General features: G+C 65.6%; 188 protein-coding genes and 6 tRNA genes. 105 read left to right on the top strand and 89 right to left on the bottom strand.

Going from position 1 to position 191,721, the window contains the following annotated elements; translation table 11 throughout:
- The 3 genes from ASE70_RS13590 to ASE70_RS19330 all read right to left on the bottom strand — a co-directional run.
- A partial coding sequence (locus ASE70_RS13590; RefSeq protein ID WP_056505811.1) for a hypothetical protein occupies positions 1–242 on the bottom strand: 242 nt, incomplete at its 3' end.
- A gap of 443 nt (positions 243–685) precedes the next feature.
- The gene (locus ASE70_RS19955; protein WP_156356245.1) at positions 686–1,186 is read right to left on the bottom strand and encodes a hypothetical protein; all 501 of its coding nucleotides are present in this window, start codon (positions 1,184–1,186) and stop codon (positions 686–688) included.
- Positions 1,187–1,338: 152 nt separating this feature from the next.
- Positions 1,339–2,211, bottom strand: coding sequence for a cobaltochelatase CobT-related protein (locus ASE70_RS19330; RefSeq protein ID WP_082451030.1), 873 nt, complete (start codon positions 2,209–2,211; stop codon positions 1,339–1,341).
- A 306-nt stretch (positions 2,212–2,517) separates the two neighbouring features.
- On the opposite strand from ASE70_RS19330, the gene ASE70_RS13585 reads away from it, so the two are divergent.
- Both ASE70_RS13585 and ASE70_RS13580 read left to right on the top strand, forming a co-directional pair.
- A complete protein-coding gene (locus ASE70_RS13585) occupies positions 2,518–2,916 on the top strand; it encodes a VOC family protein (RefSeq protein WP_056396661.1) in 399 nt (132 codons plus the stop codon).
- A 226-nt stretch (positions 2,917–3,142) separates the two neighbouring features.
- Positions 3,143–3,403 carry a hypothetical protein gene (locus tag ASE70_RS13580; protein ID WP_056505809.1) on the top strand — a complete coding sequence of 87 codons (261 nt, stop codon included), beginning with the start codon at positions 3,143–3,145 and terminating at the stop codon, positions 3,401–3,403.
- 1,195 nt (positions 3,404–4,598) lie between these two features.
- Here the strand turns inward: ASE70_RS13580 and ASE70_RS13575 are convergent.
- Complete coding sequence (locus ASE70_RS13575) at positions 4,599–4,952, bottom strand: helix-turn-helix domain-containing protein (protein ID WP_156356243.1); 354 nt, start codon at positions 4,950–4,952, stop codon at positions 4,599–4,601.
- 49 nt (positions 4,953–5,001) lie between these two features.
- Here ASE70_RS13575 and ASE70_RS21110 point away from each other — a divergent pair, with 49 nt between their 5' ends.
- From ASE70_RS21110 to ASE70_RS13530, 10 genes are all read left to right on the top strand, one after another.
- Positions 5,002–5,277 carry a DNA-binding protein gene (locus ASE70_RS21110; RefSeq protein ID WP_082451029.1) on the top strand — a complete coding sequence of 92 codons (276 nt, stop codon included), beginning with the start codon at positions 5,002–5,004 and terminating at the stop codon, positions 5,275–5,277.
- Between the two features lie 193 nt (positions 5,278–5,470).
- Positions 5,471–5,917 (top strand): hypothetical protein, encoded by a 447-nt coding sequence (locus tag ASE70_RS13570; protein ID WP_156356241.1) that lies wholly within the window; start codon positions 5,471–5,473, stop codon positions 5,915–5,917.
- Between the two features lie 96 nt (positions 5,918–6,013).
- Positions 6,014–6,382 (top strand): XRE family transcriptional regulator, encoded by a 369-nt coding sequence (locus ASE70_RS13565; protein ID WP_235519921.1) that lies wholly within the window; start codon positions 6,014–6,016, stop codon positions 6,380–6,382.
- Positions 6,382–6,561: a hypothetical protein gene (locus tag ASE70_RS13560; RefSeq protein WP_056505784.1), complete on the top strand. Its 180-nt coding sequence runs from the start codon at positions 6,382–6,384 to the stop codon at positions 6,559–6,561. Before ASE70_RS13565 ends, ASE70_RS13560 begins: the two co-directional genes overlap by 1 nt.
- On the top strand, positions 6,561–6,776 hold the full coding sequence (locus ASE70_RS13555) for a hypothetical protein (RefSeq protein ID WP_056505781.1): 216 nt from the start codon (positions 6,561–6,563) through the stop codon (positions 6,774–6,776). The genes ASE70_RS13560 and ASE70_RS13555 overlap by 1 nt, the downstream gene beginning before the upstream one ends.
- Positions 6,776–7,135, top strand: coding sequence for a hypothetical protein (locus ASE70_RS13550; protein WP_056505778.1), 360 nt, complete (start codon positions 6,776–6,778; stop codon positions 7,133–7,135). Before ASE70_RS13555 ends, ASE70_RS13550 begins: the two co-directional genes overlap by 1 nt.
- Entirely contained in the window at positions 7,132–7,392 is a 261-nt protein-coding gene (locus ASE70_RS13545; RefSeq protein WP_056505776.1) for a hypothetical protein, read from the top strand. The genes ASE70_RS13550 and ASE70_RS13545 overlap by 4 nt, the downstream gene beginning before the upstream one ends.
- Before the next feature lie 29 nt (positions 7,393–7,421).
- Positions 7,422–7,661, top strand: a complete 240-nt coding sequence (locus ASE70_RS13540; RefSeq protein ID WP_235519919.1) for a hypothetical protein — start codon at positions 7,422–7,424, stop codon at positions 7,659–7,661.
- Between the two features lie 87 nt (positions 7,662–7,748).
- Positions 7,749–9,368 (top strand): recombinase family protein, encoded by a 1,620-nt coding sequence (locus tag ASE70_RS13535; protein WP_082451028.1) that lies wholly within the window; start codon positions 7,749–7,751, stop codon positions 9,366–9,368.
- A gap of 105 nt (positions 9,369–9,473) precedes the next feature.
- Positions 9,474–10,223 carry a helix-turn-helix domain-containing protein gene (locus ASE70_RS13530; RefSeq protein WP_156356239.1) on the top strand — a complete coding sequence of 250 codons (750 nt, stop codon included), beginning with the start codon at positions 9,474–9,476 and terminating at the stop codon, positions 10,221–10,223.
- 434 nt (positions 10,224–10,657) lie between these two features.
- Here ASE70_RS13530 and ASE70_RS19320 read toward each other — a convergent pair whose 3' ends face one another.
- From ASE70_RS19320 to ASE70_RS13510, 4 genes are all read right to left on the bottom strand, one after another.
- Positions 10,658–12,538: a DUF4214 domain-containing protein gene (locus ASE70_RS19320; RefSeq protein ID WP_082451027.1), complete on the bottom strand. Its 1,881-nt coding sequence runs from the start codon at positions 12,536–12,538 to the stop codon at positions 10,658–10,660.
- A gap of 394 nt (positions 12,539–12,932) precedes the next feature.
- Complete coding sequence (locus ASE70_RS13520; RefSeq protein WP_056505764.1) at positions 12,933–13,772, bottom strand: DNA adenine methylase; 840 nt, start codon at positions 13,770–13,772, stop codon at positions 12,933–12,935.
- A gap of 296 nt (positions 13,773–14,068) precedes the next feature.
- Positions 14,069–15,115 carry a phage portal protein gene (locus ASE70_RS13515; RefSeq protein ID WP_082451026.1) on the bottom strand — a complete coding sequence of 349 codons (1,047 nt, stop codon included), beginning with the start codon at positions 15,113–15,115 and terminating at the stop codon, positions 14,069–14,071.
- Positions 15,112–16,935, bottom strand: coding sequence for a terminase large subunit domain-containing protein (locus ASE70_RS13510; protein ID WP_056505760.1), 1,824 nt, complete (start codon positions 16,933–16,935; stop codon positions 15,112–15,114). Before ASE70_RS13510 ends, ASE70_RS13515 begins: the two co-directional genes overlap by 4 nt.
- Positions 16,936–17,090: 155 nt before the next feature.
- On the opposite strand from ASE70_RS13510, the gene ASE70_RS13505 reads away from it, so the two are divergent.
- The 15 genes from ASE70_RS13505 (at position 17,091) to ASE70_RS13435 (ending at position 26,198) form a co-directional block, all read left to right on the top strand.
- Positions 17,091–17,966 (top strand): GPO family capsid scaffolding protein, encoded by an 876-nt coding sequence (locus ASE70_RS13505; RefSeq protein ID WP_056505757.1) that lies wholly within the window; start codon positions 17,091–17,093, stop codon positions 17,964–17,966.
- Positions 17,967–18,009: 43 nt separating this feature from the next.
- On the top strand, positions 18,010–19,092 hold the full coding sequence (locus tag ASE70_RS13500) for a phage major capsid protein, P2 family (RefSeq protein WP_056505755.1): 1,083 nt from the start codon (positions 18,010–18,012) through the stop codon (positions 19,090–19,092).
- 47 nt (positions 19,093–19,139) lie between these two features.
- The gene (gpM, locus tag ASE70_RS13495; protein WP_056505747.1) at positions 19,140–19,901 is read left to right on the top strand and encodes a phage terminase small subunit; all 762 of its coding nucleotides are present in this window, start codon (positions 19,140–19,142) and stop codon (positions 19,899–19,901) included.
- A gap of 111 nt (positions 19,902–20,012) precedes the next feature.
- The gene (locus ASE70_RS13490) at positions 20,013–20,231 is read left to right on the top strand and encodes a hypothetical protein (protein WP_056505741.1); all 219 of its coding nucleotides are present in this window, start codon (positions 20,013–20,015) and stop codon (positions 20,229–20,231) included.
- The gene (locus ASE70_RS13485; protein ID WP_056505738.1) at positions 20,228–20,728 is read left to right on the top strand and encodes a head completion/stabilization protein; all 501 of its coding nucleotides are present in this window, start codon (positions 20,228–20,230) and stop codon (positions 20,726–20,728) included. Before ASE70_RS13490 ends, ASE70_RS13485 begins: the two co-directional genes overlap by 4 nt.
- Positions 20,728–20,943, top strand: a complete 216-nt coding sequence (locus tag ASE70_RS13480; RefSeq protein ID WP_056505735.1) for a tail protein X — start codon at positions 20,728–20,730, stop codon at positions 20,941–20,943. Before ASE70_RS13485 ends, ASE70_RS13480 begins: the two co-directional genes overlap by 1 nt.
- Position 20,944: 1 nt before the next feature.
- The gene (locus ASE70_RS13475; protein ID WP_056505732.1) at positions 20,945–21,280 is read left to right on the top strand and encodes a hypothetical protein; all 336 of its coding nucleotides are present in this window, start codon (positions 20,945–20,947) and stop codon (positions 21,278–21,280) included.
- Positions 21,277–21,780, top strand: coding sequence for a glycoside hydrolase family protein (locus tag ASE70_RS13470; RefSeq protein WP_200925641.1), 504 nt, complete (start codon positions 21,277–21,279; stop codon positions 21,778–21,780). The genes ASE70_RS13475 and ASE70_RS13470 overlap by 4 nt, the downstream gene beginning before the upstream one ends.
- Complete coding sequence (locus ASE70_RS13465; RefSeq protein WP_056505729.1) at positions 21,777–22,283, top strand: hypothetical protein; 507 nt, start codon at positions 21,777–21,779, stop codon at positions 22,281–22,283. The genes ASE70_RS13470 and ASE70_RS13465 overlap by 4 nt, the downstream gene beginning before the upstream one ends.
- The gene (locus tag ASE70_RS13460; protein WP_056505726.1) at positions 22,234–22,497 is read left to right on the top strand and encodes a hypothetical protein; all 264 of its coding nucleotides are present in this window, start codon (positions 22,234–22,236) and stop codon (positions 22,495–22,497) included. Before ASE70_RS13465 ends, ASE70_RS13460 begins: the two co-directional genes overlap by 50 nt.
- Before the next feature lies 1 nt (position 22,498).
- Positions 22,499–22,816 (top strand): hypothetical protein, encoded by a 318-nt coding sequence (locus tag ASE70_RS13455; RefSeq protein WP_056505723.1) that lies wholly within the window; start codon positions 22,499–22,501, stop codon positions 22,814–22,816.
- Positions 22,813–24,723 (top strand): sialate O-acetylesterase, encoded by a 1,911-nt coding sequence (locus ASE70_RS13450; RefSeq protein ID WP_056505718.1) that lies wholly within the window; start codon positions 22,813–22,815, stop codon positions 24,721–24,723. Before ASE70_RS13455 ends, ASE70_RS13450 begins: the two co-directional genes overlap by 4 nt.
- Positions 24,720–25,064 carry a response regulator transcription factor gene (locus tag ASE70_RS13445; RefSeq protein ID WP_056505714.1) on the top strand — a complete coding sequence of 115 codons (345 nt, stop codon included), beginning with the start codon at positions 24,720–24,722 and terminating at the stop codon, positions 25,062–25,064. Before ASE70_RS13450 ends, ASE70_RS13445 begins: the two co-directional genes overlap by 4 nt.
- Positions 25,051–25,524, top strand: coding sequence for a phage tail protein (locus tag ASE70_RS13440; protein WP_056505712.1), 474 nt, complete (start codon positions 25,051–25,053; stop codon positions 25,522–25,524). Before ASE70_RS13445 ends, ASE70_RS13440 begins: the two co-directional genes overlap by 14 nt.
- The gene (locus ASE70_RS13435; protein WP_056505710.1) at positions 25,521–26,198 is read left to right on the top strand and encodes a phage virion morphogenesis protein; all 678 of its coding nucleotides are present in this window, start codon (positions 25,521–25,523) and stop codon (positions 26,196–26,198) included. Before ASE70_RS13440 ends, ASE70_RS13435 begins: the two co-directional genes overlap by 4 nt.
- A gap of 154 nt (positions 26,199–26,352) precedes the next feature.
- On the opposite strand, the gene ASE70_RS19950 is transcribed toward ASE70_RS13435, so the two are convergent.
- Positions 26,353–27,759: a cadherin repeat domain-containing protein gene (locus ASE70_RS19950; protein WP_156356237.1), complete on the bottom strand. Its 1,407-nt coding sequence runs from the start codon at positions 27,757–27,759 to the stop codon at positions 26,353–26,355.
- Between the two features lie 285 nt (positions 27,760–28,044).
- On the opposite strand from ASE70_RS19950, the gene ASE70_RS13430 reads away from it, so the two are divergent.
- The 13 genes from ASE70_RS13430 to ASE70_RS13375 all read left to right on the top strand — a co-directional run bounded on the left by ASE70_RS13430 (position 28,045) and on the right by ASE70_RS13375 (position 40,025).
- Complete coding sequence (locus ASE70_RS13430) at positions 28,045–28,938, top strand: baseplate assembly protein (protein ID WP_056505706.1); 894 nt, start codon at positions 28,045–28,047, stop codon at positions 28,936–28,938.
- Complete coding sequence (locus ASE70_RS13425; protein WP_056505704.1) at positions 28,922–29,566, top strand: phage tail protein I; 645 nt, start codon at positions 28,922–28,924, stop codon at positions 29,564–29,566. Before ASE70_RS13430 ends, ASE70_RS13425 begins: the two co-directional genes overlap by 17 nt.
- On the top strand, positions 29,563–30,594 hold the full coding sequence (locus ASE70_RS13420; RefSeq protein ID WP_056505701.1) for a gp53-like domain-containing protein: 1,032 nt from the start codon (positions 29,563–29,565) through the stop codon (positions 30,592–30,594). Before ASE70_RS13425 ends, ASE70_RS13420 begins: the two co-directional genes overlap by 4 nt.
- 12 nt (positions 30,595–30,606) lie before the next feature.
- Positions 30,607–32,952 carry an SGNH/GDSL hydrolase family protein gene (locus tag ASE70_RS13415; protein WP_056505697.1) on the top strand — a complete coding sequence of 782 codons (2,346 nt, stop codon included), beginning with the start codon at positions 30,607–30,609 and terminating at the stop codon, positions 32,950–32,952.
- A gap of 76 nt (positions 32,953–33,028) precedes the next feature.
- Entirely contained in the window at positions 33,029–33,568 is a 540-nt protein-coding gene (locus ASE70_RS13410) for a phage baseplate assembly protein V (RefSeq protein ID WP_056505694.1), read from the top strand.
- Positions 33,565–33,909 carry a GPW/gp25 family protein gene (locus ASE70_RS13405; protein ID WP_056505691.1) on the top strand — a complete coding sequence of 115 codons (345 nt, stop codon included), beginning with the start codon at positions 33,565–33,567 and terminating at the stop codon, positions 33,907–33,909. Before ASE70_RS13410 ends, ASE70_RS13405 begins: the two co-directional genes overlap by 4 nt.
- Positions 33,910–33,919: 10 nt before the next feature.
- Positions 33,920–35,104, top strand: a complete 1,185-nt coding sequence (locus ASE70_RS13400; protein ID WP_056505688.1) for a phage tail sheath C-terminal domain-containing protein — start codon at positions 33,920–33,922, stop codon at positions 35,102–35,104.
- A gap of 38 nt (positions 35,105–35,142) precedes the next feature.
- Positions 35,143–35,652 (top strand): phage major tail tube protein, encoded by a 510-nt coding sequence (locus ASE70_RS13395; protein WP_056505685.1) that lies wholly within the window; start codon positions 35,143–35,145, stop codon positions 35,650–35,652.
- 55 nt (positions 35,653–35,707) lie between these two features.
- Entirely contained in the window at positions 35,708–36,016 is a 309-nt protein-coding gene (locus tag ASE70_RS13390) for a phage tail assembly protein (protein ID WP_056505682.1), read from the top strand.
- Between the two features lie 8 nt (positions 36,017–36,024).
- Positions 36,025–36,150 (top strand): hypothetical protein, encoded by a 126-nt coding sequence (locus ASE70_RS20915; protein WP_268795553.1) that lies wholly within the window; start codon positions 36,025–36,027, stop codon positions 36,148–36,150.
- A gap of 1 nt (position 36,151) precedes the next feature.
- The gene (locus ASE70_RS13385) at positions 36,152–38,632 is read left to right on the top strand and encodes a phage tail tape measure protein (RefSeq protein WP_082451025.1); all 2,481 of its coding nucleotides are present in this window, start codon (positions 36,152–36,154) and stop codon (positions 38,630–38,632) included.
- Positions 38,632–39,009, top strand: a complete 378-nt coding sequence (locus ASE70_RS13380; protein ID WP_056505678.1) for a phage tail protein — start codon at positions 38,632–38,634, stop codon at positions 39,007–39,009. Before ASE70_RS13385 ends, ASE70_RS13380 begins: the two co-directional genes overlap by 1 nt.
- Positions 39,006–40,025, top strand: coding sequence for a contractile injection system protein, VgrG/Pvc8 family (locus ASE70_RS13375; protein WP_056505675.1), 1,020 nt, complete (start codon positions 39,006–39,008; stop codon positions 40,023–40,025). The genes ASE70_RS13380 and ASE70_RS13375 overlap by 4 nt, the downstream gene beginning before the upstream one ends.
- Positions 40,026–40,150: 125 nt before the next feature.
- Here the strand turns inward: ASE70_RS13375 and ASE70_RS13370 are convergent, their stop codons facing one another.
- Positions 40,151–42,202 carry a DUF4214 domain-containing protein gene (locus ASE70_RS13370; RefSeq protein WP_056505671.1) on the bottom strand — a complete coding sequence of 684 codons (2,052 nt, stop codon included), beginning with the start codon at positions 42,200–42,202 and terminating at the stop codon, positions 40,151–40,153.
- Positions 42,203–42,456: 254 nt separating this feature from the next.
- On the opposite strand from ASE70_RS13370, the gene ASE70_RS13365 reads away from it, so the two are divergent.
- Positions 42,457–43,089 (top strand): SOS response-associated peptidase family protein, encoded by a 633-nt coding sequence (locus ASE70_RS13365; RefSeq protein ID WP_056505668.1) that lies wholly within the window; start codon positions 42,457–42,459, stop codon positions 43,087–43,089.
- 10 nt (positions 43,090–43,099) lie between these two features.
- Here ASE70_RS13365 and ASE70_RS13360 read toward each other — a convergent pair whose 3' ends face one another.
- The 4 genes from ASE70_RS13360 to ASE70_RS19935 all read right to left on the bottom strand — a co-directional run bounded on the left by ASE70_RS13360 (position 43,100) and on the right by ASE70_RS19935 (position 46,179).
- Positions 43,100–43,516: a hypothetical protein gene (locus ASE70_RS13360; RefSeq protein ID WP_156356233.1), complete on the bottom strand. Its 417-nt coding sequence runs from the start codon at positions 43,514–43,516 to the stop codon at positions 43,100–43,102.
- On the bottom strand, positions 43,482–44,348 hold the full coding sequence (locus ASE70_RS13355) for a hypothetical protein (protein WP_156356231.1): 867 nt from the start codon (positions 44,346–44,348) through the stop codon (positions 43,482–43,484). The genes ASE70_RS13360 and ASE70_RS13355 overlap by 35 nt, the downstream gene beginning before the upstream one ends.
- A gap of 30 nt (positions 44,349–44,378) precedes the next feature.
- On the bottom strand, positions 44,379–45,248 hold the full coding sequence (locus tag ASE70_RS19940; RefSeq protein WP_156356230.1) for a hypothetical protein: 870 nt from the start codon (positions 45,246–45,248) through the stop codon (positions 44,379–44,381).
- A gap of 337 nt (positions 45,249–45,585) precedes the next feature.
- The gene (locus ASE70_RS19935; protein WP_156356228.1) at positions 45,586–46,179 is read right to left on the bottom strand and encodes a helix-turn-helix domain-containing protein; all 594 of its coding nucleotides are present in this window, start codon (positions 46,177–46,179) and stop codon (positions 45,586–45,588) included.
- Between the two features lie 54 nt (positions 46,180–46,233).
- Between ASE70_RS19935 and ASE70_RS13350 the strand changes: the two genes are divergently transcribed.
- From ASE70_RS13350 to ASE70_RS13320, 9 genes are all read left to right on the top strand, one after another.
- The gene (locus ASE70_RS13350; protein ID WP_082451024.1) at positions 46,234–46,518 is read left to right on the top strand and encodes a hypothetical protein; all 285 of its coding nucleotides are present in this window, start codon (positions 46,234–46,236) and stop codon (positions 46,516–46,518) included.
- Between the two features lie 216 nt (positions 46,519–46,734).
- The gene (locus tag ASE70_RS13345; protein ID WP_056505653.1) at positions 46,735–47,244 is read left to right on the top strand and encodes a hypothetical protein; all 510 of its coding nucleotides are present in this window, start codon (positions 46,735–46,737) and stop codon (positions 47,242–47,244) included.
- Positions 47,241–47,561 carry an ogr/Delta-like zinc finger family protein gene (locus ASE70_RS13340; protein WP_056505650.1) on the top strand — a complete coding sequence of 107 codons (321 nt, stop codon included), beginning with the start codon at positions 47,241–47,243 and terminating at the stop codon, positions 47,559–47,561. The genes ASE70_RS13345 and ASE70_RS13340 overlap by 4 nt, the downstream gene beginning before the upstream one ends.
- A gap of 105 nt (positions 47,562–47,666) precedes the next feature.
- Positions 47,667–48,125 (top strand): hypothetical protein, encoded by a 459-nt coding sequence (locus tag ASE70_RS13335; RefSeq protein WP_056505647.1) that lies wholly within the window; start codon positions 47,667–47,669, stop codon positions 48,123–48,125.
- Entirely contained in the window at positions 48,122–48,253 is a 132-nt protein-coding gene (locus ASE70_RS20910) for a hypothetical protein (RefSeq protein WP_268794916.1), read from the top strand. Before ASE70_RS13335 ends, ASE70_RS20910 begins: the two co-directional genes overlap by 4 nt.
- A gap of 295 nt (positions 48,254–48,548) precedes the next feature.
- Positions 48,549–48,992 (top strand): hypothetical protein, encoded by a 444-nt coding sequence (locus tag ASE70_RS13330; RefSeq protein ID WP_056505644.1) that lies wholly within the window; start codon positions 48,549–48,551, stop codon positions 48,990–48,992.
- Positions 48,985–49,314 carry a hypothetical protein gene (locus ASE70_RS13325; RefSeq protein WP_156356227.1) on the top strand — a complete coding sequence of 110 codons (330 nt, stop codon included), beginning with the start codon at positions 48,985–48,987 and terminating at the stop codon, positions 49,312–49,314. Before ASE70_RS13330 ends, ASE70_RS13325 begins: the two co-directional genes overlap by 8 nt.
- The gene (locus ASE70_RS19310; RefSeq protein WP_082451022.1) at positions 49,311–49,514 is read left to right on the top strand and encodes a hypothetical protein; all 204 of its coding nucleotides are present in this window, start codon (positions 49,311–49,313) and stop codon (positions 49,512–49,514) included. The genes ASE70_RS13325 and ASE70_RS19310 overlap by 4 nt, the downstream gene beginning before the upstream one ends.
- Entirely contained in the window at positions 49,504–50,577 is a 1,074-nt protein-coding gene (locus ASE70_RS13320; RefSeq protein ID WP_056505638.1) for a site-specific integrase, read from the top strand. The genes ASE70_RS19310 and ASE70_RS13320 overlap by 11 nt, the downstream gene beginning before the upstream one ends.
- Before the next feature lie 101 nt (positions 50,578–50,678).
- Here ASE70_RS13320 and ASE70_RS13315 read toward each other — a convergent pair.
- The 6 genes from ASE70_RS13315 to ASE70_RS13290 all read right to left on the bottom strand — a co-directional run bounded on the left by ASE70_RS13315 (position 50,679) and on the right by ASE70_RS13290 (position 60,040).
- Positions 50,679–50,755 (bottom strand) — tRNA-Met (locus ASE70_RS13315).
- A gap of 50 nt (positions 50,756–50,805) precedes the next feature.
- Positions 50,806–51,324, bottom strand: a complete 519-nt coding sequence (locus ASE70_RS13310; RefSeq protein WP_056505635.1) for a 2'-5' RNA ligase family protein — start codon at positions 51,322–51,324, stop codon at positions 50,806–50,808.
- Positions 51,321–53,246 (bottom strand): potassium transporter Kup, encoded by a 1,926-nt coding sequence (locus tag ASE70_RS13305; RefSeq protein ID WP_235519914.1) that lies wholly within the window; start codon positions 53,244–53,246, stop codon positions 51,321–51,323. Before ASE70_RS13305 ends, ASE70_RS13310 begins: the two co-directional genes overlap by 4 nt.
- 163 nt (positions 53,247–53,409) lie before the next feature.
- Positions 53,410–56,091, bottom strand: coding sequence for an exo-rhamnogalacturonan lyase family protein (locus tag ASE70_RS13300; protein ID WP_056505630.1), 2,682 nt, complete (start codon positions 56,089–56,091; stop codon positions 53,410–53,412).
- Between the two features lie 17 nt (positions 56,092–56,108).
- Positions 56,109–56,732: a DUF6250 domain-containing protein gene (locus ASE70_RS13295; RefSeq protein ID WP_235512182.1), complete on the bottom strand. Its 624-nt coding sequence runs from the start codon at positions 56,730–56,732 to the stop codon at positions 56,109–56,111.
- 92 nt (positions 56,733–56,824) lie between these two features.
- Complete coding sequence (locus tag ASE70_RS13290; protein ID WP_082451021.1) at positions 56,825–60,040, bottom strand: TonB-dependent receptor; 3,216 nt, start codon at positions 60,038–60,040, stop codon at positions 56,825–56,827.
- Positions 60,041–60,211: 171 nt separating this feature from the next.
- On the opposite strand from ASE70_RS13290, the gene ASE70_RS13285 reads away from it, so the two are divergent.
- The 6 genes from ASE70_RS13285 (at position 60,212) to bglB (ending at position 69,413) form a co-directional block, all read left to right on the top strand.
- Positions 60,212–62,098 carry a rhamnogalacturonan lyase gene (locus tag ASE70_RS13285; RefSeq protein ID WP_162235981.1) on the top strand — a complete coding sequence of 629 codons (1,887 nt, stop codon included), beginning with the start codon at positions 60,212–60,214 and terminating at the stop codon, positions 62,096–62,098.
- Between the two features lie 14 nt (positions 62,099–62,112).
- Entirely contained in the window at positions 62,113–63,294 is a 1,182-nt protein-coding gene (locus tag ASE70_RS13280) for a rhamnogalacturonan acetylesterase (protein ID WP_056505858.1), read from the top strand.
- Positions 63,294–64,781 (top strand): rhamnogalacturonidase, encoded by a 1,488-nt coding sequence (locus ASE70_RS13275; RefSeq protein ID WP_443024889.1) that lies wholly within the window; start codon positions 63,294–63,296, stop codon positions 64,779–64,781. The genes ASE70_RS13280 and ASE70_RS13275 overlap by 1 nt, the downstream gene beginning before the upstream one ends.
- Positions 64,782–64,847: 66 nt before the next feature.
- A complete protein-coding gene (locus ASE70_RS13270) occupies positions 64,848–65,162 on the top strand; it encodes an L-rhamnose mutarotase (protein WP_056505621.1) in 315 nt (104 codons plus the stop codon).
- Between the two features lie 5 nt (positions 65,163–65,167).
- Complete coding sequence (locus tag ASE70_RS13265; RefSeq protein WP_082451039.1) at positions 65,168–68,167, top strand: glycoside hydrolase family 35 protein; 3,000 nt, start codon at positions 65,168–65,170, stop codon at positions 68,165–68,167.
- A 133-nt stretch (positions 68,168–68,300) separates the two neighbouring features.
- Positions 68,301–69,413 (top strand): beta-galactosidase BglB, encoded by a 1,113-nt coding sequence (gene bglB, locus ASE70_RS13260; protein ID WP_056396732.1) that lies wholly within the window; start codon positions 68,301–68,303, stop codon positions 69,411–69,413.
- A gap of 251 nt (positions 69,414–69,664) precedes the next feature.
- Here bglB and alaS read toward each other — a convergent pair whose 3' ends face one another.
- Positions 69,665–72,310 (bottom strand): alanine--tRNA ligase, encoded by a 2,646-nt coding sequence (gene alaS / locus ASE70_RS13255; RefSeq protein WP_056505618.1) that lies wholly within the window; start codon positions 72,308–72,310, stop codon positions 69,665–69,667.
- Positions 72,311–72,418: 108 nt separating this feature from the next.
- Here alaS and ASE70_RS13250 point away from each other — a divergent pair, with 108 nt between their 5' ends.
- Genes ASE70_RS13250 through ASE70_RS13235 form a run of 4 tightly spaced genes read left to right on the top strand, consistent with a single transcriptional unit; the run spans position 72,419 to position 76,070 of the window.
- Positions 72,419–73,753: a dicarboxylate/amino acid:cation symporter gene (locus ASE70_RS13250; protein WP_056505616.1), complete on the top strand. Its 1,335-nt coding sequence runs from the start codon at positions 72,419–72,421 to the stop codon at positions 73,751–73,753.
- Positions 73,753–74,577, top strand: a complete 825-nt coding sequence (locus ASE70_RS13245) for a tryptophan 2,3-dioxygenase (protein WP_056505613.1) — start codon at positions 73,753–73,755, stop codon at positions 74,575–74,577. Before ASE70_RS13250 ends, ASE70_RS13245 begins: the two co-directional genes overlap by 1 nt.
- A 23-nt stretch (positions 74,578–74,600) precedes the next feature.
- The gene (kynU, locus tag ASE70_RS13240; protein WP_056505852.1) at positions 74,601–75,800 is read left to right on the top strand and encodes a kynureninase; all 1,200 of its coding nucleotides are present in this window, start codon (positions 74,601–74,603) and stop codon (positions 75,798–75,800) included.
- 48 nt (positions 75,801–75,848) lie between these two features.
- Positions 75,849–76,070 (top strand): DUF3072 domain-containing protein, encoded by a 222-nt coding sequence (locus ASE70_RS13235; protein ID WP_056505610.1) that lies wholly within the window; start codon positions 75,849–75,851, stop codon positions 76,068–76,070.
- Positions 76,071–76,422: 352 nt separating this feature from the next.
- Here the strand turns inward: ASE70_RS13235 and ASE70_RS13230 are convergent, their stop codons facing one another.
- The 6 genes from ASE70_RS13230 to ccmC form a co-directional block, all read right to left on the bottom strand.
- On the bottom strand, positions 76,423–77,058 hold the full coding sequence (locus ASE70_RS13230; RefSeq protein WP_056505607.1) for a tetratricopeptide repeat protein: 636 nt from the start codon (positions 77,056–77,058) through the stop codon (positions 76,423–76,425).
- Entirely contained in the window at positions 77,055–77,459 is a 405-nt protein-coding gene (locus ASE70_RS13225) for a cytochrome c-type biogenesis protein (protein ID WP_056505605.1), read from the bottom strand. Before ASE70_RS13225 ends, ASE70_RS13230 begins: the two co-directional genes overlap by 4 nt.
- Positions 77,456–77,983 carry a DsbE family thiol:disulfide interchange protein gene (locus ASE70_RS13220; protein WP_056505602.1) on the bottom strand — a complete coding sequence of 176 codons (528 nt, stop codon included), beginning with the start codon at positions 77,981–77,983 and terminating at the stop codon, positions 77,456–77,458. Before ASE70_RS13220 ends, ASE70_RS13225 begins: the two co-directional genes overlap by 4 nt.
- Positions 77,980–79,896 carry a heme lyase CcmF/NrfE family subunit gene (locus ASE70_RS13215; protein WP_056505600.1) on the bottom strand — a complete coding sequence of 639 codons (1,917 nt, stop codon included), beginning with the start codon at positions 79,894–79,896 and terminating at the stop codon, positions 77,980–77,982. Before ASE70_RS13215 ends, ASE70_RS13220 begins: the two co-directional genes overlap by 4 nt.
- A complete protein-coding gene (gene ccmE / locus ASE70_RS13210; RefSeq protein ID WP_056396756.1) occupies positions 79,893–80,321 on the bottom strand; it encodes a cytochrome c maturation protein CcmE in 429 nt (142 codons plus the stop codon). Before ccmE ends, ASE70_RS13215 begins: the two co-directional genes overlap by 4 nt.
- A gap of 100 nt (positions 80,322–80,421) precedes the next feature.
- Positions 80,422–81,147: a heme ABC transporter permease CcmC gene (ccmC, locus tag ASE70_RS13205; protein ID WP_082438818.1), complete on the bottom strand. Its 726-nt coding sequence runs from the start codon at positions 81,145–81,147 to the stop codon at positions 80,422–80,424.
- A gap of 162 nt (positions 81,148–81,309) precedes the next feature.
- Between ccmC and ASE70_RS13200 the strand changes: the two genes are divergently transcribed.
- Positions 81,310–82,077, top strand: coding sequence for a Crp/Fnr family transcriptional regulator (locus ASE70_RS13200; protein WP_056396760.1), 768 nt, complete (start codon positions 81,310–81,312; stop codon positions 82,075–82,077).
- Between the two features lie 87 nt (positions 82,078–82,164).
- Here the strand turns inward: ASE70_RS13200 and ASE70_RS13195 are convergent, their stop codons facing one another.
- A complete protein-coding gene (locus ASE70_RS13195; protein WP_056396763.1) occupies positions 82,165–83,172 on the bottom strand; it encodes a ferritin-like domain-containing protein in 1,008 nt (335 codons plus the stop codon).
- 17 nt (positions 83,173–83,189) lie between these two features.
- Complete coding sequence (locus ASE70_RS13190) at positions 83,190–84,149, bottom strand: ferritin-like domain-containing protein (protein WP_056396766.1); 960 nt, start codon at positions 84,147–84,149, stop codon at positions 83,190–83,192.
- Between the two features lie 141 nt (positions 84,150–84,290).
- Between ASE70_RS13190 and ASE70_RS13185 the strand changes: the two genes are divergently transcribed.
- Positions 84,291–85,031: a Crp/Fnr family transcriptional regulator gene (locus ASE70_RS13185; RefSeq protein WP_056396769.1), complete on the top strand. Its 741-nt coding sequence runs from the start codon at positions 84,291–84,293 to the stop codon at positions 85,029–85,031.
- Positions 85,032–85,034: 3 nt separating this feature from the next.
- Here the strand turns inward: ASE70_RS13185 and ASE70_RS13180 are convergent, their stop codons facing one another.
- On the bottom strand, positions 85,035–86,345 hold the full coding sequence (locus ASE70_RS13180) for a sigma-54-dependent transcriptional regulator (protein ID WP_056505597.1): 1,311 nt from the start codon (positions 86,343–86,345) through the stop codon (positions 85,035–85,037).
- Positions 86,342–88,060, bottom strand: coding sequence for a sensor histidine kinase (locus tag ASE70_RS13175; RefSeq protein WP_056505594.1), 1,719 nt, complete (start codon positions 88,058–88,060; stop codon positions 86,342–86,344). The genes ASE70_RS13180 and ASE70_RS13175 overlap by 4 nt, the downstream gene beginning before the upstream one ends.
- 239 nt (positions 88,061–88,299) lie before the next feature.
- Here ASE70_RS13175 and ASE70_RS13170 point away from each other — a divergent pair, with 239 nt between their 5' ends.
- From ASE70_RS13170 to ASE70_RS13155, 4 genes are all read left to right on the top strand, one after another.
- On the top strand, positions 88,300–89,640 hold the full coding sequence (locus ASE70_RS13170) for a dicarboxylate/amino acid:cation symporter (RefSeq protein ID WP_056505849.1): 1,341 nt from the start codon (positions 88,300–88,302) through the stop codon (positions 89,638–89,640).
- Between the two features lie 83 nt (positions 89,641–89,723).
- Positions 89,724–91,307: an alginate export family protein gene (locus ASE70_RS13165; RefSeq protein WP_235519906.1), complete on the top strand. Its 1,584-nt coding sequence runs from the start codon at positions 89,724–89,726 to the stop codon at positions 91,305–91,307.
- Between the two features lie 73 nt (positions 91,308–91,380).
- Positions 91,381–92,994 carry an NAD-dependent malic enzyme gene (locus ASE70_RS13160; RefSeq protein WP_056505592.1) on the top strand — a complete coding sequence of 538 codons (1,614 nt, stop codon included), beginning with the start codon at positions 91,381–91,383 and terminating at the stop codon, positions 92,992–92,994.
- Between the two features lie 105 nt (positions 92,995–93,099).
- Positions 93,100–93,492: a hypothetical protein gene (locus ASE70_RS13155; protein ID WP_056505589.1), complete on the top strand. Its 393-nt coding sequence runs from the start codon at positions 93,100–93,102 to the stop codon at positions 93,490–93,492.
- 33 nt (positions 93,493–93,525) lie between these two features.
- Here ASE70_RS13155 and ASE70_RS13150 read toward each other — a convergent pair whose 3' ends face one another.
- Both ASE70_RS13150 and ASE70_RS13145 read right to left on the bottom strand, forming a co-directional pair.
- Entirely contained in the window at positions 93,526–93,726 is a 201-nt protein-coding gene (locus tag ASE70_RS13150) for a hypothetical protein (RefSeq protein WP_082438822.1), read from the bottom strand.
- Positions 93,727–93,764: 38 nt separating this feature from the next.
- Positions 93,765–95,975: a TonB-dependent receptor gene (locus ASE70_RS13145; protein ID WP_443024885.1), complete on the bottom strand. Its 2,211-nt coding sequence runs from the start codon at positions 95,973–95,975 to the stop codon at positions 93,765–93,767.
- A gap of 73 nt (positions 95,976–96,048) precedes the next feature.
- Here ASE70_RS13145 and ASE70_RS13140 point away from each other — a divergent pair, with 73 nt between their 5' ends.
- Complete coding sequence (locus tag ASE70_RS13140) at positions 96,049–98,505, top strand: PepSY domain-containing protein (protein ID WP_235519903.1); 2,457 nt, start codon at positions 96,049–96,051, stop codon at positions 98,503–98,505.
- Positions 98,506–98,512: 7 nt separating this feature from the next.
- Here ASE70_RS13140 and hspQ read toward each other — a convergent pair whose 3' ends face one another.
- Positions 98,513–98,887: a heat shock protein HspQ gene (gene hspQ, locus ASE70_RS13135; protein WP_056505585.1), complete on the bottom strand. Its 375-nt coding sequence runs from the start codon at positions 98,885–98,887 to the stop codon at positions 98,513–98,515.
- A gap of 132 nt (positions 98,888–99,019) precedes the next feature.
- Here hspQ and ASE70_RS13130 point away from each other — a divergent pair.
- Positions 99,020–99,109: transfer RNA gene (locus ASE70_RS13130), tRNA-Ser, on the top strand.
- A gap of 260 nt (positions 99,110–99,369) precedes the next feature.
- Positions 99,370–102,672, top strand: coding sequence for a glycosyltransferase (locus ASE70_RS13125; RefSeq protein ID WP_056505582.1), 3,303 nt, complete (start codon positions 99,370–99,372; stop codon positions 102,670–102,672).
- 35 nt (positions 102,673–102,707) lie between these two features.
- On the opposite strand, the gene ASE70_RS13120 is transcribed toward ASE70_RS13125, so the two are convergent.
- Genes ASE70_RS13120 through ASE70_RS13110 form a run of 3 tightly spaced genes read right to left on the bottom strand, consistent with a single transcriptional unit; the run spans position 102,708 to position 105,062 of the window.
- Positions 102,708–104,012, bottom strand: a complete 1,305-nt coding sequence (locus ASE70_RS13120) for a sensor histidine kinase (RefSeq protein ID WP_235519901.1) — start codon at positions 104,010–104,012, stop codon at positions 102,708–102,710.
- Between the two features lie 38 nt (positions 104,013–104,050).
- Positions 104,051–104,734, bottom strand: a complete 684-nt coding sequence (locus tag ASE70_RS13115) for a winged helix-turn-helix domain-containing protein (protein ID WP_056396794.1) — start codon at positions 104,732–104,734, stop codon at positions 104,051–104,053.
- Positions 104,706–105,062: a hypothetical protein gene (locus ASE70_RS13110; protein ID WP_056505576.1), complete on the bottom strand. Its 357-nt coding sequence runs from the start codon at positions 105,060–105,062 to the stop codon at positions 104,706–104,708. Before ASE70_RS13110 ends, ASE70_RS13115 begins: the two co-directional genes overlap by 29 nt.
- Before the next feature lie 115 nt (positions 105,063–105,177).
- On the opposite strand from ASE70_RS13110, the gene ASE70_RS13105 reads away from it, so the two are divergent.
- Complete coding sequence (locus ASE70_RS13105; RefSeq protein WP_235519899.1) at positions 105,178–106,260, top strand: LacI family DNA-binding transcriptional regulator; 1,083 nt, start codon at positions 105,178–105,180, stop codon at positions 106,258–106,260.
- Here ASE70_RS13105 and ASE70_RS13100 read toward each other — a convergent pair.
- Positions 106,257–109,361: a hybrid sensor histidine kinase/response regulator gene (locus ASE70_RS13100; RefSeq protein ID WP_082451036.1), complete on the bottom strand. Its 3,105-nt coding sequence runs from the start codon at positions 109,359–109,361 to the stop codon at positions 106,257–106,259. The genes ASE70_RS13105 and ASE70_RS13100 overlap by 4 nt on opposite strands.
- Before the next feature lie 49 nt (positions 109,362–109,410).
- Positions 109,411–112,782 carry a glycosyltransferase gene (locus tag ASE70_RS13095; RefSeq protein WP_156356225.1) on the bottom strand — a complete coding sequence of 1,124 codons (3,372 nt, stop codon included), beginning with the start codon at positions 112,780–112,782 and terminating at the stop codon, positions 109,411–109,413.
- A 359-nt stretch (positions 112,783–113,141) separates the two neighbouring features.
- Here ASE70_RS13095 and ASE70_RS13090 point away from each other — a divergent pair, with 359 nt between their 5' ends.
- Positions 113,142–115,433 carry a beta-glucosidase gene (locus ASE70_RS13090; protein ID WP_056505572.1) on the top strand — a complete coding sequence of 764 codons (2,292 nt, stop codon included), beginning with the start codon at positions 113,142–113,144 and terminating at the stop codon, positions 115,431–115,433.
- 346 nt (positions 115,434–115,779) lie between these two features.
- Here ASE70_RS13090 and rpmE read toward each other — a convergent pair whose 3' ends face one another.
- The 12 genes from rpmE to rpsB all read right to left on the bottom strand — a co-directional run bounded on the left by rpmE (position 115,780) and on the right by rpsB (position 127,110).
- Complete coding sequence (gene rpmE / locus ASE70_RS13085) at positions 115,780–116,010, bottom strand: 50S ribosomal protein L31 (RefSeq protein ID WP_055994557.1); 231 nt, start codon at positions 116,008–116,010, stop codon at positions 115,780–115,782.
- 96 nt (positions 116,011–116,106) lie between these two features.
- Positions 116,107–116,529, bottom strand: a complete 423-nt coding sequence (fabZ, locus tag ASE70_RS13080; RefSeq protein WP_056399745.1) for a 3-hydroxyacyl-ACP dehydratase FabZ — start codon at positions 116,527–116,529, stop codon at positions 116,107–116,109.
- Positions 116,530–116,579: 50 nt separating this feature from the next.
- A complete protein-coding gene (locus tag ASE70_RS13075) occupies positions 116,580–117,191 on the bottom strand; it encodes an OmpH family outer membrane protein (protein WP_056505570.1) in 612 nt (203 codons plus the stop codon).
- Positions 117,191–119,956, bottom strand: coding sequence for an outer membrane protein assembly factor BamA (gene bamA / locus ASE70_RS13070; protein ID WP_056505828.1), 2,766 nt, complete (start codon positions 119,954–119,956; stop codon positions 117,191–117,193). The genes ASE70_RS13075 and bamA overlap by 1 nt, the downstream gene beginning before the upstream one ends.
- Before the next feature lie 61 nt (positions 119,957–120,017).
- On the bottom strand, positions 120,018–121,151 hold the full coding sequence (locus tag ASE70_RS13065) for a M50 family metallopeptidase (protein ID WP_056505825.1): 1,134 nt from the start codon (positions 121,149–121,151) through the stop codon (positions 120,018–120,020).
- On the bottom strand, positions 121,148–122,305 hold the full coding sequence (locus ASE70_RS13060) for a 1-deoxy-D-xylulose-5-phosphate reductoisomerase (RefSeq protein WP_056505567.1): 1,158 nt from the start codon (positions 122,303–122,305) through the stop codon (positions 121,148–121,150). The genes ASE70_RS13065 and ASE70_RS13060 overlap by 4 nt, the downstream gene beginning before the upstream one ends.
- Positions 122,302–123,105 (bottom strand): phosphatidate cytidylyltransferase, encoded by an 804-nt coding sequence (locus ASE70_RS13055; RefSeq protein ID WP_056505564.1) that lies wholly within the window; start codon positions 123,103–123,105, stop codon positions 122,302–122,304. The genes ASE70_RS13060 and ASE70_RS13055 overlap by 4 nt, the downstream gene beginning before the upstream one ends.
- Positions 123,102–123,809: an isoprenyl transferase gene (locus ASE70_RS13050; RefSeq protein ID WP_055997004.1), complete on the bottom strand. Its 708-nt coding sequence runs from the start codon at positions 123,807–123,809 to the stop codon at positions 123,102–123,104. Before ASE70_RS13050 ends, ASE70_RS13055 begins: the two co-directional genes overlap by 4 nt.
- A gap of 53 nt (positions 123,810–123,862) precedes the next feature.
- Complete coding sequence (frr, locus tag ASE70_RS13045; protein WP_056505562.1) at positions 123,863–124,420, bottom strand: ribosome recycling factor; 558 nt, start codon at positions 124,418–124,420, stop codon at positions 123,863–123,865.
- Between the two features lie 18 nt (positions 124,421–124,438).
- On the bottom strand, positions 124,439–125,161 hold the full coding sequence (pyrH, locus tag ASE70_RS13040) for a UMP kinase (protein ID WP_055994572.1): 723 nt from the start codon (positions 125,159–125,161) through the stop codon (positions 124,439–124,441).
- A gap of 146 nt (positions 125,162–125,307) precedes the next feature.
- Positions 125,308–126,237, bottom strand: coding sequence for a translation elongation factor Ts (gene tsf / locus ASE70_RS13035; RefSeq protein WP_056399708.1), 930 nt, complete (start codon positions 126,235–126,237; stop codon positions 125,308–125,310).
- Positions 126,238–126,327: 90 nt separating this feature from the next.
- Entirely contained in the window at positions 126,328–127,110 is a 783-nt protein-coding gene (gene rpsB / locus ASE70_RS13030; protein WP_055994578.1) for a 30S ribosomal protein S2, read from the bottom strand.
- Positions 127,111–127,314: 204 nt separating this feature from the next.
- Between rpsB and ASE70_RS19930 the strand changes: the two genes are divergently transcribed.
- Positions 127,315–127,593 (top strand): hypothetical protein, encoded by a 279-nt coding sequence (locus ASE70_RS19930; protein ID WP_156356223.1) that lies wholly within the window; start codon positions 127,315–127,317, stop codon positions 127,591–127,593.
- Here the strand turns inward: ASE70_RS19930 and ASE70_RS13025 are convergent.
- Together ASE70_RS13025 and ASE70_RS13020 are read right to left on the bottom strand one after the other, a co-directional pair.
- Positions 127,556–128,323: a CDP-alcohol phosphatidyltransferase family protein gene (locus tag ASE70_RS13025; RefSeq protein WP_056505559.1), complete on the bottom strand. Its 768-nt coding sequence runs from the start codon at positions 128,321–128,323 to the stop codon at positions 127,556–127,558. The two genes, ASE70_RS19930 and ASE70_RS13025, sit on opposite strands and share 38 nt — an antisense overlap.
- Positions 128,324–128,325: 2 nt before the next feature.
- On the bottom strand, positions 128,326–129,057 hold the full coding sequence (locus tag ASE70_RS13020; RefSeq protein ID WP_056505556.1) for a phosphatidylserine decarboxylase: 732 nt from the start codon (positions 129,055–129,057) through the stop codon (positions 128,326–128,328).
- Between the two features lie 121 nt (positions 129,058–129,178).
- Here ASE70_RS13020 and ASE70_RS13015 point away from each other — a divergent pair, with 121 nt between their 5' ends.
- Complete coding sequence (locus tag ASE70_RS13015) at positions 129,179–130,399, top strand: NADP-dependent isocitrate dehydrogenase (RefSeq protein WP_056505554.1); 1,221 nt, start codon at positions 129,179–129,181, stop codon at positions 130,397–130,399.
- A 106-nt stretch (positions 130,400–130,505) separates the two neighbouring features.
- On the top strand, positions 130,506–132,281 hold the full coding sequence (locus ASE70_RS13010; protein ID WP_056505551.1) for a cation:proton antiporter domain-containing protein: 1,776 nt from the start codon (positions 130,506–130,508) through the stop codon (positions 132,279–132,281).
- A gap of 63 nt (positions 132,282–132,344) precedes the next feature.
- Here ASE70_RS13010 and ASE70_RS13005 read toward each other — a convergent pair whose 3' ends face one another.
- Positions 132,345–133,394: a Glu/Leu/Phe/Val family dehydrogenase gene (locus ASE70_RS13005; RefSeq protein WP_056505548.1), complete on the bottom strand. Its 1,050-nt coding sequence runs from the start codon at positions 133,392–133,394 to the stop codon at positions 132,345–132,347.
- A gap of 26 nt (positions 133,395–133,420) precedes the next feature.
- Positions 133,421–133,497 (bottom strand) — tRNA-His (locus tag ASE70_RS13000).
- 162 nt (positions 133,498–133,659) lie between these two features.
- Between ASE70_RS13000 and ASE70_RS12995 the strand changes: the two genes are divergently transcribed.
- Positions 133,660–134,256 carry a prolyl hydroxylase family protein gene (locus ASE70_RS12995; protein ID WP_162235979.1) on the top strand — a complete coding sequence of 199 codons (597 nt, stop codon included), beginning with the start codon at positions 133,660–133,662 and terminating at the stop codon, positions 134,254–134,256.
- 55 nt (positions 134,257–134,311) lie between these two features.
- On the opposite strand, the gene ASE70_RS12990 is transcribed toward ASE70_RS12995, so the two are convergent.
- The 5 genes from ASE70_RS12990 to lon form a co-directional block, all read right to left on the bottom strand.
- Complete coding sequence (locus ASE70_RS12990; protein ID WP_056505542.1) at positions 134,312–137,128, bottom strand: TonB-dependent receptor domain-containing protein; 2,817 nt, start codon at positions 137,126–137,128, stop codon at positions 134,312–134,314.
- Positions 137,129–137,231: 103 nt separating this feature from the next.
- The gene (locus ASE70_RS12985; RefSeq protein ID WP_235519896.1) at positions 137,232–138,830 is read right to left on the bottom strand and encodes a hypothetical protein; all 1,599 of its coding nucleotides are present in this window, start codon (positions 138,828–138,830) and stop codon (positions 137,232–137,234) included.
- A 298-nt stretch (positions 138,831–139,128) separates the two neighbouring features.
- Positions 139,129–139,203, bottom strand: a tRNA-Val gene (locus ASE70_RS12980).
- Between the two features lie 51 nt (positions 139,204–139,254).
- Positions 139,255–139,527: an HU family DNA-binding protein gene (locus tag ASE70_RS12975; protein WP_055756411.1), complete on the bottom strand. Its 273-nt coding sequence runs from the start codon at positions 139,525–139,527 to the stop codon at positions 139,255–139,257.
- A gap of 188 nt (positions 139,528–139,715) precedes the next feature.
- Positions 139,716–142,199: an endopeptidase La gene (gene lon / locus ASE70_RS12970; protein ID WP_056505537.1), complete on the bottom strand. Its 2,484-nt coding sequence runs from the start codon at positions 142,197–142,199 to the stop codon at positions 139,716–139,718.
- 181 nt (positions 142,200–142,380) lie between these two features.
- Between lon and ASE70_RS12965 the strand changes: the two genes are divergently transcribed.
- Both ASE70_RS12965 and ASE70_RS12960 read left to right on the top strand, forming a co-directional pair.
- Complete coding sequence (locus ASE70_RS12965; protein ID WP_082451032.1) at positions 142,381–143,994, top strand: M1 family metallopeptidase; 1,614 nt, start codon at positions 142,381–142,383, stop codon at positions 143,992–143,994.
- On the top strand, positions 143,991–144,227 hold the full coding sequence (locus ASE70_RS12960) for a hypothetical protein (RefSeq protein WP_056399675.1): 237 nt from the start codon (positions 143,991–143,993) through the stop codon (positions 144,225–144,227). The genes ASE70_RS12965 and ASE70_RS12960 overlap by 4 nt, the downstream gene beginning before the upstream one ends.
- Positions 144,228–144,265: 38 nt before the next feature.
- Here ASE70_RS12960 and ASE70_RS12955 read toward each other — a convergent pair whose 3' ends face one another.
- From ASE70_RS12955 to ASE70_RS12930, 6 genes are all read right to left on the bottom strand, one after another.
- Positions 144,266–144,967 carry an HAD family hydrolase gene (locus tag ASE70_RS12955; RefSeq protein ID WP_056399672.1) on the bottom strand — a complete coding sequence of 234 codons (702 nt, stop codon included), beginning with the start codon at positions 144,965–144,967 and terminating at the stop codon, positions 144,266–144,268.
- A 97-nt stretch (positions 144,968–145,064) separates the two neighbouring features.
- Entirely contained in the window at positions 145,065–146,330 is a 1,266-nt protein-coding gene (clpX, locus tag ASE70_RS12950) for an ATP-dependent Clp protease ATP-binding subunit ClpX (protein ID WP_055994619.1), read from the bottom strand.
- Between the two features lie 129 nt (positions 146,331–146,459).
- Entirely contained in the window at positions 146,460–147,089 is a 630-nt protein-coding gene (locus ASE70_RS12945; protein ID WP_056399668.1) for an ATP-dependent Clp protease proteolytic subunit, read from the bottom strand.
- 93 nt (positions 147,090–147,182) lie between these two features.
- Positions 147,183–148,109 carry a glycosyltransferase family 2 protein gene (locus tag ASE70_RS12940; protein ID WP_056505531.1) on the bottom strand — a complete coding sequence of 309 codons (927 nt, stop codon included), beginning with the start codon at positions 148,107–148,109 and terminating at the stop codon, positions 147,183–147,185.
- 118 nt (positions 148,110–148,227) lie between these two features.
- On the bottom strand, positions 148,228–149,838 hold the full coding sequence (gene tig / locus ASE70_RS12935; RefSeq protein ID WP_056505529.1) for a trigger factor: 1,611 nt from the start codon (positions 149,836–149,838) through the stop codon (positions 148,228–148,230).
- A 66-nt stretch (positions 149,839–149,904) separates the two neighbouring features.
- Positions 149,905–149,989 (bottom strand) — tRNA-Leu (locus tag ASE70_RS12930).
- A 137-nt stretch (positions 149,990–150,126) separates the two neighbouring features.
- Here ASE70_RS12930 and ASE70_RS19305 point away from each other — a divergent pair.
- Together ASE70_RS19305 and ASE70_RS12925 are read left to right on the top strand one after the other, a co-directional pair.
- The gene (locus ASE70_RS19305; RefSeq protein WP_082451031.1) at positions 150,127–150,357 is read left to right on the top strand and encodes a hypothetical protein; all 231 of its coding nucleotides are present in this window, start codon (positions 150,127–150,129) and stop codon (positions 150,355–150,357) included.
- Position 150,358: 1 nt separating this feature from the next.
- Positions 150,359–150,577: a hypothetical protein gene (locus tag ASE70_RS12925; protein WP_056505526.1), complete on the top strand. Its 219-nt coding sequence runs from the start codon at positions 150,359–150,361 to the stop codon at positions 150,575–150,577.
- Position 150,578: 1 nt separating this feature from the next.
- On the opposite strand, the gene ASE70_RS12920 is transcribed toward ASE70_RS12925, so the two are convergent.
- Genes ASE70_RS12920 through gatC form a run of 5 tightly spaced genes read right to left on the bottom strand, consistent with a single transcriptional unit; the run spans position 150,579 to position 154,629 of the window.
- Positions 150,579–151,208 carry a peptidylprolyl isomerase gene (locus ASE70_RS12920; RefSeq protein WP_082451017.1) on the bottom strand — a complete coding sequence of 210 codons (630 nt, stop codon included), beginning with the start codon at positions 151,206–151,208 and terminating at the stop codon, positions 150,579–150,581.
- The gene (gatB, locus tag ASE70_RS12915; RefSeq protein ID WP_056505523.1) at positions 151,205–152,689 is read right to left on the bottom strand and encodes an Asp-tRNA(Asn)/Glu-tRNA(Gln) amidotransferase subunit GatB; all 1,485 of its coding nucleotides are present in this window, start codon (positions 152,687–152,689) and stop codon (positions 151,205–151,207) included. The genes ASE70_RS12920 and gatB overlap by 4 nt, the downstream gene beginning before the upstream one ends.
- Positions 152,682–152,864 (bottom strand): hypothetical protein, encoded by a 183-nt coding sequence (locus tag ASE70_RS12910; RefSeq protein WP_156356221.1) that lies wholly within the window; start codon positions 152,862–152,864, stop codon positions 152,682–152,684. Before ASE70_RS12910 ends, gatB begins: the two co-directional genes overlap by 8 nt.
- Positions 152,861–154,342, bottom strand: coding sequence for an Asp-tRNA(Asn)/Glu-tRNA(Gln) amidotransferase subunit GatA (gatA, locus tag ASE70_RS12905; protein WP_056505514.1), 1,482 nt, complete (start codon positions 154,340–154,342; stop codon positions 152,861–152,863). The genes ASE70_RS12910 and gatA overlap by 4 nt, the downstream gene beginning before the upstream one ends.
- Entirely contained in the window at positions 154,342–154,629 is a 288-nt protein-coding gene (gene gatC / locus ASE70_RS12900; protein ID WP_056399654.1) for an Asp-tRNA(Asn)/Glu-tRNA(Gln) amidotransferase subunit GatC, read from the bottom strand. Before gatC ends, gatA begins: the two co-directional genes overlap by 1 nt.
- 105 nt (positions 154,630–154,734) lie before the next feature.
- Here gatC and ASE70_RS12895 point away from each other — a divergent pair, with 105 nt between their 5' ends.
- The 4 genes from ASE70_RS12895 to ASE70_RS12880 are packed head-to-tail and all read left to right on the top strand — an operon-like array spanning position 154,735 to position 158,540.
- Positions 154,735–155,844 carry a DUF3089 domain-containing protein gene (locus ASE70_RS12895; RefSeq protein ID WP_056505510.1) on the top strand — a complete coding sequence of 370 codons (1,110 nt, stop codon included), beginning with the start codon at positions 154,735–154,737 and terminating at the stop codon, positions 155,842–155,844.
- Entirely contained in the window at positions 155,841–156,311 is a 471-nt protein-coding gene (ruvX, locus tag ASE70_RS12890) for a Holliday junction resolvase RuvX (RefSeq protein WP_056399731.1), read from the top strand. Before ASE70_RS12895 ends, ruvX begins: the two co-directional genes overlap by 4 nt.
- A gap of 40 nt (positions 156,312–156,351) precedes the next feature.
- Positions 156,352–157,341 carry an aspartate carbamoyltransferase catalytic subunit gene (locus ASE70_RS12885; protein WP_056399644.1) on the top strand — a complete coding sequence of 330 codons (990 nt, stop codon included), beginning with the start codon at positions 156,352–156,354 and terminating at the stop codon, positions 157,339–157,341.
- A complete protein-coding gene (locus tag ASE70_RS12880) occupies positions 157,338–158,540 on the top strand; it encodes a dihydroorotase (protein WP_056505508.1) in 1,203 nt (400 codons plus the stop codon). Before ASE70_RS12885 ends, ASE70_RS12880 begins: the two co-directional genes overlap by 4 nt.
- 43 nt (positions 158,541–158,583) lie before the next feature.
- Here ASE70_RS12880 and ASE70_RS12875 read toward each other — a convergent pair whose 3' ends face one another.
- From ASE70_RS12875 to ASE70_RS12865, 3 genes are read right to left on the bottom strand one after another with little or no spacing between them, the layout of a single operon-like run.
- Positions 158,584–159,819: an SPOR domain-containing protein gene (locus tag ASE70_RS12875; RefSeq protein WP_056505505.1), complete on the bottom strand. Its 1,236-nt coding sequence runs from the start codon at positions 159,817–159,819 to the stop codon at positions 158,584–158,586.
- Positions 159,816–160,211 carry a hypothetical protein gene (locus tag ASE70_RS12870; protein ID WP_056399633.1) on the bottom strand — a complete coding sequence of 132 codons (396 nt, stop codon included), beginning with the start codon at positions 160,209–160,211 and terminating at the stop codon, positions 159,816–159,818. The genes ASE70_RS12875 and ASE70_RS12870 overlap by 4 nt, the downstream gene beginning before the upstream one ends.
- A gap of 2 nt (positions 160,212–160,213) precedes the next feature.
- Entirely contained in the window at positions 160,214–160,918 is a 705-nt protein-coding gene (locus ASE70_RS12865; protein WP_056399630.1) for an AAA family ATPase, read from the bottom strand.
- Between the two features lie 153 nt (positions 160,919–161,071).
- Between ASE70_RS12865 and ASE70_RS12860 the strand changes: the two genes are divergently transcribed.
- A complete protein-coding gene (locus ASE70_RS12860) occupies positions 161,072–161,962 on the top strand; it encodes an SPOR domain-containing protein (RefSeq protein ID WP_056399628.1) in 891 nt (296 codons plus the stop codon).
- 117 nt (positions 161,963–162,079) lie between these two features.
- Here the strand turns inward: ASE70_RS12860 and serB are convergent, their stop codons facing one another.
- Positions 162,080–162,961 (bottom strand): phosphoserine phosphatase SerB, encoded by an 882-nt coding sequence (serB, locus tag ASE70_RS12855; RefSeq protein ID WP_056399626.1) that lies wholly within the window; start codon positions 162,959–162,961, stop codon positions 162,080–162,082.
- Here serB and miaA point away from each other — a divergent pair.
- The 5 genes from miaA (at position 162,960) to ASE70_RS12830 (ending at position 168,644) form a co-directional block, all read left to right on the top strand.
- Entirely contained in the window at positions 162,960–163,889 is a 930-nt protein-coding gene (miaA, locus tag ASE70_RS12850; RefSeq protein ID WP_235519893.1) for a tRNA (adenosine(37)-N6)-dimethylallyltransferase MiaA, read from the top strand. The genes serB and miaA overlap by 2 nt on opposite strands.
- A 90-nt stretch (positions 163,890–163,979) precedes the next feature.
- Entirely contained in the window at positions 163,980–165,725 is a 1,746-nt protein-coding gene (locus tag ASE70_RS12845) for an acetolactate synthase 3 large subunit (RefSeq protein ID WP_056505497.1), read from the top strand.
- A gap of 153 nt (positions 165,726–165,878) precedes the next feature.
- The gene (gene ilvN, locus ASE70_RS12840) at positions 165,879–166,394 is read left to right on the top strand and encodes an acetolactate synthase small subunit (RefSeq protein WP_056505494.1); all 516 of its coding nucleotides are present in this window, start codon (positions 165,879–165,881) and stop codon (positions 166,392–166,394) included.
- Positions 166,395–166,519: 125 nt separating this feature from the next.
- A complete protein-coding gene (ilvC, locus tag ASE70_RS12835) occupies positions 166,520–167,539 on the top strand; it encodes a ketol-acid reductoisomerase (protein WP_056505492.1) in 1,020 nt (339 codons plus the stop codon).
- Positions 167,540–168,038: 499 nt separating this feature from the next.
- Entirely contained in the window at positions 168,039–168,644 is a 606-nt protein-coding gene (locus tag ASE70_RS12830; protein ID WP_056505486.1) for a YceI family protein, read from the top strand.
- Between the two features lie 18 nt (positions 168,645–168,662).
- Here ASE70_RS12830 and ASE70_RS12825 read toward each other — a convergent pair whose 3' ends face one another.
- Positions 168,663–169,046 carry a BLUF domain-containing protein gene (locus ASE70_RS12825; RefSeq protein WP_056400898.1) on the bottom strand — a complete coding sequence of 128 codons (384 nt, stop codon included), beginning with the start codon at positions 169,044–169,046 and terminating at the stop codon, positions 168,663–168,665.
- Between the two features lie 255 nt (positions 169,047–169,301).
- On the opposite strand from ASE70_RS12825, the gene leuA reads away from it, so the two are divergent.
- Positions 169,302–170,978 (top strand): 2-isopropylmalate synthase, encoded by a 1,677-nt coding sequence (gene leuA / locus ASE70_RS12820; protein ID WP_056400901.1) that lies wholly within the window; start codon positions 169,302–169,304, stop codon positions 170,976–170,978.
- A 280-nt stretch (positions 170,979–171,258) separates the two neighbouring features.
- On the opposite strand, the gene ASE70_RS12815 is transcribed toward leuA, so the two are convergent.
- Together ASE70_RS12815 and ASE70_RS12810 are read right to left on the bottom strand one after the other, a co-directional pair.
- On the bottom strand, positions 171,259–171,531 hold the full coding sequence (locus ASE70_RS12815) for an SWIB/MDM2 domain-containing protein (RefSeq protein WP_055761337.1): 273 nt from the start codon (positions 171,529–171,531) through the stop codon (positions 171,259–171,261).
- Positions 171,532–171,690: 159 nt separating this feature from the next.
- The gene (locus tag ASE70_RS12810) at positions 171,691–174,342 is read right to left on the bottom strand and encodes a TonB-dependent receptor (protein ID WP_056400902.1); all 2,652 of its coding nucleotides are present in this window, start codon (positions 174,340–174,342) and stop codon (positions 171,691–171,693) included.
- Between the two features lie 204 nt (positions 174,343–174,546).
- On the opposite strand from ASE70_RS12810, the gene folE reads away from it, so the two are divergent.
- The 4 genes from folE (at position 174,547) to ASE70_RS12790 (ending at position 176,449) form a co-directional block, all read left to right on the top strand.
- Positions 174,547–175,170 (top strand): GTP cyclohydrolase I FolE, encoded by a 624-nt coding sequence (gene folE, locus ASE70_RS12805; protein ID WP_056505817.1) that lies wholly within the window; start codon positions 174,547–174,549, stop codon positions 175,168–175,170.
- A 34-nt stretch (positions 175,171–175,204) separates the two neighbouring features.
- Positions 175,205–175,750, top strand: a complete 546-nt coding sequence (locus ASE70_RS12800) for a hypothetical protein (protein ID WP_056505483.1) — start codon at positions 175,205–175,207, stop codon at positions 175,748–175,750.
- A 47-nt stretch (positions 175,751–175,797) separates the two neighbouring features.
- A tRNA-Arg gene (locus ASE70_RS12795) sits at positions 175,798–175,874 on the top strand.
- A gap of 86 nt (positions 175,875–175,960) precedes the next feature.
- The gene (locus ASE70_RS12790; RefSeq protein ID WP_056505480.1) at positions 175,961–176,449 is read left to right on the top strand and encodes a hypothetical protein; all 489 of its coding nucleotides are present in this window, start codon (positions 175,961–175,963) and stop codon (positions 176,447–176,449) included.
- Here the strand turns inward: ASE70_RS12790 and ASE70_RS12785 are convergent.
- From ASE70_RS12785 to ASE70_RS12770, 4 genes are read right to left on the bottom strand one after another with little or no spacing between them, the layout of a single operon-like run.
- Positions 176,411–176,839 carry a DUF1178 family protein gene (locus ASE70_RS12785; protein ID WP_056505477.1) on the bottom strand — a complete coding sequence of 143 codons (429 nt, stop codon included), beginning with the start codon at positions 176,837–176,839 and terminating at the stop codon, positions 176,411–176,413. The genes ASE70_RS12790 and ASE70_RS12785 overlap by 39 nt on opposite strands.
- Entirely contained in the window at positions 176,836–177,660 is an 825-nt protein-coding gene (locus ASE70_RS12780; protein WP_056505473.1) for a carbon-nitrogen hydrolase family protein, read from the bottom strand. Before ASE70_RS12780 ends, ASE70_RS12785 begins: the two co-directional genes overlap by 4 nt.
- Positions 177,657–177,914: a glutaredoxin 3 gene (gene grxC / locus ASE70_RS12775; protein WP_055994693.1), complete on the bottom strand. Its 258-nt coding sequence runs from the start codon at positions 177,912–177,914 to the stop codon at positions 177,657–177,659. Before grxC ends, ASE70_RS12780 begins: the two co-directional genes overlap by 4 nt.
- A 31-nt stretch (positions 177,915–177,945) precedes the next feature.
- Positions 177,946–178,677, bottom strand: a complete 732-nt coding sequence (locus ASE70_RS12770) for a ComF family protein (RefSeq protein ID WP_056401396.1) — start codon at positions 178,675–178,677, stop codon at positions 177,946–177,948.
- 43 nt (positions 178,678–178,720) lie between these two features.
- Between ASE70_RS12770 and ASE70_RS12765 the strand changes: the two genes are divergently transcribed.
- Positions 178,721–179,551: a class I SAM-dependent methyltransferase gene (locus ASE70_RS12765; protein WP_056505470.1), complete on the top strand. Its 831-nt coding sequence runs from the start codon at positions 178,721–178,723 to the stop codon at positions 179,549–179,551.
- A 425-nt stretch (positions 179,552–179,976) separates the two neighbouring features.
- Here the strand turns inward: ASE70_RS12765 and ASE70_RS12760 are convergent, their stop codons facing one another.
- Positions 179,977–180,363 (bottom strand): (deoxy)nucleoside triphosphate pyrophosphohydrolase, encoded by a 387-nt coding sequence (locus ASE70_RS12760; protein ID WP_056505467.1) that lies wholly within the window; start codon positions 180,361–180,363, stop codon positions 179,977–179,979.
- A gap of 83 nt (positions 180,364–180,446) precedes the next feature.
- Here ASE70_RS12760 and ASE70_RS12755 point away from each other — a divergent pair, with 83 nt between their 5' ends.
- Entirely contained in the window at positions 180,447–180,638 is a 192-nt protein-coding gene (locus ASE70_RS12755) for a Flp family type IVb pilin (RefSeq protein WP_056505463.1), read from the top strand.
- A gap of 130 nt (positions 180,639–180,768) precedes the next feature.
- Positions 180,769–180,948, top strand: coding sequence for a Flp family type IVb pilin (locus tag ASE70_RS12750; RefSeq protein WP_055997017.1), 180 nt, complete (start codon positions 180,769–180,771; stop codon positions 180,946–180,948).
- Positions 180,949–181,012: 64 nt separating this feature from the next.
- On the opposite strand, the gene ASE70_RS12745 is transcribed toward ASE70_RS12750, so the two are convergent.
- Genes ASE70_RS12745 through ASE70_RS20445 form a run of 4 tightly spaced genes read right to left on the bottom strand, consistent with a single transcriptional unit; the run spans position 181,013 to position 184,791 of the window.
- Positions 181,013–181,960, bottom strand: coding sequence for an acetyl-CoA carboxylase carboxyltransferase subunit alpha (locus ASE70_RS12745; RefSeq protein ID WP_056505460.1), 948 nt, complete (start codon positions 181,958–181,960; stop codon positions 181,013–181,015).
- A gap of 11 nt (positions 181,961–181,971) precedes the next feature.
- Positions 181,972–182,871: a tyrosine-type recombinase/integrase gene (locus ASE70_RS12740; protein WP_156356249.1), complete on the bottom strand. Its 900-nt coding sequence runs from the start codon at positions 182,869–182,871 to the stop codon at positions 181,972–181,974.
- Positions 182,872–182,876: 5 nt separating this feature from the next.
- Complete coding sequence (locus ASE70_RS12735) at positions 182,877–184,673, bottom strand: hypothetical protein (RefSeq protein WP_056505457.1); 1,797 nt, start codon at positions 184,671–184,673, stop codon at positions 182,877–182,879.
- Positions 184,654–184,791: a hypothetical protein gene (locus tag ASE70_RS20445; RefSeq protein WP_200909539.1), complete on the bottom strand. Its 138-nt coding sequence runs from the start codon at positions 184,789–184,791 to the stop codon at positions 184,654–184,656. The genes ASE70_RS12735 and ASE70_RS20445 overlap by 20 nt, the downstream gene beginning before the upstream one ends.
- Positions 184,792–184,881: 90 nt before the next feature.
- Between ASE70_RS20445 and ASE70_RS12730 the strand changes: the two genes are divergently transcribed.
- From ASE70_RS12730 to ASE70_RS12720, 4 genes are all read left to right on the top strand, one after another.
- The gene (locus ASE70_RS12730; protein WP_056505454.1) at positions 184,882–185,433 is read left to right on the top strand and encodes a shikimate kinase; all 552 of its coding nucleotides are present in this window, start codon (positions 184,882–184,884) and stop codon (positions 185,431–185,433) included.
- On the top strand, positions 185,430–186,530 hold the full coding sequence (gene aroB, locus ASE70_RS12725; RefSeq protein WP_056505451.1) for a 3-dehydroquinate synthase: 1,101 nt from the start codon (positions 185,430–185,432) through the stop codon (positions 186,528–186,530). Before ASE70_RS12730 ends, aroB begins: the two co-directional genes overlap by 4 nt.
- The gene (locus ASE70_RS19300; protein WP_082451014.1) at positions 186,530–186,679 is read left to right on the top strand and encodes a DUF2256 domain-containing protein; all 150 of its coding nucleotides are present in this window, start codon (positions 186,530–186,532) and stop codon (positions 186,677–186,679) included. Before aroB ends, ASE70_RS19300 begins: the two co-directional genes overlap by 1 nt.
- A gap of 65 nt (positions 186,680–186,744) precedes the next feature.
- Positions 186,745–187,902: a GGDEF domain-containing protein gene (locus ASE70_RS12720; RefSeq protein WP_056505448.1), complete on the top strand. Its 1,158-nt coding sequence runs from the start codon at positions 186,745–186,747 to the stop codon at positions 187,900–187,902.
- 4 nt (positions 187,903–187,906) lie between these two features.
- Here the strand turns inward: ASE70_RS12720 and ASE70_RS12715 are convergent, their stop codons facing one another.
- On the bottom strand, positions 187,907–188,311 hold the full coding sequence (locus tag ASE70_RS12715; RefSeq protein WP_082451013.1) for a hypothetical protein: 405 nt from the start codon (positions 188,309–188,311) through the stop codon (positions 187,907–187,909).
- 109 nt (positions 188,312–188,420) lie between these two features.
- Here ASE70_RS12715 and ASE70_RS12710 point away from each other — a divergent pair, with 109 nt between their 5' ends.
- From ASE70_RS12710 to moaC, 4 genes are read left to right on the top strand one after another with little or no spacing between them, the layout of a single operon-like run.
- Positions 188,421–189,005, top strand: coding sequence for an anthranilate synthase component II (locus ASE70_RS12710; protein WP_056505442.1), 585 nt, complete (start codon positions 188,421–188,423; stop codon positions 189,003–189,005).
- On the top strand, positions 189,002–189,994 hold the full coding sequence (gene trpD / locus ASE70_RS12705; protein ID WP_056505439.1) for an anthranilate phosphoribosyltransferase: 993 nt from the start codon (positions 189,002–189,004) through the stop codon (positions 189,992–189,994). Before ASE70_RS12710 ends, trpD begins: the two co-directional genes overlap by 4 nt.
- Positions 189,991–190,767: an indole-3-glycerol phosphate synthase TrpC gene (trpC, locus tag ASE70_RS12700; protein WP_056505436.1), complete on the top strand. Its 777-nt coding sequence runs from the start codon at positions 189,991–189,993 to the stop codon at positions 190,765–190,767. Before trpD ends, trpC begins: the two co-directional genes overlap by 4 nt.
- Complete coding sequence (moaC, locus tag ASE70_RS12695; protein WP_056505433.1) at positions 190,764–191,231, top strand: cyclic pyranopterin monophosphate synthase MoaC; 468 nt, start codon at positions 190,764–190,766, stop codon at positions 191,229–191,231. The genes trpC and moaC overlap by 4 nt, the downstream gene beginning before the upstream one ends.
- A 274-nt stretch (positions 191,232–191,505) precedes the next feature.
- On the opposite strand, the gene ASE70_RS20205 is transcribed toward moaC, so the two are convergent.
- Positions 191,506–191,721: IS1 transposase (locus ASE70_RS20205; protein ID WP_056505430.1), on the bottom strand; the 216-nt coding region annotated here is incomplete at its 5' end.

Genomic DNA, 191,721 nt, shown 5'->3' with positions numbered 1-191,721 from the left:
CGATCATCTCCCGGTTCGTTATTGAAAAGATAGCGGATGCCGTCGATGCTGCCGTTCGGCCAAACGACCAACTCGCGCTCGTTGATGAACTCAACCTCTATCGCGTCACCCGTAGCAGGACCGTCCCAGATGAGGGTCAGCCTGTCGCCCGGCTCTAGTTCGAAGCACTCGGGCCAAGGTTCGACGGAAACGTAAATTGGGCCGTCCTTGCGGTTGACGAACGTCTGCTGCGTTTGCGACATCGTTCAGGTTTAGATCGCCATTGTGTTTCCGCCAACCGTCCAATGGCCGGACATCCGCGCGCCGGACGTACGCTCCGCCAGATGAGGGTCAGCCTGTCGCCCGGCTCTAGTTCGAAGCACTCGGCCAAGGTTCGACGGAAACGTAAATTGGGCCGTCCTTGCGGTTGACGAACGTCTGCTGCGTTTGCGACATCGTTCAGGTTTAGATCGCCATTGTGTTTCCGCCAACCGTCCAATGGCCGGACATCCGCGCGCCGGACGTACGCTCCGCCGGGCCTCGGTAAGCTTGGCGAAAAAGAGCGGCTTCGGTCACGGTCATTGCGGCAGGTACCCGCGCAATACCCACAATCATCAACCATTCCATGGCCGGTTTGAAGCCCAGCCCCCGCACCTCTTGGAGCCTTTTGCCCCCGGACAAGTACCCTGTTGGATACGAGTGGTATCTAGAAAATTAGATGCCTCGGAGGTGCATTGCCCACGGCGAAAGGCGCAACGCGCTTAAGCGAAAGAAAAATTTTCTCTACACAATCCGAAGCCACGGTCTTTCTATTGCAAGCGTAGGTGACCGTTTTTAGCTTTTCGTTATCCCACATGTAATCCACAGTAACTTGGAATGATTCGGCATAACGCGCTGAGCTAGGGGGTCGAATATCAATTAGCAGCTGTAGAAAGCTACCCGTACCGTCAACGTAGTAGTATGCAGTTTTGGTTAAGTTCACTCGGCGCCAAAGTTGCTGATTCAGAGCTGTGAGTTCAGCCTCGTATTGCGCGGCGCGTTCCTTCCAGTTTGGAAACTCAACGCCTATCACCGGCACCGCCGGTTTTTGCTGCGCGACTATCGCGGCGGGTGGAGCATCCTGCATCAGACAGATTTCCGCGCTCGCTACCCGGATGTCAACGGTAACGTGCAACGATAACGCCATGTCGCTTTGCGGCGGACGCACCGTCCGCCGTTGCGTTATGAAGTCAACGGGTTTCAGATGGTTCGGTGGGCATCGCAGCACCCAGTACCCTCACGATATCCGCGTCCTCTCGCGCCAAATTGCGGATGCTCGCCAATCGCTTGGCAATTTTCGCAATGCACATAGCGGTCGGGTCAGTTCGTGACCATTTGCTCGATCAATTCAATTAGCGCCGGCCCAAGTTCGCTCGGGGCCTCGACGTAGCTCGACGTTGGGTAAAACAGATGAGTCTGGTAGCCGATACCCATAGCGGCTATCCGGATGTTGCCATCGGTGACCATATCTTCTACAACTTCACAGAGGTGTTCGGCAAGATAATCGGGCGGATTTACCGTCAGCGTTGCATCGTCAACAGGGGCACCGTCGGACAAAACGATCAAAATTTTACGCTTATTCGGTAAAGTCAGCAAGCGTTTGGCTGCCCATTGTATTGCTTCACCATCTATGTTTTCCTTCGGCAAGTCTGGCCGTAACATTTGACGGTATTCCCATTTACCGGTGCTTGCCCTGCGATCCCCGGCGTCCTGATAAACAACGTGCAAAAGGTCGTTTAGGCGTCCCGGGTTGTTCGGGCGAAACCGCCAATTCCACCTGTTCCGCGACCGTCCGCCGCGCCATTGAGAAGTGGTGAACCCCAGCACCTCGCACGTCATTCCGAGCGTTAGTAGAAACTCTTGCATGACGTCCGCCGTCGCGGCCGCAAATAGCATTTTTTGTCCGCGCATTGACCCAGATTGATCAAACAATAATGAAACGACTGTGTCGTGTCGCTCGTCATCGGTCAAAGCTGATCTAATCCGCAATGAGGCTTCTGCTGCAAACAAGTGAAGGCTCGTTCTCCAAGGCAGCAGGTCCGTTTGTAATGCTTCCCAAGCGGCGTCGAGTGCGATCTGGTGGCTTTGTCGTAACGACCCTAGCACCGTGTCGATCTGGTTTGCTCGAACTTCACGGTCGAACTTGGTTGTATAGGCACGATAGCCTGTTGCGCTCTCAGAAGACGATACCATTCACGTACAATGATAGTCCGCGAACGGTCGGTCAACGACCGCTTCGAATTCCGTTAGCCGGTGCCGTTTTGTCCGCTTCCTACCGGCTCCCAGACATTCCAACGGCGGACACTCCGTCCGCCGCCGCCTCCCTGATCTGCCGGTCCTGTAATTGCCGATACCCGCAATCTGCCCGGTCATACCCTCGCAACCGCTGCCGCCCGGTAGCGGACAGTACGAGGGCTTGGGGGTGACCGCGGGTTATGTACCGGTTAGGCGAGACCGGTAATGGCGATCGGAAGTCGATCAGCCTTTGGGAGAGTATTCGTGCTGTTTCACACCATGGTCGGATCGAACGACATTGAACGGTCCAAGCGCTTCTACGACACGGTGCTCGGCACCTTGGGTGCAGGAGAAGGGACGCGGAACATCGCCGACAGCGGCCATACACGGTTGATCTACAACAACGGCAACGGGACCAACTTCATCGTCAGCCAGCCCATCAACGACGAACCGGCAAGCGTCGCCAACGGCAGCACCGTCGCCTTCTCCTGCGACTCACCCGAGCAGGTAAAGGAACTTCACGATACCGCCGTTGCAGCCGGCGGAACCTCGATCGAAGCTCCGCCCGGACCGCGCGAAACTGCCTCGTTGGGCACCATCGAACTGGCCTATTTTCGTGACCCTGACGGCAACAAGCTGTGCGGAATTCATTTTCCCGCCTGATCCGTCCGGCACGGGTCCGCTTCTGACCCTTAGCGGACCCGAATCGGGCGATCCCGCGAATGCGACTCTTCGACAATTTCAAACATGCTAGCGGCGGACACACCGTCCGCCGTATGCGTGGAAATCGGCCGCGTAATCCGGAACCGATACCCGCTCGCGTAGCGCCAGTACCCGGTCGCCCATCTTCGCATTGCAAAGTCACGACAATGGCAGCAGACCGGCTGGAATGCTGCCGCGGATCTTCTTCGATACGAACGCCGGAACCTACGACGACGGTTATATCCTGTGGTTTGACCTCTCGAAGACCGAATTGGCCGCCTTGGATCCACCAGCCTCAGATGGAATGGCGGTCACTATCTACATGCCTGACGAGATCGAAATGATCGCGACGCTCCGCTGGGACGTCGTGCTGGAAAACTGGACCGCGCGATCGGTTGAAGCGAACAATCGACTGGTTGGAGGCTCGATTCCGACGAAATCAGAATAGCGGTTCGACGTCACCCAGCGGCGGACACCCCGTCCGTCGCCGTTACCTGAAACAGCCTTCTGCGTGGTAGACCATACCCACGATCTGACCGACGATACCCGCACGCCGCTGTTGCGCCTAGGCAGTGCTACGGCACGACGGATAGTTGATTGGTGAAGTGCGTGCCGTCCAATAGCCCTTGGTGGCCTTTGTGATTCTTAGGGCGGACGTCGCGTCGTAGCTTGGTCGGACACGATCAGTTTGCCGCTGGAGTGCTCGATCGCGAAAGCACACATCCACCACGGCATCTGAAGTCGTTAGTATCTGGAAACTCATCATCCAACCGCCATCGAGGCTGGTCATCGTTGCCCCCTGATTGCTTCGGCGCGTCTTTGAGAAACCATAGTCCGCGAGCGTCCGCTTGCCAGCGGCTCGTCGTGGCCCAGTAGAGTTCCGAAAAGACGTTAGGTCTAATCTGCGTATCATTTGATCCATCTCGTCACTCATCGAAATAACCGGCGCCGGGATTGCGTCAGCAACAGCTATTCCCAAGGACGTCGCGCACCACCGGCGCGCTAGATTGAAGGCAGACGACACACCGCCTTGCCGACGTCGGATTCGACATACCGGCCGACCGGCGGCACCATGGTAGTAGACAATGATTTCATTACCGTCGGCGCTGTATCTGGCTCGGTATGCCAATGCTGATCCCGGCCGTGATCGTACAGTCGGTTGGTCTGTGTTCCAAGGCGTCAGGCCCCCAGCCTCGATCAGCGCATCGGCGAGCGCTTCGGGCTGCCGTATCTCTGCATCCATCACGAGCTCTGTCGTCACTCCCTCTTGGTCGAGCGCCTTGCTCTGATAAGAGGTTATAACTTTGGGGTCTCCGGTCAGCACCAATAGCATCACTAGGCTGAGCATGGTGTATCTCCTTCACCAAGCACCATACCCGGCAGGTTTGCAGATTTCGTGCAGAAGCCGACTGCAATCAGCCTTCTGTTCGAGCCCTAGCTCACCGCTTGGCGGGTCGTCAGCCAGCAAGACCGACTAAGGAGCTAGAACGGCTGATTTTTTTTCCATTCTGGAACAGTTTTCGGCGGACACACGCTCCGCCGCCGTACCGCAAAGCGCGCGGTCAAGAGCGACCTGATGGTGTGATGCTTCGAATGATACCCCCACCATACCCACAATCTTGGGCAGTCAGGATCGCGTCAAATTAGTCCGTGTCGGATGAATCCGGGACGATTGTTGCCAGGAAGGCCAGCAGGCTACGCCTTTGATCGCCCGTCAACCTTCTCACGCTGCTGACGATAGCACTCGTTTCCTGATCCAACGAATCGGAGGTGTGCCGGCCGGTGAGTAGATAGCCAACGTCGATTTCATTCGCCCCAAGCAGCATCAAATAATTCACGCCCGGCGCAGTTTCGCCCTTCTCATAACGGCTTTGCGAACCCAACCCGACCCCACCCAACGCTGCGAAATCGGTCTGATTGCAACGACTTGCCTTTCGCGCCTCCTTGAGACGCAAAGCGAAATTCGCCAAATCTGGAAATTCCGCTTGATCTTTCACACAATCCTGCGCATTTTTGGACCAGTTTCTACAAACTGATACATGACACATGCCGAACGAAGTCGCCAATATTGACGGTGGCCTGCCTGCGCGCGCTATTACGGCCCGAGAGCAGTTCATTGCGTCCGGGACCAACGTTTCCGAGTGGGCGCGCGAGCGCGGCTTTTCGCTGACGCTCGTCCATCAGGTTCTCAGCGGTCGGCGACGGTGCATCCGCGGTGACTCGCATCGCATTGCCGTTGCCTTGGGTATCAAGCCCGACGCGACTGCTCCGGGTGTCGAGCCGCTTCATACTAGTGGGCGCGCTAACGGACATGGTTCGTGACGCGCCTTCCACAAGCGTCTCCCCCGTTCGGCCGTGTAAGTGACGGCCGGGAACTTTGCCCGGTCGCAATGTATCGTACCGGTCAGGGGCACGCGCTGCGCGGTCATACCTCCCTAGGCGCGGGCGGGGCCGGTCGTATGCTGCGATCGGCCCCGTTTTTCGCTTCACGCGCATGACAACGGCGTGCGAACCCTTGTCGATTGAGCAGACCCTGCGAGACGTAGTCGAAGCGATATCGATTGCGCGTGCGGCCGAAGTCACCGGTCGCACCCCGCATTATCTGCGGGCACTGTCGCACGCGCATAAGCGAGAACAGCTTACCTGCCGGGATGCTGTTCTGCTCGACACCGAACACGACCGCATGTTTGGCACACGTCCGCTCATTGACATGCTTCGCATGCAGGTCGACGCCCGTCAGTCGAGCGTCGCCAATGCGAAGGCCGCTCTCGCTGGTGCGACGATAGAGGCCGTCCGCGAAAGCGGCGAAGCCGCCGCCGCCCTGATCGCCGCCCTTGCTCCGGATGCGACTGATGCCACCCGGGACGCCGCGATGCGCGAGGTCATCCAGGCTCTAAACGCGAAGCGCCGGATCATTCCGATTCTGCGTGCCCTGATGAAGCGACAGCCACAACCACCGTAAAGCCGATCGACTAGATCTTCCCGACCACCGACCTGCCCCGCCCCGGTTCGCGACCACACGGTTCGCGAAGCGGATTTCTGCTGCCCGGAGATTTTCGTGACCCTGACCCCCGGAGCGTACCTGAAGCGTCGAAGGACTGCCGCCGGTTTCGGCGTGGAGGACGTTGCCGGCGTGCTGTCGACCGACCCGCAGATCGCGTGGCACGAGCGTGCAGCGTGGATCATGCGCATCGAGGCAGATATCGCCCCGGCGAGCTGGACGACGATTGTCGCCCTGCGCCAGCATTTCCCCTTCGACTTGACGGTGCTGGAGCGGCTTTTGCTGATCCATCTCGGCGCTGATCTCCCCGCGCCGCGCCTGTGCCGTATCTGCGCGTCGAGCGACACCGGACCGATCGGGATCGCCGTGCCGGCATGGGGCTGGGACAAGCCGGACCTTTGCATTTCTTGCGCGAGTGCGTCCTGATGCGCCCGCTCACCCCCCTGAACCGCAATTTCCTGCGCGTATCCGCGCTGCTGACCGGCCTTGCCGCCGGCTTTGGCATGCTTGGCCGCAACCCGGCGGCGATCGTCGCCGCCGCCCTCGCCTGCCTGCTGGCGCTGACCGCCGTTCGCAACCTCAACCGTCGGAATGGAGACCGCTGATGCCCCGCGTTCGCCCGCTTTCCCTACGCCACGACCCGGCTCCACGCCGCGTTACGATCCATCTGATCGACTGCAACTGCCCGGCGTGCGACCGCGACTATCACCGCAAGGCCGCGATCGAGACCGTGGCGATGTTCGCTATCGGCTTCGTCACCGCATGGTTGACCGATTGGGCGCTCGGCGGCCCCGGTCTCCAGATCATGATCGGGCTATAATGACCGCGCCGTCCGATCAAATCCTTCGCGACCCCTATTATTGCCCGCCGACCGCGCGCGAATTCGGTGTGCATCCGTACGAAATCCGGCGGGTCGCCGCGCGACATTCGTCCGATATCGAACTGGCACTGAGCATCCTGTTTCACGCCGCCGAGCGCTGCGGCCCCAACGGCGAGATTTCGAAGGATGCCACCCTCCGGGATGCCGTCCTGAAAGCAACGGCGATGCGCTTGATCGAGTGCGCTTGGAGCGGGGAAGGCTGGAACGCGATGACCGCTGACGATGCGATCATCGAGATCCGCATGGCTTTGCAGGCGCGCTTCCCTGGCACCGGGCAGGCCGACGGAGTGGGCGCATGAAGCTCACCATCAACCAGCGGCGCGTCTTCAACGTGCTGGAGCGGTTCGCCGCCGAGGGGGCGAGCTGCCCGACCAACGCTGCGCTCGCTGAACGCATCGGCAGCGACACGTCAGATGCCGCAAAAGCGTTCGGCGATCTTCGCCGATTGGGTGTGATCGAGGTCGTCACGGTCCGTTCGAAACGACAGGTGACGATCGTAGCGACTGGCTCACAGACTGCGCCGGACGAGGCGAGGCACGGGATGGTAGACGCATGACACGCCCTACTGCCCGACACCGCGACATCATGGCAGCCTGCTTCGTATGCCATGGCCATGCCGCGTTCTGGACCAGCGCCAACGCCCAAGCGCTGGCCGCCCAGCATCACGATCGCACCGGGCATCAGACGTGGTGCAATATCGCCATGTCGGTGACCTATGGCAGCAACGCCCGCGACGATTGCCAGATCGACATCGAGGACGCGATCGCGTCTACAAGGTTAGGGGGCAGGCCGGAACCGGTGCTGTGTGCAGCCGATGATGCTTGACGCCCGGATCGCCGATCTCGTCCGTGCCATTGCCGCCGACATGGCGGCCGAAGATGTTGCGCGCGCCAATACACCTCGGAGTCGTCCATGCCCCGCTGCGTCATCTATGCCCGCTTCTCGTCCGAACTGCAGTCCATCCATTCCTGCGAAGACCAGGTCGCCCTCTGCAAGACACGAGCGGAGCGTGAAGGATGGCAAGTTGTCGATGTCTACACCGACGTCGCGATCAGCGGCGCGTCCAACCGGCGCCCCGGCATGACGACAATGCTCAGCGACGCTGCCAAAGGCGCTTTCGATATTGTCTGCGCCGAAGCCCTCGATCGCATAGCCCGCGATCAGGAAGATATCGCCGCGATCTACAAGCGCCTGACCTTCGCCGGCGTCGCCATCCACACGCTCAGCGACGGAAAGGTCGACGAGCTGCACATCGGCCTGATGGGCACCATGTCGGCGCTCTACCTCAAGGATCTCGCGGAGAAGATCCGACGCGGTCAGCGCGGCTCCGTTGCTCGGTCCCGCATCCCCGGCGGGCTGACCTATGGCTATTCGATCGTGCGGGCATTCGGCGACGATGGGGAGCCGGTCCGCGGACTGCGCGAAATCGTCCCCGAGCAGGCCGCGGTCGTCCGCCGTGTGTATGACGAATTCCTAGCCGGCCGCAGCCCACGACAGATTGCGATCAGCCTAAACGCTGACGGTGTCCCCTCACCACGCGGCAGCGTGTGGACGGCGTCGAGCATTCTGGGTTCGCGCAGCAGGTCGGTCGGTATCCTTCACAATGCGATCTACGCGGGCCGCTTCGTCTACAATCGCGTCCAGATGAAACGTGATCCGGAAACCCGTCGAAGGGTTTCGCGACCGGACCCCGCAGATGAGCGGATTTCGGCGCATATTCCGGAGCTGGCAATCGTCAGCGCCGAAAGGTGGCAGGCGGCACAGGACGCTATCGCCAACCGTGCGGCCCAGCCCCTACCCCAGCGCAACCGCCCCCGGCACCTGCTGTCGGGATTGGTCCGGTGCGGCAAATGCGGCGGCGGGTTCGCTGCCATCAACGCACGAAGGCTCGGCTGCTCTCGAACGCGCGAGGCCGGCACCTGCGACCAGCAGGGTACGCTTGCGCGCGCGGAGGTCGAGCGCCGTGTCCTGGCATGTCTGGTCGATCAGCTGCTGAGCCCGGAAGCGATTTCGTTGCTGGTGAAGACCTATCACGACGAGGTCGCCGCTGCGACCAGCGACCGGCGGCGGCGCACGGCTGCAATCGACAAGCGCATCGCCGAAGTCGACGTGGCACTCGGCCGGCTGGTGGGAGCGATCGAGACAGGCGCGGCCGACTTCCGAATGATCCGCGAAGCGCTGGTCGCGCGGCAGGCGGATAGAGAACGCCTTGTCCGCGAGCGCGCCGAGTTGGGTGCCATTGAAGTGATCGCGCTGAACCCGGCAATCGCCGAGGCCTACCGCCGCCGCGTGCGGGAGCTGGTGTACGCTGACGGCTCGGGCGCGCCCGAGCTTGTCGCCCGCCAGCTGCGCGAGCTGGTTGAGCAGGTGACGGTTAGGCAAACCAATTCCGGATGGTCGATCGACGTACTCACATCGCTCAGCGGTGCTGTCGATCTGGTCGAAGGTCGATCTCCCCCGGAAGGGAGCTTGGGAAGGTCTGTGGCGGTGGTAGCGAAGGAGGGATTTGAACCCCCGACCCCAGGATTATGATTCCGAACGATATCGTTGGGAAAGCCCCTGAATTTTCTCAACCGAGAAATTTCGGGCAATGCAAAAACAATATGTTAGCGGCATTTCGGAAACCGGAGCCGCAGCATGACGGCACGGCAATTTACAGCGGTTGCGACTTCGATCGTGAGTCGCACATTGGGTTGCCGGAAAGAGGGCAGCGGTACCGATCCCGTCCGCCGAAACAGCTATCATGAGGCGTCAGCAAAGGCGCAGCCGTGGCGTCATCATCGTCATGGCAATGGCAACCGTCGGCACTGGGCCGCAATTAAAGGCGCTATTCTGGGCGCATTCGATCGCCTGTACCGCTCTCACAGCATTGATTTGCGCCAGGCTCGAGCCGACCGCCGCGCTGGCACGCGCGAGGACGTGACGCTGGCCTACGAGCGCTTACACGGAGATGACCGCGCAATCCTATGGTACCTGCTCGATCGCTACAATCACCTGACCGGCCAACTCTTCCCCAGCTACGCTACGATCGCGGCCGAGACTGGCAAGAGCCTCGGCTTCGTGAAAGCCTCTCTGGCCCGTCTGAAGCGGTTCGGCTTTGTCAATTGGGTCCGCCGCACGAAGACGAAGGAGGGCGCAGAGGGCAACGCCGGTCCTCAGCTGGAGCAGACCTCCAACGCCTATTATTTCGACTGGGCGGAGCAGCTGGTCACGGATGCAAAGTCGACGTTCCAGAACCTGCTGACCATCGCGATGAAGAAGCTTCGCGGCGACGCAAAGCCGGTCCGCCCTACCGGTCCCTCCGACCCAGAGCTGGCGGCGGCTCTGTCGCGGATGAGCGCTTCGATCGACCACCGAGACGCTCGTGTGTCTAGTGCGAGTTCATAGTTTGCCCACTACCCGCTGGTAGAATGAAGATTGAAGAGGAATCGCTACGCGATACGTTGATTTGATTGTCCCCTCCCCTTCAAACGGCAAGCCTGTTCGCATCCGACACGCCCTCGGCGAACGTCGGCCGGAGCGGCTTGCGCCGCCCCGATGGCTTAGCGACGGGGACGAGCACGACGCGTGCCATTCGCATTTCAGACGTAGCGTGCGCGGGCACGCTGGCTGCGTCGATCTGCGTCAGAGGCGCGCGGCTAAATCGCGGCGTTCAGTCGCTGTTTTGTCCTAGGGGACCGGCGACGCGGTGCATGCGTCGAACGCGCCACGAAAAGCGCGCGGGCGAGGCGGGGGGAATAGCGCGCGAATTGGGGGCGCGATGCGTTTGGTCATTTGCCGTAGCTGCAACGCACGCAGCGCGTCCCGTTGCAGCTATCAGTTTAGGCCAGGTCGATGCCATATACGATATGGTTGGCCATCAGATCGTAGTGCTCACGGCTCAAGGCTACGTCGAACAAGACACCTGCGGCGGTAACACCTCTCTCTAGCTGGTTAGCATAGAAAACCCGTCCACCTGAATCGGCCGGGCGGTCCAGCGTGTTCCGGTAAATCAGATCGACGATTTCTCCAGCAGTTTTGCCGTCAACCAGCCTTTGGAATTCAGGGGATGCAGCAAATTCTTCCGCAATCTGAAACAGTGTCATTCCACCTGATTTGACTCGTTCGGCGTAGTAGGTGAGGCCAGTCGCATCCGGCAGCCGACCCGCGAAGCCGTCATACAGTAGCGAAATCGACTGATAGGTATCATCCGCATTGAAGTATCCGACCGACACTTCCGCTTGTGTCGAGGCACGATGTTCCGCCGACTCTGAGAGATCGACTACGAATACTCCGCGGCTTACGCCGTTATCCAAAAGGTTCGTATAATACGCTGCACCGGCAGCATCTGGCGCGCGATCCAAGGCATGTCGGTACACGTAGTCCACAAATTGTGCATTGGAGAGGCCTCCGGTCGCCGACTTGAATTCGCCCGACTGTGCGAGATCGTTCGCAACCGACTGCAAAGAAACGCCGCGGTCCTCCATGGCATCCACATAAAATTCTAGGCCGACTGCGTCGGGCGTACGGCCAAGGACCGTATCATACGCTCGGAGAACCTGAGCGAATTTGGCGTTCACGTCGAATTGCATCACACCATCTTGGAACGTAATCAGTTCCACATTCGTGATAGTATCAATGCCCTCATCTTTCGACCCAATTAATGTAAGGCGCGCCCCGCTCGTAGAAGGTAAATATAATTTGAAAAAATTAGTGTAGGTTACACCATCCTGTCCAAGACCGCCGTCGATTGTGTCATTCCCGGCACCGCCGATTAAGATATCGTCGCCAGCGTCGCCGTTCAGTGTGTCGGCACCGTTACCACCGTACAATTTATCATTACCGTCACCGCCCCAGAGTTGATCGGCGTCATCTAAACCTTGAAGGATGTCGTTGCCGTTACCACCAAAGAGGAAATCTGCGGTCTTAAAACCGACTAGCGTGTCATTGCCACCCTCGCCGTACATTCTCACGCCATCATATAGAAGCGAGAGATTGCTGACTGTAAGCATATTGTCGCTATCGCTTCCAACGATTGCGTAGTTGGGATGCGAAGGACTAAAATTGACAGTTACGTTTTCAACGCCAGTTACATTAAAACTGACATTCTTGGATTTAACGGTTCCAGAACTTAAATCTACTTTGAACGTACCATCGACAAGTAGAGTATCTACTCCATTACCACCATCGATACTTCCAGTTCTAACATTATTTCCGTCATTCTGCCCAATAGATATTCTATCATTGCCAGCGCCTGCCAAGATAATCGCACTTGCGTTCACCTGTATCTGATTTGAAGCTGAACCGGCGTAAATCTCGGCGGAAGTGGGAAAGGTACTTTCATCCACGTAGATCGTAACATTCTTGTCGGAAAAATATATGCGCTCTAGGTTGCGAAGCTCAAACATTTGGGCGCCGACGCGGATGCCAAAGCCTAGTCTGCCAGAATCGAGCGGGTAATGAAGCATAGCACTGTCAAATAGGCCGCGGAGATCAATGGTATCAAAGCCCGCGCCACCGTCAATTAAGCCCAATGCAGTCGAGGTAGGATTCGTCGGCCAGCCTTCGGTAAACGTGAAGGTGTCGTTGCCGTCACCACCAAAGAGCTGGTCCAGTCCAGGACCGCCGTTGATCAGATCGTCACCCGCCAAGCCCTGGATGATGTCATCATCCTTAGATCCCGTCAGGGTATCGTTGCCCGCTGTGCCTTCGATAATAGCCATTAATTCCTCACGTGTACGCCAGCATCCGCTTCATCGCCGTACCGCGCCCTACCACCGGGATAATGTCGAAATCCATAAGGGACAGTTGCCCGGTCGCCCCTATATGGACCATCGCCTGGATGACTTGATCCGAGGCCGATCGCCGTCGCACTCGGCCCAGCATCTCTTACCGCTCCTCACGGTTGAGCTTGGTATAAACCTTGCCAATGCCCCGCTGTTGCGGGTCGTGCACACGATCGGCATCGCCGGTCCCGGGTTATCAGGAGAATCGGTCCCGCCGCGCCTGCTGGGCGGGTGGGTCAACTTGGTCGCGCTGGATCAAGAGCGATCCTGCGAAATCCAACTCGATACCAAGCTGGCGGTCATCTGCAGTCCGATGACCGCCTTCTATATCTCAATTGCCGTTGGCCGCCGGAGCTGGCAGTTCTACCGCACGGGTGTTGAAATTGGCCACGACCAACTCTCTAACCTTCTTCGCTGCCCCTGCGCCGACGGTATAGGTCACCGGCAATACGGTTTGGTCGAACGCCGCGAACACCGAGCGCGCGCCGGCCGTATCGTTGATGGACAGCACGAACCTCCCCTCGATACCGGCGAGCTGGTCCGCCAGCGCCGCGAAGTCGTCGCGGCCGAACACGCCCTCGCCATAGTCCGTCTCGCACCCCCAATAGGGCGGATCGAGATAGAACAGCATGCCGGTGCGATCATACCGCCGGATGAAGTCGGCATAGCCCAGCTGCTCGATCACGACGCCGGCAAGCCGCTCATGGATATCGGCAAGCATCGGTTCCAGCTTCGTGACGTTGAACCGCGCGCCCAGCGTCCGGTCGACACCGAAGCTGCGCCCCTCGACCCTGCCGCCGAACGCCAGGCGCTGGAGGTACAGGAATCGCACTGCCCGTTCGAGATCGGTCAGCGTCTCGGGCGGCTGCGCGCGCAGGCGTTCGAATTCCACGCGGCTCGCGATGCGGAATCGCAGCATGTCGAGAAAATAGGCGTAGTGGCGCTGCAGGACACGGAAGAACGTCGCGACGTCTCCCGACACGTCGTTGATGAATTCAGCCTTCGGCCGCGACCGCCGGCGCAGGAAGATCCCGCCCATGCCGACGAACGGCTCGGCATAGCCGTCATGCTCGACGCGATCGAGGAGCGGGACAAGCCGCGACGCGAGATTGCGCTTGCCGCCGATATAACCGGCCGCAGGTGCGACCGGACGAACGTTTGTTGGATACATGGGTGTGCAGATCGCCTTTTGAGATCCCGCCCGGCGCTGCCGGGTGCGGGGCGGCCGGATGGCCTGTGGTCGTGGCGAGCTGGATCTCGTCGGTGGGCCGGACTGCCATCCGGCTACCCCCGCCGGCCGAACGGCCGGTCGGGAATTCCTACGTTCGTTGCAATTTAGGACTTACGTACGGCCGCGACCGTTGCAACCGAAATGGATCATGTCAGGATAGTCCGGCGAGATATTATCGCCGTGGCCGGCGCTCTCTGCGCCCCCCTTGCCAGCATCGCCGGCCACGCTCTTTTTGCTCACGCTACCTGATCCTCCTCTACAAACTGAACCGCCGGCACGCCCAGTCGATCGTTGATATCAAGGAACACCGCCTTCAGCGGCCGGATTTCATTCCGCTCGAACGCGGCGTTGGCATCCGCCGGATTGCCGAACGCGGACCCCTGCGCCGGCACAATGCCGAGCAACTGCGGCGGCACCCGGTGCGCGGCCATCACATCGGCGGCCGACGCGGACTTGATGCCGAGGAATTCGTCCTTGGCCGCCGCCTCGGCGATCGGGATGATGCGGATCGACTGTTCCTTGCCGTTGGGCGCATGGACGAACATCGACCGGAAGTTGCCCGGCCCTTTCGCCAGCTTCATTGCTTCCTTCAGCTTGTCGGTATCGGCGACATCGATGTCGCCGGTGGCGTACATGATGTACCCGGCATGCGCGCCGTTCAGGTAATAGCGACGGCGGAATAAGGTGGCGGCTTCGTTCAGCAGCGCCGCCTGCAACGCGGACATATATTCGGGGACGCCATAGATCTCCTGATTGACGTCCGGCTGCATCAACTGGATCACACTGCCGCGCTCGAACTCCTGTTCCTCGCGCATGCCAGGCACGAAGAACCACCGCCCCGCCTCGACGCCGCGCCGCGTGTATTTCGCCGGCGAATAGTCGAGCCGCATGGTCGATCCGGCGATGCTGCGCACCTTCACCGTGAAACAGTCGCCGAACACCAGATAGTCCTGCACCAGCTTGGCGAACGTGTCGCGCGACAGCCATTGGCTCGGCCGAAATGACCCGACCACCTGGTTGCGCTTGAAGATGATCGCGGATGAATGATGCGGCGACACCCGAAACGCCCGGGCGAGACCCTGTCGCGACACCGGCGGTTCGTACCAGCGCGCATTGTGCGGGCATTCGAGCATGTCGAGCAGCAGCGACCGGTCGAGCACCGGCTCGGGATCGCCGAAGCTGAACGCCTCGACCGCGGTGCCCCGGTCGTTCGCTGGCACGATTGCGCCGGCCGCCGCCGCACGCGCCACGCGCGCGCTCATCCGCTCAGTGCGCCTGCTCATTCGATGATCTCCATGGAACCCTTGGGCCGCTCCTTCCCGTCGAGCGGCTCGTTGATGAGGATGTGCATCGCCGCCCACGCGATATCGGCATGGCCGTCCTGCCCGCCCCGCCCCGCCTTGAAGGTCACGTTGCGCCCGCTGGTCGTGATCGTCTTCTTGATCGAGATGAAGCTGCTGACGATGTCCATGTAGAGGCTGTCGAACGCCAGACGGCCCCGGCGCACGATATTCTGCGCCTTCATGACCATCGCCGCTTTCACCTCGAGCGAATATTCGATCTTGGTGACGCCCTTGATTCCGCTCTCGGGTTTGGACAGCAGCTGATAGACGCCGGCACCGACGCCGGTCGCATCGATGCCGAGATAGGTCACCGTGTAGCGCGACAGCACCGCCTTGATGAATTCGGCCTGCTGCTCGAAGTCGAGCCCGCGCAGCTGGTGGCGTTCGAGGATGCGGAACTTGCCGCCGGGCGTGGTAGGCGGGGACATGATGACCAGCGCGGCATTGTCGCCGTCTTCCGAATTCTGCGGATCATAGCCGGCCCAGACCGCACGGCTGCCATAGGGCCGCGCGCTCTCCGAATTGAAATCGGTCCAATCGACCAGGCTGTCGCAGCCCAGCTTGACCAGGTCGTTGAACCGGAAGGCCGACAGGCTGTCGTCAACGAACACGCACCCGAAGAGGTTGGCGAATTCGTCCTCAGCATATTCGTCCTGCAGCTCGTCGAGGTCGACCAGGTCGAACCCCCGCTCGATCGCATCATGGACGGTGACGATCTGCCGCCATACCGCGTCCTCACACAGCCGCCCGTCCTTCAGCGCGGCATGGCTGACATCAATCTCGATCCGGTCCGCCTTGGCTTTCCGCCGGTTGCGACGCTCCCCGGTCCAGTACGGATAGGCGAGGTGCGCGACGGTCGACGGCGTGGAGAAATAGGTCTTCCGCCAGTGCTTGTGCGTCGCCATGCCGCTGGCGACCTTGTTCAGCTCCTCGAACCCGTGGACCCAGAAGAACTCGTCGAAATAGAAATTGCCCGACCGCCCCTGCGCGGTGCGGAAATTGGTGCCGAGGAAGTGCAGCTCGGCCGCCGCCTCGCCCTGCGGGCGCAGCGCGCTGGTGATCAGCATCGGATCGCCCTTCAGGTCGACTCCGACCAGCTTGGCAAACCCGACGATGTAATTGCGGAACTGGTGCGCCTGCGCCTTAGACGCCGACAGGAAGATTTGATTCCGCCCGCTCTCGATCGCGTCGATCAGCGCCTCGAACGCGAAATAATAGGTCGCCCCGATCTGGCGCGACTTCAGGATCATCCGCGTGCGGCGTGACAGGTTCGCCCACCACGTTTCCTGATAGCCGAACAACTGGTCGAGGAAGATCGCCTTCAGCTCGGTCGCCTGCTCGGCGGTGAAGTGATTGGGGGGCGTCTTTTCCTTGCGCGGCGCGGTGTTGCGGTTGCGGACCTTCTCGTTCAGGTCGCCGTCGTGGCCGCCCGGCTCCTCGTAGCGGCGCACCTTGGCCAGCGCCGCGACCTGCCGGCCGAGCAGGTCGATTTCCTTGAAATCGCCGGGCGTCTTCCGATCCTTGGCGATCAGCATCATCCACCGCGCTTCGAGACAATCCTCGAGGCGACGGATGCTGGGCACGTCGTCCCACTTGCCGCGATCCTTCCACGACTGGACGGTGGTCCGCGCCACCTCCAGCTCCTCGGCGATCTGGCTGACCTCCCACCCGCGCCAATACAGGCTGCGCGCGGCGCGCCGCCGGTCCTCGACCGGCAGCGTCAGCGGATTGCGCAGGAAAGGGGCGGCGGCAGGCTCCATGCTGCGCGACCCTAGCCACGCCGCCCGCCCGTCCCGGAGCCACCCGCAATCGTAGAGTGCGTCTCTACGATTGCCCGGCCTTGAGAAGCGCCCGCCCATGCGCCCCTGTGGTGGTCATTGCCCTGCCCGGCATCTGACCCCGAGGACCGCACCCCATGGCCAAGACCCGCTTCTTCCGCATCGCCGTCGAGGGCGGCACCACCGATGGCCGCGTGATCGAGCGCGCATGGATCGAACAGATGGCCGCCGGCTATAACCGCGCGACCTACACCGCCTCGATCAACTGCGAGCATCTGCGCGGCTATTCGCCCGAGCCGCCGTTCAATTCCTACGGCGTGGTCGACGCGCTGAAGACCGAAGAGATCGAGATCGACGTCGCCGGCAAGAAGGAAAAGCGCCTCGCGCTGCTCGCGTCGCTGGAGCCGAACGACCAGCTTCTGGCCGTAAACCGCGCCCGGCAGAAGCTGTTCACGTCGTGCGAGATCACGCCCAATATGGGTGGATCGGGCAAGGCCGGCTTGGTCGGGCTGGCGGTCACCGACAATCCGGCATCGCTGGGCACCGAGATGCTCGAATTCGCCGCCGGCAAGGGCGATGCGAACCCCTTCGCCCCGCGCAAGCAGGACAAGGCGAACCTCTTCACCGCCGCGCTCGAAGCCGACATTGCGCTCGATGACGCCAACGACCCGACCGGCATGTTCGCGTCGATGAAGGCGATGTTCGACGGTTTCGCCTCGAAATTTGCCAAGGGCGACGACAAGCCGGCCGAGACCACCCCGCCGGCACCGCCCGCCGGGGGCACGGGTGGCAAGGAACCGGCGAACGACAATTTCGCAGCGTTCGCGACCCAGCTCGGCGACACCATGACGCAGGCGCTTGCCGCCGCGATCACGCCGCTGAACGCCACGGTCACGTCGATCCAGACCGAACTGTCAGCGCTGAAGACGAAGGTCGAGACCACGCAAGCGCCGGACACCTTCTCGCGCAAGCCCGCGACCGGCGGCAGCGGCGCGGTCCTGACCGACTGCTGATCGCTCCACGCCCCGCCCCCGAACCGCCACACAGGACACCTCCATGCGCAACGACACCCGCCTGCTCTTCAACGGCATGCTGACGCAGGTCGCCAGCCTCAATGGCGTCACCGACGCCACCGTTTCCTTCTCGGTCGCGCCCGTCGTCGAACAGAAGCTGGAGGAGGTCATCCAGCATTCGAGCGACTTCCTGCAGCGGATCAACTTCATCACCGTCGATGCGCAGGAAGGTGCCAAGGTCGGGGTGGGCGTCACCCGTCCGATCGCGAGCCGCACCCAGACCGACAGCCGTACCGGCAAGCGCCGCAAGCCGATCGACCCGACCGATACTGGGGATCGCGGCAAGTATCGCTGCGAGATCACGCATAGCGACGTCGCGATCAAGTATGCCAAGCTCGACCAGTGGCGGCACCGCCCCGAATTCCAGACGCTGGTGCGCGACACCATCGTCAAGCAGCAGGGTCGCGACATCATTATGATCGGGTGGAACGGCGTGAACGCCGCCGCCGATACCGACATCGTCGCCTTCCCGCTGCTGCAGGACGTCAATTACGGGTGGTTGTTCAAGATCCGCAACTTCGCCCCGACCAAGGTCATGGCGGGCGGCGGTCTGGCACCCGCGACGATCAACGCGCAGGGCGTCGTGACGGCGGCCGGCAAGGTCTATGTCGCCGCTGGTACGCCGAAGGTCGACGTCGATTACGTCAACCTCGACGCGCTGGTCTATGACGCGACCCAGTTGATCGCCGAATGGAATCGCGACGACACCGATCTGGTCGTGATCTGCGGGCGCAATCTGGTGCATGCCCATTTCGGCAACTTCATCAACACGGCGGGCAACACCCCGACCGAGGTCGAGGCGCGCAACCGCATCCTGACCCTGCCCAAGCAGATCGGCGGCAAGACGGCGGTGATGGTGCCGTTCTTTCCGGCGAACGCCCTGCTCATCACCCGGCTCGACAACCTGTCGCGCTATGCGCAGGCCGGCACTCGCCGCCGCCAGATCGTCGACGAAGCCGAATATGAGCAGATCGCCGACTATCAGTCGCTGAACGAAGCCTATGTCGTCGAGGATTACGACATGGTCGCGCTCGTCGAGAACATCGTGCTGGGCAAGAAGCCGTAACCGGCTCCGCACCGCCCGCCTGACCTTCGTCGCATCGGAAACCCGCAATGAGCCTCGCTCTCCAGATCCAGGCCCGTGTCCTGGCCGCACAAGCGGCGGTGCTTGCCGATGCCGGCGAACCCGCCACCGCCGGTTCGCTGGCGGTGGCATTCCCTGCCCTCGACCGCGAGGCGGCAACCGCCGCCGCCCAGGTCGCCGCGCGGCTCACCCACGACCTGCGCCGGTTGAAGGAAATCCGCTCGATCGAGCGCAAGATCGCCGCCAAGCGTGAGATGCTGCCCGAGTATGCCGACTGGGTGGACGGCCTGATGACCGGCGCGCGCGAAGCCGGTGCCGGCGTGTCGGGCGACGTGCTGCCGACCATCATGGTCTGGCGGATCGACGTCGGTGATTTCGCCGGCGCGATGCCGCTGATCGAGCATGTCCTGTCGCACGCCGTGCCGATGCCCGGCCGCTATGCCCGCGATGCCGCGACGCTGGTGGTCGAGGAGATCGCGGAGGCCGCGATCAAGGCGCAGGCCGCCGACCAGCCCTTCGATCTCGCCATCCTCGAACAGGTTGAGGCGCTGACCGCCGGCCACGACATGCACGATGAGGTCCGCGCCAAGCTGATGAAGGCGATCGGGTTCGAGCTGGTACGCGCGGCCGACGCAGCGCCGGCCGACGCCGTGCCGCTGCTCACCCGATCGCTTGCCCAAATGCGGGGTGCCCAGTCGCTGCATGATCGCGTCGGGGTGAAGACCGCCATTCGCGGCGTCGAGAAAAGCCTCGCCGCCGCACAGACCGACACCGCCGGCTCGACCGGCTGACACCAGCTCGCCCCCCGGCGTCTCGGGGGCAGGTCGCAAGACACGGGAGGGCCTTCGGGCTGCGGGCCGTGATCCTCCGGCCTCCACCCCCGAATTCTTCAGGACCGACCCATGGCCGACCTTCTCCTGCAAATGCTGCTGTGTCTGGCGATGTGCGCCGGCGCACTGATGACCTTTGCCGGTGCGGTCGGCCTCGTCGAAAACCCCGGCTTCGGTGCGCCCTTCGGCGATCCGACCCTGCGGCCATTCTGCCTCGCGCTCGGCGCACTGGGACTGCTGGTCTTCATCGTCGCGTCCTGCGCGTACGCCGCGACGATCGGCGCGGCATGAGTGGCTTCGGGACCCTCGGCGGCGAATGCCTCGGTTCGGTCGTGCCCGATCCTGCGCCCGTGGTCGAAGGCACGATCGCGGACGACTGGTATCCGGCGATCGACCTCGACCGCCTGCGCCTCGACCAGCGCATCGGCACGATCCACGTCGTCACCCCCGAACGGCTGCGCGCGGCGGTGCGCGAGGCGCTGCTGTCGATCGACAATCAGATCGGCGCGCAGGCGGCGGCATGGGAAGTCGCCGGCCATGCCAGCCTCGCCGATGTGCCAGCGAAGAAGATCGACGGGACAAGCCGCCTCGTCATCGCCTTCCACCGCGCGATCGGCGCGCTCGCCAAGGTCGAGCTGGTCGAGCGCCACCGTGATCTCGACACCACGCCGGCCGGCGACCGTGACGCCGCCGCGCTCGAGCCGACGATCGGTGAACTGCGCCGCGATGCCGTCCACGCCATCCGCGACATCCTCGGCCGGTCGCGCACCGACGTGGAGATGCTGTGATGGTCGACACCGTCCGCGCCCGGCAGGGCGATACCCTCGACCTGATCCTGCACCGCGACCGGGGATTGGGACCGGAGGCGCTGCCGATCGTGCTGGCCGCCAATCCCGGCCTTGCCGGGCTGGGCGCGGTTCTGCCGGCCGGCATCGCGATCACCATTCCCGACGCCGCCGCGACCGCGCCGGCCACCCGCCCCCTCCTCCAACTGTGGGACTGACATGGGCAAGCTGCTCACCATCCTCGACACCTTGCTCGCCTTTCTGGCGGGTCTCGTCCCCGGCGCAATGGGCGCGGCGGTCAGCCTCGCCTATGAAAAGGGGCTGACATGGAGCGACCGGTTCATCCAGTTCACGGTCGGCACCGTCGTGTCCTATTTCGCGCGCGGCGCGATCGTTGCGCTGTTCGACCTGCACACCTTCGTGATCGACGGCATCGTCTTCACCGCCGGCATGATCGCCTTCCGCGCCACGCCGCGCTTTGCCAGCGCCGCGATCGACGTCGTCGTCGGCCTGCCCGCGATCATTCGCGACCGCTTCGTCGGAGGCGGCCGGTGACCTATTCGATGCAAAAGCTGGTCTCCGAATTGACCCGCGATGAAGGGCTGCGGCTGAAGACCTACCGCTGCACCGCCGCCAAGCTGACGATCGGCATCGGCCGCAATCTCGACGACGTCGGCATCACCGCCAGCGAGGCGCGCCTGTTCGGCTGCGAAACGTCTGCGCAGGCACTTGCCCACGTCAAACGCCACGGCCTCACGATGCTGCAGGCGGAAAGCCTGTTCGCCAACGACATCGTCGGGTGCGAGCGCGATCTCGATCGCCGCTTGGGCTGGTGGCGCGGCCTCGACGACGTCCGCCAGCGCGTGCTGCTGAACATGTGCTTCAACCTCGGCATCAACCGCCTGCTCGGGTTCCGCAACACCCTGCGGATGATCGAGCACCGCGAATATGAGGACGCCGCCGCCGGCATGCTGCAATCGCTCTGGGCGCGGCAGGTCGGTGCCCGCGCGCAGCGGCTATCGGCGATGATGCGCACCGGACGGGACGCGCGATGATCGCCGCCGCCCTCGCCCGTATCGCCGGCGCGCGCCAATGGCTGACCCTGATCGCGCTCGGCATCGCCGCCGCGTGGCTGTACGCGCAATGGTCGGACGTGACCGGCGAGCGCGACCGGCTCTCGGCCTTCGTCCAGACCGCCTGCGCCGCCGCCGGGGCCGACTATACCGCCGGGGTCGCGACGGTCGACGGCAGGCGCATTCGTTATCCCGCCGGTCAGCGCTGCCACGCCGCGATCGTCGCCGCCGCGCAATTCCGCGCCGATACCGACCGCGCCACCGCCGAGACTTTGGCAGCGGCGATGCGCGACCGCGACACCCGCGCCCGCTCCGATGCCGCCCATGCCCGCGCCGCCGCCGAAGCGGCGCGCGCTGCAACCCTACGAATGGAAGCCGCCGATGCCAAAGCTGCCACCACGGACCGCGTCGATCACGATTGGTTCGCTGCTCTCAATGACCTTGCCGGGCTGCGCGCTGACCCCGCCCCCGGCACCGGTCGATAGGCCGGTCGCGGTGCCGATCCGCGACACGCCGCCGGCCGAGCTGCTGCGCTGTCCGCCGAAGCCCGCCGGCTATCCGGCCGATGCCGAGGCAACGATGCCCGCCGGTGTCCGCGCCGCGACGATCCGCATCGCCACTTCGCTGCGCGACGGCACCGACCAACTCATCCGTCTGATCCGGTGGCACGACGCCACTGCCTGCACCGAGGACCGCTGACATGGGCAAGAATGCCACCAACGTCGAACTGGCGGAAGTTCGCGAAGGGACACTGACCGCTGCCGGGCAGTCCGCTGGTTTCTTCCTGCGCGGCCGCTTCGCTTTTTCGGTGACCGGCGACTTCGTCGGTACCGGCCACCTGGAACAGTCGTTCGATAACGGCGTATCGTGGATCCCTGTCAGCCTTGCCGATGGCAGCCCCCGCGAATTCACCGGGCCCGACCGCGTCCTGGTCGACGAACCCGAGGCCGGCGTCCTCTACCGCTTCCGCGTCACTGCACGCACCAGCGGCACTTTCCGCTGGAGATTCGCGCAGTGAGCCTCCGCAGCCTGATCGTGGGCGGCGGTGGCGGTTCGATAACGGCCGCTGCCATCGCCCGTGCCCTGCTCGCGCGCGGTAAAACCGATGCCGAGGTCCGCGCCGCGATCGGTAATGCCGCCAGCCTGCTAGCGGGCCTTGGCGCGGTCCTTACGCCTGTGCCGGCTTCGCTACCGACCGCGCACATCATGCTGTCGGTAGGCCAGAGCAATGGCCCCGGCCGCGAACGCTACAATCCTGCGATCGACACCGAACAGCCGAACGTAATCCAGTTTTGCGACATTCGCACGCGCACGTCGACTTATCAGACGCTTCGCGCCAGCGTTTTCCCGCTGTATTTCCCCGAGAACAAGATCAGCGAAGGTTATGTCAGCCCGATCAATTACGCGGCCAAGGCTGTCGCAGCGACACTGCCGGCCGGCGATGTCGTTTGTATTGTGCCGGCAAACGTTGGAGCAACCTCGCTGCTCAGCACGTCCGCAAACGGGTGGTCGGACGCGCCCCACTGGAGCGTCGGCCGCGTTCTGCAGCTAAACGCGATCTCGCAGACCAAGGCGGCGATCAACGCCTTGGTCGCAGCCGGGTACCGGGTTGTCATTCATTCGATCATCGACGCCCAGGGTGAGGCGGATAACCGCGACGTCAGCGCCGCGGACTATCGTGCGGCGAAAATCGCGCAGATGAACGACTTGCGATCACAGATTCCTGGTGCGGAAAATGCCATGATCGCGTTCCCTGGGTTTGTACCGGAACGGTTGAAGACGCTCGCGACCCTTCAGGATATCGAAGACGCTCGCAAATCCGCCATCGCGGCACTGACCAACGCCGTGTTCGTCCGAGGCCCCAGCGGCTATCTGCTGAACGACGGCATGGACGTCCATTACAATGGAGCCGGTTCGCGCGTGCTTGGCCGCAATATCGGTATGGCGCTGACCGGCATTGCCCTGCCGCCGATGGTCACCTTCGTTTCGGACGTGACGGTAGCGGAGGGAACCGGTGCAACCGGCGCGACGACAGTCGTGAAGGTGCCGGTTTATCGGTCGGACTATGGTGACGCGGTATCCGTTCCCGTCGACATCGTGCTCGGATCGTTCACGGCGGATGATTTCCCGAACGGTGCCGTCCCTACCAACCTCGTCGCGGCATTCGCAGCCGGCAGCGATAGCACGACGGTTAGCGTCCCGATCGCGGCGGACACCGTCGCCGAGGGTGCGGAGTCGTTCGCCTTGGCCCTAAGAGCAGCGGCAGGGTATCTCGTCGGTGCGAAGAGCAACGCCAACGTCATTGTCTCGAACGACGACGGCGGTGGTGCACCGGTCTGGCTCAGTACGTTGTTCGACGTCCCGAACGGCACCGCGCTTACCGCCCATACGACGCCGAGTGGTCACACCTTCAGTGGTGGAACGCATACCATCAACGACCGCGAGGCCTATTCGACCGGTAGCAGCACGTCGTTGCCGCTCAGTGACTGGATACCTCCCAGCAACGCCTATGGCGTCCGGGTGCCCTTTAGTTTCAAGACGACCGCAGGGGGCCAATTCGTCGTCTGGCGCGTCAAGGACGCCTCGAACTACTACTTCGCCGGCAAGGAAGCGGGCGGGTCCAAATGGGGCTCGTTCAAAATGGTCAACGGATCACCCGTGCGGATTGCAACGGACGTGCAGCCACCCGACGGACTCGTTGCGGGCGCGCTGCCGACGCTCGAAGTACGGCACGCGGCGGACGGTACGCTGTCCATCACCGTCGACGGCTACTCGATCCTTAGACGGACGGTCGACGCTCAGATCACGAACGATCCGGTCATCGACAACACCTTCACCACAGGTGGCGTCGGCTTACGCCAGTCGGGTGCGATGGGTGCCACTACCGGCACCCACGTGAGGGGTATCGAGACCTTCGCACTATGAACGGCTGCGCAATCTGCCCTTGCTGCGAACGCGAATTACCCGATCGCGCGACGATCGGCGGCCTGCTGATCGAACTGAACCCCCCGTCCGTCTACTGGCGGGGGGTTCGCCACCACCGACAGCCTGCAGAGATCAAGACGCTGTACCTGCTCGCCAAGCGGCGCAAGGTCTCGCACCTCGCGCTCGAAATGATGACGCTGGGCGAAAACACCACCAGTGCCGCCGCTAAGGTCCGCATCTCGCTCCTGCGCGCATGGCTGCGCAAGATCGGCGCGAACATCACCATCCAGTCCGAACGCGGGTGGGGCTACGTCATGGAGGAAGCGCATGCGGAAGCCTGAATCGCTGCGCCAGCTGCTGTTCGCCACCGCTCTCAAGGGACAGGCCGAGAAGCTGTCGACCTTCATCGATCGCGGCGGCGTCGAATGCCGCCGGGGCGCAGCCCTCACCTTCAAATACCGGTATACGCTGTCGCTGACGGTCGAAGGTTATGCGGGCTCGATCGACGCGCTGATGATCCCGATCCTTGCATGGGTTGCCGAACAGCAGCCCGACCTGCTCGACCGCGCTCCGCACCAGCCCTTCAGTTTCGAAAGCGAGCTGCTCGATGCCGATACAGCTGACGTGTCGATCGAGCTGGAGCTGTCGGAAATCGTCCTGGTCAAGCGCACGGGCAAGTCCGCGTTCGAAGCGACCCATGTCGCCGAGCCGGTCATCGCCGATGCCTTTCCCGGCGTTTGCGGCGTATCGCTGGTGCAAGGGTTGCTCGATGACGGCATGATGCTGACGCCAGCGGCATGACCGAGGGCGACGATCTGCTGCGGATCGAGGCACTGGCAACGGCGCTGCTGCGTAACCTCGACGCGCCGGCGCGCCGGTCGATGCTGCGCCGGGTCGCCAAGAAGGTCCGCGCCAGCCAGCGCGCCCGGATCGAGGCGCAGCGCAATCCCGATGGCAGCGGCTTCGCCCCCCGCCGCAAGCGACCCGAACCGGTGCGCGGCAACAGGGCGGTACATTTCCTGTACCCAAAAGACGATCCGGCACCGCGCGAAGTCTACATGAAAAGCTGGACGCTCGACGGCCCGTTGATGACCGGCTTCGATATCAAGGCAGGCGGCATCCGGTCGTTCCACCGCGAACAGATCGGCCGCTGGCTCCCGCTCGATGAGGGGCAGGAGAATGCCGGCGCGGGCGAGCTGCGCCGGAAGGGCCATATTCGGCGCAAGGCGATGTTTCGTAAGCTGCTGTCGCCCAGCCACCTGCGCGAAGGTGCAACGGACAGCGAGGCATGGATCGGCTTCGTCGGACAGGCTGCGCGTGTCGGCCGCATCCACCAGGAAGGGCTGGTCGACAAGCCGGCCGCCAAGGCAAAGCCGGTGCGCTATGCCCGCCGCCGCTTGCTGGGCATGACCGACGCCGATCGCACGATGGTGAGCGAGGCGTTCCTCGCTGCGCTGGTTGACGGCCGTAAATAACTCAAACCCTTGATCCCAAACCTTTCGAAAGGGTTAAGACTCAGTACGCAGTTGGTTTGGGAATAACTTCCGCTATCACGCCAAAATGTGTTTATGTCTTGCCGCAAAGTCGGAGCTCTTCGCAGGCATAAGAATGCGCAGCCCATGATCGTAGTCATAGACCGGCTTGCCAGCGAACCTCGAAGAGCGTGCCTGCGGAGTTGATGACATAAAGTCTATCACGGTAAGCCTGGATCAGCGATATGCCGCCAATGTTAGGCAAAGCGGTGCGCAGCTCAGCAGTTCTGTCAACTAGTGCGGCGTTTGTAAGCGGCTTTGATGAATACAGTGCAGTCGTTGGCAGCGTAAATAAATTGCCATTACGAAATGCAAGTACGACTGATGAACCGATGACAGCCGAACCGACAAGTGCTTCACCTGTCACGAAATTTCGCGGAAACGCAATTAGTGGGTCTACTAGGTCACTTGGTCCACCATTCTTTACCACCTTTACCCCATCCTTGAAGGGCCACCCCAGATTAGCAGGGCCGGATAACACGGATACTGAGTTGATCTCGTCGTACTCCGCCCCCCGATCAGCGATAGCTAGCCGTGGCATTTGTGTCGGATATGCAACATACGAAACTGCGATAGCTTCGCGTATGCCCGAAACTTGCGCTGGTATCTTGGTCCCGTCGACCGAAAATATCGTTAAATTTCCAATTACAGAATTCGAATCTTGGGCGAGGCCTTCAGTACCGGGCTGAGTTGCGGACGCACCCGTCACGGACAGACTTCCTGCGTCGGTTCTGTCTGCAAAATAGGACAACACGCGCGCGTCGGTGACCTTGTCGAGGATCGACGCGGTTCCTGCAGCCTTAAGTCCCGTGAAAGAAGCATATGAATACGATGTCGCTACAAGTCTTCCGGACTTGTCCAAGTAGTAGGTGCGTAAGCTATCTTGGAACCGAGACAAGGCGGGATTGGATGACGCCCTTAACAATCCGTTTGATTGCATGTCAGGCAGTGGAACCGCGATAGCGTTTTTCACTCCATCGCGCGCAAAGTAAAAATCTCCGTTCCGCTGAGCAACAATCGTATTCTGTCCAACTAGAATCGTGATAGGGTCAATAAAGCCGGAAGCGAGAGGAGTTGCGACCACGCGGTCCACGGGACGCTCGACAGCTACACTCACATTTTGCGAAACACTTGAAGTACGGTCTGAGGCAGAGACTGTTAACTGGTAAATGTTATCGTAGTCCGTATCCATCGGTTCCCGAAATAGTGACGTTTTAAGTGTAAGGTCGCCGGCTTCCGATAAGGTAAAGCGTTCTGCATCTTCCCCTCCGCTGATGCGGAACGTCACCGGATCATTTTCGGGGTCTGCCGCGACCAGGCGCACACCGGTGATCTGTCCGTCCTTTACGGTGAAGGAAGTGGGTGAGGTGATAGAGGGCGGGAAGTTGGCAGATGGCGAGTCGCTGCCGCCGCCTGCCTCGTCGCCTCCGCAAGCAGAAAGAAGGGCCAGTAACCCTAACGATCGGCCAAGGGTCATCGCGACGGGCTTGCATCGCTGGATCATACGCTGTCCCCTTCAACGCCGAGACTTCCCTTGTGAACGTTGTTCAAGCTCATCACAAGGTATCAAGCAGAGTGACAAAGTTGAGGCCGGAAGTAGCATTTGGGTGAGAACGACCTGAACCGACAGCGCCTCTTAGCCCCTCTCCCCAGCCTTCTAAGGATCAACATGTAAGCGATACCGGACCCGCCGGTTTCAGGTGGCCTACCTCTCACGCAATCGTAGAGTGCGTCTCTACGATTGCCGCACCCTAGCCCCCCTGCCGACCCGACGACGACATGGATCGCGATGGACCTCGCCACCGCCTCCACCCCCGTCGACCTCTCGCGCCTGCCCGCCCCGGTGCTGGTCGAACAGCTGACGTTCGACGAAATCGCGACCGCCTTGGTCGACGCGGTGCGTGCCCGATATCCAGCGTTCGACGCGACCATCGACAGCGAACCGGTGGTCATGTTGCTGCAGGTCGCGGCGTATCGTGAGCTGCTGCTGCGCGCGGAATTTGATGACCAGTCGCGCCAGCTGCTGCTGGCATTCGCTACTGGCGCGCATCTCGACCACTTGGGGGCGCTGGTCGGCCTGCCGCGCCTGGTCGTCACGCTTGCCGATGCAGCCACGGGGCGCGTCGCGGTGATGGAGAGCGACGAAGCCTTCCGTCAGCGCATCGTCCTCGCACCCGAGTCCTTCTCGGTCGCCGGTCCAGATCTGGCCTATGTCGCTTTTGCCCGCCGCGCCGACGGCGACGTTGCCGACGCCAGTGTCACCAGCCCTGCCCCCGGTGAAGTCGTGGTGACCGTTCTCTCCGCGACTGGTGACGGCATCGCATCGCCGGCACTGCTCGCAAAGGTGCGCGGGGTCGTCGATGATCGCGCGATCCGCCCACTGACCGACGCCGTCACCGTCCGCGCCGCGCAAATCCTGCCATTCGCGATCGACGCGCGCGTCTGGACGTTCAGCGGTCCCGACGCCAGCCTCGTCCTCGGCACCGGCCGTGTGGCCCTCACCGCCTACATCGCCGAGAGCCGCCGCCTTGGCCGCGCGATCCGCCGCAGCGGCATCGAGGGCGCGCTGCAGGTCGCCGGTGTCGAGCGGGTCGAGCTGCCGGGCTGGGTCGATATCGTGCCCGACGCGACACAGGCGGCGCACTGTGCCGCGATGGGGGTCATCCATGCCGGATACGCCTAGTCTCCTGCCGCCGAACGCAACCGCGTTCGAACGGTCGATCGAGGCGGCGCTGACCCGGGTCACCTCGATCGACACGCCGGTTGCCTCACTGATGGACCCGGCCACCATTCCGGCCACCGCGCTGCCGTTTCTTGCATGGCATTTGTCGGTCGACCGCTGGGACGCCGACTGGAGCGATACGACGAAACGCACGGCCGTCGCCGATGCCATCGCAGCACAGCGCCGCAAGGGTACCCCGGCGTCGGTCGACGCGGTGCTCGCCAGCTTCGATGACCTGCTGCGTCTGGTCGAATGGCACCAGACGATCCCACGCGGTCGGCCGCACACCTTCGAGGTTCGCCTGCCGCTCGGCCCCCGGGGCGGCCGACGCGCCACTGCCGCGTTTGCCGAGGCGATCATTCGCGACGTGGCACGGGTGAAGCCTGCACGCAGCCACATGACGCTGGTCCAGCAACTGCACTCGACCGGCGCGATCGGGATACAGGCGGTTGCCCGTGCCGCCGGGCAACGTCGCGTCGATCTGACCTACGCCCTCGACGCGAGCCAGCCATGGGACCGCCTGCTTCAGACCGAGGACGGCGAGCCGCTCCAATCCGCCGATGCGACCTTCCTGGATACCGCGCCATGACCCTTGCCTTCCCGCTGACCGTCACCCGCGTGGGCCACACGCGCTTCCTGTCCGCACAGCTTGGAGAAAACATCGATCTCTCGGTCAGTCATGTCGGTCTGACCGACGCGGCCTTCGTGCCTGCGCCGACGCTTACCGCACTGCCCGGCGAATTCCGCCGGGTGTCGACGATCGCCGGCAGCGCCTCGGGCGACTCGACGGTACACATGGTCGTGCGCGACGACGCGGCGCTCGCGTACCGGGTGCGCGGCTTCGGCCTGTACCTGACGGACGGCACGCTGTTCGCGACCTATGGGCAGGCTAACCCGATTTTCGAGAAATCGGCACTGACCGCGATGCACCTCGCGATCGACATTGCCTTCCCGACCGGCAACGTCGAGCTGCTGACCTTCGGCGACACCAATTTTCTGCTGCCGACCGCTGGCGAGGACCTCGCCGGTATCGCCGAACTGGCGACCGAGGCCGAAGCGAATGCCGCGACGGACCATCGCCGGATCATCACGCCGCTGCGCCTCGGTCAGCGTCTGGCGGCGATGCGCGAGGCACTGCTCGCCACGATCGCAACGAAAGTGCCGCTGACGCGACGGATCGAAACCAATGGCCTCGCCCTTGGCGGACGGGGACTGGAGACGGACCTGACGATCAGCGTGCCGGCCGCTACCGCCGCCCAGCTGCTGTTCGCGACGGCCGACAACGTGGCAGTGACCCCCGCCAGCTTCGGCGGCCTGGCACACAATTTCGGCGACCAGGTCAGCTGGACCTTTCCCGGCGGCCTGATCCTGAAGCTCGGCGGACATCGTGGGCGGGCGACGTCGGAGGTCGTGGTCCCGGTCACCTTCGATACGGCATTCCCGACCCAGTGTTTCCGCGCGCTCGTGTCGCCCTACATCGCCACGCCCTCGACCGGCGACGATTACTTCTGCCAACGGCAGGGCGATGCCCGCGCCGATGGCTTCTCCGTCCAGTATCAGAGCGACGATGCCAATGGCGGCATCGATGGCTTCGACTGGATCGCACTGGGTCGATAAGGGAGCATCCGCGTGGCCAAGATTTCCGAACTGCCGGCGGTACAGGTGCCGACCGGTGATGAACTGGTCGTCGTCGTCGATGGTGGACGCACCGCGCGGGTCGCGGTCGGGCCGCTGGCCCGCGCCGCCGTCGCCAGCGCCATCGATGGCGCGGTCGGTGGCTTCGCCGCGATGTCCGCGACTGCCACACTTGCCCGGCGGGATCTGCACACCTGCCAGCGCGTCGATGATCTCTTCCACGTGCCAGCCTATGCCGCCGTTCAGTTCTACGCGGCCGGTGCCGATTTCGCCGGCGTGCTGACCGGGGTCGAGCTGTACCTGTCCTTTGCCGCCCCGGCGCGGGCGATCGTCATCGACCTGTACGCGCGCCCTGCCAGCGCGCCGAACGTCGGTGGCCCGGCGGCCGGCGACCGGCTGCTGCTGACCGACCGACGCGATCTGGCCGCTCTCGACGCCATTGCTACCGGCGGCACCACTTGGCGCTACGTCGTCGACTTCTTTCGGCCGTTGGTGATCGACCCGGCGATCGATTACGTCCTGCGCGTCTCTTGCGTCGACGCGCTCGGCGCACCCGCCGCAATGGGCTTTGCGCGCGCCTATGGACCTAACCCCGGCGATGCGGGTTATCCCCGTCGCAACGGATTCTACACCCAGCAGATCGCGCCGAACGGGTGGCGCGCATTCGGCGACGGTGCCGCGCCCGCCATCCGCTGGCAGAGCGTCACCCGCGCTTCCGCCGCCGCAACGACCGCGCGGATCGCCTCGATCGCCCCGCGCGGCCATGCGATCACGGTGGGTGCTCCCCTCGCGCCGCCGATCGGCGGTGACGCGCTGGCTGCCGGTACGTGGCTGCATCCGCTACCGACGCTACAGGGTGGCCTGCTGTCGGCAATCTCCTGCCATTCCGCCCTGACCGGACCGGTCGAGATCGTCTTTGCCGAGGAGGTCGACGGCAAATTCGCCATCCGCCTTTCGCTGCCGGTGCTGGTTCAGGCCGGCGGCAACCGCCTGCTCGCCGGCGGGCAGTTCGATCCGGTGGCGCTGCAGCCGGGCTGGCATATCGGCGTCCGCCAGATCGGACCTGTCGTGCGCTACGGCACCTCGCTCGGGCACAGCTACCGCATCGGCGCGGACGGGGGCTGGACCGTTTTCCGCGACGTGACGATCGCGGTGACCGCCGAAATCGATGCGGCAGCACCAACTCCGACGACCAACGCGCGCCGCTGTCGAATCTGGCGCGAAGTCATCGGTGACCGCGCCCCGCTGGGTTGGGACGTCGATCCCGCGATCCGGTACGCGAACGGCCTGCGCCTCACCAATCCCGCCCCGGCCAACAGTTGGAACATCCGCGTCCACACCGGCCGCTATGTACGAACCAACCGCCGCCTGACCCGCGCGGTGATCGAATGGACCAACGCCGGCAGCGTCGTCGGGCTCGACACCATCGCCCGGCCCAACGATCTGATCGACGCCCCCTCCGCGAATTCGATGGTCCTTATCGACGGCGCGAACGGGCGGCTGAAGATCATGGGCACCGCCACGGGTGCTGGTGACCCCGGCACCCGCGCCTCGGTCGCGCTTGGCTTCCCGATGGTGGTCGGTCACCGCTACCTGCTCGAATACGGACTGCAGGATTTCGTCCATCGTGCCCGCCTGACCGACCTGTCGACATCGGGACAGAGTCCGTGGGTGACGGCCGGCGACACCGATTTCGCTGGCGTCGATACCGCCGAAGGTCGGCAGGTCTCGGCGCTCGCCATTGCCTTCCACACCGGCAACGCGACGTTTGTCGAAATCGAGGTGCTGCACGACGCGCCCCGTCCCGATGTCGCGGTGCTGGGGGACAGTATCAGCCAGCCCGTGCTGGTCACCGCCGCGCAGGGGTGGACCGGCCTGCTCCGCTCGGCCGGGGTGGAGGTGCTGGTCGCGGCGCAGGCTGGCGGCATTACCCAGAGCGCGCAGCGGTGCGCGGGCTGGGAAGTGCGCGCGACCGCGCCGCGGTACGTCATCGCCGCGACCGGTGCCAACGACGCGCTGCTCAACATCTCGACCGCGACTTATCGTGCCCAGCTGCTCGACATCATCGCGAACGCGCGCCGCATCGGCGCGGAGATCGTGCTGCCTCTACTTCATCCCAGCAAGTCCTACACGCCTGGCCCATATCGTGCCGTCGTGCAGGAACTGGCCACGGCGACCGACGTCCATCTCTGGCGCTGGGATATCGCCCTTACCCTCGGCGGAGATGGCGTTACTCCCGACCCCGCCAAATTGGCTGACGACGAATTGCACCCGACCGCCGCCGGCCACCGCGCCCTGTTCGAACGGTTAATGGTCGACCTGCCGCCGATCTTCGACTGAAGCTCCGCAATCGTAGAGTGCGTCTCTACGATTGCGGCCCCCGTGACGTACCATTGCCTGCGCGCATGGTCGCGCTGTGCACCAGCCTGTCGACCTCCCCCGCCTCATCGGCGACCTGATCCGCGAAGGCGTCGTCATCGCCCGCACCGGCGCGACGTGCCGCGTCGCGATGGGCGCTATCGAGACGCCCGACATTCCGTGGCTGACGGGACGCGCCGGCAGCGCCCGCATCTGGTCGCCGCCATCGATCGGTGAGCAGGTACTGGTGCTGTGCGGTGAAGGCGACCTTGCCCGCGCGATCGTGCTGCCCGGCCTTTTCTCCGACGCAAACCCCGCGCCGGCGGATAATGATTCGACGCGCATCGTTTTCGACGACGGTACCGTCCTTCAGTATGATCCGACCGAGCGGCATCTGAATGCCACCCTCCCCGGCGGGTCGATTACCCTTCAAGCCGATGACGTCGTCGTGCTCGGCAATCTGACCGTCATGGGCAGCGTCGAGGTGTCGAAGACCCTGACCGCCGGCGACGACGTCGTGGGCGGCGGCAAGAGCCTGAAGGGGCACAAGCACAAGCTGGTCCAGCCCGGTCAGGGCATTTCGGGTGAGCCGCAATGATCGGCATGGACCGTCTGACCGGCGCGGCCTGTGACGGCGTCGACCATCTGCGCCAGTCGGTGCAGGTCATTCTGACGACACCGGTCGGCACCCGCGTCGGTCGCCGCGACTTCGGGTCGCTGATCCCCGAGCTGATCGACCAGCCCCTGAACGCCGCCACCCGCCTCGCGGTGATCGCCGCCGGCGCGCTGGCGCTGCTGCGGCAGGAACCACGCATCCGCGCGACCCGCATCGTGCTGGAGGGCGACGGCGCGGGCCGCGCCGTGCTGCGCGTGATCGGCACCCGCCTCGACGGACCGCGCCCGGCCCCCGTCGACCTCGTCACCTCGCTCCGCCGCTGAAAGGACTTCCATGGCAGACGTCTACCACCACGGGATTACCGTCACCGAAAGCAAGACGGCATCCCGCCTGATCGCCACCATCGCCACCGCCTGCATCGGCCTGGTCGTCACCGCGCCGGCGGCCGATGCCGCCGCCTTCCCGCTCGACAAGCCGGTGTTGATCGATGAGACCCCCGGTCACATCGACATGACCAACGCGTTGGCAAAGATCGGCGCAACCGGCACCGGGGCCAAGGTGCTGGCCGCCATCGCCGCTACCGTCCGCACGCCGGTCGTCGTTGTCCGCGTCGCGCCCGGTGCCGACGCTGCCGCGACCAGCACCGCCGTCGTCGGCACCAGCAATGCCGGCGTCCGCACCGGCCTGCAGGCGCTGCTGGCGGCAGAGGCCCAGACGGGCATTCGACCGCGCATCCTCGCCGCCCCTGGGCTGGAAACGCAGGCGGTGACCGAGGCGCTGGCCGTCGTCGCTGGCCGCGTGCGTGCGATGGCCTATGCCCGCGCGATCGGCGCGGACCTGACCACGCTCGCCGCCTACCGCGCGGGTTTCACCCAACGCGAGCTGATGCTGCTTTATCCCGATCTGAAGGTCACCGACGCCGCCGGCGCGATCGTGCCGAGCTTCGCCGCTGCCCATGCGGTCGCCATGCGCGCGCTGATCGACCAGACGCAGGGCTGGCACAAGACACTGTCCAACGTGCCCATCCCGGCCGTTGTGAGCACGACCTTCGACGTGCCGTTCGATTTGCAGGATCCGGCGGCCGACGCCAATCGCCTGAATGCCGACGAGATCACCACCGTTGTCCGGCTGAACGGCGACCTGCGCTTCTGGGGATCGCGCACCTGTTCGACCGACGCCGACTTCTATTTCGAAAGCGCCACCCGCACCGCGCACATCGTCGCCGACACCATCGCCAATGGACTGATCTGGGCGATCGACAAGCCGCTGACCCCCTCGCTGGCGCAGGACATCGTCGCGCTGTGCAATGCTAAATTCCGCGCGATGAAACAGGCCGGTGAGCTACTCGGTGCCGAAGCGTGGTTCGACCCCACCCGCAACCCTGTCGCCGACCTGAAGGCGGGCAAGCTGTCGATCCGGTACAAATACACGCCGGTCCCGCCGCTCGAACACCTGCATCTGTCGCAGGAAGTCACTGACGAATTCCTTGCCGACTTCGCCACGCTGGCTGCCGCCTGATCGCCCCCGCGCCCTGACCCTTTCCCCGGAGCATTCCCATGGCATTCCCTGAAAAACTGAAGCAGGCGGACCTTTTCGTCGATGGCCGCTGGGTCGACGAAATGACGTCGGTCACCCTTCCCAAGATCGGCCGCAAATTCGAGGAATTTCGCGGCGGCGGCATGAATCGACCGGTGAAGGTCGACATGGGCGCGGAAGCGTTGGAGGCCGAATGGGTCGTCGGTGGCTTCGTCGCCGGGCTGATCGGCGGCTTCGGTGCCACTGCGATCGAGGGGCAGCAGCTTCGCTTCGTCGCGACGACGCAGGATGACCGCACCGGCGCGGTGCATAGCTGGGTCGCGGTGATCGGCGGTCGCCACGAAGAGATCGACATGGGCGAATTCAAGTCCGGGGAGGATACCGAGATGAAGGGCAAGACCGCCGTCGCCTTCTACTCGCTTCACCGCGACGGGGTGGAGCTGGTCTACATCGACGTCCTCGGCATGGTCGAGCGCTACGGCGGCACCGACATCATGGATGCGCACCGAGCCGCCCTCGGCCGCTTCTGATCGCGCGCCCCGGCTGCGCGCCGGGGCGGCACGTCCTCCCATGAAAGCCTGACCCATGACCAAACTGGCCACCTTTGCCCTGCAGTCCGCGATCGTCGTCGCCGGGACCACCGCCCACCCTGCCGGTACCGAAATCACCGTTCGCCAGCCCAAGGCGGGCGAACTGCGCGGCCTGTCGACCAATCCGCTGATCCAGGGTGATTACACCGCGCTCGAAACGCTTGCGCCGCGCATCACCTCGCCGGCGATCACCAAGCAGCAATTTGCCGAAATGGACCCGGCCGATCTCACCCAGTTCCATCTGGAGGTGCTCGATTTTTTACTGCCCTCGGCCGCGAAACAGGCGGTCTCCCCGACCGAGTAGAACCGATCATGGCGGACATCTGGTGGGTGCTGCGCGGCCAGCCCGACCTGCAGGCGATGTCCGTCATGCCGCTGACCGAATTGATGGACTGGCACCGCCTCGCCATCGAGCGCGCGCCCAAGAAGGAAAAGTGACGTGGCTGACCGCGATCTGCGCCTGCGCATCCTCATGGACGCCGCCGACCGGGTCAGCCGCCCCTTGCGCGACATTTCCGGCGGATCGCGCCGCGCGGCAGACGCGCTGCGCGGTACACGCGAGGAGTTGCAGAAGATCGGCGACGCGCAGGGTCAGATCGACGCCTTCCGCACCCTGCGCTCCAGCATGCGCGGATCCACGGCGGCGATGGAGGCGGCACAGGCGCGGGTGACCGCGCTCGGCCGCGAGATTGCCCAGACCGCCAACCCGACCCGCGCCATGACCCGTGAATTCGAGAAGGCGAAACGCGAGGGCGCGCAGCTCGAAGCGCAGCACCGCACCGAGACCCAGCAGCTGCAGGATCTCCGCACCCGTCTGCGCGAGGCGGGCATCGACACCCGCAACCTCGGCCGTCACGATGCCGACCTGCGGGACCGGTCGCGCGACCTCACTCGCACGCTCGAGGAACAGGGCCGCGAGCTGGAACGGCTGACCAACCGGCAGCAGCGCTTCGGCGCTGCGCGTGATCGCTTCAATCGCACCATGGGCACTGCCGGCAATGTCGCCGGCGCGGGTATGGGGATGCTCGCCACCGCCGGCGCGATGGCGGTGCCGATCGTCGCCGGGGTGAAGGCGGCGCAGGAATTTGAATCGAAGATGACCGATATCGGTCAGAAGGCGAACCTGTCGCGCGCTGCCGCCTCGCAGATGGGCGTCGAGCTGCTGAAGGCCGGCCGTGCCGCCAATCAGCTGCCCGATGCCATGCAGGCCGGCGTCGACACCCTCGCCGGCTTCGGTCTCGATCCGCGCCAGGCGGCCGTGATGATGCGCCCGATCGGCCGCGCCGCCACTGCCTACAAGGCCGAGATCGCGGATCTCGCCGCCGCCAGCTACGCCCTCCACGACAATCTGAAGGTGCCGCTGGCCGATACCCAGAAGATGATCGACGCAATGGCGGCGGCGGGCAAGGCAGGCGCGTTCGAGATCGCCGATATGGCGCAGCATGTCCCCGGCCTCGCTGCCGCCTATCAGGGGCTGGGGCAGAAGGGTGTCGCCGCCGGCACCGATCTGGCCGCCGCCCTGCAGATTGCGCGCAAAGGTGCCGGCGACAGCGCCACCGCCGCCGGCAATCTCGGTAACGTGCTACAAAAGATCACCTCGCCCACGACCGTGAAGGCGTTCGAGAAGATGGGCGTCGACCTGCCCGCCGCGCTGAAGAGGATGTACGCGGAGGGCAAGACGCCGATCGAGGCCATCGCCGAGCTGACCAACAAGACGCTGAAGGGTGACCTTTCGCGTATGGGCTACCTGTTCGAGGACGCACAGGTGCAGGCCGGCCTACGGCCTCTCATTCAGAACATAAACGAATATCGCCGCATCCGTGAGGAAGCGGGCAAGGCGGGCGGCACTACCGACCGCGACTTCGCCGAGCGCATGCGCGACAGCGCCGAAGCCAGCAAGCAGCTGAAGGTCAACGCTAGTACGCTGGCGATCCAGCTCGGCACCGTCCTGTTGCCGACGGTCAACGATCTGCTGGGCAAGGCGGCGGCGATGTCAGGACGTCTGGGCGACTGGGCACAGCGTCACCCGACGCTGACCAAGGCCGTTGCCCTGCTGGCGGTAGGATTGACCGCCCTGCTCGGGGCAGGCGCGCTGCTGACCCTTGGATATGCCGCCTTGATGGGACCGATGGCCCTGTTCGGCGCGCTGTCCACCGCTACCGGCATCGCCATGATGCCGCTGATCGGGATCGTGCTGGGCGTCGTCGCAGCGGTCGCGCTGCTCGCCTATGGTGCGTACCAGATCTACAACAACTGGGACGTCATCGCCGGATGGTTCGGCGGGCTATGGGGTCGGATCAAGGCGTTCTTCAACAGTGGGATCGCCAACATCGCCGCGACCATTCTCAACTGGACGCCGCTCGGCCTGTTCTATCAGGCGTTCGCCGGCGTCATGTCGTGGTTCGGTATCACAATGCCCGCGAAATTCTCCGACTTCGGCCGCATGCTCATTACCGGGCTGATCCGGGGCATCACCGGCATGCTCGGCGCGCTGAAATCGACGATCGTCAATGCCGCCGGCAATGCCGCCGCCTGGTTCAAACAGAAGCTCGGCATCCGCTCGCCGTCCCGTGTCTTCGCGGGGTTCGGCGGGTTCATGATGCAGGGCCTCGAACGCGGTATCGATCGCGGCTCCGGCGGCCCGCTCGACCGCATCACCCGACTGTCGCGCGAGCTGGGCGGCGCGATGGCACTCGGCGCAGCCACGCCAGCGCTGGCGGCCGGGGCGGGACCGCCCGGCCAGGCCACCGCCAGCGCTGGCGGGGCTCCTCTAGCGCGCACGTACAATATCACGATCAAGGCGGGCGGCGATGCGCAGGACATCGCCGACGCCGTCCGCCGCGCGATCGAAGATATCGAACGCGAGGACCGCGCCGCCGCCTATTCGTCCTTTGCCGATCGCCCCGACTGGAACATGTGATGCTGATGTCGCTGGGGATGTTCCCCTTCTCGCTATCGACCCTCGCGCACGAGGATCTGTCCCGCCGCACTGCATGGCGGCACGCGACCGCGCAACGCGTCGGTGCGCGCGACGCCACCCAGTATGTCGGCCCCGGTGAGGAATCGATCAGCTTCGGCGGCACCGCCCATGCCGATCTGACCGATGGCCGCGCCCAGCTCGACCGCTTGCGCAAGATGGCGAACACCGGACAGGCGTGGCCGCTGGTCGATGGTACCGGCACCGTGTTCGGTGCCTTCATCATCCAGACGCTCGATGAAAAGCACAAGGCGCTGTTCCCCGACGGCACCGCCCGCGCCATCGACTTCTCGATCGAGTTGCTTCGGGTGGACGGATGAGCAACGTCCCCGACTATCGGGTCGAGATGAACGGCCGCGACATCACGCCCACGCTGCGCGAACCGCGCGCCACCAACCGCAACCGCCCCCGTCTGATCTCGCTGGGTCTGACGGACAAGCGTGGCGGCGATGCGGATCAGCTCGACCTGGTCGTCGATGACAGTGACGGCGCATTCGACCTGCCCCCTACCGGCGCGATGATCCGGGTATCGTTGGGATGGGCATCGGGGCCTGACGTCACCCCCGGCCTGGTCAACATGGGCAGCTACATCGTTGATGACGTCGGCCATAGCGGCCCACCTGACCAGATCACCATCCGCGCCCGCGCCGCCGACTTTACCGGCGCGATGCGCGTCCGTCGGGAGCGCAGCTGGCACGGCACGACCCTCGGAACGGTAGTCGCCGATGTCGCCAAGGCACATGGCCTCCAGCCCCGCTGCGCCGTCGGTCTCGAATCGATCGCGGTCACGGCCGAGGCGCAAAGCCGGGAGAGCGACTTGGCCTTCCTGCGCCGTCTAGGTCGCGCGCACGATGCCGTCGCGACGATCAAGGACGGCCGCCTGATCCTGAAACCGATCGCGGACGGCGCGACCGTGTCCGGCGCGGCGCTTCCGGCGGTAATTATCCGTCGCCGCGACGGAGATCGGCATGACTATCAGGAGCAGACGCAGGAAGCGGCTATCGGCGTGTCGGCCGACTGGCACGATCGGGGCGCTGCAAGGAAGCGGACCATCACGATCGGTAAGGTCGACGGTGCGCGCAAGCTGTCTCGCACCTATGCCACCGCAGCGGACGCCCGTCGTGCTGCCACTGCCGAGGCCGGTCGCGCCGCCCGCAAACCCCATGCCCTGTCAATCGCCTTGGCCCTTGGTCGTGCCGAATTGAAACCGGAGACACCGGTCGTTGTCGAGGGATTCAAACCAGCGATTAACGCTCAGCGCTGGATACTGGCGGAGGTCACACATAGTCTCGGCGATCGGGGGTTTGCGACCGGTTTGAAACTGGAGAGCGCGTGAGTTCAATCGCCGCGCTAACTCCACCGTCAAAATCGCGCGCTGTTCGGGGCATCGCCGACGGACGATCGACGCGCTGGGTATCGATCCTCGCAGGTCCGACTCTTACCGGGCAACAGCCGATCGTTTCAGGCCCACCCAAATGTCTCGATGCCTTGCGTGATATGCGCCGAGAACAGGATATAGTGTTCAGCTGACAGCGCTATATCCTGAAGCACACCGGCGGCCGTCGCGCCGCGATCCAATTGGCTTTGATAGAAGGCTCGGCCAACAGTATCCGGGGCGCGATCGAGCGTATTCTGGTAAATTAAATCTACGATTTGACCGTTGTCCTTGCCAGCTATCCCGTTCTTGAACTCCACGGAGGTCGCAAAGTCGTTCGTCACTTGTGCCAACGTCATGCTGCCGGATTTTACGCGCTCGGCATAGTAGGCGAGACCACTGGCGTCGGGCAGCCGATTGGCAAATCCATCGTACAGCAGGGCGATCGACTGGAATGTATCGTCGGTGTTGAAAAAACCGTTGGCAACCTGCGCAGCCGTCAGACCGCGATGCTCGGTCGATTCTGACAGGTCGACGACGAAGGCCCCGCGGGTCATGCCGTTATCCAGAGCCTGCGTGTAATACGCTTTACCTCCCGTGTCCGCAGCACGGTGCAGGGCATTGTTGTAGATAAAGTCGACAAAGGCACTGTTGGTCAGACCACCCGTAGCCGCCTGAAACTCTCGCGAGCTGGAAAGGTCGTTCGCCACGTCAGTCAGCGATGTGCCAAAGTCTTCCATCCGATCGACGTAATAATCGAGTCCGACCGGGTCAGGAACACGCCCAAGCACCGTATCGTACGCGCGCAGGACTCGGGCGAATGCTGCGTCAGGATCGAAGGTCAGCGTGCCGTCCGCAAACTGAAACATCTCGACTTCGGAGACGGAGTCCCGGCCCTCGGGGCCGGTCACTATCGCCCGTCCTCCGCTGCCCAGCACCACCGAAAACTGTTTGTAGAACCCTTCGAATTTGGCCGTGTCGATACCCGCCCCGCCCACGATCAGGTCGTTGCCGCTTCCTCCGACCAGCAGATCGTTCCCCTCTCGCCCATAAAGTATGTCGTCCCCGGCTCGACCTTCGAGCCGGTCGTCCCCGCCGTTTCCGTCCATCGAATCGGCGGAAGCCCCGCCGATGAGATGATCGGAAAACGAAAGGCCTTCGATGCGGACTTGTTCGACATTGGCGATAGCGCTGCCGGCCGTAAGCGCCGCTACCAGGGAGAAATAGCCTTTACCCGCCTCGCCAACCCTGAAGTTCAGAATGTCGAACCCCGTCCCTCCATCAACCTTGAAGCCGCTGTCGCCGGAAATGACCATGTAATCATTCCCGTCGCCCGCGCGAATATCGGCGAAGCCGCCGGCGCCCATCGTCACGATCGCGTCGTTACCCGCACCGGCATCGATGACGTTGCGTCCATTGCCGGCGATGATCGTGATGGAGTCAGCTCCAGCACCGCCGCTGATGTTGTTGTTACCACCGACACCGCGCATCACCGTTGCGGTGCTAAAGCCTTGCTGGGTCAGCGTCGAGGTCGTTGCATCCCAGCTCCACGAAGCGACCTGGCTGCCATCGCGCGCGGCGTCACCATACAAATTGGAGATCGCAGCCTTGTCCAGAACACCTAGAACGTCGCCCGAGTAGCCGCCGCTGGTGTAGCTCATGACCGTCTGGCTCCAGTTGTCGAGCGACGGATCAAGCGTGAACTCCCCTGAGAACGGGTGCTTCAGCCCGATAAAATGGCCAATTTCATGCAACAGGATCTGCGTGGTCGCCGACGCGCTCGTGCTGATGTAGACGGCATCGTCATACACATAGGCTGCAGCATTCCGGCCTGACGGATCTGGACCGCCGAGGGTCAGGTCGAACTTGCCGAGTTTCAGGTCACCCAGCCCGGCGGGCACTTCCAGGAAGGTAATACCGCTCGCGGCATCCCACTGTCCGAATGCCGCCTTGGCGCGGGAGACTTCCTCGGCGCTCAACGCCTGGAAGCTGTCCAGGAAAGCGCGAGATTGTTCCTTGATGACGCCCGTAGCGGAGGCGATCGAGGCTTTCGTTTCGATGGAGTACGTTACGAACGCGGGTTGTTGCTTCGTCGGGGTTGCCAGGGCTCCGGCATAGGCAAGGCTGAAATCGTTCAAGATTGCTCGCTCGTCGCGTACTATCACCGTTGACTACCCCTTGTTCTGCGGCACCAGCAGTGTCGCAACTCTGCTTTTCGTTGGCAGCTAGGCATTGCTAATTCGTTACCTGGATCGGACGCATATCACCAACCGGGTAAGCGACCTCGCACAAGGATTGATGATCCGGTCCGGCATCTGGTGAACCGGAGACGGCGTGCAGCACCGGCACATCGCAAGTGGCTGTCGCGCTTTCCCGCCCCTATCTCTTGCCCATGTGCAATCGAGCCCGCTTCGACGGCGAACCCACCACCCTGTTCGGATCGGCAAAGAAGCTGTTCACCGAACGCCCGCGCGACAACCGGTTCGATCCGAAGGAGCTGCGGCCGAAGGGGCGCGCCTATGTCATCCGCGAACAGGATGGCGAGCGCGCGTGGGACGTCATGGCGTGGGACGTGCTGGGCGGACAGGCGGCGTGGCCGATGACCAATGTCCGCAACCTTGCCCTGCCCCAGTGGCGCAAGCTGGCGTCGAACCCCGCCAATCGGTGCCTCGTGCCGCTGACCGAGTTTTGCGAATGGACGCCGGACAAGCACGACCTGGGCGACGGCAAGCCACCGCTAAAAGGGGAGATGTGGTTCAGCGTGACCGATCAACCGGTCTTTGCCGTCGCAGGCTTCTGGCAGGCGACGGCGCAGGGCAACGGCTTCACCATGGTCACCTGCGATCCCAACGAACTGGTCGCGCCGATCCATCCGAAGGCGATGATTACGATCCTGCGGCCGGAGGATCGCGACACTTGGCTGCAAGGAAGCTACGATGAAGCCGTCGCGCTCCAAAGGCCCTATCATGCATCGACCATGACCGTGCGCGGCCCGGTTTTTCCGACGCGCCGGTCCGGCCAATAGCGCGACATCTTTATCGGTTTATTGAGAACGCCGCGCGGGTCAGGTCATAAAGGACCGCGATTGCCCAAACTAGAAGAAACACACCAGAACCATTGGCGAACGCCGTTTGTCGCTCCGTCACCGCAAGCACCGGTTTCAGCACCACCAGAACTAGGGCGCAAATCAGCAGGCCAATCAGCAGGTATGCGCTGTAGCGTACCGCTTGCCGCTCTCGGTCAAGATTGATCGATAGCCGAGTTGCCAGCTTTCCCAGTTCAATATGAACACCACCGGCGGAAACCAACGTAATGGAAACGATCACGCCCAACGTCGCGAGAAGCTCCTGATTCACGAACCCCTTCAAGAAGCTGTTTCCCGTATCGGACAGCACCGAGGGCATCGCGACACAGACGCTAGTCAGGAGGGTCGCGATCGCTATCAGTGCCACTTGTACTAGCATCGCCGCGCCCCAACACCTCGTTAGCGTAATCACGCACGACAGACAGCAGGGCCTTGCCTTGGCCCAGCAGGGGCGCAATCCTACTCGTTCTCACTTTGTCCGTCGAGCTATATCGCTCGCCGTCCATTGCCTTCGCCGTGACGGTCGCCTGCCCCTTCGATCCATAAACAACACCAGCCTCAACCTCAGGTGCATCTGCGCGAACACCGTCCGGGCTTTCGAGCGTGAGCGTCACATGCTTGGCACCGGTGTCCTCTCCTACCTGTTTCAGCTTCTCATCCAGCTTGCCCGATAGGTCGAACATGTTGGGCACGACGAACTGAAACGTCACCGATCGAAGGATATTACCATGCCGTTCGGCAAATGCCTGAAAGCTACCCTCATCCCAGATTGCGCTGACGGATATGATGTAGGGCGCATCGTCGCGGTCGTTGATCTGCCCGATTAAGGACCCCAGAACGGCAAGGGGCTGACCGATCCTAGTTCCGCGTTCGAATGCTAACTTTTGACCGTCTGAATGGTGGCGAGGATCGATCGTGACAACGGCACCCTGCCATACGTCGGTTGAGGTTGGGTAACCTCCGTTTTCCGGCGCTTCATAATGTTGGAACGGATACTCTCGCTCGATCACGCCGACGATCGGTTCGTCCCCGTCCCCCACCGAGAATGGCACCCAATGAAAAGCACTGCCTCGATGTTCGAACGCAAACGGCGAACCAAACGCTTTCCGCAACCACTCTACTTTGCTGAATTTACCATCGAATAGACGCGGCTGCGTGCGCTCGGCTAATGACAAATGGTGAAGTTCGAAAGTAGCCATAAACTATAATTCCCTAGTACATCCGACTTATTACTCCTTCATCGCGTTTCTAAATCGCTTTAATTCATCACCAGTAATTAGCTTGCCCATATCTACAAAACATTTATCTTTAAACCTAATAATCTGACCCTCATATCCCAGTAAATTCAGCGCATCTGCTGCAGCCTTTTCTTGAGTTACTTCAATTGGGATAAGTCTAGTGGTTAATGCATCGTCGACTTGAGCCGCACTTGGCCAATGATTTTTAAAATTTCGAGCCAACTGGTCCGGCCCCGATGATTTCTCAAGACGCGCCATCCGTTGCGAGATATCGTTAAGCTGTTTTAGAACTGCCTCGTTAAGGCTCACAGATTCGACCTGTGGCGTAACGACCTCAATTACAACATCGCCCAAGAACGGCTTGTAGTTCGGATCCTTACTCGCCTCGTACTTTTCGTTAAGCGCCGCTGTCAGCTTATCAAAAAACGCTTCCATTTCTAATATATTTAAATCTGACGGATATTCCTCGTAGTGGAAATCCTTTAAATCGAATGGAACGTCGCCACCCTTGTTCACAACGACTACCGTTGGCTTCTTCGAAGCCAGCCTCAAACCCAATTCAAACATAACATTCGGATTTAAGTCACTAATATCTACGACAAAGATTGGAAATTTGAAAATATTTCCAATGATGCGCTCTGATACGCGGTCATTCACTGTATCGCGCCAAGCATTTACGGGAATGAAGCCGGCCTCGCGAATGCACCGATGCAGCAATGTTTGCACGGCGGTCCAGTGTTCAGCTGAATGGTTAGCTGTCCGGGAGATTGGCATTATCACGCCACAAGTTGGCGGCGAACCGTCATCGGCAGCCGAACTGGCGGATGAATGGTCTTCCGGCTTACTCGTACGTCCTGCCATCGCTCCCCCCGATATAAACATGGCAGTTGTACGAAGGTCGGACCTGCTCCGACACCACGAACATCAGTGCCCTTCCGCGCGCGCTCGCCTCAGCCATTTAGCAAAATGCGGCATAACTCATTTTGCAGAAAGGTGTCGCATTCTGAACCCGGTGTCGAGGAAAACCAAGCCACTCGGTCCGTATCGGACCTGATCGTTGGCGGGGCGTTTGAAACAGTCTTTCCTACAAGCTTGCCCTCCGCATAAGAGAACGTATACGGAACATACGAGGCGGTAGTGAACAAGCCAGTTTTTCGATCGGCACCGGGGTGCGAGATGGGGTGCCTGCGGTGCGAGGTTATGTGCGCGGTTTTGGCTCGGACGCGGGAGGAGGCTTGGTGGGCTTTGGAAGTGGCTTGTCGGGAGCGGGGCGTTCGGCCGTCGTCGTCGGCTGATGACCGGGTCCGACTGCGTCGAGTGAGGCTGGAAGTTGCTGAGCGAACGTTCTTGCGGTTTCTTCGAGAGCGTCGCCCAGATCGAGTGGAAGCAGCATCGCCTGAAACATCCGTGCCAACGCGTCTTCACTAGGCAACGCCGTGACTTGAACGGATGGTCGTTTTGCGCCCTCCAAATTTGCGAGCACCCGAAGCGCCAGCTTCGTCGAAACCGATTGCGCACGATACCCGTCGAGCAATTCCATTTCGTCGGGCGCGAGCGCATCGCCGCCCGAACGTTGGCCGGAAATGATATAGTTGGTGTCAGCGCCGGCTGCTCCGATCGAGAACATATAATCTAACCGGGGCAGCTGCTTGGCTAATTCGTAACGACTTTGGGTCGCTAGTTCGACGCCGCCGACGGCGGCGAAATCAGTTTGTGTGTAGCCGAGCCGTTTCCGCTCCGACCTCAATCGATCAGCGATTTTATCAAAATTTTGTAACGGCGGTTGACTCATTCATCTTATCGCTTCAATTAGTCGGCTATCTTCTGCAAACATGAGGCATGACACATGCCAACCGATTCTGTCTCCCCCGTCATCGACGTTGCACGGGTCGCTGCCGCTCGCGCCAGGCTGTTCGCCACCGGCATGAGCATCAGCGATTGGGCGCGGCGGCACGGCTTCGCGCCGAAGCTGGTCTATTCGATCCTCGAAGGCCGCCGCCGCTGCGCGCGGGGCCAATCGCACCGGATCGCGATCCTGCTCGACCTGAAGGACGGCGAGCTGGACGACATCGCCCAGCGCGGCGGCGGCTCGCCGGTGCGGCGTGCCGCGGCGGACGATGCGCGTGTCTGATCGGTTCCCCCCTTCCCTTTCCCCTGCGTCGTGTGCCGATCTCCCCGGCGACGTAGCCACTGGCGCGGCGATCGTCGCATCGAATCGCCGCGCCGTTTTCCATTGCGGTCGGGCATGGGCAGCGGTCGCCCTGCCGCTGGCGCTCGCTGCCTGTGGCGCGGCTTCGTACGGCGCGGCGGTCTGTGACCGGCGCGCACCGCCATGGGCCACCGCCGAATGCCGGACGGTCGCGCGATGACGCTGCTCCGCACCCCCGACAGTTCGGCCGCAGCGGTCAAGAAGATCGGCGACTATCTCGGTTGGCGCGCGGCGAAGGTCGCTGCGGGTGCGCGAACCGTCTCCGCGGTGCGCGGCTGGTCGGACGAACGCACGACCAGCTGCCCGAACTGGGCGCAGGCGCTTGGTCTGGACGCCGCCTATCTGGCGGCCGGGGGCGATCATGCGCCGTTGCTGGACGCCTATGCCGCATCCCTCGACTTCGCGATCGGCGAACACAATGCCTGCCGCCGCGCCCTCGCCAGCAAACTGGCCGAGACCGCGCGCGAATATGGTGACGCGATCGCCGCCACATCGATGCTGACCCAGCCCGGGCACAGCGACAACGATACGCTCCGCGCGCTGATCGAGATCGATCAGGCGCAAGGGGTGCTTGCGGCGCTGAAGCGCTGCGTCCGCAGTTTTCGAATGCCCGGCGCGGGGCCGGGTCACCACGGGGGTGGCAAGTGAAGAAACAACGTCCGCCGCTCGTCCCGTGTCCGCATTGCGGCACGCGGGCGATCATCCGTTCGTCTGAACAGATCAGCGCGCTGGTCCGCGAGGCCGATTATCGCTGCGACAATATCGACTGCGGCCACACCTTCGTCGTGGAGCTGGCGATCGTCCGCACGATCGTACCCAGCGCGATGCCGCGCGCCGGGGTACACCTGCCCTATGGCAACCGCAATCTGGGGCCGAAGCGCGCCAAGCCGGCGAACGACGACACCCGTCTGCCCGCGAATGACGACGGGCCGCTGACCCCGGCGGCCAGCGACGTGAGCGACTGATCCTGCGCGGCGGCGACGCCGCGCCCCCGCCTTCCCCGACTGAACGACCCGGCTGCACCCCTGCTGCCGGGACCGCTCCAGCTTTGCCTGAAAAGGAGAATCACCATGCTGCATCGTCACGACTTCGCGACCGCCACCCGCCGGGCACCGCTGCCCCGTCGCGCCGATCCACGCCCGCTATCGCCATCGCGATATCTGATCTTGCGGCGGAAGGCGGCGGGGCTGTCGGTCCACGATCTGGCGCAGCGGATGGCGACGCTGTACCTCGCTACCCAGCCTCGCAATCCGGACGAACATTTGTCGCATGTCGTCGGGACGATGCTGCTGGTGGTGCAGGCGCTGGAGCTTCGCGGTGCCACCGCCCGCCGGCCGGCAACGATCGATGCCATCGCGGCGGTGATGCCGTTCGATGCGGCGGTCTATTGGCAGCTCGCGCATACCGGTCCGGATCGGCACCCGCGAATCTGTCGCGGCTGCGGCGCTTCGACCCATGACGATGCACCGGTCGCATGGGCGACGAAGACAAGCTGCACCCGCTGCGATCCTGCCGGAGACGGCATGTGAAGCCGGCCCCTACCCATCGCGGTCGCATCCTCCGGGTGGTCGGCATGGTGTTGGCGGTCGTCTTGGCGATGCTGCTGGCCCCGGTCCTGATCGCCAAGCTGATCGCAGACGCACGGGGGACGCGGTGAGGTGCCCCGCAAACGGCGACCCGGCAGCGTTGCGACCGGCGACCGCGCGGTCTTCCTCGGCCTCGGGCCGCGGGGAAAGCATTGCGACGTCCTCTGCGTCTACGGCATCCACGCCAACATTCGGCTCGAATGTGGTCGCGGCATGCTCTGCCTTGCCAGTGATCTTCATCCCATTCCTCGTCGACCTCCTCCGATGTGGTGATCGCATGCTACGAAAGTCGGCAATCGTAGAGTGCGTCTCTACGATCCCTTGGCCTTGTCCCGTCGCCCGGCTCGACAGCACCCGTGGTGGCCGATGACCGCGACGCGCACGATCCGCCTGACCTGCGACCGCTGCGGCGTGGAGGTCACGCATGACGATGCCGATGGGCATCGTCCGCGCGACTGGGAACGGTTCGCCCTGTCGAACGCCGCGCGTAACCAGCGCATCGACGGCGACCTGTGTCCGCCCTGCGCCGTGCAGGTTGCGGACGCGCTACGCCATCCGGACGCAGCCCCGCCGCCGGCACCACCGCCGGCACGACTGAGCCTGACGATGGAGGATCGCCGGATCGCCGTGGATCTCGCTGAAGTCGCGATCAGCGCCGCGATCGAGGACGCCGTGCAGATGTTCCGCACGTCACCCACTCGGTTGCTCGATCCCGATGCCTTTCTCGATGTCCTGAAGGATCAGCGTCCCCATGCCGTCACGCTGGTCACCAACATCCTCGCCAAGGTGAAGGAGCTGCCGAATGGCTGATCTCGCAACGGGGCGGATTGTTCGTAAAAATACGAACACCCGCACATTCGGGGAGGAGGCAGCGCGCCTTGTGATGTTCGATCGCGCCGCCAGCCACCTGAAGCAGAAGCGCCTGGCCGACGCGCTGGGTATCGGCCTGCGCGCACTCCAATACAAGATCGCCGTCGCGCGCGGGGTCAGCGACCACGACCTGCTACTCGCGGCCGCCGCGCTCGATCAGCTGTGCCGGGAGATCGCAGCATTGGGAACGCGTCTTCGCGATGCCGCTGCCGTGCAAGCCGTCGACGCTCAAGCGACGCCCACCGATGGAGGCGCGGCATGACCAGAGCTTCCGAAGCGCCCCGGAAAGTACCCTTTCGCCAAATCGATGTGACGCGCGCTGTGCGTGCCGTCGTCGCGTGCGGTCAAGAGGTGCTGCGAACCGAGATCAGACCCGATGGCAGCATCGTCGTGATCCACCGCACCGCGAGCGCCGATCCCGTCAGCCCTTTCGACAAATGGAAAGCGCAGCATGCGGGTTAAGATGAAGGGCCTCAAGAAGGTCCGCAAACGCCTCGCGAGCGGGCAAGTCGAAATCTATTACTACGCATGGGCCGGTGGTCCGCGGGTCGAGGGAAAATTCGGCACCCCCGCCTTCCTCGCCAGCTACAACGCGGCCGTCGCTACGAAGGTCGCGGCTCGAACCGATACGCTCGAATCCCTGGTCGACGCCTTCCTCGACTCATCGGATTTTCGGGCGTTGGCCGCCGCGACGCAGGCGGACTACCGCCGCCACCTGAAGATCGTGACCGGCGAGTTCGGCGACTTCCCGATCGTCGCGCTGACCGACACCCGGACGCGCGGCGAGTTCATGGCTTGGCGTGATCGTCGCGCGCTGAAATCCAAACGGCAGGCCGATTACAGCTTTGCCGTGCTGGCCCGCCTGCTGTCATGGTCCGTCGATCGTGGCCTTGCGCCGTACAATCCCTGCAAGCGCGGCGGCACGACGTACCGCGCCAAGCGTACCACCGCCGTCTGGAGCGAAGTTGACGAAGCCGCCTTCTACGCAAAGGCCCCGCCCCACATGCACCTGGCGCTACGCCTGGCACTGTGGACCGGTCAGCGACAGGGCGACCTGCTAAAACTGACATGGGCGCAGTACGACGGCGCGCATATCCGCCTCACACAGGGCAAATCGATCCGGCGCGGAGACACCAGCGCGGCAACCCGGATCATCATCCCTATCGGCAAGCCGCTCCGCGACGCGCTGGACGCCGCCAAGGCCGCACGCGACGCATTGCCGGAGGACGAACGCCCCAACGCTGACACGATCCTCCTGACGGCACGTGGCACGTCATGGACGCGGGATGGCTTCAAGACGTCGTGGGGAAAGGCATGCGCGAAGGCAGGCATCCGCGACGTCACCTTCCACGACCTGCGCGGCACCGTGGTGACCCGCCTGGCACTGGCAGGTGCGACCCCACCGGAGATCGCGACGGTCACCGGCCACTCGCTTCGCGACGTCCACGAAATCCTCGATCGCCACTACCTGAACCGCGACCTGCGCCTGGCGCAATCAGCGATCGGAAAGCTCGAAAAGGGCTGATTTAGGAAACCGCGCTGGAAACCACAGCAAGGGTTTCCGCGACTGCCAATCGTTCAATCAGAAAATTTGGGGGATTTCCGACGTTTTCGGATCATGAACGGTGGTAGCGAAGGAGGGATTTGAACCCCCGACCCCAGGATTATGATTCCCGTGCTCTAACCAACTGAGCTACTTCGCCCCGCCACTTCCCGTCGGGAGGCGGCCCTATACGAACGGGAATTGCCGTGGTCAAGCGAACATGTGGCGGGAAAGTGCTTCCCAAGGGCCACCGCGATACCACCAGCTTGCCAAACCCGCGATTTTGACCGGTCGCGACAAAAATTCGGCCGACAATGCCGCCAACAGGGCTTTGGCCTCGGCGGGCTGGACCTTGTTCTGGATCGTAACGTGCGGCCGCCATCCGCCCCGGTCCTGCGGTATCAGCATCGAGCCGAAGGCATCGGCGAGATCGGCACGGATCGCTTCGAGGTCCGGCGATTCGATGCGATAGGCGACGCCGCGACCCAGATTCATCAACCCTCCGACCCGCGCGACCGGTGCCGCCTGCCCGCGCGTCGCCGCACTCAGGCGGCGTTTGAGTTCGGCACCCAGTTCCGGGGCCAGATGATGGAACATCGTACAGTGTGCCGCCAGCACATTGCGCTCCGGTGGGAAATACGCCCGGCGCTGCCGCTCGAACCATGCTTGATCCTCGTGGCGGAATACGGCGGTGACGATGATGGGAGCGGGAAGTAACGCGTCGGTCAAATTTCGACCTGGCTGCCCAGTTCGACCACGCGGTTGGTCGGCAGACGGAAAAACTCCATCGCGCTTTCCGAATTCTGCAGCATCCAGGCGAACAGCTTCTCCCGCCAGATCATCATTCCGGGCCGCGACGATGGCAACAGCGTCTGCCGGGCGAGGAAGAAGCTGGTGTCCATCATCCGGAAATCGCCGCCACAGCAACCCACCACCTTCAGGGCACCCGGTACGTCGGGATCCTGCATGAACCCGAATTTCAGGATCATGCGGTGGAAGCCCTGCCCCAGATCCTCGTTCTTGGTCCGCACTTCCGGATCGACATAGGGCGTATCGGCGATCTTGACCGTCAGCAGGATGACCCGGTCGTGCAACACCTTGTTGTGCTTTAGATTGTGCAACAGCGCGTGCGGGACCCCTTCGGGCGTCGACGTCATGAACACGGCCGTGCCCGGCACCCGCGTCGCCGAACTGGCCGCCGACTGGATGAAGACCTTGATCGGCATTGCGGACTCCCGCATCCGCTCGATCATCAGCTTGCGCCCCTTGGCCCAGGTCGTGAGCAGGACGAAGACGACGATCCCGACCAGCAACGGGAACCAGCCGCCATCGGGAACCTTGGTCAGGTTCGACGCGAAATAGGCACCGTCGATACAGAGGAAGATCGCCATGAACGCTGCCACGGCGGCGACCGGCCAGTTCCAGACGCGCTTGACCAATACCGCGATCATGCAGGTGCTGATGAACATCGTCCCGGTCACGGCGATGCCATAGGCAGCGGCAAGGTTCGACGATTCTTGGAACCCGAAGATCAGCAGCAGGACCATGATGAGCAACGCCCAGTTCACGGCGGGAATGTAGATCTGCCCGGCCGCATCCGCGCTGGTATGCTCGATACGCAGGCGCGGCATCAGGCCGAGCTGCACCGCCTGCTGCACCACCGAGAACGCGCCGGTGATGACCGCCTGGCTGGCGATGATCGTGGCGAGCGTCGCAAGGATGACCAGCGGCAGACGGAAATCCTCCGACGCCATGAAGAAGAACGGGTTGGATGCGGCAGCGGGGTTTTCGAGCAGCAGCGCCCCCTGCCCCAGATAATTGACCATCAGTGCCGGAAACACGCAGTACAGCCACGCGATGGAAATCGGACGGCGCCCGAAATGACCCATATCGGCGTACAGCGCCTCCGCGCCGGTCACCGACAGCACGACCGACCCCAGCGCTAGAAACGCCATCACGCCGTCCTGCGCAAAGAAGCGCACCGCCCAGATCGGGTTCAGCGCCTGAATGATCTCCGGCCGGTCGAGGATGTTGATGACGCCGAGACCGATCAACGTCACGAAATAGGCAATCATGATCGGCCCGAAGAGACGCCCGACTCCGGCCGTCCCGACCGCCTGCAACCAGAACAGGGCGATCATGATGACCACCGCGATCGGAATCACGAACGGGTCGAACCCGGCGTTGACGGTCGCCAGACCCTCCACCGCCGATAGCACCGACACCGCCGGGGTAATCATGCAGTCCCCGAAGAACAGCGCCGTCGCCAGCACGCCGAGGATGACGAGGCTGGACGTCCAGCGCCCACCGCCCGTCTTGCGCTGGATCAGTGCAAGCAACGCAAGGCTGCCACCCTCTCCGTTATTGTCGGCGCGCATGATGATGAAGACGTATTTCAACGTCACGATCAGCATCAGCGACCAGAATACCAGGCTGACGACACCAAAGATATTGACCTGATCGACCGGCAGCCGGTGGTGACCGACGAAAGTCTCCTTCATCGCATATAGCGGCGAGGTGCCGATATCGCCGTACACGATGCCGAGCGCGCCGAGCGACAACCTGGCGAGCGACTGCGACGGGCCGTGATGGCCCGATCCCTCGGCGGGAAGGTCGGTGGCTCCGCTGGAAGCCTCTCGGGAAAATATCACGGGCGCGGGGACCGCGCCGAAGTGGCAACGAAGTTGGTCATGTAGACCGCGTCCCAATGGTTTGAGCGCGGGCCGGTAGCACGCGCACCACAGCCGCGCAACGTTCGGTGATGGACGCAGTCACCTGCATGGCGGATGAACGACGTTCCGCTCCATTTTCGCGCTACGGAGCGATACTGCCGACGTCGATCGCCGCCGGGATCAACGCCAGATTTTCTATCGCGGCGAGCCCCCATTGCGATGCGGCATTGGTGCTGACCCCCGGCCATTCGACAACGCCACCGGACAGTTTGCGCCGGGGATCACCGGGCCGTGTGCCAAGACCAGCCTTGCCCGCAAAAAATTCGCTCGCCGCCCGGGTAGCAAGGCCCGCATCGTTTCCGGCCCACGCGGCAAAGGCGGTCAGTCGCGAATGCGCTTCGGCAAGATTTTCCGATCCCTTACGCGGCCCGAACCGTGCTTCGAATTCCGTACGGGGAGCATTGTAATATCGGCAATAGTCGAGCCACGCCTGGCGGTAGCGCGCCACATCGATCAGTTGCAGCAACTCCGCATTGATCTCGACCGCGCCAAAGACCGCATTGAGGTGCGATATCGATACCCGGTCGCCGGGCCCGATGAACCGTCCACTGGCCAGATCGTAAGGCGCGCTGCCGGCGATCCAGCCATTTTTCAGGCGCCCGATGCTGTCCATACCGGCGATCAGCCGGTCGCGCCAACGTCGGTCGCCGGTGCGTTCCCATTCGGTCAGCCACGCAGCGGCCAGCGAACACCAGACCGTCCCGAACGACATCTCGACCAGCCCCGCCGACAAGGTCGGACGTTCGCCGCCGGGAACCTTCCGTCCGATCTCTACGGTGTTCAGCGTCCGATCCGACTCCAGCAGGTCACGCATCAGATCGCCGACCCGTTCGTCGGCCGTCAGATAATAGTAGATCCGGCGGTAGGCGGCGTTGCTGACGCGGGGTTGTTTGGAGCTGTCACTAAAGTGCTGGACGCCGTGGCGGGTGCCCATCCCGCGGAAACGACCCAGATGATACACGTCGACCTCGCCGGTATGGCGCGTCATCGCCTCCGCCAGACGATACGCCGGTCCGCCGCCGGTGCGCAGCGCCTGCATCCATAGCCACAGGTCCGGGGACAATTCACTGTTCGCCCATGCGAAGCCGCCGATATCGTAGCGCCATTGATGCCGGTCGGCGTCATAGCTGTGCATCACGTCGCCGTGGTTCCAGAAACCGTACCAATGCCGCCGATCGACCTCGCCCGCATAGAAATCGACGAGATTGGCCAGCTGGTCCTCGATAACCGCGCGATTGGGGGACGAACGATCGGGGAGGCTCCAATGGCCGAAAACCCCCGCCGCGTGCAGCCCGGCCGGATCGGCGACCAGTTGCGGCGGATCGGCGACGACCGATGCGAGCATCTTCAATCGATCGGTCGGCGGGGTCGCCGCGAACGCCCACAGCATCAATTCGCTGGTCCGCGCGATTCCCGTGGCGCTGTCCCAGCCCGGCTCGTAATCTTCGTAGGTTACCGCCAGACCTTCGTTCTGGGCGTCGAAACGGTCCATCCCCATCGCCCCGCGATAGGGGCGCAGGTCCATCGCCCCGGCGCGCGGCGACCAGAGCCACATCGTCAGCTCGGCGCGGTCAGCCGCAGCGTTCGTTACCGCGATCTCGGCCGGATGCCGTTGCCAGAACCAGCGCGCACCGATCGCGGCACCACCCTGCGGCGAACCGACATAAGCGAATCCGGGTGCCCGGCCGCCCTCCCCCGCATCGATCCAGGCTTGATCGGGGCCGGTGCGCTTGCGCAGCGTAAAGCCCTGTCCCGAGAATTGCGTCAGCGACACGTCGCTCCATGCCGGAATCCGTTCGAGCAGATCGCCAACCGGTTTCGCCATCGCCGTCGCGGGCGGCGTCGCTCGCCCGGCTATCTGCGCCAGACGGGTGGCCTCGCCCGGATCGCGCCGCAGCCCGGTCAGCGGGCGCACCGCTTCGACAAACATCGCCCCGTCGTCGAGCGCGATCCGGACATGCCGGTCGTGCAAGGGGGCTGCCATCGGTACCGCGGTGGTCAAGCCGATCCCCGACACGAACAATGCCGCCGGATCGACGTCATGGACGAAGCTGTGCACGATCCGCAGCCCTTGCGACCCGGCATAGGCGTAGAGGCGAACGACGAATGGCAGGACGCGCTGACCGGGTCCGACGTGATACCCCTCGATCTTCACCACCGCGCGGACCGGCCCGCGTTGCTCGACGCGGACGTGGTCGACATGGCCTTTCAGCGACAGGCGCGGCCCTTCGGGTGATCCCTGCCGCAGTTCGGCGACCAGTCCCGCGTCGCACAGCACGGTCCGGTCGCCGCAGGTCGCGCGGCGGACCAGCGCGTCGCCGCTCCGGGCGATCTCCCAGCGATGGTCGCCGGTCGCGAGGACGATGGTGTCGACCTGCTCCTCGACCCGCACCGGCGCGGCGGGTTGCGTCGCGCGGCCGGGGGCGACGACGACTGCCGCGCCCGGCATGATGTCGGCGGGCAAGGCATGGGCGGTCCATTTGACGCTGCCGTCGGGCCAGCTTGCCGTGATCCAGCTTTGCGCAGGCAACGCACGTCCGGCATCGTCGCGGACCGTCCAGCCCTGCCGCGGCGAAACCCGACCGCGCGGCCATGCCATGCCGAAAGTCTGGCCGGCGTGCGCGGCCGGTGCCGCTCTTTCGACCCAAGCCGCCCTTGCTTCGACCGGTCGACGCCGATCGCCAACGGTGGCGATGGCCGGCAGGCTGCGCAGCCCGGTCGCAAGCATGGTCGCGCCCAACAGGCCGCGGCGGGTGATCGGCATGGTCGTCTCTCCGAGGATCAGGGCCGGGAAATCTTCAATCGGCGGATGCGCAAATGGCTCTGCGTCGTCCGGATCGCGAACCAGCCGCTGCGATAGGGATAGGGGTCGGTCATCGTGAAGAGCGAGCGGCCGTCGCGTTCCACCGCGATGCGGTTTCCGTCCGCGATCAGCGCGATCCGGGTCCAGCGATTGGGCTGCAACAAGGCGGGCGGATCGGCACGATCATGTTCGGGCAGCAACGGCCGATCGCCGGCGCGTCCGGTATAGCGCCGCATCCGCGTGGTCGTATTCCGGTTGCCACCGATACCGACATAATATGTGGTCAGCATATCATAGGCCTCGAACCGGCCATCGCGGGGTCGCGCGAGAACCGACCGGTCGATCGCCGCCGGATCGGTCGCCATCCAAAAGGCGTTGAGATCGCTCACCTGATCGTTCGGACCGCCCGCCGACACCGCCGTGGCATCGAACGTGATCCGCACCGGCGCTGCCAGTCGTCGGCCGTACCACAGCGTCAGCCCCCTCGCGGTATCGATGTCGATGCTGTCGGACGTGAATTCGACCCGGGCGGCGGGGTCCTGTGCCTCGACCGTCCAGTCGCTTGCCGCCGGCGCATGGATACAGCCGCCTAGCGCGAACAAAAGGATGCCCGGCCACCATCGCGGCAGCCGGGCACAGGGGGGGGAATATCGGAACCGGTCGCGCCGCAGCACGGGGTGACCGGTCCGTCGCATTACAGCTTGAACTGCGCGCCGACGAAGATGCGGCGGCCGAAGTCGCTATATTCGATCGCGCGGGCATCATCGATGTACGAGCGGGCGAGTTCGTTGGTCAGGTTCAGCGCCTCGAAGAAGATGCTGTACTGCGGCGTGATACGGAACTGGACCTTGGCATCGACATAGGTTTCGCCGCGCCGGAACACCGGGTTGTTGCTGACCGACGCATCGGCGGCCAACAGCAGGTAATCGCTGCGCTTGTTGTAGCTGACGCGCGCGTTCAGCCAGTCCTTGTCGTAGAAGACGCTGCCATTGTACGTGTACTTCGACAGACCGGGGAACGCGTCGAGCGGCTCGCCGGTCGCCACATTGGTCAGCGAACTGTTGAGCGCGCGGCTGTAGGTGAAGTTGCCGTTGATGCCGAAGCCGTCGAACGGTGCCGGCAGGAAGGTGAACGCGGTCGAGGCGCTGACCTCGAACCCGTCCAGCTTCGCACCGAAGCCGTTGGTCGGCTGACGGACGGTGTACAGCACGCCGTCGCCGAACAGGTTGACACCGGCGATGACCGACGCCGGCAGGACGAAGCTCTTGATGTCCTTGTAATAGTACCCGATGCTGACGACGGTGTCGGCATTGGGATACCATGCGGCGTTCAGGTCGTACTGATCGGCGCGGTAGGGCTTGAGGTTCGGATTGCCCGCCGAGCAGGTGTCTTCGCCGGCGATGGTGTCGGCGACGTCGATCACGCAGTTGACCGCCGGCGACAGGTCGCTCGGCCGCGGCCGTGCGAGGTTCTTGGCATAGGTCGCGCGGACGAACAGGTTGGGCTGCACTTCCAGCGACAGGTTCACCGCCGGCAGCCAGTCGTGATAGTCGTTCGACAGGGTGACTTCCTGCACCGCCGTCGTGACGGTTTCGATCACCGCCGGGATGCCGGGAACCCCGGTGCCCGGCCGCACCCGATTTTCACGCCGCGTGTTGCTGCTGGTCGAATCGTCGCGGGTATAGGTGTAGCGCATGCCGGCGTTGCCGGTCAGGTTCATGCCGAACACCTCGGTCCCGAAGTTCGCGCGCAGATACCCGGCCACGATCTTCTCGTTGATGATGTAGCCCGGAATCTGGGGCAAACCGTCCGCTTCGCGCACGCGGTTCTGGTTGAACCCGGACAGGTCGTAATTGCGCGACAGGTTGGCGAAATCGAACAACGGCTGCGCCAGTCGGGTCGGTGCGCCGTCGACCGCCTTGATCCCGCCGAACAGCGGGGCGCCGCCGGTGACGCCGCCGTTGACCGCCAGGAACTCCTGATACTGCGCCGGGGTGAAGTAGGTGACGCCAGCCACCGGACCGGTCGCCGGGGGCGATCCGATCACCGTCGTGAGCGACACGTTGTTGTTGTACTGGAACACCGCCGGCCGCGCGACGATGCCGGCCGCCGGAACCGCGACCACGGCCGGTGACAGCAGGCGGGCACCGCCGGCGTTGTAGGCCACAAGATCCTGGCTGCGATACTGGCCGCCGAACTTGATGCTCTTGAGGAAACCCCAGTCGAGGTCATAGTCGACGTCGAGCTTCAGCTGATCTTCCGACGAGTCGTTCTGGCTGGGGCGATACTGGACGTTCGGCCCCGACTGGACCAGCAACTGGCCGTTGGCACCGCGCCGCGTGGCGTCGGCATAGGACGCGATATTGGCCGGATCGAACCCGGTTGGGAACGACAGGATCGGCAGGCCTTCCGAATTGCGACGGTCGACCGAAATGCCGGAAACGCCGGTGGTGATCGACACGAGATTGGTTTCGTTCACCCGGTTGCCCTCGGCACGCGAGGCGAGGACCACCATCTTCATCCGGTCGAGGTCCCATTTGAACCCGGTCTGGTAATAGCGCGTATTCTCGTCGTAGCTGAAGTCGCGGCGTTGCACGCCGACGATGTTGCTGGCCCCGCCCGAATTGGCGACGACGCCGTTGCCCGGCGGCGTGCCGGCGTTCAGCGCGGTCGTCCAGCTCGTCAGCACATGCCCTTCGGTCGTCACGAACGACTGGGTGGGACGTGCGCGCGAAGCGCCGCCGGCGGCGTTGTTGGCAAGCGCCGCGTCGAGATTGTAGCGGGTGAGGTCGGGCGTGCTGCCCTGCAGACCGTTGGTGCCGAGACCGCCGCCCATGTTCACGGCGTAGTTGGTGTCGCGCAGGTTCTGATTACGATAGTTGAGCGTGACCTGACCCCAGGCCGAGAAATTGTCGGCCAGCTGCACCTGCGCCTGGAAATCGAGCGTGGTGCGCGCGTCGGTGCGTTCGTTGTTGCGATAACGGACCGAACCCGGCGACCAGTCGAAGAACTGGCTTTCGCAGGCGAGGCGATTGGCGGTTGCCAGTGCCGCCGTCGCACCGGTCGTACCCGAGCAGCTCTCATAGCTGCCGAAATTGGTATAGGCCGGATCGGCGACGGTCTTTTCGGCCGACCGGTCGAAATCGAGATAGCGTTGCCAGTTGGTGTTGGCGACCGAATCACCGCGCGTGTCGACGACGCTGTGCGTCACGTTGAACAGCACGCCCAGCCGCCCGTCGAGCAGGTCCGAGCGACCCGCCGTCAGGTTGAAACGCGGACGCCATTTCTGGGTGAGGTTAAGGCGCTGCGCCTCGCCCTTCACGCTGAACAGCGGCTTGGTGAGTTCGAGCGGGCGGCGCGTCTCGACGCGCACGGTGCCGCCGATGCCGCCTTCGGTCAGGTCGACGGTATAACCCTTGTACACGTCGATCGACTTGACCAGCTCGACCGCCAGTTCGCGGAAATCGCCGCTGCGACCGCCGCCGGGCGATTGCTGGCTGACGCCGTTAATCTCGATCCGGTTGAGGTCGGGCTCGACGCCGCGGATCGAGATCTGCGAGCCTTCGCCGAAGTCGCGCTGCAACTGGACACCGGTTACCCGGGCGAGCGCCTCGCCGACGTTCTTGTCGGGGAAGCTGGCGATATCCTCCGCGACGATCGAATCGACGACCGTGTCGGCGTTCTTCTTGCGGGCATTGGCCGACTGGAGCGACGCGCGCGTGCCGGTGACGAGAATTTCCGCTTCCTGGTCAAGCGGATCGGTCGGCGAGGTGCGGACCTCATCGGTCGTGTTGCCCGTTTGCGCAGCGACCTGCGCGAGTGCCGGCGCGCTGCCCGATGCGATGATCAGCGCGAGCGCGGAAGCGGCGCTGCGAAGCCGCATCCCACGGATATTGGCGAACGACGTCATGCAAACCCCTCCTGTTGTCTGGCACGGCGCGTGGGTGTTCCCGGTCGCCGATCAAATACGCTTTGCTCGGACATGACGTACCCATGAACGGACGGGTTGCAAAGCAGAATCTTCGCAATATGATATTTGTGTCCATATGGTGAAACAATATGGGTGATGGGAGAATGGGTGATGCGTGGTTCGATCTTGGTCATGCTGGCGGTGACGGTGGCGTCGGGTGCCATCGCCGCGTCGCCGGGGACGGCCGCAACACCCTCGCGTCAGTACGAACGACTCGACAGAGGACTGGTCGCGGTCCCGGCGATCGGCGGCGGGAACCATGTGTCGTGGCGGCTGCTGGCGACCGATCGCCCGGGCGCAGCGTTCCGGCTGCTGCGCGACGGCAAGGTGATCGCGGCTCGGGTAACCGGCGCATCGAGCATCCATGACCGGACCGGGACGCCCGCCGCCCGCTATCGCCTCGAAACGATCGGCAGGCGTGAGCAACCGGCGAACGCCGCGGTTTGGGACAAGGGCTATTGGTCGATCCCGCTCGACGTGCCCGGCGAACGGGTGACGCCGGCGGGGGAGCACTATGGCTATACCGCGAACGACGCCAGCGTCGGCGACGTCGATGGTGATGGACGCTATGAGATCATTCTGAAATGGGACCCGACCATTTCGAAGGATAACGCCTTTGGCGGCTATAGCGGCGAGACGCTGATCGATGCCTATACGCTGGAGGGCAAGCGGATGTGGCGGATCGACCTCGGCCGCAACATCCGGTCGGGCGCGCATTATACGCAGTTCATGGTGTACGACTTCGACGGTGACGGTCGGGCGGAGATCATGGTCAAGACCGCCGATGGCACGGTCGACGGCACCGGCCGCATCCTTGGCGACGCGCGGGCGGACTGGCGGGCGAAGGATGGCGAGCTGCCGCAGGCCGACCGGACCGGTGCCACGACCCTGCCCGACGGGCGGAAGGTCGCACGAGTGCAGGGGCGCATCCTGTCGGGGCCCGAATATCTGACCGTGTTCGAGGGGACGACGGGACGCGCGCTGGCGACGCAGCCCTATGCCCCGCCCCGTGACAGCGACACGCCCGCCGGGCTGCAGGCATTGTGGGGCGATGGCTATGGTAACCGCTCCGACCGGTTTCTGGCGGGTGTGGCCTATCTGGATGGCACGCGACCGAGCGGCATTTTCGGGCGTGGCTATTATGCGCGATCGACGGTCGCCGCATGGGACTGGCGCGACGGCAAGCTGACGCAGCGCTGGCTGTTCGACAGCGCCGCGCCGGGCAATGCGAAGTTCGGCGGACAGGGGAACCACAATCTGTCGGTCGCCGATGTCGACGGCGATGGCCGCGACGAGATCGTCTATGGGTCGATGGCGATCGACGACGACGGCAAGGGGCTGTGGAGCGCCGGGTTGGGGCATGGCGACACGATGCACCTCGGCGATCTCGATCCGACCCGGCCGGGGCTGGAGAAGTTCGGCGTGCATGAGGAAGTGCCGCGGAATGGTGGGTTCGGGTCGGCAATGCTCGACGCGCGGACCGGCAAGATTTTATGGACGACACCGGCGACGAAGGACACCGGGCGCGGGCTGTCGGCTGATATCGACCCGCGCTATCCGGGCGAGGAGAACTGGAATTCCAGTACGCCGCACCTGTACACCGCCAAGGGACAGATCATCCCCGGTGCGAAGCCGAAGGTCGCCAATTTCGCGATCTGGTGGGATGGCGATGCGTTGCGCGAATTGCTCGATCGCAATCGGATCACGAAATGGGATTGGCAGGCGGGAACCGAGGTGCCGTTGCTGATCGCCGAAGGGGCGACGTCGAACAACGGCACGAAATCGACGCCTGCGCTGTCGGCGGATATTCTTGGCGACTGGCGTGAGGAAGTGATCCTGCGCAGCGAAGATAATCGCGAGCTGCGCATCTATGCCACCCCCTTCCCCACGACGATTCGGCGGGCGACGTTGATGCACGACCCAGTCTATCGGCTGGGCATCGCGTGGCAGAACACCGCCTATAACCAGCCGCCGCACCCCTTGGTCGCGCCCAAGTGATCGCGGCGTTCGCGATGTTGCTTGCCGGACAGGCGGTGCCCGTGACCTATCGGTTAGACGACGCCACGCCACGCAGCGGGGAGATTCGGGTAGGGCGTGATCGGCCCTATCGCGACGGCTATGGCTATGAACCGGGTGGCGGACGGCGGTTCTCGGTGGCGGTGCCGGAAGGGAATTGGCGGGTTACGCTGACCATCGGCAACAAACGGGCGGCGACGACGACGGTCAAGGCGGAAGCGCGACGGTTGATGCTGGACCGGGTGGCGACGCGCGCCGGGCAGCGGCTGGAACGCAGTTTCGTCGTCCATACACGAACGGCCGCACTGACACCGCCGCCGGCCAATGCGCCGGGCGGCACCATGGTCCGCCTGAAGCCGCGTGAGGTCGGCAGCCCGACGTGGGACGATCGGTTGACGCTGGAACTGCTGGGCGACGCCGCGGTCGATACCGTGCGGATCGAGCCGGCCGAGGTGCCGACGCTGTACCTTGTCGGGGATTCGACCGTCACCGACCAGCCGTCCGAACCGGCGGCGAGTTGGGGGCAGATGCTGCCCGCCTTTCTCGACGGGCAGGTCGCGGTGGCCAATCATGCCGAATCCGGTGAGACGCTGAAATCGTTCCTGACGGAATTGCGGCTCGACAAGGTGCTGTCGACGATCGGCAAGGGCGACTGGCTGTTCATCCAGTTCGGCCATAACGATCAGAAGGCGCAGTGGCCGCAGACCTATGTCGAGGCGGGGACGACCTATCGTGCCTATCTGAAGGCCTATATCGCCGAGGCACGGCGGCGCGGCGCCACGCCGGTGCTGGTGACCAGTCCCGAACGGCGGAATTTCGATGCCACGGGACGGATCACGCCGTCGCTCGGCGACTATCCGGCGGCGGTCCGGGCGGTCGGTGCCGAAGAGGGGGTGGCGGTGATCGATCTGAACGCGGCCAGCATCGCCATCTACGAAGCGCTGGGGCCGGCGGTCAGTCCGCAGGCGTTCAACGATGGTGGGGCGGACCGGACGCACCATGACAATTACGGGGCGTGGCTGCTGGCGCGCGCGGTCGCGGAGGGCGTTCGGACGCTGCCGGGGATGGCGGCGCATGTGACGGCCGCGCGGTTCGATCCGGCGCGGCCGCCACTGCCGGCGGCGGTGGCGATCGTCCCGAGTGGCGCGCGCAGCGACGTGCGGCCGGACGGCAATTGATCGACCGGCGCGCCATGTTGCTGGGGATGCTCGCCCTGCCCTTTCCCGCCCACGCCGCGCGGCGGTTCGACGTGCGGGCGTTCGGGGCGAGGGGCGATGGGCGCACGCTCGACACGGCGGCGGTGCAGCGCGCGATCGATGCGGCGGCGGGTGGCGGGACGGTCGTCGTTCCGGCAGGGCGATACCGGTGTTTCACGCTGCGACTGGCTAGCGAGGTGACGCTGGTTCTGGAACGGGGCGCAGTCATCGTCGCCGCCGATCCGGCGCGGGACGGTGGGCGCTATGCGCTGCCCGAGGATCGCGGCGAGCAGCTATATCAGGATTTCGGGCACAGCCATTGGCACAACAGCCTGATCGTCGGCGACGGCGTGTCGCGGGTCTCGATCCTCGGGCCGGGGACGATCGATGGCGAGGGGCTGACCCGTGACGGACCGGGGGCACGCTGGCGCAAGCAGGCGGGCGAGCGACCGCTGTCGATGCGGCAGATGACGGCCGAGGAGATCGCGCGGCTGGAACCCGATGCGGCGCGGATGGCAGGATTGGGGAACAAGGCGATCGCGCTGGTCGAGGCGCAGGACGTGCGGATCGAGGGGCTGACGATCGCGCGTGGGGGGCATTTCGCGATCCTTGCCACCGGATGCCGAGGCATGGTGCTGCGCGACCTGACCATCGATACCAATCGCGACGGGATCGATCTGGACGGGGTCCGCGACGTGCTGGTCGAGCGGTGCCGGGTGAATACGCCCAATGACGATGCCATCGTATTGAAGAGCAGTTTTGCGCTCGGCCGGGCGATCCCGTGCAGCGACGTGACGATGCGCGACTGTATCGTGTCGGGCTATGATCCGGGGACGCTGATCGATGGCACGCGGGGGCGGACGCAGCAGCTTGCCCCCGACCGCGACCGGGTGACCGGGCGGATCAAGCTGGGCACCGAGAGCAATGGCGGTTTCCGACGAATCCGGATCGAGCGGTGCCGGTTCGAGCGGTCGCGGGGGCTGGCGCTGGAGACGGTCGATGGCGGGGTGATTGAGGACGTGGTGGTCCGCGACCTGACCATGGCGGAGGTGACCACCGCCCCGCTGTTCCTGCGGATCGGCGACCGGCGGCGGGGGCCGGCGGGGACCGGGGTCGGCGCGATCCGGGGCGTGACGGTCGAGGGGCTGCGGGCGACGGGGATCGACCACCGGTTCGCGGCGACGCTGGCGGGGTTGCCGGGGCACCCCATCGAGGACGTAACCCTGCGGAATATCAGCCTTTCCTATCTGGGCGGGGGGCGGCCGGTGGCAGCGCCACCGGAGTTGGCCGATGCCTATCCCGAGCCGAGCATGTTCGGGCCGACGCCGGCATGGGGGTTGTGGTGCCGGCATGTGCGGGGGCTGACGGTCGAAGGGCTCGACCTGACCACGGCGGGCGATGGCCGGGCGGCGATCGGGTTGGAGGATGTCGCGGGGGCGAAGTTGACGAAGGTGACACGTAGCGATTGACCCGGATCATGCGCTATTCTATATTTTGAATATAACGTTCACATAGTGAACATAGAGGAGGGGCCGATGGCGCGCCACGCGTTTCGGATGCAGTTGAAGCCGGGGATGGCCGCCGAGTATCGCGCGCGCCACGACGCGATCTGGCCCGAATTGTCGGCGCTGCTGCGCGAGGCAGGGATTTCCGACTACTGGATCTTCCTCGATGAGGAGACCGGCGCGCTGTTCGCGACGCTGGAACTGGCCGAGGAGAACCGGCGCGATAGCCTTCCCGCGCACCCGGTCATGCAGCGGTGGTGGGAGTCGATGGCGCCGCTGATGGAAACGCAGGCCGACAACCGCCCGCTCGAATGGTCGCTCACCCCCATGTTCCACATGGCATGACCGGCATGTTCCGTCGCCTGCTCCTGTGTGGCGTTGCCGCGTCGATGTTGACGCCGGCGATGGCGCAGACCGCGAAGCCGACCGCCAATCTGGCCGCGCCGGTGAAAAAATTCGGGCGCGTGTCGTATGATGCGCGGTCGCTGATGATCGATGGCAAGCGGCTCACCATCTGGTCGGCCGAGGTCCATGCGTTCCGCCTGCCCTCCCCCGATCTGTGGCGCGACGTGTTGCAGAAGATGAAGGCGAGCGGGTTCAACACCGTCGCCTTCTATTTCGACTGGGGGTTCCACAGCCCGAAGCGGGGTGTGTACGACTTCAGCGGCATCCGCGACATCGACCGGTTGCTGACCATGGCGGCCGAGGAAGGACTGTACGTCATCACCCGTGCCGGGCCGTATGTGAATGCGGAGCTGACGCGCGGTGGCTTTCCTGGATGGCTGGTCAACCAGCGCGCACGGGCGCGGACCGACGATCCCGATTACCTCGCCGCCGTCGACGAGTGGCTGTCGCAGATCAACCCGATCATTGCCCGCCACCAGATCAATGGCGGCCCGAAGGGAGAAAAGGGCGGCAGCGTGATCCTGCACCAGATCGAGAACGAACTGGCGCTGACCACCCCGGCACAGGGGCGGTATATGGATCACCTATATGCCAAGGCGCGGGCGGACGGGATCACCGTGCCGCTGTTCCACAACGATCAGGGGCGCAACGGATATTGGGTGCCGCGCGGGTCGAACGTGGCGAAGACGGTCGAAGGTTCGCCCGACCTGTACGCGTTCGACGGCTATCCCGGCGGCACCTGCACCGTCGGTGGCAAGGTGACGCGCGGGTCGGCCGCGCCCGACTGGGGCTTTTACGGTCCGGGCGGATCAAGGGGCGGCGCTTCGGCCAGTCCGAATACGCCGGGCTTCGCGGCGGAATTCGGCGGCGGCTGGTTCGATTACTGGGGATCGAACGGCGGGTATGAATGTAACGCCCGCCAGCGTGGCAAGCGGTTCCAGCGGGTGTTCTATGGCACCAACCTAGCCAACGGCATCGCCATCCAGAGCTTCTATATGGGGTTTGGCGGCACCAGCTGGGGCTGGCTGCCGGCGCCGGTGGTCTTCACCAGCTATGATTATGGTGCGGCGTTCAGCGAGGCGCGCGAGGTGCGCGAAAAGGCCGAGGAGCTGAAATCGCTGGCCGGCATGATCGCGGCGGTGCCTGATCTGGCGGGGATGGTGCCGGCGGGGCCGGTGACGATCTCTTCGCCGGACATTCAGGTCTATCACAACAAGTCGCCCGAGACCGACGCCCGGTTCCTGCTGGTGACGCATAACCCGTCGAACAAGGCTACCGACGACCGCTTCACCATCACCGCCGACCTGCCCGACGGGCGCTATACGCTGCCGGAGATGCGGCTGAACGGGTTCGATGCGAAGTGGCTGGTCGCGGGTGTCGATCTGGGCGGGCAGCGGCTGGTCTATGCGACGTCGGAGTTGCAGTCGCATCTGCGGATCGATGGCGGCGACGTGCTGCTGCTGTACGGGCGGGCGCAGGAGGCGGGTAAGACCGTGCTGCGCTATGCCAGTGCGCCGACCGTTCGCGTAATTGCGGGTGAGGTGCGGTCGTCATTCGATACGGCGAAGGGCGATTTGCGGCTCGACTATACCCATGGGGCGTTGGCGCGGGTGCAGGTGTCGGGCGGCGGCCGCCCGCCGATGACGCTGCTGATCGGCGATGAGGCCGAGGTCGCGACATTCTGGAAGTCGGGCGACGTGCTGGTGCGCGGGCCGGCACTGGTGCGGTCGGCGAAGTTGCGTGGATCGGTCTTGGCACTGGCGGGCGATACGAAGCAAGCGACACCGCTGGAGCTTTGGGCACCCAAGGTCGCGCGATCGGTGACGTGGAATGGCGTGCGGGTCGCGACCGGTGTCGGGAGTGCAGGGAGCGTCGTTGCCCGCAGCGCCCTGCCCGGTCCGGCGGCGGTGACGCTGCCGGTGCTGGGCGATTGGCGGATGGCACCCGGCACGCCCGAGGCGGAACCGGGCTTCGACGACAGCCAGTGGCAGGCGATCGACAATCGCGCCTATGCCAGCATCACCGCACGCCCCGACGGGCAGCCGAACATGCTGATGGACGCCTATGGCTTTCACGAGGGCGATGTCTGGTATCGCGGGCGCTTCACCGGCACGCCCGATGCCGAACGGTTGCGGCTGTATTACGGGGCCGGCGGATCGGGGATGGTGCAGGTCTTCCTCGACGGGAAGCTGATCGGGCAGGACGAACTGCCCGGCGGGCTGCCGCGACCGATCACGACGGGGACGGCGACGATCGCCCTTCCGGATGCGGCGCGGACGCCGGGCGAGCATATCCTGTCGGTGATGCTGCGCAACAACGGCCATAACTGGGATCTCGACGCCGACGATTTCCACAAGGAAGCGCGCGGGTTGGTATCGGCATCGGTCGAGAAGCAGGCGGGCGACTCCTTCGCCATTCCCGTCGCGTGGAAGATTCAGGGGCGGCAGGGCGGCGAGGATATCGTCGATCCCGTCCGCGGTGTCGCCAATAATGGCGGGCAATTTGGCGAGCGGATGGGCTGGCATCTGCCGGGATTCGACGATGCGCGCTGGGCGAAGGTGTCGCTGCCGGCGACCTCGGCACCGGCGGGGACCAGCTGGTATCGGACCCGTTTCGACCTGAACGTGCCCAAGGGGCAGGATGCGACGATCGGGGTGTCGTTCGGCGATGCCTCGGTTCCGCGATCGCCGGTCGATTACCGGGTGCTGGTGTTCGTCAATGGCTGGCACATGGGGCAGTTCATCGCCCATGTCGGGCCGCAGCGGACCTTCGTCGTGCCCGAGGGCGTGCTGAACCATCGCGGGCGCAATGTTCTGTCGCTGGCGGTGACCAGCGATGGCGCGCCGGGCAACGCGCTGGAAGCCGTGAAGCTGGTGACGATGCGCAACGTTCGCGGCGGGGTGCCGGTGCGGATGGTCGATGCACCGGCGGTGTTGGGGGAGTGATCCCTCACCCCTTTCCGTACCCCCGCGAAGGCGGGGGTCCAGAGCCGCAGGCGGCACGCTTGTGGCCCTAGGCTCCCGCCTGCGCGGGAGCACACCAAGTTTTGAACGAAACAACCTTTCTTCCGGAGCTATCATGGCCGCGCTGACCCACGACATTCCCCGCCGACAGGTGACCGACGCCATCGCGCTGCTGATGGACAATCTGGTCAATATCAAGGACGAGACGGGCGAGTTCCTGCTCCACCTCGACGACGGACGAATCATCGATACCAAGGGCTGGGCCGGGTGGGAATGGACGCATGGCGTCGGCCTGTTCGGCATGTGGCGCTATTATGAGCAGACCGGCGACAAGGCGGCACTGGCGATCATCAAGCAATGGTTCGAGGATCGCTTTGCGGAAGGGACTCCGACCAAGAACATCAACACCGTCGCGCCGTTCATTACCCTCGCCTATCTGTACGAGCATGAGCCGGATCCGCGCTATATCCCGTATCTGGATACATGGGCGGAATGGCTGATGGCCCCGGACGGCCTGCCCAAGACCGAGGAGGGCGGGTTCCAGCATATCGTCTATAATGACGAGAATCCGGGCGAGATGTGGGACGACACGCTGATGATGAGCGTGTTGCCGCTGGCCAAGATCGGGCTGTTGCTGGGCCGGCCGCACTATGTCGAGGAGGCGAAGCGCCAGTTCCTCGTCCATATCAAGTATCTGTTCGACAAGAAGACCGGGCTGTGGTTCCACGGTTGGGATTTCAACGGGCGGCACAATTTTGCCGAGGCGCTGTGGGCGCGGGGAAATTGCTGGGTCACGATCGCGATTCCGGAGATTATCGAGATTCTGGACCTGCCCGTTGGCGATGCGTTCCGGATGTTCCTGATCGATACGCTGGCGGCGCAGGTGAAGACGCTGGCCGAGACGCAGGACGAAAGCGGGTTGTGGCATACGCTGATCGTCGATCCGACCAGCTATCTGGAAGCGTCGGCGGCGGCGGGGTTTGCGTATGGCATCCTGAAGGCGGTGCGGAAGGGGTATCTGCCGCGTGCGTATGAGGCGGTCGGAATCAAGGCGGTGCGCGGGGTGCTGGCCAATATCGATGCGACCGGCGAGTTGAAGCAGGTGAGCTTCGGGACGGCGATGGGGGATACGCAGCAATTCTATAAGGATATCGCGCTGACCTCGATGCCGTACGGGCAGAGTCTGGCGGTGTGTGCGCTGGCCGAGTTTTTGCGGACGTATATTTGAGGGGTCCGACAGGCTCTTGGTAGAGAACGTACCCCCGCGTAGGCGGGGGTCCAGGGTCGCGGGCGGTGCGCTGCTTGGCTCTGGATCCCCGCCTTCGCGGGGATACGGTTGGGGGGGCGCGCCCTCCCCTCATAAACGACGTACCCCGGCGGAGGCCGGGGCCCAGTTGGTAAGGCCTTCGCGAGATGCGGACAGCTTCACCCGACTGGGCCCCGGCCTTCGCCGGGGTACGGTATTGTTTGTGGCTGGCGTCAGCCGGCCAGCAGCACCTTGATCGCGTCGATCGCCTCGGCACCCTTCGACCCGTCGGGGCCACCGCCCTGCGCCATGTCGGGACGGCCGCCGCCGCCCTGCCCGCCGAGTGCCGCGACTGCTGCCTTGACCAGATCGACCGCGCTTACCCGGCCGACCAGATCGCTCGACACGCCGACCGCGACCGAGGCGCGGCCGTCGTTGACCGCGACCAGCGCGACCACGCCCGACGGCACGCGGGTGCGGGCCTCGTCGATCGTGCCGCGTAGCGCCTTGGCTTCGAGGCCGTCGATGACCTGTCCGAGGAAGGCGATGTCGCCGACCTGTTCGGGACCGGCGGGGGCGGCACCGGCACCGCCGCCCATCGCGAGCGCCTTCTTCGCTTCGGCGAGTTCGCGTTCGAGGCGGCGGCGATCCTCGACCAGTTGCGCGACACGCGCCGGCACTTCGTCGGGGGTCGCCTTCAGCGCGGCGGCGGCTTCGCGCAGCTTCGCGTCGCGGTTGCCGAGCCACTGGCGCGCAGCCTCTCCGGTCAGCGCCTCGACCCGGCGGACGCCCGACGACACCGCACCTTCGGACACGATCTTGAACAGGCCGATTTCACCCAACGCATTGACGTGCGTCCCGCCGCACAGCTCGATCGAATAGGTGCCGTCCGCATCCTGCCCCATCGACACGACGCGGACCTCGTCGCCATATTTCTCGCCGAACAGCGCCATCGCGCCCATCGCGATCGCGTCGTCAGGGGTCATCAGCCGGGTGGTGACGCCGCCATTGCCGCGGACCTGCGCGTTGACGTCGGCCTCGACCAGCGCCAGCGCATCGGCGGCGATCGGCGAGGGTTGCGAGAAGTCGAAGCGCAGGCGTTCGGGCGCGACCATCGATCCCTTTTGCGCGACATGGGTGCCCAGCTGTTCGCGCAGCGCCTCGTGCAGCAGATGCGTCGCCGAGTGGTTGGCGCGGATCTGCGCGCGGCGGGCATGGTCGATGGTGAGGGCGACGCTGTCGCCGACCTTGAGCGTCCCCGCCTCGATCGTCGCGACATGGGCGTGGAGCTTGCCGAGCTGCTTGGCGGTGTCGGTGACGGTCGCCTTGAACCCGGCATCGGTCGCCATGGTGCCGGCATCGCCGACTTGGCCGCCGCTCTCGGCATAAAAGGGGGTCTGATTGGTCAGCACCAGCACCTCGTCGCCGGCCTGCGCCGATTCGACGCGCGCGCCGTCGCGCACGATGGCGACGACTTGCCCCTCGCCCGCCTCGACCGAATAGCCGATGAATTCGGTCGGGCCGGCGGTTTCGAAGACATCGAACCAGATTTCGTCGGATGCCTTGGCCCCCGAACCTTTCCACGCGGCGCGGGCGGCCCGCTTCTGTTCGGCCATCGCCGCGTCGAACCCGGCGCGGTCGACGGCGTAGCCCTGCGCGCGCAGCGCGTCCTCGGTCAGGTCATAGGGGAAACCGAACGTGTCGTAGAGCTTGAAGGCGGTCTCACCGGCCAGCGTCGCGCCATCGGCCATGCCGGCGGTCGCTTCGTCGAGGAGCTTCAGCCCCTTGTCGAGGGTACGGCGGAACTGGGTTTCCTCTTGGCTGAGCGTGGCTTCGATCAGCGGCTGCGCGCGGACCAGCTCGGGATAGGCCGCGCCCATTTCGGACACGAGCGAGCCGACCAGCCGGTGCATCAACGGGTCCTTCGCCCCCAGCAGATGCGCGTGGCGCATCGCCCGGCGCATGATGCGGCGCAGGACATAGCCGCGGCCGTCAGCGGCAGGCAGCACGCCGTCGGCGATCAGGAACCCCGACGCGCGCAGATGGTCGGCGATGACGCGATGGCTGGCCTGCATTTCCCCTTCCGCGCGGGTGCCGGTCAGTTCGCACGATGCGGCGATCAGCGCCTTGAAGGTGTCGGTATCGTAATTGTCCGACACGCCCTGCATCACCGCCGCGATGCGTTCGAGGCCCATGCCGGTGTCGATCGACTTCTTGGGCAGGTCGCCGACGATCTCGTTCGCGTCCTGCTCGAACTGCATGAACACGAGGTTCCAGATCTCGACGAAGCGGTCGCCGTCCTCGTCCGGCGAACCGGGAGGGCCGCCGGGGATGTGGTCGCCGTGATCGTAGAAGATTTCCGAACATGGACCGCACGGGCCGCTGTCGCCCATCGCCCAGAAATTGTCCTTGGTCGGGATGCGGATGATCCGGTGATCGGGCAGCCCCGCAATCTTCTTCCACAGGTCGAACGCTTCGTCGTCGGTGTGATAGACGGTCGCGGTCAGCTTTTCCGGGGCCAAGCCCCAGTCGCGGGTCAGCAGCGTCCAGGCATTCAGGATCGCCTGTTCCTTGAAATAATCGCCGAACGAGAAATTGCCGAGCATTTCGAAGAAGGTGTGATGCCGCGCGGTATAGCCGACATTGTCGAGGTCGTTATGCTTGCCGCCGGCGCGCACGCACTTTTGCGACGATGTCGCCGTCACATAGGGTCGCGTTTCGAGGCCGGTGAACACGTTCTTGAACGGCACCATCCCCGCATTGACGAACATCAGCGTCGGGTCGTTCTGCGGAACGAGCGGCGCGGAAGCTACGCGGGCGTGGCCCGCCTTCTCGAAAAAATCGAGGAACGAGCGGCGAACATCGTTGGTCGAGGTCATTTCGGTTCGATACGCAGGCACGGGCCACTTGCCAAGCTGGGACAAGCACGGGGTTGACCCGGACGAAACATTCCCGTCCTTTCCCACGCAAACGATCAGGGACGACGCATGGCCAAGCGGCTTACGACTTTCATTCTCATCGCGCTCGTCGGGGGCCTCGTCCTCGGCTGGGCGTTGAACGCCGCGCTGGACGATGGCGGCGGTGCCGGCACCGCGACGCTGAAGAATATCGCCTATTACCTGTCCGCCGTGACCACCGTGTTCCTGCGGCTGATCAAGATGATCATCGCGCCGCTGGTGTTTTCGACGCTGGTCGTCGGTATCGCGCATATGGGCGACAGTTCGTCGCTGGGCCGGGTCGGCCTGCGCTCGTTCGGCTGGTTCGTGATGGCGAGCTTCATCTCGCTGATGCTGGGGCTGCTGCTGGTCAATCTGTTGCAGCCGGGCGTGGGCCTCGGGCTGCCGATCCCGCCGGTCAGCGCCGATAGCGGCGTCGCCAAGCCCGCCTTCGATTTCGTCAAGTTCGTCGGCCATATCTTCCCCGCTTCGGGGATCGAGGCGATGGCGACCAACGAGATCCTGCAGATCGTCATCTTCTCGCTGTTCATCGGCGTCGCGCTCACGGCGGTCGGCGAGAAGGCCGCGCCGCTGGTCCGCGCGCTCGAAGGGCTGGTCGCGGTGATGTTGCAGGTCACCGATTACGTCATGCGCTTCGCCCCGTTCGCGGTGTTCGCGGCGGTGACGGCGACGCTGGCCGAGCGGGGGCCGGGGATCATCGGTGACCTCGCCTATTTCATGGGCAGCTTCTATCTGGGGCTCGCGACGCTGTGGACGGTGCTGATCGGCATCGCCTTCGCCATCATCGGCCCGCGGGTGAAGATGCTGCTGCGCTATCTGCGCGATCCGATCCTGCTCGGCTTTTCGACCGCGTCGTCGGAGGCCGCCTATCCGCGCACCCTGGAAGCGCTCGACCGGTTCGGGGTGCCGCCGCGCATCGCCAGCTTCGTGCTGCCGCTCGGCTATTCGTTCAACCTCGACGGGTCGATGATGTACATGACGTTCGCGTCGATCTTCATCGCACAGGCGTACGGCATCGACCTCAGCTGGGGACAGATGTTCCTGATGCTGCTGGTGTTGATGATTACGTCGAAGGGGATTGCGGGCGTGCCGCGTGCCAGCCTGGTGGTGATCGCCGCGACGCTGGGCATGTTCAACATTCCCGAAGCCGGATTGCTGCTGATCCTTGCCATCGATCACTTCCTCGACATGGGGCGTACCGCGACCAATGTCGTCGGCAATGCGATCGCCGCCAGCGTCATCGCGAAGTGGGAGGGCGGATTCGACACGCCCGAATCGCCGGTGATCGAACCGCTGCCGACGCCGTCGGGCCATCCGCGCACCGATGTGCCCGACAGCTTCCGTGATATGGGCGAGCCGAAATAATGGAGAGCCGCGAGGCGGATCGCCCCGCCCCGCCGGAGTGTGGGCCGACCTATACCAGCTATCTGCGGCTCGACACGTTGCTCAACTGTCAAACGCCGCTGTCCGACACGCATGACGAATTGCTGTTCATCGTCATCCATCAGGCGTCGGAGCTGTGGATCAAGCTGTGCCTCCACGAGCTGGAAGCGGCGCGGCAGGCGCTGATCGCCGACCGGCCGGGCATCGCGTTCAAGATGATGGCACGCGTCGCCCGCGTGCAGCAGCAGCTGATCCAGAGCTGGGAAGTGCTGGCGACGATCACCCCCGCCGATTATTCGGCGATGCGCGGCAAGCTGGGCGGCAGTTCGGGGTTCCAGTCGGTGCAGTACCGGCTGCTCGAATATATGCTGGGGGCCAAGAAGGCGGGGTTGCTGGCGGCGCATGACGGCGACCCGGCGGCGCAGGCGGTGCTGAGCGAGGCGTTGGCAAGAACCAGCCTGTATGACGAGGCGCTGCGGATGCTGGCGCGGCGGGGGTTCGACATTCCGGCCGACCGGTTGGAGCGCGATTTCACCCAACCCTATGTCGCGTCGCCCGCGGTCGAGGCGGCGTGGCAGGCGGTGTATCAGGACCCCGATCGCTGGTGGGACCTGTATGAACTGGCCGAGAAGCTGGTCGACCTCGAATATCGGGTCCAGCTGTGGCGGTTCGGCCATCTGAAGACGATCGAGCGGATCATCGGCTTCAAGCGCGGCACCGGCGGAACGGCGGGCGTCCCCTATCTGGCGAAGGTGATCGACGAAGTGTTCTTTCCCGAATTGCTGGCCGTGCGGGTGGCGTTGTGAGGTCGCTGGCGGAAGCCGAGGCGATGGATGCCGCCGATCCCCTGCGTGCGTTTCGCGACCGGTTCGCGCTGCCCGAAGGGGTGATCTATCTCGATGGCAACTCGCTGGGTGCATTGCCCCGGTCGACCCCGGCCCGGTTGCAGGCGGTGGCGGTCGAGGAGTGGGGTCAGGGGCTGATCCGCAGCTGGAACGCGCATGACTGGGTCGGTGCGGGCCGGCGGGTCGGTGCGACAATCGCGCCATTCATCGGCGCGCAACCGCAGGAGGTGGTGGTCGCCGATTCGACCTCGGCCAATCTCTACAAATTGCTGGTGGCGGCGGTGAAGGCGCAGGGCGGCAGGCGGACGATCCTGTCCGAGCCGGGCAATTTCCCGACCGACCTGTATATGGCCGATGGCGCGGCGTGGAGCGTCGGCGACGCGCGGGTGCGGACGGTGCCGGTGGCCGATATCATCGATGCGATCGACGACGATGTCGCGGTCGTGCTGTTGACGCATGTTCATTACAAAAGCGGCGCGATGCTCGACATGCGCGCGATCACGGCGGCGGCGCAGGCGAAGGGGGCGCTGGTGCTATGGGATTTGAGCCATAGCGTGGGCGCAGTCCCGATCGATCTGAACGGCTGCCATGCCGATCTGGCGGTCGGGTGCGGCTATAAATATCTGAATGGCGGGCCGGGTGCGCCGGCATTCCTGTATGTCGCCGAACGGCATCAGGCGGTGCTGCGGTCGCCGCTGTCGGGATGGTTCGGCCATGCCGCGCCGTTCGAGTTCGGCGACGACTATGCCCCGGCGGCGGACATCGGCCGGTTCCAGTGCGGAACGCCGCCGATTCTGGGCATCGCCGCGCTGGAGGAAGGGATCGCGCAGTTCGACGGCGTCGATCGCGCGGCGCTGTTCGCCAAGGGGCGGGCGCTGGGGGATGCGTGTATCGCGCTGGTCGAGGCGCAGTGTCCGGAGATGGCGCTGGTGTCACCGCGCGATGCCGGGTCGCGGGGGAGCCATGTCTCGTTCCGGCATCCGCAGGCTTATGCAATTTGTCAGGCGCTGGTCGATCGCGGAGTCATCGGCGACTTTCGCGCGCCGGACGTGCTGCGGCTGGGCTTCGCGCCGCTCTATATCGGGTTTGCCGATCTGTGGCGGGCGGTGGCGGTGCTGGCCGACCTGCTGCGCGACGGCAGTTGGGACCGGCCGCACTATCATGCGCGCAACACGGTCACCTGACGGAACGAATTGGGAACGGGGCGGTTGGTGGCGTCGAAAGGAACTGCCATGACCGACCATGCCAATCCCAAGAGCGAACCCTTTTCGAACGCCGAGAAGGACCCGGACGACTGGACGACCGGAGATGAGAAGATGACCGGTGCGCAGGCGTCGTATCTGAAGACGCTGAGCGAGGAAGCGAGCGAGCCGTTCGACGATACGCTGACCAAGGCCGACGCGTCGAAGGCGATCGATGCGTTGCAGGAAAAGACCGGGCGCGGGGTGAACTGATCCCAGTCCCCTCCCTCCCCCTCCTCCAGGGCCGATCGACATTCGGCGATAACCACGAATGTTCGTCATTCCCGCGCAGGCGGGAATCCATAGACGCTGACGTTTCGGCCGGATTCGCAACCTTGGCGCACATGGACTCTCGCCTGCACGGGGGTGACGAAAGGGGATGGAACGCTATTCCTGCGTCCAGCGAACTGACGGTCGATCCCGCCTAGCTCATACCCGTTTGGGTCCAGCGGTTTCGAGCGCGTTGACAACGATAGTCGAGAAGGTGTCGCCCCAAACGATGCGTTCTCGACGGGCGCTTCTCGGCAAGCTCGAAGCTGCTCGAACCGAACGGGATGGGATTGCGTTAGGGCGTGGGCCGCATTGCCATCAGTCGGTCGAGCAACACCAGCCGGGTTGCCAGATCGACCCGGTACGGCGCATCGGGTCGCGACCGCTTCAGCGCCGCCAGCCATGCCCGCTTCGCGCCGGGCAGGTCGCCGGTCTGGATCAGCGCCATCCCGTAATAAAAATACGGCCCCGGATGGTCCGGCGCGTTAGCGATACCCTGTGCAAAGGCCAGCTTGGCGGCAGGTGACAACACGCGGCCGCCATCATGGGCAAGGATCGCGGTGCCGAGCCGGGTCCAGAGCCGGGCGCTTTGCGGATTGCCTTGCAGCCCGCCCAGCACCGCGTTCACCGCTGCCTGCGTCGCGCCGGCGCGGGTGAGGCCGTCGGCGGCGACGGCATAGGCATAGTCGTAGGTGAACCGGCCCCAAATCGCGTCGCGCAAATCGTCGGCAGCGATATCGACCGGTTCGGTGACGCGCTGCGCCGTTCGCGGGGCACCGGGAAGTTCGGGCTGCCCCTGCCAGGCATAACCGGCAGCCCCCAGCATCAGCGCCGCACCGACGAAGCCCCATAGCGGCCGCGAGACGCGCGCGACGACGAGCAGCGCGAAACTGCCGATCAGCAGTGCGGCAAGGATCAGCCAACCGTTCATCGCCGTCCCCGCTTCAGGCTGCGCCGCGCCAAACCCACGCCGATGCCGAGCAGCAGCAACGGCGTCGCCCATAACAGGCCGGTCGCGGGCGATAGCGGCGGATCATAGCTGACATAGTCGCCATAGCGTTCGATCAACCAGTCGCGGACGCGGTCGGGCTGCTCGCCGCTCGCGATCCGCTGGCGGACGAGCGCGCGCATGTCCGCGGCCATGTCGGCGTCGCTGTCGGCGATCGACTGGCCCTGACAGACCAGACAGCGCAGCGTTTCCATCAGCGCCTTGGCCGATCGCTCCTGCGTCGCGTCGGGCAGTTGCGTGTCGGCAAGCGCCGGCGGCGGCACGTTCGATTGCGCCGATGCCGGACCGGCGAGCAGCAGGGTCACGGCGAGCGCGCGCTTCATCGGGCGGCCTTCAGCGCGGCGAGCAGGACCGGCACGTCGTCGTCGCGGATCGCACCGATATGCTGGTGGGCGATGCGGCCCTGACGATCGATGACGAAGGTTTCGGGCACGCCCGACGACCCGAGCGCCAGTTGCACCGAACTGTTCCGGTCGTCGCCGATCGCGGTATAGGGATCGCCATAGTCGCGCAGGAAGGTGGCGACCTTGTCCGGCGTGTCGCGGATAGCGATCGCGTCGATCGGCACACCGGCTTCGGCCAGCTTGGCGAGTTGCGGGGCTTCGGCGGCGCAGGGGACGCACCAGCTGCCGAAGACGTTGAGCAAACGCGGCTGACCGGTGCGGAAGGCGGCGGTGGTCAGGCCAGGTTTGCCCGGAACCGCCGGGGCGAGGGTGAAGGCCGGCAGCGGCTGACCGATCAGGCGCGAGCGGACCTGCCGGTCGGGCTCGCGCGTCAACATCCATGCGAACAGCGCGGCGATGGCGACGAAGGCCAGCAGCGGCAGCCAGAGCACCCGACGCTTCACCGCGCCCTCCGCCGCCGGACGCGCCCGACCAGCGACACGAATCCGCCGAGCGCGATCAGCCCGCCGCCGGCCCAGATCAGCGTCACGAACGGTTTCCACCACAGCCGCAACTGCCGGCGCCCGCCATGATCGTCGCGGCCGAGGACGGCATAGAGCTGCCCGTCCCAAAAGGTCGCGAGCGCGGCCTCGCTGGTTTCGGTGGGAGGATTGGCGAAGAACCGCTGCTCGGGCCGCAACAGGAAGGGTGCGCCGCCGTCACGGGTGACGATCAGCCGCCCCTGCACCGCCGACCAGTTGTCGCCGACGACCGGCTTGATCCCGTCGAAGCGGATCCCGAACGGGCCGACGCGGTTGGTCTCGCCCGGCGCGGCGGCGACGAGGCGTTCGGCGGTGAAGGCACTGTCGCTGGCCATGCCGGCCAGGCTGACGGCGATGCCGAAATGCGCCACGACCATGCCCCAGATCGGCAGCGGCGTGCGCCACGGACTGCGCCCGACCAGCGGCAGGACGCTGGCGACCGCCAGACCGGCGGCGAACGACAGGCCGAGGATCGGCATCCAGCCGGCCCCGGTGAACAGCAGCGCGACGAACGCGACCAGCGTCACCGCGCCGGGTATGGCGATCCGCCGTGCGACCGCCCTGCCCCGGTCGCGTCGCCAGCGCAGCAATGGCCCGACCGCCATCCCGGCGACCAGCAGCAGCGCGACCGGCCCGGCGGCGCGGTTGAAGAAGGGCGGACCGACCGACAGTTGCACGCCGAACGCTTCGGCGAGCAACGGATAGAGGGTACCGATCAGGACGATGCCGAGGATGACCGACAGCAACAGGTTATTGAGCACCAGCCCACCTTCACGGCTGACCGGTTCGAACAATGCCCCCTGCCGCACCGTGCCGACGCGAAAGGCGAACAACGCCAGCGCGCCGCCGATATACAGGATCAGCAGCGCGAGGATGAAGCTGCCGCGCGTCGGATCGACGGCAAAGGCATGGACGCTGGTCAGGATGCCCGATCGAACCAGAAAGGTGCCGACCATCGACATTGAGAAGGCAACGACCGACAACATGATCGTCCATGCACGCAAGCCGTCGCGGGTCGCCAGCACCGTCACCGAATGCAGCAACGCGGTCGCCGCCAGCCACGGCATCAGCGAGGCATTTTCGACCGGGTCCCAGAACCACCAGCCGCCCCAGCCAAGCTCGTAATAGGCCCAGTAGCTGCCCGCCGTGATCCCAATGGTCAGGAAAATCCATGCGCCCAGCACCCATGGCCGCATCGCGCGCGCGAAATAGCGACCGACATCACGGGTGACCAGCGCACCGACCGCGAAGGAAAACGCCACCGACAGCCCGACATAGCCGAGGTAGAGCGTCGGCGGGTGGAAGGCGAGACCTGGGTCCTGCAACAACGGATTGAGACCGAGGCCGTCGAGCGGCACCGGCGACAGGCGGGCAAAGGGGTTGGAGGCGAACAGCAGGAACGCGTAGAAACCCGCCGCGATCGCCGCCTGCGCCGCCAGCGTCGCGACATGGGTGCGCGCGGCCAGCAGCCGTTCGAACAGGGCCATACCGCCACCCGCCACCGCCAGCACGGTTACCCATAGCAGCATCGACCCTTCGTGATTGCCCCATGTCGCGGCGACCTTGTACAGCATCGGCTTCGCGCTGTGGCTGTTTTCGGCGACCAGCAGCACCGACAAATCGGTGTGCGCGAACAGCGCGGTCAGTGCCGCGAACGCGCCGAGCGCGAGCACCCCCTGCGCCACCGCCACCGGCCGCACCGCCGCCAGCAGGTCGCGAACGATCTGCGGCGGCTCCTGCGCGCGCGACGACAGCGCGATCGCCGCCATCGCGAACTGCAACAGCGCCATCGCCGCCGCCAGCCACAGCGCGGCAAGACCGGCTTCGGCGATCATTTGGCGATGCTTTCGCTCTTGTGCATCTTTCCGGCGACCTGCGGCGGCATGTAGCGTTCGTCATGCTTGGCGAGCAAATTGTCGGCGACGAAGCTGCCGCCCGCCACGAAGCGCCCCTCGGCGACCACGCCCGAATTCTCACGGAAAAGATCGGGGGCAATGCCGGAAAAGCGGACGGGCACGGTCGCCTTGCCATCGGTGACGGTGAAGGCGATCGTCACGCCATCGGCCATGCGCCGGATCGATCCCGGCGCGACCATGCCGCCCAGCCGCACCGGCTTGTCGATCGGGGCCGAGGCCGCATCGGCGGGCGCGTAGAAGAAGGCCGCTTCGTCGCTGAGCGCCGACATCGCCAGCAGCACCGCGCCGACGATCGCGATCACCGCCAGCAATGCCAGCGTCATGCGTTGCCGTTTGGGGGTCATCCCCGCTCCGCGCGGCGCATCGCCACCCATGCGAACACGATTAGCGCGACGATCGCGCCGATCGTCAGGCCATAGGCGGCGAGAATGAAGGGCCAGGGGTTCATATCGCGGCCCGGCGGCGCATCCGCGCCTCCACCTTGATCCGGGCGAGATCGGCGCGCATCCGCATCAGCACGATGCCGCCGAACAACAGGCTGGCACCGCCGGCGGTGAACCCCAGCGGCCACAGGATCGATGGATCGATCGTCGATTTGGTCAGCGTGATGCTCGGCCCCTGATGCAGCGTGTACCACCACAGCACCGAATAGCGGATGACGGGCAGCAGCGCGGTGCCGGCGATCCCGAACAGCGCCGGGATGCGGCCGTCGCCATCGCGATCGGCATCGGCCCGCGCCAGCGCCAGATAGGCGAGATAGACGAAGAACAGCAGCAGCATCGAGGTCAGCCGACCGTCCCATTGCCACCACGTTCCCCAGGTCGGTCGCCCCCAGATCGATCCGGTCGCCAGACAGATGCCGGCGAACACCGCGCCCGGCAACGCGATCGCCCGTGCGGCGACCGCCGCCAGCGGATGCCGCCACACCAGATAGACGATGCTGGCAATCGCCAGTCCCGACCAGCCGCCCATGCCGAGCCACGCCGCCGGCACATGGACATAGAGGATGCGGACGCTTTCCCCCTGCAGATAATCGGCCGGCGTCTGCGTCAGCCCCGCCCAGCAACCGAACAGGAACAGGATCAGCCCGCCCCACAGCAGCACCGGGGTCAGCGGTCGCGCGATCGACAGAAATCGACGAGGATTGGCAAGGGCATGAATGCTGGGCACGGTCGCGCACTGTCTATGCAACCCGCGCGCAAACGGCAATGCGGATCGACGTTCGCATATGGGTCGATCGGACGACGACGATCGTTGGCAACCCGCACGCCGTTCCGCCGTTGGTACGAAGCGGACTTAGATTCCCTTGGCACGATTTTGTACGGAGCGAAGATGAGCTTGCAGCACGACCATGCCGGGTTAGCGAACCGGGCAACCACGACCAGCCCCGCCGGCCGGCGGATGTCCGCCAATCTGTTTCTGGCCCAGCTGAACGATGCCGACTTCGCATTGCTGTCACCGCATCTCGAACGGGTGTCGATCGCGGTCGGCGACGTCATCATTCCGGCAGGCGGGCGGATCGAGCATCTCTATTTCCTCGACGCCGGGATCGCCGCGTTGCTCGATGCGATCGAAGGCGAGCGGTTGCACGCGGTCGGGCTGATCGGAAACGAAGGCTATCTGGGTTGGCCGGTGCTATTGGGCGACGATCGTTCGCCCTATGCGACCATCCTGCGCGCCGAGCCAGGCACCGCCCTGCGGATACCGGTCGAGCGGGTGGTCGAGGCGGCGGACCGGAGCGAGACGTTGCGCCGGGCACTATTGCGCTTCATCGAGGTCTTCATGATCCAGATGGGACGGACGGTCGTGTCGGCACTGGGCCATCCGGTCGAACGGCGGCTGGCGCGATGGATCCTGCTCTATCACGACCGGGTGCGCGGCGACGAGATCGCGATGACGCATGAGGAGTTCCGCATCATGCTGGGCGTGCGTCGCAGCAGCATCACCGATGCGCTGCACCGGCTGGAAGAAGCACATGCCATCCGGTCGGTGCGCGGGCGCGTGATCGTGCGGGAGCGGGAAAAACTGCTGGCGCTGGCGGCGGATACCTATGGCTCTGCCGAGGCCGCCTATGACCGGCTGGTTCGCGTCGCGCCTTGATTTTGGCGATCACGTAGATCGGGTAACCGGGTCGGAACAATAAAAAACGGGCCGTTCCTTTCGAAACGGCCCGCTTATTTTTCTCGATCAGGTGCCGCTGGCGGCGCTCTGACGGATCGTGCCGTTCACCCCGTTGGGGAAGAACCCGCCGGCGGTCTGAGCGGTACGGTTCAGGTACACGATGTTCAACACCTGTCCCGGCGTCCGGCTGAACGCGATGCCGCTATTGTCGGTCGGTACGATGTTCGACGCGAGGGTCGAACCGCTACCGGTGGCCCGAATCCCCTGATCGAGATCGGTGCTGCCATCGAGACTGTCGCGTGCGTTCGAGATCGCGTCGGCGGCATCGAGGAGCGCGGGTGTCGCCACGCCCTTGCGATACAGCACGGTGCGAACCAGACCGGCATGATAGGCCTCTGCCGCGTGGATACCCGCAGCCGCTTCGAGGAAGGTCTTGTTGCTGATGAACCCGACCGCCCCCTTGTACGCGGTGACGCCGACATCCTCGAAGATATACGCGCCGAGCAGGAAGTTTTCGTCATTGGCATAGACGTCGAACGCCGCGCCGGTGCCGATCAGTCCGGCGGCACGGGCCGCGTTCGAAAAGGCACTGGTCGCGGTCACGCCGATATCGATCGCCGGCTGAGCCACCGCCGCCGATCCCAGCGTCGTGCGCAGGAAGTTGACGTGCGCCAGTTCGTCCGCCGCGATTTCACGCGCATAGCGGGCGACCAGCGGATCGGAGAACGTCACCTGACGCCCGCCGGTAACCGCACCCTGCGTACCCGTTCCGGTCAGGCTGCTGTTCGGCAGCCCGCTGCCGGTAGCGGCGAAGGCGTAGAATTGCGCTTCCAGATATTCGAGGTTCAGCGCGAAGTTGAACACATCGGCATCGGTCACGCCGGTGGTGGCGGTCGGCGTCGGCGTGGGGGTAGCGCCGTTGATCGGGCCGCCGCCGCTGTCGCTGCAGGCCGCGAGCAGCGAGGCCCCGGCGGTCGCGACCGCCGCGGTGCCGGCATAGCGCATGAAATCGCGCCGGGCGTTGCGACGTTGTTCGCAGGCTTCGAGCACCTGCAGGATTGGATCGTTCGTCATGATTCTCTCTCCCTGGCTCAGTTCGCAGCGCTGGCGCGGATGGTGCCGTTCACCCCGTTGGGGAAGAAGCCGCCACCACTCACCTGGGCCCGGTTCAGATAGACGATATTCAGCACCTGGCCCGCCGAACGGCTGAACGCGATGCCGTTGCTGTCGAGGGGGACGATGTTGCTGGCGCTGGGGTTGGTCGACAGCGGGGTCAGGCCCTGATCGAGATCGAGCGTGCCGTCGAGGCTGTCGCGTGCGTTGGAGATCGCGTCGGTCGCCGCGATCAGCGCCGGGGTCTGAATGCCCTTTGCATAGAGCGTCGTGCGGACGATCGCCGCGTGATACGCCTCGACCGCGAGGATGCCGGCGGCTGCTTCGAGGAAGGTCTTGCTCGACAGCAGCGGTGCCGCGCCCTTGTAGGCGGTGACCCCGACGTCTTCGAAGATATACGCGCCGAGCAGGAAATTCTCGTCGCTGGCATAGGGGTCGAAGCTGTCGGTCGCGCCAATCAGACCGGCCGCGCGGGCCGCACTGGAAAACGCACCATTGACCGACGAACCGATATCGATCGCCGGCTGGGCGACCGCCGACGTGCCGAGGCCGGCGCGCAGGAATTCGACATGGGCGCGTTCATCGGCCGCGATTTCGCGGGCGTACTGGGCGACGACCGGATCGGTGAACGTCACCTGCTTCCCGCCGGTTACCGCACCCTGCGTACCGGTGCCGGTCAGCAGCGAGCTGGGCAGTCCGGTACCGAATGCCGCAAAATAATAGAACTGCGCTTCGAGATATTCGAGGTTGAGCGCGAAGTTCAGCACATCGGCATCACTAGGCGCGGTCTGAGCGATCGCTTCGTTGGATTCCGATGCGAAGATCACGGCACCACCGACTGCCGCAGCACCGCCGATCATTCGGAAGAAATCGCGCCGGTCCTCCCGGCGTTTGGCGCGTGCTTCGAACGCCTCCGTCAACAGCGTTTGGTCGGACATGGTACCGTCTCCCTGTATCGTTCTTCGCCTGAAACGAGGCACGGTCGATTAAAGATGCAGCGACGACGTGGATGTACGGTTTCGTACGCGGGGGCACCGACGACTGGATTGCGAAAAATCTTACAGGCAAAAGGTCGTGAGATGGCGTTCGCAGTTCAAACAGACATTTCGCCCGACAATGGCAGTTTCCTGCCGACGACGGACAACCGGCTGGTCGGTTCGTTGCGGCCGGAAACGCGGCGACGACTGGCGATGGCAGCAACCCGTATCGATTTGAATACGGGCGACGTTTTGACACGTGCCGGCGAGCCGATCGATCGTCTTGTATTTCCCGAAGGTGCGCCGGCGATGTTGTCGGTGTCGACCGGCGGGTCGTCGCAGGATGTCGGCATGATCGGACGCGACGGTGTGGTCGGATGGTCGCGCCTGTTCAGCGATCAGCCGACCCCGTTCACCGCGCGGGTCCATATCCAGTCGGGCAGCGCGATCGAGATTCCGGCGGCGGCCGTGGTCGATGCCGCCGATGACGATCCCGAATTGCTTAAGCGCATCCTGACCTTCGCACAGCGTTTCACGATGCAGATGGCGCGGACGCTGGCGTCGGCGCTGCGCGACGTTCCCGAACGGCGCATCGCCCGGCTGCTGCTGATGATCGACGACCGGATCGCGGGCGATACCATGTCGGTCACCCATGCATCGATCGCGGCGACGCTGAACCTGCGCCGCGCCACGGTCACCGACTGCCTGCATATCCTTGAGGGGGAGCATATGGTGCGGTGTTCGCGCGGACGGATCGCGATGCGCGACCGGGCGGCACTCGAGGCGCGGGCCGGGCTGGCCTATGTCGCCGACGACGGACTGGCACCCGAAACCCTGCGCTGACGATCAGGGCTGACCGCGCACCGTCTTCAGGTCGATGCCGAGCCGCTGCACCTTGTAATAGAAGGTCTTGCGCGGGATGCCGAGGCGATCGATCGCCGCACCGATCTCACCGCCGGTCGCCGCGATCGCCGCGAGGATCGCCTCGCGCTCGAACGCGGCGAGGCGTTCGGGCAGCGGACGGCTGGCATCGTTCGGGGTCACGTCGCCGCTGCTGCCGTCCAGCCCCAGCACGAACCGGTCGGCGAAATGGGCGAGTTCGCGGACATTGCCCGGCCAGTCGTGCCGGGCGAGAAGGTCGCGCGCGGCATGGGTGAGTGCGGGAACATCACGCCGCAGACGCGTCGCAGACAGGTCGACCAGATGCGCGAACAATTGCGGCACGTCCTCACGCCGTTCGCGCAGCGGCGGGATGCGCAGTCGTACTGCCGCCAACCGGTACAGCAGCGCCGGCGCGATCGCGTCGGCCGCACGCTGCCCCTCCTCCGCCGCCGTCGCGATGACGCGGATATCGACCGGCACGGCGTCACGCGGACCCCGGATCGCCCGATCCTCGATCACCTGCGTCAGCCGCCCCTGCAAGGCGCGGGGTGCCTGATCGATATCGTCGAGGAACAGCGTGCCGCGCTGTGCACCGACGATGCCGCGATCGCCCACCGTCGCGAACAATTCGTCCTCGATCACCTGCCCGGGCAGTGCGGCGCAGGCGATGGCGACGAACCGATGGCGGGCACGACGGCCGGCGCGGTGGATCGATCGCGCCAGCAATTCCTTGCCGGTGCCGGTCTCCCCCTCGATCAGCAGGTCGATATCGGTATCGGCCAGAACCGGGATCATCTCGCGCAGGCGAACGATCGCGGGGGAGCGGCCGATCAGCGCAACCTGCTCCCCGCCCGCCGCCTGCGCCCGCAACCGGCGATTGTCGAGCGCCAGCGATCGGGCGGCGATCGCGCGGGTGACGGCGGCGATCAGCGCGTCGGGATCGAACGGCTTGGGCAGAAAATCCCACGCCCCCGCCTTGAGCGCATCCACCGCCATTTCGACATCGGCATGACCGGTGACCAGCACGATCGGCAGCGTCGGATCGCGTTCGCGCAGGATGCGGAACAGCTCGATCCCCGACATTTGCGGCATCCGCACGTCGGTGACGACGATGCCGTCGAAATCGGCGTCGATCGCCAGCAGGGCAGGCGGCGCGGCGACGAACGGGACGACGTCGAACCCCGCGAGCATCAGCAACTGCATGGTCGAGGCGCGCAGATCGGCGTCGTCCTCGACAAGGGCCACCCGCCCCTGCGTCGTTCCGGTATCGGTCATGGCACCCGCCGCAAGGTCGCTTCGAACCGTGCGCCGCACCCGGTCGGGATCAGCCGCAGCGTGCCGCCGAGGTCGGTCATGATATCCTGTGCGATCACCAGCCCCAGGCCGAGGCCGGTCGGGCGGCTGGTAACGAACGGCGTGAACATGCGTTCGGCGACCGCCGGGTCGATGCCCGGTCCGTTATCCGCCACGACGAGCGCAACGACCGTCGGTTCGACCTGCACTTCGATCGTGATGGCGGGATCGGGGCGCCCGTCGAGCGCCTCCAGCGCATTCTGCAACAGATTGACCAGCACCTGTTCCAGCCGCACGCGACCGGCGACGACCATCAGGTCGGGGGGGATATCGGGTATGGTGAACGCGACTTCCGACAGGCGTTCCTTCAGGATCAGCCGGGCACCGTCGACGACATCGGCGAGCGGGACCGGGCCGATCGTGCCGCTGCCCTTGCGCGCGAACCCGCGAAGTTCGGCGGTGACCAGACCGATCCGGTCGGTCAGCCGGGCGATGGCACCCAGATTGTCGTCGACCTGACGCGAATCGCCGCGCGCCAGCAACTGGCGCGCCGCCGCGACGTAGTTGCGGATCGCCGCGATCGGCTGGGCGGTTTCGTGGGCGACGCTGGCGGTGATCTGTCCCAGCGCGGCGAGGCGATTGGCCTGTCGCAGCCCGTCGCGCAGATCGGCGGCACGCGCTTCGGCGGCGGCGCGTTCCTCCATCTCGTCGCGCAGCAGGCGCGTGCGATCGGCGACGGCGGCCTCGAGTTCGCTGGTGCGCAACGCCCGGCGACGCGATCGTTCGCGCAGGCCCCATGCGATCGCGATCAGCGCGAGGGTGGCGATGGCCGCCGCGATCGCGCTGCCGCGCACCACGCCGCCGACGGCGGGTTGCAGCGGCATGGCCAGATGGACGCGCCAGCCGGCGGTATCGGCGTCGGTCGCGACATGCTGCAACCGCCGCCGGTCGCCGTTCAACCGGATCGCGTCGCCGATCATGGCGAACGGGGCGGTGCGCAGCGCCCCGGCCCCGCTATCGGCGCGCAACGCCGCCGCGACGGCGGGCGCGATCGGCCGGGTCGCGGCGAAACGCCAGCTCGGCCGGCTGGAGATCAGCACGACCCCGGCGCGATCGGTCACGAAGGTGATGCCGCCGGCGGCGCGCCATTCCTGTTCGATCCGGTCGAATTCGAGTTTTACAATGACGACGCCGCCCTCGGCAGTGCGGCGGCTGAGGTACAGGCCGGGCCGATGGCTGACCGTCCCGAGCGCGAACTGCGTGCCCGACCCGTACCGCATCGCGTCGCTGTAATAGCGGCGGAACGTATAGTCGTTGCCGACGAAACTTTGCGGATCGGCCCAGTTGCTGGCGGCGATGGCGAATTTTCCCCGGCCGATGACATAGATGACCGACGCCCCGGTCGATCTTGCCAAGGCGGCGAGCTTGCGATCGAGCGACCGCGCCGCACCGTCCGCCCCGCGCACCGCCGCGACCACATCGCGATCGTCCGCCAGCGCGAGCGGCAACAGGCGAAACCGGGCGATCTCGCTGGCCAGCAGGACCTGCCGCAACCGGGCATCGGCCTCCATCGACGCGACCAGATCGGCGCGTGCCCGGCGTTCGGCCACACGGCCGACGGCCACAGCGACGAGGATGCTCAGCAGCACCGCCGCGAACACCCAGCGCAGCCAAGTCGATCTCAGTCCCCCTCGCATCGACCGACGCTGTACAAATACGCAACCATTTGTGCAACAATTTGCACTTTCGGAGAAGTTCCGTGGCGAAATTTGACGCAATCGGGAACGCTCTAAACGTCTATATGTCTGTAATATATACCTTTATTTGACACGATTGCGTACAGGACAACCCGGCTTGCAGTCCGTTAAACCGTTCGTGTCGCGCCGATAGCCAGGAAGAGCAGGGGCGGGCGCATCAGAGGATGAAAGGTCGTCGCATGATAATCATTGGTCATTCCACCCACCCGCCAATCCCGCCGGCAGCGAAGCCGTGGTACAAGCATCTGTACGCGCAGGTGCTGCTCGCCATCGTTTGTGGCGTGCTGCTCGGCCATTTCTATCCGGCCACCGGCGAAGCACTGAAGCCGATCGGCGACGGCTTCATCAAGCTGGTCAAGATGATCATCGCGCCGGTCATCTTCCTGACGATCGTCACCGGCATCGCCGGGATGCGCGACCTTGCCAGCGTCGGCCGTGTCGCGGGCAAGGCCTTTGCCTATTTCCTGTTCTTCTCGACCCTCGCGCTCATCATCGGGCTGATCGTCGGCAACCTCGTCCAGCCGGGGGCCGGGCTGAACATCGATCCGTCGACGCTCGATACGACGAAGATCACCGAATATGCCGAAAAGGCGCATGATTCGACGATCACCGGGTTCCTGTTGGGGATCATCCCGGACACGTTCATTTCGGCACTGACCGAAGGGAACATCCTGCAGACGCTGTTCGTCGCGATCCTGTTCGGCATCGGCCTCGCCATGATCGGCGACAAGGGCGAACGCGTCCTCGACGGTCTGAACGAAATCTCGATCGCCTTCTTCAAGGTCGTCGCGATCGTCATGAAGGCGGCACCGATCGGCGCATTCGGCGCGATGGCGTTCACCATCGGCAAATACGGCATCGGCACGCTGTTCAGCCTCGCCGCGCTCGTCGGCACCTTCTACCTGACCGCGTTCCTGTTCGTCGTGGTCGTGCTGGGGGCGGTCGCGCAGTTCTGCGGCTTCTCGATCTTCAAGCTGATCTCGTACCTGAAGGCCGAATTGCTGCTGGTGCTCGGCACCTCGTCGTCGGAAAGCGCCCTGCCCTCGCTCATCGAGAAGATGGAACGCGCCGGCATCCCGAAGTCGATCGTCGGCCTCGTCGTCCCGACCGGCTATTCGTTCAACCTCGACGGCACCAACATCTACATGACGCTGGCGGCGCTGTTCATCGCCCAGGCGTGCAACGTCGACCTGACCCTCGGCCAGCAGCTGCTGCTCCTCAGCGTCGCGATGCTGTCGTCGAAGGGTGCGGCGGGCGTCACCGGTGCGGGCTTCATCACGCTGGCCGCCACCCTGTCGATCGTACCGACCGTGCCGGTCGCGGGCATGGCGCTGATCCTCGGCGTCGACCGCTTCATGAGCGAATGCCGCAGCCTGACCAACTTCATCGGTAACGCGGTAGCAACCGTCGTCGTCGCAAAGTGGGAAGGCAAGCTCGACAAGCACCAGTTCGACGAGGCACTGGCCGGTCGCAGCGTGCGCGTCGACCAGATGCCCGAAGGCACTGTCGCCGCCGAATAAACGATCAGGGGGAACCGGTGCAGGGTGAAGAAGTCCGCACCGGTTCCCGGTTACTGCCCCGCGAGGCACCGGAGAGAGTTTCGATGAACATGTTCCTGCGGCTCTGCTGCACCACGGCCGCCCTGACGATCCCGACGATCGGCCATGCCGCCGAAGTCGTCGCCGGCGCTCCGGCCACCGCCGAAGCACCGGCAGCCGATGTCGGCACGCCCGCGACCGAAGCGCAGGCCGCGACGGGCAATGCGAACTCGCCATCGGTTTTCCCCGGCCCCGTGGCGGACAAGGGCACCGCCCGTCCGGCGACGCAGGAATATCCCAATACCGGCGTCGGTGACGGCGTGACCGCCGGCGGCTACAACCAGTCGCGCTGGGCCGAGGACTGGAGCAAGTATCGCGATCCCAAGAAGCGCGAGGACATCCTCGACAAGCTGAAATACATCCCGATCGCCGGTGACGACGTCTATCTGACGTTGTCGGGCGAGTTCCGGGCCCGAGTCAACCTGACCACCAATCCCAACCTGCGCGACCGCGAAGCGCAGCGGCAGGATATCTTTCGCGTCGTCGGCGGTGCCGACCTGCATCTGGGCGACCATGTCCGTGTGTACGGCGAACTGGCGCATGCCGGCATGTCGGGCCGTAATCTGGGCGCGAAGGCCGGGCAGCTGCACAACGACCTGGTGGTGCAGCAGAGCTTCGTCGACCTGAAGGCGACGGTCGCGAACGTCGATGTCGGCGTGCGCTATGGCCGGCAGACCTTCGCCGACGGCCCGAACCTGATGGTCGTGCCGCGCGACAACAACACGATCTTCTTTGTTTACAACGGCGTGCGCGCGTGGGCGAAGGGCGACACGATCCGCGGCGACGTGTTCGATTTCAAGACGACCCGGCTGGGCGTCGGCGGCACGCGCGACGACATCGTCGACGACAACCGCCGTTTCTCGGGCGCGACCGCCGGGTTCGTGCTGCCCAAGACGTTCCTCGGCGGATCGAACCTGTATTTCGATCCGTTCGTCTGGCGGCTGCGCAACAGCACCGCTGTCTGGGGTGGACGGACCGCCGAGGAAGTCCGCAAATTCTACGGCCTGCATCTCTATGGCGATACCGGCCCGGTCAATCTCGACTGGACGGTCAATTATCAGGGCGGTGAGTTCAACAACCGTTCGATCTCGGCGTGGTTGATCCTGATGCAGCAGATGTACAAGGTCAGCAAATCGAAGACGTCGCCCCGCGTCGGCTTCCACTTCGACTATGCCAGCGGCGGCGGGTCCTATGGCAATGGTACGCTCAAGACCTCGCTCGCGCCGTTCGGCAACAACATCTACTACAGCTATCAGCTCTATTCGACGCCGACCAACCTGTTCGCGTTCGCGCCGAGCGTGCAGTTGCAGCCGACCGCCAAGCTGCGGCTGGCCGGCGAGTATCAGCTGTCGTGGCGCGACAGCCTGAACGACGCGGTATACCGCGCCAACGGACAGGCATTTGCCGGCACGCAGCTGGGCAATTCGCGCAAGATCGCCGATACGATCCGGATGCAGGCCATCTATGCGGTCAGCCCGCGGGTGAGCGTGACGGCGCGGTACGAGCATCTGATCGCCGGTCCGGCGCTAACCGATGCGAATTACAAGAGTTCGGACTTCGTGGCCGGCTGGGTCAGCTTCCGCTTCTAGTTCCCTAGAGCAACCTCACGCCCCGGCGGATTCCGCCGGGGCGTTTTCGTATTCCGATCCGAAGGGCCTGCCGATGTCCCCCGCCGTTCATGCCGCAGCGCGCGCGCTGCTTGCCGATCCGCTGACCAACAAGGGCACGGCCTTTACCGAGGCCGAACGCGAGCAGTTCGGCCTGCACGGGCTGCTGCCGCCGCATGTCGGCACGCTCGACAGCCAGATCGAGCGGCGGCGCAAGGCGCTGGCCGGGATGCCGGACGACTTTCATCGCTATTCCTTCCTGCGCGAATTGCAGGATTCGAACGAGATCCTGTTCCACGCGCTGGTCCAGCGCGCGCTGCCGGCGATGCTGCCGCTGGTCTATACCCCGACCGTCGGCGAGGGGTGCGAGCGGTTCAGCGAAATCTGGCGGCGGCCGCGCGGGCTGTTCCTGTCATGGCCGAACCGGCAGCGCATCGCCGACATCCTCGCCGACCCCGCGCTCGACCGGGTGAAGGTGATCGTGGTGAGCGACGGCGAACGCATCCTGGGGCTTGGCGATCAGGGTGCGGGCGGCATGGGCATCCCGATCGGGAAGCTGGCGCTCTATACCGCCTGTGCCGGCATCCATCCGGCGGAAGTGCTGCCGATCCTGCTCGACGTCGGCACCGACAATGCCGAACGGCGTGACGATCCGCTGTATGTCGGCTGGCGCAATCCGCGCATTCGCGGGGCCGAATATGACGCGTTCGTCGGGGATTTCGTGGGCGCGGTCGCCGATCGCTTCCCCGGCGTGCTGCTGCAATGGGAGGATTTCGCCGGGCACAACGCCTATAAGCTGCTGGAGCGGTATCGCGACCGGCTGTTGAGCTTCAACGACGATATTCAGGGGACCGCCGCCACCGCCGTCGGCACGCTGCTGTCGGCGATCGAACGGACCGGCACGCCGCTGATCGAACAGCGCATCCTGTTGTTCGGCGCGGGGGCGGCGGGATGCGGCATCGCCGACATGCTGTTGCAGGCACTGCAGGCGGAGGGGCTGGACGAGGCGCAGGCGCGGCAGCGCCTTTGGGCAGTCGATCGTAACGGATTGATCCTGTCCGACATGGACGATCTGTCGCCGGCGCAGCGCGAACTGGCCCGCGATCCCGACGACGTCGCGGCGTGGACCCGGACGACCCACGGCGCGATCGACCTGTTCGACACCGTCGCCAATGTCCATCCGACCGTGCTGATCGGCGCATCGGGCCAGCATGGGGCATTCAACGAGGCGGTGATCCGCACCATGGCGCAGGCGGTCGAGCAGCCGGTGATCTTTCCGCTGTCCAACCCGGTGTCGCGGGCGGAGGCGCATCCCGAAGACCTCCACCGCTGGAGTGCCGGTCGCGCGCTGATCGGCACCGGCAGCCCGTTCGGCGTGGCCGGCGTCACCCAGGTCAACAACGTCTATATCTTTCCGGGCGTCGGGCTGGGTGCGATCGCGGCGGGTGCGACGACGATCACCGACACGATGTTCATGGCCGCCGCACGGGCACTGGGCGCGATGGGCGGCGAGGAGACGTTGCTGCCGCCGATCGAGCGTTTGCGCGACGTGGCGCTCGACATCGCCGTGGTCGTGGCCGAGCAGGCGGTCCGCGATGGCGTCGCGGCCGAGGGTGCGGCAACCGATCGCGACGCGATCGCGGCTCGGATGTGGACACCGACCTACTGACTATTCGGGAACCCTGCCGCCCGCATCGGCTTTCGCTTTCCTGTTGACACTGTCCAGCGCCGGTTCACCTGCGCCGGCGCAGAACGGGGACAGAGAGGAACCGATATGAAGCAGTTGATGCAGATCCTTGCCGGGGTTGGCCTGACATTGGCCGGGCTGACCGCCGTGCCGGCCATCGCCGACGCGCACCCGCGCCACCATGCGCAACGCTATGACGATGGTCCCCGCGCCCGCGATCAGGATCGCCGCCGCTGGGACGACCGCCGTCAGTGGGACAATCGTCGTGGCTGGAACGACCGGCGCGGTCGGGACGATCGCCGCGCATGGAACGACCGCGGCCGATGGGACGATCGTCGCGGGGATGGTCGTCGCGATCGTTCGGGTTATCGCGGCGAGCGGATCATCCATGGCGGATCGCGCGAAGCCGCCGCGATGGGGGTCCAGTATCGCGGCCCCTGCCGCTACGTGATCCGCAACGGCCGCGAAGTCTGCGGATAAGCGACCGACCCCTTCCGGCGATGCCGGGAGGGGTTATTTTTTGGGCGTGACCCAGACCGATACTGGCACCACGACCTTGCCCGGCGCGGGCTTGCCGACATCGACGCGGTCGGCGGTGACCAGTTCGCCGGTTTCGAGATTGAACGACGCCCATGGCTTGGGCATGCGGCCGAAGGTCATCTTCTGGATCGGCTGGCCGGTGGTCGAATTCATGATCGTTGCAGTGACAGGCATGGGCGGCGGGTAGCCCCTGCCCCGCCCGTCTGTCCAGTTCAGAAACGCACGTCCCAGCCCAGCGTGAACGTCCGACCGCGCCCTGCGAAGAAGGCGAAGTTGTCGGTCGGAAGCCGGGTATCGCTGTTATAATCGATATAAAAGCGATCGAAGATGTTCTGCGCGCTCAGCGTCACGCCGCCGAACCTGGTCTGATACCGGAGTTGCGCGTCGGTCACGTCATATCCGCCGAAATTATTGTCGGGGTTCGGGTTCGCCTTTCCCCGGAACGTCCGCGACAGGTAGAATTGCGTCTGGACGCGCGCAGTGAGCGGACCGTGCGTGACATCGGCGGCAAGGTTCAGGCGATTGGGCGAGATGTTGGTGCCGTCGAGATCGGTATCGACCACGCCGTCGCCGGGTGCGCGGTCGCTGTCATAGCGGCCGAGGATATGGGCATAGCCGGTCGAGACGCGCAGCCCCGGCAGCGGGGTCTGTACGGCGAGGCTGACCTCCAACCCCTCGATCTCCACGCGCTGGCGCTGGACTTCGAAAATGCCGTTGCCCTGCGCGATCAGCAACTGGCCGCGATCGCTCGACGACCAGAAATAGGTGGTGCTGGCGTCGAGCGGCCCGCGCTTCACCTCGACGCCGACCTCGCGATTGTTCGACACGACCGGCTGGATATCGAGGAAATTGTCCAGCCGGACGTTCGGCGTGGCGATGGCGCGGGTGATGCGGCCGATATCGGCCATGGTGAAGCCCTGTGCATAGCTGGCATAGGCGCGAACGCCGGTGACGGGTTCGAAGATCGCCCCGCCGTTGAACAGCAGGTCGCTGAATTTCGGGCTGCCGCCGGTCACCGCGACCCCGCCATAGGTCGCGACGTTGCGCCCGTCATAGGTGTTCGACGCAAGCGTGCGGAAATCGTCGATGCCGACCCGCACATTTTCCCAGCGCGCCCCGCCGGCCAGCCGGACGACCCCGTCGAACAGCTTCAGATTGGCCTGGGCAAACGGAGCGAGGCTGCGAAAGTCGGCGGGCGGAACCCAGATGCGATTCGTCGCGATCAACCGCTGCTCGGTCCGGTCGATCAGCGCGTCGAAGCCGATCGTCGCGACCAGCGCCTCGAAGCCCGGCACGGCGCGCTCGTAGCTGAGCTTCGCCCCCAATTTGCGCGAACGGTTTTCCGACTGGTCGAACAACGTCCCGACCGGCGCCAGTGCCGGGTCCTGAAAGGTCGGAGTGAAGGTCACTTCCCCGCCAAAGGTGTCGTGCGTGCGGTTGAAGAAGAACTGGGTGACGAGATTGCCCCCGAACAGGTCGCTGTCGGTATAGGACAGCGACAGCGCTTCGGCCCGGTTGGCGGCCGGCTTGCCGGGCGGCGTCCCGCGTACCGCGCTGGTCGGCAGGCCGGTACGACGGTTGCCGGCGATCGCGATATAATCGCCGTCGCCGTTCAGTTCGTAGCGATTGGCGATCAGGTCGAGCCGCCCGGTCGCGCCGACCGCGAGCCCCAGCCGCGCGAAAAAATCGGTCGCGCGCGAATCCTGCGTTTCGCCCTGCGTCAGGTTGACGCCGATCCGCCGGTCGCGCGCGTCGTAGAATGCGCCACGCCGTTCGTAACTGGCCCCGAATGTCGCGTCGAACCGCCCGGCCTTATACTGGACCAGCCCGGCCGCCTTGCCGCCAGAGCCGTCCTTGTCGAAGTCGTCGGCGGTCGTCGCCTGCACCAGCGCCCGGCCGCTGACGCCCTCTTCGCGCGGTGCGCCGACCGTCACCTGGTTCACGATGCCGCCGGTGCCGCCGACACCCTGCAACGCGTTCGAACCATAGATCAGTTCGACCCGATCGATGAAGAAGCCATCGATGGTAAAGCCGTCGCGGCTGCCATCGCGCAGCGGCGTCGTCTGCGGGATGCCATTGATCGCATAGAGCGGCGAGCGACCGCGCAGCGTCTCCCCCGCGCCCGATAATTTGCCGCGTGTCGGCGAAAAGCTGGGCGTCAGCGTGGCGACGGCATCGGTGATGCTGCCCGACAGCGCGATCTGCTGGTCGAGCGCCTGCTTGTCGATCAGGTCGATGGTCAGCGGCAACGCATTGGGCGGCAGGATGGTGCGGGCGGCGGTGATGACGATCTCGTCGTCGACCGGTCGCGCGGCGGTCGTGGCCGCTTCCGGTCCCGCTTCCTGTGCGATCACCGGCTGCGGCACCAGTGCGAGCGCCGCCCCGATCATCCAGCGCGAACGCCGCGTTTCCGACACCATCATCATTTCCCCCGCGCAACAATTGACCTCATCTTGCGCGGCCGCTATCGCGATCAATTATCAATAGCAAGCGCAGATGAGCGAACCGTCGATGATCCGCAACGTTCTTTTCCAGCTTCACTGGTTCCTCGGGATCACCGCCGGGCTGGTGCTGGCGGTGATGGGCGTGACCGGCGCGTCGCTCAGCTTCGAGCCGGAAATCCTTGCCGCGCTGAACCGGGATCGGCCGGTTGCCGCTGGTACGCGGCTGTCGGGGCCGGTGCTGGCGGAGCGGTTTGCGGTGCAGAAGCCGGGGGCGACGATCACGCGGCTGACCGTTCCCGCCGATTCCAGCGAGCCGACGCTGGTCGGCTATACGCTGCCCGGATCGAAGGAACGACATGTCGAACGGATCGACCCCGCGACCGGGCGACTGACGGGCACGCTCAAGGGAAGCGCCGTGTTCGAGGTGATGGAGGATCTGCACCGTTGGCTGGCGCTGCCCGACGACGGCGACGGTATCGGTCGGCAGATTACCGGTTTCTCGGCGATCGCGTTGATCTATTTCGCGCTTTCCGGCCTGTATCTGCGCTGGCCGAAACGCCCGCTCGACTGGCGCAACTGGGTCGTGCTCGATCTGCGCAAGACCGGGCGCAACCTGTATCGCGCGCTCCACGCCGTGATCGGTGGCTGGGTGTTGGTATTCTACCTTCTCAGCGGGCTGACCGGGCTATGGTGGTCCTATGACTGGTATCGCGACGGGGTGAAGGCGATGCTGGTCGCGCAGGTCGCCGAGAGCAAGCCGGACAAGGGGGCGAAGGCCGACCTTTCGCTGGCATGGTCGGGGTTCGAACGCGCGACCGAAGGCCGCCGGTACGACCGCATCGTCGCCAGCGTCCGCGACAACCAGGTGCAGTTCCGCGCGAAACTGCCCGGCGCGCGGCACGACCGGGTGACCGACGAACTGACCATCGACGGGACCAGCGGGGCGGTGCTGTCGGCAACGCCCTATGCCATGCGGACCGTCGGCGAGGATATCGTCACCAGCGTCTATGAACTGCATCGCGGTGCCTATTTCGGGGTCGCCGGGCGTATCGCGATCCTGCTCGCCAGCCTGTCGATGCCGTTGTTCACCATTACCGGCTTCCTGCTCTATTTCGCCCGACGGCGGCGCAAGGCGGCGCTGGCGGCGGTCGTCGGCGATACGCCCGACCGGCCGGTCGCGGAGGCGACGACGCTGGTCGCCTATGCCAGCCAGACCGGATCGGCCGAACGGCTCGCCCGGTTGACCGCCGAGGCGCTGCCCGCCGCCGCCGCGCTGCCGATCGCCGCGCTCGACGATGCGGCGCTGGCGCGGGTGAAGCGGCTATTCGTGATCGCGAGCACTTATGGCGAAGGCGAACCGCCCGACAATGCGCGTGGTTTCGCGCGCGCGCTCGATCGCGCTGCCCCCGATCTGTCGCACCTCGAATATGCGGTGATGGCGCTGGGCGACCGCGAATATGCCGAGTTCTGCGCGTTCGGCCACCGGGTCGATCGCTGGCTGCACGACAGCGGCGCGACCCGGCTGTTCGATGCGGTCGAGGCCGATGGCGAGGATGCCGATGCGCAGCGACACTGGCAACGGCAGCTGGCGGGTCTGGGCGCGCGGACCGATCAACCCGACTGGGCACCGGCGGCGATGGGAGAATGGCGGCTGGTCGACCGGCGGCTGCTCAATCCGGGCAGCAGCGGCGGGGAGGCATGGCATATCGCGCTCGAACCGATCGGCGCGACCGTCGACTGGATGCCGGGCGATATCGTCGAGGTCGTGCCGCAGCAGGATGCCCGCAGGGTCGATGCCTTTCTGAACGCAGCGGGGATCGCGGATACGCCGGAGATGCGGGCGTTGCTGATGACGCGGATCCTTCCCGACGCGGCGGATGCGGATGTCGCGACACTCAAGCCGATCGGGCACCGCGAATATTCGATCGCATCGATCGCGGCATCGGGCCGGGTCGAATTGATCGTGCGGCGCTGTCCCGCCGCCGATGGCTATGACGGGCTGGGATCGGGGTGGCTGTGCCACGGCGCGCCGCTGGGCGGGACGATCGCGGCGCGGGTCCGGGCGAACCCCGCCTTCCATCCGCCACGCGACGCGGCAACGCCGCTGGTGCTGATCGGCAACGGCACCGGGCTGGCCGGGCTGCTCGCCCATGTGCGGCATCGCGCGGTACAGGGTGGCGGGCCGGTCTCGCTCTATTGGGGCGAGCGACAGGCGGCACAGGACGATTTCCACGCAGTCGAGCGGCAGGCGCTGGCCGACCGGGGCGTAGTGACGCGGTCGATCACGACCTGGTCCCGCGATCCGGGCGGCCATCGCTATGTGCAGGACGCGGTCGCGGCGGACGCGCCGGCGATCGCCGAGGCGGTTGCCGCCCGAGCGACGATCTATGTCTGTGGCAGCGTGCAAGGCATGGCACCGGCGGTCCATGCCGCGCTGGCGACGATCCTCGGCGAGACGGCGATCGAGGCGATGCTGGACGAAGGACGCTATCGCCGCGACATCTACTGATCGTCGGTCAGTGGCGATGCTCGCGGCGCAACCGGTAGCGGCCATCGGCATAGTCATCGAACAACCCGGTGATCGCGGGATGGTCGACCGGCTCCTCGCTGTGGTCGGCGATCAGATTCTGCTGGCTGACATAGGCGACATAGCTCGCCTCGGCATTCTCGGCGAGCAGGTGGTAGAAGGGCTGGTCCTTGCGCGGGCGTGCTTCGGCGGGGATCGACTGATACCATTCCTCGCTGTTGGCGAAGATCGGGTCGATATCGAAGACGACCCCGCGAAAGTCGAACAGACGGTGGCGCACGACGTCGCCGATCGAAAAACGGGCATGGGCGACCGGCGGCAACGGCGTGCCGCGGTCGAGCGAGGGGGAGGACGGGGCCTTCATGCGAAATAATCTAGGTCCGATGTGCGATTGCAGCAAGGAGGCGCTTGCAAGTCGCGAATCCTTGGGCTAACCGGCCTCCCTCGCTGACCACCGTGCCGCGCTGACCTGCGGCATGGAGCGAGAAACCTCTGCGGAGAGGTGGCAGAGTGGTCGATTGTACCGCACTCGAAATGCGGCGTGCCTTAACGGGTACCGAGGGTTCGAATCCCTCCCTCTCCGCCAGATACCTCCCCTTCGAAGCGCATCGCGATGAAGCCGCCCGGATGAGCGGCGCTTCCTTTCCTGCTCATGGTCCGTCCGTCGCGCCGCGCGACTGAGTTGATCCGACCGCCGATCGGCCGCGGTGGCTTCCGGTTCGGTGACGCGTCGCGATCCGACAGGTGACCAAAAGTTCATGCCATGCTCACCGCCCCGCCCGGACCGCAGCGCTAAGCGGCGGGGCATGGCCGTAGCGTGCGGCCGGTGCAGCCAGGGTCGACCGTGTGAGCAAGCCGATTTTCTTCGATCCGACCGGGCGTCGCGGTGTGTGGGCACGGCGGAGCGTGGCGTTGCTGATCCTTGCGGTCATCGCCGCGGCGGTGGCGTTCGCAACGACGCTGGTGGCGACGCCGCGCACGCTGGGCATTCCCCTGCCCTTTGCCCGGCGCCATGGCGAGGCGTTCGCACCGCGCAGCGATACGACGGGGCGGCATGGGCGGTGGTTGCCGCACGCTACCTCGCCCAAGACCGGCGGCACGCCGCTGACGATCGGTTTCTATGCCCCCGATACGGCAGGCGGGATCGCGTCGTTGCAGCGGCACCTCGCCACGCTCGATTGGGTCGTGCCCGCCTATGTCAGCGTGGTCGGTACACAATTGCACGCGATCGACGATCCGCGGCTGGAGCAGGTGCTCGCCGGAGCGCGCCATGCCCCGAAATTGTTGCCGATGGTGCAGAATTTGACCGATTCCGACTGGGACGGCGCGGGCGCGGCGCAGATGCTGGCCGATCCGACGGCGCGCAAGGCACTGATCGACCAGCTGGTCGCGGTCGTGAAGGCGCGCCATGCCGCCGGGCTGGTGATGGATTATGAAAGCCTGCCCGCCGCCGCCGTGGCGCGCTATCCGGCGTTTCTCGCGCAGTTGAACGCGGCGCTTCCCAAGGACGCGGTGCTGGCCGTGACGGCACCGGCGGGCGATCCCGACTGGCAGCTGGCCGACCTTGCCAGTGCCACCGACCGCGTCATCCTGATGGCCTATGACGAACACTGGGAAAGCGGGTCGGCCGGGCCGATCGCGTCGCAGCCATGGTTCGTGGGTCAGGTCGAAAGCGCGTTGCGACAGGTCGGTCGCGACAAGCTGGTCGTGGCGCTGGGCAGCTATGCCTATGACTGGCATGACGGCAGCGCCGACGCGCTGTCGATCGAGGAAGCATGGCTGGCCGCGCATGATTCGTCGGCGACGGTCGGGTTCGATCGCGCCAGCGGCAATGCCGGCTTCGCCTATCAGGACGAACGCGGCAGCCAGCACAAGGTGTGGATGCTGGATGCGGCGACCAGCTGGAACCAGATGGCGGCGCTGCGGCGGCTGGGGATCGATGCGGTCGCGATGTGGCGGCTGGGCAGCGAGGATGCCGGGTTCTGGAACGACCTGACCGCCTATCGCACCACCGACCGCGTGCCGCGCATCACGCAGTTGCAATCGGCGCTGAACGTCGATGTCGAGGGGAGCGGCGAAGTGCTGCGCATCACCGCGCGGCCGACGCCGGGACAGCGTAGCGTCACCTTCGATCGCAACGGCATGATCGCCAACGAGGCCTATGCCGCACTGCCGACGCCCTATGTCGTGCAGCGCGCCGGTGCCGCCGATCCGAAAGCGATCGCGCTGACCTTCGACGACGGACCCGACGCGACGTGGACGCCGCAGATTCTCGACGCGCTGGAGGCGGCGCATGTCCCGGCGACCTTCTTCGTCGTCGGGGAGAATGCGATCGAGCATCCCGGGCTGTTGCAACGGATCGTCCGCGACGGCGACGAGATCGGGAACCACAGCTATACCCATCCCAATCTGGCGACGACAGGCGAGCGGACGACGACGCTGGAGCTGAACGCCACGCAGCGGCTGATCGAGGCATATACGGGCCGGTCGACGACGCTGTTCCGCGCGCCCTATTTCGGGGATGCCGAGCCGACGACGATGGACGAGATCGCGCCCGCGCTGCTGGCACAGGATCTGGGCTATACGGTGGTCGGGCTGCACGTCGATCCCAATGACTGGCAGCGGCCGGGCACCGATGCGATCGTCCGGCAGGTGGTCGAGCAGGTCGAGGACGCCAGCGCCGACAGTTCACGCAACGTCGTGCTGCTGCACGATGGCGGCGGCGACCGGGCGCAGACGGTGGCGGCGCTGCCCCGGATCATCGCGATCCTGCGGTCCAAGGGCTATCGCTTCGTCACCGCCTCCGCACTGGTCGCCGTGCCGCGCGCCGTCGCGATGCCGGTGATCGCCGGGCGCGATCTGGCGGCGGTGCGGACCGACGTTGCGATCTTCATCGTTATCGCCGCGATATCGGTGCTGCTGGCGTGGCTGTTCTACCTCGCCATCGCGCTGGGCATGGCGCGGGCGGTGCTGATGGCGGGGCTGGCATGGTTCCAGTCGCGGCGCGAACGGCCAACGCCGCCGGTGTTCCAGCCGAGCGTCACGGTCATCATCCCCGCCTATAACGAGGAGCGGGTGATCGCCGATTCGGTCGCGCGGGTGTTGGCCAGCGACTATCCGGGGCTGCACGTCATCGTCGCCGATGACGGGTCGAAGGACGGGACGAGTGCGGTGGTCCGTGCCCGCTTCGACGACGATCCGCGCGTCACGCTGCTGACGCTGGTCAATGGCGGCAAGGCGGCGGCGCTCAACCGGGCGCTGTTGCAGGCCGAGGGCGAGGTCATCATCGCGCTCGACGCCGATACCCAGTTCGAGACGACGACGATCGCCCGGCTGGCGCGCTGGTTCGAGGACCCGGCGCTGGGCGCGGTGGCGGGCGATGCGCGCGTTGGCAACCGGGTCAATCTGGTCACGCGCTGGCAGGCGGTCGAATATATCACCGCGCAGAACCTCGAACGCCGCGCGCTGGCCGGGTTCGATGCGATGACGGTGGTGCCGGGCGCGGTCGGCGCATGGCGGCGCGCGGCGCTCGATGCGGTCGGCGGCTATCCCGAGGATACGCTGGCCGAGGATCAGGACCTGACCATCGCCATCCAGCGCGCCGGGTGGCGCGTCACCTACGACCCCAATGCGGTCGCATGGACCGAGGCACCGGAGACGTTCAAGGCGTTGGCGAAGCAGCGCTATCGCTGGGCATTCGGGACGCTGCAATGCCTGTGGAAGCACCGCGCGATCCTGCGCACCGGCAAACCCGCGGGACTGGCGCGGATCGGCCTGCCGCAGGCATGGCTGTTCCAGATCGCGTTCGCTGCGGTCTCTCCGCTGATCGATCTGGCGCTGCTGCTGTCGATCGTCGGTACGGCGGTGCGGGTGGCGCAGCATGGCTGGGCACAGACCAGCGGCGACGTGTCGCAAATGGGACTCTACTGGCTGTGCTTCACCGCGATCGACGTGGCGTGCGGCTGGGTCGCCTATCGGCTGGACGGGAGCAAGGCCCGCTATCCCGCACATCTGCTGGTCGCGCAGCGGCTGGTCTATCGCCAGATCATGTACTGGGTCGTCCTGCGCGCGATCGCGTCGGCGATCGGCGGGTTCGTCGTCGGATGGGGCAAGCTGGAACGGACCGGGAGCGTGCAGGCGGCGGCGTAAGCCGTCTGCCTGCACCGCATCGGCTGACCAGACGATCAGCGCGGCAACGTCATCCGGACGATCAGGCCGGGATCGTTGTCGCCGAGTTCCAGCGTCCCGCCATGCAGCCGTGCGACCGCCGCGACCAGCGGCAGGCCGAGCCCTGCCCCGCTCTCGTGCCGCGACGGGTCCAGCCGACCGAAGCGTTGCAGCGCCGCCGCCCGGTGTTCGGGCAGGATGCCGGGTCCGTCGTCGCGAACCACGACGGCAACGGTCCCGGTATCGGCCTCGACCGACAGACGGACCGTTCCCGCACCATATTTCAACGCGTTATCGATCAGGTTTGATACCGCCTGTCCGACCATCTCGCGGTGGACATCGGCGATGACCGGGCCGGCCGGCAGGACCGCAATCGCCAGTCCGCGATCCTCGGCAAGGGGGTCGAACAGATCGGCGAAGTCGGCCACCAGAGCCGTCAGATCGGTCGGGCTGAAGGCTTCGCGGCCGATCCCCGCCTCGGCGCGCGTGATGCGCAGGGCGGTGTCGAGCATCCCGAGCAACCGGTCGCCCTCGTCCATCGCGCGCAGCACCGCGATCCGGCCGTCTTCGGTATCGGCGGCGGCCAGTGCCCGTTCCAGCGTCGCGCGCAGGCGCGTCAGCGGCGATCGGAGGTCGTGGGCCAGGGCGTCGGTCGCCATCTTCAATTCGCCGACCAGCATCGCGATCCGGTCGAGCATCGCGTTGACCGACTGTCCGAGCTTGTCGAACGCGTCGCGCCCGCCCGGCAAGGCGACGCGACGGTCGAGATCGCCGGCCGTGACCGCCGCGACGGTATCGACGGTGCGCCACAGCCGCCGGGCGATGATCCGCGCCGCGACCCATCCGGCAAGGGCGGCAAGCGCGAGCGCGACGATCATCGCGGCGACCATCGCCATTTCCATGGCACCGACAAACGCCCGTTCGCCCTCGATCACATGCCCGGTCAGCAGCCGGGTGCCGTCGGGCAGGACGGTCCCGATCACCCGCATCGATTCGGGCCGGTCGCGACGGACGCGGAACAGTTCGATCGTGGCGGGCGATCCGGGGGACACGTTGGGCGGCCACGCCGCGACATTCCCGGCCAGCGGCGTACCGTCGCGCGCCGTCACCAGCACCACCGACAAAGGCCGGTCGCTGCGGTCGAGCCGCAATTCGACCGCCGCCCGCAAGCCCGGCACGCCCCGCGCCGCCCATGCCTCCAGCAGGGTTGCGCGCAGCCGTTGCGCTTCTTGCGTGGCGCTGGCGGTCAGGCGGGTTTCGGTGATCGTCCGCACCGTCAGCAGCGTCACCGCCGCCCCGGCCAGTTGCAGCGCAAAGACCAAGGCGGCAAATCGCAGCGTCGCCGACCGGGTGAGCAGCCTCAGGGTTCGACCCCCAGCTTATAGCCCGACCCGCGCACGGTATGCAGCAGGCGACGCGGCTCGCCATCGTCGATCTTGCGGCGCAGACGGCTGATATGCACGTCGGTCACGTTGCTGCCCGGATCGAAGTGATAGTCCCAGACGCCCTCCAGCAACATGGTCCGCGTCACCACCTGTCCGGCATGGCGCAGCAGATATTCGAGCAGCCGGAATTCCCGCGGTTGCAGGTCGATGACCCGCGCGCCGCGCCGCACCCGGCGTGCCAGCAGGTCCATCGTCAGATCATCGCAGGTCAGCATCGTTTCGGCCGCCGGCGCACCGGCCGGCTGCCGCCGGGTCAGCAGCCGCACCCGCGCCAGCAATTCGGCAAAGACGAACGGTTTGGTCAGATAATCGTCGGCCCCCTGCGTCAGCCCCGCCACCCGGTCGTCGGGCGATCCCATCGCCGACAGGATCAGCACCGGCGTCGTCACGCCGGCGGCGCGCATCGCCGCAATCGTCGCCATCCCGTCCATCTGCGGCAGCATCCGGTCCATGACGATACAGTCATACCCGCCGTCGATCGCGTGGAATAATCCGTCGCGCCCATTGGCGGCACGATCGACCACGAACCCCGCTTCGGTCAGCCCCTTGCCGATATAGGCTGCGGTCTCTTCATCGTCCTCGACGGTCAGGATCTTCACGTGACGCCACCTCCGGCGGTCGCAATATCAGCGAGTGGGCACCGACGTCACCCCTTGCCGCGACATGCAAGAGAACGGGACCGGCAGCGAGGTTCCACATGTCGGCAGAGGCTGGCGCATGGCCCGCGACGGCGTCGACGACGTCGCCGACCCGCAAGCCCGACCGCGCCGCCATGCCATCGGTGCGCAGACTGGTAACGACCCAGCCATCGGGCAGGCTGTGTGGGGCAAGGGTCGCGCCGTCCGCGGCGAAGGTCCCGCCATCCACAGCGACGCCGCGCCATCCGGCGATCAGCACCGCGCAGGCGACCAGTCCGCACAGCGTCATGCCGCGGACGATAGCGAAACGGGGTGCGTCGTGAACCGGCATCCTGCGACTCCTCTACGCAGACCCTGCACGGCGCGACCCGACCGGACGATGGGCGACAGATGACGATGCGGTCATGTTGCGATTGACACGGGCGCGGCGGCATGGCGGTGATGCGGTCATGCAGCCACCCCGATCGCGCCCGCCGCGGCGCATCACCATCGTCGACGTCGCCCGTCATGCCGCCGTATCGACCAAGACCGTATCGCGCGTGCTGAACGGCGAGCCGCACGTCACCGACGCGGTGCGCGACCGGGTGCGCGAGGCGGTCCGCACGCTCGACTATCATCCCAACATCATGGCGCAGGGATTGGCGCGGCAACGGTCGCATCTGATCGGGCTGGTCTATGAAAATCCCTCGCCCAGCTATGTGGTCGACCTGCAGATGGGGGTGCTCGACCGGTTGCGCGGCGAACGGTATCGGCTGGTGGTGCTGCCGGTCCGTTCGGTCACCGACCATGCCGACGAGGTCGTCGGGCTGCTGCGATCGGCGGCGGTCGACGGCGTGGTGCTGGCCCCGCCGGCATCGGACAGCCGCCGCATCCTCGACGAACTGACCGCGATCGGCATGCCCTTTGCCCGGATCGCGCCGACCCGCTGGCCCGAACTGACCCCCGGCGTGGTCGTCGACGACGTCGTCGCCGCGTGCGAGGTCGCGGCACTCGTCCTGAAGCAGGGGCACCGGCGGATCGGCATCATCAAGGGCGATCCGACCCATGCCGCCGCCGAGGCGCGCATGGCGGGCTATGCCAAGGCATTCGCCGCCGCCGGCCTGTCGATCGATCCCGATCTGGTGCTCGATGGACTGTTCACGTTCGATTCCGGCTTCGCGGCGGCGCAGACGCTGCTCGCGCGGCGCGACCGGCCGACCGCGATCCTCGCGCAGAATGACGACATGGCGGTCGGTGCGCTGATGGCCGCGCGGGAGGCGGGGATCGACGTGCCGGGCGACCTGTCGATCGTCGGTTTCGACGATTCCGAAATCGCGCGCATCACCTGGCCCCGGATCACCACGATGCGCCAGCCGGTGTTCGACATGGCGGTCAGCGCGACCACCCTGTTGCTCGACCAGCTGGGCGGTGCACAGGTGCCAGCCAACGTCGCGCACGAACATCATCTGGTCGAACGCGATTCACTCGCGGCCGCACCGGGCCCCTAGGCACCCGGTTCGCCGGTCGTCACCCGTGCCGTCTCGCTCCTGCGCAGCGCCGCCAGCAACGCGCCGCTGGTATAGGGTTTGGCAAGAACGATCGCATCCGCTTCCCCGGCGACCGCGCCGGGATCGCCGGTTGCGAAGACCACCAACGCTTCGGGGCGCAGCGTGCGGGCGCGCTGGGCCAGTTCGCGGCCCGACGCGCCGGGCAGGTTGACGTCGGTGACCAGTATGTCGACCGGTGCGGTCTGCAACGCGGTGACCGCTTCCTCGGCGCTGGCCGCCTCCACGACGACGAAACCCGCTTCCTGCAACATCTCGGCGCTGCTCATGCGGATGAGCCCGTCATCCTCCACCAGCAGGATCGTGCGTCGGATGGTCGGCGGCGTGGTGATCGCGACCGGCCGGCTGTCGGCGATCTGCGGTTGCAGCGTCGCGAGGTTGCGCTGCTGCTGGTTCGACAGGACATGGCGAATCTTCCGCGCCAGCGCCTCGCGCGTATAGGGTTTGGACAACAGCTGCACGCCCTTGTCCAGCCGCCCGCCATGAACGATCGAGTTCTCGGTATAGCCGCTGGTGAACAATACGGCGAGGCCGGGCAGCCGCTCGCGGGCCTTGCGCGCCATTTCGGGGCTCTTCAGCGCGCCCGGCATGACGACGTCGGTGAAGAGCAGGTCGATCGGCATCCCGCTTTCGATCACCGCAAGGCCGCTGGCAGCGTCGGACGCTTTCAGCACGCGATAGCCGAGGTCGCCGAGCATCTCGACCACGGTGGTTCGGACTTCCTCGTCATCCTCGACGATCAGCACCGTCTCGGTCCCGCCGCGCACCGGACCGGTGTCGACCTGCACCTCGACATCCTCGGACTCCATGGCCCGCGGCAGATAGAGCTTGATCGAGGTACCGTGCCCGACTTCCGAATAGATTTTGACGTGGCCGCCCGACTGTTTGACGAAGCCATAGACCATCGACAGGCCCAGCCCCGACCCCTTGCCTTCGGGCTTGGTCGAAAAGAACGGTTCGAACACCCGCGCGACGATGTCGGGGGACATGCCGCTGCCGGTGTCGGTCACCGCCAGCATGACATATTGCCCCGGAACGACCTCCTCGTTCGTGCGGGCATAGGCGTCGTCGAGATGAGCGTTCGACAGCTCGATGGTCAGCTTGCCCCGCCCCTCCATCGCGTCGCGCGCGTTGATGGCGAGGTTGAGCAGCGCATTCTCGATCTGCCCCGGATCGATGAAGGTATTCCACAAGCCGCCGGCGAAGACCGTTTCGATCTGGATCGCCTCGCCGATCGCCCGGCGCAGCATGTCGTCCATGCCCTGTACGAAGCGGGTGACGTTGACGACCTTCGGCTCCAGTGCCTGACGACGACCGAATGCCAGCAACTGGCTGGCGAGCCGTGCGCCGCGCGAAACGCCCGCCATCGCATTGTCGACCCGGCGTTCCGCCTTGGCATTTCCGACGACGTCACGCGTGAGCAATTGCAGATTTCCGCCAATGACTTGCAACAGATTGTTGAAGTCGTGTGCGATGCCGCCGGTCAGCTTGCCGACGGTCTCCATCTTCTGCGATTGCGCGAGTTGCGCCTCGGCCTGCCGCCGCTCGGCGATCTCCGCGATCACGCGGGTTTCGAGCGTTTCGTTGAGGCTGCGCAGCTGATCCTCGGCCCGTTCGCGATGCCGGACCTGCCGGGCAAGGCTGTCGGCCTGTTCGCGCAATGCCGCTTCGGCGGCGCGCTGGTGCGAGATGTCGGTATGGACGCCGACCCATTCGGTGATGTCGCCGGCATCGTCGAGGATCGGCAGGGCGCGGATGGCGAAGATACGCCATTCGCCGTCGTGCCGCCGGACGCGGTGTTCGTGCACGAACATGCTGCGCGCCGCGACCGCGATATTCCACGCGTCGATCGTCGCGGCGGCATCATCGGGATGGACCGCCGATGCCCAGCCGAAATCCTGATATTCGTCGAACGCCTGCCCGGTCAACGCCGCCCAGCCGGGCTGTTCGCCGACCATCCGGCCATCGGCGCTGTTGGTCCACAATACCCCGTGCACCGCCTGCATCGCGGTGCGGAACCGGCTGTTGCTCGCCTTGATCGCGGCGGCGTCGCGGGCGCGTTCGGTGATGTCGATGCCCAGAATATAAACGCCGACCGTCTGCCCGCTATCGTCCCGATGCGGGACATAGCGTATCTCGAACGCACGGCGGCCGAGCGTCCGGTGCTGAAGCGCGGTTTCGCCGACGATCCATTCGCCGGTCAGCGCCGCATCGATATCACCCTGCCGGTCGCGATACAGTTCCTCGCCGATCACCTCACGGATATGCCGGCCGACCATCGCGTCCGGTGCGCCGCCGAACCAGCTTTCATAATTGGCGTTGACGAAGCGGTAGCGGTGATCGCGATCGATATACGAAACGAGCATCGGCACGGCATCGGCGATGCGGCGCAGTTCGGCCTCGCTCGCCGCCAGCCGCGCCTCGATCATCTTGCGCGCGCTGTTGTCGATGACGGTGCACAGGACGCCACCGGCGACGCCCTCTCCATCGACGACCGGCGTGTAATACAGGTCGAGGGTCAACGTTTCCGACCTGTTCGTGCGCGAAAAGACGGTCGGCCGGTCGCGGAACGACTGGCTCTCGCCGCGCAACGCCGCTGGCAGCACGGTTCGATAATGGTCCCACAGTTCGGGAAACGCGTTTCTGACCGGGGTGCCGAACACCTCCGGATGGCGTTCGCCGACGATCGCGCGATAGGCGTCGTTGTAGAACAGGATATGGTCCGGGCCCCAGACCAGCATCTTGGCCACCGGCGAATTGACGATGTTCGCAATCGTCGCCCGCATCTGCGACGGCCATTGCGCGGGCGGACCGAGCGGCGTGCCGGCCCAGTCGCGCGCCCGGATCAGCGCGCCGCATTCGCCGCCGGCCGCCGGCCAGTCCTTTGCCACCATGCCGCATTCCGCACCGGCGGAGCGCAACGCGTGCAAGCCGGCACGGACGACGTCGTCGGCATTGGCATAGCCCCCGCCTGCCACCGCATCGGCGACGAACGCTTCCAGTTCGGGGGACAGCGATACGGTGCTGGTACGTCGTCCGGTCATCGCGAACATCTCATGCAACTCATATTGTGTGTCAACGCGTGCGACGGCTTCATGCGGCGGCGGCCACCTCCGGCGCGGCAGACGGAGCGGCGCGGTCGCCGATCGGCGTCACGACCGTCGCGACGTCCGGCGCGGTCACGCTGCCGCTGCGTTCCAGCTTGCCCCAGCCGACGCGCGGTCCGCTCATCGCCGCCGCCAGCGCGCGCAGGACCACCGCGTACAGCAACTGGCGATAGCCGAACCGCTGCGCCAGCATCCGCAGCGGCGGCAGACGTTCGCCCCTGCCCTCCAGCTGGTAGGCGACCCAGCCGCAGGCGAGATCGATCGCAGTGAACGCCGCCCAGTAGAGCGCGACCCAGCCGACATCGCCGCCCGCCGCTTCCCACCCGCGATCGGCGATCCGCCACGCGGTGGTGACGATGCTCCCGACCAGCGCCACGTCGATCAGCGGCGCGGCCAGCGTGAACAGCACCTGGAAAACCAGTGCCTGCGGCAGCCCCAGCAATGCCAGCCCGCGCGGACGACCCCGGCCGATGATCGCGCGGTGCTTCCACAGGCATTGCAGCGTGCCATAGGCCCAGCGATAGCGCTGACGGAACAGTCCCCGCGCGGTCTCCGGCGCTTCGGTCCATGCGATCGCCTCCATGTCGCAGGCGACGTGCCAGCCGGCGCGCTGGATCGCGATGGTCAGGTCCTGATCCTCGGCCAGCGTATCGTCGGGATATCCGCCGACCGAATCGAGCGCCGCGCGCCGCCACGCCCCGACCGCCCCCGGCACGACCGTCACCGCGCCCAGCGCATGCAACGCGCGCCGTTCGAGGTTCTGTGCGGTGATATATTCCAGCGCCTGCCACCGGGTAATCAGGTTGACGCGATTGCCGACCTTCGCATTGCCCGCGACCGCGCCGATCGCCGGATCGGCGAACCAGCGCAGCAGCTTCGCAATCGTGTCGGCCTCGAACTGGGTGTCGGCGTCGAGCGCGACGACGACATCGCCCTTGGCGATCTGTAGCGCGGTGTTGAGCGCACGTGCCTTGCCGCCGTTTTCCAGTGTCAGCAGCCGGACGCGCGGATCGATGCCAAACGCGGTCCGGACGATGTCGGACGTACCGTCGGTCGAGCCGTCGTCGATCACGATGACGTCGATCCGGACGCCGACGCTGCCGAGGATGCGGCGCACCGATGCCTCGATCACCCGTGCTTCGTTGAACGCCGGGATCAACACCGACACCGACGTCGGAACCAGATGCGGTGCGGCCGGCGGCGGACCACCCCGGCGCGCGGCGAACATCGCCAGCCCGGCCAGGGCGACCGACCGGGCGATGCCGATGGCGATCACCAGCAGGAACGCCGTCATCAACAGGTCGCGGGTCAGGCTGACGCCGCCGAACAGGCCGCGCGCACTCGCCGCTTCGCTCGCTTGCGCGCCCCGCAACACCGGCATCACCTGATCGCGCGACAGCCCGGCGAGCCGCGACACGCCGACCAGTTCATAGCCACGTGCACGCAACCCGCGAATGATCCCCGGCAGCGCCGCCAGCGTCCGGCTGCGATCACCGCCCGAATCGTGGAGCAGAACGATTTGGGTCGGGCGATCGGCGGTGCCGACCTGAACCTGGGCGATCGTCCGCTGTACGATCTGCTGCGGCGACGGCGTTTGCCAGTCGTGCGGGTCGACGTTCAGACCGACCGTCAGATAGCCGAGTTCGGCCCCGACCCGCGTCGCATGCAGTTCGTCGCCACGATCGGGATCGGCGTCGCCGAGGAACGGCGGACGGAACAGCCGCATCGCCCGCCCGGTATAGGCCTCGACCAGCCGTTCGGTCGCGGTCAGTTCCAGCCGGATCGCTTGCGGGGAGCGGTGCGACAGATTGGCATGCGAGGTGCTGTGATTGCCGAGTTCGCTACCCTCCGCGACGATCCGTCGCAGGATCGGCCCCTGCCCCAGCGCATTGGCACCGGTAACGAAGAAGGTGGCGGGCGCGCCTTCGCGCTTCAGCACGTCGAGGATGCGGGGTGTCCAGAGCGGGTCGGGACCATCGTCGAAGGTCAGCGCGACCATGCGCCGCTGCGCGCCGGTGCGCTGGACGATATCGGGTCCGGGCAGGCGATCGACCCGCGCCGCGCGGACCATGCCGCTGGCGTCGGACCGCAGCGTGCGGTGTCCGGCGGTCGCGCCGGCGTCCAGCCGCAACACCTCGCCCTGCCCTAGCAGCGTCACGCCCGCTGGCTGCGGCAGGGTTCCGGTCCCGGTGGCGGAACCGGTACGGGCGACGGTCCAGAAATGCGGGTCCTCGCTGCCCATGCGCCACAGCGCGACCGCATGCGCGCCGGCGACCGACGCCGCGCGCAGCTGATTGGCGGCAGTGACGGCATCGAGCAACCAGACCTGATGGTCACGCCCCCGTTCGCGATAGGCGAAGTGCCAGTTGCCGCTGGCGCGATCATATGTCGGCACGGTGCCCGCCTGTCGGGCGAGGTTCCACGCATCGGCCACGCGCAGCGGCTCGGTCGTGCGACCGTTCCAGTCATAGCCGTAATTGCCCAGCGCGACGATCGCGCCGGGACCGGCGGTGCGAAGCGCATCGGCCACGACCCGCGCGAACCAGGGTTGCGACGCGATCGGTCCCGCCGCCCCGCCCATCCAGTGTTCGTCATAGGCCATCAGCACCAGCCGATCGACGACCTTCGCATAGCGGGCAAGGTCCCATTCCGCGTCCGCGACCGGGGTCGCGATCATCACCTGCCAGTGCCGGCGGGCGAAACGCGTGCGGAGTTCGGACAGGAACCGGCGATAATCGGCGTGCGCGCTGGCGGGCAGGCTTTCGAGGTCGAGCATCACGCCCATTCCCCGCTCCGCCGCCACCATCGCTTCGATCTGTCCGGCGAAGCGGTTCCGCGCCGTTGCATCGGTCAGCAGCGCCGCGGTGCCGATACCGTCCCAGCTGCCGTCCTCACGCGCATTCTGGACCATCGGGATCAGCGCGGGCGGACGTTTCGCCTTCGCCAGTACGGCGTGCAGATAGTCGTCCGATTCATAGTCGAAGCGGTGGTCGCGCCCCGCGACCGAAGCGATGCCCGGCACCAGCCAGTCGACCTCGTTCACATGCCGCGCCAGCGACTGCCGCGATGCCGCGTCCCATGGCATGTAGAATCCGAGTACCGGCAGGCGGCGAGCGGCGGCGGCGGTCTGCCCTGCCGGCAGCCAGGGACCGGTGCCCGTTGCGACGGGCGCAGCGGCAATCGCCTGCGGACGCACGGCATCCCCGGGGAGCGCCAGTGCGCCCCGCTGCGGCGTCCGCGTCAGTGCCGAAACAACCAGCGCGACGATCGCGAGCATCGTGACGACCAGGATCGTCGCCCCCCATCGCACCCGCCGGGCGCGCCGCCCGCTGGCATCGTAAAAGATGGGATGTGTCACGCCGCCCCCTGAAACCTGGTACGGCGCGCTTAAACCGTGAAACCGAACATGCGGTTAACTACCCGCCTGTTCCGGGGTCGCCGCGATCACCGGACCGCCTGCGTCCGACGGATTGATTTTCCTGTTCTGACAACGCTATCACGCTGCCAGGGAACGCGACGCGGACAGGGCGCGCACCCGCTTGTCCGGCATCGTTGCCGGACCGGTGCGGCAACCGAACGGGGGGGAGGAACAGCATGCGCCGGATCGCGCCACGCCATCATGGCCCGCCCCCCTGCGGCTTGGCCGACCAGCTTCTGATCCCGTTCGATACATCCCGTTCGCCCGAACGTTCTTCCCCTTCGCGAAAGACCCCATCGATGTCCGCATCCCTTCGCCTTGCCGCCCTGCTCGGCAGCACGCTGCTCACCGCCACGCCGGTTCTGGCGCAAACCACCAACAACGCCCCGCAAGCCGCCACCCGCCCCACCGACGGCCCGCAGGCGCGGCCGTGGATGGACCGTGCGCTCGATGCCGATGCCCGCACCGAACTGGTGCTGAAGGAGATGACGCTCGACGAGAAATTGCAGCTGACCTTCGGCTATTTCTCGACCAAGGCCGATTGGCAGCGCACGCCGATCAAGAATTACGAACCGCCCAAGGACGGGCTGCCTGATTCGGCAGGTTATGTTCCGGGCATTCCGCGCCTCGGCATTCCCGGCCAGTGGCAGACCGATGCCGGCCTCGGCGTCGCGACGCAGCGTTCGCCGACACCGCGGCTGCGCACCTCGCTTCCCTCGGGTATCGCCACCGCCGCGACGTGGAACCCCGAGGTCGCGCAAGCCGGCGGCGCGATGATCGGGCGCGAAGCGTTTCTGTCGGGCTTCAACGTGCAACTGGCCGGCGGCATGAACCTGATGCGCGAACCGCGCGGCGGCCGGAACTTCGAATATGGCGGCGAAGACCCGTTGCTCGCCGGCATCATCACCGGCCATGAGATCAAGGGCATCCAGTCGCAGCACGTCGTGTCGACGATGAAGCATTATGCGTTCAACGGGCAGGAAACCAACCGCTTCAACATCGATCACCGCATTGACGAGGCAGCGGCGCGCCAGTCGGACCTGCTCGCCTTCGAATTCGCGGTCGAGACCGGCGACCCCGGATCGGTGATGTGCGCGTACAACCGCGTCAACGGCTTCTATGCGTGTGAGAATGACTGGCTGCTCAACCGCACGCTGAAGAAGGACTGGGGCTACAAGGGCTATGTCATGTCGGACTGGGGCGCGACCCATTCGACGACGCAGGCGGCCAATGCCGGGCTGGACCAGCAATCGGGCTGGGCGTTCGATCGCTCCGCCTATTTCGCCGATGCGCTGCGGGAGGCGGTGAACAACGGCTATGTTCCCGAAGCACGCGCGACCGACATGGCGCGGCGCATCCTGTGGGCGATGTTCAAAAACGGCCTGTTCGACACGCCGGTCGCCGGCGACCGTGCGACGACGATCGATTATGCCGCCCATGCCGCCATCACCCGCACCGATGCCGAGGAAGGCATCGTCCTGCTCAAGAACAGTGCCGGGTTGTTGCCGCTTGCCGCCACCACAAAATCGATCCTGCTGATCGGTGCCCATGCCGATATCGGCGTGCTGTCGGGGGGCGGGTCGAGCCAGGTGTATCCGCATGGCGGGCCGGTCAACGGCCTTGCCGTCGCCGACGAATATCCCGGCGGCTTTCCGGGGCCGAAGCTTTACCACCCGTCGTCGCCGATGAAGGCGTTGCAGGCGCGGAGCCGGGCGCAAATTACCTATCTCGACGGCAAGAACGTGAAGGCCACTGCCGCCGCCGCACGCAAGGCCGACATCGTCATCGTGTTCGGCGAACAATGGACCGGGGAATCGATCGACGCCCCGAACCTGAACCTGCCCGACAATCAGGACGCACTGATCGACGCGGTCGCCCGCGCCAACCGCAAGACCGTGGTCGTGCTCGAAACCGGCGGCCCGGTGCTGATGCCGTGGCTGGGCAAGGTCGGGGCCGTGCTGGAGGCATGGTATTCGGGGACGTCGGGCGGCGATGCGATCGCCCGGGTGCTGACCGGAGAGGTCAACCCGTCGGGCCACTTGCCCGCGACCTTCCCCGCATCGCTCGCGCAACTGCCGCGTCCGGTGATCGAGGGCGATCCGAAGCTGGACCGCGATTCGCACCCGATGGGCAACTATAATATCGAAGGGGCTGCGGTCGGTTATAAATGGTTCGACAAGACCGGAGCCAGGCCGCTGTTCCCGTTCGGCTATGGCCTGTCCTACACCGGCTTTACGCTGGGCGGGCTGACCGCCCAACCGTCCGGCAAGGGCGTGCAGGCGCGCTTCACCATCACCAACACCGGCAAGGTGCGTGGCAAGGGACTGGCGCAACTCTATGTCGCGGGTGCCGGCTGGGAAGCGCCGAAGCGGCTGGGCGGCTTTGCCAAGGTCGATCTGGCCCCCGGCGAAACGCGGACGATGGACGTGACGGTCGATCCGCGACTGCTGGCGACGTTCGACAGCCAGACGCGCGGCTGGAAGATCGCGGGCGGCACGTATCAGCTGCTGCTGGCCAACAGCGCGACCGACATCGTCGCGCGGACGAGTGTGCAAGTGGCAGGCGCTACGCTCGACAATCGCGGGCGGTAACTACGTCCGAACGTCGGGAACGCCTCGAGCCCGATACACCGTCTCTCGGGTGCCCAAGCCAGAATCGTCACTCCCGCGAAGGCGGGAGTCCATAATCGCCAATGTCGAGGCTCTTGCAGCAACTTCAGCGAATATGGATTCCCGCCTTCGCGGGAAGGACGAATGGCGCTGTACCGCCAATGCATCACGGGTGGCATCGTTCTCCGCAATATCTGCCAGATTGCCATTCCTGTGATTAGAGGCGGAGAGTGATTCCGATCCCCAGACGACAAAAAGGCCGCGGTAGCAGACGCCACCGCGGCCTTTTCATGCAGTGCTGCGCGCGGGCGTCGCCCGCGCCGCCCGCTTACTTCTTGCCGAGCGTGAGACCGCCGAAACGCTTGTTGAAGCGTGCGACCTGACCACCCGAATCCAGCATCTGGCCACGGCCGCCGGTCCATGCCGGGTGCGCCAGCGGATCGATGTCCAGCGTCATCAGATCGCCTTCCTTGCCCCAGGTCGAACGGGTTTCGAACACGGTGCCATCGGTCATCTGGACCTTGATGGTGTGATAGTCGGGGTGCGTTTCTTTCTTCATCGGTCTTCTCCACAAGCGGCTGGTTCCGACCAGCCTGGAAACAGGAAGGCGCGCCCGTACACGGACGCGCCCGCAATAGCAATGATCCGCGCCGGCTTACGCCTTGGGCGGGTCGGCGATCATCGCGGTGAATTCGCATTCGGCGGCGAGTTCGCCGTCGATGCGCGCCTTCCCCGCGAATTTGCAGACCCGCGAACGCTTTTGCAGGAATTCGGCCTCCAGCGTCAGCAGGACACCCGGCTCGACCGGCTTGCGAAATTTCACGCCGTCGATCGACATGAAATACACCAGCTTGCCCGAACCGACGAGACCAAGGCTTTCGACCGCGAGGATACCGGCGGCCTGCGCCAGCGCCTCGACGATCAGGACGCCCGGCATGATCGGACGACCGGGGAAATGCCCCTGGAAAAAGCCTTCGTTGATCGTCACCGCCTTGATCGCGGTGATCGACCGGTCGGGGATCAGTTCCACGACACGGTCGACCAGCAGCATGGGATAGCGATGCGGGATCGCTGCCATCACCCGGGTGATGTCGAACGGTCCGATCGAGGTCGCCTCCCCTTCCACGATCAGCGGCCTGCCGGGGCCGGACGTGCGCCAGCGGCGGGAGCGGCCGGCGCGGCCTGTGCCGGCGCGGTCACGCTGACGCTGGGCAGCTGCGAATTGAGCGTGGTCAGCACGGCGTCGGTGATTTCGGTCGCCGGCGCGTTGTAGAAGCTGTTGCCCTTGTCGACGGCCAGCGTCGCACCGCGCTGCTGCGCGATCTGGGTGATGATCGGGCCGAGGCGGGTGCCGATCTGTTCACGGACATAGGCGATGTTGCGCTGAACCTGCTGTTCCTGCTGGCTGATCTGCTGCTGCGCCTGCTGCTGACGCTGCTCGAACGTGCGGATGCGGGTCTGGAGCGCGGCGTCGGGAGTGCCCTTGGCAGCGGTCACCGCCGTCTGGAGCGACTGCGCTTCGGTCTGGAGCGGCTGGCCCAGCGAGGTGGCGAGCGACTGGAGCTGCTGACGCTGCGACTGGAGCTGCGTCGTCGCCGCCTTGCACGCGATGCAATCGCGGAAGATTCGCTCGGAATCGACGACCGCGATCTTGGCGTCGGGCAGCGCCTGCGCGAACGCCGGGGCGGTCGGAGCGGCAAAAACGAATGCGGCGATCGCCGCCTTGGTGAGGCTACGCATTAGAATTGAGTTCCTACGTTGAAAGTGATGAGTTTCTTGTCGTCGCCCGGCTGGCTCAGCAGCGCCTTGGCCAGATCGATCCGCAACGGGCCGAACGGCGAGTTCCAGTTCACGCCGATACCGATCGACAGACGCGGCTTGGCCGAATCGCCAAGGAACTGTTCGAGGAACGGCTGCGTGGTGTTGATCGCGACCGTGTTCGGCTCGCCGCCCAGACAGGTGCCGCCGACCGTCGTCGCATAGCCGACCGAACAGGTCGTCTGCCGGATCGCCGGTTGGCCGGACCCGTCGGTGAACTGGTTGTTATAGACCTGCAACCCGTCCGACGTCTTGATCGGCGAGCTGAACGGCAACAGCGAGGGCGATCCGTCCTTGTTGAATTGCAGCGTGCCATCGGCACTGCGCGCCTGTTCGAATGCCAGCGTCGGCCGTGGCCGGGTAACCCCGAACAGCGCACCTGCCTGGATGAAGACCGACGGTCGCAGACCCAGTTCGGCGATACCCGAACCCAGCGGCGGTTCGAGCTCGATTTTGCCGAGATAATAGGCCTTGCCGCCCAGCGGATCGTTCAGCGTCTGATCGCGTGCGGTCACCAGCGTCTGATCGCCGCCGGCGACCGAACCGGTATATTGCTGGCGCTGGATGCGCGGGCCGACGCCGCGGATATCGAAGCCGCGGAACTGCGGTTCGCCGAGGTAGAAGCGGTCGACGATGCGGACCGGATCGATCCCCTCGCCGGCGCGCTTTTGCAGCGAGTGGATATAGCCGCCTTCGACCCCTGCGGACAGGATGAAGCCGCCGACATTCCAGTATTTGTCGAAATCGCCGCGGATACGCGCGAACCGGACGTCGCCGCCCAGACCCGCGAAATCGAGGCCGGTGACGAGACGCTGGCCACGCGACGGACGCAGACGGTTGTTGAGATTGTCGAAGATCAGGTTCCCGCCGACCATGCTGGTCAGCCGGTTGCCGATCGAATCGCACAGATAGCGCCCGGCCTTCAGCGGGTCGCAGACGCCGTTGGTGAAATACGTCCCCTGGTCCAGCCCGACATTGTCCTGGCTCAGCTGATACCGGCCCGACAGCGTCCAGAATTCCGTCAGCGGGACGCTGGCCACGATCTGCCCGCCGGTCGACACCTGCGAATAGAGCGAGTTGCGGCCGGTCCCGAGGAAATTGAACGAGTTCAGATCGCGGCGGAACAGCGTCCCGCCCAGCGCAATATTCTTGTCGAACAGATAGGGTTCGGTGAAGCCCAGCTCGACCGACTTCTGATAGGTCGAATAATTTACCGACGCTTGAAGATCCTGCCCCTTGCCACGAAAATTACGCTGCCGGATCGATGCCTGGATGATGAAACGCTCGAGGCTGGAGAAGCCTGCCGACAGCGTCAGTTCGCCGGTCGACTTCTCCTCGACGTTCGCGCCCAGCACGATGCGGTCCGGCGAGGAGCCCTCGGTGCGGTCGATCTCGAACTTGTCTTGGAAATAGCCGAGCGAGTTGATGCGATCCTGCGACCGCTTGATCAGGAAGGCGTTGAACGCATCGCCCTCCGCCACGCGGAATTCGCGGCGGATGACGCGGTCCTGCGTCTGGGTGTTGCCGGTGATGTTGATCTTTTCGACATAGGTGCGGTTCGCTTCGTTCAGGACGAAGGTGATCGCCATCGTATGCTTTTCGCGATCCGGGACATAATCCGGCCGAACATCGGTAAAGGCATAGCCGAACAGGCCGGCATATTCGCTCAGCTGGTCGATCGTGTCCTCGACCAGCTTCGCGTTGTACCAATCGCCCTTCTTCATCGGCAACGTCTTGGTCAGCGCGGCATTGTCGAAGTCGCGGATCGCGCTCTCGACCTTGACGTCGTCGAACTTGTAGCGCGCGCCTTCCTCCACCACATAGGTGATGATGAAGTCTTCCTTGTCCGGCGTCAGTTCGGCGACGGCCGAGATGACGCGGAAATCGGCATAGCCTTCGGTCAGGTAGAATTGCCGCAGCTTCTGCTGATCGGCGGCCATGCGATCTTCGTCATAGCTCGTCGCCGAGCTGAAGATACGCCACGGCCGCGACTCCTTGGTGTACATCTCGCCGCGCAACTGGCTGTCGCTGAACACCTCGTTGCCGAGGATGTTGATCTGGCGGACCTTCGACTTCGCGCCTTCCGACACCTCGAAAATGACGTCGACGCGGTTCTGGTCGAGCATGACCATCTTCGGTTCGACCCGCGCGGCGAAGCGGCCCTGGCGGCGATACAGTTCGATGATGCGCGCGACGTCGGCGCGCACGGCGGTGCGGGTGAAGATCTGCCGCGGGGCGAGCTTGATCTCCTTGGTGATCTTGTCGTCCTTCAACCGCTTGTTGCCCTCCAGCACCACGCGGTTGATGATCGGATTCTCGCGGACCCGGACGATGATGTCGCCGGTCTCGGCACCTTCGATCGCCACGTCGGCGAGCAGATCGGACGCGTACAGGTCCTTGATCGCCTGATCGAGGGTTTCGGGGGTGTAGGGGATGCCGATACGCAACTTGGTATAGGACAGCACCGTATCGGGTTCGATGCGCTGCGATCCCTCGACGCGGAGCGAGCGGATGGTGCGGACCGGTGCGGCGGGTACCGCCGGAGCGGCAGCGGCGGGCGCGCGCTGTGCTGGCGCGGCAGCGGCGGGCGTACGCTGCGCCTGCGCGAAGGCCGTGCTCGAGAGCATCGTGCCCGCGAGCAGCGCGGCACCGCGCACGCCGTGAATCGAAAACTTGCTTAGCGTCACCAAACCCACCCCAATCGGAGGAACTTTCACCACAGGACGTGCGCGCACTGCCCTAACCACGTCAGCCGATCAAGCCGGCCAGCCCCCGCCACACGCCGAACGTCCCCAGATCGTTCACCGTGACGAATATCATCAACGCCAGCAACAGGGCCAATCCACCGCGAAACGCCCATTCCATCGTCTGCGGACGGACCGGCCCCCGCTTCACCGCCTCGATCGCGTAGAACATCAGATGGCCGCCATCCAGCATCGGAACTGGCAACAAGTTGATGAATCCAAGATTAATCGAAACGAACGCCACGAACGTCACCAGCGCCGGCCAGCCGAGCGAGAACTGCTCGCCCGACGCCTTGGCGATGCGCAACGGCCCGCCCATTTCCTCGACCGATCGCCGGCCGGTGATGATCTGTCCCAGCCCGTCGACCGTACCGCGCAGGATCGTGCCGACCATGCGGACGCCCTCGCCCGGTGCCTGCCAGAGCGGCAGCGCCGCGAAGACCGGCGCCCCGCGCTCGATCCCGAACCGGCCGATCCGCGCCTCGTTGCCGAAGCGATCGCGCTGCCGCACCGCGCCGATCGTGGCATTGGTCGTCCGCGGGGCATCGTCGCGCAGATAATCGACGCGCACACGCTCATCGGGACGCATGACGGTGTAGAAGGAAAGCTCGGCGAAGGTATCGATCGGACGGCCGCCCATTGCCGTGATCCGGTCACCCGCCTGCAGCCCGGCGCGCTCGGCCGCGCTGCCGGCGACCACGCGACCGATCGTTGCCGGGGTCCGGTCGACGCCATAGGCCGCTGCGAACCCGCCAAGGATCGCGACCGCCAGCAACAGGTTCACCGCCGGTCCCGCCGCGACGATGATCGCCCGTTGCCAGACCGGCTTGGCCTGAAACGTCCGCGCCCGTTCGGCGGCGGGCAGTTGCAGCCATTCGGCATCGGCTTGGGATGCAGGGTTCATATCGCCGGCAAAGCGAACATAGCCCCCCAGGGGTAGCCATCCGAATTTCCAGCGCGTGCCGTGACGGTCGGTAAAGCCGGCGATTTCGTTGCCGAACCCGACGGCGAAGGCATCGACCTTCACGCCGAACCAGCGCCCCGCGGCATAATGCCCCAGTTCGTGCAGGAAAACGAGCGGCCCCAACACCAGCAGGAACGCGACGACGGTAATCAGCAACCCGGGGGATTCGATCAAGCCGCGCAATCCTTCACACGCTCCCGCGCCAATGCACGCGCTTCGGCATCGATCGCCAACACGGCGTCGAGCGTCTGCGGCCCTGCCGGGTCGAAGCGTTGCAAGACATCGCCGACGATTGCGGCAATTTCGAGGAAACCGATCCTGCGGTCGAGAAACGCCGCCACCGCAACCTCGTTGGCGGCGTTCAGGATCGCGGGCCGCCCGCCCCCTGTCGACAATGCGGCGCGCGCCAATGCCAGCGCCGGAAAGCGCTCCAGATCGGGCGCTTCGAAGTCGAGCCGGCCGATCCGCGCCAGATCGAGACGTTCGCACGGCGTTTCCATGCGATCGGGCCATGCCAGCGCATGTGCGATCGGTACCCGCATGTCGGGCGATCCAAGCTGCGCCAGGGTCGACCCGTCGACATATTCGACCATCGAATGGATGACCGACTGCCGATGGACCAGCACGTCGAGCTGCTCGGGCGTGACCGGGAACAGGTGATAGGCCTCGATCAGTTCGAGCCCCTTGTTCATCATCGTCGCCGAATCGACCGAAATCTTGGCACCCATCGACCAGTTGGGATGCGCCACCGCCTGTTCGGGGGTGATGCCCTGCATCTCGGCGAGCGAGCGTTCGCGGAAAGGCCCGCCGCTCGCGGTCAGGATGATGCGGCGGATGCGTTCGGGCGGACAATCGTCGAGGCACTGGAACACGGCATTATGTTCGCTGTCGACCGGCAACAGCGTGGTGCCGGCCCGGCGAGCCGCGGCCATCATCACGTCGCCCGCCGAAACCAGTGCTTCCTTGTTGGCGAGCGCCACCGCGCCGCCACGGGCGAGCGCCGCCATCACCGGTTTGAGGCCAGCGGTGCCGACGATCGCTGCCATCGTCCAGTCGACGGCACGCGCCGCGGCATCGATCACCGCCTGCTGACCGCCCGCCGCTTCGATCCCGCTATCGCCCAGCGCGTCGCGCAGTGCCGGCAGACATGCCTCGTCGCCGACCACCGCCAGCTTTGCATTCACCCGCCGCGCCGCTGCCGCAAGCTTGCCGACATCGCGGTTCGCGGTCAGTGCCTCGACCTCGAACTCGCCGGGGGCGCGCTCGATCAGGTCGAGCGTCGACGTGCCGACCGATCCGGTCGCTCCCAATATACTGACGCGCTTCATGCCAAATACAGTCCTGCCAGTAGCATCAGCGCCGCGGCCGGCGCGACCGGCACCAGGCCGTCGAGGCGATCCATCACCCCGCCATGGCCGGGCAGGACGTTGCCCGAATCCTTGACCCCAGCCATACGCTTCAACTGGCTCTCATACAGATCGCCCGCTTGCGCCAGCACCGCCAGCAACGGCGTCGCCAGCACCAGATGCAGCGGTAGCCCGGCATATTGCAGCACAGCGCCCAGCACCGATGCCGACAACACGCCACCGATCAGCCCGGCCCATGTCTTGTTCGGACTGATCGTCGGTGCCAGCTTCGGTCCGCCGATCGTCCGACCCGCAAAATAGGCACCGATGTCGCAAGCCCAGACCAACGCCATCGCCCAGAAGGCGAGCAACAACCCGTCGGGCCGATCGCGCAGAAACACGACGGCCAGCGCCGGAAAGCCGCAATACAGTATACCGCGCGCCAGCTTCGGCAGGCGGGTGGTGATGACGACGAAGAACGCCGCACCGATGATCAACCCGAACGCCAGAAAGCCCGCCCCCGCCGCAAGGGGCGACAGGATCGCCAGCGGCACCGTCAACGCCAGTTGCGCGAGTCGCTTATGCTCGCGCGATACTTTGTGCAGATCGGCCCATTCGGCCATCATGAACAGGGTGCCGATCGCGACCAGCAGCCAGAAGGCGAACCCTCCCAGCCACAGCGTGGTCGCGGCGACCGCGATCATCCCGACACTGGCGAACGTACGGGTGGCGAGGTCGGACTTGCGGCGTGCTGCGGGATCGGCGACGGGACCCTGCGTCACAGGCCCCCGAACCGGCGCTGCCGCCGGCCATAGGCGGCGATCGCCTCCGCCAGTGCCGCACCGTCGAAGTCCGGCCACAGCGTGTCGACGAACAGCAGTTCGGCATAGGCCGCCTGCCACAACAGGAAATTCGACAGCCGCTGTTCGCCCGAGGTGCGGATCATGAGGTCGAGCGGCGGCAGGTCGTGCGTATCGAGTTCGCGATCGATCGCCGCTTCGTCGATCGCCGACACCGGCATGCCCGCAGCGACCCGCTCGGCGAGGCGACGGGCCGCCGCGACCAGTTCGGCCTGCGCGCCATAGTTCAGCGCAATGGCGAGGATCGGGCCGGTATTGGTCGCGGTGCGGACAACGGCCCCTTCGATCAGCTTGACCAGATCGGGCTGCAACGCCTGATAATTGCCAAGAATTCTTAGCCGCACGCCCTCGCGATGCAGTTCGTCGATCTCGCTTTTCAGGAAATGGCGCAGCAACCCCATCAGGTCGCCAATCTCCTGTTCGGGACGGCGCCAGTTCTCCGAGGAAAAGGCGTAGAGGGTCAGCGCCTCGACGCCCTGCTCGCGTGCCGCACGCGCGATGTTCCGCACCGCCTCGACACCCTGCCGATGCCCCGCAATCCGCGGCAGACGCCGGGCCTTTGCCCAGCGTCCATTGCCGTCCATGATGATTGCGACATGGCGGGGGATCGAAGCGGTATGGGGCATCCCCGGTGCCGCACGATCGTCCGCCGGAACCGAGGTGCGAGCGGCGAACGACGTCACTTGCCGAGGATTTCCTTTTCCTTCGCGCTTGCCGTCGCGTCGAGCTCGGCGATGGTCGCGTCGGTCAGCTTCTGGACTTCGGTTTCGTGGCGCTTGCGCTCGTCTTCCGAATAGACGCCCTTCTTTTCGTCGGTCTTCAGGCTTTCCATGCCGTCGCGCCGGACGTTGCGGACCGCGATACGCGCCGATTCGGCGTATTTGCCGGCCAGCTTGGCGAGTTCCTTGCGGCGCTCCTCGGTCAGGTCGGGGATCGGCAGGCGCAGCGTCTGACCGTCGACGATCGGGTTGAGGCCGAGACCGGCCGAACGGATCGCCTTGTCGGCCGGGCCGACATTCGCCTTGTCCCACACCTGTACCGACAACATCCGCGGTTCGGGTGCCGAGACGGTCGCGACCTGGTTCAGCGGCATGTGCGCGCCATACACCTCGACGGTGACCGGATCGAGCAGCGATACCGCCGCGCGTCCGGTGCGCAGTCCGCTCAGGTCGCCCTTCAGCGCCTCGACCGCGCCGGCCATGCGACGTTCCAGATCGGCCTTGTTATATGCGGCCATAACCGACTTCCTTTTGAATCAAGCGTTGTTCTGAACGATCGTCGAAACCCCGTCACCCGCCAGTACGGCGGCAAGGTTGCCCTCGTCACGGATGTTGAAGACGACGATCGGGATATTGTTGTCGCGGCACAACGCCACGGCCGAGGCGTCCATGACCTTCAGGTCGTCGGCCAGCACCCGCCCGAAGCCGAGCGTGTCGTACCGGGTCGCGGTCGGCACCTTCTTCGGGTCGGCATCATAGACGCCGTCGACGCTGGTGCCCTTGAACAGCGCTTCGCAGCCCATTTCGGCGGCGCGCAGCGCGGCGGTGGTGTCGGTGGTGAAGAACGGGCTGCCGGTGCCGGCGGCGAAGATCACGACGCGGCCCTTCTCCATATGGCGGACCGCACGACGGCGGATATAGGGCTCGCATACCGATGCCATCGGGATCGCCGACTGGACGCGGGTCTCGACGCCGATCTGTTCGAGCGCGTTCTGCATCGCCAGTGCGTTCATCACGGTCGCCAACATGCCCATATAGTCGGCACTGGCCCGTTCGAAGCCCTGCGCCGCACCTGCCACGCCGCGGAAGATGTTGCCGCCGCCGACGACGACGCACACCTCATGCCCCTCGCCCCGCGCCGCCTTGATCTCGCGCGCGACCCGGTCGCACATCGCCGGATCGATGCCGAACTGCCCCGATCCCATCAGGACCTCGCCCGAGAGTTTCAGGAGGATACGGTTGAAACGGGGACGGGACATGACACCTGCGAAAATAGCCGATCGGGAGCGCGGCGGACCCTAGCCTTGAGCGTTCCCAAAGCCAAGCGACGTTATGCCGAACCGAAACGGGCCGCGAGGATGGTCTATCCTCGCGGCCCGCAAGCCCGTGAAACGGAAGCGCGAATTTAGCGGGCGAGGCCGGCCGTCGCGGCGACTTCGGCGGCGAAGTCGCTCTCTTCCTTCTCGATGCCTTCGCCGAGCTGGAAGCGGACATAGTCCTTCAACACGATCGCGGTGCCGGCATCCTTCGCCGCCTTGGCGACGACGTCGGCGACCGGCGTCTTGCCGTCCATCACGATCGGCTGGCTGAGCAGCGCGTTTTCCTTGGCGAACTTCTTCACCGAACCTTCGACCATCTTGGCGATGATGTCGGCCGGCTTGCCCGAATCGGCGGCCTTCTCGGTCGCGATCTGACGCTCACGCTCCAGAATGTCCTGGTCCAGACCGCTCTCGTCGAGCGCCAGCGGGAACGCGGCGGCGATGTGCATCGCGATCTGCTTGCCGAGCGGCTCCAGCACGTCGAAACCGGCGTCCGATTCGAGCGCGACGAGCACGCCGATCTTGCCGAGGCCCGGTGCGGCCGAGTTGTGGACGTACGGGATCACCGCGCCCTTGGCGACTTCGACGGCCTTCGCGCGACGCAGCACCTGATTTTCGCCGATGGTCGAGATGTTGGCGACCAGCGCGTCTTCGACGGTGCCGCCGTTCGGCATCGTCTGGCCCTTCAGCGCGTCGACATCGTCGCCCTTTTCGAGCGCGATCGCGACCACGTCACGAACGAAGCCCTGGAACTGGTCGTTCTTCGCGACGAAGTCGGTCTGGCTGTTCACCTCGATGGCGACGCCCTTGGTCCCGGCCACGGCAACGCCGACCAGACCTTCGGCAGCGGTGCGGCTCGACTTCTTGGCGACGGCGGCAAGGCCCTTGGTCCGCAGCCAATCGACGGCGGCTTCCATGTCACCGTTGTTTTCGGTCAGCGCCTTCTTGCAATCCATCATGCCGGCGCCCGAGCGCTCACGCAGTTCCTTGACGGCGGCGGCGGTAACTTCTGCCATGATCTGGCTCCTGTTTGGTGTTCGATATGCTTGCGGGCGAAGCAGCGCGTGTTTCGCCCTGCCCCGCCCGCACGTCAGTTCCGTGACAGCTTACGCTTCGACCGGAGCTTCCGACTGCTCGACGCTCAGCGCCTCTTCCGCCGGCGGTTCGTCCATCGCGCCGAGATCGCGGCCCGAATGCGCCATCGCCTGCTGACCGCCACGGGTCGCGGCGATCGCGATCGCTTCGCAGTACAGACGGATCGCGCGGCTGGCGTCGTCGTTCGCCGGAACCGGGAACGCGATGCCGTCGGGCGACACGTTCGAATCGAGGATCGCAACGACCGGGATACCCAGCGTGTTGGCTTCCTTGATAGCCAGCTCTTCCTTGTTCGCGTCGATCACGAACATGATGTCGGGAATGCCGCCCAGATCGCGGATACCGCCGAGCGACAGCTCCAGCTTGTCCTTCTCGCGGGTCAGGTTCAGCACTTCCTTCTTGGTCAGACCGTGCGTGTCGCCCGACAGCTGCTCTTCGAGCGCCTTGAGACGCTTGATCGAGTTGCTGATTGTCTTCCAGTTGGTGAGCATGCCGCCCAGCCAGCGATGGTTGACGAAATGCTGGCCCGACTTGCGCGCGGCCTCGGCGATCGGCTCCTGCGCCTGGCGTTTGGTGCCGACGAACAGGACCTTGCCGCCCGACGCGACGGTCGACGACACGAATTCTAGCGCGCGCGCGAACAGCGGCACGGTCTGCGACAGGTCGAGGATGTGGACGCCGTTACGATCGCCAAAGATGTACGGCTTCATCTTCGGGTTCCAGCGATGGGTCTGGTGGCCGAAGTGCGCGCCCGATTCGAGCAGCGCCTGCATGGTGACGACGGGTGCCGCCATAGGATAATTCCTTCCGGTTGATCCTCTGGGAAGCAGGAACCCTTAATCGAGCCAAAGGCTCGGGCACCGGTATGGTCGCTTCCCATGTGGGGTTGAGACCGGGGCCCTTAGCGCAGGACGTACCAACGATCAAGCCTTGACGGTAGAACGATATGAGAACATTACAGGTTCAGAAACGGACCATGGAACCGTGGTCTGGCCGAGATGTTCGACAAGTTGCGATTTTTCGGAATCGCACCTGTTCCGGGGAGTTTTGAGATGGCCCTGTTTGCTTACGCCTTGTTCGCCGCCGCGTTCCTGATCGCCATGGGAACAATCGTCGCCACTATATTGCCGGCGAGCGATCGCATCCTGCGCCTGCTACGCCGGGGTCCGGAATGGTCGATCGATCCATTGCCGCCGGTTCGCCTCACGTCACGGCGTGGTGTCATTCGGCAGCGCGTCGTTACGGTCGCGCCGCGGCCGCTTCGCGCTGCCGCCTGATCCGGCCATAGCTGCGGATGCTGAGCGGTAGCGTCGCCAGATAGGCGACGCATACCACCGTCAGCGTCTGCCACGGCGCGGATACCAGTGCGGCGGCCACCACGACGAGTCCGACGATCGCCTCGAAGCGGATGTGGCGGCGAAGCTTGAGCGACGACCAGCTGAACGTCGCAAGGCTTGACACCATCAGGAACGCGACGAACGCCACCCATGGTGCCACGATCCATGGCGAGCGGAAGATTTCCTCACCGCTCCAGATCCAGGCATAGAGCGGCAGCATGGCGAGGCCCGCGCCGGCCGGTGCCGGGATACCAGTCAGGAAACCGGCCGATTTATGCGGCTGTTCGGCGACATCGATCCGCGCGTTGAACCGGGCAAGTCGCAGCGCCGTGAACACCGCATAGATCAGCGAGACGATCCAGCCGACGCGCGGTTCGTTGAGCAGTGCCCAAAGATACATGATCAACGCCGGCGAGACGCCGAACGAGATCGCATCCGACAGCGAATCCAGTTCCGCACCGAACCGGCTCTCGCCACGCAACATGCGCGCGACGCGACCGTCGATGCCGTCGAGCACGCCGGCCAGCAGCACCATCAGCACGGCGCGTTCCCATTCGCCACCGATGGCGAACCGGATGCCGGTCAGGCCGGAACATAGAGCGAGCGCGGTGACCGCGTTCGGAGCGAGGGCGCGCAGCGGAATGCCGCGGACTGGCAGGGGGCGTCGCATCGTTACTGTGCAATCCCGGAGGGCGCGGGCAGGCCCGGTCGGCCAAGAACGGTCTCCCCGGCGACGCTGCGCTGGCCGAGTACGACTTGCGGCGCGATTCCCTCGGGCAGGAACACGTCGACCCGGCTGCCGAAGCGGATCAGTCCGACCCGCTGTCCGGCAGCGACGAAATCGCCCGATTTCACGAAACCGACGATCCGCCGCGCGACCAGTCCCGCGATCTGGGTAAAGCCCACACGCTGGCCGTCGAGGCTTTCAACCACGACATGCTGGCGTTCATTCTCGTCGCTCGCCTTGTCGAGATCGGCGTTCAGGAATTTGCCCGAGATATAGACCACCTGCCGGATCGTCCCCGCAATCGGGGTGCGGTTGATATGGACGTCGAAGACCGACATGAAAATCGACACGCGCACCAGCGGCTGATCGCCAAGACCGTTCGGCCCCCGCAATTCGGGCGGCAGGTCGACGCGCTCGATCATCGTCACCAGCCCGTCAGCAGGCGCAACGATCAGCCCCTCGCCCTGCGGCGTGGTACGGATCGGATCGCGGAAAAACGCCGCGACCCAGAGGGTGACCAGCGCCATCGGCCACGCCAGCGTTTCCCAAGCCATGAACGCGAAGAACGCGGTGATTGCGGCGGCGATTAGGACGTATTTGCGCCCTTCGGGGTGAACCGAGGGCCAGCGCCACTTGACGGTCGTGGTGCCGACCGCGGGCTTTTCGAGCGATGCCATGAAGCGTGGTGTACCCAAGGCGGGCCGTGCTGACAACCGCCGCGCATTCCCGACGCGGTTGATCCTTGCCAACCGACCCCGTAAGGCCGCGGCAATCGCAACAGAAATCGAGAGCAGGCGCATGGCGAAGATCAAGGTCAAAACCCCGGTCGTGGAGATCGACGGCGACGAGATGACCCGCATCATCTGGGCGTGGATTCGCGAGCGGCTAATCCAGCCCTATCTCGAAATCGACCTCGACTATTACGACCTTGGCATCGAAAAGCGCGACGAGACCGACGACAAGATCACCGTCGACAGCGCCAAGGCGATCCAGAAGTACGGCGTGGGCGTGAAGTGCGCCACGATCACTCCCGACGAACAGCGCGTCGAGGAATTCGGCCTGAAGAAGATGTGGCGTTCGCCCAACGGCACGATCCGCAATATCCTCGGCGGCGTCGTGTTTCGCGAACCGATCGTCATCTCGAACGTGCCGCGCCTGATCCCCGGCTGGACCAAACCGATCGTCGTCGGCCGTCACGCATTCGGCGACCAGTATAAGGCGACCGATTTCAAGGTGCCGGGTGCCGGCAAGCTGACCATGAAGTGGGAAGGCACCGACGGCCAGGTGATCGAGGAGGAAGTGTTCGACTTCCCCGCCGCCGGCGTCGCCATGGGCATGTACAATCTGGACGAATCGATCCGCGATTTTGCACGTGCGTCGATGAACTACGGTCTCGGCCGCGGCTGGCCCGTCTATCTGTCGACCAAGAACACGATCCTGAAGGCCTATGACGGCCGCTTCAAGGATATCTTCGAGGAAGTGTTCGCGACCGAGTTCAAGGACAAGTTCCAGACCGCCGGTATCGAATATCAGCATCGCCTGATCGACGACATGGTCGCCTCGGCGCTCAAGTGGCACGGCGAGTTCGTGTGGGCGTGCAAGAACTATGACGGCGACGTGCAGTCGGATCAGGTTGCGCAGGGCTTCGGTTCGCTGGGTCTCATGACCTCGGTCCTGATGTCGCCCGACGGCAAGACGATCGAGGCCGAAGCGGCGCATGGCACCGTCACGCGTCACTATCGCCAGCATCAGCAGGGCAAAGCGACCTCGACCAACCCGATCGCGTCGATCTTCGCGTGGACCGGTGGCCTGAAGTATCGCGGCAAGTTCGACGATACGCCCGACGTCACCAAGTTCGCCGAAACGCTGGAGCGCGTCTGCATCGAGACCGTCGAGGCGGGCCATATGACCAAGGATCTTGCGATCCTGATCGGTCCGAACCAGCCATGGATGACCACCGAACAGTTCTTCGAACAGGTTCGCCTCAACCTCGAATCGGCGATGGGTTCACAGGGCTGATCCACGCCGCCCCGATGGCCGAAGGAGCGGCGTCCATCCGATCGGATGGGCGCCGTTCGTGCGTTAGCGGTTGCCGCCACCGTGTCGCGTCCGCAACAATGCACCCATGCCATTGCCGATCGATTCAACGCCGTTCAGCGATTCGCTGGTCATTCTGGGGGCCGCCGGCCTCGTCATTCCTGCGTTTGCCCGGTTTCGCGTCAACCCGGTGATCGGGTTCATCCTCGTCGGCGTCCTCGTCGGTCCGTTCGGGCTGGGCGCGTTGGTCGACCGGGTGCCATGGCTCTATCACATCACGATCACCGACCGACATTCGATCGAACCCTTCGCCGAATTCGGCATCATCCTGCTCCTGTTCTCGATCGGTCTCGAACTGTCGTTTAAACGGCTTTGGGCAATGCGGCGGCAGGTGTTCGGACTGGGCGCGGCCGAGCTGCTCGGATCGGGCCTGCTGATCGGCCTTGCGCTGATGATCATGGGGCAGGCGAGCACCGGTGCGATCGGCCTTGGCCTCGCGCTTGCTCTCTCCTCGACCGCGCTGGTACTGCCGATGGCGGGCACCACCGGGCCGGTCGGGCGCACCGCCTTCGCAATGTTGCTGTTCGAGGATCTGGCGCTGGTGCCGATCATCTTCGCGCTGGGCGCGCTGGCCCCGGCAGCCTCCGACGACGGCTGGGCCGGGTTGGCCAATACCGCGATATGGGGCGGGGTCAGCGTCGCCGCGCTCTATCTGGCCGGACGGTTCGTCCTGCCCAAATTGTTCGCACAGGCAGCGCGGACCAAGAGTCCCGAACTGTTCCTGTCGGCCAGCCTGCTGGTGGTGATCGTCGCCAGCCTCGTCACCACCGCCGCGGGGCTGTCGCCGATCGTCGGTGCGCTGCTCGCCGGGTTGCTGATCGCCGAGACCGAATATCATAGCGAGGTCGAGGTCATCACCGCCCCCTTCAAGGGCCTGGCACTCGGTGTGTTCCTGATCACCATCGGCATGAGCCTCGACATCGCGACGATCGTCGAGAACTGGCCCGAATTGCTCGGCGCGATCGCCGGGGTGGTGGTGGTGAAGGCACTGGTCACCGGCATCTTGTTGCGGTTGAACGGCGTGCGTCCCGGCACCGCGACCGAAACCGGGCTGCTGATGGCCAGCCCGTCCGAAACGACGTTGATCGTGCTCGCGGCGGCGACGCAGGCGCAGTTGATCCAGGCATCGACCGCCGCCTTCTGGCAGACGGTCACCGCGATCGGCCTGACCATCACCCCGCTGCTGGCGATGCTCGGCAAGCGCGCCTCCCGGCGGATCGAACGCCGGACCGGCAGCGAGGAATCGCCCCCGGTCGACCCGACCGGATCGGGCGTGGTCATCATCGGGTTCGGCCGGGTCGGTCGTCTGGTCGCGGAAATGCTCAAGACGCACGGCAAACGTTATATCGCGGTCGATTCGGACATCGACAATGTCGCGGCGGCACGGGCCGAGGGGCATCCGATCCTGTTCGGCGACGTCGCCCGGTCGGAACTGGTCGATCGGCTCGATCTGGGCCGTGCGACCGCGCTGGTGCTGACGATGGACGATCCGGTGCTCACCGTCCGGCTGACGCGGCGCGTGCGAGGGTGGGTGCCGAACCTCACGATCCTCGCTCGCGCCCGCGACGCCGCGCATGCCGCCGAACTCTACGCCGCCGGGGTCAGCGATGCCGTGCCGGAGACGCTCGAAAGCTCGTTACAGTTGTCGGAAGCGGTGCTGGTCGATCTCGGCGTTGCGATGGGACCGGTCATCGCCTCGATCCACGAAAAGCGCGACGAACTGCGTCAGATGATCCGCGAACAGGCGAGCATCGAACGCGAACCGCGCATCCGGCGGCTGCGGCGGGTCGACGATCCGGCCTGACGTCCTGTCCGTAAAACGAGCGCCGCCGCGGCATCGATCCGGGGCGGCGCTGTTCGTCGCTACTTAGCGGCGACCGATCAACCGGCGGGCGATCGCATCGGCGACGTCGGAATGCGGCAGCCCGCTGGCGTCGCTTTCGTCCCACACCTCGACCAGCCGGTCGGGAATGCGTGCGATGCGGCTTTCGACCTCGGCACGGTCGCCCTGCCCCAGATATTCGAGCGCGACGTTGATGATGCCGCCGGCGTTGATGACATAGTCCGGGGCATAGAGGATGCCACGTTCATGCAGACGCTTGCCGTCCCCTGCCTTTGCCAGCTGGTTGTTCGCGCCACCGGCCACGGCCTTGCACCGCAGAGATGCGATCGTGGCCTCGTCCAGCACCGCGCCGAGCGCGTTCGGGCTGACGATGTCCGCGTCCAGCGTCAGTACCGAGGCCGGATCGGCGGTCGTGGCCCCCAGCTCGCTGGCCAGTGCTTCCGCCCGCGCTTCGTTGACGTCGGCCAGCGTCAGCACCGCGCCGTCTTTCGTAAGCAGCCGGGCGAGGCCACCACCGACCGAGCCCACGCCCTGCACCGCCACGCGCACGCCGCGCATGTCATCGGTACCGAGCGCCCGCTTCGCCGCTGCGCGCACGCCGAGATAGACGCCCATTGCGGTGAACGGACCCGGATCGCCGCCGGCATTGCCCGCCGCGACCGGCAGGCCCGAAACATATCTGGTGGCGCTGGAAATGGTGATCATGTCGGCTTCGGACATGCCGACATCCTCGGCCGTCACATAGCGTCCGCCGAGCGATTCCACCGCTCGACCGAACGCCGCGAGCAGTTCGGGGGTCTTGGCACCACCCTCGGGGGCCAGGACCACGCCCTTGCCGCCGCCCATCGGCAGGCCGGCCATCGCATTCTTGAAGCTCATGCCGCGCGACAGGCGCAGCGCGTCGGTCACCGCCGCGTCGCTGCTGGCGTACCGCCAGAAGCGCACACCGCCCGCCGCCGGTCCAAGCGCGGTCGAATGGACCGCGATGACGCAGCGCAGGCCGGTCTGGTGATCCGAGAACAGGTGGATGCCTTCGTGATCGTCGAAGTCGGGATAGCCCCAATCGGTCTGCACGGTGGCGGCTCCAGCGCTGTAAGGGATGGGGCGACCGACGGGACTTGAACCCGCAACTTCCGGCATCACAAGCCGGCGCTCTAACCAATTGAACTACGGTCGCCGTGGAAGGGCGCGATTAGCCGGGCCGCAGGCATCGGTCAAGCAGTGGCGTGCCGACAATCCTTCTGGCAGGAAAAAGACCATGGAAACGGTCCCGCCCCCTGCCCCCGCCCGCCCAAATTTCGGCTCGGGCTTTCCGAGCGAACCGGTCGTCGCGCATATTATGACCCGCCCGGGCGTCCAGCGTGCGCCCAGCGCCAAGCTGTCGCTGTTCATCCGACGCGCGCTGATCCCGGCCGATCTGTGTACCGCATTGATCGAGCGGATCGACGCCAAACGCCGTCCGTCGACGATCGCCGACGCCAATGGTGACCCGACCTTCCGCACCAGCGAGACCTGCGATCTCGATTCGACCGACCCAGTCGTGGCGGCGGCCGAGTCACTGATCCTCGATTTCTGCGGCCTAGATCCCGCGCATGGCGAGCCGTTGCAGGGGCAACGCTATGCCGTCGGACAGGAGTTCAAGGCGCATACCGACTATTTCGACCCGCACGGCGGCGACTTCGCGCGATATTGCTCGGTCGCCGGCAACCGAACCTGGACGGTGATGCTGTACCTGAACGAGCCTGGCGCGGGCGGCGCGACGCGGTTCAAGGCGATCGACAAGATCGTCCAGCCCGAAACCGGCAAATTGCTGGCTTGGAACAACCTGCGCAGCGATGGCAGTCCCAATCCGGCGACCTTGCATCACGGGATGAAGGTCCGCGACGGCAGCAAATATGTGCTGACGAAATGGTTTCGCGAGCGTCGATGGGGATAAGCGAACGGGCCGCCGGCATCCCTGCCGACGGCCCGCCGATCCGTTCGAAATTCGATCAGAACTGCGCGGTGACTCCCAGCGAGAACATCCGGCCGAGATCGTAGCGGTTGATATAGACCTGATTTCCGCCGAAATTCTGGCCTTCGGAGAAGCGCGTACCGGTCAGGTTACGGGCCTCGGCCTTCACCTCCAGCTGCGCGCCAGCGACCTCGATGCCCTGCCGTGCGACGAGGTCGAGGCGGATGCCAGGACGCTCGACGATATCGGGCTGGAACCCGCTGCCCGACAGGTTCGACGGACCACGATTGGTCACGCGGTCGCTCGCATAGTTGAACAGCAAGGTCAGCTGCGACAGAGCCGCCGTGTCTTCGACCCCCAACTGAACGTTGACCAGATGATCCGACTGGCCGGTCAGCGGCGCGCCGTCGCGGAACAGCGCGTTCGCCCGACCGAAGCCGGCCTGACAGCCACCGATACCGGGCGATCCCAGCGCCGCCGCCGGGTTGGGCACGCAGGTGCCGTCTGCGGTAATCTGCGACTGGGTGTAGGTATAGTTGGCCAACAGCAGCAGGCGGCGGGTCGCGAAGACATTGCCGAGACCGCTCAGCGGTACGTATTTCAGCGCCTCGACCTCGGCACCATAGAGCGTCGCCTTGGGCAGGTAGGTGAAGCCGGTCTGCAACGTCGCGTCGGGGCTGGGATAGAAGCCCGCCTGTTCGATCGGATTGTCGATCCGCTTGTAGAAGCCTGCGGCGGTGATGCGCTGATCGCGCTCGAAGAACCACTCGTAGCGACCTTCGAGGTTCCAGAGCTTGGAGTCGCGCAGGTTCGGGTTACCGAAGAACAAGCGGTCCGAGTCGGGATCGCGGAACTGCTGCGGAGCCAATTCGCGGAACTGCGGACGCGAGATCGTCTTCGCGCCGCTCAGGCGAAGCTGCATATCCGACGCGAAGTTCCACGTCAGCGTGCCCGCCGGCAACCAATAGGCGTTCTTCAGGATCGTCGGCGTCAGATTGATCGGCGTGACCCGCTCGTTCGCCGTTTCGTAGCGGACACCGGCCACGGCGCGCAGCCCGTCCGACACCTCAGCTTCGGCCTGCACATAACCGGCATGGATTTCGAGACTGGCGTCATAGGCATAGGCACCGGCCTGGGTATTGAACTGCAGCTCGATTGTGCAGGCACCGGTAACGCGCTGCGGACAGGCGTTGAACAGCGAATCGGGCGACAGCAGATAGTCGGGCCGCAGCAGATTGTTCGGGAAACCCGGCGCGGTGCCGGCACCGTCGCTGGTCTGATAGTTGAACTGCAACCGGCGCGACGAACGGTCGGTGTTCGAATAAAAATAGCCGGTCGATACGGTCATCGGACGATCGGTCGGCAGCTTGTACGCAAGGTCCGCCTGTCCCGTGTACAGGTCTTCGTTCAGCTCACTGAACACGACGCTGGCGAAGGGCGAGAAACGCTGCGTCACCTGATAGGCGCCGTTGCAGTTGAACCCGCGCGACACCGGGGCATCGGTGACCGTGATCGGATAGCCGTTGGTGGTGCGGTTCGAACACAGATAGTCGAACTGGCGTTCGTACGGCGCATTACGCTTCGAATTGGCGAAGGCGCCGCGGGCGTCGAACTTCAGCGCGTCAGTCAGCTTGAATTCGCCGACCAGCTGGCTTTCGATAAGCTGGCGTTCGAACCAGTTGGTGTTCTGCTGAACGCGCAGCCCGCTGAAATTGTTGTAATTGTCCGACGCCGCCAGACGACCCTGCTTCAGCGTGTCGTGGATATAGACGTTGGTCCAGCGCAGCGTATTGTCGTTGAACTCATAGCCCAGCCCGACCAGCCCGTTGGCGACGATGCGGTTGTCGGTCAGCACGGTGCGGAAGTCGTTACGGACGGTCCCGTTTTCGCTGACGCTGTCCTGCTGCGTCGCGTCACGCGTCCGGAACGTGTTCGACAGGCCGAGCGAGGCGATGACGCCCAGACGGTCGCTGCCGACATCGAACACCGACCCGCCGGAAATCTCACCCGACAGGTTCGCCGGCAGCTGGTTGTTGACCTGCAACAGCGAGGTCCGGGCATTGTCGAGCTGCGCGACCTGCGCGACCGGAATCAGACCCGATCCCTTGTCCGCATTGCGGATGAACGACGGCACACCGCGCGTCCCGTCGTCATAGCCGACCCAGTCGCTCTTGCCGCCGGCATAGACATAGCCGAGTTCGCTCGTGGTGACCGTATCGGCCGCGACCGAGCCGCCGATCGTCAGGAAGTTCTTTTTCGGGATCGCCTTCGACGTCAGGTTGATGACGCCGCCGCCGAATTCACCGGGGAAGTTGACCGAATAAGTCTTCTGCACCAGCGCCGACCCGACGATCGACGTCGGGAAGATGTCGAGCGGAACCGAACGGCGCAGCGGTTCGGGACTCGGCAGCGGCGAACCATTCAGCAGCGACGACGAATAGCGATCGCCGAGACCACGGACATAGACGAAGCCGCCGCCGACGACCGACAGGCCGGTCACGCGGGTCAGCGCCCCGGCGATGTCGCCGTCGCCGGTCCGGGCAATGTCCGCTTCCGACAGCACCGATACGATTTGCGGCGTGGCGCGTACGACGTTCGGAATATTGCGGCCGACGACGACGATTTCCTCGCCGGCGGCTTCGTCGAAACCGGGCGACGAGACTTCGGCCGGAGCGTCGGTCGTCGTACCGTCCTGTGGCGCGGACGTCGCGGTATCGGGCTCGGTGCCGGTCTGGACGACCGGCGGCGTTGCGGTCGCCGGGGCGGCCGGCGTCGTCGACTGTGCCAGCACGGCCGGCGCAACCAGTTGCGAGGTCAGGAGGAGGAGTGTTGCGTAAGCGCGGCGGTGCTGCATGACCGTTGATCCACCTTGTAAGTCTGAAAGAGCGAATGCCGGGACGGGCGTATCGGCCCGCCCCGGCATCGGCGTGTCATCGCGGGTTACGCGACGGGTCGGATCAACGGCCCTGGCAGGCGAAGTAGACCGACGAGAAGACCGGCGGGCCGGCGTCCTGCTTGGTGGTGTCGGCCGCACGGATCGTCGAGCGGTCCGTTGCGCTGGTTTCGCCGGCGATCAGGTTGACGCAGGCCACGTTGCCGACCGACTTCACCACGCCGTTGACATAGCGCATGTCCGAACCGCCGCGCTGACGGATCGCCGCCGGGGCGAGCGCGGTCTGGATGAAGGTGAAGTTGGCATAGGTGCTGTACGTACGCGGCAGCAGGTCTTCGCCGTTGTTCGAGTCGATCTCGGTCGAGAACGAGTCGGCGGTCGCGCCGACCAGACGCTGCGCCGCAACCATGAACTGCATGAAGCCGCGATAGCCGTTGTCGATATCGAAGCCGTCATCGTCGGCGCCGGTGATGGCGATATACTTCAGGTTGGTCGTACCACCGAAGATTTCGATGCCGTCATCGGCCGAATTGTGGCTCTGGATGTGATCGAGCGCGGTGTTGCTGCCGGTACCGCCCAGCGTCAGGCCCTGCAGTTCGTTGCCGTCGCTGATCGCGATGCCAGAATAGCGGATCTGGACATAGGACATCTGGCCCGAGCTATCGGTTGCGTTCGGACCACCGTAGAAACGGCCGGTCACGCCTTCGATCGCCTGCTGACACGTCGTCGACGAACCGTCGGCATTGTTCGGGCCGGTGCCGGTGGCGCAAACTGCGGTCGGTGCACGGCCGAGCAGGATGATGCCGCCCCACTGACCCTGCGACGCGTCGGACACGCCGTTGCTCACGAGGTTCTGCTGCGAGGTGAAGATGATAGGATTGCTGGGGGTCCCGACCGCCGAGATCTTCGAGCCGCGGTTCACCAGCAGCAGGTCGTTCGTGTTTTCCGACGAGTCGGCAGCGATCACCGCACCGGCGGCGATCGTCAGCGTCACGCCAGCCGGGCCGGCGCTACCCAGATCGGTGCCGACTTCAGTCTGACCGCGCAGGCGATACACGACGCCCGCGATCTTCGGCAGCGACAGGTCGGTCGTGATGTTCTGCGGCAGACGGCAATAGCGCAGCGTCGGGCTGGTCGAGCTGTTCGTGCCATCATCGGTCGTGCCGGTCGGGCAGACCGACGTCGCTGCGGCATAGGTACCGATCGAGGGCACCGCGGTGCAACGTGCGCCCGAGCCGCCGAATTCGGCCGAGGTCGAGTTGCAGGTCCAGCCCTGGAAAGCGGTATCGGTCGGGCCGTTGAACGCGCCGACATAGTTGGTGCTCACGAAGAAGCTGTTGATCGTCGACGGGTCGGTCGCTGTCGTCAGCGACGTCGCGCTGACCGGATACACGCCGTTCAGCACCGACCCGACGCCGTTGACGTTGTTGTTGGTGCCGGCGTTGACGATCGCGAGCTGTTCGTCCGACGTCACGGTGATGCCGTTGACGGCGGTCTGCGCGGCGAACTGTGCCGCGGTGATCGCGCTCGGCGTGGCCGACGCGGTCGGGGTGGGCGTGGGAGCGGGGGCCGGGACGGTCACGTTGATGCTGCCGGCACCCGGCGACGCGACACCGTCGGCACCACTGCACCCGGCGAGCGCGGCACAAGCCGTCGTTGCCATGAGAATAAGACCGAAGCGCTTGCTGCTGGCCATCACCGATGAACTCCCGAAACCTGGTTTGTCGTTATGCGGGCGCGGGGCCCGGCGATCGTCCAGGGCTCCCCCTCTGTCCGATCCACGTTTGCCCGTTAGGATCGCCGGATGACGACACCATGCGATTCCGGTGAAGGTTCGAAGACGGTATGGTTTCTATTTTGTGACAGTGCGCCGGATCGGGCCGACAGCAGCCCGAATCAGAAACGACCGCCCGGCCCATCGCCTCTGTACAGAGGTTCGACGTGCCGGACGGCCGTTGATCTGGTGGGCGCGACAGGGATTGAACCTGTGACCCCACCCGTGTGAAGGGTGTGCTCTACCGCTGAGCTACGCGCCCGGAAACCCGGAGGCCGGCTCCCTAAAGGGGTCCGCCCAAGGTGTCCAGAACTTAATTCACCGAGTCCTTCAGGCCCTTGCCGGCCTTGAACTTGGGCTGCGACGACGCCTTGATTGTCATCGGTTCGCCGGTACGCGGGTTGCGGCCGGTCGATGCCTTGCGCTTCGATACCGAAAACGTGCCGAATCCGACAAGGCGCACTTCATCGCCTTTCTTGAGCGCCGCCGAGATGACGTCGAATACCGCTTCGACCGCCTTCATCGCATCGCCGCGGGTAAGCCCCGAATGGTCGGCGACCTGCCCGATCAGCTCCTGCTTGTTCATCCCGTGGAACCCCCTTCGTATCAGAAAAAAATATAGCCAGATTCGAACGCGGCAATAAGGCCCCTTCGTCGAAACCTGTCAAAGCAAATTGGCAAAGTCAGCGCAATCCAATGGATTGCGTAATATCGCTGCCATGCGTCGGTTGGGCGACGTCGGCGGGACGGTGTTACCCGCCCCGCCGCGATCGATCAATGCGGTCGCGACTCGGCAATACCGGGTACCGGCACCGGCGGCTGCGCGGCCAGATCGTCGGCCTCGGTCCAGTCGATCGCGGTCAACGGTTCGGTCAGTGCGAGTCGCAGCACTTCGTCGACATGCGACACCGGGATGATCTCCAACCCGCTGCGGATATTGGCCGGAATTTCCGCCAGATCCTTCTCGTTCTCGATCGGGATCAGCACCGTGGTGATACCGCCGCGCATCGCCGCCAACAGCTTTTCCTTCAGGCCGCCGATCGGCAACACGCGCCCGCGCAACGTCACTTCGCCGGTCATCGCCACTTCGCGCCGTACCGGCACACCGGTAAGCGTCGATACGATCGAGGTGACCAGCCCGATGCCGGCCGACGGCCCGTCCTTGGGAACCGCGCCTTCGGGCAGATGGATATGCACGTCCTTGCGATGGAACAGGCTGGGCTTGATGCCATAGCCCGGCGAGCGCGCCTTGACGTAGCTCCACGCCGCTTCGACCGATTCCTTCATCACGTCGCCGAGCTTGCCGGTGGTCTTGACCGACCCCTTGCCCGGCACGGTGACGCTTTCGATCGTCAGCAATTCGCCGCCGACTTCGGTCCAGGCGAGCCCGGTAACCGCACCGATCTGATGCTCTTCCTCACCCACGCCGAAGCGATACTTCCGAACGCCGGCAAATTCCGACAGGTTTTCCGGCGTGACGGTGACCGACGTCGCCTTGCCCTCGAGAATGCGGCGCAGCGCCTTGCGGGCCAGCTTCGCGATCTCGCGCTCCAGCGTCCGCACGCCGGCTTCGCGGGTGTAATAGCGGATCAGGTCGCGAAGCCCCTCCTGCGTCAGCTCGAACTCGCCCGATTTTAGGCCATGGGCATCGACCTGCTTGGCGACCAGATGCCGCTCGGCGATTTCAACCTTCTCGTCCTCGGTATACCCCTCCAGCCGGATGATCTCCATCCGGTCGAGCAGCGGCTGCGGCAGGTTCAGCGTATTAGCGGTGCATACGAACATCACGTCCGACAGATCGATGTCGATCTCCAGATAATGATCGTTGAACTTCGCATTCTGTTCGGGGTCGAGCACTTCAAGCAGCGCCGATGCCGGATCGCCGCGGAAATCCTGACCCAGCTTGTCGATCTCGTCGAGCAGGAACAACGGGTTCGACGCCCCGGCCTTGCGCAGATTGGTGACGATCTTACCCGGCAGCGAGCCGATATAGGTCCGGCGATGGCCGCGGATCTCGGCCTCGTCGCGCACGCCGCCCAGCGACTGGCGGATGAATTCACGCCCCGTCGCCTTGGCAATCGACTTGCCGAGGCTGGTCTTGCCGACGCCCGGCGGGCCGACGAGGCACAGGATCGGGCCCTTCAGCTTGTTGGTCCGCGCCTGCACCGCCAGATATTCGACGATCCGGTCCTTGACCTTTTCCAGTGCATAATGATCCTCGTCGAGGACCGTCTGCGCCACGGCGATGTCCTTCTTCAGCTTGGACTTCTTGCCCCATGGCAGCCCCAGCAGCACGTCGAGATAATTGCGCACGACGGTCGCCTCGGCGCTCATCGGGGCCATCGTCTTGAGCTTCTTCAACTCCGACGTCGCCTTGGTCCGTGCTTCCTTGCTCAGTTTCAGCGTCGCGATCTTCTGGGTCAGCTCGGCGATTTCGTCGCCATCGCCATCCTCGCCCTCGTTGCCGAGTTCGCGCTGGATCGCCTTCAGCTGCTCGTTGAGATAATATTCGCGCTGGGTCTTCTCCATCTGCCGCTTCACGCGACTGCGGATCTTCTTTTCGACCTGCAATACGCCCAGCTCGCCTTCCATGAAGGCGAATACCATCTCGAGCCGCTTCTGCGGATCGGCCTCGACCAGCAGCGCCTGCTTGTCGGCGACCTTGACCGCGATGTTGCCGGCCACCGCATCGGCGAGACGCGAGGCATCGTCCAGCTCGGACAGCTGCACCGCGGTTTCGGCGGGCAGCTTCTTGTTGAGCTTGGCGTAATTCTCGAACTGATCGACGACCGACCGCATCAGCGCCTTCAGTTCGGCACTTGGCTGGGCGACGGCCTCGGCGACGCGCTCGTCCGTGCCTTCATCGGCGTCTTCGAGCGTCGTGTCGCCCGCTTCGGCCGGGGCAACCGTCGCCACCAGATAATTGTCGACCGTTTCCAGTTCGGTCAGCGTCGCGCGCGCCTTGCCCGACACCAGCACCCGCACCGTGCCGTCGGGCAGCTTCAGCATCTGCATGACTTCGGCCGAGACACCGACATCATACAGGTCCTCGCGCGACGGATCGTCCTCACCCGGATCGAGCTGCGCCACGAGGAAGATTTCCTTCGATCCCGCCATCGCCGCTTCCAGCGCGGCTACCGACTTGTCGCGCCCGACGAACAGCGGCACGATCATATGCGGAAAGACAACGATATCGCGCAGCGGCAGCACCGGCAGCTTCAGCGGCTCGGACGAAACGGAATTGGTAATCTCGGACATGGACACTCCACGACCCGGCCGAACTGCCGGACCCATCTACCTATATGGTGGTACTTATCGCCCCATCAATCTCCGGTCGATGGGAAGCTGACCGGTGGCCTTTTCCCTGACGCTCCTGCTAGCCGGCGTGGTGGCTCTATCGCCGGCCCCCAAATTGCCCCCGGTTCCGCCGGTGCATGCGATGACGCTTCGATCGGGAGGGCCGGTCGCACCGGAACGTGCGGCGTTGCGGCTGGCACATGTCGACCTCGCGATCGAGGCACTGCCGGCACGGCGCACGCTGTCGGGGCGGGCCGTCCTGACCCTCGACGCACGGGCAGCGACACCGCGCATCGTCCTCGATCTCGACGATGCGCTGACGGTGTCGGCAGTGGCGATCGGCGGGGCTGCCCTGCCGAGGGCGGCATGGCGGCAGGGCGGCGGGCAGATCGTCATCGACCGTCCCCTGCCCGCCGGGCAACGAACGGCGGTCGACATCCGCTATGCCGGGCAACCCCGCGTCGCCAAACGAGCGCCGTGGGACGACGGCTTCGTATGGAGCGAATGGCAGGGCAAGCCATGGTTCGGTACCACTGCCCAGCTGACCGGCTGCGACCTGTGGTGGCCGTGTCTCGATTTCCCGGCGGGTGAGCCGGCCGCGGCGGACTTGCACTTCACCGTTCCCGCCGGCCTGTCCGCGCCGGCCAATGGCGTGTTGCGCGGGATCGACCGGCTACCGGACGGGCGCACGACGTGGAACTGGCATTCGGGATCGGTGAACCCCTATGCGCTGGCGATCAGCGTCGGGCCGTACCGCGAAATCCGCGGCACCTATCGCAGCCGCTACGGCAATATCATTCCGCTCCATTTCTGGCATCTGGCGGGCAAGGATGCGCAGGCGGCGCAGCTGTTCGCCGAATTCGCGCCGACCCTGGATTTCTTCGAACAGGTCATCGGCCCCTACCCGTTCGCCGACCAGAAGGTCGGCGTGGTCGAGACACCGTATCTCGGCATGGAGCATCAGACGATCAACGCCTATGGCAATGGCTATAAGCCGGCACCGGAGGGCTTCGACTGGCTGTTCCAGCACGAATTCAGCCACGAATGGTTCGGCAACCAGATGACGGCGGCGGACTGGGACGATTTCTGGCTCCACGAATCCTTCGCCGCCTATATGCAACCGCTGTATGCGAAATGGCGGGAGGGCGATGCCCGTTACAGCGCGATGATGCTGGTCCAGCGCGACCGGATCGCCGCCACGGTCCCCGTCGTGTCGGGCGTTCCCCGCACCGCGCGTGAGATGGAAAGCAAAGCCGGCCCGGGCAGCGACGTCTATTTCAAGGGTGCGTGGATGCTCCACACGCTGCGCCACCTGATCGGTGACCGGGCCTTTTTCGCCGCGACCCGGCGGCTGGTATACGGGCGGCCCGATCCGAAGCCCGGCAATTTCCAGCCGCGGTTTGCGACCACCCGCGATTTCGAAATCGCGGTGGCGCAGGAAAGCGGCCGCGATCTCGGCTGGTTCTTCGACACCTATCTACGGCGAGGCACCCTCCCTGACCTGATCGATACCCGCGACGGCGACCGTCTGACGCTGCGGTGGAAGGTGCCGGGCGATGGCCCGTTCCCCCTGCCGGTCGAGGTGGCGGTCGATGGCGTCGTGCGAACCCTGCCGATGGCCGATGGCAGCGGCACCATCGTCGTGCCTGCCGACGCGCATGTCGTGATCGATCCGATGGCACGGCTGCTGCGCCGATCGATCGCGGTCGAACGGATGCAGGCACCGATCGCGCCGCCGAACGTTGCAACGCCATGAAACAACTTGGCAAACGTGCGGCCGAAATGGCGGCGACCTTTATGATCGGCGATGGTATGCTCGGCCTGTTGCAGCCGCGCCGTCATGTCGAACTGTGGCAGGAGCATGCGGGCGGCGCGGAGCTGCTGGTGCGGCCGTTCGTCGACCGCCCGAACCGTCGCCGGGCCTATGCCGTGTTGCAGATCGCCGCCGGTCTGGCACTCGCCGCGCGGCAGGCTACGACACGACGATAACCCGGTAGCCGCGAGTGCAATGCCTCGCGCCAGATCGATTATCCTGCGGCGATTACGTCGATCCATGTGGGCAATTCGGCCAGGCTTGAGAGTTGCCTGAACCGGTCGTGGCCCGATGGCGGCGGGGCAGCTTCATGCGTCCATGCCAGCGGTTGCGGTACGAACGCCGCCCATGCCCCGGCGGCCAGCGCGGGCAGGACATCGGATCGCATCGAATCGCCGGCCATCACCGCCCGTTCCGGTCGAACGCCATAGCGATCGAACAACCGCGCAAAGGTATCGACCGTCTTGTCGCTGACGATTTCGATCCCCGAAAACCGGTCACCCAGCCCCGACGCCGCCAGCTTCGCTTCCTGATGCAGCAGGTCGCCCTTGGTCACCAGCACCAGTCGGCCACGATCAGCAAGCGCGTCGAGCGTCGCCTCGATCCCGTGCAGCAGTTCGACCGGATGGGCGAGCAGCCGTCGTCCGGCCGCAAGCAGGTCGGCGATGACGCCGCTCGGCAATCGCCCGCCGCCCAGTTCCAGCGCGGTTTCGATCATCGACAAGGTGAACCCCTTGGCACCATAGCCATAGAGTTTCAGGTTGCGCGTCTCGCACGCATCGAGCGTTTCCATCGCCACGTCGCCGTCCGCGAAGGGCCGAAGCATCGCGACGAAGGCGGCATGCGCCTCATCGAAATGCCGCATATTATGCCACAGCGTGTCGTCGGCATCGAGGCAGATGAGTTCGATCGGCATGACCCAAACGATACCGGACGAGTCCGCCCGCCGAAAGCCCGGAAACGAAACGGGCGCCGGTTACCCGACGCCCGCCTGTCATTACAGGGTCGGCAGCCTACGCCGCGTCGCCCGCCTTTTTCTTCTCGGCATAGACGCGGACCGGTTCCTTGCGGCCCTCGATCACGTCCTTGTCGATCACGACTTCGTCGACGCCATCCATCGACGGCAGGTCGAACATCGTGTCGAGCAGGATGCCTTCGAGGATCGATCGCAGGCCGCGCGCACCGGTCTTCCGCTCGATCGCGCGCTTCGACACCGACACCAGCGCCTCGTCGTTGAAGCCGAGCTTCACGCCCTCCATGTCGAACAGCTTCTGATACTGTTTGACCAGCGCGTTCTTCGGTTCGGTCAGGATCTTCAACAGCGCCGCGACGTCGAGGTCTTCGAGCGTTGCGATCACTGGCAAACGGCCGACGAATTCGGGGATGAGGCCGAACTTGAGCAGATCTTCCGGCTCGGTCTGGCGCAGCACCTCACCGGTGCGGCGCTCTTCGGGTGCCGCGACATAGGCACCGAAGCCGATCGACTTGCCCTGCAGACGGTCGGCGATGATCTTTTCCAGACCCGCGAACGCACCGCCGCAGATGAACAGGATGTTCGTCGTATCGACCTGCAGGAATTCCTGCTGCGGATGCTTGCGCCCGCCCTGTGGCGGGACCGACGCAGTCGTGCCCTCCATCAGCTTGAGCAGCGCCTGCTGCACGCCCTCACCCGACACGTCGCGCGTGATCGACGGGTTTTCGGCCTTGCGGCTGATCTTGTCGATTTCGTCGATATAGACGATCCCGCGCTGCGCACGCTCGACGTTATAGTCCGACGCCTGCAACAGTTTCAGGATGATGTTCTCGACATCCTCACCGACATAGCCGGCTTCGGTCAGCGTCGTCGCGTCCGCCATGGTGAACGGGACGTCGAGGATGCGCGCCAGCGTCTGCGCCAGCAACGTCTTGCCGCAACCGGTCGGACCGACCAGCAGGATGTTCGACTTCGCCAGTTCGACGTCGGCACCCTTCTGCCCGTGGTTCAGCCGCTTGTAATGGTTGTGGACCGCGACCGACAGGACACGCTTCGCCTGCTTCTGCCCGATGACGTAATCGTCGAGCACGTTGCAGATTTCCTGCGGCGTCGGGACACCACCATCCTTCTTGGCGACCAGTGCCGACTTCGTTTCCTCACGGATGATGTCGTTGCACAGTTCGACACATTCGTCGCAGATGAACACGGTCGGACCCGCGATCAGCTTGCGCACCTCATGCTGCGATTTGCCGCAGAACGAGCAGTACAGTGTGCTCTTGGAGTCGCCGCCGCTGAGCTTCGTCATTCAAATCATCTCCCGCGCCGCCGTGGCGCGTCTTGCCGCCTGTCAGGATACACACAGGCACATATCCGGCAATGCCTTAAAACTTTATCCGACCGCGCCGCCGGTTGAGGCGCGGTCGGACGATCCGCTTCAGGCTGCCGGGGTTGCTTCCTCGGGCGCACCCGGACGCTTGTCGAACACCTGGTCGACCAGCCCGAATTCCCGCGCCTCATCCGCTTCGAGGAAGGTGTCGCGGTCCATCGCCCGTTCGATCACGTCCAGCGGCTTGCCGGTGTATTTGGCGTACAGGTCGTTCATCCGGCGACGGATACGCAGGATTTCCTTGGCCTGGATCTCGATGTCCGACGCCATGCCCTGCGCGCCACCCGACGGCTGGTGGATCATGATGCGTGCGTTGGTCAGGGCGACCCGCATACCGGGTTCCCCCGACGCCAGCAGGAAGCTGCCCATCGACGCCGCCTGTCCGATGCAGACCGTGCCGACGCGCGGGCGGATATACTGCATGGTGTCGTGGATCGCCATGCCGGCCGTCACCACGCCGCCCGGCGAGTTGATGTACATCCAGATGTCCTTCTTCGGATTTTCCGATTCGAGGAACAGCAGCTGGGCGGTGATCAGCGAGGCCATGTGATCCTCAACGCCGCCGGTCACGAACACGATGCGTTCGCGCAACAGGCGCGAATAGATGTCGAAGCTGCGCTCGCCGCGGCTCGACTGTTCGATGACGATAGGGACGAGGCCGTCGTGAATATCCTGCATTGGGTTCCCGCTGAGTAGATTTCGACCCCTACATCGGCGCTCGCGGAAGGCGACGCAAGAGGCTACCCCGCCGCAGCGCACCCGGAAAGATGGTTAGCGGCCACCCGGTGCGCGGTGCGCGAGATAGGCAAGCCGCCGAACCTCGCGCCGGCCGCGTACGACGGTATCGAGGATCAATCCCGAAAACAGGCACAGCGACGCCAGGATCACGAGGCCGGTCGCAAGGATCGCGGTCGGAAAGCGCGGCACCAGTCCGGTCCGGGCATAGGTGATGGCGAGCGGCACCGCGAGGATCACCGCCAGCACCGCCAGCGCCAGCCCGATCGCACCGAAAAACCACAAGGGCCGCTCGATCCGGTAAAGCGTCGCGATGGTGCGGGCGATGCGGAAGCCGTCGCCATAGGTTGACAGCTTCGACGCCGATCCCTCCGGACGGGCGAAATAGCGCGTGGCGATCTCGGCGACGGGCATGCGCAGTTCGAGCGCATGGACGCTGATCTCGGTCTCGATCTCGAACCCGGCCGACAGCGACGGAAAACTCTTGACGAACCGGCGCGAAAATACCCGGTATCCCGACAGGATATCAGTGAAACTCCGGCCGAACAACCGGGCGAGCATGCCCGTCAGCATGGCATTGCCGAAGCGGTGGCCGCGCCGATAGGCCAGTACGGCCTCGCTCACCCGCTGGCCCACGACCATGTCGAGCTGTTCGTCGATCAACCGCGCCACCAGTTGCGGGGCAGCCTCCGCGTCATAGGTCGCATCGCCGTCCGCCATGACATAGATATCGGCGTCGATATCGGCGAACATCCGCCGGACGACCGCACCCTTGCCCTGCAGGCGCTCGGTCCGCACCACTGCGCCGGCCGCCTGCGCGACCTCGATCGTGCGATCGGTGGAGTTGTTGTCGTACACATAGACGGTCGCCTGCGGCAGCGCGGCGCGGAACTCGGCGACGGTCGCCGCGATCGCGGCTTCTTCGTTATAGCAGGGCAGCAGGACGGCGACGGTCATGGACATGCCGGGGCGTACAACATCCCGCGTCGCCGAAAGCAAGCATCCCGACAGCAAAAGGCCGCCCGCTTCCGTTCGGGAAGCGGACGGCCGTTATGCCGTTATGCCGTTGCGTCGGGCGCGATCAGCCTTCTTCGGCTTCGGTCTCGACCTTCTTCTTGGCGCGCGGCTTCTTGGCCGGTGCCGGCTCGGCTTCCGCGTCGGCGGCTTCGGCCGGCGCGTCGTCCGCCTTCTTCGCGGGCGCCTTGCGGGTCGCGGCCTTCTTCTTGGGCGCTTCGGCTTCGGCCGGCGCGTCGGGCGCTGCCGGCTCGACGTCCTTGGCCGTTACCTGCTTCGGCGCAGCGTGGTCATGGTCATGGCTGTGATCATGACCGCAATCCGGGCCGTGCACATGCGGCACCGCGCCTTCCTCGCTCTCGATCGCGGCTTCGAGTTCCTCGCGCGACACTTCGCGGTCGGTGATCTCGGCCTTGCCGAACAGGAAGTCGACGACCTTGTCCTCATACAGCGGGGCACGCAGCTGGGCGGCCGCCATCGGCTCCTGCTGGACATACTGCATGAAGCGCTGACGATCTTCCGGGCCGTACTGCTGCGCGGCCTGCATGATCAGGCGCTGCATTTCCTGCTGGCTGACCTCGATGCCGTTGGCCTGGCCGATTTCCGACAGCAGCAGGCCGAGGCGGACGCGACGGACGGCGATCTGGCGATAATCCTCGCGCTCGGCTTCCAGCTCGGCACGGGCGGCTTCCGGATCGGCTTCGTGGCCGGCTTCATGCTGAAGCTGTGCCCAGATCTGCTCGAACTCGGCTTCGACCATCGACGGCGGCACTTCGAAATCATGGCCCGCAGCAAGCTGATCGAGCAACTTGCGCTTCATGTGCGTGCGGGTCAGGCCATTGAGCTCCTGCTCGATCTGCCCCTTGATGAGGCCACGCAGCTGCTCGAGGCTTTCGAGACCCAGCGACTTGGCGAACTCGTCGTCCGGACCGCCTTCGGCAGGCACCTTCACGTCGGTGATCTTCAGGTCGAAGGTCGCGGCCTTGCCCTTCAGGTTTTCAGCCTGATAGTCGTCGGGGAAGGTGACATTGATCGTCTTTTCGTCGCCCTTCTTCACGCCGACCAACTGGTCTTCGAAGCCGGGGATCAAACGACCCGATCCGATCTCGATCGCCATGCCTTCGCCGGTGCCGCCGTCGAACGCGACGTCGTCGACCTTGCCGACGAAATCCATCACGACCAGATCGCCGGTCGCGGCTTCATGGCCTTCCTCGGCGTCGTCATGGCGCTTGTTGTTGCTGGCGAGCTGCTCGATCTGCTGATCGACTACCGCTTCGTCGGCGGGAACGGTGAGGCGCTCCAGCGTCAGCCCGTCGATCGCCGGGGCCGGCACGTCGGGCAGGACTTCCAGCGAAACCGTGACCGCCGCGTCCTGACCGGGCGCATAGGTGCCGTCCAGCGACACCTGCGGGGCAGTGGCCGGGCGCAGCTTCTGTTCGGCGATCAGCGTCTGGATGCCGTCCTGGATCGAGCTGTTGAGCGCGTCCTGCGCCAGCGCCTCGCCGTGCATCTTGCGAACCAGGTTCGTGGGCACCTTGCCGGGGCGGAAGCCGGGCATCTTCACGGTCGGGGCAACGCGCTTGACCTCGGCATCGACCTTTGAGTCGATATCTGCCGCGGTGATGGTCAGCGTGTAGGCGCGCTTCAGGCCCTCGTTCAACGTCTCGACAGTCTGCATTCTCGAAGCTTTCGTCAAAGGAATCGATTCGGGGCGGCTCCAGCCTCGACCGGGCGGCGGCGTCACTGGTGCGGGCGAAGGGAGTCGAACCCCCACATCTTTCGATACTGGAACCTAAATCCAGCGCGTCTACCAATTCCGCCACGCCCGCCGAGCGGACGCCGCCGGCACGGGCGCGTCTATAGCAGCCATGCACGCCGGGGCAAGTCGCCACGCTTCGCAGAGTTGCGACGATGCCGCAACCCGCGTCCACGGAAGGCGTTGAGGGAAATGAAGGAGAGCGCGTTCATGCCCGTAGAACCACCCATTCCCGCCGAAACTCCCGCCCCCGATCCCGGCGTCGCACCGACCACGCCACCGCCCGAATATCCGGCACCGCAAACCGAGCCGGGACAACCGACCGCCCCGCCGCCGGAAATCGACGTGCCTGGCCCCGACATCGACGTGCCCTCCCCCATGCCTGGCGGCGACCCCGGCGTGACGCCGGTACCCGGGCAACCCGTAATGGATGGGAACTGACATGAGCGACCGCGATCGCAGCAGCCATCCCGATAGCCCGCCAGAAGGCGACACCGATCGCCGCAGCGACATCGAAAAGGCGGTCGACACCGTCAACGGCGACGTCGAACGGGGCGGTACCTACGCCGGAACCACGTCACCGACCGAACCGACCGTCTCACCCGACAGCGCCGGCGGGTCGGGCGGCGTCGTCCGCAATCAGGAAGGCGACGGCCAATAGGTCAGCGCGAAACGACCCGCCGCGCGGTGATGACCTTCACCGGCGCGGCGGGCATTTCGCCCTTGAACGCGCCATTGGTCGCCTTGGCCGGATCGACCGGCGTATCGAGTATCTTCGTCAGGACATCGCGCCCCTCGACGATCCGCGCGAAGGCTGCATAGCCTTGCCCGTCGGCCGGTACGCCGGGTGCGGCATCGAGCGAACGCCGCTGGTCTCCAACCGAAATCGTGAACTCACCCCGCGCCGTTCCGACGCCGAGTCGCGCGACCGATAGCGTACCATCGGTGTGCGAGAGACCGGTCTGCGTCGTCGGTTCGTGCTTGATCGGCGGGAGATACCGTTTCGCGTCGGTGTGGGGGCCGAACTGGACGAAGCCGAACTCGGGGCCGACCTTGACGATGCGGTAGAAGCTGACGCCGTCGAGCCGCTTCTGATCGACATAGCGCAGGAAATTGGCGGCGGTGATCGGCGCGCGCTTCGTCTCCACCTCGACGACCAGCGTCCCCGCCGTCGTGACGATCGCGACGCGTGGCAGCGGCGTTTCGGCCGGTGCCGCAACCGGTGCCTGTGCCAGCGCAGGTCCTGCCCATGCCAGCGCCACCAGCAGCGCGCGTCGCATCGTTCGCATCATCCCAGCGCCTTCTTCAACAGATCGTTGACCACACCCGGATTCGCCTTGCCGCCCATCGCCTTCATCGTCTGACCGACGAAGAAGCCGAACAGCTTGTCCTTGCCGGCGCGATAGTCGGCGACCTTGTCGGCATTCTTTTCCATGACCTCGGCGATCACCGCTTCGATCGCGCCGGTATCGCTGGTCTGCTTGAGGCCGCGTTCCTCGACGATCGCGTTCGCCCCCTGCCCGGTTTCGAGCATGATTTCGAACACCTGCTTCGACAGCGTGCCCGACAGCGTGCCGTCGGCGACCAGCTTCAGCAATTCCGCCCCCTGTGCCGGCGAAACCGGGCTGTCGACGATGCCCTTGCCCAACCGGTTCAGCGCCCCGTACAGGTCCGAAATCAACCAGTTGGCGGCGGACTTTGCCGGTACGTCCGAACCGCATTCGGCCAGCAGCGCCTCGAACCAGCGCGCCGTTTCGACCTCGGCGGTCAGTACGGCGGCGTTGTACGCCGACAGGCCCAATTCGCCTTCATAGCGATTGCGCTTGGCATCGGGCAGTTCGGGCAGGCTCGCACGGCATTCGTCGAGAAACGCATCGTCGAGTTCGAGCGGCAGCAGGTCGGGGTCGGGGAAGTAGCGATAATCATGCGCGTCTTCCTTCGACCGCATCGACCGGGTCACGCCCTTGTCCGGATCGAACAGGCGGGTTTCCTGCACGATGCGGCCGCCATCCTCGATCACCGCGACCTGCCGGTTCGCTTCATATTCAATCGCGGCCATCACGAACCGAACCGAGTTGACGTTCTTGGTCTCCGTCCGCGTGCCCAGTTCCTCGCCAGGGCGGCGGACCGAGACGTTGACGTCGGCGCGCATCGACCCCTGATCCATATTGCCGTCGCACGACCCGACATAGCGCAGGATCGTTCGCAGCTTCGACAGATAAGCCCCTGCTTCGGCTGGCGAACGCATGTCGGGACGGCTGACGATTTCCATCAGCGCCACGCCCGAGCGATTGAGGTCGACATAGGACCGGGTGGGATGCTGGTCATGCATCAGCTTGCCGGCATCCTGCTCGACATGGATGCGCTCGACGCCGATCGTTTTGGTCGGGCTGTCGGGATTCTTTTCGTCGAGCACGACCGTGACCGACCCCTCGCCGACCAGCGGGTGGTAGAGCTGGCTGATCTGATAGCCCTGCGGCAGATCGGCGTAGAAATAATTCTTGCGGTCGAAGCGCGACCATTTGTTGATGACCGCATCGATCGCCATCCCGGTCCGCACCGCCTGCCGGATGCATTCGCGATTCGGCGTCGGCAACATGCCCGGCATCGCCGCGTCGACCAGCGACACCTGCGTATTCGGCTCGGCACCGAACGCGGTCGCCGCGCCGGAGAACAGCTTGGCATTCGACGTGACCTGGGCATGGACTTCGAGGCCGATCACGACCTCCCAGTCGCCGGTCGCGCCACGGATGCGATAGGTGGACTCAGTCATTCTCATTCAATCCACGTTCTGGGCGTCGAAACAGCCGATGCCGTTCGCGCCGTTCCGTTTTCATCTGCCGATCGATGGGTCGACGGCGGGCAGGACGATCATCCCTGCGCTTGCCCGACCAGTCGAAGAACCCGGCAAGGTCGCCAAGCGCTTCGAACAGGTCGAACAGGCTCACCACCATTTATCCGCACGCGCGACGAACCCGGCCCGCTGTTCGATCGCCAGCCCGGCGTTCAACACGCCCTGTTCATCGAGCGGCCTGCCGATGATCTGCAAGCCGAGCGGCAACCCGTCCTTGTCGACACCACCCGGCACGCTCATCGCCGGCAGGCCCGCCAGCGATGACGGCACGGTGAAGACGTCGTTCAGATACATCGCGATCGGATCGGCGCTCTTTTCGCCCAGCGCAAACGCTGCCGACGGCGCGGTGGGGGTCAGCAGCACGTCGCACTGTTCGAACGCCGCTTCGAAATCGCGCGCGATCAGCGTCCGCACCTTCTGCGCCTGCGTATAATAGGCGTCGTAGAAACCGGCCGACAGCACATAGGTGCCGATCATGATCCGGCGCTTCACCTCGTCGCCGAAGCCCGCGGCGCGGGTCGCGGCATACATGTCCTGCAGTCCGGCACCCTCGGGCAGCACCCGCTGACCATAGCGCACGCCATCATAGCGTGCGAGGTTCGACGACGCTTCTGCGGGCGCGATGATGTAATAGGCCGGCAGCGCATATCTGGTGTGCGGCAGCGAGACCTCGACGATCTCCGCGCCGGCATCCTTCAGCCAGTCGATGCCCTGCTGCCACAGCGCCTCGATCTCGGCGGGCATGCCGTCGACGCGATATTCCTTCGGGATACCGACGCGCTTGCCGCGCAGGTCGGCGTTCAGCCCCGCTTCCCATGCCGGGACCGGCAGGTCGAGCGAGGTCGCATCCTTGGGATCGAACCCGGCCATCGCCTCCAGCATGATCGCGCAGTCGCGGGTATCGTGCGCCATCGGCCCCGCCTGGTCCAGCGACGAGGCGAAGGCGACGACGCCGTAGCGCGAGCAGCGGCCATAGGTCGGCTTGATGCCGGTGATCCCGACGAACGCGGCCGGCTGACGGATCGAACCGCCGGTATCGGTGCCGGTCGCCGCGGGGCACAGCCGCGCCGCGATCGCCGCCGACGAACCGCCCGACGAACCGCCCGGTGCCAGCGGCGCGGTATCGCCCGGCCGACGCCATGGCGAGATGACGTTGCCGAACGCACTGGTTTCGTTCGAAGACCCCATCGCGAACTGGTCGAGGTTCAGCTTGCCCAGCATCCCCGCGCCGGCATTCCACAAATTGCCCGACACGGTGGATTCATATTGCGGCACGAAGCCCTTCAGGATGTCGCTCGCGGCCGTGGTCTCCACGCCCTGCGTGCAGAACAGGTCCTTCATGCCGATCGGCACGCCGGCAAGCGGCTTGAGCGTCTCGCCGGCGGCGCGCGCATCGTCGGCCGCCTTCGCAGCGGCGCGCGCATGGTCGGGAGTTTCGACAAGGAAGGCGTTGAGCGGCTTCGCAGCGGCCACCGCGTCGATGAACGCATCGGCGACGTCGCGGGCGGAAAAATCGCCGCCGCGCACGCCGTCGCGGATCGCGGCGACGCCAAGGTCGGTCAGGTTCGACACTATTCGATCACTTTCGGAACGGTGAAAAAGCCATGCTCGCCCTGCGGCGCATTGGCGAGCACGCGGTCGCGGACATCGCCATCGGTGACGACATCGTCGCGCAGGCGCAGATGGTTGGGGATGACCGCGGTCATCGGTTCGACGCCGCTGGTATCGACCTCGCCCAGTTGCTCGATAAAACCGAGGATATTGCCGAGTTCGGGTGCCAGCTTTTCGGCTTCGGCATCGGTGATCGCGATACGGGCAAGGCCGGCCACGCGTTTGACGGTTGCAGGTTCGACGGACATGACATGGGCGGCTAGCATCCCGGCGAGCCCCCCACAAGCACCGCAAAGCGGTTGCGTGGGAACGCCGCTTCCCCCACCAAGGCCGCGATAACGGCGGAGACGGGGTTGGCGCGCAAATTCCTGTATCTGGTGGCGGCGCTGATCGTGCTGGCGATCGCCGCGCTGTTCGCCTTTCGCCTGTTCGGCAATGACCTGCTGCGCCGGGCGATGGTCCCGGGTGTCGCGTTCCGCGCCGAACCGGCGATGCCGGCCAACGCCTATGCCGACCGCACCCTGTGGTTCGCCCGGCCGGGACTGACCGATACGCCGGTCGACTGGCTGCCGCAGGGAATCGCACCGACGGCACCGGGCAATGCCGAAATCTTCTTCGTTCATCCGACCTCGTTCGTCGGCACCGATCGCTGGAACGCCGCGCTCGACGATCGCGAATCGAACGGACGGGCGCAGGTGTTCCTGCGCGGACAGGCCAGCGCGTTCAGCGCCGCCGGTCGCGTCTGGGCACCGCGCTATCGTCAAGCGGCGTTCGGTGCCTTCCTGACCGGTGACGCCGCAGCCACGCAGGCGCTCGACCTCGCCTATCGCGACGTCGCGGCGGCGTTCGATACGTTCGTCGCCGAAGCCGATCCGAAGCGCCCGATCATCCTCGCCGGCCACAGCCAGGGCGCGCTGCACCTGACGCGACTGCTGCGGGAGAAGGTTGCCGGCACCCCGCTCGCCCGCCGCATTGTCGCCGCCTATGTCGTCGGCTGGCCGGTATCGAAGGCGACCGACCTGACCGCGCTCGGCCTGCCCGAATGCACCACCGCCGATCAGGCGCGCTGTCTGCTGTCGTGGCAAAGCTTCGCCGAACCCGCCGACCCGGCACTGATCGTCGAGCGATATGACGCATCGACCGGGTTCGACGGACGTCCGCGCAGCGGCACGCCGATGGTGTGTACCAACCCGCTGACCGGCACCGCCAACGCTGCCGCACCCGCCAGCGCCAATCGCGGCACGCTGATCCCCGACAAGGAACTGGCCGACGCGACGATCACGCCAGGGCTGGTCCCCGCCCGTTGCGACGAACGCGGTTTCCTGCTGATCGGCGACAGCCCGCCCGATCTCGGCCCCTATGTGCTGCCGGGCAACAACTGGCACGTGTATGACTACAGCCTGTTCTGGGCGAATGTCCGCGCCGACGCCCTGCGCCGGCTGGCGGCGTGGGAGAGACGATGATTACCGAAAACCGCGCCGTCTTTCGCGACGCGCTGCCCGAAGGTGGCCGGCTGATCGGCCTCGATGTCGGGACCAAGACGATCGGCACCGCGCTGTGCGATGCCGGATGGAGCTTCGCCAGCCCGGCGATCCTGATCAACCGGACCAAATTCACCGCCGACAAGGCGCAGCTGACGACCCTGATCCGCCAGCAATCGGTGCGCGGCATCGTCGTCGGCCTGCCGCTCAACATGGACGGCACCGATTCGCCGCGAACGCAGTCGATCCGGGCATTCGCCCGCAATCTCGACGATAGCGGCCTGCCGATCTTCCTGTGGGACGAACGCTGGTCGACGGTCGCGGTCGAACGGCAGATGATCGCCGAAGATCTCAGCCGCGCCAAACGCGCCGAACGCGTCGACAAGCTCGCTGCCGCCTATATCCTGCAAGGGGCGATCGACGCGCTGGTCAACGTTCCGCTCGGCTGACCTTGCGCGAGCGCGTGGCCCGGCTTAACCGGTCGCCTCGATGCATAGCTCAGACCACCGCCCCGCCGCCATGATCGATGGGGGTGCCGTTTTCCCGCATCGCCACCTGACCGGGATCGAGGGGTTGCAGCCCCATGAGATCCTGTTCCTGCTCGACGAAGCCGAACAATGGATCGACGCCAATCGCAGCCGCGGTCCCAGCGACCACCGGCTGGACGGCGTGACGCAGATCAACGCATTCTTCGAAAACAGCACGCGCACGCTGTTGTCGTTCGAGATCGCCGGCAAGCGGCTAGGGGCCGACGTGGTCAACATGCACGCCGGCCAGTCGAGCGTGAAGAAGGGCGAGACGCTGATCGACACCGCCGTCACGTTGAACGCTATGCGCGCCGACGTGATCGTCATCCGCCACGGTTCGTCAGGCGCGGTGCAATTGATCGCCGACAAGGTCGATTGCCCGGTGCTGAATGCCGGCGACGGCTGGCACGAACATCCGACCCAGGCGCTGCTGGATGCGCTGACCATCCGCCGGCGGCTGGGGGAGATCGCCCATAGGCGCGTCGTGATCTGTGGCGACATCCTGCACAGCCGGGTCGCGCGGTCGAACATCCTCGCGCTCACCACCCTCGCCGCCGAAGTCCGCGTCGTCGCGCCGACGACGTTGATGCCGCAGGCGATCGAGTCGATGGGCGTCACCCCCTTCACCGATTTCGACGCCGCGCTGGAGGGGGCCGATGTCGTGATGATGCTGCGGTTGCAGAATGAGCGGATGAACGGCGGCTTCATTCCGTCGACCCGCGAATATCACCTCCGCTACGGCCTGACCCGCGAACGGCTGAAACGGGCCGAGCCGCACGCGATCGTCATGCATCCGGGACCGATGAACCGGGGGATTGAGATTACCAGCGACGTCGCCGACGATCCCGAACGCTCGACCATCACCGAACAGGTCGAAATGGGCGTCGCGGTGCGCATGGCGTGCCTCGACGTGCTGACCCGGCGCAGCCGTGGCGTGGAGGGCTGGGCATGAGCATGATCTTTACCGGGGGCACGCTGGTTTGTCCCGATAGCGGCGTGCGTAGCGGCGATCTGGCCGTAAGCGGCGATACGATCGCCTCGCACGTTTCGAACGCCGAACGCATCGACATCACCGGCAAGCTGCTGGCACCCGCGATCGTCGATCTCGGCGTGTTCGGCATCGATGCCGCTGCCTGCCGGGCGGGCGGGATCGTCCGCGTCGGACTGATGCCCGATCAGGCACCGGTGCTCGACGATCCGGGCATCGTCGCGCGGGCAGCGCATATGGGCAAGCCCGATATCTGGATCCACCCGCTATCGGCCGCGACTCAGGGGCTGCGCGGCACCGACCTCGCCGAAATGGCGATCAATGCCGAAGCGGGTGCGGTGGCGGTCGCGACCGGGCGGCGCTGGATCGCCGACAGCGGCGTGATGCGAAAGGTGCTGGCCTATGCCCGCGACTGCGATCTGGTCGTAGTCGCCCATGCCGAGGACGGCGGCGTTGCTGGCGACGCGGTGGCGACGTCCGGCGAGACGGCAACGCGGCTCGGCCTGCCCGCTGCGCCGGCCATCGCCGAAGCACTGGCCATCGCGCGCGACCTGATGCTGGCGGAAGACACCGGCGCGCGGCTGCATTTCCGGCAGGTGACGACCGCCGCCGGGTTCGACCTGATCCGGGCGGCCAAGCGACGCGGCGTTCGCGTCACCTGCGGCATCACCCCCGCCCATCTCTATTTCTCCGACATCGCGATGAGCGATTTCCGGACCTTCGCCCATCTCTCGCCGCCGCTGCGCGACGAAGGCGATCGTCGCGCCGCGCGCGCCGCGCTGGCCGACGGGACGATCGACGTCCTGTGTTCGGGGCATGATCCGCGCGGTCCCGAAGCCAAGCGCCTGCCCTTTGCCGATTCGGAACCCGGCATGGCGGGGGCGGAGACGCTGCTGGCGCTCGGGCTGGGGCTGGTTCGCGACGGGCTGATCGAACTCGACCGCCTCTTCGCGCTGCTGGCGCGGAACCCGGCAAGCCTGCTCGGCCTCGATACCGGCACCTTGGCCACCGGAGCGCCCGCCGACCTGATCGTCGTCGATCAGGATACGCCGTGGCAGGTCCGCGCCGACGCTCTGGCGGGCAAGGCGGCGAATACGCCGTTCGACGGCCTGCCGGTGCAGGGCCGCGCGGTCCGGGTGATAAAGGGCGGCGCGTTCCTGTAAGGGAACGCGCCGCCTCCTCCTGGGAGAGGCTCGGGAAACTGGTTCAGCGCGAGGCGAGGCGTTCGGGGCGGGCCCAGTTCGCCAGTTGCTCGCCGGCGTGGGTACGAACGAAACAGCGTTCGCCCTTTGCCCGCACGCGACCGCACAACGCCGCGGCATCGGCATGGGCGAGACCGCCGACCGACAGCCGGTAGAAACTGGCACCACGGACGCTCGCTTGCATACCCTGTGGCGACATTCCGGCAAGCCGGGGTACGTTTCGGCTCAAACGTCGCCACGCGGACCGGGCGACCGCCGGGGTATCGAACGCACCGAGCTGCACATAATAGCCGCCGGCATCGCGCGATGTCGGAGCCGCCGCCATGCGGACCGGGCCGATCGAACTGCCACGGGCCCCTCGATAATCGCTCGGCAGCGCCTGCACGATTTCCTGCCGTGGTGCGAAGGTGATGGCCGGGCGGATCACGCTCGCCACCCCGGTCGGCGCGGCTACCGGCTCGACAAGGACCGGCTCGACCAGCGCGACCGCCACCGGCGCGGCATCGCCCGGTGCCGACAATGCCAGTTGCGTCGGCTGCCCGCGATCGACCGCCGGCGTCACGCCGAGCAGTGCCGCGACCTGCTGCGCCGCCGATTGCGGCCGCGCGAAACCCGCCCATTCGACCAGTCGCGCATCGACCTGTTCGGGCGACATGTCGACCGACGCCACGGTCCGCGCTTCGACCCAACGTCCATCGAGCGCAAGGGCGAGCGCAAGATTCTGTCGCATCGTCGCGGTCGCCGCCGGATCGCGGGCCGCTTCGCTGAGCAACGCGATCCCCCCGGCCGGATCACCCGCCAGCGCCAGCGCCAGTCCGCGATCGGCATTGGCGATCCGCGCGGCATGTGCGGTCAGCGTCTCGCGCGCCGCCACCCATTCGCCGGTCGCGGTCTGCGCCAGCGCAAGGTTCAGCGCGGCGCGACCATCGGCCGGGTTCAGCGCCAGCACGTCGCTGAACGCCTGCGTGGCCGAGGCGAACCGCCCCGCCTGCAGATAGGCCTTGCCCAGCAGCGTGCGATAACCGGGATCGCGCGGCGCGAGCGTGACCGCCTGTTCGGCGAGGGTCACCGCTTCATCGCCGTGCCGCTTCGCCAGCGCCTTGGCCGCCTTGCCCGCCAGCTTCTGCGCCATAGTCTGTTCGGACGATGCCACCGCCACGCTCCCGCTGGCGACCAGTGCCAGCGAGCCGCCGAGCATCGCCGTGGCCAGACCGACCGAGATGAGCAGATGGGTCTTCATTGCGTGCCCTTTGCGGCCCCATCGGGGGCAAGGCGCTGAACGAGCGCCGCGATGTCGGAGGTCGACGGGAGGGACCGATCGAGCGTTTCGCGAACGAACGCCTCCGGGGAAAGGTTGCGTACCGTCGCCGCCAGCCGCAACCGCAACAGCCGGTCGGCATCGAGCGTCAGGACGATCGATCCTTCCTCCGCCGACGGCGCGGCATGCAGCATCGCCCGTTCGCGCAGGACGGCGGGAACCGGCATCGTCGGCTCGCCCAGATCGTTCCAGCCGAGATCGTCACCCGGATCGGTCGCATCGCCGGTCCCATGCGGGCGCATCGCCGGACGTGCCTCGCCCTTGCGGGCCAGCAGGCCGGGATTGATCTGTGTGGGATTGCGCGGTGTAGCCATGGCTAGCCCCGCACCCGACGGCCGAAGCCCCCGGCAGGACGCGGACCACCCGCCAACGTCGGCACGGCGAACACGGTACGCCGGAAATTCTTTTCGAGGCGATCGTGGATATAGTTCCATAGCCCCTCGATTTCGGCGCTCGACTTCGACGTCGGATCGATCTCCATGACCGTCCGCCCGTCGACCATCGACGATGCGAAATCGACGCGGTGATGGACCGTCACCGGTGCGACCGTGCCGTGTTGCGACAGGGCCATCGTCGCCTCCGCAGTGATCTTCGCACCCGGAGTCGCCGCGTTGACCACGAAGACCAACGGCTTGCCGGCACGATCGCACAGGTCGACGGTCGCCCCGACCGCGCGCAGGTCGTGCGGGCTGGGCCGGGTCGGCACCACGATCAGTTCGGCAACGGCGATCACGCTCTGGATCGCCATGGTGATCGCCGGCGGGGTATCGATCACTGCCAGCTTGAACCCATGGGCACGCAGCGTTTCCAGATCGGCCGCCAGCCGCGCGACCAGCGTCTGCGCGAACGCCGGTTCGTCGGTGACGCGCGCGTTCCACCAGTCGGCCAGCGAGCCTTGCGGATCGATGTCGACCATGACGACCGGACCCGCGCCCGACCGTTCGGCCTGCACGGCGAGATGCCCGGACAATGTCGTCTTGCCCGATCCCCCCTTTTGCGATGCCACCGCCAGAACGCGCATGCCGCTTACGTCTCCCTTCACTTGCAGCCGGGATTGGCACGGACAGGCCTAAAATGCGGTTAACGTCCCGTACGGAGGCGACCGATCGCGAAAGCCGTTCCGCCGACCGGCAAGCGCTGATAATGGACGGCGATGATCGCAAGGGGGACTTGGATGCGCGGTGCGATGGGGGCGGCTCTGGCGGCGACGATGCTGGCGGTGCCGGCGCTTGCCGATGTGAAGGCTGGCGTGGAGGCGTGGGCGCGGGGCGACTGGACGACGGCGGTCGGCGAATGGCGCGAACCGGCGGTCGCGGGCGATGCCGATGCGCAGTTTAATCTGGGGCAGGCCTATAAGCTCGGTCGCGGCGTGCCAATGAACCTGACCGAAGCCGAACAATGGTATGCCCGCGCCGCACAACAGGGGCACCGGCAGGCCGAGGAAAATTACGGCCTGATCCTTTTCCAGAACGGCAAACGCCCCGAAGCCGTTCAATGGCTCGAAAAATCGGCAAACCGCGGCGAGGCGAGAAGCCAGTTCGTCCTCGGGACGATGCTCTTCAACGGCGACGCCGTGCCGAAGGACTGGCGGCGCGCCTATGCGTTGATGACGCGCGCATCGTCGGCGGGACTGCCGCAGGCGGCGGCGACGCTGGCGCAGATGGACCGGTATGTCCCGCTGCCCGACCGGCAGGCGGCGCTGGCGATGGCGCGCGATCTGGAGCGGAATGCCGGACGCCCCGCCCTGCCCGCCACGCCCGAGCTACCCAAGGCAACGCAGGTCGCCAAGGCCTCCCCCGCCCCCAGGCCGGTCCCTCGCGCCGCTCCGCCAGCGTCTCCGGTCGCCACCGGCAACTGGCGGGTGCAACTCGGCGCGTTCCGCGATGCGGGCAATGCGCGGCGGCTATGGACCGAGGTCGCGGGCAAGTTCACGGGCCGACAGCCCTTTTACGACGATGCCGGCGGCGTCACCCGGTTGCAGATCGGCCCATTCGCCAGCAGCGCCGAGGCGACCCGCGCCTGCGCCACGATCCGCCCGACGACCTGCGTCCCGGTAAAGCGGTAATCCCCGCCGCGCTGCTGCTGATGGCGCAGATCGGCGCTCGGGCTGCCGCAAGCCTGCGCCGACATCGCAATGTGACGGCCGCTCGCGACGCGTGGTAATACCGTTCGCGCGCGGCGATCAGCCGCGCACCCACTCCGATGGCGCGATCCCCTGCATATACAGCAATGCGGTCAGGTCATTATGGTCGATCCGCACCCCTGCCTCGGCAGCGACGATCGGCTTGGCGTGATAGGCGACGCCCAGCCCCGCGCGGCGGATCATCGGCAGGTCGTTGGCCCCGTCGCCGACCGCCAGCGTCGATTGCCCGTCGATGCCGAGTTCATCGATCGCACCCAGCAGCGTGACTTCCTTCGTCGTCGCATCGACGATCGGCTTCGCGACCTTGCCGGTCAGCTTGCCATCCTCGATCAGCAAGCGGTTGGCGATCATCCGGTCGAAACCTAGTTCGGTGCCGACCGGCTCGGCAAAACGGGTGAAGCCGCCCGACACGAGAATCGTCGTTGCGCCGCGAGCACGCATCGTCCGGATTAGCGTCTTGGCCCCCGGCATGAGCTTGACGCGTTCGTCGAGGCACCGCTGGATCGCGCTTTCCTCCAGCCCTGCCAACAGGGCGACGCGGGCATCGAGCGCCGAGGCGAAGTCGAGTTCGCCGCGCATTGCCCGTTCGGTCACCTCGGCGATCTGCGCCTTGATCCCGGCATAGTCGGCTAGTTCGTCGATGCATTCGACGGTGATCATCGTCGAATCCATGTCGGCGACCAGCAGCGTCTTCTCGCGATTGGCGGCGGGCTGCACCGCGACGTCGGTGCCGGCAACAAGGCCTTCGATCGCGCCCCGCGCTGCGGCGGCATCGCTGGCGAACCGGATATCGGCGGCGCGGCCTTCGTCGATCCACGTCCAGCCCTCGACCAGACAGCCGGCCACGTCCAGCCGATCGGCGGCGGCGGAAATATCGCCCGCGGCGATCGATTCGGCTGCTATCAGCGTGGCGATGAACATGGCGAAATCTCCTGACCGTCCGAGGGTCGCGCTCATCGCAGGCCCGACCGCCAGCGGCAAGTCCGCGCTGGCGATCGCGGTCGCCCGGGCGCATGACGGCGTCGTCATCAATGCCGACAGCGCACAAGTGTATCGCGACCTGCGCATCCTTTCCGCGCGCCCGTCGCCCTATGAAGAAGCGCAGGCACCGCACCGCCTGTTCGGCCATGTCGACGGCGCAAACAGCTATTCCGCGCCGGCATGGGCGAAGGACGCGATCCGCGAGATCAACGCCGCACATGCAGCAGGCAAGCTGCCGGTGCTGGTCGGCGGCACCGGCCTGTATCTGCGGACCCTGATCGACGGCATCGCGCCCGTCCCCGAGATCGATCCCGCCATCCGCAAGGCCGTCCGTGCGCTGCCGGTGGCCGAGGCAACCGAGGCGCTCAGCGTCGCCGATCCGGCAGCCGCCGCCCGGCTGAACCCGGCCGACACCACCCGCATTGCCCGCGCGCTGGAAGTGGTGCGATCGACCGGTCGGACGCTGGCCGACTGGCAGCGCGACCGGACCGGCGGGATCGGCGACCGCATCACGCTGTCGACCATGATCCTGCTGCCCGAACGCGACTGGCTGACCGGACGCTGCGACCGCCGCTTGTCAGCCATGTTCGACGGCGGGGCAGTCGAGGAAGTCGCCACGTTGCTGGCGCGCAACGACATCGCGCCACAGGCTTCTGTCCGCCGCGCCATCGGCGTGATCGAGATCGAACGCTGGCAAAAGGGTGAATGGACCCGCGATGAAGCACTGCGCGAAGCGCGCTTCGCAACGCGGCAATATGCCAAACGGCAGTATACATGGTTCCGCAACCAGCCACCGGCCGATTGGCTTCGCACCAGCGAAACCGAAACATGCGCGTTATCATGTCAATTCGACATTTTATTACGTTAAAGATGGTTGACACGTACATTTATGGCGACTAGCGACGCTGCTCCAACGGTGCTATTCGCGCCTGCGAAAATATTGAGGAGTTGAAGACCCATGACCGAGAAGAGTGGAGCCGCCATTTTGGTCGAGGCCCTCGTCGACCTCGGCGTGGAAGTCGTATTCGGCTATCCCGGCGGCGCGGTGCTGCCGATCTACGACGCGTTGTTCGAACACAGCCGGATCAAGCACATCCTCGTCCGCCACGAACAGGCCGCGACCCATGCGGCGGAGGGCTATGCTCGCTCGACGGGCAAGCCGGGCGTCGTGCTCGTCACCTCGGGTCCGGGGGCGACGAACGCGATTACCGGCATCACCGACGCGCTGCTCGATTCGATCCCGATGGTCGTCATCACCGGACAGGTCCCGACCGCCCTGATCGGCACCGACGCGTTTCAGGAGGCCGATACCGTCGGCATCACGCGCCACTGCTGCAAGCACAATTATCTGGTGAAGGACCCGGCCAGGCTCGGCCACGTCATTCACGAGGCGTTCCATATCGCCACCGCCGGCCGCCCCGGCCCGGTCGTGGTCGACATTCCCAAGGACGTGCAGGTCGCGACCGCGCGCTACACCAAGCCCGGCCCGATCCAGCACAAGACCTATCGTCCGAAGGTGAAGGCCGACCGGGCGCAGATCGAGCAGGTCGTCGACATGCTGGCGGCGGCCGAGCGGCCGGTGCTGTATACCGGCGGCGGCATCATCAATTCGGGTCCGGGCGCGTCGCAACTGCTGCGTGAACTGGTCCGGGTGTCGGGTGCGCCGGTCACCTCGACGTTGATGGGTCTCGGTGCCCTGCCCGCTTCCAGCCCGAGCTGGCTGGGGATGCTGGGGATGCACGGCACCTATGAAGCGAATATGGCGATGAACGAGGCCGATCTGGTCATCGCCATCGGTGCGCGCTTCGACGACCGGGTGACCGGGCGGCTCGATGCCTTCAGCCCGCGCAGCCGCAAGGTCCATATCGATATCGACCGGTCGAGCGTGAACAAGATCGTGCGCGCCGATCTGGGCATCATCGCCGATGCCGGCCACGCGATGGAGGACATGGTGCGGGTGTGGAAATCGCGCCAGCATCCCAAGCCCGACCTGAAGGCGTGGTGGGCGAAGATCGAGGGCTGGCGCGCCAAGCGTTGCCTCGACTTCCCGGAATCGACCAAGGAAATCATGCCGCAGCGCGCGATCCGGGCGCTGTACGCCGCGACCAAACATCGCGCGCCGATCATCTCGACCGAGGTCGGCCAGCATCAGATGTGGGCGGCCCAGCATTTCGGCTTCGAAGCACCGAACAAGTGGCTGACCAGCGGCGGTCTCGGCACGATGGGCTATGGCCTGCCCGCCGCGATCGGTGCGCAGCTCGGAAATCCGGGGGCGCTGTGCATCGACATCGCCGGCGAGGCGTCGATCCAGATGAACATTCAGGAGCTGGCGACGGCGACGCAGTACCGGCTGCCGGTGAAGATCTTCATCCTCAACAACGAATATATGGGCATGGTCCGCCAGTGGCAGGAGCTGACCTACAGCTCGCGCTATTCGAGCAGCTATTCGGACTCGCTGCCCGACTTCGTAAAGCTGGGCGAGGCATATGGCTGGAAGGGTATTCGCATCGAAACGCCCGACCAGCTGGAGGACGGGATTCAGGCCATGCTCGACCATGACGGCCCGGTGATCGTTGACTGCATGGTGGCGAAGCTGGCCAACTGCTTCCCGATGATCCCCAGCGGCGCGGCGCATACCGACATGATCCTGCAGGCGAACGAAGTCTCGGGCGAAATGGACGACGAAGCCAAGGCGCTGGTGTAAATCCCAGATCCTCCCCGGCACGGGGAGGGGGACCGAGACGCGAAGCGGCTTGGTGGAGGGGGAGTGCGGCAGGCGATAGCGTTGGTGGGGAACCCCCTCCACCACTCGCTGCGCGAGCGGTTCCCCTCCCCGTGCCGGGGAGGAATTTTCAGAATGCACATCAAGACCGAACAGACCGAACGGCACACGCTGGCCGTCCTCGTCGACAACGAACCCGGCATCCTCGCGCGCATCGCCGGGCTGTTCTCGGGCCGTGGCTATAATATCGAAAGCCTGACCGTGTCGGAAATCACCGCCGACAAGGCGGTTAGCCGCATCACCATCGTCACCAGCGCATCGCCGCCGGTGATGGAACAGATCATCGCCCAACTCGACCGGCTGGTGCCCGTCCACAAGGTCGTCGACCTGACCGTGCAGGGCGCGCATGTCGAGCGCGAGCTGGCGCTGGTCAAGGTCGTCGGCACCGGCGAGCATCGGATCGAGGCGTTGCGCTTGGCCGAAGTCTATCGCGCGCGCGTGGTCGATGCGACCGTGTCGAGTTTCGTGTTCGAGGTAACCGGATCGATCGAAAAGATCGACAAGTTCACCGAATTGATGGCCGAAGTCGGTCTGGTCGAGGTTGCTCGCACCGGCATCGCCGCCATCGCCCGCGGACGAGAGGCCGCCTGAAACCTATTCGCAACCATCCCGTCACCCCAGCGCAGGCTGAGCTCTCCGTCCGCAAGCGAGCGGTTCGCGGGACGAGCCCCCAGCCTTCGCTCGGGTGACGAACCTGATCTAAGAGGGAAATCATCATGCGTGTCTATTACGATCGCGACGCCGATCTGAACCTGATCTCGGACAAGAAGATCGCGATCCTCGGCTATGGGTCGCAAGGCCATGCCCATGCGCAGAACCTGCGCGATTCGGGCGTCAAGAACGTCGCCATTGCGCTGCGTCCGGGTTCGGCCAGCGCCGCCAAGGCTGAAGGTGCCGGTTTCAAGGTGATGCCGAATGCCGAGGCCGCCGCATGGGCCGACATCCTCATGATCCTCGCGCCCGACGAGCATCAGGCGGCGATCTATGCCGACGACATTCACGCGAACCTGAAGCCGGGATCGGCGCTCGCCTTCGCGCATGGCCTGAACGTCCATTTCGGCCTGATCGAGCCGCGTGCCGATGTCGACGTCATCATGATCGCGCCGAAGGGCCCCGGCCACACCGTGCGCAGCGAATATGTGAAGGGCGGCGGCGTGCCCTGCCTCGTCGCGATCCATCAGGATGCTTCGGGCAACGCGCACGACATCGCGCTCGCCTATGCGAGCGGCGTCGGCGGCGGTCGGTCGGGCATCATCGAAACCAACTTCCGCGAGGAATGCGAAACCGACCTGTTCGGTGAGCAGGCCGTGCTGTGCGGCGGCGTCACCCACCTGATCCAGGCCGGGTTCGAAACGCTGGTCGAGGCCGGCTACGCGCCGGAAATGGCTTATTTCGAATGCCTCCACGAAACCAAGCTGATCGTTGACCTGCTGTATGAGGGCGGCATCGCCAACATGCGCTATTCGATCTCGAACACCGCCGAATATGGCGACATCGTCACCGGCCCGCGTATCATCACTGACGAAACCAAGAAGGAAATGAAGCGAGTCCTCGCCGACATCCAGTCGGGCCGCTTCGTGAAGAATTTCGTCCTCGACAATCGCGCCGGTCAGCCCGAGCTGAAGGCGGCACGCAAGCAGGCGGCGGCGCATCCGATCGAGAAGACCGGTGCGGAGCTGCGCGCGATGATGCCGTGGATCGGTGCGAATAAGTTGGTCGATCAGACCAAGAACTAACGACGTTAGTTCGTACTGATCGGCCAACCGGCCGGCGCGACAAAGCCCGCCCTTCGGGGCGCGGCTTTGTCGCGACCGACGGGCGGGCGGGCGGGCCAGTGCCCCCTCCCTCGTCATTCCCGCGAAGGCGGAAATCCATAAACGCTACCGCCGCGGCTCCAGCACAAGCGCCGCGTGTATGGGTTCCCGCCTACGCGGGAACGACGGGTGACTTGCCGATATCGTTCGTCGTCCCGGCGGAGGCCGGGACCCATGGACACGGTAAGGTCGCGGATCGATCGACAGCCTCCGACACAATGGATTCCGGCCTACGCCGGAATGACGAGGTGCATAAGGCAACCTCCTTCACCCAAACCGGCGACATAGGTGCGGCCCGGACAGAGCACCCTCGCACGGCACCGAAACCGAAACCGATCGTTTCGCATCCAGTATTTGACCCGAAACGCTGCGCCACCGACAAAGGCGCATCGATTTTCGTCTCGACCGGAGAACATTTTCCATGCGCACGCCCCTGATCCTCGCCGCCGCCCTGTTCGCGGTTGCCGCCCCGACCGTCGCCCAGATGCCGGGTGCCCCCGACAAGGCCCGCGTCACCGCCGGCAACTACACCGTCGACACCGCCCATACGCAGGTCGCGTGGCAGGTCAACCATATGGGCTTCACGATGCTCGACGGCCTGTTCGGCGCGACCGGCGGCATGGCGACGATCGACCCCAAGAACCTCGCCGCCACCAAGGTAAGCATCGATTTCAACATCGCCGATTCGCTGACCGTCACCAGCCCGCAATTCGCGAACCACCTGAAGTCGAAGGATATCTTCGATGTGGCGACCTATCCGACCGCCAAGTTCGTCTCGACCCGCATCCAGCCGATGGGCGACCATTGGATGATGACCGGCAACCTGACGATCAAGGACCAGACGAAGCCGGTCCAGTTGACCGTCCGCTTCATGGGCGCGGGTGAGAATCCGATGAACAAGAAGAAGAATGTCGGTTTCACCGCCACCGGAAGCATCATGCGCAGCCAGTTCGGCCTCGGCTTTGCGGTGCCGGCGGTATCGGACAAGGTAGACTTGACCATCAACGCCGCGTTCGTCGCAGCCTGATCGGTCGGTGCGCGCGGTTCAGGCCGCGCGCATCCCGGCAAATCCTTCGAAGGTGCCGCGAACGCTGGGCGCGGCATGTTCGACCAGTTGCGCGACCTGCGCGACTGCACCGCCCTTGCCGTCATCGGCGGCCATGGCCCAATCCCCGAACTCGCGCGCCTCGACCGGGCGTCGCGACAGCACCACAAGCGCGAAATGACGTGGATCGGTCGCGATTCGTGCATAGGCCGCCTCGACCTTCGCCGGATCTCCCTCCAGCGCCTGCAGGAAGCGCCGGCCCTTGGCGTGGAGCAGGCCGGTGATCCCGTCGCGGCGATTATTGCGGCGCGACTTGGCGAGAATATCGTCGAGGTCGACCGTCAGCCCGTTGCGCGCGGTACTGACGTAGATCAATTGCAGCATGACGCTCCGGTAGATTGCCCGTACATTGCGTCTGCGGTAGCCGATCAAATCTTACCAACCGGTATCGGCACCATCGGCTCTGGACTTTCAAACCGCTTTTGCCCACAGACGCGCCATGGTCCGCGCATTCGCCAACCAGCTGCGACTTAGCCGCCCTTAGGGCCGGATCGCACGCGCGTGCGCCTGTCCTGAGGGAGTATCGAACCTTTCGGCAGATACCGGCGCCCCCGCGCCAAATACAGGCTAGACCACGATATGTTGCGCGATCCTTCGACCAAATACCGCCCCTTCCCCACCGTCGACCTGCCCGACCGCCAATGGCCGTCGCGCACGATCACGCGCGCGCCACGCTGGCTGTCGACCGATCTGCGCGACGGCAATCAGGCGCTGATCGACCCGATGGGCGCGGAGAAGAAGAACCGCTTCTTCGACCTGTTGTTGAAGGTCGGTCTGAAGGAGATCGAGGTCGGTTTCCCGTCGGCGGGCGCGACCGAGTTCGATTTCATCTCGGGGCTGGTCCGGCAGGATCGCATTCCCGACGACGTATGGGTGCAGGTGCTGACCCAGTCGCGCCGCGACCTGATCGAACGCAGCTTCGAAAGCCTCGATGGTGCGAAGCAGGCGATCGTTCACCTGTACAATGCGGTCAGCCCGGCATGGCGGCGGATCGTGTTCGGCATGGAACGTCCCGAGGTGAAGGCGATCGCGGTTGCCGGTGCCAAGGTGCTGCGCGACGAAGCCGCCAAACGCCCGAACACCGACTGGCGGTTCGAATACAGCCCCGAGACCTTTTCGACCGCCGAACTGGATTTCTCGGTCGAGGTGTGTGCGGCGGTGATGGAGGTGTTGCAGCCGACCCCCGACTGCCCGCTGATCCTGAACCTGCCCGCGACGGTCGAGGCAGCGACGCCCAATGTCTATGCCGACCAGATCGAATGGTTCTGTCGCAACGTGCCGAACCGCGACAGCGTCGTCATCTCGCTGCACACCCATAACGATCGCGGCACCGGCGTCGCGGCCGCCGAACTGGGGCTGATGGCCGGGGCCGACCGGGTCGAGGGCTGTCTGCTCGGCAATGGCGAGCGGACCGGCAATTGCGATCTCGTGACCGTCGCGCTGAACCTCTACACCCAGGGCGTCGACCCGCAACTGACCCTGTCGGACATCGACGAGGTCGTGAACACGGTCAATTACTGCACCAACCTGCCCGTCCATCCGCGCACTCCCTATGCCGGGGATCTGGTGTTCACCGCCTTTTCGGGCAGCCATCAGGATGCGATCAAGAAGGGGATGGCGGCACAGGCGGTGCGCAACGACGGCCTGTGGGAAGTGCCCTATCTGCCGATCGACCCCGCCGATCTCGGCCGCAGCTACGAAGCGGTGATCCGCGTCAATTCGCAGTCGGGCAAGGGCGGCGTGGCGTGGGTGCTGGAACAGGACAAGGGCCTGAAACTGCCCAAGCGGTTGCAGGCAGATTTCAGCCGCCATGTGCAGGCGATGGCCGATGCGCTTGGCCGCGAACTGAACGCCGCCGACATCTGGACGGCATTCCACGACGCGTATCTGCCGCAGGGCAAGGATCGCTATGCGCTGATCGACTATGCCGAGACCCATGCACCGGGCGGCGGACCACCGCGCACGTTCGTCGGCCGGGTCCGGCTGGACGGTGAGGAACGATCGATTTCGGGCAAGGGCAATGGCCTGTTGTCGGGCCTGCTCGCGGCACTGCGCGAAGAAGGCGGGATCGACATGGACGTGATCGATTACAGCGAGCATGCGATCGGCCATGGTGCCGATGCGCAGGCCGCGGCCTATCTCGAATGCAGCCTGCCCGGTGGCCGGCGCGTGTTCGGCGTCGGCATCGACGGCGACGTCGCGACCGCCACGGTCCGCGCGGCGCTCAGCGCGGCCAACGCGGTGGCGCGGGGCTGAATTTGACTGCAACGACCTTGTTCTCGCACGGCGGGGACAGGGTCGAACCGGCGTCAGAAGACGATCCGCGCCCGCGCCGGCACCCTGTCCATGGCGGCGACGATCGCGAACGCGCTGTATCCTGTTGCGGATGGGCCCGGCACGTTCATGACATAAATGAACGCGGGTGTTCCCGATATCGACACCGCGACACATTGTCCCCAAACCAAAAACGCCGCCCGGCATCGACCGGACGGCGTCTGGTTCGTAACGGCGGCACCGGATATGGTGCCAGCCTGCGTTACTTCATGTGTGCGCTGAGCAGCTTGTTCATTTCGAACATCGAGCACGACTTCTTGCCGAACAGCTTTTCGAGCGTCTCGTCGGCCAAAATCTCGCGCTTGTCCTTCGGGTTCTGAAGGTCGTGCTTCTTGATGTATTCCCACATCTTGCTGACGACTTCGCTGCGGGGCAGCGGATCGGAGCCGGTGATCTTCGCCAGATCGGCCGACGGCGTCACCGGCTTCGCGATTCCGCCCCGGGCGCCGCCGGTCGTCGTGGTTTCCTTGGCCATAGTAGTTCTCCTATCCCCCTGCAGGGCCGCACCCTGTGGGCACGGCAGACCGGTGGTTATGCAAGGTTACGAAGCGGTTGTCGCGGGGGAAAAGCGACAAACCGCACCGTCCACCCTGCGAAATCACGCTCGCAACCGCGTAACCCGCGTCGACTGCGCTCAGAACCCAAACCGGGCGCGCACACCGTAGAGTCGTGGCATCGCCGGGTACACCCCATAAGTGCCGGTCTGTTCCGGAATCGCGAAGCCCGAAATATTGTAATACTGGTTCGTGATATTCTCGACGAAGAATTCCAGTTGCTTGCGGCGATCGTCGGTCGCGATGCCGATCTTGCCGTTCAGCAGCGGATAGCCGTCATTGCCGACCGTGGTCGTGCCGGTGCCGTCGCGGACGATCGACACGTCGCTGTTGTAGCGCATATCGACATGGAACAGCGCGTTGAGCGTGCCGGTCAGGCGCGGTTGCCATGTCGCCGCGACCGTCACGACGTTTCGCGGCTGGTTCAGGAACTGCCGCCCCTGCTGGTTCTGCAACGGGGTACCGCTGAAGTCGTTATCGGCATCGTAGGACGCATCGAGCAGCGTGTAGCCCAGCCGGAAGGTCAGATCCCGGATCGGCTGGATCAGCGACTCCAGCTCGACCCCCTTGGCCGTCGACCGCGGCACGTTCTGCACCACGAAGCTGTTGCCGGCGAAAATCAGCGACTGGAGCCCCTTGAACTTCTGATAGAAGAACGCGGCGTTGAACGAGAATTGGCGGGTGACGCTGGTCTTGAACCCCAGTTCGTAGCTGTCGACGGTTTCGGCTCCGAATTCCAGATCGGTCGCCTGTGCCCCGTCGCCGCCCAGCACCGTCGTGTCGAAGCTCGCCTGATCGAGGTTGTAGCCACCCGATTTGAAGCCGCGGTCATAGCTGGCATAGCCGAGAATGTCGGGCGTCAGCTTGTAGGCCAGCTTGGCCGTGCCGGTCAGTCGGCTTTCCGAACGATCGTGCGTGTAGTTGCCGTTGAATTCGCTCGACACCGCCGGGTTGCAGCTGAGCAGGAACAGGTTCTGGAACAGCGCCGGGCTCGCCGTGCGGATCGCGTTGCGATAGGTGACCGCGCGCGGATCGTTGCCGAGGAAGAAGCCGCACGCCGACGGGTTGCTGTTGACGCTCGCCGCCAGTTCCTTGCGCTCGTAATTATAGCGCAGGCCCAGCGTCAGCGAGAGCTGATCGGTGATGTTGACGATATTGTGCGTGAACAGCGCAAACGCGTTGGTATCGACCTGGAAATCGTCGTTGTTGTTGCCCTGTCCGGCGACATTCGGGGTCAGCGGCGTGTTCAGATAGGTGAACAGCGCCGATCCGGGCGGGGCCGCCGCCTGCAATTGCGGGCTCTGCGCATAGAGCAGCTGCCCGAACAGCGGCACCGTCCCCGTGGGCAACGCTGCGCCGCCCCGCAATGCGGTCACCAGCTGGGTAAAGGTCGGCACGTTGAAACTGCCGAAGAACTGCGCCTGTCGCCCGATCCCGCCGGCCGAAGCCGGTTGCCCCAGCACGCCGGCCAGCAGCGTATCGACATAGCGGTTGGCGTCGTTGCCCAGCCGCACCGTATCGCGCAGCTGGAGCTTTTCGTTCAGGTAGAAGCCGCCGACGAGGAAATCGAGCTTCCCGTCGAACAACTGGCCCTGCAACCGCACTTCCTGGGTAATGTCACGCAGCGACGAGCGATAGCCGTCGCGATAGGCGCGATCGATGCCCGAATAATCGATGTCCTGATTCCGCAGCACCCGGAAATCGCGATAGGCGCTGATCGAGGTCAGCTTCAGGTCGCCGATATCGGCGTTGATCTCGCCCGACACACCCCAGTCGCGGACCGCCTCGCCATAGTCGCGGTTGGGCGATGCGGCCATGCGCCGGTCAGACGGCGCACCGGTATAGATGCCGATGCGACCCTGTTGCGCGGCGATCGCCTGAATCGCCGGGGCCGTCGCTCCGCGCGTCCCGCTGACCACGCCGCAGCATTGTTCGTCGGTCTTGTAATAATCGCCGATCAGCCGGAAGCTGAACGCCGAGGTGTCGTACAGCGCCTGGCCGCGGACGTACCAGCGGTTGATGTCGTTGAACGCGCGGTCGGAATTGACGTCCTCGATATAGCCGTCTCGCTTGCGATAGCCGCCGTCGAGGCGCAGCGCGAGCTGTTCGGATACCGGCCCGGTCAACGCACCTTTCAGTTCATAAGCGTCGAAGTTGCCATACTCGCCCTCGACATAGCCACCGAGATCGAATTTCGGCAGCGCCGTCGTCACCGACAGCGCACCCGCCGAGGTATTGCGCCCGAACAGCGTCCCCTGCGGTCCGCGCAGCACTTCGACGCGCTCGACCTCGGGCAGTTCGGCGATGGCGATGCCCGCGCGCGAACGGAACACGCCGTCGATGAACACGCCGACTGCCGGTTCGAACCCCGGATTGTCGCCCGCCGTGCCGACACCGCGGATCGACAGCGACGTCGATACCGCCGACGACTGGCCGGTGGTCGTCTGGAGCGACGGCGCAAGCTGTTCGAGGCCGCGAATGTCGCGGATGCCGGCATCGTCGAGCAACTGCGCATTCACCGCGGTCACGGCGATCGGCACGTCCTGAATCGGTTCGGCGCGGCGGTTGGCGGTGACGATGATCTCGTTGCCCCAATCGTCGTCGGCGGTGGTCGTACCTTCCGACTGGACGGCAGCGGGTGCGGTCGCGGGCGTCGCAGTCTGCGCGATCGTCGGGCTGGCCCCGGCGACCATCGAGAGAGCGGTTGCGGCCAGCAATTGGAACTTCGTCATGACATCCCCTCCTCCGCGCTGCCGATATCGGTCCGGCTAATGCAGTTGGCATTTGGTGACGGAGCATCTATCCCGCGTCAACGGGCAACCTGCATCCCACGCAGCTTTTATCGGCGAACGGGTATGGAAACCACAGTCGCACCGCCGCAGGGATTTCATGCGGCGGATGCGAACATGTTCGAATATCGGGAATGGACGACGACGATGTGTGACGCGAATGACGATGCCGCGACCGACGACTTGGTGGCATCGCCGCCGAAAATTCCCGTGCCCGATGACGTCGTGGAGGCGATCCGCACCCTGATCCGCTGGACCGGCGAGGACCCGACCCGCGAAGGCCTGATCGAAACCCCGCTGCGCGTCGCGCGTGCGTGGCGCGAATATACGCAGGGCTACAGCGACGATCCCGCCCGTCATCTCGAACGCGTGTTCGAGGAAGTCGGCGGCTATGACGAGATCGTCCTGCTGCGCGACATTCCGTTCCAGTCGCATTGCGAACACCATATGGCACCGATCGTCGGCAAGGCGCACATCGCCTATCTGCCCCGCGATCACGTCGTCGGCATTTCGAAGCTGGCGCGCGTGCTGCACGGCTATGCCCGGCGGTTGCAGGTGCAGGAACGCCTGACTGCCGAGGTCGCCGACTGCATCTGGAACGGCCTGAAACCGCGCGGCGTCGCGGTGGTGATCGAGGCGACGCATGGCTGCATGACCGCGCGCGGCGTGCGCACGCCCGGTGTCACCATGACCACCAGCCGCATGATGGGCGTGTTCCGCGACGACGAACGCAGCCGCAAGGAAGTGCTGGCACTCATCGGGCGCGGCTGACGGAACGGGAGCGACCAGCCGACGTTTGCGCAGGATGAACCGTTGCATTGCCCTGCTGATCCCGCTGGCGCTCACCGCCTGTTCGGCCGAACCGCCCGCCTCCACTAATGCGACGCAGGCGGCGATGCCGGTCGGGTCGCTCGGCGGCGTCGATCCGGCGGCGGGCAATACGGCCGTGTCGACGCGCGGCGTGCCGACCTCGCCGGCGGTCCATCCGGCGTCCGAATTGCAACCGCTGGTCCATGACGATCTGAAGGACAAGGATTTGCTCGGTTCGGGTTGCGCCTTCCGCGCCGGTGCTGACGCGCCGACACTGTTGATGGTCCGCGACGAAGGCGACGGGCTGGTCAAATATAACAAGCGCTTCCACCGCATCACCGCCGCCACGCCGGGCCGGGAGGCGATAGAAGTCGGCGCGATCCTTGCCGGCGACGGCGTGTCGTTCACCCTTGCCCGTCAACCGGGCGATACCATGCCATCGGGGGGATCGTCCCGCGCATGGCCCGCGACGCTGACGATGCGCACCGCCGACAGCGGCGAGCGCATCTATCGCGACGGTCGCTGGGAATGCGGCAGCTGATCGCCGGGCGTTGCGTCATCAGCGATGGCATTCTACAGCGCGTCAATGGCCTCGTAGCTCAGCTGGACAGAGCGCCGCTTTCCTAAAGCGGGCGTCGGGGGTTCGAGTCCCTCCGAGGCCACCAGTCATCGTCCACGATCCGCTGCGGTCGGCGAACCGGGTGCAACCGTCGCGATATTGCCCTGATCCTGCCGCCGGCTGGAGCCGGCCATGCACGACCGGCCCGACATGGTCCTGCCGGAAACGATACGATCGATCGCCAGCCGCAGCGGGTGCAAATGGGGCTGGCGACCGGACGCGATACCGCAGGTGATCGATGCCGCCGAACAGGCAGGCCTGCTCAATATTGGTGGCCAATTGCAGTTCCGCCTGCCGGGAGCCACGTGCGAATGCTATTGGGTCGAGGTCGACGCGGTGGCGCAGGAACCAAGGGGCCTGCGCTGGACCGAACGCGTCGCGCGCGCCGCCACCGTCGCCCGACAGCAGTTTGCCGACATCGGCAATCGGTACGACTTCCTTTCAGAAGGGCGCGACGCATTCCCCGCTGCGTTTCACGCCTATGAGGCCAGTGGCGGCAACCTCGGCGACTGCCTCTGGTTCATCTGGTACCTCAAAGCCGACCGAACCCGACCGACCGACATCCGTTCGCGCGTGCTTGGGTTAATTCGCGCGTTCCGGCGGCACGACCGGCAACAGTAACGGCGCGACCGGTACGCCGTCCTCGACCAGCGCCTTCGCCTCGGCGCGGGTCGCCTGTCCGTGGATCGTGGCCGGTTCGGCATCGCCGACATGCATCGCCCGCGCGCGATCGGCAAAGGCGGTACCGACCCATTCGCTGTTCGACAGCGCCGCCTGTTGCGCCTGCGCCAAAGCCTGCAACGCCGCCTTCATCGCCTCGGGCGGCGGTCCGGCGGAGCGGTCGCCTTTCGGGCTGATATTGGGAGCCATCACCGCCTTCTCGATCGTCGCGTCGTCGCAGAACGCACAGCGGATCAGCCCCTGCGCGCGTTGATCGGCATAAGCACCGCTCGATGCGAACCACGCCTCGAACACATGCGCATTGCCACAGCGCAGGTCGAACACGATCACGCGACGGTACCGACCGGCGGGATCGCCCGGCGATGCGCCAGCACCGGTATCCGCGCGCGCACCGCATCGACCTGCGCCGGATCGATATCGACGAACCCGACCCCTGCCGCCTCACCCATGTCGAGCAGCACCTTGCCCCAGGCATCGATCACCAGCGAATGACCGAAGGTCGTGCGGCCGTCGGCATGCTGCCCGGTCTGTGCCGCGGCGACGACGAACGCCCCGGCCTCGATCGCCCGCGCGCGCAGCAGCACATGCCAATGCGCCTGTCCGGTCGGCACGGTGAATGCCGCCGGCACCGACAGCAACGTCGCACCGGCATCGGCCAGGGCCCGGAACAGATCGGCGAAGCGCAGATCGTAACAGATCGCCAGCCCGACCTGCCCGACCGGCGTGGCGACGACGCTGGCGCTGTCGCCCGGCGCATAGCTGACCGATTCGCGCCAGCTTTCGCCGGTCGGCAGCGTCACGTCGAACAGATGCAGTTTGTCGTACCGCGCCCGGATCGCGCCGGCCGGGTCGATCATATAGCCGCGATTGGCGAGCCGCCCGTCGGCCAGCCGGATCGCCAGCGACCCGAGATGCACCCAGATGCCCGCTTGTGCCGCCGCCGTGCGGACCGCCCGCAATACCGGATCGGCGTCCTCGGTCGCGATCGACGCGGCGGCACGGTCGCGATCACGGTCGATCAGCCCCGACATTTCGGGGGTGAACAGCATCGCCGCGCCGCCCGCCGCCGCCCGTTCGATCGCATCCAACAGCACCGCTGCATTGGCGTGCGGGTCGATCCCCGCCGTCATCTGAAGCAGTGCGAGCTTCATGCGTTCAGCAGCGCGTCCAGCTTGCCCGCCCGTTCCAGCGCCGCCAGATCGTCCGACCCGCCGACATGGGTATCGCCGACGAAGATCTGCGGCACCGTCGTCCGGCCGTTCGACCGCGCCAGCATCTCCTGCCGCTGCGGCCCGCCCATGGTGATGTCGATCTCTTCATAGGCTGCGCCCTTTTCATCGAGCAGCCGCTTGGCGCGCGTGCAATAGGGGCAGAATGCCTTGGTGTAGATGAGGATACTGGTCATGACGCTGAGGTGTGACCGGCGATCGGGCTTGTCAATCGTCCGCACCGACGACCCGTGCCCAGCACAGGATCGTGACGCGCGATGCACCTGCCGCGCGCAGCACCTTGGAACAGGCCGCCGCCGTCGCGCCGCTGGTGTGGACGTCGTCGATCAGGACCACCGACTGACCGGCGACCGACGCCGGATCGACCATGACGAACGCGCCGCGCACCGCCTGCGCACGCTTGCGGCCGTTCATGCCTTTCAGCGGTGGGGTGGCGCGGGTTCGCCGCAACACGTCGCGCGCGACCGGCACGCCCGACAGTCGCGACAATCCGGCGGCGATCAACAGTGCCTGATTATAGCCGCGCGTCCACAACCGCCGCCGGTGCAGCGGCACCGGCACGAGCAGCGTCGCATCGTTCGTCAGATGGCGGTGCATCAACCGCGCCATCGTCGTCGCCAGCGCCAGCCGCCCGCCATATTTCAGCTTCAGCGCGACATCGCGCGCCACCGGGCCATAGGCGACGGCGGCGCGCAGCCCGTCATGCGCCGGCGGACGGACGAGGCACGGCGCACATCGCAGGTCCGGCCCCCGATCGATCGCGAACGGCGCGCCGCAGGTGGCGCAGGCCGGATCGCCCAGAAAGCGCAACGCCGACCAGCATCCCGCACAGAACCGATGGTCCGCCTCGACCACCTCGCCACAGCCCGGACAGCGTGGCGGCAGCGCCAGCGCGACCAGCCGGGTCAGTGCGGCGACGGGGGCGCGGGCGAGCAGCATCGCCCCCTTGTCGCCGCCCACGCCACCCGGCACAAGCGGCCGCGTGACCGCCCCCGACCTCTTTGCCCGCCACCGCCGACGCCTGCACCGCGACCGCGCCCAGCCCGGCTTCGCGCGCGCCGACTTCCTGCATCGCTACATGCTGGAGGGGATCGAGGATCGGTTGCAGGCGGTGACCCGCCAGTTCACCGACGTGCTCGACCTCGGCTGCCACGATGCCGCGTTCGCCCCCCCGCCCGGCACCCGCATCGCGCGACTCGATCCGGGCTTCGCCTTTGCCCGGGCGGCGGGCGGCGTGCAGGGGGACGAGGATCGGCTGCCATTCGCCGATAATGCCTTCGATCTGGTGGTGTCGGTCGGGGTGCTGGACGGCGTCAACGACCTGCCCGGCGCGCTGACGCTGGTCCGGCGGACGCTGCGCCCAGACGGTCTGTTCCTCGCCGCCTTTACCGGCGGGCGGACGCTATCGACCCTGCGCCAGTCGCTGCTGACCGCCGAGGCCGATCGCCCGGCGGCGCGGGTCCATCCGCAGATCGACCTGCGGTCGGCGGGCGACCTGCTGGTCCGGGCCGGCTTTGCCCTGCCGGTCGCCGATTCGGAAACGCTGACGGTGCGCTATGCCGGCATGGGCAAGCTGGTCGACGATCTGCGCGGCATGGGTGCGACCGGCCTGCTCGAGCCGGCGCCGCTCGGCCGGACCGGCCTGATGGCGGCGGCCAGCGCCTTTGCCGATCGCGCCGAGGCCGATGGCCGGACCACCGAGCAGTTCGAGGTGATCTACCTGACCGGCTGGGCCCCCGCCCCCAGCCAGCCGCAACCGGCCCGTCGCGGCAGCGCCACCGCCTCGCTCGCGGACACGCTGCGGCCCAGATAACGTGGGGTCGATCGACATTCAGTTCGCTGGGCGCAGGAATAGCGTTCGATCCCTTTCGTCACTCCCGCGCAGGCGGGAGTCCATATACGCCAGCGTCGCGCATCGAGCCGAACCGTCGGCGTCTATGGATTCCCGCCTGCGCGGGAAGGACGAAATTCCGTGGCTATCGCTGAATGTCGATCGGTCATAGGCGGGATCGACATTCAGTAAGGTTTCGACTTCTCCCCTCCCTGACAAGAGCGTCGGGCCGGTCATGCCCTCGGCATGACCCAAACAGTGCGGGGCACTGTTTACCCGAAGCTGGGTCGGGGGTGGGTTGGCCCGCGGGGGAGCGACTCGCCAGCCACAGACCGACCCACCCCCAGCCCCTCCCTTGTCAGGGAGGGGAGCAGTTCGCTGGCTTGACAGCCGAATGTCGATCCGGCCTAGACAAGCGCTTCGAGCAGGCCGATCAGCGGCCGGTCGGCGGGTGGCATGGCCAGCGCGTGCAACTGCACCGGCCGCAGCCATCGCAGCGCGGTTGCGTGGCGTGCGACCGGCATCCCCTGCCATTTGCGCAGGGCGTAGAGCAGCAGCAGCAGATGCCGATCGCCCAGCGGTTCGCTGGCAAAGGCGGCGGGCGCGAGGCAGCTGTGATCGACGACGATGCCCAGTTCCTCGTCCAGTTCGCGGACCAGCGCCGCCTCCGGCGTCTCGCCGGGTTCGATCTTGCCGCCGGGAAATTCCCACAGACCCGCCATCGCCGTTCCGGGCGGGCGTTGCTGGACCAGCACGCGGCCATCGCCGTCGATCATCGCGGCGGCGGTCACCATCAGGAAACTGGAGTTCGGTGTCGACAATTTCTTAACCTCGTGCGCCGTAGGGGTCGGTCCGGTCATAGCGGAGTAGGTGATCCATGCGATGCACGCTGCGCCTGTTGCGCGGTCTTTGGCGGGATCGACGCGGGGCCACCGCCATCGAATATGGCATCCTCCTCGCCATGATCGCCATCGCGATCTCTGCCGCCGTCGCCGGGCTGGGCGATGTGAACGGCGGCATCTGGAATGGCGTCGCGACCAACATCATCGCGCACAGCCGGATCGGTTAACCATCAAAATATCGCCGGTAACCGTTCTGCTTAAAACTTTATCAACCGAGTTCTTCCTACTGTTCGCATGCTGACCGGGCATCGTCCGAACGGCCGGGAAATTGAAGCACGCAGAACCATGGAGACCCAGATGCAGAAGATCCGCACCTTCCTGAAGAACAGCAAGGGCGCCACCGCGATCGAATACGGCCTGATCGCCGCGCTGATCGCCGTTGCCGCCATCACCGCCATGCAGGGTCTGGGCAATCAGCTCAGCAAGACCTTCAACAACGTTTCGGGCCAGATGGGCGCGACGAAGGCCGGCGGCTGATCTCAGCCATCACCGGATGCAAGGGGGCGGCGGGACTTCGGTTCCGCCGCCCTTTTGTTTGGTATTACAGCCGGCCCATCTTCAGGAACTTCTGACGCCGTGCCTGCCGCAGCGACGCGGCTTCCATCCCCGACAGGTCGCCCAGCGCCTGATCGATCGCATCGCCCAGCGCCGTGATCGCCGCATCCCTGTCGCGATGCGCCGCGCCCAGCGGTTCGGATACGATCCGGTCGATGACGCCCAGCGACTTCAGGTCCTGCGCGGTCACCCGCATCGCCTCGGCCGCTTCGGGTGCCTTGTCGGCGGTGCGCCACAGGATCGACGCGCACCCCTCGGGCGAGATCACCGAATAGACCGCATGCTCCATCATCAGCACGACATTGCCCGCCGCCAGCGCGATGGCACCACCCGATCCGCCTTCGCCGAGAATCGCCGACACCATCGGCACGCCGAGGTTCAGCGCCGCCTCGGTCGACCGCGCGATCGCCTCCGCCTGTCCGCGCTCCTCGGCCTGGATGCCGGGAAACGCGCCCGACGTGTCGACCAGCGTCACCACCGGCAGGCCGAACCGGTCGGCCAGCTGCATCAGCCGGATCGCCTTGCGATAGCCCTCGGGCTTGCCCATGCCGAAATTGTGGTGCAGCCGGCTGGCGGTATCGTCGCCCTTTTCATGCCCGATCACCATGACCTTGCGGCCCCGCAACCGGCCCATCCCGCCAAGGATCGCCGAGTCGTCGGCAAAGGCGCGGTCGCCGCCCAGCGGCATGAAATCCTCGATCAGCCCGGCGACATAATGTTTGAAGTGCGGCCGCTCGGGATGCCGGGCGACCTGCGTCTTCTGCCACGGGGTCAATCTGGTATAGGTTTCGCGCAGCAGCCGGTCGGACTTGGTCTGCAACCGCCCGATTTCGGTAGCGATGTCGAGCTCGCCGTCCGCGGCGGTATCGCGCAGTTCGTCGATCCGCGCCTGCAATTCGGCGATGGGTTTTTCGAAATCAAGGAAGCTTGCCATGGGTCCGCGCCCTATGGCCGTGTCCGCCCGGCGTCAATCAGCGGGTGGAGTTCGCTCACCAGCCGGACCAGCCGCCACGCATCGACATGGGTATAGATTTCGGTGGTCGCGATATCGGCATGGCCCAGCATCGCCTGCAACGCGCGCAGGTCCGCGCCGCCCTCCAGCAGGTGGGTCGCAAAGGCGTGACGCAGCACGTGCGGGCTGATCCGGTCGGGCGATATCCCCGCCTCTCCGGCCAGCGCCCGCACGATCTGATACAGCCGCATCCGGCTCAGATGCGACTTGCCCGACGGGAACAGCCACGGGCTGGCCGCGGGCACGTGTGCACGCCAGCGAACGACGGCGGCGCGCGCGCGGTCCGACAGCGGCACCATCCGCTCCCGCCCGCCCTTCCCCTTCAGGATCAGATAGGGCCGGTCCGACACGATCGCCCCGCGCGGCAGCGACACCAGTTCGGTCGCGCGCAGGCCCGATCCATAGAGCAGCTCGAACAGTGCCGACAGGCGCAGGTCGTTGCGATCGGGTGGCACCCGGGCGATCCGCGCGTCGATCGCAGCGAACATCGCCTCGATATCGCCGGCCGACAGCGTCTTGGGCAGCGGCCGCGACGTGCCCGGCCTGGGCAGCGCGCTCCCCGGATCGTCGGCGCGCAACCCTTCTTCGGCAAGGAAGGCGTAAAACCGCCGCAGCGCCGACGCCTTGCGCGCCACGGTCGATTTGGCGAGCGTCGCCCAACCGTCGGCCAGCCGCCCGATGGCGGCGGCATCCGCTTCGGCCAGAGCCCCGCCCAACGTCTCCGACGCCAGCGACAAATCGGTGCGATAGGCTGCGACGGTATTGCGCGCCGCCCCCGCCTCCGCCGCCATCATTTCGAGGAAGCGGTCGATCAGCACCCGATCGCCGCCGATGCCGCTCACGTCCGCGCGATCGCCTCGGCGGCGATCATCCGCGCCTCGCCCTCACGCCCCGCCGCCCGCAGCGCCGCGACGATGTGGAACAGCGCCACCGGCGACACGCCGCGCCAGTCGCGCGTCTGCATGCCGGTCGCGGCCAGCAACAGGACGGTGCCGGCTTCCCCGCGCACCCCCGACCGGTCGATCGCATCGGTCCAGGCGTTGCGCGCACCGATCGCGACGTTCAGGTCGCGGGCCAGCCCCTGCACCTGATCCTGCGGCAACCGCCCGAGGCCCGCCAGCCCAGCGAACAGCAACTGACCCTTGCGCCCGTTCTGACCGGCATAGTCCGACACGGCCCCCACCGCGACCGACCGACCCATCGGATCGGCAAGTGCCAGCATCGCCCAGCCGTCGCTGCCAACCGGCACCACCGAACGCCAGCGCAGCGCCGGCAGGTCGAGCCCCGCGGTCAGCATCGATGCGATCAGCGAATCGGCATCGGCGACATGATCGGCCACCGGCGCGATCATCGCCGCCGCCCGCGCGGTCAGCACCCGCCGGGCATGGCCGAGCGGCGAGGTCGCCGCCGGTTCCCAGAACTGCCGCAACACCGCCAGCCGTGCGTCGTCGCTACCGGTAAAGGCGGTCCGCAAATCGGTGGCGAGCGCGCTTTGCGAACTGCTGGCATCCTCATCAGTCAGCAATTGCGCATACAGGTCGACCAGCGCCTCGCTGGACAACACCCCCTGCGCCGCCGCGAACTCGCCATCGGTCAGCCGGACGTTGGGCGCGAATTGCGGCGCGGTGGCATGCCAGTAGCGGACCTGCGGCCCGACTCCGTCGAACATCGCGGGCGGCACCGGCGTCGCGCTGGCGGCGGCCATGCCATAGCGCCATGCCGTCAACCGGTCGACGCCGTCCCATTCGATCGTCGCCGCCCGGCGACCCTGCGCGCCCTTGCCGACCAGCTTTTCCGCCAGCGCGACGTCGATCGCGCCGCCGCCCGGTGCCTGTCGCCGCGCCTGATCGACGATCCGCCCGGCCTCGCGCGGCTGCCCCGACAGGCCGAGGCAGACGGCGTTCGCCAGTCGCCAGCCGCGCTCGTTCGAAACCCGCATCGCCGGCTGGACCAGCGGGCACAGCCCCGCCGGATCGCCGGTCGCCAGCAGCGACTGCATCGCGATCTGGTATAATTTGGGCGTGTAGTTGTCGATATCGACCGACTGGACCAGCGCGCGCGCCGCGGGTGCTTCGCCCATGCGGACCAGCAGCCATGCACGTTCGGCGGCGAAGTCCGCGCCGTCGACGCCGGTCGGCGTGTCGAGATCGGCGACCAGCGCGCGGCGAAGCGCGATCGAGACCCAGCGCGACGCGACCGGCGCATCGAGCGCGCGCATGATCCGTTCCAGCCACGGACCGTCGACCGCGCCGAACGCATCGCGCGCGAAATCGCTGCCCTGTCCGGCAATGCCGATATTGTTCAGCGACCGGCGGGCGAAGTCAGGCAATTCATATTGCCTGAGCGCCGCAGCATCGATCGGCACCGTCGATGCCGATGGCGTGGGCGTCGGGGTCGGCGGCGCGCCGGGGACGCCCGGCAAGGGCTGAACGATCGGCGCGGGCGGCGCGAAGTTCGGTCCGCCCGGCACCGCCGATCCACTGGGGCGGGGGGTCGGCGTCGGCGCGGGCGCATCGCCGAACCCCGGCGGCAACAGCGATTCGGGCACGTCCTGCCCGATCGCCGGTACCGCGATAGCGATCAGCGCCGCGGCCGCGACGCCGATCCGCAACCGGTCAGTTCGCGAGATTTTCAAGCGAGACCGCCTTTTCGATCTGGGTCGGCTGCTGCTCGGTCGACCGCCCCGCCAGCAGGAACATGCCCGCGATCAGCGCGACCACGACGACGAGAAGAATGACAAGCGAACGCGACATGGATCAAATCGTCCCGGTAATTTGGGTCGGACAAAGATGGCGAAGCGCCTTTTGCCCGATCGGTTGGGCGGCTGTATAGCCCATCGTTCAATGCTGCAAATTCAAGAATCCATCCCCCAACCGCCGCCGCCCTGGACCGGGCGTCCGATCGTCCTGATCGGGTTGATGGGCGTCGGTAAATCCACCGTGGGCCGGCGTCTGGCCCAGCGGATGAAGCTCGATTTCGTCGATGCCGATCACGAGATCGAACATGCCGCCGGCATGACCATCGCCGAAATCTTCGAACGGTTCGGTGAAGCGCATTTCCGCGACGGCGAACGCCGCGTCATCGCCCGCCTGATCGATGGTACGCCCAAGATCATCGCAACCGGCGGCGGTGCGTTCATGCAGGAGGAGACCCGGACGCTGATCCTCGACCAGTCGCTGGCGATCTGGCTCGACGCCTCGCCCGACATCCTCGCCGAACGGGTCCGCCGCCGCGACACCCGCCCGCTGCTGCGCGGAAAGGACCCCCGCAAAATGCTGACCGAACTCGCCCGCGTTCGCAATCCGGTCTACGCGCTTGCACCGATCCATATCGTCAGCCAGCACGCACCGCACGACGCCACCGTCTCCGCGATCCTGAAAGCCATCGGCCAATGACCGTCATCCCCGTCGCGCTTGGCGACCGCAGCTACGACATCGTGATCGAGGACGGGGTGCTCGCCCGTGCCGGCGAATATCTCGGCCCCATCGCGCGCGGACGGCGGATGGTGATCGTCGCCGACGCCAATGTGCCGATGCATCTGGCGACGCTGCGCGATTCGCTGTCGGCGGCCGGCGTGGACAGCGAAGCGATCGAGATCGCGGCAGGGGAAGGGTCGAAGAGCTGGGCGACGCTCGAACGCCTGCTCGATTCGCTCCTCGCGCTGGGGATCGAGCGCGGCGACCATATCGTCGCGCTGGGCGGCGGCGTGATCGGCGATCTGGTCGGTTTTGCAGCGGCGATCCTGAAGCGCGGCTGCGGCTTCGTACAGGTGCCGACGACCTTGCTGGCGCAGGTCGATTCGTCGGTCGGGGGCAAGACGGGGATCAACACCCGCGCCGGCAAGAATCTGGTCGGTGCCTTTCATCAGCCGGCCCTCGTCCTGATCGACCCGACGACGCTCGACACGCTGCCGCCGCGCGAAGTGCGCGCGGGCTATGCCGAGGTCGTCAAATACGGCCTGATCGACGACCCCGACTTCTTTGCATGGTGCGAGGCGAATGGCGCGGCCTTGCTGGCCGGCGACCCCGCCGCCCGTGCCCATGCCATCGCCCGCTCGGTATCGGCCAAGGCGCGGATCGTCGGAGCCGACGAACGCGAGACGACCGGCACCCGCGCGCTGCTCAATCTCGGCCACACTTTCGGCCATGCGCTGGAGGCGGAGGCCGGCTTCGACGGATCGCTGCTGCATGGAGAGGGCGTTGCCGCCGGCATGGCGCTGGCCTTCGCCTATTCCGCCGAACAGGGATGGTGCAGCCGGCAGGATGCCGATCGCGTCGCCGCGCACCTGCGCGCCGCCGGCCTGCCCGACGGCCTTGCCGCCGCCCGCATCGCCGTATCGGGCGAGGCGCTGGTCGCGCACATGCTCCACGACAAGAAACGCGAGGGCGGCACGCTGCCCTTCCTGCTCGCGCGCGGCATCGGCCGGACCTATCTCGATCGTTCGGTCGATCTGGATCAGGTCGCCGCGTTCCTGAACCGTCAGCCCCGCTGATGCCGCAGGGCATCGCCAAGCGGGACCTCCCGACCAAGATCTGCCCGGTGTGCGAACGCCCCTTTGCGTGGCGCAAGAAATGGGCACGCGACTGGGACAATGTCGTTTATTGTTCAGACCGTTGTCGCCGTACGGGAACCCCGCGTTAACGCGATCGAAGGCGCGATAGGATATCTGGCGACGCTCCTGATAGTTACAGCGCGGGTCGGTCGTCATGGATCATCAACGAAGGGCGCGGCTCAGCGGTGACTGCAAGGCGGTTGCCTGGCTCGTCGACCCGACGACCGACATTCCCCTCGATGCCCGACCGCTCCTGTACGGCGCGCTGCTGGCCGCACCGGGCGTCGTCATCGCCGGCTTGCTCAGCAGCCTCCTGATTACCGTTGCCGCCGCCATTCGCACCGGGCTGCCGCAATTCTGGATCTTCGCCGCGATCGACGTCGCGCTGCTGCTGCTCCGCCTGCGTGCGGTCCACCGCTGCCAGCATCATTTCCGGGCGGGGACGCTCCCGACGATCGATCGATCGGTCCTGCTGACGATCGCCTGGTGCGCGTTGCAGGGTATCATCGCCTTCGCCATCGGGCTGACCGGCGATCTGGCGATGATCGTCATCGTGACCGCCTTCATCCTCGGCCTCGTCGCACCGATTTGTGCGCGTAACCACACTGCGCCGCGACTCGCGGTGACGCTGGTCATGCTGTGCGATGTTCCGTTCAAGATCGGACTGGCCCTGACCGGGCATCCGATCCTCTGGATCCTGATCCCGTTGTCGCTTCCCTTGCTGGCCAGTATCCGCGTCCTGCTGCGCAACTTCACCACGCTCCTTGCCGAATCGCTCAACGCCGCCGAACGCAGCCGCCTGCTGGCGGGGCATGATCCGCTGACCGGGCTCGCCAATCGCTATGACCTCGACGCGCAACTGGCGCGGCTGACCGCATCGCCCGACCGGCCGCTGGCGCTGCTGTGTCTCGATCTCGACCGGTTCAAGCCGATCAACGACCGTTTCGGCCATGCCGTCGGCGATGCGGTGCTGGTCGGTGTCGCCGAACGGCTGCACGCGGTGGCGGGGGAACCGGCACTGATCGTGCGGCTGGGCGGCGACGAGTTCCTGCTCGCCGTCCCCGGCCTGTCGCCCGGGCAGGCGCATTCGCTTGCCGAACGGATTACCGACGCGGTTTCCGGGCACGACTATGCCCTCGACTGCCGCGGACCGATCGCGGTCGGGGTCAGCATCGGCTATGCCTGCTTCCCCGACGACGCGACCTCGATCGCCGCCCTGCGCACCCGCGCCGACCATGCGCTGTACGCCGCCAAACGCGCCGGCGGGGTCCGACGGTACGATCCACAGGCGGCGCTCACCGACGCCGCCTGACGGCTCAGCGGACGCCGCCGCCCGCCGACTGCTGCTGACGCCGCTCGGCGAACCACTGGCGCAGCATCGCCTGGGTACAGCCGGTCTGGCCACCGGTACCGATCACCGAGCAGCTGTTGGGCCGCGTTGCCCGTGCCGCTTCCATCGCGAAGTCGGCCCGCTGTGCCCAGCTCGCATCCGCCGACCGCTGCGACGGGGGATCACGGAAGCGCTTGGGGATGCGATAGCGTTCGTTTTCGTTCAGCCGGGCGCACACCACGATCTCGTCGTCGCCATCGGGCTTCGGACATTGCTCGTCACCATAGACGGTTGCGTTGCGCACCCGTTGCGGCGGATCGGCCGGCGCGTCCTGCGCGATCGCCGGACCCGCGATCGCCAATGCCAGTCCTGCCAAAACCCAACGCGTCATCGTCACTCTCCTCGCTCCCGGTCATAACCGCCGTCCCGGATGAGCGTAGGCTGAACGCACCGCACGTTCGGGACGTTGCACGCACGCCGCTACACGCTATGGCGGTGCCATGATCCTCGTCATCGACAATTACGACAGCTTTACCTGGAACCTCGTCCATTACCTGATGGAACTGGGTGTCGAGGTTCGCGTCGAGCGCAACGACGCGATGACCGCCGCCGACGCGCTTGCCAGCAACGCGCACGGTTTCCTGATCTCGCCCGGCCCCTGCACCCCGACCGAAGCGGGCATTTCGCTCGACCTCGTCGCGGCGTGCGCCGAAGCGCGCCGGCCCCTGCTCGGCGTCTGCCTCGGTCATCAGGCGATCGGCCAGCATTTCGGGGGAAAGGTCGTGCGCGGCGGGTTGATGCATGGCAAGACCTGTCCGGTCGAGCATGACGGCACCGGCGTGTTCGAAGGATTGCCCTCGCCCTTCACCGCCACCCGCTATCACTCGCTGATCGTCACCGAGATTCCCGACTGCCTCGCCGTCAACGCGACCGCGTCCGACGCCAGCGTCATGGGGCTGCGCCACCGCGAGTTGCCGATCCACGGCGTACAGTTCCACCCCGAAAGCATCGCCACCGAACATGGCCACGCCATGCTCGCCAACTTCCTGAAGCATGCCGGCTTGGCCGCGACGATGCCCGCATGACCGTCACCACCCTGCTCCCCGACCCGTCGACACCGCTCAGCCACCAAAACGCGGCCGAGGCGTTCGCCGCGATCCTGGACGGCACGGTCGGCGACGATGCCATCGCCACCTTCCTGACCGACCTCGCCATCCGCGGCGAAACCAGCATCGAGATCGCCGAGGCCGCGCGCGCGCTGCGCGAACGGATGATTCCGATCGCCCCCGTCGCCAACGCGATCGACGTCTGCGGCACCGGCGGCGACGGCCACCACACGCTCAACGTCTCGACCGCCGTCAGCCTCGTCGTCGCGGCGTCCGGCGTGCCCGTCGCCAAGCATGGCAACCGCGCCGCTTCCAGCAAGGCCGGGGCCGCCGACACGCTCGAAGCGCTCGGGCTCGACATGACGCTGGCCGGTGCGATGGCCGAATCCAGCCTGCGCGATATCGGCATCGCCTTCCTCTTCGCCGCGAACCACCATCCGGCGATGCGGCGCATCACCCCGATCCGCCAGCGCATCGGCCGTCGCACCATCTTCAACCTGATGGGGCCGCTCGCCAATCCGGCCCGCACCACCCGTCAGCTGATCGGCATCGCCCGCCCCGACTATGCGGCGGTCTATGCCGAAGCGATGGAGCTGCTCGGTGCCGAAACCGCGCTGATCGTGTCGGGGGAGGAAGGGCTCGACGAAATTTCGGGTGCCGGCCCGACCATCGTCGTGCCGGTCGGCATGACCATGGCCGACCGCATCGTCCCCGAAGACGCCGGCCTGCCCCGCCATCCGATCAGCGCGATCCGGGGTGGCGACGCCGCGCATAACGCCGCCGCGCTGCGTGCGCTGCTGAGGGGCGAAAAGAGCGCGTATCGCGACGCGGTGCTGCTCAACGCCGCCGCCGCGCTGCTCGTCGCCGACGCCGCCGCCGACCTGCGCGACGGAGCCGAACGCGCCGCCGACACCATCGATAGCGGCGCGGCCGACCGCCTGCTCGACCAATGGATCGCCTACGCATGACGATGCTCGACACCATCCTCGCCACCAAGCGGAGCGAGGTCGCCGCCCGCAGCGCCCGCGCCAGCATCGCCGATCTCGACGCCCGCGCCAGCGAACGCACCGCGCCACGCGGCTTCCGCGCCGCGCTCGACGCCAAACCCGGCCACGCACTGATCGCCGAGATCAAGAAGGCCAGCCCGTCCAAGGGACTGATCCGCCCCGATTTCGATCCGCCGGCCCATGCCCGCGCCTATCAGACCGGTGGCGCGGCCTGCCTGTCGGTGCTGACCGATATCGACTATTTTCAGGGTGCCGACGACTATCTGGTCGCGGCCCGTGCCGCCTGCGACCTGCCGGTCCTGCGCAAGGACTTCAACGTCGATCCGTGGCAGGTGGCCGAGGCGCGCGCGCTCGGGGCCGATGCGATCCTCATCATCGTCGCCGCCCTGTCGGACGCGCAGATGACCGAGATCGAAGCCGCAGCGATCGAACGCGACATGGACGTGCTGGTCGAGGTCCACGACCGCGCCGAACTGGAGCGGGCACTCGCCCTCCAGTCGCGCCTTATCGGGGTAAACAACCGCAATCTGAAAGACTTCTCGGTAAGTTTTGACCGAACCTATGAGCTGGTCGATCACGCCCCGGCGGGCTGCACCTTCGTTGCCGAAAGCGGGCTGAGCACGCGCGCCGATCTTGACGCGATGGCCGAACACGGCGTCCGCTGCTTCCTGATCGGCGAGGCGCTGATGCGGCATCACGATGTCGAAGCGGCGACCCGCGCGATGATCGGATGAGCCTCACCCATCTCGACGCCGACGGCAGCGCGCATATGGTCGATGTCGGCGGCAAGGCGGTGACGCAGCGCGTCGCCGTCGCCACCGGTCGCATCACCATGTCGGCCAAGGCACTGGCCGCGATCCGCGACGGGCTGGTCAAGAAGGGCGACGTCCTCGCCGTCGCCCGCGTCGCCGGCATCATGGCCGCCAAGCGCACCAGCGACCTGATCCCGCTCTGCCACCCCCTGCCATTGACCAAGGCGTCGATCGAATTCGCATTCGAGCAAACCGCGATCCGCGTCCACGCAACCGCCGCGACCGACGGCAAGACCGGCGTGGAAATGGAAGCGTTGACCGCAGCTTCCACTGCATTGCTGACGATTTATGACATGGCAAAAGCGATCGACAAGACGATGGTGATCGACGGTATTTGCGTGCTGGAAAAGCAGGGCGGCAAGTCCGGAGACTGGGTTCGGGGGTAATAGGCAGGCGCGATATGCCACCTGCCGATCACCCTTCGTTAAAGCACTACCGCCCCGCCCCCCCCCCACACAAACGTCGACCCCGGCTCCAACGAGACGTTGGCGAAAGTCGCAAGCTTGGCCAAGAACGAGCCGTACCCCCGCCTACGCGGGGAGTGTTCACGTCGGACTCTGTAGGCGTTTTCTGGCGAGGAAGATGTCGAGGGTGATCTCGAGCATCTGTTGGGTCTTGGAGGCGCGTTTGGTTCGGCGGTTGAAGCGNCGCGGGGAGTGTTCACGTCGGACTCTGTAGGCGTTTTCTGGCGAGGAAGATGTCGAGGGTGATCTCGAGCATCTGTTGGGTCTTGGAGGCGCGTTTGGTTCGGCGGTTGAAGCGSGCCAGCATGTCGYGGAACGAGGCGTTGGACGATTCGATCAGATGCGTCTGCGCCTTGGTCTGCTGGTGGGGTTCGGGCGCGCCGATCCGCGCAAAGGCGAGGTGGTAGCAGGA

This window comes from Sphingomonas sp. Leaf22 (assembly GCF_001421715.1).
Taxonomy (GTDB): domain Bacteria; phylum Pseudomonadota; class Alphaproteobacteria; order Sphingomonadales; family Sphingomonadaceae; genus Sphingomonas.
Note: the sequence above shows the minus strand (reverse complement) of the source record. Positions and strands in the feature narration are given on the sequence as shown.

Excerpts from the sequence above, each read along its gene's own strand:
- ASE70_RS19330 (WP_082451030.1), bottom strand. The coding sequence starts at position 2,211 with ATGGTATCGTCTTCTGAGAGCGCAACAGGCTATCGTGCCTATACAACC.
- ASE70_RS13580 (WP_056505809.1), top strand. The coding sequence starts at position 3,143 with ATGCTGCCGCGGATCTTCTTCGATACGAACGCCGGAACCTACGACGAC.
- ASE70_RS21110 (WP_082451029.1), top strand. The coding sequence starts at position 5,002 with ATGCCGAACGAAGTCGCCAATATTGACGGTGGCCTGCCTGCGCGCGCT.
- ASE70_RS13560 (WP_056505784.1), top strand. The coding sequence starts at position 6,382 with ATGCGCCCGCTCACCCCCCTGAACCGCAATTTCCTGCGCGTATCCGCG.
- ASE70_RS13555 (WP_056505781.1), top strand. The coding sequence starts at position 6,561 with ATGCCCCGCGTTCGCCCGCTTTCCCTACGCCACGACCCGGCTCCACGC.
- ASE70_RS13550 (WP_056505778.1), top strand. The coding sequence starts at position 6,776 with ATGACCGCGCCGTCCGATCAAATCCTTCGCGACCCCTATTATTGCCCG.
- ASE70_RS13545 (WP_056505776.1), top strand. The coding sequence starts at position 7,132 with ATGAAGCTCACCATCAACCAGCGGCGCGTCTTCAACGTGCTGGAGCGG.
- ASE70_RS13540 (WP_235519919.1), top strand. The coding sequence starts at position 7,422 with ATGGCAGCCTGCTTCGTATGCCATGGCCATGCCGCGTTCTGGACCAGC.
- ASE70_RS13535 (WP_082451028.1), top strand. The coding sequence starts at position 7,749 with ATGCCCCGCTGCGTCATCTATGCCCGCTTCTCGTCCGAACTGCAGTCC.
- ASE70_RS13530 (WP_156356239.1), top strand. The coding sequence starts at position 9,474 with ATGACGGCACGGCAATTTACAGCGGTTGCGACTTCGATCGTGAGTCGC.
- ASE70_RS19320 (WP_082451027.1), bottom strand. The coding sequence starts at position 12,538 with ATGGCTATTATCGAAGGCACAGCGGGCAACGATACCCTGACGGGATCT.
- ASE70_RS13520 (WP_056505764.1), bottom strand. The coding sequence starts at position 13,772 with ATGTATCCAACAAACGTTCGTCCGGTCGCACCTGCGGCCGGTTATATC.
- ASE70_RS13515 (WP_082451026.1), bottom strand. The coding sequence starts at position 15,115 with ATGAGCAGGCGCACTGAGCGGATGAGCGCGCGCGTGGCGCGTGCGGCG.
- ASE70_RS13510 (WP_056505760.1), bottom strand. The coding sequence starts at position 16,935 with ATGGAGCCTGCCGCCGCCCCTTTCCTGCGCAATCCGCTGACGCTGCCG.
- ASE70_RS13505 (WP_056505757.1), top strand. The coding sequence starts at position 17,091 with ATGGCCAAGACCCGCTTCTTCCGCATCGCCGTCGAGGGCGGCACCACC.
- ASE70_RS13500 (WP_056505755.1), top strand. The coding sequence starts at position 18,010 with ATGCGCAACGACACCCGCCTGCTCTTCAACGGCATGCTGACGCAGGTC.
- gpM (WP_056505747.1), top strand. The coding sequence starts at position 19,140 with ATGAGCCTCGCTCTCCAGATCCAGGCCCGTGTCCTGGCCGCACAAGCG.
- ASE70_RS13490 (WP_056505741.1), top strand. The coding sequence starts at position 20,013 with ATGGCCGACCTTCTCCTGCAAATGCTGCTGTGTCTGGCGATGTGCGCC.
- ASE70_RS13485 (WP_056505738.1), top strand. The coding sequence starts at position 20,228 with ATGAGTGGCTTCGGGACCCTCGGCGGCGAATGCCTCGGTTCGGTCGTG.
- ASE70_RS13480 (WP_056505735.1), top strand. The coding sequence starts at position 20,728 with ATGGTCGACACCGTCCGCGCCCGGCAGGGCGATACCCTCGACCTGATC.
- ASE70_RS13475 (WP_056505732.1), top strand. The coding sequence starts at position 20,945 with ATGGGCAAGCTGCTCACCATCCTCGACACCTTGCTCGCCTTTCTGGCG.
- ASE70_RS13465 (WP_056505729.1), top strand. The coding sequence starts at position 21,777 with ATGATCGCCGCCGCCCTCGCCCGTATCGCCGGCGCGCGCCAATGGCTG.
- ASE70_RS13460 (WP_056505726.1), top strand. The coding sequence starts at position 22,234 with ATGACCTTGCCGGGCTGCGCGCTGACCCCGCCCCCGGCACCGGTCGAT.
- ASE70_RS13455 (WP_056505723.1), top strand. The coding sequence starts at position 22,499 with ATGGGCAAGAATGCCACCAACGTCGAACTGGCGGAAGTTCGCGAAGGG.
- ASE70_RS13445 (WP_056505714.1), top strand. The coding sequence starts at position 24,720 with ATGAACGGCTGCGCAATCTGCCCTTGCTGCGAACGCGAATTACCCGAT.
- ASE70_RS13440 (WP_056505712.1), top strand. The coding sequence starts at position 25,051 with ATGCGGAAGCCTGAATCGCTGCGCCAGCTGCTGTTCGCCACCGCTCTC.
- ASE70_RS13435 (WP_056505710.1), top strand. The coding sequence starts at position 25,521 with ATGACCGAGGGCGACGATCTGCTGCGGATCGAGGCACTGGCAACGGCG.
- ASE70_RS19950 (WP_156356237.1), bottom strand. The coding sequence starts at position 27,759 with ATGATCCAGCGATGCAAGCCCGTCGCGATGACCCTTGGCCGATCGTTA.
- ASE70_RS13430 (WP_056505706.1), top strand. The coding sequence starts at position 28,045 with ATGGACCTCGCCACCGCCTCCACCCCCGTCGACCTCTCGCGCCTGCCC.
- ASE70_RS13425 (WP_056505704.1), top strand. The coding sequence starts at position 28,922 with ATGCCGGATACGCCTAGTCTCCTGCCGCCGAACGCAACCGCGTTCGAA.
- ASE70_RS13420 (WP_056505701.1), top strand. The coding sequence starts at position 29,563 with ATGACCCTTGCCTTCCCGCTGACCGTCACCCGCGTGGGCCACACGCGC.
- ASE70_RS13405 (WP_056505691.1), top strand. The coding sequence starts at position 33,565 with ATGATCGGCATGGACCGTCTGACCGGCGCGGCCTGTGACGGCGTCGAC.
- ASE70_RS13400 (WP_056505688.1), top strand. The coding sequence starts at position 33,920 with ATGGCAGACGTCTACCACCACGGGATTACCGTCACCGAAAGCAAGACG.
- ASE70_RS13395 (WP_056505685.1), top strand. The coding sequence starts at position 35,143 with ATGGCATTCCCTGAAAAACTGAAGCAGGCGGACCTTTTCGTCGATGGC.
- ASE70_RS13390 (WP_056505682.1), top strand. The coding sequence starts at position 35,708 with ATGACCAAACTGGCCACCTTTGCCCTGCAGTCCGCGATCGTCGTCGCC.
- ASE70_RS20915 (WP_268795553.1), top strand. The coding sequence starts at position 36,025 with ATGGCGGACATCTGGTGGGTGCTGCGCGGCCAGCCCGACCTGCAGGCG.
- ASE70_RS13380 (WP_056505678.1), top strand. The coding sequence starts at position 38,632 with ATGCTGATGTCGCTGGGGATGTTCCCCTTCTCGCTATCGACCCTCGCG.
- ASE70_RS13375 (WP_056505675.1), top strand. The coding sequence starts at position 39,006 with ATGAGCAACGTCCCCGACTATCGGGTCGAGATGAACGGCCGCGACATC.
- ASE70_RS13365 (WP_056505668.1), top strand. The coding sequence starts at position 42,457 with ATGTGCAATCGAGCCCGCTTCGACGGCGAACCCACCACCCTGTTCGGA.
- ASE70_RS13355 (WP_156356231.1), bottom strand. The coding sequence starts at position 44,348 with ATGGCTACTTTCGAACTTCACCATTTGTCATTAGCCGAGCGCACGCAG.
- ASE70_RS19940 (WP_156356230.1), bottom strand. The coding sequence starts at position 45,248 with ATGGCAGGACGTACGAGTAAGCCGGAAGACCATTCATCCGCCAGTTCG.
- ASE70_RS19935 (WP_156356228.1), bottom strand. The coding sequence starts at position 46,179 with ATGAGTCAACCGCCGTTACAAAATTTTGATAAAATCGCTGATCGATTG.
- ASE70_RS13350 (WP_082451024.1), top strand. The coding sequence starts at position 46,234 with ATGCCAACCGATTCTGTCTCCCCCGTCATCGACGTTGCACGGGTCGCT.
- ASE70_RS13345 (WP_056505653.1), top strand. The coding sequence starts at position 46,735 with ATGCCGGACGGTCGCGCGATGACGCTGCTCCGCACCCCCGACAGTTCG.
- ASE70_RS13335 (WP_056505647.1), top strand. The coding sequence starts at position 47,667 with ATGCTGCATCGTCACGACTTCGCGACCGCCACCCGCCGGGCACCGCTG.
- ASE70_RS13330 (WP_056505644.1), top strand. The coding sequence starts at position 48,549 with ATGACCGCGACGCGCACGATCCGCCTGACCTGCGACCGCTGCGGCGTG.
- ASE70_RS13325 (WP_156356227.1), top strand. The coding sequence starts at position 48,985 with ATGGCTGATCTCGCAACGGGGCGGATTGTTCGTAAAAATACGAACACC.
- ASE70_RS19310 (WP_082451022.1), top strand. The coding sequence starts at position 49,311 with ATGACCAGAGCTTCCGAAGCGCCCCGGAAAGTACCCTTTCGCCAAATC.
- ASE70_RS13320 (WP_056505638.1), top strand. The coding sequence starts at position 49,504 with ATGCGGGTTAAGATGAAGGGCCTCAAGAAGGTCCGCAAACGCCTCGCG.
- ASE70_RS13300 (WP_056505630.1), bottom strand. The coding sequence starts at position 56,091 with ATGCCGATCACCCGCCGCGGCCTGTTGGGCGCGACCATGCTTGCGACC.
- ASE70_RS13290 (WP_082451021.1), bottom strand. The coding sequence starts at position 60,040 with ATGACGTCGTTCGCCAATATCCGTGGGATGCGGCTTCGCAGCGCCGCT.
- ASE70_RS13285 (WP_162235981.1), top strand. The coding sequence starts at position 60,212 with ATGCGTGGTTCGATCTTGGTCATGCTGGCGGTGACGGTGGCGTCGGGT.
- ASE70_RS13280 (WP_056505858.1), top strand. The coding sequence starts at position 62,113 with ATGTTGCTTGCCGGACAGGCGGTGCCCGTGACCTATCGGTTAGACGAC.
- ASE70_RS13270 (WP_056505621.1), top strand. The coding sequence starts at position 64,848 with ATGGCGCGCCACGCGTTTCGGATGCAGTTGAAGCCGGGGATGGCCGCC.
- ASE70_RS13265 (WP_082451039.1), top strand. The coding sequence starts at position 65,168 with ATGTTCCGTCGCCTGCTCCTGTGTGGCGTTGCCGCGTCGATGTTGACG.
- bglB (WP_056396732.1), top strand. The coding sequence starts at position 68,301 with ATGGCCGCGCTGACCCACGACATTCCCCGCCGACAGGTGACCGACGCC.
- alaS (WP_056505618.1), bottom strand. The coding sequence starts at position 72,310 with ATGACCTCGACCAACGATGTTCGCCGCTCGTTCCTCGATTTTTTCGAG.
- ASE70_RS13250 (WP_056505616.1), top strand. The coding sequence starts at position 72,419 with ATGGCCAAGCGGCTTACGACTTTCATTCTCATCGCGCTCGTCGGGGGC.
- ASE70_RS13245 (WP_056505613.1), top strand. The coding sequence starts at position 73,753 with ATGGAGAGCCGCGAGGCGGATCGCCCCGCCCCGCCGGAGTGTGGGCCG.
- kynU (WP_056505852.1), top strand. The coding sequence starts at position 74,601 with ATGGATGCCGCCGATCCCCTGCGTGCGTTTCGCGACCGGTTCGCGCTG.
- ASE70_RS13235 (WP_056505610.1), top strand. The coding sequence starts at position 75,849 with ATGACCGACCATGCCAATCCCAAGAGCGAACCCTTTTCGAACGCCGAG.
- ASE70_RS13230 (WP_056505607.1), bottom strand. The coding sequence starts at position 77,058 with ATGAACGGTTGGCTGATCCTTGCCGCACTGCTGATCGGCAGTTTCGCG.
- ASE70_RS13225 (WP_056505605.1), bottom strand. The coding sequence starts at position 77,459 with ATGAAGCGCGCGCTCGCCGTGACCCTGCTGCTCGCCGGTCCGGCATCG.
- ASE70_RS13215 (WP_056505600.1), bottom strand. The coding sequence starts at position 79,896 with ATGATCGCCGAAGCCGGTCTTGCCGCGCTGTGGCTGGCGGCGGCGATG.
- ccmE (WP_056396756.1), bottom strand. The coding sequence starts at position 80,321 with ATGACCCCCAAACGGCAACGCATGACGCTGGCATTGCTGGCGGTGATC.
- ASE70_RS13200 (WP_056396760.1), top strand. The coding sequence starts at position 81,310 with ATGAGCTTGCAGCACGACCATGCCGGGTTAGCGAACCGGGCAACCACG.
- ASE70_RS13195 (WP_056396763.1), bottom strand. The coding sequence starts at position 83,172 with ATGACGAACGATCCAATCCTGCAGGTGCTCGAAGCCTGCGAACAACGT.
- ASE70_RS13190 (WP_056396766.1), bottom strand. The coding sequence starts at position 84,149 with ATGTCCGACCAAACGCTGTTGACGGAGGCGTTCGAAGCACGCGCCAAA.
- ASE70_RS13185 (WP_056396769.1), top strand. The coding sequence starts at position 84,291 with ATGGCGTTCGCAGTTCAAACAGACATTTCGCCCGACAATGGCAGTTTC.
- ASE70_RS13180 (WP_056505597.1), bottom strand. The coding sequence starts at position 86,345 with ATGACCGATACCGGAACGACGCAGGGGCGGGTGGCCCTTGTCGAGGAC.
- ASE70_RS13175 (WP_056505594.1), bottom strand. The coding sequence starts at position 88,060 with ATGCGAGGGGGACTGAGATCGACTTGGCTGCGCTGGGTGTTCGCGGCG.
- ASE70_RS13170 (WP_056505849.1), top strand. The coding sequence starts at position 88,300 with ATGATAATCATTGGTCATTCCACCCACCCGCCAATCCCGCCGGCAGCG.
- ASE70_RS13165 (WP_235519906.1), top strand. The coding sequence starts at position 89,724 with ATGAACATGTTCCTGCGGCTCTGCTGCACCACGGCCGCCCTGACGATC.
- ASE70_RS13160 (WP_056505592.1), top strand. The coding sequence starts at position 91,381 with ATGTCCCCCGCCGTTCATGCCGCAGCGCGCGCGCTGCTTGCCGATCCG.
- ASE70_RS13155 (WP_056505589.1), top strand. The coding sequence starts at position 93,100 with ATGAAGCAGTTGATGCAGATCCTTGCCGGGGTTGGCCTGACATTGGCC.
- ASE70_RS13150 (WP_082438822.1), bottom strand. The coding sequence starts at position 93,726 with ATGCCTGTCACTGCAACGATCATGAATTCGACCACCGGCCAGCCGATC.
- ASE70_RS13145 (WP_443024885.1), bottom strand. The coding sequence starts at position 95,975 with ATGATGGTGTCGGAAACGCGGCGTTCGCGCTGGATGATCGGGGCGGCG.
- ASE70_RS13140 (WP_235519903.1), top strand. The coding sequence starts at position 96,049 with ATGAGCGAACCGTCGATGATCCGCAACGTTCTTTTCCAGCTTCACTGG.
- hspQ (WP_056505585.1), bottom strand. The coding sequence starts at position 98,887 with ATGAAGGCCCCGTCCTCCCCCTCGCTCGACCGCGGCACGCCGTTGCCG.
- ASE70_RS13110 (WP_056505576.1), bottom strand. The coding sequence starts at position 105,062 with ATGACGCTGTGCGGACTGGTCGCCTGCGCGGTGCTGATCGCCGGATGG.
- ASE70_RS13105 (WP_235519899.1), top strand. The coding sequence starts at position 105,178 with ATGTTGCGATTGACACGGGCGCGGCGGCATGGCGGTGATGCGGTCATG.
- ASE70_RS13100 (WP_082451036.1), bottom strand. The coding sequence starts at position 109,361 with ATGACCGGACGACGTACCAGCACCGTATCGCTGTCCCCCGAACTGGAA.
- ASE70_RS13090 (WP_056505572.1), top strand. The coding sequence starts at position 113,142 with ATGTCCGCATCCCTTCGCCTTGCCGCCCTGCTCGGCAGCACGCTGCTC.
- rpmE (WP_055994557.1), bottom strand. The coding sequence starts at position 116,010 with ATGAAGAAAGAAACGCACCCCGACTATCACACCATCAAGGTCCAGATG.
- fabZ (WP_056399745.1), bottom strand. The coding sequence starts at position 116,529 with ATGGCAGCGATCCCGCATCGCTATCCCATGCTGCTGGTCGACCGTGTC.
- ASE70_RS13075 (WP_056505570.1), bottom strand. The coding sequence starts at position 117,191 with ATGCGTAGCCTCACCAAGGCGGCGATCGCCGCATTCGTTTTTGCCGCT.
- ASE70_RS13060 (WP_056505567.1), bottom strand. The coding sequence starts at position 122,305 with ATGAAGCGCGTCAGTATATTGGGAGCGACCGGATCGGTCGGCACGTCG.
- ASE70_RS13050 (WP_055997004.1), bottom strand. The coding sequence starts at position 123,809 with ATGCCCCATACCGCTTCGATCCCCCGCCATGTCGCAATCATCATGGAC.
- frr (WP_056505562.1), bottom strand. The coding sequence starts at position 124,420 with ATGGCCGCATATAACAAGGCCGATCTGGAACGTCGCATGGCCGGCGCG.
- pyrH (WP_055994572.1), bottom strand. The coding sequence starts at position 125,161 with ATGTCCCGTCCCCGTTTCAACCGTATCCTCCTGAAACTCTCGGGCGAG.
- tsf (WP_056399708.1), bottom strand. The coding sequence starts at position 126,237 with ATGGCAGAAGTTACCGCCGCCGCCGTCAAGGAACTGCGTGAGCGCTCG.
- rpsB (WP_055994578.1), bottom strand. The coding sequence starts at position 127,110 with ATGGCGGCACCCGTCGTCACCATGCAGGCGCTGCTCGAATCGGGCGCG.
- ASE70_RS19930 (WP_156356223.1), top strand. The coding sequence starts at position 127,315 with ATGTTCGACAAGTTGCGATTTTTCGGAATCGCACCTGTTCCGGGGAGT.
- ASE70_RS13025 (WP_056505559.1), bottom strand. The coding sequence starts at position 128,323 with ATGCGACGCCCCCTGCCAGTCCGCGGCATTCCGCTGCGCGCCCTCGCT.
- ASE70_RS13020 (WP_056505556.1), bottom strand. The coding sequence starts at position 129,057 with ATGGCATCGCTCGAAAAGCCCGCGGTCGGCACCACGACCGTCAAGTGG.
- ASE70_RS13015 (WP_056505554.1), top strand. The coding sequence starts at position 129,179 with ATGGCGAAGATCAAGGTCAAAACCCCGGTCGTGGAGATCGACGGCGAC.
- ASE70_RS13010 (WP_056505551.1), top strand. The coding sequence starts at position 130,506 with ATGCCATTGCCGATCGATTCAACGCCGTTCAGCGATTCGCTGGTCATT.
- ASE70_RS12995 (WP_162235979.1), top strand. The coding sequence starts at position 133,660 with ATGACCCGCCCGGGCGTCCAGCGTGCGCCCAGCGCCAAGCTGTCGCTG.
- ASE70_RS12990 (WP_056505542.1), bottom strand. The coding sequence starts at position 137,128 with ATGCAGCACCGCCGCGCTTACGCAACACTCCTCCTCCTGACCTCGCAA.
- ASE70_RS12985 (WP_235519896.1), bottom strand. The coding sequence starts at position 138,830 with ATGGCAACGACGGCTTGTGCCGCGCTCGCCGGGTGCAGTGGTGCCGAC.
- ASE70_RS12975 (WP_055756411.1), bottom strand. The coding sequence starts at position 139,527 with ATGAACAAGCAGGAGCTGATCGGGCAGGTCGCCGACCATTCGGGGCTT.
- lon (WP_056505537.1), bottom strand. The coding sequence starts at position 142,199 with ATGTCCGAGATTACCAATTCCGTTTCGTCCGAGCCGCTGAAGCTGCCG.
- ASE70_RS12965 (WP_082451032.1), top strand. The coding sequence starts at position 142,381 with ATGACGCTTCGATCGGGAGGGCCGGTCGCACCGGAACGTGCGGCGTTG.
- ASE70_RS12960 (WP_056399675.1), top strand. The coding sequence starts at position 143,991 with ATGAAACAACTTGGCAAACGTGCGGCCGAAATGGCGGCGACCTTTATG.
- ASE70_RS12955 (WP_056399672.1), bottom strand. The coding sequence starts at position 144,967 with ATGCCGATCGAACTCATCTGCCTCGATGCCGACGACACGCTGTGGCAT.
- clpX (WP_055994619.1), bottom strand. The coding sequence starts at position 146,330 with ATGACGAAGCTCAGCGGCGGCGACTCCAAGAGCACACTGTACTGCTCG.
- ASE70_RS12945 (WP_056399668.1), bottom strand. The coding sequence starts at position 147,089 with ATGCAGGATATTCACGACGGCCTCGTCCCTATCGTCATCGAACAGTCG.
- ASE70_RS12940 (WP_056505531.1), bottom strand. The coding sequence starts at position 148,109 with ATGTCCATGACCGTCGCCGTCCTGCTGCCCTGCTATAACGAAGAAGCC.
- tig (WP_056505529.1), bottom strand. The coding sequence starts at position 149,838 with ATGCAGACTGTCGAGACGTTGAACGAGGGCCTGAAGCGCGCCTACACG.
- ASE70_RS19305 (WP_082451031.1), top strand. The coding sequence starts at position 150,127 with ATGCCCGTAGAACCACCCATTCCCGCCGAAACTCCCGCCCCCGATCCC.
- ASE70_RS12925 (WP_056505526.1), top strand. The coding sequence starts at position 150,359 with ATGAGCGACCGCGATCGCAGCAGCCATCCCGATAGCCCGCCAGAAGGC.
- ASE70_RS12920 (WP_082451017.1), bottom strand. The coding sequence starts at position 151,208 with ATGATGCGAACGATGCGACGCGCGCTGCTGGTGGCGCTGGCATGGGCA.
- gatB (WP_056505523.1), bottom strand. The coding sequence starts at position 152,689 with ATGACTGAGTCCACCTATCGCATCCGTGGCGCGACCGGCGACTGGGAG.
- gatC (WP_056399654.1), bottom strand. The coding sequence starts at position 154,629 with ATGTCCGTCGAACCTGCAACCGTCAAACGCGTGGCCGGCCTTGCCCGT.
- ruvX (WP_056399731.1), top strand. The coding sequence starts at position 155,841 with ATGATTACCGAAAACCGCGCCGTCTTTCGCGACGCGCTGCCCGAAGGT.
- ASE70_RS12885 (WP_056399644.1), top strand. The coding sequence starts at position 156,352 with ATGCATAGCTCAGACCACCGCCCCGCCGCCATGATCGATGGGGGTGCC.
- ASE70_RS12880 (WP_056505508.1), top strand. The coding sequence starts at position 157,338 with ATGAGCATGATCTTTACCGGGGGCACGCTGGTTTGTCCCGATAGCGGC.
- ASE70_RS12875 (WP_056505505.1), bottom strand. The coding sequence starts at position 159,819 with ATGAAGACCCATCTGCTCATCTCGGTCGGTCTGGCCACGGCGATGCTC.
- ASE70_RS12870 (WP_056399633.1), bottom strand. The coding sequence starts at position 160,211 with ATGGCTACACCGCGCAATCCCACACAGATCAATCCCGGCCTGCTGGCC.
- ASE70_RS12865 (WP_056399630.1), bottom strand. The coding sequence starts at position 160,918 with ATGCGCGTTCTGGCGGTGGCATCGCAAAAGGGGGGATCGGGCAAGACG.
- ASE70_RS12860 (WP_056399628.1), top strand. The coding sequence starts at position 161,072 with ATGCGCGGTGCGATGGGGGCGGCTCTGGCGGCGACGATGCTGGCGGTG.
- miaA (WP_235519893.1), top strand. The coding sequence starts at position 162,960 with ATGGCGAAATCTCCTGACCGTCCGAGGGTCGCGCTCATCGCAGGCCCG.
- serB (WP_056399626.1), bottom strand. The coding sequence starts at position 162,961 with ATGTTCATCGCCACGCTGATAGCAGCCGAATCGATCGCCGCGGGCGAT.
- ASE70_RS12845 (WP_056505497.1), top strand. The coding sequence starts at position 163,980 with ATGACCGAGAAGAGTGGAGCCGCCATTTTGGTCGAGGCCCTCGTCGAC.
- ilvN (WP_056505494.1), top strand. The coding sequence starts at position 165,879 with ATGCACATCAAGACCGAACAGACCGAACGGCACACGCTGGCCGTCCTC.
- ilvC (WP_056505492.1), top strand. The coding sequence starts at position 166,520 with ATGCGTGTCTATTACGATCGCGACGCCGATCTGAACCTGATCTCGGAC.
- ASE70_RS12830 (WP_056505486.1), top strand. The coding sequence starts at position 168,039 with ATGCGCACGCCCCTGATCCTCGCCGCCGCCCTGTTCGCGGTTGCCGCC.
- ASE70_RS12825 (WP_056400898.1), bottom strand. The coding sequence starts at position 169,046 with ATGCTGCAATTGATCTACGTCAGTACCGCGCGCAACGGGCTGACGGTC.
- leuA (WP_056400901.1), top strand. The coding sequence starts at position 169,302 with ATGTTGCGCGATCCTTCGACCAAATACCGCCCCTTCCCCACCGTCGAC.
- ASE70_RS12815 (WP_055761337.1), bottom strand. The coding sequence starts at position 171,531 with ATGGCCAAGGAAACCACGACGACCGGCGGCGCCCGGGGCGGAATCGCG.
- ASE70_RS12810 (WP_056400902.1), bottom strand. The coding sequence starts at position 174,342 with ATGACGAAGTTCCAATTGCTGGCCGCAACCGCTCTCTCGATGGTCGCC.
- folE (WP_056505817.1), top strand. The coding sequence starts at position 174,547 with ATGTGTGACGCGAATGACGATGCCGCGACCGACGACTTGGTGGCATCG.
- ASE70_RS12800 (WP_056505483.1), top strand. The coding sequence starts at position 175,205 with ATGAACCGTTGCATTGCCCTGCTGATCCCGCTGGCGCTCACCGCCTGT.
- ASE70_RS12790 (WP_056505480.1), top strand. The coding sequence starts at position 175,961 with ATGCACGACCGGCCCGACATGGTCCTGCCGGAAACGATACGATCGATC.
- ASE70_RS12780 (WP_056505473.1), bottom strand. The coding sequence starts at position 177,660 with ATGAAGCTCGCACTGCTTCAGATGACGGCGGGGATCGACCCGCACGCC.
- grxC (WP_055994693.1), bottom strand. The coding sequence starts at position 177,914 with ATGACCAGTATCCTCATCTACACCAAGGCATTCTGCCCCTATTGCACG.
- ASE70_RS12770 (WP_056401396.1), bottom strand. The coding sequence starts at position 178,677 with ATGCTGCTCGCCCGCGCCCCCGTCGCCGCACTGACCCGGCTGGTCGCG.
- ASE70_RS12760 (WP_056505467.1), bottom strand. The coding sequence starts at position 180,363 with ATGGTGACCGCCGCCGCGATGATCGACGGCGATGGCCGCGTGCTGGTC.
- ASE70_RS12755 (WP_056505463.1), top strand. The coding sequence starts at position 180,447 with ATGCGATGCACGCTGCGCCTGTTGCGCGGTCTTTGGCGGGATCGACGC.
- ASE70_RS12750 (WP_055997017.1), top strand. The coding sequence starts at position 180,769 with ATGCAGAAGATCCGCACCTTCCTGAAGAACAGCAAGGGCGCCACCGCG.
- ASE70_RS12745 (WP_056505460.1), bottom strand. The coding sequence starts at position 181,960 with ATGGCAAGCTTCCTTGATTTCGAAAAACCCATCGCCGAATTGCAGGCG.
- ASE70_RS20445 (WP_200909539.1), bottom strand. The coding sequence starts at position 184,791 with ATGTCGCGTTCGCTTGTCATTCTTCTCGTCGTCGTGGTCGCGCTGATC.
- ASE70_RS12730 (WP_056505454.1), top strand. The coding sequence starts at position 184,882 with ATGCTGCAAATTCAAGAATCCATCCCCCAACCGCCGCCGCCCTGGACC.
- aroB (WP_056505451.1), top strand. The coding sequence starts at position 185,430 with ATGACCGTCATCCCCGTCGCGCTTGGCGACCGCAGCTACGACATCGTG.
- ASE70_RS19300 (WP_082451014.1), top strand. The coding sequence starts at position 186,530 with ATGCCGCAGGGCATCGCCAAGCGGGACCTCCCGACCAAGATCTGCCCG.
- ASE70_RS12720 (WP_056505448.1), top strand. The coding sequence starts at position 186,745 with ATGGATCATCAACGAAGGGCGCGGCTCAGCGGTGACTGCAAGGCGGTT.
- ASE70_RS12715 (WP_082451013.1), bottom strand. The coding sequence starts at position 188,311 with ATGACGCGTTGGGTTTTGGCAGGACTGGCATTGGCGATCGCGGGTCCG.
- ASE70_RS12710 (WP_056505442.1), top strand. The coding sequence starts at position 188,421 with ATGATCCTCGTCATCGACAATTACGACAGCTTTACCTGGAACCTCGTC.
- trpD (WP_056505439.1), top strand. The coding sequence starts at position 189,002 with ATGACCGTCACCACCCTGCTCCCCGACCCGTCGACACCGCTCAGCCAC.
- trpC (WP_056505436.1), top strand. The coding sequence starts at position 189,991 with ATGACGATGCTCGACACCATCCTCGCCACCAAGCGGAGCGAGGTCGCC.
- moaC (WP_056505433.1), top strand. The coding sequence starts at position 190,764 with ATGAGCCTCACCCATCTCGACGCCGACGGCAGCGCGCATATGGTCGAT.